This window comes from Microbacterium radiodurans (assembly GCF_008710705.1).
GTDB classification, from domain to species: domain Bacteria; phylum Actinomycetota; class Actinomycetes; order Actinomycetales; family Microbacteriaceae; genus Microbacterium; species Microbacterium radiodurans.
The window spans coordinates 735,815-966,500 of the sequence record NZ_VYRZ01000001.1; the positions used below are offsets into that span (position 1 = coordinate 735,815).

Here is a 230,686-nt window from a genome sequence, read left to right on the forward strand (position 1 = left end):
GCGGGTTCCGGGCGTGGGCCCGCGGCGGCGTCTCGGCGGACGTGCGCCAACTCCTCAGTCATGCGCCGACGCGAGGCCGGTGGCACGGATCGGGGACAGGTCGTCCCGATTCGTGAGGAGTTGCCGCGGCGCACGCGGACGACGCCCGCCGACGGGCGGTCGCCGGGTCAGGCGGGAGCGTCGCCGGGGTCGAGGGTCTTCAGCATGTCCTCTTCCGCGGCGTTGTCGGCGGTGAGTTCCTCTTCGGTCGTCTCGTCGCCGCCGGTGGGCGCGTCCTCGGTGATCGACTGCTCCGCGCTGGTGTCGTCGAGGTGCCGGTCGCCGGTGGTCTCCCCGGTGGTCTCGCCGGTGATCTGGTCGTCGGTGGTCTGGTCGTCGGTGCTCATGCGGGCGACCCTATGCGCGGCGGCGGGCTCAGCGGCATCCCTTGACACCCGGCATCCCCGCGCTTCGTGCCTGTGTCCCGCTTTCTGCTGTCTGCGGTGGCCGAGAACAGCAGAAAGCGGGACAGCCGGCGGAGGGGGGTCAGGCGCGCGGCTCGTAGCGTCGGGGCGCGTGGGTGCGGGCGACGAGGTCGCGCAGCGACTCGAGCGACCCCGACACGAACCCGGCGGCCCGGGCCTGCACGAGGACGTTGCCGAGGGCCGTCGCCTCGACCGGGCCTGCCAGCACCGGCATCCCCGACCGATCGGCGGTGCGCTGGCAGAGCAGCTCGTTGAGCGATCCGCCGCCCACGATGTGGATGCTGCGGACATCGACTCCGCCGATGCGCGCGGCGTCCGCGACCGAGTCGGCGAAGGCCTGGGCGAGCGACTCGACGATCGACCGGGTGTACTCGGCCCGGGTCCGCGGGCGCGGCACGTCGTGCTCGTCGCACCAGGCGTCGATGCGGGGCGTCATGTCGCCGGGGGCGAGGAAGCGCGGGTCGTTCACATCGAAGACGGGACCGTCGGCCTCCTCGGCCGCATCGAGCAGCGTCGGCAGGTCGATGCGGTGCCCTTCGCGTCGCTCCCACTGGCGCACGGCCTCGCTCAGCACCCACAGTCCCATGACGTTGTGCAGCAGCCGGATGCGGCCGTCGACACCGCCCTCGTTCGTGAAGTTCGCCTCCAGCGCCGCGCGGCCGAGCACGAGGTGCTCGACCTCGACGCCGACGAGACCCCAGGTTCCGCACGAGATGTAGGCCGCGGCATCCGCCTGCATCGGCACCGCCACGACCGCCGAGGCGGTGTCGTGCGAGCCGACCGCGGTGACCGGGGTGTCGTCCGACGCGCCGAGCGCGGCCGCGACCGACGGCCGCAGCGCGCCGAGCCGATCCCCGGGGGCGATCAGCGGAGGAAGGATGCCGCGCGGCAGCCCGAGCGACGAGACGAGTCCGTCGTCCCATGCCGCCTGCAGCACCCGCAGCAGCCCCGTGGTCGAGGCGTTCGTCACCTCGGCGCGCGCGACGCCGGTCAGCCAGTACCCGATGAGGTCGGGGACGAGCAGGGCGGTGTCGGCGAACTCCAGGAGCTCGCGATCTTCGGCGGCGAGCTGGTAGAGCGTGTTGAACGGCAGGAACTGCAGTCCATTGCGCTCGAACAGCTCGGCGTGCGGCAGGCGCGCGTGGACGGTCTCGACGCCGCGTGCGGTCCGCTCGTCGCGGTAGTGGAACGGCTCGCCGAGCAGCCTGCCGCGCCGCAGCAGGCCGTAGTCGACCGCCCACGAGTCGACGCCGATCGAGGCGATCTCGGGTGACGCGCGGAACGCCTCGCGCAGTCCGTCCAGCACCGAGCCGTACATGCCGACGAGATTCCAGTGCAGGCCGTCGCCGGCGACCACCGGATCGTTCGAGAACCGCGTGACGGTCGTCGTCTCGAGGGTGTCGGGACCGACGCGCCCGACGATCACGCGTCCGCTCGTGGCCCCGAGGTCGACCGCCGCGACGGCTCCGGTTCCGACTCCGGCAGTCACGTGGTCGACCCCGTCGAACCCACCCGGTTCACCCGAGTCCCCCCGGAATCCGCGGTGGATGACGGGTGGGCTGGGCGATGACGGGTGGGGTCGGCGACGAGCCCGAGAGCCCGGTTCATCGCAGGAAGGCGGCGGCGACGCCGGAGTCGACGGGAATGTGCAGGCCCGTGGTGCGCGAGAGCTCGGGACCGGTCAGCACGTAGACCGCGTCGGCGACGTTCTCGGGGACGACCTCGCGCTTGAGGATCGTGCGGTTGGCGTAGAACTGGCCGAGGTCCTTCTCGTCGACGCCGTAGGTCGCGGCGCGGTTGGCGCCCCAGCCGGCGGCGAAGATGCCCGATCCGCGGACGACGCCGTCGGGGTTGATGCCGTTGACGCGCACGCCGTGCTCGCCGAGCTCGACCGCGAGCAGGCGCACCTGGTGGGCCTGATCGGCCTTCGTCGCCGAGTACGCGATATTGTTCGGGCCCGCGAAGACGGAGTTCTTCGACGAGATGTAGATGACGTCGCCGCCCATCTTCTGCTCGATGAGCGCCTTCGCCGCGGCCTTGGAGACGAGGAACGAGCCCTTCGCCATGACGTCGTGCTGCAGGTCCCAGTCCTTCTCGGTGGTCTCCAGCAGCGGCTTCGACAGCGACAGGCCGGCGTTGTTGACGACGAGGTCGATGCCGCCGAAGGCCAGCAGCGTCGCGTCGATCGCGGCCTGGACGCCGTCGGCGTCGGCGACGTTCGCTGCGACGCCGATCGCGACGTCGGTGCCCCCGAGCTCGGCCGCTGCGGCCTGCGCCTTCTCGAGGTCGAGGTCGGCGACGACGACGCACGCGCCCTCGGCGGCGAGACGGGTCGCGATCGCCTTGCCGATGCCGGATGCCGCGCCCGTCACGAACGCGATGCGGCCCTGGTGCGTCTTGGGCTTCGGCATCCGCTGGAGCTTGGCCTCTTCGAGCGCCCAGTACTCGATGCGGAACTTCTCGGCGTCCGAGATGGGGGCGTAGGTCGAGAGCGCCTCGGCGCCGCGCATCACGTTGATCGCGTTGACGTAGAACTCCCCGGCGACCCGGGCCGTCTGCTTGTTGGCGCCGTAGGAGAACATGCCGACGCCCGGGACGAGGACGATGAGCGGGTCGGCGCCCCGGATCGCCGGCGACTCGGCGTCGGCGTGGGCGTCGTAGTACGCCTGGTAGTCGGCGCGGTACTCGGCGTGCAGCTCGTGCAGACGCGCGATCTGCTCGTCGACGGAGGCCGTGGCGGGGACGTCGAGGATGAGCGGCTTGACCTTCGTGCGGAGGAAATGGTCGGGGCAGCTCGTGCCGAGCGCGCCGAGGGCCGGAGCCTTCTCGGAGGCGAGGAAGTCGAGGACGACGTCGCTGTCGGTGTAGTGCCCGACCATCGGCTTGTCGGTCGAGGCGATGCCGCGGACGGTGGCGGCCAGGGCGGCGGCGCGAGCACGACGATCGGCCTCGGGAAGCGCTTCGAAGCCGGCGCGGACGCCGCCGAAGGGCGCCTCAGCGCCGTGCTGGTCGATGTAGGCCTCGGCGGTCTGGATGATCCACAGGCTGTTCGCCTCGGCCTCGTCGGAGGTGTCGCCCCACGCCGTGATGCCGTGTCCGCCGAGGATGCAGCCGATCGCTTGCGGGTTCTGCTTCTTGATCTCGGCGATGTCGAGGCCGAGCTGGAAGCCGGGGCGTCGCCAGGGCACCCAGACGACCTTCTCGCCGAAGATCGTGGGGGTGAGCGCCTCGCCGTCGGCGGCGGTCGCGATGGCGATGCCGGCGTCGGGATGCAGGTGGTCGACGTGGGCCGCGTCGACGAGGCCGTGCATGGCCGTGTCGATCGAGGGGGCTGCGCCGCCCTTGCCGTGCAGGCAGTAGTCGAAGGCCGCGACCATCTCGTCCTCGCGGTCGACACCGGGGTAGACGTCGACGAGCGCTCGCATGCGGTCGAGGCGCAGCACCGCGAGGCCCGACTCGGTCAGCGTGCCGAGGTCGCCGCCCGATCCCTTGACCCACAGCAGCTCGACCGGCTCGCCCGTGACGGGGTCGGTGTCGACGCCCTTCGCGGAGGTGTTGCCGCCGGCGTAGTTGGTGTTCTTCGGGTCGGCCCCGAGGCGGTTGCTGCGCGCGATCAGGTCGGCGGCGGTCGAGGTGGTCATGGTTCTCCTTGCGTAGAGGTTCGTCAGATCTGGGGCGCGGCGAGATGCGCCGCGATGCGCTCGATGGATGCCGCGGCCTGCGGCAGCTCGAACCGGTTCAGGTGTCCGTGCACGGTGCCGGGCTCGACCACGAGGTCGACCGCGCGTCCGGCCGCGCGCAGGTTCGCCGCGAACACCTCGGCCGACACGGTGAGCTCGTCGTGGTCGCCCGCGACGATGAGGGTCGGGGGGAACTGCGCGAGCTCGGCGATCGAGGCGAGACCCGGCACCGCGTCGATCGGCGCACCAACGACGTCGCCGCCGAGGTAGTTCTCGTACATCGCGCGGACGCTGTCGTACCCGAAGCCGTCGGCCTCCGGGCGGGCGTCGAGAGCGGCGCGCAGCCGCGGACCGGGCGCGGGCTGCAGGGCCAGCAGGGTCGGGTACGCCAGCACGACGGACCGCGGCAGCACCGCCGGGTCGTTCGCCGCGAGCAGCCGCAGCACGCTTCCCGCGGCGATGTTCGCCCCGGCGCTGGCCCCGCCGATCGCGAAGCGCTCGACGCCGAGCGAGGCCGCGGCATCCTGCGCCCACCGCCAGACGCGGGCGACGTCGTCGAGGGCCGCGGGATACCGGTGCCCGGTCCGTGCCTCGGCGCGGCGGTGCCGCCAGTCCTCCGGCACGGGGGCCAGGCGGTAGTCGACCGACACGACGGTCACGCCGCGCGCGGCGAGCTCGCGCGCCACCGTGTCGGCCTCGGGCATGTCGAGGTCGCCGTAGGCGAACCCGCCGCCGTGGAGCCAGACGAGGCCGGCGACCGACGGGCCGGTGGCGGGGTAGACCCGCGCCAGCCCGTCGGTCGCGGCGTACGGCTCGCTCATCGCGCTGCGGGCGAGGCGCCCGATTCCTCGGCGATCGTCGGAACGTGCCCGCCGTAGCGCTCGTGCTCGATCTCCTCGAGCGACTTGCCCTCGGTGCGCGGGGCCCAGATCGTGCCGATCAGCAGGGCGGCGACGAGAAGGCCGAGGATGATGACGCCCAGACCGCCGAGTCCGAGGCTCGTCAGCAGCGTCGGGAAGACGACGCTGAGGAGTCCCACCATGACACGGGCGAGCATGAACAGCATGCCCTGCGCGCTCGCGCGGTAGCGGGTGGCGAAGAGCTCCGCGGTCCAGAGGCCGTAGAAGGCTTGCGCTCCGATGCCGGCCGAGATTCCCCACGTCACCGCGAAGAACAGCAGCGAGAAGAGGCCCGGCGGCGCGTAGATGAGCACGGCCCAGGCGACGATGCCGAGCGCGGCCCCGCCGAAGTAGAGCCACTTGCGCCGCACGCGGTCGCCGTAGCGCATGAACCCGAAGTAGGTGCCCGCCGCGGTGAGCGACCACACCAGCACCTGCAGCAGGTTCTGCTGCATGGGATCGTGCAGACCCGCGGCGTCGTACACCCGGGGCTGGAAGATGCCGGCCTGCCCGGCGACGGTGTTCCACAGGCCGTAGACGCCGATGAGGAACGCGAGGGCCCCCCAGTTCTTCGGCTCGCGGAGCAGTCCGATGATGCCCGAGAAGAACGAGGGTCGGTTGCCGGCGGCGATGGCCGCCTCGCGCTCGGCCTTCCAGCGGCGCGACTCGGGGAGCCCGCGGCGCACCCACCACGTGACCGCCGCGATCACGAAGAGGTGGAAGAAGATCAGCCGCGACCCGAGCAGACCGAGCGGCCCGACGACGACGGCCAGGAGGAACCCGATCGCGGGACCGATCGACCACGCGAGCTGCGCGGTGCCGACGTGCGCCGCGCGGTGCTCGTTCGGCGCCTCCTCGGCGATGTACGTCCACGACGCCGGCACCCCCGCGCCGACGGCGATGCCCATGAGGATCACGCCGACGAGGAGGACCGTCAGGTTCGGCGAGAAGGTGACCGCCAGGGCCCCGATCATGAAGACGATCAGGTCGTAGGTGTAGATGAACTTGCGGCCGAGACGGTCGCAGAGCGGTCCGCCGATCGCGGCGCCGATGGCCGCGCCGAACGCGTTGGCCGACAGGGCCGCGACGACGCCGACGACCGCGTCGTCGAAGCCGAACGCCTCCTGCCAGAGCGACAGGCTCGTGGCCAGGGCGATGATCGCGCCCGCCTCGATGTAGTTCGACATCGCGACGGCGATCGTCGCCTTCCATGCCGAGAGCGGACGACGACCCGTCGCGGTGCTCGAGTTCGCGGTGTTCGAGCTCATGCCCCCCACCCGGCCTGGGTGCCGCCGACGCGTTCGGACTCGATCTTCTCCTGGTAGCCGGATGCCGCGAATGCGGCCATCGGGTCGGCGGGGAGCCCCCGCGACTCGCGCCACTCGGCCAGCGCGGGGCGGACGTCGGTGTAGAACGCGTCCATGAACACCGCCTGCGCCCCGAGCACGTCGTTCGCCGACTGCGCCGCAGACAGGGCGGCGTGGTCGATGAGGAGCGCGCGCGCCGTCATCTCCTGCACGTTCAGCACCGAACGGATCTGACCGGGGATCTTCGCCTCGATGTTGTGGCACTGGTCGAGCATGAACGCCACATCGGGGTTGTTCAGGCCGCCGCCGCGGATGACCTCGACGAGGATGCGGAACAGCTGGAACGGGTCGGCTGCGCCCACGATGAGGTCGTCGTCGGCGTAGAAGCGGGAGTTGAAGTCGAACGAGCCGAGCTTGCCGAGGCGCAGCAGCTGCATGACGATGAACTCGATGTTCGTGCCGGGTGCGTGGTGGCCGGTGTCGAGGCAGACCATCGCGCGCTCGCCGAGCGTCGCGACCTGGGCGTACGACGTCCCCCAGTCGGGAACGTCGGTGTGGTAGAACGACGGCTCGAAGAACTTGTACTCGAGCACGAGGCGCTGCTCGCCCGTGAGGCGCTCGTAGATCGTGCGGAGCGAGTCGTTCAGGCGGTCCTGGCGGGCGCGCATGTCGGTCTGCCCGGGGTAGTTCGACCCCTCGGCGAGCCAGATCTTCAGGTCGCGCGAGCCCGTGGCATCCATCACGTCGATGCACTCGAGGTGGTGGTCGATGGCCTTGCGGCGGATGCGGTCGTCCTCGTGGGTGAGGGCGCCGAACTTGTAGTCCTCGTCCTGGAAGGTGTTCGAGTTGATCGTGCCGAGCGCGACACCGAGGTCCTCGGCGTGACGGCGCAGGGCGGCGTAGTCGTCGACCTTGTCCCACGGGATGTGCAGGGCGACGCTCGGGGCGAGACCGGTCACGCGGTTGACCTCGGCCGCGTCGGCGACCTTCTCGAAGACGTCGCGCGGCGTGCCCTCGGTCGTCCAGACGCGGAAGCGCGTTCCGGAGTTGCCGAATGCCCAGCTGGGCAGCTCGATGCCCTGCTTCTCGAGCAGGGAGAAGTTGTCGGGGGTGAGTGCGCTCACGATGCGTCGTCGCTTTCGTCGTCGGAGCCGGTCGCGGATGCCACCAGCTGGTCGTGCAGGTTGAAGACTTCGGTCAGGGGGGTGGCCGCCTGGTCGGGCCGGCCCGCGAGGCCGACGAAGAAGCGGCCCATCTCGGCCTCCCAGCGGGCGGCGACGGGCGAGGCGGCGAGGTACTCCTGCGCGGCCGCGTCGTCGTCGACCTCGTAGTAGCCGATGAGTAGGCCGCCCTCCGCGAGGAAGAGCGAATAGTTCCGCCGACCGGATGCTGCGATCTCGGCGAGCATGTCGGGCCAGACGGGGGAGTGCCGCTCGATGTACTCGTCGAGGAGTTCGGGATGGACCTGCAGCTGGAAGCAGACGCGGGTCGGGGACGGGCTCGTCATCGAGACTCCTGATTTTCGGTGAGGGTGCCGGTCGTTCTGAATCGTTTCATGGATCGTAGCGCGTTCGAGCGACGACCTCAACCGGCAAGCGTTTACCGATGAAGGCCGTCACGGATGGGCGGGGGCGGTAGCGTTGAGCGCGCCGGTGCGCATCGAAGCCGCCCGCGAAGCAGGAGGATGGCATGGCGGTGAGCGTTCGCGACGTGGCGGTCGCGGCATCCGTGTCGGTGGGGACCGTCTCGAACGTGCTGAACAACCCCGCCAAGGTGTCTCCCGAGATGGTCGTGCGGGTGCAGCAGGCGATCGCCGAGCTGGGGTTCGTGCGCAACGACGCGGCGCGGCAGCTGCGAGCGGGGCGGAGCCGGAGCATCGGCCTCGTCGTCCTCGACATCTCGAACCCCTTCTTCGCCGAGGTGGCCCGCGGCGCCGAAGCCCGCGCTGCGGAGAGCGGCATGACCGTGCTCCTGAGCACGAGCGACGAGAAGCTCGAGCGGGAGGGCGCGCACCTCGAGCTGTTCCGGGAGCAGCGCGTGAACGGCGTGCTGGTCACCCCCGTGGGCGATGATCTCGCCCGGCTGCGCTCGCTCCAGGCCTCGGGCGTGCCGGTCGTGCTCGTCGACCGCGAGACCGATGACGACGCCTTCGCCTCGGTCGCCGTCGACGACGTCGAGGGCGGGTATCTGGCCGTGTCGCACCTGTTGTCGGCCGGGCGCCGGCGCATCGCGTTCGTGGGTGGACCGGCATCCCTGCGACAGGTCGCCGACCGGCTCGAGGGCGCGCGCCGCGCCGTGGCCGAGGTCGACGGTGCGACCCTCGTCGAGGTCGAGATGCCCGCGCTGTCGGTGCTGAACGGCCGCGCCGCCGGCGAGGAGCTGCGCGGGCGCGCCGGTGCGGACGCCGTGGACGCGGTCTTCGCCGCCAACGACCTGCTCGCCGTCGGCCTGCTCCAGGGGCTGGCCGTGCTCGGAGGAGTCCGGGTTCCCGCAGACATGGCCCTCATCGGATACGACGACATCGACTTCGCCTCGGCGACCGTCGTGCCTCTCAGCTCGGTGCGCCAACCCGCGTACGAGATCGGCTTCCGGGCGGTCGACCTGCTGCTGCGCGGCCTCGACGCCCCGGACGGCGCTCATGAGCGCCGCGTGCGCTTCCGCCCCGAGCTCGTGGTGCGCGAGTCCACGACCGGTTGAGGGATCCGCGGGCTCACCGGGTGGCCTCTTCGAGCAGCTCGAGCACGTGCCGGTAGTCGGAGCCGGTCGCGCGGGTCATCCCGAGCTCGCACGTCCGGTTGCACGACGCGTGCGCGTCGGCGCCGAGCGCGCGCACCTCGGCGGCCTCGGCGGCGGTGGCCGAGGCCGTGAGCTCGGGATGCAGCATCCCGCGGTCGCCGGCGAAGGCGCAGCATCCCCACGCCTGCGGCACGACGACCTCTGCCGCGACCGCCTCGCCGAGCGTCCGCAGTGCGGGGTCGAGCCCGAGCTGGGTCGACGAACAGGTGGGATGCAGCACGAGAGACGGGATGCCGGGGGCGGGCACCGCGAGGCGCGGCAGCAGCTCGCGCACGGCGAACGCGACGACGTCTTCGACCCGGACCGCGGCGCCCGCATCGGCGAGCAGGTGCGCGAAGCCCTCGGTGCAGCTCGAGGCGTCGGTGACGACGGTCAGCTCGCCGTCGCGGGTCGCCTCACGCACGGTCGCGGCGACGCGTCGCAGCATGACCTCGCGGCCGTCGGCGAACCCCTTCGAGGTCCACGGTGTGCTGCAGCACAGGCTGTCCACTCCCGGCGGTACGACCATCCGGATCCCGGTGCGCTCGGCGAGCCGGCGGACGGCCTCGGTCACTCCGATGCCGGCGCCGCCCTCCGCGGCGCCGAACATCGTGTTGACGCAGGCCGGCAGGTAGACCGCGATCGGATCGCCCGCCGGCGCGCCGACCGCCGCTCCGAGCCTCCCGCGCGACCGGCCGCCGCCGGGCAGGTCGGACGTGTAGCGCGGGACGCTCTCGCGGCCGAGCGCAGCGCGTGCGATGTCGGTGACGGCGCGGGTCGGTGCGGTCGGCAGAGCCTCCGCGGCGGTCAGGGCGAGCGCGGCGCCGCGGGTCACGGGCGCCCAGGCGCGAGCCGCCGCCGACCACGCCGCCTCGGCGACCGGCTGACGGCGCTCGCGCCGCAGTCGCTTGACGAGATCGCCGGTGTTGATGAGTACCGGGCAGGCGGTCCGGCACATGCCGTCCGCGGCGCACGTGTCGACTCCGTCGTAGTCGAAGGCGCGCTCGAGCTCGGTGACGAGCTCGCCGTCACCGGCCGCCTCGGCCCGTGCGATCGCCCGGCGCGTGACGATGCGCTGGCGGGGCGTGAGCGTGAGGTCCTTGCTGGGGCAGACCGGCTCGCAGTATCCGCACTCCACGCACCGATCGACCTCGGTCTCGACCGTTTCGGCGAGTTTGATGTCGCGCAGGTGGGCGTCCGGATCGTCGTCGATGATGACGCCCGGATTCAGGATGCCGGCGGGATCGCACAGCCGCTTCAGCTGCACCATGACGTCGTAGAGCTCGTCGCCGTACTGACGCCTGACGAAGGGAGCCATGACGCGGCCGGTGCCGTGCTCGGCCTTGAGGTTGCCCCCGGCGCCGAGGACGAGGTCGACGAGGTCGTCGGTGAATCCGGCGTATCTCGAGAGCTGATCGTCGGTCTCGAAACGATCGGTCAGCATGAAGTGGATGTTGCCGTCCTTCGCGTGGCCGAAGATGACGCTGTCGCGGTAGGCGTAGCGCTCGAAGAGCTCCTGCAGCGATGCGCATGTCGCGGCGAGCTCCGGCACCGGCACGACGATGTCCTCGAGCAGCGCGGTCGTGCCGCTCGGCCGCGCGCCGGCGACCGATGCGTAGAGCCCCTTGCGGAGCTTCCACGCCGACGCGCGTGCGTCGGCGTCGGGCGAGAGGCGAGCCGGGGCGACGAGCGGCAGGTCGCCGAGCACGCCGGAGCCCGCCGACACCAGGGCGGCGAGCTCGTCCGCCTCGGGCGCCTGGTACTCCACCAGCAGGGCGGCGTGGTCGGCGACGTCGAAGCCGGTGATGGCGGCGGGCGCGTCGGCGAAACCCCGGCCGACGCGGATGCTCGTGGCATCCATCAGTTCGAGGGTCGCGGCTCCGGTGGCGACGAGCCCGGGGAGCGAGCGGGTGGCGGCGTCGAGATCTGCGAACACCGCGAGGGTCGTGGCCGCGTGCGCCCGCACGGGCACCGTGCGGAAGGTGGCCTCGGCGACGAAGGCGAGCGTCCCCTCGCCGCCGATCACGAGCCGCGAGAGCAGCTCGGCGGGCGAGGAATGATCGAGGAACGCATTGACGCCGTAGCCCATCGTGTTCTTCATGGCGAACATCCGCCGGATGAGGCGCACGCTCTCGGGGTCGCCGGCAACCCGACGCCGCAGCCGCTCGAGTCCCGCGACGAGAGCCGGTTCGGCGGCGGCGAGGGCGCGATCGGCGTCGGGTGCGGCGGTGTCGACGATGGTGCCCGAGGGCAGCACGAACACCATGCTCTCCAGCGTCCGGTAGGTGTTCTCGTTCGTGCCGCAGGCCATTCCGCTCGAGTTGTTGCTGACCACGCCGCCGATCGTGCAGGCGGCTTCGCTCGCGGGGTCGGGACCCAGCCGGTGGCCGAAGCGGGCGAGACGCGCGTTCACCTGGCGCACGGTCGCGCCCGGCTGGCAGCGCACGCGACGACCCCCGTCGAGGACGTCGACGCGGCGGAACCCGCGGCGCACGTCGAGCAGCAGACCGTCACCGGACGCCTGGCCCGACAGGCTCGTGCCGCCCGAGCGGAAGGTGACCGGCACGCGGCGCACGGTCGCCGTCCGGAGCAGGCGGGCGACGCTCGCAGCGTCGGTGGCCGCCGCGACGGCGCGCGGCGTCAGGAGCACGTGCGACGCGTCGGCGGCCTGCGCCACCCGGTCGAGCGACCGGGTCGAGACACCGCCCGCCCCCGTCTGGTCCCCGAGGGCGGCGCCGAGGTCGGCGACGACGTCGTCGGCGAACGCGGGTGCGAGCGAAGTGGTCGCCATCGGGAACCTCTTTCGATAAACTGACACCACATTCATAACAGAATGGATATTCATTATGCGGCAGCGCAGCCTCGGCGACACCGGCATCCCGGTCGACGCCATCACTCTCGGCACCTCCTCACTCGGGCGCGGAACGGTTCCCGGATCGCGGGAGGAGGCGGATGCGGTCGATACCGCCCGGGCCTTCCTGACCGGTCCGTTCGCCGTCGTCGACACGTCCAACGAGTACGCCGGTGGTCGCAGCGAGGCGGTGCTCGGCCTCGCGCGGGCGGACATCGGCGCCGATGCCTCGGCTCGCAACGTCAGGAACCGCATCTTCACCAAGGTCGATCGCGACCCCGACACCGGCAGGTTCGATCGCGACCGGGTCATGCGCTCGTTCGAGGAGAGCTGCGCGCGTCTCGGCGTCGACCGGGTCGACGTCCTGCACCTCCACGACCCGTACAGCGTCACGTTCGCCGAGGCGACGGGGCCGGGCGGGGCGGTCGAGGGGCTCCGAGAGCTGCGTGAGTCCGGAGCCGCGGCCGCGATCGGTATCGCGGCCGGGCCGGTCCCGCTCATGACCGCCTATGTCGAGACCGGGCTCTTCGACGTCCTCCTCTCGCACAACCGCTTCACGATCGTCGACCGGTCGGCGGAGCCCCTGTTCGAGCTGGCGCGCGGCCGCGGCATGGGCGTGTTCAACGCGGCCCCGTTCGGCGCCGGCATCCTCGCCACGGGCGCGCGCCCGGATGCCTCCTACGGCTACCGGCCCGCCGGAACCGACCTCATCGCGTGGGTCGCTCAGGTCGAGCGGATCTGCGCGGACGCCGGCATCCCGCTGCAGGCGGCCGCCCTGCACTTCTCGCTGCGCTCGCCGCTCGTGGACTCCACCGTCGTCGGGGTGTCGTCCCCGCGCCGGCTCGACCAGCTCGTGGAGCTTCAGGGCTCGGCCGTTCCCGACGATGTCTGGGCCCGGATCGACGACCTCGGCCCGGCGCCGACGACGATCGAGGACGACGGAGAGGTCGCGTGACCTACTGGGAGAGCACCGAGCCCGGGGCTGGACGGCGCTCACCCCGAGCGGATGCCGTCACCGACGCCCGCGTGCTGGATCTCTCGGGCACCTGGCGCTTCCGGCTCGCGCCCACCGCGGCGGGTACGGGGGAGGCGTTCCTCGGCGCCGACTTCGACGCGTCGGGGTGGGACGAGATCCGCGTGCCCTCCCACTGGGTGCTGGAGGAGATCACGCCCCTCGCGGGCGGACCCGCCCGATCGCTGCTCGGCACGGCGGAGGGCCCGCTCTACACGAACACCGCCTATCCGATCCCGCTGGATCCGCCGCGCGTGAGCACCGAGAACCCGACCGGCGACTATCGCCTCGTGTTCGACGTGCCGGCCGACTTCGGCGCCGCTGTGCTGCGCTTCCAGGGTGTCGATTCGTGCGCGAAGGTGTGGTTGAACGGGCGCGAGCTCGGCTGGTCGAGCGGCAGCCGGCTCCCGTTCGAGTTCGACGCGCCGGTCGAGGCCGGGCGCAACGTGCTCGCGGTCCGCGTCCATCGGTGGTCGAGCGGCACGTACCTCGAGGACCAGGACATGTGGTGGCTCCCGGGGATCTTCCGCGAGGTCGAGCTGATCGCCCGCCCGGAGGGCGCGATCGACGATCACACCGTCCACGCCGACTACGACGCGGCGACCGGACTCGGCACGCTCCGCGTCGAGGCCTCGACAGCGGCGACGGTCGAGATACCGGAGCTCGGGATCCGGATGCCGGCGGGCGAGACCGCGACGGTCGCGGTGGCCCCGTGGAGCGCCGACAGTCCGAGGCTGTACCGCGGCACGCTCAGCACGGCCGGGGAGAGCGTCGAGCTCGCGATCGGGTTCCGGACGGTCGCGATCGTCGACGGGGTGTTCACGGTCAACGGCCGGGCGGTCGTGTTCCGCGGCGTGAACCGGCACGAGCACCACCCGCGGACCGGCCGCACGCTCGACCGCGAGACGATGCTGAGCGACATCCTGATGATGAAGCGGGCGAACGTCGATGCCGTCCGCACAAGTCACTATCCGCCGCATCCGGAGTTCCTGCGCCTCTGCGACGAGTACGGCCTCTGGGTCGTCGCGGAGTGCGACCTCGAGACCCACGGCTTCATCTACGCGGGGTGGGAGGGCAACCCGCCGGCCGAGCCGGTGTGGCGCGACGCGCTCATGGACCGGCTCCGCCGCACCGTCGAGCGCGACAAGAATCACCCGAGCATCGTCGTGTGGTCGCTCGCGAACGAGAGCTGGGTGGGCGAGACCTTCGGTGACATGCGGCGGTGGCTCGACGAGCGCGACCCGTCGCGGACGGTGCTCTACGAACGGGATCCGAGCTACCGGGACTCGGACTTCTCGTCGCTGATGTATCCCTCGCTCGAGCTGCTCGAGCTCATCGGCAGGCGCGAGGAGCCCCGCGGCGGGCGGGTCGGGATGCATGGACTGGTCTTCGACGGCTCCGCTCCGCCGGTGCCGGCTTCGGCGAGATCCGCCCCGGGCGAGGTGAGCGAGGCCGACGACGAACGCCGGCGCGGGCTGCCGTTCCTCCTCGTGGAGTACGCCCACGCGCAGGGGAACGGCCCGGGGTCGCTGTCGGACTACTGGCGGATCATCCGGGCGCACGAGCGCCTGTGCGGAGCGTTCGTCTGGGAGTGGATCGACCACGGGTTCACGGCGGTGGACGACAGCGGCGGCGAGCACATCATGCACGGCGACGACGTCGACTACGAACCGCGCGGCGGGCGCTTCGGTCTGCACGGTCTGGTCTTCAGCGACCGGACGCCCACGCCGGGTCTCGTCGAGCTCGCGAAAGCACACGAGCCGTTCCTGATCACGATCGACGTCGACGGTGTCGGCGGCGTCGAGATCGCCAACGATCGGCACAGCGCCGACACCGCGGACATCCGGTGGCGGTGGTCTCTGTCGGAGGCCGGCGTCGAGGTGGCGGCGGGGGATCTCGACGTGCTGCCGCTGGCCGCGGGGATGCGTGCGCAGCTTCCGCTCCCGGCCCGGGTGCGGGCGCTCGCTCGCGCGGACGTGGGCGACCCGAGCGTGCTCACCATCGAGGCGGTGCTCGCGGACGACGCCCGGTGGGCGCCCGCTGGGCACGTCCTCGCCTGGTCGCAGGCTGAGCTCGCGTCGGCCGCGTCGTGGCCGCATGTGCCGGCAGTGACCCTCGACCGGCGAGTCGCGGCATCCGCGCCATCGGTTGCGACAGCGGGGAGCATCCTGCATCTCGGTCCCGGTGAGTTCGACGCCGGCACCGGTCGGATCCGGCGACTGGGCGCGCTGGTGCTCGACGGGCCGTCGCTCGACCTGCACCGCGCCCCGACCGAGAACGATCACGGTCAGGGCGAGACGAACAACATCGCCGCCGTGTGGGTGAAGACGGGGATGGACCGGATGCTGCACCGTGTCGACGCGGTCGAGGTCGCTGACGCGATGATCTCGGTGCGGGGCCGGACAGCGCCCGCGGCGCACCCGCATGCGGCGCGGTGGAGCATGACGTGGCGCGTCGACGCCGACGATGCCCGCGCGCTGGTGCTCGACGTCGTCGTCGACTTCGAGGGGCCGTGGGTCGACACGCCCTACCAGCACCGCGACATCTGGGTGCCGCGTGTGGGGCTGCTCTTCGCGCTTCCGGGGGCCGCCGCCGAGGTGGAGTGGCTCGGACGCGGACCCGGTGAGACGTACCGCGATTCGTTCGAGGGATCGCGGTTCGGCCGGTGGCGGTCGAGCATCGATGCGATGCAGACGCCGTATCCGGTTCCGCAGGAGAACGGCAACCATGTGCAGACGCGCCGCCTGCGGGTGTCGGGTGACGGCATCCCGGATCTGCGGGTCGACGGGATGCCGGAGTTCGACTTCACCGCCCGGCGGTGGACGTCGCTGGATCTGCAGCGCGCGCAGAAGCCGCACGAGCTGCGCGACAGCGGTCGCGTGTGGCTGAATCTCGACGCCGGACAGCAGGGCATCGGATCGGCCTCGGTCGGCCCCGCCCTGCCGGAGCGCTATCGGATGCCGCGCGAGCGCACGACGTGGTCGCTGCGCCTGTCGGCCGGCTGACGACGGCGGCAGACGCCTCGTTAGGCTCGCATCATGAGAATGACACGAACGGCCGGTATCGGCGTGACCGTGTTGGGATGCGTTCTGTTGGCGGGCTGCACATCGCCGACGAGCAGCGACTCATCGAGCACCGGGGTTCCGTCCTCGTCGGTCACGGCGTCCGAGGCGCCCGAACCTTCGGGGGCGCCCCAGCCCGTCGGGGCCGTGACGATCCCCGACGGCGACACCGCCGCGATTCGCTGGACTGATCAGGTGGGAGCTCCGTCGGCCGAGACGGTCCGTGTCGCGGGAGGGAGCATGACCATCTCGATCCGTGTCGCCTGCGATGCCGAGGACGCCACGGTCACCGTCCACGTCGACGGGCTGCTCACCACCGCGTCCACATGCTTCTTCGATCCGAGGATCACGCGGGGAGAAACGGGCGCCGACGTCAGCACGATGCAGACCGCCGTCGATCAGGATGCGGCGGTCACGGTGACGACGGAACCCCACGACGCCCGCTGGTCGGCGGCGATCTCCACGTCTCCGTGAGTCGCACCCGATGTGCAGCGGGGCGGCTGTTCGCGGGGTGAATCGGGCGCTACGGTGGGGCGATCCGGCGAACGACGAGGGGAGCGGCGTGAGCACCGCGAAGTTCATCACCGAGCTCGACGCTCATGAGGTGTTCGTGTTCGGATCCAACGCGGCGGGTGCGCATGGCGCCGGCGCTGCCCGCACGGCGTATGAGAAGTTCGGTGCAGTCTGGGGTGACGGTCACGGCCACCACGGGCAGAGCTACGCCATCGACACCATGAGCGGTTTCGACGAGCTCGCTGCCGAGGTGTCGAGGTTCTGCACGTATGCGGCGACACGTTCGGAACTGACGTTCCTCGTCACCGAGGTCGGCTGCGGGATCGCCGGCTACGCACCCGAGCAGGTGGCGCCGCTGTTCGTCGGCGCTCCCGGCAACGTCGAGCTTCCCGAATCGTTCGAGCGGGTCATCCGATCGCGCACCTGAGGAAGTGAGGCGCGGCCAGGTGGGTTGTGTCAGAACGGGGGCGGCGGTCCGGGCGGAGGCCGGTCGGCGACGAACTCCGGTGTGAAGCACACCGATGGCACCGGGAGGTCTTCCCGGTAGACCCGTCCGGTGGGTGAGGTCCATTGGATCACCCCGCCGCCGAGTTGGAGGACGAGCCAGTCGGTGAACTGCTTCATCGAGTGGTGCCTTCGGCACAGGTTGCACAGGTTCGATTCGCACGTCGGACCACCGCGGGCGTGATCGATCGAGTGGTCCAGTTCGCACCGGATCGCGGGGAGGTGGCATCCGGGCCACCGGCAATGTCGATCCCGCGCCTGCAGCATCCTCCGCAGCGCGGCCGGTGGCCGGTATTGATCGACACGCGTCACGGTTTTGGTGGTCGCGTCGAGGTATACCCGGTCCCACAGGGTGGCGTCCCCGGCGAGGGTCCGGGCGGTGTCCGCGTCGATCAGGCCCGCGCCGACGAGTTCGGCGGCGCGGTCGTCCTTCCCCGAAAGGGTGTCGGCCGTCACGACGAGCTGCACCCGTGCGCGGATCGCGCCGAGCGAGGTCTTCCCGTCGACACCGTGGGTGGGGTCGACGGCGGGTCCGCCGGTGAGGCCGAGGTCGCATAGCACGTCCGCTCGAACCTGCTGACGAGTGCGCATGTCGGGCTCGTGCTCCTCGCCCGCAGCCCGGGCCTCCGCCGCCGCTTCCCTCGCGGCGTCGATCGTCGACACGGCCATCTGATTGAGCCGATCGTCGATCGCGACCAGCAGCGTCGTCGCACCCCGCAGGGTGAGCTCCGACATCCCGTCACCGAGATCCCGCAGGTACACACCCCGGTCCGCGACCGCTGCCTTGTGCCGTTCCGCGAAGGTGCGGGCGGTGAAGTGCTGCGCCAACGACTCCAGAGCGCCATGTACCCGCGCCGGCACATCCCGCTCCGCCACCGCGATGGCGGCCTCCTGCCACTCCTCGTGGTTCTCCTCGGGGATGTTCCGGCCGAGCTTCACCACGTCATCGACATGCTTGGCCGTCAGCCGGCCGGCCTCCCACGCGGTGAGCACGAGAGGATTCCCGTCGACGATCTCCAACGCACGGCCGATCTCGTTCTGCACCCGCCGATCCCCGCACCGCGCGATCGCGGCGAACTCCGCCGCAACAGCCCGCAGCTGCATGTCGGTCTCGCGGCCGAGCAGCCCGTTTCGGCGCGATATCGACAGAGCCTCACGGCCGAGGACGGCGAGCTTGCGCAACCGGGCGATATCGGCAGCATCCTGAGCCCGAACCACATCGAGCACGCCGTCGAGCTCGGCGCGGATGCGCGCCCACGACTCCTCGTCGCTGCTCGATCGGTTCGTGCCCATGTACTACATCATGCCATACAACACCGGCATTAGTCTAGAACATAACTTCGATACGTGGACAAGTCGCGTCGAGGCTGATGTGAGGAGGGCCCGATGCGAACGGCTTCAGCCGGCGAGCCCTCGAACGCGTTCGAAGAGGTCGTCGTCGCCGACCTGGCCGCCCTTGAGCAGCAGCTCCAGTCCGTCGACGGCCTCGTCGCCGGCGTGAGCGCGCAGCAGCACGACGTTGCTCCAGGGGTTCGCCGCGATCGACAGGGAATGCGCGCCGAGCAGCACCGTCACGCGGCTCGACGTGTCGCCGCCGCACACGATCACGCGACGCGTCGCGCCGGTGCGGGCGGCACGCAGGACGACGGATGCCGCGGCCGCCGCGATCGTCTCGAGCAGCGCATCGCCGGCGCCGACACCGGTCCCGCCCGCATCGACCGCGTCGTCCGAGGTCAGCACGACGCTCCGGCCCGAGGCGAGTGCGCGCAGCACGTCGTCGATGGCATCGTCCGTTCCGAGGCCCAGCGGTCTCACCAGCCATCCGGCTGCGGCCGCGGCGTCGGCCTGACGGCGCGTGGCGGGTGATCTGCTGCCCGAGACGACGAGCACCGGACCCGACGCGGTCGACGCCGTGGGGATCGACTCCGCGTCGCGGCGGTCCGCGGCGCTCAGCCCCCAGCTCAGGCCGCCGGACCCGACGACGAAGACCGGGCCATCGGCGGCGTCGGCGAGGTCGGCGATCGCGGCGCCGACCACCTCGAGGTGAGCGGAGTCGAGCGCGTCGAGAACGACCGCGGCCGCCGGGCTGCTTCCGAGCGCCGCCGCCAGATCCTCGGACGAGGTGTAGGCCGGGAAGGCGAGCGATGCGATCGGCAGATCGGTCTGGTGCCCGAGGTGCACGGCGAGATCGGACTCGGTCATGGGCGTCGACGGGTGCGTCGACATCGTCGGCTGACGATCGAGTCGGTACACGGTGCCGCGCTCGGCGGCGAAGTGATGCCCGAAAACGGTGTACCGGCCGAAGTCCGGCTGCGCGAACAGCAGCGGAACCGGAAGCGCCGTGCCGCCGGCATCCGCGACGGCCGACCGGCCGACCTCGATCACCCGGCCGAGACTGCCGGTCCCGGGCGACGAGTCCGCGGTCGAGCAGGCCTTGTACTGCAGGACGGCGGGATGCAGCGACACCAGCTGCGCGAGCGCCGGACGCAGCTCGGCCTCGAGCTCGGCCGGGGCCAGCGACCGTGCGATCCCGGCGATGCCGACGACATCGCACGCGGCGGCGGCATCGGCCAGATCGTCGGCGGCAGGCGTGCCGACGAACAGCCGCCCGCTCCAGCCGTTGCGCGCGAATTGGAGCAGGGCATCGACGCTGCCGGTGAAATCGTCGCCGTAGAACGCCGCGGCGATCGACGCGGCGCCAGCCTCAGACACGAGAGTCAGACACGAACCGGGCCGAACCTCTCTGCCGCTCGCCGGAGGGCCGGCGACGAGGCGTACGCGGCATCCACCGGCTCGCCGCGCTCGGCCGATGCCCAGGCGTCGCGCATGCTCGCCACTCCCGCGGCGGCGCCGTCGGGGTGACCGTGGATGCCTCCCCCGGACAGTACCAGCAGGTCCGTCGTCCCCACGGCGGCATAGGTGGCATGGGCGAGGCCCGCCCACTGTCCCGACGAGAGCACCGGCACGGTCGAGGTGAGGCCGAGGAGCGGCGTGCGCACCGCGGCGATGGAGTCGAGCACCTCGGCATCCGTCTCGTAGAACTTGTTGCTGATGCCGTTCGTGTGCAAGTGGTCGGCTCCGGAGAGGCGAGCCAGCTGCTGCCACGCCCGGAAGGAGATGCCGATCTGATCGCTGCGCGCGATCGCGCCGAGCATCGCGCGGTGGCCGTGGATCGGCACCTCCGCGTGGGTGCGCAGGAATTCGAGTCCGGCGAGGCCCACCATGTTGATGCAGGCCATGACGCACGTGCCGCCGTGGCTGACGACGAGGTCGTGATTGGCCTCGAGGCGTCCGATGTCGTCGGTGATGTTGAAGGCGTACATGGGCTTGCGCCCGGTGCGATCGGCGTAGCGCTCGAGCACCGGCATCACAGCCTTCACGCGGGCCTCGAGCGGCGTGTACGGGTTGTTGCCCTGCAGCTCGTCGTCCTTGATGAAGTCGATCCCCGCCTCGGCGAGCTCGCCCACGACCTCGGCGAGGTCTTCGGCGGCGAGGCCGATGCTCGGCTTGATGATCGTGCCGATCATCGCCCCCGACGGACGGCCGACGAGAGCGCGCGTGCCGGCGACGCCGAACTGCGGTCCGGCATAGCGCACCGCGAACGCGGGCGGCAGTTCGAGGTCGACCAGCCGGATCGCCGCGAGCTCCTTCAGCTCGAAGAGATTGCCCGCCACGGCGGCGAGGAGATTCGGCAGCGACGGCCCGAAGTTGTCGAGCGGGAAGCGCAGCCGCAGGCGCGCTCGGCGACGCGCGGCCGGATCGCCGACCGTTCCGGGCAGGGCGCTCGCGCCGGTGAGGGGGAGCTCCTCGAGGCTCTCCACCTGCGCGGCGAACCGGGCGCGCACGTCGTCGGACTCGCGCTCGACGCGCACGAACGTCCCGGTCGACTGCTCGCCCGCGAGCACCTCGGCCGCCCGCGCGAGCGGCAGCGAGGTCTCGATGATGTACGTCGCGATGACGGATGCCGCGGTCATCGCCGGATCACCAGACCACCGGGAGCCACACCGACATCTCGCCGGCCCCCCGATTGCCCCACGCGAAGTAGGGGATGAGGCGCACGGCCGCGGGGCGAAGCGGTGTCTCGGCGACGTCGGCGTACAGCGCCTCGTCCGAATCCACCGGGAGGACGGCGACCTTCGTCTCGAGGGCGACGACGCGCGTCCCGTCGATCTCGGCCTCGACGGGACGCAGCGCCGCGCCGCGGCGGAGCGCCGCCTGCTCGAGCCGAACGTCGTCCGGCAGATCCGCGCTCTCGAGGCAGTAGACGAGAGGTCCGCGCTGCACGGCGACCTGATTCGTCAGCTCCTCGGCGAGGCGGTGGCCGCGCAGCATCCGCACCGGCAGCGGCAGGACGAGTTCCACGACGTCGCCGACCTGCCAGTCCCGCTCGATGCGGGTGTAGGTGCCGGGCTCCGAGACGGGGACCTGCTCGCCGGCGACCGTGAGGACCGCGCCCGACGACCAGCCCGGGATGCGCAGGTGCAGCGGCAGGGCGCCCGTCGCGGCGGTCACCGTGAAGACGATCGTGCCGTCCCACGGGTAGTCGCTCGTCTCGCTCAGCGCGAGGGCGTTGCCGGCGTCGTCGGCGACATCGATGTCGCTGCCGCCGTAGAGGTGCACGTACAGACCGTCGGCCGACAGCGACGCGGCGCGCTGGTGGAAGCTCGCGAGGGCGCGCGCGATGTTCGGCGGGCAGCAGAAGCACGAGAGGTAGCGCTCGCGCAGACGCTCGTCCGACGGCGGGGGCGCGGGGACGTCGACCTGACCGGTGTCTCCCGGGCGCCGCAGGTCGAACGGCAGGCCGCGAACCTGTCGGAGCGCGTTGGTGTAGAAGTACTCCGAGCCGCGGAGGCTGATGCTGCCGAGCAGGCTGTTGTAGGCGACCTGTTCGATGACGTCGGCGTAGCGTGCGTCGGGGGCGAGGGCGAGCATCCGCTCGCTCCAGAAGATCATCCCGATGTTGGCGCACGATTCGGCGTGGGCCGTCGTGTGGGGCAGCTGGTACGCGCGGCCGTAGGCCTGGTGGACGCGGCTGATCTCGCCCTGCCAGGGGTTGCCGTCGGGGGACGCGCCGTCGTACAGCGCGCCGCAGCCGCCGGTGATGTAGAGCTTCGTGTCGACGACGTCGCGCCAGAGGCGTTCGAGCACCACCCGCAGTTCGTCGTCGCCGGTCTCGGCGACGAGGTCGGCGAGCCCCGCGTAGAGGTAGTTGGCCCGCACCGCGTGGCCGGCGACGACGGTCTGCTCGCGGACGGGGAGACGGTCCTGGTTGTCGTCGCCGCCCTCGTCGAACTCGTCGCGAACCCGCACGAACGCCTCGGCCAGCCGCAGCCAGCGCTCGTCCGAGGTCGCCCGGTAGAGGTCGATGACCGCCATGTAATGCGACGGGCAGATGGCGCTGCGAGCGAGCTCGACGGGCTTCTCGGTCGCGAGCGACTCGAGGAAGACGGCGGCCTTCTTCGCCGCGTCGAGCAGTGTCTCGCTGCCCGTGACCTGCCAGTGGCGGACGCCCGCCGTGATGAGGTGGCCCAGGTTGTAGGTCTCGAAGTTGAATCGATCGGCGAGTGCGCGGACATCCTCGCCCCCGCGCGCGGAGATGAACGTCGGGGTGTGCAGGTAGCCGTCGTCGCGCTGGACCGACGCGATGAGCTCGGCGATGTGCTGCAGCCGTGCGGCGAGCTCCGCGTCGGGATCGGTCTCGAGGCGGTCGACGGCGGCCTCGAACCACTTGTAGAAGTCGCCGTCCATGAACGGCGGGCCGACGTGGGAACCCGTCTCCGTGCCCGCGGCGAGGTGGAAGTTGCGCAGGCCCGGGCTGACCTGCGGGTCGCTCAGGGAGTCCCAGATGCTCTCGACGGTGACATCGCGCGTGCGTGCGTGGACGTCGCCCCAGAAGCCGCGCGCCCACCGGGCCTGCTCGGCATCGAGCGGCCTCAGGGGGGCGTGCGCGCGGGGCGCGGTGGTGGCGGGCATGGGGTGGGTCCTCTCGGAGTGCGGTTCAGTCTCGCGCCGGTTTCGGGAGGCCGGCAAGCGGGCGCTTCACCGATTGAGCCATAAAGTGAATAGAATTTCAACCCTGACTGTGTTGACACTTTGGTCGTTCGACCCTACTGTCATCGATGTACCCGCAATCGTTGGCCGCCAACCCGCACAACGCCCATGGTCGTCGTCAAGGAGGACGCTATGAACATCCGCACCCCGCGGCGCAGCATGATCGTGACCGGTCTCGCGCTCGCTTCCATCGTCTCGCTCGCCGCCTGCGCCGGCGGAGCCGAACCGGCCTCGTCCGGCGACAGCGCCGGCAGCGGCTTCTCGGGAACGGATCCCGAGAACTTCACCGTGCTCACGGCGAACGAGAACCCCACGCTCGAGGCTCAGCTCGACGCGCTCGCCGCCGACCAGTGCAAGGCCGAGAACGAGGCGCTTCCGCTCGTGCACGAGAAGACGGCCCAGGCCGACACCGTGCAGAAGGTCACCCTGCTCGCGAGCCAGGACGCGCTGCCCGCGCACTTCATCGCCGGCACCGCGATGGTCCGCCCCGACGGCGACCTCGGCGTCGCCGACCTCGTCCTGAACTACGAGGACCTCCTCACCCAGACCGGTGCGTGGGAGAACATCCTCCCGGCGGCCGCGTCGACGGTGAACAACGTGTACGGCCAGATGGTCTCGCTGCCGTACCAGTACAACCTCGAGGGCATCTGGTACAACAAGGCCGCCTTCGCCGAGGTCGGGCTCGAGGAGCCGCAGACCTTCGACGAGCTGACCGCCGCGAGCGAGAAGCTCGCCGCCGCCGGCTACCAGCCCTTCGCCCAGGCGGGCTCGCAGGGATGGCCTCTGACGCGTCTCATGGGCATGTACATCTTCCGCAACGTCGGCCCCGAGGCGATGACCGACATCCGCGACGGCAACGCCCAGCTGACCGACCCGGAGTACGTCGAAGGGGCGCAGGCTCTTCAGGACATGGCCGCCGACGGCTTCTTCGGCGACGGCTTCAACTCCGTCGAGCCCGACGCCGCGACCGCTGCGTTCCTGACCGGCAAGGCCGCGATGAAGTACGACGGCACGTGGCTTCTCAGCAACATCAACGACGAGTCGCAGAACGAGATCGGCATCGACAACGTCGGCTTCATGCCGTTCCCCGCCGTCGAGGGCGGCGAGGGCTCGATCGACCAGTGGCCGGCGAACGCCGGAACCGCGATGGCCGCCAGCCCGAAGCTGGCCGGGCCGAAGGTCGCGGACTGGTTCTCGTGCATCGCCGAGAACTACGGACAGCAGGCGCTGCAGGATGCCGGTGTGCTCTCGGGCTTCAAGGTGAACGGCGAGGTGACCGACGTCCCCGAGACGACGAGCTTCGTCCAGGAGAAGATCTCCGAGATCACCGAGACGGTGCTGTGGTTCGAGGCCCTGCTGGACGCGAAGTCCAACTCTCTCGCCTCCTCGAACGTCACACTGCTGACGACGGGCCAGATGACCCCCGAGCAGTACATGACGGACCTGCAGGCGAGCGTCGACGCGAACCGCTGATCTCCTCCGCCCGGCGCCCGCCGTCGGCGGGCGCCGGGCCCCTCACGACCGCGGAAGGACGCCGATGAACCGCGTCTTCGGGGATCGCAAGACGATCCTCATCCTCCTCATCCCGCCGCTGGCGATCTACGTCCTCCTGAAGGTCGTGCCGGTCCTCTGGTCGCTCGGCCTCGCGTTCTTCCAGGGCAACACGCTCCGCGGGTTCGAATTCGTCGGCATCGACAACTTCACGACGTTCGCCACCGACGGCGCCGCCCTGCAGTCGCTGTGGGTGACAGTCGGGTTCGCCATCGCCGCGACGGTGTCGCAGGTGACCTTCGGCTACCTGCTCGCCCTCCTCTACGTGTTCGTGCTCCGCAAGGGCTCGGCGTTCGTCCGGACGGCCGTCTTCTTCCCCATGGTGCTGCCGACCGTCGCCGTCGCGCTGCTGTTCCGCAGCTTCGTCGCGGTGGGCGACAACCAGGGTCCGATCAACGACCTCATCAACTTCTTCGGGGGCGACAGCGTCGAGTTCATGGCGTCGACCGCCGGCACGATGGTCACCGCCATCGTCATGACGCTGTGGAGCTCGATGGGCTTCTACGCCGTCCTGCTCTACACGGGACTCCTCGACATCCCCGACGAGATCATCGAGTCCTCGCGCCTCGACGGCGCCGGCGGATTCCGCCTCGTACGCCACATCATCGTGCCGCTGTCGGCGCCGATCCTGCTGTCGTCGATCATCTTCAGCCTCAATTCGACGCTCAAGGTGTTCGACAGCCTGCTGGCGCTGAACAAGGGCGGCCCGGGCACGTCGACCTCGCCGCTCACCCTGTACATGTACCGCACCGCGTTCGAGTACGCCGAATACGGATACGGCAGCACGATCGCCCTCGTGCTGACGCTCCTGTGCCTCGTGTTCACGCTGACCGTGTTCCGCTCGTCGAGCAAGCGCGTGGAGGACTGAGATGACCGCCACCCAGACCATCACCCAGGCGCGGCCGCAGTCGCGCAAGGTCACCGCCCCGCGCCGCCCGCGCCGGCTCATGCGCTACGTGCGCCGCATCCCGGTGTGGCTCGTCGTCACAGTGCTGCTGATCGTCGTGCTCTACCCGCAGCTGTGGATGATCCTCGGCTCGTTCAAGACGCAGACCGAGTTCTTCGAGAACCCGACGTGGGCGCTGCCCGAGACCCTGACGCTCGACAACTACGTCGCGGCGCTGACCCGCGGCAACGTCGCGATCAACTATCGCAACAGCCTGCTCGTCACGATCCCCTCGGTCGCCCTCATCATCCTGCTCGGCGTCGCCGCCGGCTACGTGCTCGAGGTGATGATCTGGAAGGGCCGTCGTAAGGTTCTGCTCTTCATCCTGGCGGGCATCATGGTGCCGGGTCAGATGATCCTCGTGCCGCTGTTCACGGTCTACTTCCGGCTGGGGCTGACGAACTCGCTCTGGCCGCTCATCCTGACCTACACGGCGATGGGCATCCCGCTGACGACCTTCCTCATGGCGGCCTACTTCCGCTCGGTTCCGCGGGAGATCTTCGAAGCGGCGACGATGGACGGCGCGAGCCCGCTGCGCTCCTTCTTCGTGATCGCGCTGCCGCTGATGAAGAACTCGATGCTCACGATCGGACTCGTCCAGTTCTTCAGCGTGTTCAACGATCTCCTCATCGCGCTGACATTCACCACGAAGCCCGATCTGGCTACGATCCAGGTGGGCCTGCTGAGCCTGTCGGACGAGTACGGATCGACGCAGTACGGGCCGCTGTTCGCGGCGATCAGCATCAACATCGTCGTGCTGCTGGTCGTCTTCGTGTTCCTGAACAAGAAGATCATGGCCGGTCTCGCGGCCGGCTCGCTGAAGGGATGACCATGACGCGCATCGCGTTCCTGCACACCGGCGCTGTCAACATCGCCCCGTTCGGCGCGCTCGCGGCCGAGCTGCTGCCGGACGCCGAGGTCGTCAACTACCTCGACGACCGCATCGTCGCCGACCTGCGGAACGACGCGCGCGCGGCCTCGGTGCCGGGCCGGGTCGAGGCCCTCGTCCGCGCGGCCGCGGCGGGCGGCGCCGACGCCGTCATGTTCACCTGCTCGTCGATCTCGGAGCTCGCCGCCCCCGCGGCCGCGGCGGCCGGGGTGCCCGTGCTCCGGGTCGACGAGGCGATGGCGGATGCCGCGGTCGCCGCCGGTCGGCGGGTGCGGGTGCTCGCGACCCTCGCGACCACGAGCCGACCGACGACGGGGCTGCTGCGCGAGCGCGCCGAGCTCGCCGGACTCTCGCCCGAGATCACCGACGAGGTCATCGACGGCGCGTTCGACGCCGTGGTGTCGGGCGATCGCGCGACCCATGACCGCCTGGTCGGCGAGGCGATCGAGCGCGGCGCGGCGGAGGCCGACGTGATCGTCCTCGCGCAGGCGTCGATGGCCGGCGCCGCCGAGGCCGTCTCGGTGGACGTCCCGGTGCTCACGAGCCCGCGTCCGGGCGTCGAACGCCTCGCGGCGTCGCTGGCCTGACCGGCGCTCGTCATTCGGCGGCGAGCAGCTCGGCGGTGCGCAGGTCGGTGATGAGGGTCGTCACCCAGCCGCCCGCGACGGCGCCGCGGATCGCGTCGAGCTTGCGGGGCCCGCCCGCGACGCCCACGCGGCGCGGGATGCGGCGGAGGTCATCGACGGGGATGGCGATGATGCGGTCGTCGATGTCGCCGCGCACGAGCGAGCCGTCGCCGCGGTAGATGCGGTGGCAGATGTCGCCGACGGCTCCGGCGGCCAGCAGCGGTGAGCGCTCCTCGGGCGAGAAGGCATTGCCGCTCGTGGCCAGGACGTCGGAGGGCTCGACGCTGCCGATGCCCATGATCGCCATCGTCAGCTCGCGCCAGCGCCGGGTGACGTCCTGCATCGACGCGTCGGCGAGGAGGCTGTCGCGGATGTCGGGTCCGGCGACGAGACCGGGTGCCGGAACGTACACGGGCTCGGCGCCCAGCATCCGCGCGAGCTCGCCGAGGATGCGGTGCGAGTGGCTCTGCGCCTCGGCGGCACCCATGCCGCCCAGCAGCTGCACGACCTCGGTTGCGCCGCGCGTCGGGAACGGCCGCATCCGATCGACCATCGCGAGGATCGTCTGACTCCACGACGAGACGCCGATGCGGTCGGTGCCCGACAGGGTGGCCTCGAGGTAGGCGGCGGCGCCGGCACCGATGGAGGCGAGCGTCTCGGTCTCGTCCGCTTCGGGGTCGACGTCGACGATGACGACCTCGGTGAGCCCGTAGCGCTGCTCGAGCTGCTCCTCGAGCTCGGTGTAGACGCCCGGTGCGACCGTGACGATCGTGCGGACGATGCCGAGCGCCTCGGCCCGTTTGAGCAGCCGCGACACCTTCGCCTGCGAGATGCTCAGCGCTTCGGCGATGTCGGCCTGGCGTGCGCCGCGCTCGTGGTACATCCGCGCGATCTTGGTCATCAGGCGCACCTGCCCGTCATGCGGACGCGGATAGCGGCTCATCGACACGCGGGCTCCGTTCAGGATTCGACCGGGGAGAGGGTGGGATCGTGCACAACAAGGATGCCATCCGAGCCCCGCGACGGAGTCGGGCGGGCGAGGGATCCCGTCCGGTCGAGCGGCATCCGACCACCCATGTAAACAATCCTCACTATAGAATGATTATGCACCGGCGCACCGTGCCGAGGCTGAATCCAGGGGTGTGGCGATGATCATCGGCGTGACAGGCAGTGGCGGAAAGCTCGGGCGGGCGACGGTCGAGCGACTGCGCTCCGACGGTCACGAGGTGATCGGGTTCGATACGGTCGGACACCCGGGGCCGGGGTTCACCCGGATCGACCTGACCGACTACGGCCAGGCTCTCGACGCGATGCTCGGGGTCACGGCCCGCCACTCCGGCCTCGAGGCCCTCGTCCACCTCGCTGCGATCCCCGTCAACGGGCTCGTCCCCGACGCGGCGACATTCCACGCCAACGTGGCCGTCACCTTCAACACGCTCTTCGCGGCCCACCGCGCCGGCATCCGGCGCGTCGTGTTCGCTTCGAGCATCACCGCCATGGGGTTCCCCTTCGACGAGGCGCCGCCCGCGCTCCCCGTCGACGAGTCCTACAGCGCGGCCAACAACACCTACGGACTCGGCAAGGTGGTCGAAGAGGCGATGGCCGCGCAGATGGCACGGTGGGGCGAGGACGTCTCGATCACCGCACTTCGCTTCACGAACGTCGTGGCTCCCGACGAGTACGAGATCTTCGAGCGCGCGAGCGAGCCGGACTACCGGCGCGACCTGATCGGATCGTGGATCGACGCGCGCGACGGAGCCGCCGCCGTCGCCCTCGCGCTCGCCGCCGGTCGCCCGGGGTTCGAGGTCTACAACGTCGCCGCCCCGACCTCGGGCACGCGGCAGGCCTCGCGTGCTGCAGCTGCGCGCTGGTTCCCCGGAACGCCGGTGGCCGATGATCTCGGCGAGTTCGAATCGCTCATGTCGACGCGCAAGCTGCAGCGCGAGCTCGGCTTCCGCGCCGAGCACGACTGGCGCTGAGGGCGCGCCGATGACCGACGCCGTGCCGGCGTACGCACCGGTGGAGCTCGCCTTCGCGGGGCCTGCTGTGCCGATCCCCGCCTCGCGCACTCCGTTCACCCTCGATGTCGGCCTCGGCGATCGGCGCCTGCGCGTCCCCGGCTTCTGGGACGGCGGCGACCGTTACGTCGCGCGCTTCCTGCCGGAGACGGCGGGGGAGTGGTCGTGGTCGACCGCAAGCGAGGCGCCCGAGCTCGATGGCCGCAGCGGCACGGTCGTCGTGTCGGGCGCCGCGGGGCATGGTCCGGTGCGGGTGGTCGAACGCTTCCACTTCGCCCACGCCGACGGCACCCCGCACCGACCGGTCGGCGCGACCGTGTACAACTGGCTTCATCAGTCCGACGAGCTGTTCACCGCCACCGCCGACGCGATCGCCCAGGCGCGCTTCACCAAGCTGCGCTTCATGGTCTTCCCGCAGGCGGGCGACTACGTGGAGCATCATCCCGAGCTACTGCCCTTCGAGCGCGGCCCGTCCGGGTGGGACGTCGATCGGCCGAACGTCGCCTTCTTCCGCCGGCTCGATGCGGCCGTCGCGCTGCTGGGGGACCGCGGCATCCAGGCCGACGTCCTCATCCTGAACGCGTACGACGGCGGTCGCTTCGGTCTCGACGGGCTCACCGAAGAGCAGGATGCGGTCTACCTTCGCTACCTCGTGGCGCGGCTCTCGGCGTTCCCCCACGTGTGGTGGTCGCTGTGCAACGAGTTCGACATCCTCGACCGCCCCCGTTCGCGGTGGGACCGACTGGGGACTCTCCTGGCCGAGACCGATCCGCACGATCACCTGCGCTCGATCCACAACTGGATCGAGCTGTTCGACCACAACCGTCCGTGGATCACCCACGCGTCGATACAGAACGGTCACGTCACGACGGAGCTCGGACGGGCGGGACTGTACCGCGACGTCTACGACAAGCCGATCGTGCTCGACGAGATCAAGTACGAAGGCGATATCCCCGAGCGCTGGGGGCATCTGAGCGCCGAGGAGCTCGTGCACCAGTTCTGGGTCGCGACGGTGTCGGGATGCTATGCCTCGCACGGCGAGAGCTTCGCGCTCCCTGGCGGCAGCCTGCACATCGTCGAAGGGGGCGCGCTGCTCGGGCGCTCTCCGCAGCGCCTCGCGTTCCTCCGACACGTGCTCGACGACCTCGTCGTCCCCGGGATCGATCCGATCGACAAATGGGACGATCCCGAGTTCGTCGGCGGCGTCGCGCGTCGCCAATATCTGCGCTACTTCGGCCGGTCCGCGCCGCCGTCCTGGCGCTTCCGGCTTCCGCAGGCGACCAATGTGGGCGAGCGGCTGCAATCCGGTGACGCGTTCACCGTAGACATCATCGACACGTGGAACATGACGGTCACCGCGGTGGAGCGCCCATTCGTGCTCGACGACGTGCGGCGCAACGAGGCGTTCGCCCCGGAGGCGATCGCCCTGCCGGCGGGCGAGGCGATCGCGCTCCGCATCACGCGGACGCGGTGACGGGGGCCGCTCGGCCGGCCGGATCCCACGCGACGGAGCGGACATGCGTTCCGTGCCCGAGCTCCTCTGCCGCGGTCCCGGGCAGCTCGAGGACCGCCGTCGCGCCTACGGGCACGGCGATCTCCGCCTGCAGCGTCGTCCCCTCGATCCGCCAGGAGATGGCGGCGTCGCCGTAGGGTGTCCGATGGCGTGCACTCGCGTGCGAGAGGCCGCCGCCCGGCTGCGGTGCGAACCGGATGCGGCGGTACCCCGGTTCGGCAGGCGCGAGCCCCGCCACGGCGCGATGCATCCAGTCGGCCACCGCACCCAGGGCGTAGTGGTTGAACGAGGTCATCGTGCCGGGGTTGACCGTGCCGTCGGGCAGCATCGAGTCCCAGCGCTCCCACACGGTGGTCGCCCCCATGCCGACCTGGTAGAGCCACGAAGGGCATTCACGCTCCATCAGCAGGGCGTACGCGGCGTCGGCCTCGCCCTCCGAGCTGAGCGCGTCCGTCACGTAGGGTGTGCCGACGAAACCGGTCGCGATGCGATTGCCCGACTCCTCCACCAGCTGCGCCAGTCGGCGCGCTGCGGGCGCACGCAGCCCCGGCGGCAGCAGCTCGAAGCGGAGCGCGACGGCGTAGGCGGTCTGCGCGTCGGAGGTCATCCGTCCATCGGACTCGACGTAGCGGCCGACGAACGCCTCACGGACCTCGTCGGCGAGACGCCCGTAGCGCGCGGCCGCCTCGGCGTCGTCCAGCACGCCGGCCATCCGCGCGACGATCCGCGCCGAAAGGGCGAAGTAGGCCGTTGCGACGAGGTACTTGTCGGTCAGGCCGGCGGCAGGATCCTGCGGCGGCGCCGCGGGGTCGAGCCAATCGCCGAGCTGGTAGCCGGTGTCCCACAGCCGCGAGGGGCCGGAGATGTCGGCGATGAGGTCGACCCAGGCGCGAGCGCTGTCGAACTGGGCGCGCAGGATCCCGACGTCGCCGAAGCGTTCGTACAGGGTCCAGGGCACGACCGTCGCCGCATCGCCCCACGCCGCGCCCGGACGCATCGGCGTCCACATCGTGTCGGCCGGGATGACCGGCACGTACCAGGGCACGGTGCCGTCGGGCAGCTGCTCGGCGGCGAGATCGCGCAGCCATCCCGCCAGCATCCCCGAGCTGTCGAAGAGGAACGACGCGGTGGGAGCGAACATCTGGATGTCGCCGGTCCATCCCAGGCGCTCGTCGCGCTGCGGGCAGTCGGTGGGGATGTCGACGAAGTTGCCGCGCATGCCCCAGACGACGTTCTCGTGCAGGCGGTCGAGATCGGGCTCGGACGAGGTGAACCAGCCGGTGCGCTCCAGATCGGTGTGGATGACGCGGGCCACCAGGGCTCCCTCGGCGACGTCGGCGTCGAGGTCGCCCGGCCAGTCCTCGATCTCGACGTAGCGGAATCCGTGGAAGGTGAAGCGCGGCTCCCACTCCTCCGGCTCATCGCGGCCGGCGAACGTGTAGCGGTCGGTGGATGCCGCGTCGCGCAGCGGGCGGCGGTAGAGCTCGCCGTCCTGCAGCACCTCGGCGGTGCGGAGGGTCACGGTGTGACCGGCGGCCGCTCGCGCCCGCAGTCGCACGACGCCGGTCAGGTTCTGGCCGAAGTCGAGCAGCCGTCGTCCGGACGGCGAGGTGAGCACGCTCAGCGGGAGGCGATCCTCGGTGACGCGCACCGGTGGCGCGGTGGGGGCGACGAGTGTCGCCGGGTCGCGTCGGCGCAGCTGCACACGACCCCAGTCGGCGTCGTCGAAACCGGGCGCGGACCACCCGGTCTGCTCCTCGCGCGCGTCGTAATGCTCGCCGTCGTAGATGCCCGAGGCGATGATGGGGCTCGGTGCCGCCCGCCACGAGGTGTCGGTCGCGACGGTGTCGCGGGAGCCGTCGTCGTAGGTCAGTTCGAGCTGACCGAGGAACGAGAGGTCGTCGCCGTACACGTTGCGGAAGCCGCCGCGCCAGCCCAGCCGCCCGCGATACCAGCCGTCTCCGAGCCAGGCGCCGATCGCGTTCTCGCCCTCGGTGAGCAGGTCGGTCACGTCGTAGGTGTAGTAGCGCAGCCGCTGCCCGTACACGGTCCATCCCGGCGAGAGCACATCGTCCCCGACGCGGCGTCCGTTGATCTCGGCCTGGTACACCCCGTGGGCGCTCGCATACAGGCGCGCACGTGCCAGGTCCGGACGTACGACGAAGGTGCCGCGGACGAGCGACGGACGTCGGGTGTCGGTGAGCGGGTTCTCGTTGCGGATCGATCCGATCGGACCCGCCGTCCAGTCCGACGGCGACAGGAGCCCGGTCTCGAGCCGGAGGGGCTCGCTCCACGCCGAGCGTTCGCCGTCGCCGCCGACGACGCGCACCCGGACCTGCGCCAGCTCGCGGGAGCGCAGCGGCGCATCGGGCCAGGGGACGAGAACCTGGTCGCCGGAGGGCACGAGCCGGGTCCGGGCGGGACCGTCGCCGCGGCGGACCTCCACCTCGTAGGCCTGCTGGCGCCAGCCCGCCGGGGCATCGGTCACGATCCACGACAGGCGGGGCTCGGCCTCGCCGATGCCGAGGGCATCGCGGTGGTGTTCGGCGCGCACGGCGCGGACGGTCGTCGTCATGATGCTCATCCCTTCACCGCACCGGCGGCGAGGCCTTTCATGATCCGCTGGTTCAGGAACAGGTACAGCAGGAGGATGCCGCCCACGGTGATGCAGATCGCGGCGAACAGCGGGCCGTAGTTGGTCGATCCGTACTCGCCCGAGAAGTTGAGCAGTCCGACCTGGATCGTGTTGAGGCGTCGCTGGCCGGCGAAGATCAGGGCGAAGAGCAGATCGTTCCAGATCTGGAAGAACTGCACGATGGCCACGGTCAGGATCGCGTTGCGCATCATCGGCATGCCGATCGCGAAGAAGGCACGCACCATCGAGGCGCCGTCGATCGTGGCCGCCTCGAAGATCTCCCGCGGGATGGCGCGGAAGTAGGTGGCCATCATGAAAACCGTCAGCGGCAGACCCGACGCGGTGTAGATGAGGATCAGCGGCAGGAGCGAGCCGGTCGCACCGATCGTGAAGGCAGCCGTGAACAGGGGCAGCACGATCATCTGGCCGGGGATCATGATGCCCGCCAGGAACAGCAGCAGGATCGTGGCGCGGCCGCGGAACACCAGGACCTCGAGGGCGTAGCCCGCGGCGGTTCCGAGGATGACGAGGAGGATGAGCGAGGGGAACGTCACGATCACCGAGTTGACGATCGTGGTCGACAGGTTGGCCGTCTCCCACCCGGTGATGTAGTTGTCCCAGCGCCACGACTCCGGCAGGGCGTAGGACGGGTTGTTGAGGAAGTCGCTGTTGGACTTCAGCGAGTTGATGAACATCCAGAACAGCGGATACGCCGTGATGAGGATGAGGAAGGCGATCGTCAGCAGCGCGGGGATGCGGCGAAGCCCGCGGGCGGCCGCAGCGCCCGCGCCGCCGGGACGCATCCGGGGTGCGCGAGGGGAGCGGACGGCGACGGTGTCGAGCGTGGCGGTCATGTCGGCCCCTTCAGACGGTGATGTCGCGACGCGACGAGCGGAAGATGAACAGGGTGATCACCAGGCACATGATCGTCAGCAGCAGCGCGATCGTGGAGCCGTAGCCGTAGTCGCTGTACTGGAAGGCCGTGCGGTACATGTACAGCGTCAGCGGGGTCGTGGAGCTGCCGGGTCCGCCGCCGGTCAGGGCGAACACCGAATCGAAGACCTTGATGGTGCCGTTGATCGAGAAGATGAACGACGCGAACAGGATCGGCAGCGACATCGGCAGCACGATGTGGCGGAAGAGGCTCACTCCGCGCGCGCCATCGAGACGGGCCGACTCGATGATCTCGTCGGGGATGTCGAGGAGCCCGGAGAAGATGAGGATGCCGTAGAAGCCGATCGAGCGCCAGACGTCCATGATGACGATGACGATGAACGCCGTCGTCCCCGCGCCGAGCCAGTCGACCGAGTCCAGGCCCACATTCACGAGGAGCTCGTTGACGAAGCCGTCGCTCGGCGCGGACTGGAAGATCTTCTGGTACAGCAGCGAGACCGCCACGGTGGGCAGCACGACGGGGAAGAACACGAGCGTCCGCACGAGCACCGAGGACTTTCGCAGCACGAAGTTGTACAGCAGGGCGAGGCCGTAGCCGAGCACCACCTGGCACAGCGTCACCAGGACGGCGTAGCGGACGGTGAACCAGAACGCGTCCCACACGGCACTGTCGGCGATGAGGCGCTCGAAGTTCGCCAGACCGGAGAACTCGAACCCCATCAGCGGGCTCCCGGAGAAGAATGTCAGCCCCAGCGACCACACCACGGGCGCGAGCATGATCACGGTGTAGACGAGGAGGGCGGGCGTCAGCAGCAGGATGATCGCCTTGCGATCGCCGAGGACGGACTTCATCGCGGGCCTTTCGGAGATGAGGAGGAGGGGCGCGGGGGTGCCCTCGGCGCGTCACCGCACCGAGGGCACCGCGTCTCACGGGTTGTCGATCGCGTCCTGGACGAGGGTCATGAACTCCTCCGGCGTCAGCTGACCGGTCGCCAGCAGAGCCGCGTTGGTCGAGGAGATCTGGCTCGCCTTCGCCGGGAACAGCGCTTCGAACCAGAGCACACTGTCGGTGCTGGTGGCGATCGTGTCGGCGACCTTCTGCGAGATCTCGGGGAGATCCGCCTCCTCGTCGGCGACGAAGCCGGTGATCTGACCCTCCTGCAGTGCCGCGTTGCCGTAGTTCTCGGCGATGCAGCCGAGCCAGCCGGCGACGTCGTCCGAGTACGCGTCGGCGCTGAACGTGGCGGGAAGCCCGACGTTCGAGGGGTACTGGTCGATCGACCCTGCCCCGCCCTCGACGGCGGGGAACGGGAAGAAGCTCATGTTCTCGGCGCCCACCTCGTTCCCGTCGCCGTTGATGTTGCCGAGGATCCAGCTGCCCATGTAGATCATGGGAGCCTGCCCGGTGAGGAAGAGATTGTATGAGCCGTCGATGTCGAGCGAGGTGACGTTGTCGCCGAAGTAGCCCTGGGCGCCGAGATCGGCGATGGCGGCGGCGGCCTCGACGTACTCGGGATCGGTGAGCTTGGCCTCGCCGTCGGCCACCTTCTGCAGTGCGTCGGGTCCGACGGAACGGAAGAGGTAGGTCGAGACGAGTCGCGTCAGCGGCCAGCCCTGCTCGCCCGAGGCGGAGAAGGGCGTGAGGCCGGCGGCCTTGGCCTCGCCGGCGATCTCGACGAGGTCGTCCCAGGTCTCCGGCACCTCCCAGCCGTTCTCCTCGAAGATCTGCGTGTTGTACCAGATGCCCTCGATGTTGTACTGGAACGGCAGGAAGTTGAACCCGCCGCCGTAGAGCTTCTCGATCGTCGAGACGGCTCCGGGGGCGATCTTGTCGCGCATACCCAGATCGGTCAACGCCTCATCGAAGTCGACGAGCGCGCCCGCTTCGGCCAGTCGCGCCCCTTCGGCGGGGTTGCCGCCCGCCGAGAACATCGGAGGCAGGCCGCCCTGGCTCGCGAGCAGCTGGATCTGCGCGTCGAGCTCGGCCTGGGGCACCGAGCTGACCTCGAGCGGCAGCGCCTCGTTCTGCTCGGCGCACGCACCGTCGATGAGTGCGTCGAGGACGGGCTCGGTGGTGGTGTTCTCGGCGTTCTTCAAGAACTCGAAGGCCGACGGGGTGCTGCCACCGCCCCCGCCACCGCCGGAGCAGCCGGCGAGAGCGAGCGCTCCGACGCTCATCAGACCGAGAGCGCCGAGCAGCGGCTTGCGGAGCCGACGCGTTGATGCTGTGGACACGATTCCTCCTTGAATGGTGCGCGTCTCCGGCCGGTGCCATGGTTGAGACGTTTCAAGTCAGATGGTAGGTCGCGTCTCTCATGCTGTCAACAGTCCAGAACATGTCGCGTTCCGTGTGCCGGGGCCTCGTCATTGAAACGTCACAATATGTCGCTGAATCGCTGGCGCTGCACTACTGTCGGAAGGCAGCGCGAACAAGGGAGGTCGGTGTGCCGAGAGTGGGGATCCGCGACGTCGCGGCGCTCGCCGGCGTCGCCGTCGGCACCGTCTCCCATTACCTGAACCACCCCGATCGGGTCTCCGACGAGAAGGCCCTGCGCATCCGCGGCGCCATCGAGACGCTCGGATTCGTCCCGTCAAGCGCCGGGCGTCAGCTGCGGCTGGGGGTGAGCGCCGTCGTCGGCTACATCGCTCCCGACGTGAGCAACCCCTATTTCGCCGAGATCGCCGAAAGCGTCGAGCGGCGCGCCTCGGAACTGGGCCTGAGCATCTTCCTCGCCAACTCGCACCGCAGCAAGGAGCGTGAGGACGCGTATCTGAAGGTGTTCGAGGAACACCGCGTACGCGGGCTCATCGTCTCGTCGCACCACCCGATCGAGGAGCGGCTCGAAGCGGTGCGGCTTCGCGGCACGCCGTCTGTCCTCGTGGGCCAGCGCGCTCATTCCGCACAGCAGGCCTCGGTCTCAGTCGATGACGAGGAAGGCGGGCGCCTCGTCGCCGGGCACCTGCTCGAGCAGGGGTGCCGCCGCCTGGCGTTCGTGGGCGGGCCTCTCGACATCCCGCAGGTGGCGGCGCGTCTGGCCGGTGCCGGCGAGGCCGTGCGCACCTCCGGTCCGGCGACCCTCGAGATCCTCCCGCAGCCCGACCGGACGGTCGAGGGCGGGCGCGAGATCGGCGCCGTGATCGCGTCGCGTCCGCCCGAGCTGCGGCCGCAGGGCGTCTTCGCCGTGAATGACCTGCTCGCCCTCGGCATCTTGCAGGAGCTCGCGCGCGCCGGCATCCGGGTGCCTGAAGATCTCGCGCTCGTCGGCTACGACGACAACGTGTACGCGCAGGCGTCCCTCATTCCGCTGACCACCGTGCGCACGCGGCACGTCGGATTCGGGGTGGCGGTGGTCGACGTGCTCTCCGACGTCCTCTCGGGGCGCTCCATCGACGAACCGCATCGGGTGTTCCGGCCCGAGCTGGTCGTCCGCGAGAGCAGCCTCACCTCGCGCGGGTGATCGACCCGGCTCAGAACTCCCACACCGGTGCCCGGTCCTCGAGGAACGCGATCATCGTCAGCGCGAGGAAGTTCCAGTTCTGGAAGCCGTGCGTGATGATCGGCTCCCCCGTGTCGGGGTGGTAGTACTCGTGGAGCGAGCCGTTCGCCTCGAGGTCGGCGCCGAAGAGCGCGACGGTCTTCTCGGCGAGATCGCGCGCGTCGTCCACGAACCCGTACTTCAGCAGTCCGCGGAACACGAGGTAGTTGCTGATGCCCCACACCGGCCCGAGCCAGTTCGAGGGGTTGTTCGACGCCCGGAGGTCGAAGCCCTTCTCCAGCCGGGAGAGGGTGCGGACCCCGTAGTTGGCGTGGAAGGTGCGCGAATCGCGGTACCGTTCGACCATCCGCTCGGCCTGGACCTGGCTCGCCAGTCCCGCCCACATCGGCAGGAAGCTCGACCAGCTGTCGACGCGCAGCAGCAGCCCTGACCAATGCCGTGGCGCGCCCCGGTGCAACCAGTCGTCGGGGTCGATTCCGCGCAGGCCGATGTCGACGCTGTAGAACGTACCGTCGCGTTCGTCCCAGGCGGAGGCGTGGAGAGCGTCAGCCAGGTCCTGGGCGCGCCCGCGCCACCGGTTGGCGGCGACGGGATCGCCGAGCTCCTCGTGGAGGTAGCCGGCGGCGAGCAGCTCCCGGTACAGCAGGCTGTTGAGGAAGATCGCCGCCGTGCTGCGATCGGGCCGGTAGTACACCGACGGGTCGTTGTCGACACCCACGGCGAAGTCGGTCTGCCAGTACGCGAGCCCGGTTCCGGCGTGCAGATGGCTCGTCAGGTAGCGCTCGAGGAAGGTCTCGAGCACGTGCAGGTGCGGCCGCATCCACTCCGCGCTTCCCGCGCGGCGAGACAGCAGGGCGGCATGCTGGGCCAGCACGGGCTTGTGCATGTTCTGCCGGAATCCGCCGGCGCGCCCGGACTCCCCGTGCTGCAGCGACCCCGACGGGCTGAGCTGGATGGGCATGACCCCATCGGCATCGGTGTGGTCGAGGAAGTTCAGGATGCTGCCGCGCTCGTACTCGGCGAAGTGGCCCGGTCGGTCGGTGTCGCGCTCGACCTGGCCGAGGGCGATGCTGATGGTCCAGGAGTCCCAGTCCCAGAGCGCATGCGAGTAGTACGGCGAGTCCGGGTCGCTGGGAACCGTGTACGGGTGCGCCAGGATGCCTTCGGGCTCGCGTGTCATCCGATCGGACCGCGCGCGGACGAACGTACTCAGTTCCTGTCGCCAACGCTCCTGCATCACTGCTCCTGTTCGAGGTCGAGCCGGCGCCACGCGCCCGCGGGGATGTCCAGAACCGTGTGCCGACCGGCGGCGTGCAGCTCGGCGCGGCGCGGGACACGATCCAGGTTCGCGGCCAGCACCGAGATGCCGTCGGCGGTGCGGGCGGCGAGCGCCCAGATCAGCCCGTCGGGGCTGCTCCCACTCTCCGCCTCGTGACCGGCGAGCAGCGCGAGAGCGCGCATCGCGGCCGCCACCGGACGTGCCACACCGCTCGCGTCGAGGATTCCGCGCGGACCCCACGACTCGAAGAACGTCAGGCTCGCCACGCCCGGCACGGCGAGGGCGGCGGCGCTCGCGATGGTCCAGGCCGCGAGCTCGGGCGCACTCTGGCGCGAATCGTCGGCGTCGATCAGGTGCGTGCCGTAGCCGCTCGACAGATCGGATGCCGCGGGGCGCGGCGGCGCCGTGGTGGCGACGTCGTTGAAGTGCGGACGCAGCGTGATCGGGCCGATGTGCACCGGCGTCCCCCGGGCGACCTCGACCGCCTGCGCGGCGACCAGACGCTGCACCGCGAGCGACTCGACGAGCTGCTCGGTGTCGCGACTGTGGAAGAGCGGGGTGACGCTGAAGACCGTTCCGGCGAGGTCGCCCGGCAGCCGGTGCCGCTCGCGGTTCAGCTCGGTGAAGTGGGCGCGCGAGCCGCCGACCACCGGAACCTCGAGGCCGGCTCGCTGCAGCGCGGTTCGGAGCAGCGCGACCGAGACCGCGTCGGAGATATGGCGTGCCGGCCCGGTGGGCTGGAAGGCGGTCACACGGACGAGGGGATGCGCGGTGAGGGCTGCGATCGCTTCCGCGAGTACGGCGGCGATCCCGGCATCCGCTTCAGCCGACACCCCCGCCTCGGCCGGAAGCACGAGCCGCGCATCGAGGGGCCGCCCCTCGGTCACCGCGCGGTCGAGCGCCGCCCGCCACCCGGGCCAGGCCAGGTCGAGCTCGACGAGCGTGATCGCGACGTCGGACCCCGATCCGACCCGCGCGCCCGTGGTGCGCCCGACATGGTCGGGCGCCCGGTCGGGCGCCGTCGAAGCGCTCAGTCCGATCATCGGGAAGACCCCCGCGGGTCGCAGGTCGACCACGGCATCGTCCGCGTGCGCTGCGGGCGGCGCGCTGACATCGGCCGTGATGAGAACGGCCTGACGCACCCGCTCTCCCGCGTCGACCGGGTAGGGGAACGGCAGCGACAGCGGCCGGCTGTAGACCTTGAACGACGCGTCCGTCCAGTTGCGCTGATCCTCGATCTCGAAGACGTCGCCGTCGAAGGCGAGCCCGACGGCGAGGCCGTCTTCGGACCACCGGATGCCGGCGACGTCGAGAACCGGCTGATGCGGACTGATGGCGACCGGCAGCGCTGTGGAGGACGCGGTTCCGGTCGCGTGCTCGACGTCGAGCCGGGCGCCTGCAGCGGCGGGCGGGATGAGGGCGACCAGTCCGGTGCGGTTCGTCTCGACGGGCTCCGCCGCCTCGAGGTCGCACAGCACGCGCAGGTCCGCGCCGCGCACCTCTGCGCGGACGACGCCGCGGAACGGCATCCGATCGTCGTCGGTGCGGACGTGCAGCGTGAGGCTCGACTCCGCCGGCGTGACTCGGTCGACGACGAGATCGATCGTGTTCCAGTCGCGGTCGCGGACGACGGCCCGGATGCTGCGGAGAACGCGGCGCCCGCGCCAGGCGAGATCGGCGAACTCGTCGCCGCGCAGGTCGAAGGTCCACTCGCCGAGCTCGCGTCGGTCGACGGCCTCGCGCCACCAGGTCATGGCGTCTCCGATCAGAGGGTCGTCATGCCGCCGTCGACCGAGAAGGTCGCGCCGGTCGCGAAGGAGCCCTCGTCGCTCGCGAGGTAGACCATGATCCCGGTGACGTCGGCGGGCGTGCCGGCGCGGCCGATCGGGATGCGCGAGACGATCGCGGCGCGCGAGTCGGGGTCGTCGGTGATGGCCGCGACGAGCGGGGTCTCGGTGTAGGCCGGCTGCACCGTGTTCACTCGGATGCCGCGATCGGCATACGCCGCCGCGACGGTGCGGCCGAGCCCGTGGACGCCCGCCTTCGACGCGCTGTAGGCCGTGAAGTCGCGTCCCTCGCCGTTCACGGCGGTCGGGCTCCCGGTCAGGATGATCGACCCGCCGCCGCGCGAGAGCAGGGCGCGGACGGCGTACTTCACCGTCAGGAACGTGCCCGTCAGGTTGATGTCGATCGTCCGCCGCCACACGTCGAGGTCGAGGTCGGCCGCGGGTGCGTCGTGTCCGAAGAGCTGCACCCCCGCGTTGGCGACGACGACATCGGGCGTCCACCCGGCCGCCTCGAGCTCGGCGAAGGCCGCGGCGACGGCGGCCTCGTCGGAGATGTCCATCGTCGCCGCCCGCGCGAGCGGACCGAGTGCGCCGGCGGCCTCGGCGACGGCCGCCGCATTGCGGTCCGCGAGCACGACCCGCGCGCCCTCGGCGATGAAGCGCTCGGCGACCGCGTACCCGATGCCCATCGCGGCACCCGTGACGAGCGCCGTCTTGCCCTGGAGTCTGGTCATCGTCGTCCCTCAGCGCTCGATGTGGTCGAGGTGCAGCATCCGAGCGAGGTTCTTGTCGAGCTCGTCGTCGCGGAAGATCTTCTTCCAGTCGTCCTTGATGATGCTCTCGCGACCGTAGTCCATCGCGATGAGGCACGCGTCGCTGAAGGGGTTGTCGCCGCGGAGGCCATTGGCGAGGGCCACCTGGGTGTGGCCGTAGAGGATGCTGCGCGCCGCCGCCTCGGGAACGCCCATCGTGTGGATGGCCTCGTCGAGCGCCTCGTTCAGGAGCGAGCCGATCATGCAGGCGACCGTCTCGACCAGGGTCGGCTCGAGCTGCGCCAGCTGCTTCACGGTCACGAAGTGCACGTCGACGACCGGCGCGTAGATGGCACGCACGGTGGCCTCGACGATCTCGCGGTGCACCGGATCGTCCGATTCGACGGCGGCGATCGCATCCTGCGGCGCGGCGATGCCGCCGAAGGTGTCGGCCCATTCCTCCTTCGTCGTCCGCTCGAGGAAGACCGAGGGGTGGCACGGGTGGGCGACCGCCTGGACGACGTCGTCGCGCGTCGTGAGGAGCCCCGCGTACGCGGCGGCGGGGTCGAGGGTCAGCACGATCGCGCCGGACTTCAGCTGCGGCACGAGCTCGGCGGTCACGGGCCCCAGGGCGAGGTCGGGCACCGCGAGCACGACGATGTCGGCATCGGCGACGGCGTCGCGGGCGTCGGTCAGCTCGCGTCCGGCGGCTATCGTGCGTTCGCGTCCGGCGGGGGAGTTCTCGACGTAGCGGACGGAATGGGCGGTCTTCACGAGGTTGTTCGACACCCGCATCCCCATCTTCCCGCCGGCGCCGACGACGGCGATCGTGTAGGTCTCGGTCGTTGCGGTCATGGTGTGCTCCTCAGATAGTCGATGGCGGTGCGGGTCCACGCCCGCTCGGTTCGGACGGTCGTCTCGGCGTCGCCCTGCCAGGGCAGCCAGTGCTCGACGATCTCGTTCACCCCGGGCTCGTCGCCCCCGGGCTCGTCGCCCCCGGGCTCGTCGATCCCGCGCCCGCGCGGGCGGACGGTCTCCAGCAGCCGGGGGTAGTCGTGCAGGCCCTCGCCGAGGGGAGCGCCGGAGTAGGTGAAGCCCACCCAGCCGGGCTGACGGTCGAAGGCGAAGTCCTTGGCGTGGATGTTCACGACGTGATCGGCGGCGAGCTCCACGCACGTTTCCGGCAGCTCGAGCCGCGCGACGACGTTCGCGGGGTCGAGGCAGATCCCCAGGCGCGGGCTTCCGATCGACGCGACGAGCCGAACGAGGTCGGCCGTGGCCACCTGCTCGTACGTCTCGAGCGCGAGGGTGACGCCGGCGCTCTCGAACGACGGCAGGATGCCGCGCAGCCACGCCTCGGCCTCGCTCATCGTGGGGCGGGAGTCGGGGCCGAGCAGCATGCTGCGGACGAGGCGCGCGTCGAACACGTCGGCGATGTCGAGGAAGCGCCCCAGCCGTGCGGGCTCGATCCCCTTGGTGCCGAGCTCGATCGCGAGGCCGAGGTCGCGTGCGGTCGCCGCGGCGTCGGAGATCTCGCGGCCGGTCATCGACTCGAGGGGAGCGAAGTCGCAGATCTGGAACAGGTCGACGTCGAGCTCGCGCGTCGCTTCGAGCGCGCCGCGCAGCGTCAGCGGCTCGTCGACGCGCTCGGAGTGCTGCCAGAAGAACGCGTAGGTGCCGAGGCCGATCATCGGCTGCTCCGCCGCGCCGCGAGATCGGCAGCCTCGTCGAGCACCGCCGCGAAGGCGGCCGGATCATGCGCGAACCGGCCGAGGAACAGGCCGTCGACGTCATCGCCGAGCCGGGCGAGGAGGCCCGGGCCGGCGGATCCGCCGTAGACGACGCTCGAGCCGGCGCGGTCGGCGTCGGCGTCGAGGGCGCCCCGCACGGCGCGGGCGACGGCCGCGACGTGCGTCGGCGGCGCCGGTTCGGGCGCGCCGATCGCCCAGACCGGCTCGTAGGCGACGACGACCCGGCCCGCGGGCGCGTCGGCGAGGGCGGCGCGCAGCTGATCGACGGACTCGCGGGCGGCGGCCGCGGCATCCTGTCGCTCGACCTCGCCGATGCACAGCACCGGGGTCAGGCGGTGGCGGAGCGCAGCGGCGGTCTTCGCCGCGACGACCTCGGGGGTGTCGCCGAGGAGGCGCCGCCGCTCGGCGTGGCCGATCTCGGCGTAGGTGACCCCCGATTCGGCGAGCTCGGCCGCGGTGACCTCCCCGGTGTAGGCGCCGGGCTCGAAGGCCGAGACGTCCTGCGCGGCGAGGGCGATGCCGGTGCCGTCGACGTAGCCGCGGGCATCGTCGATCTGCAGATAGCTCGGAGCGACGAAGACGCTCACCTCGCCGCTGCGGACGGCCGCGTTGCCGCGCGCGATCCCGGCGATCTCGCCGAACCAGACGCGGGCGCGTCGACGGCCGAAGTACGCCTTGAGGCTGACTCCGACGACGACCGCCATCAGCAGTGTCCCGTGGTCTCGTACTCCCCGATGACCGCCACCTTCGCGGCGGACGCGGACGCGGGGTCGAAGCGGTAGCCGAGCCACTCGCGGACCAGTCGCCGGGCGAGCTCGATGCCGATGACGCGCTGGCCCATCGTGAGCACCTGCGCGTCGTTGGAGAGCACGCCGCGCTCGACCGAGAACGAGTCGTGGGCGGTGACGGCACGGATGCCGGTGACCTTGTTCGCCGCGATCGCGACCCCGAGGCCGGTGCCGCAGATGAGCAGCGCGCGGTCGGCCTCGCCGCGCGCGACGCGCTCGGCCGCCTCGATGGCGACCTTCGGGTACGCGGTGTGCCCGTCGGCGTCGACTCCGACGTCGACGACGGACGCGACGGCGTCGCTCGCCTCGAGATCGCCCTTGAGGATCTGCTTGTAGTCGAAGCCGGCGTCGTCGCTGCCGATCACGATGCGCAGGGGAGTGGTCATGAGGGGGTCCTCTCGGATTCGCGTGCGGCGTCCTGCAGCACGTCGGCGACGGCGGTGACGATGAGGGCGAGCGAGTGCGCGCCGGGGTCGGGGGTGCCGAGGCTGTGGTCGCCGTGGGTGCGGGCGCGACCCCGGCGAGCCTGGAGCTCGGCGGTGTCGGCGGCGGCGGTCGTTGCCGTCGACGCCGCGGTGCGCCATGCGGCCGCGGCGTCGGCGCCGGCGGACGTCTCGGCGCGGAGCGTGTCGGCGAACGGCTGCAGCGCGTCGACCATCGTCTTGTCGCCCGGCTGCGCCCCGCCCGAGGCGGAGACCGCGTCGGCGGCGGCCGCGACGGCGTCGGCGACGGACGCGGCGGTCGGGGAGCCGGTGTCGCCGATCCGAGCGCCGAGGGTGCGGAGGATGATGCCCCACAGGGCGCCGGAGGTGCCGCCCGCGCGATCGGACCAGGCGTCGCCGGCTCTCTCGAGCACCGATCCGGCGCCGGCCCCGTCGGCCACCGCCGTGCGCGCGGCGGCGATCGCGGCGGTCGCGCCCCGCTGCATCCCGATGCCGTGGTCGCCGTCTCCGGCGACGCTGTCGAGGCGGCCGAGCTCGTCGACGTGGCGGTCGATCGTCGCCGCCGTCACCGCGATCGCCGCCAGTACGGTGCGGGCGGCGTCGCGGGATGCGGCGTCGGCGGGCGCCGCCGCGGGTGCAGCCGCGGTGCGGATGTCGTCGGAAGTCGGCGCTGCGGTGGTGGCGGTCGCGGCATCCGAGATGGTCCGGGCCGGGTCGACGCTGCCGCGACGGTACGCGGGAGTGTCGACCGGCGTCTCCCACAGGTCGGCGAGCTCGTCGTCGAGCCAGAACAGCGTGAGCGATGCGCCCGCCATGTCGAAGCTCGTGCAGTACTCGCCGACGTGCGGATCGACGATCGTGACGCCCGCATCGTCGAGCAGTTCGGCGATGCGGCGGTAGACGACGAACAGCTCCTCGTACTTCAGCGAGCCGAGGCCGTTGAGCACGGGCACCACCCTGCCTTCGATGCCGGCGTCGTCCGGGCGTTCGGCGAGCACGCGCTCGACCAGCAGTTCGGCGAGACCGTCGGCGGACGGGATGCCGGTCTCGTCGATGCCCGGCTCGCCGTGGATGCCGAGGCCGACGGCCATCCGTCCCTCCGGCACCGTGAACAGCGGTGCCGGGGCTCCGGGCAGGGTGCATCCCGTGAAGGCGACGCCGAACGAGCGGGTGCGGTCGTTGGCGTGGCGAGCGACGCGAGCGACCTCGGCCAGGGGCGCTCCGGCGGCCGCCGCGCCCGCGGCGGCGCGGAAGACGGTCAGGTCGCCGGCGATGCCGCGCCGTTCGCCCGCGCGCTCGGGCGGTGCGGAGGCGATGTCGTCGGTCACGACCACCGTCTCGCACGCGATGCCCTCGGCGCGCAGACGCCGCTGCGCCTCGTCGAAGTTGAGGACGTCGCCCGCGTAGTTGCCGTAGGAGAAGAGGATGCCGCCACCGGCGTGCGCGGCGCGGGCGACCGAGACGATCTGCTGGGTCGACGGCGAGGCGAAGAGGTTGCCCATCGCGGCGCCGTGGGCGAGGCCGGGGCCGACCAGGCCGCCGAACGCGGGGTAGTGCCCCGACCCGCCGCCGATCACGACGGCGACCTCGCCCTCGGGCACGGCGGTGCTGCGGACGACGCCGCCGGGCACGCGGCGGACGGAGCGCGCGTTGGCGGCGACGAACCCGGCGATCATCTCGTCGGCGAAGTCGGCGGGGTCGTTCCACAGGCGGGTCATCGCGGGCCAATCGACGGTGATCAGAGGGATGCCGCTCGGGCTGCGGCGAGATCAGTTTGGCAAACCGGTTGACCAATTGCAACCGGCATCCGCCCGGCTGCGGGTAGGTTGTTCGCATGCCCGCCTACCGTGACACCGGCGCGCCCGACCTCACCGCGGCGCTCACCTCGTTGCCGGCGCGCACTCCCGTCTCGGAGGTGGCGCGCCGCCTCATGGACCTGTTCACGAGCGGCGACGTCGCGCCCGGCACCCGCCTGCCGCCCGAACGCCAGCTCGCGGCGACCCTCGGCGTCGGACGCTCGGCGGTGCGCGAAGCCCTCGCCGCGCTCGAGATCCTCGGCATCGTCGACGTTCGTCCCGGGTCGGGCACCTACCTGCGCGGCGCGGCGAGCGAGCTCCTGCCGCAGACGCTCCGCTGGGGGCTCCTCATCGGCGAGCGCAACACCCGCGAGCTGATCGAACTCCGCTCCGGACTCGAGATCTACGTCGCGCGTCTGGCCGCGGGCGCCGCCGCCGGCGACGGGGGCACGCTCGGACGCTTCGTCGACCGGATGCGCGACGCCCTCGACGACCTCCCCGCCTTCGCCCGAGCCGACCTCGCGTTCCACCACGAGCTCGCCCGTCTGGCGGGCAACGCGATGCTCGTCGACCTCCTGCACGTCGTCCGCTCGCTGCTGCAGGTCTACGCCGACCGGGCCGTGCACGATGCCGAGCAGGCGAGCCGGGCGCTCGCCGAGCACGAGGCGATCGCGCGGGCGGTCGCCGCCGGCGATGCCGATGCCGCGGCATCCGCCATGGCCGGGCACATGGCCACCGCGGCTCAGCGCATCACCGCCGACCACGCCCTCTGACCCGCCAGCTGTCACTGCCCGCCCGCACCGCCGCTGGCTGTTCCCGCCGGCGCGATCGCTGGCACGCATCGGGCGCCCCCGCGAAGTTCAAGAGCCTGCCGGGAACGATCGTTTGCGGCGGTGAGCGAGGTGGCCGGCCGCGATCTGTCAGACGCGCTCAGCCTGGAGGAGTGTCTGCAGCAGTGATCGTGCTCTTGCGTGTCGGCTGCGCACGGTGGCGGGGTTCATCCCGAGGTGTAGCGCGACGTCCGTCAAGGTGAAGCCGTCCCAGTAGACGAGGCGGATGATCTCTTGATCGACGGCCTGGAGCTCGGCGATCGCGGCGCGCACGTCGGCCGCGTGATCGTGTTCCTCAGCCGGCGCCAGATGGGCGAGGTGGTGGGCGAGCTTGTCCGTGAGTGAGTGCCGACGCGCACGTGACCGCCAGCTTTGAGAGAGGATGCGGCGAGCGATGCCGAACATCCACATCCGCGCCTCGATGGGGTCGGCGGGGACAGACCGCACCTTCCGCCACACGACGACGAGCGTCTCACCCAGAAGGTCAGCGGCATCTTCGCGATCGGGAACTCGCCGAACGAAGTAGTCCAGGAGCGAACCGGCGTGGTCCTTCACCAACTGAGCGACCCGCTCGTCGTTCGTCACAGCGACTTCCGGCGCCCCCGTCAATGCAACTCTCCCGTGCAGTCGGTGTCGCTGCCGACACCACCGTCGCCGGGGAGGATGTACTCGTCCGCGCCAGCGAAGATCACATCCTGCGCGGCCCCGAAAAATGGTGCGAAGTCACCGGCCGCGTCGCGTTTGACGGCCTCGTCGTAGATCCGCTGTCCCACGCCCTCCCAGTTCTGCGCCGCGATGAACTCGACGGCTTTCGTGTTGGTCTCGGCGTAATTCATTTCGCCGTTGAAGAGCTCGATCGAGCAGGAGACCTCACGGCCGGTGTCGGTGACGTACGAGATGGGGATCTCGAAATCGGGGATCATTCGCGGGTCGGTGCCGGCTGTGGACGCGAGTGCGATCCCCGGGAGGGCGAGCACGGGCACCGCGACCCACGACAGACGCCGGACGCGTCGTCGCCGCGCTGCGTGAACACGCGCCGCGATCCCAACGCGATCGATTTCAGCTGCGACCATTCCGTCCGTTGATGCGCGGTGCGGGGCACTTGCCCGCAGCAGGTCATCGATCGATGTGTCCATGGCGTCCTCCTAGATGCTCACCACGTACATGGCCGGCACCCGCCTAAACGTTGCACGCGAGTGGAAATTCACCCTGCGCCTCGACACCGGAGGAGGAACATCGGATGCCCGGTTCATCTCCCGACACGGCGAGGTGTCAAGTTCGGCCTCGTCAGCAACACCATCCATCAGGTCGAAAAACACGTCCGCCTCGATGATCTCGAGGCATTCACCGAGATCTACCGCACCGCGCTGGCGGACTTCTTCGCCCGCTGAGAGGCCGGAACAGTCAGCCGAAGACGGTCCGCCAGAGCAGAGTTGTGACGATCGTTACTGGTGCGTCAACTTGCCCGCAACGGGCGACTCCCGCAAACGATCGTTTTCGGCAGGCCGACAAGTGCCGACGATCTAGTGGGCGACACGCCGAGAAGCTATCCACCGAAACCCCCTGCCGAAACCTGAACGCGCCGAAACTTCGGCGGTACCGTTTGCGGCATGAGCCACGAAGTTGGATACGCCCCCGTCTCGAAGCGGGAACAGAATCTGGAGGCGCAGGCGGTCGAGCTGCGAGCCGCCCGGATGTGAACGGGTTTTCGTCGATCGCGGCGAGTCCAGCCGAGTCGCAGACGCCTCTGGCGCGATCTCGGGATCCCCGTCACTCGGGAGCTCCACCCGACTGAGTACGTAAACGGTCGGAGTCGAATATCCCGTCGGTTCCCTGACCGACATCGCCACGACGGAGTTGAGTTCTGGAAGGACCTCGGCCGTGAAGTTGCAGCTGAATGCTTAGAGGCGCTTCGTTGTACCGAAGGACTCACCGTCGGAGCCGTCTTTCGCCACGGCGATCCGAAGCAGCTCGCTCAGACGCGCCACTCCGCATATACGGCGCTTGTCGAACGATTTGAAAGCGAGCTCGACGCGCATGATGCTCTAGGCATGGTGTTCATGGACGGCGATGGATCGGACCCCACGTACCGCACTGCCCACCGGGCACTCAAGCTGGATCAGCGACGAGTCATCGAAGATGCGATCCACCTCGATTCGAAGCACTCTCAGCTCGAGCAGATGGCGGACCTCGTTGCGTGGAGCGCCTACGCCTCTTTAGACCACCATGGAGGAAACGAATTCGCCTGGGACTGGTACGCCACATCCCTCGCTGAAAGAGACATCAACCGGGGGCCGCTGGAAATCTGACCGAAGACACAGCAAGACCCCCTTGATCCACGTGTGCGGGGGGGGGTCTGCGATGTACAGCATGCCCGATTGCCAACGATGGATACCAGTCGTCGGCGGCTCGCACCCGCATCGACACCCGGCCGGGGGGCTTATTTCATTCGGCCGAAGGTCGCATCGATGTCGGCCATTTCCATCGCTGCGGTCGCCTCGATGAGTTCGCGCAGCTCAGCGTCGGCGCCGGGGGAGAACTCTTCGAGCCGCTCCGGTGCGATCGTCATCGGTGCGCCCACCGGTGCTTGTTCGCTCGCATCGAGCTGCGTCCCGTCGTTCGACGGAGAGGCGCCCTGGAAGATCTTGCCTGCCTCGGACTGGTTGCCGAGGTCGAACGAGTACTGCTTGCTCTGCAGGCCGAGGTCGAGGAGTCGCTTCACCTCGGGGAACTGCTCGGCGTTGGTCTTGGGGATCGGCAGGGACGTGCGCCAGTTGACTCCGAGGGTTTCGAGCGCTTTGGCGTACGCGTTCTCGTGGGCCTGGTCGCGTACGATCAGATAGGAGATGGTGCTGCGGGCCGTCTTGTTGTCCGTCATCTCGTAGAGGCGGCATTTTTGCAGGCGCCCGGTCGATTCGAGCATCAGGTTGTAGAGCAGATCGAGCACGAGGTTTCCGGAGTTGTAGACGTAGCTCCCCGACCAGGGGTTGCCGACGGAGTCCACGGGCAGAGCGCCCTGGGCGCCCACGAGGTAGTGATGGATGTTGCCGTGATCGACCGCGATGCTCAGGGGCGTCGCACCGCCGGCGCCGGGCTGGTCCACCGGGTCGCCTTTCTTGCCCTGGTACGCCGGCGAGCCGTCGAGTAGGCGCGAGATTGTGGTGCCGATCAGCTCGACGTGGCTGATCTCCTCGGTGCCGATGCCCTGGATGAGATCCTTATACGCCTTCCCAGAGGGGCCGCGGAAGTTCATGCTCTGGAAGAGGTACTGCATCATCGTCCGCATCTCGCCGAATTGACCGCCGAGACCTTCCTGGAGGGCGTTGGCTGCGGCCGGATCCGGTTCGTCCTGCGCGATCTCGTTGATGAATTCCTGGACGTGGAAGTACATGTTTCCTCCAAGGGCGGTTGGTGCTCCGACACTGGAAGCTCGGCGGGCGTTCACCTACCCCCTCGCTCTGAGCGCGAGCGCGCGATACCCTCCTGATCTGAACCTGTCGGGTCCTGTCTCGTTCACTGACCGCGGCGGCGAAGTGAGGTCGACAGTCGGCGTGAAGCGCACTTCGTAGGTGTGATCGTTGCCGGGCGCAAACTGCTCAGTGGATCGTGGGATGTGCGCGCCTTCGATTTTCTACTTGAGATCGCATCGAGTCGAGCCGCGGGAGAAACCGCCTAGCGAACCGCCGGCGTGAACAAAACTGGTGCTTTCGATTGCCATCTCGAGACCGCGCGTTGTGGCGGTCCGCACCGAGTTGCGTTGCTCGCAGGCTTGCCTCGCCGTGAGTCGAACAGAAACCCGCTCGCTCACGTCTGGCGTAGCTGAGAGGGTTGCGTATGCGTTCGTTCCGTTCACTGTCTTTATGGGTGCTGGCGCCGACGATGTTCATCGTCCTGGGCGGTGTGTGGTTCCTGGGCGGGCTGCTTGCTGGACCAGCTCTGCTCCATTGGGGGCGTCTGATGGGTGCGCTGGTCTACGCCAGTGTGATGACTGCGTTCTTCACGTTTTGGATCGCGCGGGCACGTCGGCGAGCCGGCGGCACCGTCGAACTGGCTCGGATTGGAAGGAGCGTTCATACCGGTCAGGTGCCGGCGGACGTCGACGTCCCAGCTTGGGTAGCCGCGGTGGAGGTCCAGCACCGGCAGCTACGCCGCAACTTGTCGATGGGGCCGGTCGTATTCGGGCTGATGATCGTACTGTCGTTGTGGCTCGCAGTAGCCCAGAGCCCGTACTGGTTGTTCGGTACAGCATTTTTCGTTGCCTTCCTCATCTACTCCGCGATCGATACCCCACGGAATCTGCGGAAGGTAGCGGTGGTGCGAGATGAGCTGGTTCGGCGCAGAAGCGGTGGTTCGTTCACGCCCGACTCTCGCGCTGACAGTCGGTGAGACCGCCGAGCGAAATGGCGCCGCGACTCGCCCTCGAGCAGGCAGCCACCTCGTCACAGATGGACTTCAAGCCGCGGGGGTATGTCGCTGAAGGCGCCCGCGCTACTCCAGGTCTGCCGAATCGGTAGGGGTGTGATGAGTAGTGGCTTTCTAGGTGGGATGCAGGCCGTTATCGCGTATCCTTGAGGAATGTCCACGATCATCGAGGCCAATAGGCTTGCTGCTTTCAACGAGTCGATTCGTCAGGGTTTGCCTCAGATCGTTTCGGAACTGAGAAGCCGGCTTGGCGCGAAGCTCGTTGCGTATATCGCGAATGTCACGGAGACTCGCGCGGTTCGTTCATGGGCGGACGGCGAGCGTGTGCCGACGCCGAACACAGAGCGACGGCTGCGTCTGGCTTTTCAGGTCGCGGCCCTCATCGATCTCAGCGAGGGCGACGGTGTCGCTGCGACCTGGTTTCAGGGGATGAACCCGCAGCTTGGAGATCGGTCGCCTGCTTGGGTGCTTCATGAGGACCGCAGCGACGATGCCCTGGACCGTGTTCTTGACGCCGCAAAGGGATTTGTCGGTTCCTGATGGCGGCGCTCGAGCTGCAGCTGGCCGATGCGGCCGGCGTGACTGTCTGGCGTGTCGGCCGCGCGCCGGATCCTTGGGCGTGGATCGACCACCAGTACGCCGGAAAGGCAAGGTGGGACGACCCGGCGGTGACGTTCCGCACGATCTACGCCGCCGACTCTCTGTTCGGCTGTTACACCGAGTTGCTTGCCTATGCGCGGCCCGATCGTAACGATGACGGGTCTGACCTGCTCGCCAGTATCGACGAGGACCCTAAGGATGCGGCAGATTTCCCCGTCCCGCCGGCGGGATCGATCGAACGCCATTGGGTAACCGGGCGGATGGTTGGGACCGCCTCTCTGGACGGTACTTACGTCGACGTCCGTGCTGCGGCCACCGTCGCTGCCTTGCGGCCGAGGTACCTCACGTACGCGCGGACCCTCGGATTCGATGACTTCGATGCTGCCGCGCTTAAGCGTGCTCACCCTCGCGAGCTCACACACCGCCTGACGGTCGACTTCTACGCCATGACTCGTAGCGATGGCACCCCCACACTCGACGGGGTCCACTTCGGGTCCCGCCACGGCGACGACCTCGCCCTCTGGGCCATCTACGAACGTCCCGGCGACGATCCCTCCAGCCACCGGTTTCGCCAGCAAGACGCGCACCTCGTACGCGAGGACGACGACGAGCTACTTCGCGCGATGAGACTCCACGGACTCACCTGGCGCCACTGACGTCGATGCGCAATTCGCCAACGGCCGTTGGCGAATTCAGCGCCCGTTCGAGGTGTCCCTCGGCGGTTCGTGTCGTTGCGCGGCGATTGGTGCACCGTGTGACGCTGCGCCCCGGCGTCTCCTGCCGAGAGCAATCCATGTCTCCGCACCATCGATCATCAAGAGGGCGGCGATCAGCTCGGGTGTCGCGTCGCGTTCGTAGTAGCCCGCCCACATGCCGGCGGTCTGCGCGAGGATGTCGGTCCGGTCACCCGCGGTCGCGCGCAGTTCTTCGATGACGGGGGAGACGTCGCGGCGGTATCTCGCCCTCGAGCACATCGCGGACAACGTGATGTCAAGCAGCACGTCGGGGTGAAGTCGTGGTCGCATCGGCCGGGTCCCATCTCCCGGCCGGAGGAGGCCTCATCGTACGCCGCGGCAACGACTACGATCGGCGCATGCGATGGTGGCGCACCAGCATCCGAACATGGTCCGGACCGGCATTCCCGCTGCTCATCATGCAAATCTTCGTGTGCGGAGCGATGGTGGTCACGAACGGCCTGGGGCTGCTTTTTCGCGAGTACGAACCGATTCGCGTTTGGTTTCTCGCCGGCTTTGGCTCGCTCCTCATTTGGTGGGTCGCGACCTTCGTCGGGGTTCTCCGGCAGAGAGCTTCAGATCGACGGGCCGCGGAGCAGGCCACCTGAGGTGACGCGCGCCGCCCGGGCCGATGTGCTGTCGAGCGAGCACGGGAGCGGTAGTGAGCCCGAACCTGACATAACGTTGACTATCCGCGCGATCAAGAATCTGAGATGCCGCACTCTGGGGGACCTACCGTATCTGGGATTGACCAGCCTGCGCCCGAGCTCGGTCATGGTTCCCATCGGGCGTTTGAACTACAGGTCAAAACGCAGGAGGTGCCCGCAGCCGTAGCTGCGGGCACCTCCCGGTGGTTTTGACTGGGGTCAGTTCAGAACGCGGCGACGCTTGCTGACGACGAGTGCTCCCGCACCGGCGAGCAGCGTCAGTGCGGCGATGCCGAACATCAGCGAGGGGTCAGCCCCACCCGTTGCCGCGAGCGTCGGGTTGGTCGGGTTGGCGGCAGGAGCCGCGCCCGATCCGCCACCGGCCGGGGCGGGCACCGGAGCGACGAGCGAGAAGTTCACCGGTTCCGAGGCAGCGGAGAGGCCGGTGGCGCCCTCCGGGTCGGCAGCCTGGATGGCGACGACCGTGTAGTTCTCGGGCAGCAGGGCGAGCGTGACGGTCCAGTTGCCGTTCTCGTCGACCAGGATAGGGTCGGCGGGGTCAGCGGGAGCCGGTGCGGCGGCGCGCGCCTGGGGCGCGGCATCCTCGACCAGCTCGGTGGGAACGACGAGCAGGCCGATGTAAGCGCCGGGCGTGCCGGTGCCTTCGAACGTGACCTGCGTGCCCGTGACGGTCTGGCCCTCGGTGGGGCTGGTGATGACCGGTGCGGGCAGCTCTGCGGGAGCGGGGGCCGGGAGGGTGAAGTTGACCGTGGCGTTGCCGCGGCCGGCGCCGCCGGTGACCTGGTTGATGTTGACCGTCTGGGCGACGGGGGCGTCGTCGGAGTAGGTGACGGTAGTGCTCCACTGGTCGTCGCCGTTCACGACAGCCTGGGGTGCGGCGCGGTTGCCGTCGACGTCGAGGACGTTGACGGTCGAGCCCTCGGTGCCGGTTCCGGTGAAGGTGACGGTGCGCGACTCGACGGTGGAGCCGTTCTCCGGTGCGGTGACGGTGAAGTTACCCACCGGCACGACGGCCGGGAGGGTGAAGTTGACCGTGGCGTTGCCGCGGCCGGCGCCGCCGGTGACCTGGTTGATGTTCACGGTCTGGGCGACGGGGGCGTCGTCGGCGTAGGTGGTGGTGGTGCTCCACTGGCCGGCGCTGTTCACGCGGGCCTGGTCGGCGGCGCGGCTGCCGTCGACGTTGAGGACGTTGACGAGCGAGCCCTCGGTGCCGGTTCCGGTGAAGGTGACGGTGCGCGACTCGACGGTGGAGCCGTTCTCCGGTGCGGTGACGGTGAAGTTACCCACCGGCACGACGGCCGGGAGGGTGAAGTTGACCGTGGCGTTGCCGCGGCCGGCGCCGCCGGTGACCTGGTTGATGTTCACGGTCTGGGCGACGGGGGCGTCGTCGGCGTAGGTGGTCGTGGTGCTCCACTGGCCGGCGCTGTTCACGCGGGCCTGGTCGGCGGCGCGGCTGCCATCGACGTTCAGCACGTTGACGAGCGAGCCCTCGGTGCCGGTTCCGGTGAAGGTGACGGTGCGCGACTCGACCGTCGAGCCGTTCTCCGGCGCGGTGACGGTGAAGTTGCCCACCGGTGCGGGGGCCGGGAGGCTGAAGGTGAGCCGCTGCTGCGGGATGCCGCTGCCGCCGTAGAAACCACTGACGATGACCGTCTGCGAGGTGGCCGCGTCGTCTGCGAATGCCGGGAGTGTCACCGAGTACGGTGCGGGCTGTCCGAAGGTTCCGCGCACGTTGGTGCGCGCGAGCTCCACGGTGTCGTCAGCGTTGCGAATGGTGACGGTGGAGCCACCGAAGACTTCACCCGAGATAGTGACGGTGCGCGAGTCGACGGTGGATCCGTTTACCGGGCTGGTGATTGTGAGGCCTGCCGGCGCCGCAGAAGCGGGCGCGGCGGTGAGAGCCACGCCGCCTAGGGCGAGGGCGAGGGCGGCGGGAACAGCAAGCGCTTTCCGCCAGAACGAACTACGAGACATCTTTGCCTTTTCGCTGGATCATGCATTGATCTCGCAGGCGATCACAGAGTTGCGACGGCCCGCTTGAATGGGGCCCGAGAACGCACCCGCCCCCCAGAATGATGCGCTGCTGCCAGGCTACGGACACCATGAGAGTTTTGCCACATCGCAGTCCAAACCGCGAAAGCTCTTGCGCAATGCTGCACTGATGATGCATAGGGAGGAGTAGCGATAGTGAACCAGATGACGAGAGTCGATCGGCGAACTGACATAAGATCCAATATCGGCCGGATGGTCGATTGGCCGGTCCAGCAAGCAGACGGCAAGCGCCGGGAGCACGCACCCAGCGGAAGCAGCGGCCGCCGCAACCCGCCGCGCGAGCGCCGAACATCACCGCTGACATCCTCCGCAGCGCACGACGTGTCCGTTGCGCCATTCAGTCGCCGAGGCGGGTGAGGCGCACCGCCATGAACTGCCGGCCGGGGAGCTCGACGCGGACCTGACCGCGCTGCTCGCCGGGCACCTCCTCGACGGTCATGTTCCAGGTGTCGACGACCTCGACGCGCCACGCCCCCTCGTCGAGGATGAGGTTGCGGAACCGCGGCCGGTTGAAGCCGAAGTACCCGACCTTCACAGCCCCCGCGACCCCGCCCCACGGCACGTCCCAGTCGCTCGGCAGCGGATCCCACACGCCCGTGGGCGACTCGGCCTGCAGGCGCTCGAGGAAGGCGATGCGCTCGGGTGACGAGCCGTGCAGCGCGCCGCCCTTCGACCACCACAGCACCTCGTCGTCGTCGCCGAAGGAGCCGGCGCCGTCCAGCGCGGGCGGGTAGTAGGTCTCGCCGTGGCCGACGTAGCCGCCGCGCACCGCGCCCTCCCAGAACCGGCGGGTCATCTCCTCGCCGGTGATGTTGCCCCAGCCCTGATCGATGTCGCCCTCGTAGGCGCATTCGTCGATGACGACGGGCTTTCCCCACTGCTCGCGCCACTGGTCGGTGTTCTCCGCGGTGCGGTAGACGTCGACGCGCTGGATGCTGACGTGGGTGATCCACGGCTTGTCGTAGTCGTACACCGGCCGGCAGTTGTGGATGGAGTTCAGGTGGCCGAACGCATCCTCCGCAGCGACGACGGCGGCGAGGCGCTCCCAGTCGTCGAGGTCCTTCGACCACAGCAGGTCGTACTCGTTGGCCATCGACCACCAGACGTTCGCGAAGCCCGCGAGGCGGCGGACGACGTAGCGGAGGTATCGCTCGTCGACGGCGGGGCCGAGGTCGGCGAAGCCCCACCGGTCGTAGGCGTGGAAGAGGATGAGGTCGGCCTCGAGGCCGAGGTCGCCGAGCTGGCGGATGCGCTCCTCGAGCCGGCGGAAGTGCGCCGGGTCGAACCGCGTCAGGTCGAACCCGTCCGCCAGCGACCCGACGAAGGGGAAGTCGGCGGGCTCGTTCGCGTTGTAGAGGTACGACTTCGGGAAGACGCACATCCGCAGCTTCGCGAACGGGGATTCGGCGAGCGTCCGGAGCGTCTCCTCCTGCAGGGCGCCCGGCTGGTGCGTCCAGGCGTACGCCGTCGTCCCGACCGGACGGTGGCGCGTGCCGTCGGCGTGCCGGAAGTGGAACCCGTCGACCCGGACGGGTCCGTGCCGACCATCGAGCGCCGCGACCACCTCGACCTCGCCGGCGATGCCGTCGAGCGATCGGGCCGTCGAGCGGGTGCGGAACGACCAGGTGCCCTCGCGGTCGGCGAGAGCGCGGATGACGTAGGCGCCGTCGCCGTCGTAGAACCCGCCGACGCGCACCTCCTCACCCTCGCGGGTGAAGACGGCGTCGAGCTCGACGTCGACGAAGGGGTTGCCGTGCGACGGCCCGGCGAGCCGGATCTCGAGCGGCTCCCAGAGCGCGACCGCACCGGGCAGCGTCACCTCGGCCGATCCGGCGGGGACGGAGTCGTCCTCGAACCCGGGGTCGGGTTCGATCGCCGGGGCATACGGCGCCCTCGCCGACCCCTCGCCGATGTCGGCGAGGGCGGCGAAGAAGCGCTGCCGCTCCTCGACGTCCTCGAGCGCCGGCACCAGGGCCAGGAGCTGGCCGAGGCGGCCGCCCCGGAACTGCGTCGCCATGGGGGATGCCGCGATGCCCGGCAGGTACCGCTCGAGGATCGCGCGGGCGTCGGGGTTGTCGAGGGCCTCGCCGAAGGTGCTGGCGCGGTCGAACATGGGATCTCCTCGGGTCGATTCGGGACGTGACGGTCGGGACCGGTCGTCGGTCGGGACGGGGCGGTCAGGACGGCGCGGTGGCCCGCCGGATGGCCGCGTCGACGGCGTCCTGCACGGCGGGCGGGGTGAACATGAGGGCGGTGGTGACGGGGCGTCCCGACCCCCAGCGCGTCTCGCCGCGGACGGTGTCGACGCGGTCGGGGGCGACCTCGGCGAGGGTGTCGAGCAGCGCCGCATAGGCCCGCGGGTCGTCGATCACGTCGGCGAGCGATGCGCGGATGCCGTCGAGCTCGGCGCGCGCCGCGTTCGGCGTGTCGGCGAACCGCCACTCGTGCGCGCCCGAGCCGACCTCGTCGCTCAGGCCGGGCAGGTCCACCTCGGCCCGGGTGTTCGGCGGAACGACCGCGCTCACGACGATCTCGGAACCCTCGCGGCGCCACGAGACGGCGGCCTCGCCGTAGGGCGTCCGGTGCCGCGTCGAGGCCGACCCGAGCGTGCGGAGCGGACGCGGTGCGATCCGCAGGCGCCGATAGCCGGGCGCCGCGGGGGCGAGGCCGGCGACCGTGCGGTGCAGCCAGTCGGCGACGGCGCCGAGGGCGTAATGGTTGAACGAGGTCATCTCGCCGGGATTGACCGAGCCGTCGGGGAGGAGCGAGTCCCACCGCTCCCACACCGTCGTCGCCCCCTGCGTGACGGGGTACAGCCACGACGGGCATTCGGTCTGGGTGAGCAGGCGTTCGGCGGCGTCGAGATGACCGCCGCGGGTCAGTGCGTCGGTCACCAGCGGCGTGCCGACGAAGCCCGTGCCGATGCGGTAGCCGCCCTCGCGGACGAGGTCGGCGAGCCGTTCGGCCAGACCCGCGCGCACGGCGGCGTCCGTCACGAGGTCGAATTCGAGAGCGAGCGCGTAGGCGGTCGGCGCGTCGCTCATCATGCGCCCCGCGGCGGTCACGTACTCCGCGACGAACGCCCGCCGGCTGTGCTCGGCACGCGCCGCGTACGCGTCGGCGTCGGCCCTGCGGCCGAGCAGGCGTGCCGCCTCGGCGACCTGGCGGAGCGACCGGGCGTAGTACGCGGTCGCGACGATGTCGGAGTCGACCTTCGCCTGGCCGGGCTTGTCGGGCGGGGCGGCCGGGTCGAGCCAGTCGCCCAGCTGCATCCGTCCCGCCCACAGGCCGCTGTCGCCGGCGTCGCGCCCGACGGCGTCCACCCAGGCGCGCATGCTCTCGTACTGGTCGGCGACGACCGAGCGGTCGCCGAACCGCTCGTGCATCACGGTCGGCACGACGGTCGCCGCATCGCCCCAGGCAGCCGGGCTCACCCCGAACGCGCCGAAGCCGGTGAGGGCCGCGGGCACGACGACCGGCACCGAGCCGTCGTCGCGACGCTGCTCGTGCGCGAGGTCGCGCAGCCACGAGGTCAGGAAGCCCGCGCAGTCGTACAGGTACGACGCCGTGGGGGCGAAGACCTGCAGGTCACCCGTCCAGCCGAGTCGCTCGTCGCGCTGCGGGCAGTCGGTGGGGATCGACAGGAAGTTGCCGCGCATGCCCCACACGACGTTCTCGTGGAGGCGGTCGAGGAGCGGGTCGGAGGAGGAGAACCATCCGGTGCGGGTCATGTCGGTGTGCAGCACGACGGCCTCGACGTCGCCCGGCGACACGTCGACGCCGGTGATCTGCGCATATCGGAACCCGTAGAAGCTGAAGCGCGATTCGAGCTCGTCGTCGCCGCCGCTGAGCTCGAACGTCGCCGTGGCCGCGGCGTTGCGCAGGGGGCGGAGGGCGAGCTCGCCGTCGTCGAGCACCTCGGCGTGGCGGATGACGACCCGGGTGCCCGCGGCGCCGCGCACCCGCACGCGGACGCGCCCGACGAGGTTCTGGCCGAAATCGAGGATGCTCCCGCCGGCGGCGGCGAGCACCTCGGCGACCGGCAGGGTCTGGATGCGGCGCACCGGCGGCGCGATGCGCGCCTCGGGCGTCGGGACGTTCTCGTAGCCCGGTCTGGCCGCGGCTCCCACGCGGGCGGGTGCGAACGCGCGCGGCGAGCGGCGGAGGTCCTGATGCTCGCCGGCGTAGATGCCGCTGTCGACGATCGGTCCGTCGCCCGCGGCCTCCCACCCGTCGCCGGTCGGGGCGATCGTCCGGGTCGAACCGTCGGTGAAGGTCACCCGCAGCTGCGCGAGGAACGACGGCTGGGTGCCGTAGAGCCGGTCCGCGAAGGCGAAGAACCCGTACTTCTCGGTGTACCACGCGCCGGTGATCGTGGCCGACAGCTCGTTCTCGCCGGGACGGACGAGCGCCGTCACGTCGACGGTCTCGTGCACGAGGCGGTCGCGGTAGGCCGTCCAGCCCGGAGCGAGGACGTCGCCCGAGACGGGGATGCCGTTGACCTCCGGCTCGGCGGCGCCGAGCGCCGTCCACAGCAGCACCGCCCGCTCGACCGGCCGGTCGAGCGCGAAGCGCGTGCGGACGACGGCGGGCTGGGCGTCGCGCTCGGGCTCGGCGAGCCCGACGGGCAGCGCGACCCACTCGTCGTCCGCGAGGAAGCCCGCGACCACCTCGACCGGCTCGCTCCACGGCGTCCACGCGGCATCCGCGGGCGTGATCCCGCTCGCCGTCCCGCGCACGCGCACGCGCACGGTGCGGCGCTCGCCGGCCCGCAGCGCCGCGAACGGCCACGCGATCAGGACGCTGTCGCCGGACCCGATCGACGCGGATTCGACGCCCCCGGCCCCGCCCGTCGCCTCGATCTCGGCCGCGACCTGCGACCAATCGCGCTCGTCGGTCTCGACCGTCCAGGTCAGGCGCGGACGCGCGGTGGCGACGAACGTCGTGTCGTCGCGCTGCTCGGCGCGCAGGGTCGCGATACGGGCGCTCATTCGTCGTCTCCGTCGATCGTCCAGTCCGTCACCGCGATCTCGCCCGAGACGGCGTAGGCGCCGATGACGCGCCCCGTGAACGACTCGGCGGTCTCGGCGGAGAGGAGGCGGCCGTCGATGCGGGCGAGCTCGACGACGTCCCCGTCGATGGTCGCGGACAGGTGGAACACGTCGCTCGTGCGGAGGAGGCCCGTGGCCTCCGGCGGACGCGAGGCGATGTGCAGCCGGAGCACCGGTCCGGAGATCGGATGCCGCCACTCCTGCACGAGGCCGGCGGCGACCGCCCGCGCGGTCACCGCGTCGGCGCTCACCTCGAGCTCGACGTGGAAGTTCTCGTCGTATCGCACCGCGAGCCCGCCGACTCCGGCGCTCGCGTCGACGGTGGCGGAGGTCTCGTTCGTCAGGTGCTCCTGCCGGCGTCCGACGAAGGCGGGGCGGGGATCGCTCAGCGTCGCGCCCGTTCCCCGCAGCACGAGGCGTCCGTCCCGCTGCTCGGCGACCGCCTCCGGCAGCGCGCGCACGGCGATCCATTCGCCATCGAGCGGGCTTGTGAAGTCGACGTGGACCGATGTGCCGGGGCGCGGGTTGAGCTCCACCGGGTCGATCTCGGGCCACCCGTCGCCCCGCCAGCGCACCGGCGTGACGAAGCTCTCGCGGCCGAGGGCCGAGAAGGCGCGGGTCATCGATCGGGGGCGGACGCCCAGCAGGACGCACAGCCAATCGCCGGCGGGGCCCACAACGAGGTCGCCGTGGCCGGTGTTCTGCACGGGGCGCACGGTCGAGCGGGCCGAGACGAGCGGGTTGTGGGGTGCCTTCTCGAAGGGACCCTCGGGGCCGTCGCCGCGCGCGATCGAGATGCCGTGGCCGCGCTCGGTGCCCCCCTCGGCGATCATCAGGTACCACCGCCCGTCGCGGGAGTACAGGTGCGGGGCTTCGGGGAACGCCCCGGTGCTGCCCGACCAGAGCGAGCGCGGCTCCTCGAGCGCCACGTGATTCTGGAGATCGACCCGCACCTGCTGGATGCCGAGGTGCTCGCCCATCCGCGGCCCGCCGAGGATGAGGCCCGAGAACGTGATGTAGACGGTGCCGTCCTCGTCCCACGCGATGTCGGGGTCGATCCCGTCGATCGACGCCGAGCCGCCGGCGGAGCGGATGAGCTCGCCGTCGCTCCAGGGCCCCGCGGCATCCGTCGCGGTGAAGTGCAGCATGCCGCGCCCCATCGCGTCGGTGATGACGAGGTGGAAGACCCCGTCGCGATGACGGATGGTCGGTGCCCAGGCGCCGCCGGCGGTCGGCACGTTCTCGACCCCGAGCTGGCCGGGCCGGGTGGCGACGTGGCCGATGAGCTCCCACGTCTCGAAATCCGTCGACCGGTGGATCGGGATGCCGGGCAGGTACTCGAACGTCGAGGTCGCGAGGTACCAGGTGTCGCCCACCCGCACGACCGAGGGGTCGGGGTGGAAGCCGTTCAGCAGCGGGTTGTACAGCGTCGTCATCGAGCGCTCCGTTCGAGGGCGGGGGCGGGCTGAGCCGAGGTGGGGGTCAGGTCAGGATGCGACCGAGCTCGGCCGCCAGGGCGACGGCACGGGGGTCGGCGCCGCCCGGCCAGGGCCCGCGGGCGATGGTCCACGCGAAGGCGAGGCCCGTGTCGGGGTCGACGCACGCGAGGGCTCCGGCGGCGCCGTCGTGCCCGAAGGCGCGCGGCCCGCCGAACGCCAGCTGCTGCGACGGCTTCTGGAACACGATCGCGTGCGCGCGGTCGTGCTGGTGGAGCACCTCGTCGTAGCCGCGGATCTGCTGCTGTCCGATTGCGGCGACGGTCTCGGCGGACAGCGCCGGCTCGGCGCCGTCCAGGCCCGTGACCATCACGGCGAACAGGCGCGCGAGTCCGCGCGCCGTGCCCGTCCCGCTTCCGGCCGGGTGGCCGTAGCGCCAGCTGCGCGGGGAGTTGCCGAGATCGACGTCTCCCGTCATCGCGCCGAAGACGAGCGGACCGAGCGCCGAGGTCTGCCGCGTCTGGTCGGCTGAGACGGGGGCGATCATCGGCAGCACGTCCGCGCGGCGGTCTTCGAGCTCGGCGGGCAGCCCGAGGCGGAAGTCGATGTCGTGCGGTGCGCGGATCTCGCTCTCGTAGAACTCGTGGAGCGTCCGTCCGGTCACGCGGAAGACCAGCTCGTCGGCGAGGTTGCCGATCGTGATGGCGTGATAGCCGAACGCGCTCCCGGGGTGCCAGAACGGCACCGTGTCGGCGAGGCGCTCGGCCGCCGCGTGGTGATCGAGCAGCTCGTCCCATGTCAGCGGCGGCTGCGCCTGCGGGAGCCCTGCCTGATGCGACAGGAGCTGGCGGATCGTCACCGCGCCCTTGCCGTGCGCGGCGAACTCCGGCCACACCGAGGCGACGGCGGCATCCAGGTCGAGCTCGCCTCGCTCGATCAGGAGGCCGATCGCGAGTCCGATCGTGTTCTTCGTCACGGAGTACGGCACCATGACCGAGTGCTCGCCCAGATGCGGCCCGCCCCAGGCGTCGAGCACGAGGTCGCCGCGGTGATAGGCCGCGACCTGGAACGACAGGTCGGGGTCGGCCGCGAGGTAGCCGGCGAGGCGATCGACGACGGCCCCCAGGCGTTCGTCGGCGGTGCCCGAGAGCGCTCCGTTCAGCACGGCGCTCATTCGGCGACCGTCCAGGTCAGCTCGAGGGGGAGGTCGACGACCGACGCTCCGATCCGGATCGTGTAGGCCCCGGGTTCGACCAGCCAGCCGTCGGCCCAGTGGGCGAGGCGCCGTTCCGGCAGATCGATCGTGACGGTGGCGCTCTCGCCGGGCGCCGCGTGGACCGGCGCGAACCCGACGAGCCAGCGCACCGGCCGCTCGACCCCGGAGTCGGCGCGCTCGGCGTAGACCTGGACGACGTGCTTGCCGGAGCGATCGCCCGTGTTCGTCACCGACACCTCGACACCGCCCTCGTGGCGGCGCGCGGCATCCCACGACCACGACGTGTATCCCAGGCCGTGCCCGAACGGGAAGGCCGGGGCGGCGCCCTGTCGGAGCCAGGCGCGGTAGCCGATGTGCAGCCCCTCGGTGTACCGCAGCACGCCGTCTTCGGGGGCGACGTCGGTGACCGGGACGTCGGCGAGGCTCGCCGGCCAGGTCGTCGGCAGGCGCCCGCCGGGCTCGTCCGCGCCGGTGAGGATGCCGGCGATCGCCGTGCCGAACTCCTGACCGCCGAAGTATCCCTGCACGACCGCGGCCACCTCGCCCGCCCAGGGGAGGACGACGGGGGAGCCGGCGTTGACGACGACGATCGTCGGCGTGCCGGTCGCGGCGACGGCGCGGACGAGCTCGTCCTGGTGCCCGGGCAGGTCGAGGTTCTCGCGGTCGTATCCCTCCGATTCCACCTTCGCGTTCGTGCCGACGACGACGACGGCGACCTCGGCGGCGGCGGCCGAGGCCACGGCGCGCCGGATGAGCTCGCCGGGCTCGGTGCGCTCGGGGGCGATCCCGACCGTCGCCGACAGGGCTCCCGACAGGGCGCCGGCGCCCGCGCGCACGAACTCGACGCGGATGTCGATCGCCGAGCCGCCCGTGACGTGGACGGGGGCGGTGACGGACGGCGGGTTGAGGAAGGCGGCGCCGAGGTCGCGGCCCTCGATCACGGGGGCGTCGTCGAGGACGAGCGCGCCGTCGACCCACATCCGCGCCGGGTTCGCCCCGGCGAAGCCCAGCTCGATCTCGCCGTCGGCCTCGGGCGTGTAGCGCGTCTCGAACACGACGGTGCGGCTCGCCTCGATGGGGGCGTCGCCCCCGAACCAGACGAGCGCCGTCGAACGGCGGTCCTCGGCGAAGAGCTCGCGGCCGTCGGCGTCGTGGAAGCTCACACGGATGCCGGGACCGCCCGTGACGGGGTTCTCGAGCTGCGCGAGCGGGATCTCGGCGACCCCCTCCTGCACGACGGCGCCGATGTCGTAGGTCACCTCGGCGCCCGGCAGGGCGGCCCGCAGTCCCTCGAGCGGCGAGACGGTGCGCTCGGGCAGGACCGTCGCCGACCCGCCGCCCTGCGTGCGGGCGTCGCGGGCGTTGTGGCCGATGACGGCGACGCGTGCGAGCGTGTCGGCGTCGAGGGGCAGGACCCCGTCGTTGCTCAGCAGGACGGTTCCGGCGACGCCGGCCTCGCGGGCGAATGCCGGTCCGTCGAGCGGGGCGGTCTCGGTCGGGGTCGCCGTTCCCAGCGCGCCGACCCGCTCGGCGAGCAGCAGCAGCCGCAGCACCTTACGGTCGAGGTCCGCCTCGGAGACCTCGCCGGCGCGGACGGCCGCCACGAGCCCCGCCCAGGCCGGTGCCGGTCCGGGCATCGCGAGGTCCTGCGCGGCGGGCACGGAACCGAGCGAGCGCACGGCGGTCCAGTCGCTGACGACGACGCCGTCGAAGCCCCACTCGCTGTTCAGCGGGGTCTCGAGCAGCTCGTTCTCGGTCATCGTCACGCCGTCGACGGAGTTGTAGGCGCTCATGAGCGCCCAGGCGCCGGCGTCGACCGCGCGCTCGAACGGCGCGAGGTACACCTCGCGGAGGGTCCGCTCGTCGACATCGATGTCGACCGTGAAGCGGTCGGTCTCGGAGTCGTTGGCGACGTAGTGCTTGGGCGTGGCGGCGACGCCGTTGTCCTGCAGCCCGCGGACGTAGGCGGCGCCGAGCTCGCCGGTGAGCTCGGGATCCTCCGACAGGCATTCGAAATGCCGGCCGCCGAGCGGCGAGCGGTGCAGGTTGATGGTCGGACCGAGCACGACGTCCACGCCCTTGCGGCGGGCCTCGGCGGCCGCGGCGGCGCCGTAGCGATAGGCGAGATCGGGGTCCCAGGATGCGGCCAGCGCCGATCCCGACGGCAGGTTCAGTGACGGCTCCCGCTCGTCCCACCGCGGACCGCGGACGCCGGCAGGCCCGTCCGAGAGGGTCATCGCGCGCAGGTCGATCCCGGGGATCGGCACGGTCGTCCAGAAGTCGGCGCCCTGGACGAGGGCGGCCTTCTGCTCGAGGGTCAGCTCCGACAGGAGCGGCCGGAGGTGGTCGGTGGAATGGGTCACGGAATGCTCCTCGAGCGGCGTAGGGGGTGGGGGGATGCCGGAGGCGGGTGCGAGTCACCGTCTCCGGCATCCGGTCATGCGGCGTCGGTGCCGGCCTGAGCGGCGGCGCCGGCCTCGGACGCGAGGAAGGCGCGGCGCGCGGCGCGACGCTCCTCCTGCTTGTCGGGGTCGGGCACCGGAGCGGCCATGAAGAGCCGCTGCGTGTACGGATGCCGCGGCCGCGACGTCACCTGGTCGCCGTCGCCCGACTCGACGATCTCGCCGCGGTACATCACGGCGACGCGGTGGCTGATGTGACGGACGACGGCGAGGTCGTGCGTCACGAACAGGTAGGCCACGCCCGTGCGCTCCTGGATCTCGATGAAGAGGTCGAGCACGCGGGCCTGCGTCGACAGGTCGAGCGCCGACACCGGCTCGTCGCAGACGATGAGGCGCGGGCGCAGCGCGAGCGCGCGCGCGATCGCGACGCGCTGACGCTGACCGCCCGAGAACTCCCGAGGCAGCCGGCTGCGCGCGTCGGCCGGCAGGCCGACCTGGTCGAGCAGGTCGCGGACGCGGTCGCGCGCCTCGCGCGTGCCCACACCGGCGGCGGTGAGGGGCTCGGTGAGGATCTGCTCGATCGTCATGGACGGGTTGAGCGAGGAGTACGGGTCCTGGAAGACGACCTGGATGTCCGAGCTCAGCGCCCGCCGGTCGCGCCGGTTCAGGTGCGAGATGTCGCGACCGTCGAAGCGGATCGTGCCCTCCGTGACCGGGGCGAGCCCGAGCGCCGCACGGCCGAGCGTCGTCTTGCCCGACCCCGACTCGCCCACGAGACCGACGGTCTCGCCGGGGAGGATGTCGAGCGAGACGCCCTTCAAGGCGCGGAACGGCTCGGCGCGGAATCCCTTCCCGGGGTACTCGACGACGAGGTCCGAGATCTCCAGCAGCGGAGCGGTCATGCTCCGACCTCCTTCGATGACAGCGCCGGGCGGGCGGGACCCTCGTCGAGGATCGCGTCCAGCAGCGCCTGCGTGTACGGGTGACGGGCGTCGTTGAAGATCGCGCGAACGGGACCCTGTTCGACGAAGAGGCCGTTCTGCATGACCGTGACGCGGTCGCACAGGTCGGCGACGACACCGAAGTTGTGGGTCACCAGGAGCATCGCCATGTGGCGCTCGGCCTGCAGATCGCGCAGCAGCTCGAGCACCTCCGCCTGCACCGTGACGTCGAGCGCCGTCGTGGGCTCGTCGGCGATGATCAGGTCGGGATCGGTCGAGACGGCGCCGGCGATCAGGACGCGCTGCGCCATGCCTCCGGAGACCTCGAACGGGTAGGCGTCGAAGGTGCGCTTCGGCTGCGGGATGCCGACCCGGTCGAGGAGGTGGAGGGCGCGGTCGGTCGCATCCTTCTTCGACATCCCCAGGGTCTTGCGCAGCGGCTCGACGAGCTGGCTGCCGATCGTGAACGACGGGTCGAGGTTGCTCATCGGCTCCTGTGGGATGTAGCCGATGCGCTTGCCGCGCATCGCGCCGTAGACCCGGTCGGACTCGTCGGCGAGCTCGGTGCCGTCGAACGAGATCGAGCCGCCGGTGACCCGGCCGCCGCGGGGGAGGAGCCCGAGCACCGCGAACGCGGTCTGGGTCTTGCCCGAGCCGGACTCGCCGATGAGGCCGTGCACCTCGCCCTTGCGGACATCCAGCGAGACGCCGTGGACCACCTCGATGTGCGATCCGTCGGGCTGGTCGTAGCCGACGGTGAGGTCGCGCACCGTCAGGAGCTTCGCGCTCGTCTTGCTGCGGGCGTCTTCGCGGTGGATCGTGACGCCGGCTCCCTCGATGACGGGCAGCTCGTCGAGGTCGGTGATCGGCTCGCCGCCGCTCGTGCCCACCGAGGTCGTCACGGCCGCGACCGAACCGGTGGCGGTGGTGACCGCGCGACGGCGCTTGCGGCGTACCGTGACGGTGCGCTCGAGCTCGTCGCGCATGACGTTCGCGAGGAGGGTCAGGGCGATGCAGGTGAGGGCGATCGCGAGCGAGGGCCAGATCATCAGCACGGGTGCCTTGTAGATGTTCTTGAAGCCGTCGGTGAGCATCGAGCCCCACGTGGGGACGTTGACATCTCCGAGGCCGAGGAACTCCAGGCCCGACTGGATCGCGATGGCGATGCCGGCGATGATCGCCGCCTGGATGATGATGGGCGCGCGGACGACCGCGAGGACGTGGCGCCCGATGATGCGGCTGTCGCTCAGGCCCGAGACCCGCGCGGCGTCGACGTACAGCTCGCCGCGGACGGCGGTGACGGCGGCGTAGACGAGCCGGAAGAAGGCCGGAGCGAGCAGGATGCCGAAGATGAACATCGAGATCCACACCGACGGGCCGAGGACGGCCCGCGCGGCGAGCAGCACGACGATGCCCGGAAGGGCCATGTTCAGCTCGGTGACCCACGTCGCCGCAGCGTTGAACCAGCCCTGGTAGTAGCCGGCGATGAGGCCGCTCACGACACCGAGCACGATCGCGACCACGACGGCGATGAGCGCGGCGGCGATGCTCGTCTGCGTCGCCGACAGCAGCCGCGAGAGCACGTCGCGGCCGCTGCCGTCGGTGCCGAGGATGTGAGCCGCGCTCGGGCCGGCGAGGACGCTGCGGATGTCGGCGTAGTTCGGATCCTGCGGGGCGATGACCGGGCCGAGGACGGCGATGACCGCGACGAGGGCGAGGAAGGCGGCCGAGACGATGCCGAGCGGCCGGCGCATGAGACGGCGCCAGAGGTGCACGCGGACGGGCGCGATCGCGACCGCCGGCGACGAGGGGACGGGAGGGACGTCGATGGCGGTCATGACAGTCTCACCTTCGGGTTGAGGGCGGCCTGGGCGAGGTCGATGAGGAGGTTGACGATGACGACGATGATCGCGAACGCGATCACGAGCCCCATCACGACGGGCACGTCGCCGAGCGTGGTCGAGCGGACGCTGAGCTGGCCCATCCCCGGGATGGCGAAGATCTGCTCGACGACGACGGCGCCGCCGAGGAGGCCGACGAACTGGACGGCCAGCACCGCGAGGGCGGGGCCGCCGGCGTTGCGCAGCACGTGCTTGTAGATGACGGATCCGAGTCCGAGCCCGCGCGAGCGGAGCGTTCGGACGTAGTCGCGAGACATCGCGTCGATGACCGAGCCGCGCACCTGAGCGGCGACCGTCGCGATCGCCCCGATCGACAGCGCGACGATCGGGAGAATGACGGATGCGACCCATCCGCCGAGCGAGGACGTGATCGGCACGTACCCCGTCGCCTTGAACCAGCCGAGGTTGATCGCGAAGACGAGGACGAGGAAGAGGGCGATGAGGAAGCCCGGGATGGCGAAGCCGACCAGGGAGAGGAACTGCACCGCGCCGTCGACGGCGCCGCCGCGGCGGGCGGCCAGGACGCCGAGGACCACCGCGAGGATGGCGGAGACGATCGTGGCCCCGACGACGAGGGAGAGGGTGACGGCCAGTCGGCCCGACACGCTCACCGAGACGAGTTCGCCGGTGAACCAGCTGCGGCCGAGGTTGCCGGTGACGGCTGAGGTCACCCAGTCGGCGTACTGCACCAGGAGCGGGCGGTTGAGGCCGAGCTCCGCGGTCTTCTTGGCGACGGTCTCGGCGGTGGCGTTCTCGCCGAGGATGCGGCGGGCGATGTCGCCGCCGCCCATGTAGAGGAGCAGGAACGCGATGAACGAGATCACCACGATCAGCACGACGCCCGAGGCGAGGCGCCGGAGAATGAATGGCAGCATGATGCCTTCCCGGAGGGTCGGCCCGTCCGCCTGACCGGTCGGGCACCGGTCAGGCGGACGGGGATCGGATCAGTTCTTCGGCGAGAAGTCGAAGATCGACGGGTAGGCGTTGGTGGGCCAGAACTCGAGGTTCGTGTTCGCGTCGGTGGCGAACGTGCCCTGCACGCGGAAGAACGGAGCGAACCAGGCCTGGTCGACGAGGTACTTGTTGAGGTCCTTCAGCGCCTGGTCGGACTCCTCGGGGGTGCCGAACTGCACGGTCTGGATGTAGCCGTCGACGGTCGGGTCCTCGTAGCCGAACGGGTTGAACGTCGCGTCGGGTCCGACCATGAAGTTGATCAGCTGCCAGTCGGGGTTCTGCTCGAGGGCCATCCAGGTGGCGGGGTACTTCGGCGCGAGCATGTCGGTGATGAAGTTGCCGGTGCCCGGGTCGGTGTAATTGACCGTGATGCCGATGTCGTCGAGCTGCTGCGCGACGAGGTCGAACGTGGTCTGGAACGCCGGCGTCGACATCATGTTCAGCGTGAAGCCGTTCGGGTAGCCGGCCTCGGCGAGGAGGTCCTTGGCGGCATCCGGGTCGTAGGAGTACGTGCCGTCGAGCGACTCGTCGTAGGCGACGGAGGTGGCCGGGAAGACCTGCTCGGTGACGGTGCCGTAGCCGCTCTGCAGCGACTGCAGGAGCGCCTCGCGGTCGAAGGCCATGTTGATCGCCTGACGCACCTGCACATCGGCGAGCTCGGGCGCCATCGTGCCGGCGCGGTCGAGGAGCAGCAGACCCTGGAAGTCGAGCTCGTTGGACTCGATCGTCCAGCCGGCCCCCTCGACCTCGGAGATCGTGTTGTTGTCGGCGATCTTGGCGCCGTTGGCCTCGCCGGCCTTGATCGCGTTGGTGGTGGCCGTGACGTCCTCGAGGACGTTGATCGTCAGGTTGTCGTACTTGACCGCGTCGGCGTTCCAGTAGTCGGGGTTGGCGGTGTAGTTGTACGTCGTGCCGGTGACGCTCGAGGCGGTGTCGAGGATGTACGGGCCGGAGCCGATCGGGTCGGTCGCCGAGTCGGGGTTGCCGAACGTCGAGGGTGCCTGGATGAGGCCCTGGGCGTTGGAGAGGATGTTCACCAGCGACGGGTCGGGCGCCGGGAGCGTGATCGTCACGGTGGTCGCGTCGGGTGCCGCGAACTCCTTGCCGGCGAGGGTCGCGGCCTGCGGTGCGGTGCCGTCGCGGAAGTGCTCGAGGCTCGCCACGACCGCCTCGGCGTCGAGGGCGCTGCCGTCGCTGAAGGTGATGCCTTCGCGGAGGATGAGGGTGAGGACGGTGTTGTCGTCGTTGTACGACCACTCGGTCGCCAGCCACGGCTGCGTCTCGCCCGAGGAGTCCTTCATCAGGAGGGTGTCGAAGACCGCCTGGAAGAACGGGCTGCGGTTGCCCCACTCGGCGCCCTGGCCGATGTCGTAGCTGGTGGGTGCGGTGATCGCGGTGAGGGTCAGTCGGTCGGCGCGACCGCTGTCGCTGCCGCCGGATCCGTCATCCGTCCCCGCGCATCCCGCCAGGGCGAGCGCTGCGACGACGGTGAGGGCTGCTGTGGCCTTCCATCGGAACATCTTCGGTCCTTCTCTCAGGAGGCGATACCCCGGTGGATCGCCCTGGCGCTGGACGCTAGCAGCAAAATCTAACGAGGACTAGGTTTTCAAATATAAATTTCTAGTAACTACTAGGTTTTGGGATCGCTGCCATGCAGACTGGCCTCAGCGCCCGCCAACGACGGTCGGCGAATCCCCCACGACGGCGAGGAACATGACCGAGACGATCGCCCCGGCACGCGGCCGCCGGGGCAGCTATGCGAAATCCGAGGCGACGCGGCAGGCGATCCTCGACGCGGCCCTCGAGGTGTTCTCCCAATCGGGCTACCGGGCGGGGTCGCTTCGCGACATCGCGCAGCGCGTCGACATGAGCGAGGCGGGGCTTCTGCACCACTTCCGCAACAAGAGCGCCCTCCTCGAAGCGGTGCTCGAGCTCCGAGACGAGCAGGCCCGCGCTCTGGTTCCGATCGAGTCCGGGGACGGCGTCGAGCTGCTGCGCGGCCTCGTCGGCCTCGCGGAGTACAACGCGTCGATCCCCGGCGTCGTCGAGCTGTTCACGACGCTCTCCGCCGAGGCGACCGCGCCCGACCACCCGGCGCACGCGTACTTCCTGCGGCGCTACGAGTACACCCGACGCAACATCGAGCGCGCCTTCCGCGATCTGCGCGACCGGGGGCTCCTCCGCCATGGGATGACGCCGCGCCGCGGGGCCGTGATCATGGTCGCCCTCATGGACGGGCTGCAGGTGCAGTGGCTCCTGCATCGCGACATCCTCGACATGGCCGAGGAGCTGCGCGCCGTCTTCTCGACCTTTGTCGACATCGACTGGAACGCGGCCGGAACCGACGCGGTTCCGGAGTCGGTCCCGGCATGAGCGAGCGGTGGGCGCGTCGACTGGCGGACGGTCAGCGCTGCCGCGTGCACGTCTACGACACCGTCAGCCGGCGGTCGGAGGTCGTCCACGTCGACGAGCGGATTCTGCTGGAGGCGCCGAACTGGACGGCATCCGGCGATCTCGTGCTCAACGGCGACGGCGACCTGTGGACCATGCCCGCCGACGGCTCGCGCGCTCCCGAGCGCATCCCGCTGACCGGCGCCCCCGAGCTCAACAACGACCACGTGCTCGATCCCGACGGGCTGCGGATCCATCTCTCCGGCAATGACGGCGCGCTCTACACCGCGCCGCTGGCGGGCGGGCGGGCCGAGCTCGTTCCGGGAACGGGGGATGCCGGCATCCGTCACTTCCTCCACGGCGTCAGTCCCGATGGCGCCCGGCTCGCCTACGTCGCGATCGACCCGGCGGCGGGCTGGGGGAGCGGAACGGTGCGCACGATCGGCGTCGACGGGTCCGACGACCGTGCTGTGACGAGCGGCGCCGGAGCGGACGACGGGTCCGAGTACACGCCCGACGGCGCGTGGATCTACCTCAACACCGAGCGCTTCTCGCAGCAGCCGGGGCACGCGCAGATCGCCCGGGTGCGGCCGGACGGTTCGGGGCTCGAGCAGCTCACCTTCGGCGACCGCGTCAGCTGGTTCCCGCACCTGGATCCGACGGGCGCGCGAGCGGTCTTCATCTCGTTCCCGGCCGGCACCCTCGGCCACCCGGCCGATCTGCCCGTCCGCCTGCACCTCGTCGATCTCGGCGGTGCCGACGGTGCCGACGGCGCGGATGGCTGGCGCGGCGAGGACGCGATCGTAGATCTTCTCGGGGGTCAGGGGACCATCAACGTCAACAGCTGGGCGCCCGATGGGCGGCGCTTCGCCTACGTCGACTACCCGGTCGGATGAGAAAAGCTTCATGAGGTTTCGCTGAGCCGGCGCATAGGCTCGAACGACGCAGGAAAGCGCATTCCGATTGGAACGATTCAATGGCGAAATCACTCAGATCGACCCTGCTCGCGAGCGTCGCGGCAGGCTCCCTCGCCCTCGGCGGACTGGCCGTCGTGCCGGCTGCCGTCGGCGCCGAGCAGACCGGCGCGGAGGCTCCCGTCCCCCGGCTCGAGGCCCTCGACCGCGGTCTCGTCGCGGTCTCGACCGACGCGGGGGTCTTCCTCTCGTGGCGCCTCCTCGGGGGTGAGGCGAGCGGCGCAGACGAGACCGGCCTGACCGGCACCGACTTCGTGGTCTACCGCGACGGCGAACGCATCGCGACCGTCACCGACAGCACGAACTTCCGCGACGAGGGCGGCTCGACGGCATCCGTCTACCGCGTCGCCGCGGTCACTGCGGGCGTCGAGGCGGCGCCGAGCGACGAGACGGCGCCGCTCGCGCAGAACCACCTCGACATCCCGCTCCAGAAGCCCGCCGACGGGGTCACGCCGGTGGGCGAGGCGTTCACCTACTCGGCCGGTGACGTATCGGTCGGCGATGTCGACGGCGACGGCCAGTACGAGTTCATCGTGAAGTGGGACCCGTCCAACGCGAAGGACGTCTCGCAGGTCGGCTACACCGGCAGCGTCTACATCGACACCTACGACCTCGACGGGACGCTGCTGAACCGGCTCGACCTGGGACCGAACATCCGCGCCGGTGCGCACTACACGCAGTTCCTGACCTACGACTTCGACGGCGACGGCCGCGCCGAGACGATCCTCAAGACCGCGCCGGGAACGAAGTCGATCACGTACGCCGCGGACGGCTCCGTCGAGAGCGAGCAGTACATCTCGATGCCGGACGAGGACCTCGCCGCGGGGTACTCGCACGACGACGACTACCGCCTGAGCGCCGACGACTACTACGAGCACCTCGTCGAGATGTTCCGCGGGTGGGCGACGCGCGAGGAGGTCGTCTCCGGCCAGTGGCCGGCGACCCTCGAGCAGGCCTTCGGCATCGAGGCGCGCTACGACTATCCGCTCTCGGACGCCGACGCGCGTGCGCTCGTCGATCACTTCGTCGACGTCTACGCCCCGGCGCGGAGCAGCCGCAACCTGCTCCGCAACTTCGAGGGGTTCATCCTCGACGGCCCGGAGTACCTGACGGTCTTCGACGGACGCAGCGGCGCCGAGCTGCAGACCGTGCGCTACGAGCCCGGTCGCGGCGACGACGGCCTGCTCTGGGGCGATTACGCGATGTCGCGCATCGAACCCGGCAACCGCGTCGATCGTTTCCTCTCGGGCGTCGCCTACCTCGACGGCGAGGAGCCCTCGGCCGTCTTCGCGCGCGGCTACTACACGCGCTCGACCATCGCGACCTACGACTGGGACGGCGAGAACCTGTCGCAGCGGTGGTTCGTCGACAGCGGGCACGCCCCCATGTCGAACCCCTTCAACGACGGTCCGCACGGCGTCGACGGCACCGACCCGGTGTACGGCACCATCACGACGCAGGGATTCCACAGCCTGTCGGCGGCCGATGTCGACGGCGACGGCAAGCACGAGATCGTCTACGGCTCGGCGACGATCGACGACGACGGCTCGCTGCTCTACAGCTCGTTCGCCGAGATGCCCGAGGGTTCGGCGCAGCCGGGCGAGAACGTCCGGCTCGGCCACGGCGACGCGATGCACGTCGCCGACATCGATCCGACCCGACCCGGCCTCGAGATCTTCACCGTCCACGAGGGCGGCGCGTATGCCCCCTACGGCACGGCGCTGCGCGACGCCGCCACCGGCGAGGTGCTCTTCGGTGCCTACTCCGGTCGCGACACCGGCCGCGGCATGATCGGCGACGTCCGCTCCGATGTTCCCGGCATGGAGGTCTGGTCGAGCATGCCGGGCGGCACCGATGCGTCGGGCCTGCTCTCGGCCACCGGCGAGGTGCTCTCGAGCGCGACGCCCGGGACCAACCAGTCGATCCGCTGGGCCGGCGACCTGACGACCCAGCTCGTCAACGGCTCGGGTGCGACGACCCCGACGATCGACGACTGGACGCGCGGGACGGTGCTCACGGCATCCGGCACGCTCACCAACAACGGCACGAAGGGCAACCCGGGCCTCGTCGCGGACGTCTTCGGCGACTGGCGCGAAGAGCTCGTCGTGCGGACGGCCGATTCGTCGGCGCTGCGGATCTACATCTCCACCGAGCTCACAGAGCACAAGCTCTACACGCTCATGCACGACCCGCAGTACCGCGCCGAGGTCGCTCGCCAGCAGACGACCTACAACCAGCCGAGCTACACGAGCTTCTACCTCGCGTCCGACATGGACTTCGGCGGCGTCCCGCTGCGTCCCGCGGCGGCTCCGGTCGCGGCTCCCGGCATCGGGGTCGACTCCGGGGGCGTCAACGTCACGTGGAAGGCGGCGGAGCAGGATGCCGGCGGCCCGGTCACCGGGTACGTCGTGACGCTGACCGGCGCTGACGGAGCCGTCGTAGCCGAGCAGACGGTCGGCGCCGAGGCCCGGCGGGCGAGCTTCGCCGGACTCGCGGCGGGACGGTACCGGGCGAGCGTCGTGGCCGAGAACCGCTACGGCGCCTCGGCGGCCTCGCCGGCGTCGGCCGCGGCGACGGTGGCGGCCGGTCAGCCGCTGCGGCTCGCGGTCAACGCCAAGGCGCAGTGCGTGAACGGCGAGGCGCACGTCGCGGTCTACGCCTACAACGACGCGGGACGCGCCGTCGATGTCCGACTCTCGGCCCTCGGCCAGAGCAGCGCCTCGAAGGGTGTGGCTGCGGGCAAGGCCGCGTACGCCCTGCTCGACAGCGGCTCGGCCTCGGTGCCGGCGGGCTCGGCGACGATCACGGCGTATGCGTGGGTCGACGGCGTGGGCTACCACGCGACCTACCCCGCTGCGTACGCGGCGGTCCACTGCCGCTGACCTGCGGCTGTGTTCGGGGCGGGCGATACGTTCGTCGGACGGCTGGGGCTGGTGGGGCTGGTGACCTCGATCGAGTGGTCACCGGCCCCACCCGTCCGACGTTCGTATCGGCACCGCCGCCCCGGCCGCCCGTGGGCGGGGCGTGCCGCTGACCTGCGGCTGTGTTCGGGGCGGGCGATACGTCCGTCGGACGGCTGGGGCGGGTGGGGCTGGTGACCTCGATCGAGTGGTCACCGGCCCCACCCGTCCGACGTTCGTACCGCCTGCTCGCCGGGCGGGTGCCGGCTCAGTGCGCGGGGCGGGTGCGCGGGCGCTCGCCCGGCTCGGGCGCATCCGGCAGCGGGATCGCCGTCGTGCCGGCGACCTCGTCGCTGAACTCCTCGGGGGACACCACCGAGATCGGTCGGGTCTCGTCGAGGGCCAGCGCGAATCGGCGCGAGCTCGAGCGGTGGACGCGTCCCGAGACGAGCATCCAGGTCACCCCGACGCCGAACGCCGCGAGGGCGGCGATCGCCCCGAGGCCGATCGCCGCGCGCGGGCCGAACTCGTCGGCGACCCAACCCACGATGGGTGCCCCGATGGGGGTGCCGCCCATGAGGATCGCCATGTACAGCGCGAGCACGCGGCCGCGAAGCGCCGGATCGGTCGTCGTCTGCACGTAGCCGTTGGCCGTCGTCAGCGTCGTCACGACCGCGAAGCCGGTGAACATGAGCGTCACGGCGTAGAGCCAGTACGTCGGCATGAAGGCCGAGACCGCCGCGGCGACCGCGAACAGGCCGGCGCCGAAGATGACGACGCGGATGCGGGCGCGGTCGCGGCGCGCCGCCATGAGCGCCCCCGCGAGCGACCCGATCGCGAGGATCGAGCTGAGCAGGCCGTAGCCGTCGGCATCCCGGCCGAACTCGATCGCCATCGTCGAGGCGAAGATGGGGAAGTTCATCCCGAACGCGCCGAGCAGGAACACCATCGCGAAGGCGACCATGAGGTCGGGGCGGCCGCGGACGTAGCGGAAGCCGTCGGCGAGGCGCGCGGCGCCGGTCGAGGCGGCTCGCGGGATCAGCTCGGCCGGGCGGATGAGCACGAGCGCCACGATCATCGCCAGGAACGTCAGCGCGTTGATGAAGAAGACCCACCCGGTGCCCACGGCGACGATCACGACGCCGGCGACGGCCGGGCCGATCATGCGCGCACCGTTGAAGGATGCCGCGTTCAGCGCGACGGCGTTGGCGGCGATCTCGCGCGCCACGATGTCGGAGACGAACGCCTGGCGGGCGGGGTTGTCGAAGGCCGAGATGAGGCCCAGGCCGAAGGCGAACGCGTACATCAGCGGGAGCGTCATGACCCCCGCGAGCAGCAGGATGCCGATGACGAGACCGACGAGCAGGAGGGAGCTCTGCGTGATCATCAGCAGCCGTCGCCGGTCGAACCGGTCGGCGACCCATCCGGTGACGCCGACGAGCAGCAGCGGCGGGGCGAACTGCAGCGCCATCGTCACGCCCATCGCGCCGGCGTCGTTGTCGGTGAGGCCGGTCAGCACGACCCAGCTGAGCGCCGTCGCCTGCATCCAGGCACCGACGTTCGACACCAGGGCGCCGATGAACCAGACGCGGTAGTTGAAGACGGAGAACGAGCGGAACATCGCCGAGCTCATCGGCCGGCCACCTCCCGCATGACGAGGGCCGCGGCCGCCAGGATGCCGCGCTGCTCGCGAGACAGTGCCTCGAGCGCGTGCTCGAGCCACGAGTCGCGGCGGCGCGTCGTCTCGGTGACGACCGTGCGTCCTGCCTCCGAGAGGGCGATGTTGACCTTGCGCCGGTCGCCGTCGTCGGTCGTGCGCGTGAGGTAGCCGAGGACCTCGAGGTGGTTGACCGTGCGATTCATCGACGGCGGCGAGACGCGCTCGCGCTCGGCGAGCTCGCCGAGGGTGTGCGGGCCGTGGACGGCGAGGTTCGCGAGCACGGCGAACTGGCCGTCGCTCATGCTGTCGACGGCGCGCTCGGCGCGCAGCCGCCGGGCCAGCCGGAAGGTGGCCATGCGCAGGTCGGTGGCCTCGTGCGCGAGATCGCCGGCGCCGGGGGCGAGTTCGGCGGCTGTCGGGGAGGGGACGGGAGAATCCGAGGAGGGGGGATCGTTGCTCATGTCTGATACTTAGCCTAGCTCATTAGCCTTGCTAAGAGGCGGGTCGCCGTAGACTCACGCGCATGCCCGAGTTCATCGACGCGCACGGCGTCGCGATCGTCTACGACGTCCATGCCGCGGGAGGGACGCCCCGGGGGATCGTGCAGCTGCTCCACGGGGTCGGCGAGCACGCCGGCCGATACCGCGAGCTCGCCGGCATCCTGACCGCGGCCGGGTTCGCGGTCTACGCCGACGACCACCGCGGGCACGGGCGCACCGGCCTTCGTCAGCACGGCGGCCCGGAGCGGCTCGGTCGCCTCGGCGTCGGGGGACTGCGCGCCGCGCGGGACGCGTGCGCCGAGCTCACCCGCGTCATCGAGAGGGAGCATCCGGGCGCGCCGATCGTGCTCCTCGGCCACTCGTGGGGGTCGTTCCTGGCTCAGATGCTCGTCGACGAGCGGCCGTCGGCCTACGCCGGCGTCGTGCTGTCGGGGTCGGCGCTGCGCTGGCCGGGCTCGCTCAACTCGGGTGATCTGAACGCCCCGTGGAAGGACGCGCGGGCGAACGGCGTCGAATGGCTGTCGACGGATGCCGCCGTGCAGCGAGCCTTCCTCGACGATCCGCTCACGACGACCACCCCTCTCCTGCGCCTGTTCGGCCCGATCGAGGCCGCGAAGCTGTTCGGCCGGCCGCGGCGCGACCTCGGAGTCGACGTGCCGGTGCTCCTGATGGTCGGTCGCGACGACACGGTCGGCGGGCCGCGGAGCGTCCACCGCCTCGCCGAGGCCTACCGCAGTCGCTCGGGTCTCACCGACGTGCGGGTGCAGGTCTATCCCGGCATGCGCCACGAGATCTTCAACGAGGTCGGCCGCGCCGAGGTGTTCGCCGACCTCGTCGCCTGGCTCGACGCGCGCTTCCCCCGCGCCTGACCCGCCGGCCGCTCACCCCGCCGGCCGCCCACCCGCCGGCCAGGCGGCGCGGCGGTCGCGGGGCGGCGCAGCGGAGACAGGCGATCGCGCCGAGACAGGTGGATGCGGCATCCATCGTCCTGCCTCGGCCGGGTCTCCTGTCGGGGCGGCGCGCGCTCGCCCGGCCGGGGCGGGCCGGGCGGTCCTAGGCTGGACCCATGCACGGTGAATACAAGGTGCCCGGGGGCAAGCTCGTCGTCGTCGACCTCGAGGTCCGGGACGGCAGGATCGCCGACTTCCACCTCGCGGGCGACTTCTTCCTCGAGCCCGACGACGCGCTGGCCGACATCGACGCGGCCGTGAACGGCCTGCCCGAGGAGTCGGACGTCGCGACGATCGCGGCGGCCGTCCGCTCGGCGCTCCCCGCGGGAGCGCAGCTTCTCGGATTCACGCCCGAGGCGGTCGGCACCGCCGTCCGCCGCGCGATGATCACGGCGCCCGGCTGGCGCGAGTTCGACTGGGAGGTCGTCCACGACGAGGCCGTCTCGCCCGCGATGAACCTCGCCCTCGACGAGGTGCTCACCACGCGGGTGGGCGACGGCCGCCGCAACCCGACGCTCCGCATCTGGGAATGGAACGAGTCGGCCGTCGTGATCGGCTCTTTCCAGTCGTACCGCAACGAGGTCGACCCCGACGGGGCGGCGAAGCACGGCTTCGACGTCGTGCGGCGGATCTCGGGCGGCGGCGCGATGATGATGGCCGCGAACTCGATCGTGACCTATTCGCTGTACGTCCCGGCATCCCTCGTCGCGGGCCTCACCTTCGCGGACTCCTACGCCTTCCTCGACGACTGGGTGCTCGAGGCGCTGCGCTCGCTGGGGATCGAGGCGACCTATCAGCCGCTGAACGACATCGCCTCGCCCTCGGGCAAGATCGGCGGCGCGGCGCAGAAGCGGCTCGCCAACGGCGGCGTGCTCCATCACGCGACCCTCAGCTACGACATGGACGGCCAGGTGCTCACCGAGGTGCTGCGCATCGGCCGCGAGAAGCTCAGCGACAAGGGCACCGTCTCGGCCGCGAAGCGCGTCGACCCGCTGCGCAGCCAGACGGGTCTCGCGCGCGACGCCATCATCGAGCGGTTCATCGAGGTGTTCTCGAAGCGCTACGGCGCCGTCACCGGCACCATCTCGCCCGAGGAGTACGCCGAGGCCGAGGAGCTCGTCGCGACGAAGTTCGGCACCGACGCCTGGCTCAAGCGCGTTCCCTGACGTTCCCCCGGGGCAGTGTGTTGTCTGTCCCGGTTTCTGTTGTTCTGCAGGCCGCAGGGCGACAGAAGCGGAGACATCCGCCGCGAAAAGTGGGACGCGCGGGAGGCGGGGGCCGTGCGGGCGGGCTCAGCGCCGGACGAGAGCGGCGACCGACGCGTAGCCGTCGGCATCGACGTCGGCTGTTGCGCCGTCGACGTCCGTTCCGCCCGTGTCGTCGCCGGATGCCGCGGCGCCGAACACGCGCGTCGAGCCGGGCTGCGCCGACCACGACGTCCATCCCGGATCGCCGGTGCGGACGAACGCGACCGCTGCGCCGTGCATCGCGTCCGCCAGTGCCTGCGGCGGCGCGTCGCCGGCGAGCCGCGCGACGCCGGGTGCGTCGAGGCGGTTCCACCAGTACGGGACGTCGAGGCAGTGCAGCGACCACCGCAGGGTGGGGGAGGCCCACGCGAAGCGGTAGGCCCACGTCGACGCCGTGGCCCGCGCCCGGGCCCGCCCGACCTCGGGCACCGTGACCCGGAACACCCGGTCGGTGGCGTAGCGTCCGATGAATGCAGCGGTGCCCAGCCGCCGCTTCGGCGCGTTCGCGCGCACGTAGCGCACTCGCGCCGCGTGGTGCACACCGAGCAGCGCGAGTGCGAGAGCGGCGGGCACGCGGCGGAGACGGTCGGTGAGACCGTCGGTGATCATCGTGAACTCGTCGTCGGTGGTGCCGAGCACGAGCGGCTTGTCGCCGCCGACGCCGTCGGCCAATGCGTCGAGCGTCGGCTGCGGGACGAGGTCGCCGTCGATCACCGGGCCCCACGACAGGCCGTCGGCGAGGCGGCGGCGCACCGATGACAGCACGCTTCCCCGCCGCTGCTTCTCGAGCTCGCGCTGCGCGTGGAGGAGGGTCAGCTCGTCGACGCGCGCGAATCCCTCCCGGGTCGGGGCGACGCCGACGAGCTCGGCCAGCCGTGTCGTGAGCGACGCCGCTCGGGCGGGCGGCACGTTCGTCAGCGCGGCCGAGATCGCGAGTCCGCGCGAGAAGAGGTGCTGCGCCGCCGGCATCCCGAGCAGCGTGAGCACCGCGCCGCCGCCGGCCGACTGTCCGGCGACGGTGACGTCGCCCGGGTCGCCGCCGAACGCCGAGATGTTCTCCCGCACCCACTCGAGCGCTGCGATCCAGTCCCGGACGGCGCGGTTGGTCGGCGCCCCGGGCATGAGCCCGAAGCCGTCGAAGCCCAGACGGTACGACACCGTCACCACGACGATGCCGGCCCGCGCGAACGCGGCGCCGTCGTACCAGGGACTCGCGGGCGAGCCCTGCACGAATCCGCCGCCGTGGATGTAGACCAGGACGGGGCGGCCCGCCGCATCCGAGTCCGTCGACGACGGGACGCCGGGTGCGAAGACGTTGATACTCAGGGTGTCGTCGCCCGGGATCGACGGCTCGGGGATGAGGGTCTCGCCGAGGTCGCCGCGCTGCGGTGTCGCGCCGTACGAGAGCGCGTCCCGAATGCCGTCCCACGGCGTCACCGGCTCGGGCGCGGCGAAGCGCAGCTCGCCGACGGGCGGCTTCGCGTACGGGATGCCGAGGAACGCGACCGTGCCGTCCGGGCGATGGCCGCCGCGGACCGGTCCCGCCCCGGTCGCGACGACCGGTCCCGGGGCGCTGGCGGAGTCGGGTCGCACGAATTCGATGCTCACGCCCCGACGCTAGCCCAGCGCGACTCAGTCGGCGACGCGGCCCGGCCTGTTGCGCCCCTGCATGTCCCACTTCCTGTCGCGCTCAGCGCGTTCGGGCAGCAGAAAACGGGACACGCCGTGCGGAAACGGGGACATGGCCCGCCGACGGCAGGGCAGAGGCGGCGCCGAGGTCAGGCGATGCGGCGCACCTGCACGCTGACCCGGTCGACCGTCGGATGCTGCAGCAGCACCTCGTCGGCGACGGCGCGGGCGACATCGGGGGTGCGCGACGACGAGCTGATGCTCACCGCGGCGGATGCCGTCGAGCCGGCGCCGTCGGAGGCGATGAGGATCCCGTCGATCGGGGGCGCGGAGTCGAGGCGCAGCGCCGAGGTCGCGGCGCCCAGCGCACGCGAGAGAGGCGGGCGGGGATCGTAGACGTCGGCGACACCGGGCACCTCGGCGAGCGGACGCGGAACCGGGGCGGCGGCGGAGAGGGGCTCGATCATGAGAGGTCCTCGCTCGTGAGAGGGGCGGGCGGATAGGGGCGGTGGAGGTCCTCGATGGTGACGTCGATCGCGATGACGTTCAGCTCGGTGTGCCGCGCGAGCGCGTCGCTCACGGCGCCGCGCACCGCGCCGGCAGCTCCCGGCAGGGACTCCCCCCAGGCGACCGAGGCGGTGATGTCGATGGATATCGGGGCGCCCGGCGCCTCGACGTCTCCGACGATCTTCGAGTGCCCGATGAAAACGCCCTCGATGGCGTCGCCGCTCGCGCGGATGAGCGCCTGGACCGCGCCTTCGGTGACGGTCATCGTCACCCGCGGATCGGGATGCGACAGGGGGATCGACCGGCCTGCGCGCAGCTCCGCACGCACCGCGGTCATGACCCCGTGGAACCAGCTCTCGGACGGCTCCGGGAGCTCCGCGGCATCCGCCGCGATCAGCTCGCGCGACAGCCGTCCGGCGCGGGAGAGGGCGTCGAGGGCGTTCAGGCACTCGGGACAGGTCTCGATCTCGGGATCGTAGGGACTGCGGCCGCTCTCGAGATAGTCGCTGATCTCGTCGATGGTCTTGCCGCAGTCGAGCGTCATCTGCTCGGCATCCATCATCGCCACCCCGCCATCTGGATCGTGATGCTCGCGCGGGCTCGGGAAAGGTTTCCTCGGACGGTGCTGACGGGAAGATTCATCTCTTCTGCGATCTCGGTATAGCTGAGCGACCCCACCTCGCGGAGCAGCCAGCAGCGGCGCTGCGGCTCGGGAAGGGCGTCCAGGGCTTCGGAAAGTGCGTGCAGCTGTGCGTTGCGTATCGCGGCCGCCTCCGGCAGGAGGCCGGACTCCGCGGCTCTGTCGAACCCGTCCAGTGTGTCATGCGACGGGCGCCGGCGCAGGTGGGCGTACGCCTCGCGGCTGGCGATCTTCATGAGCCAGGCTTTGACCGCGGCGGGATCCCGCAGCGTCGGGAGCTGTCGCCACGCGGTGAGGAACGCCTCCTGGACCACGTCGTCGGTCTCCGACAGCGTGCCGACGATGCGGTAGACGTAGGCCCGGACGATGGCGGTGTGACGATGCAGCACGTGGTCGAACGCGTCGACGTCGCCGCCGACGGCGCGCGCGACCAGGATGCCGTCCGGTGCGGCGGCGAGGTCGGTCGCCGCCGCTTCCTCGTCGGTGTCCATCGAGCCCCCGGAAAGTCGTCGGAACTTTTTCGTGACGATTCCGTCGGAGTCGCCCTCTCATCTGCAGAGCGAACGTAACGCTCACCGATGGCGGCACCGAGTGCTTGCATCGGACCACGCAGACAGATAAAGGACACGTCATGGCTGAGGACCAGAAGAACACGACTCCCGCTTCCGCTCCGGTCGCCGAGACCGCGAAGCCGGCCGCCGCGCCGAAGACGCCCGCGTCGCGCGTCGATCGTTCGTTCTCGTCGGCACGCATCCCCGCCGACACCGGCGCGGCCGGGAAGACGACGATCGCCGACGGCGTCGTCGCGAAGGTCGCCGGCATCGCAGCCCGCGAGGTCGCCGGGGTGTACGCCCTCGGTGGCGGCGGAGCCCGTGCCTTCGGCGCGATCCGCGACGCCATCAACGCCACCGACCTCTCGCAGGGCGTCAAGGTCGAGGTGGGCGAGACGCAGGCCGCCGCCGACCTGACGATCGTCGTGGAGTACCCGGCCCCGATCCAGGAGGTCGCCGACAACGTGCGCGCCGCCGTCGCCGGTGCGATCAGCCGCTTGGTGGGCCTCGAGGTCGTCGAGGTCAACGTCGAGGTCAACGACGTCCACATCGCCGGCAGCGACGACGATCACGAGTCGGAGTCGCGCGTCGCATGAATGCCGCCGTCACCGGCGCGCTGATCGGCGCGATCCTCGCCGTCGCCGCTCTGCTGTTCGGCTTCTGGGGCTTCGTCCTCGTCGCCGTCCTCATGGCGATCGGCGCGGCGGTGGGGCGCATCGCGTCTGGTCAGCTCGACGTCCGCGGGCTCGCCGACGTGCTGACAGGCCGACGTACCTCGTCCTGACCGCCCGCGCCGCGCTGCGGACCGGGTTCGCGACCGTGGCAGCCGACCCCTGCTGCCGGGCGTGTCTGCCGGGCGTGCCGCTGCCGGGCGTGCCGCTGCCTTCCGCGGCTGCCTGTGCCGCGATGCAAGGGATCGGGGCGGACACGCCGGCCGGCCGGCATCCTCCCCGGCGCGTCGTTCGCGATGTCTTGCATCGCGGCACGGCGGCCGGCGAGGTGCAGGCGGGTGGGTCAGGATGCCGCGGCGCCGTGCCTTCCGCGGCTGCCTGTGCCGCGATGCAAGGGATCCGGGCGGACACGCCGGGCGGCCGGCATCCTCCTCGGCGCGTCGTTCGCGATGTCTTGCATCGCGGCACGGCGGCCGGTGCAGCGAGGCACGGGGCGACGCGGGCGGGCGGGCGGGTCAGGATGCTGCGCGCCGAGCCTCCCAGCCCGTGCGCACCATGTCGTCCACCGTGTAGCGGTTGCGCCAGTCGAGGTCGCGCGCGGCGAGCTCGCCGGTGGCGACGATCCGGTCGGGGTCGCCGGGGCGGCGGGCGCCGATCCGCGGCGTGAAGTCGATGCCGGTGACGCGGGCCATCGCGTCCATGATCTCGCGGACCGAGAGGCCGTTCTGCGAACCGAGGTTGTAGGCGGGCTCGACGCCCTCGCCCGCGGCCAGGCGCTGCGCGGCGACCACGTGCGCGGCCGCGATGTCGGCGACGTGGACGTAGTCGCGGACGTTTGTGCCGTCCTCGGTGTCGTAGTCGTCGCCGTTGATCTGCGGCGTCTCACCCGCGATGAGCTTCTCGAAGACGATGGGGAACAGGTTGTGCGGGCTGGTGTCGTAGACGCTCGGGTCGCCCGATCCGACGACGTTGAAGTAGCGCAGCGAGGTGTGGCGGAGCGGCTGGGCGCCGTCGGCCGTCGCGACGGCCTGGTCGCGGATGAGCCACTCGCCGATGAGCTTCGACTCGCCGTAGGGCGAGGCCGGGCGCTTGGGGAGGTCCTCGGTCACGAGGGGGACGTCGGGGGTGCCGTAGACGGCGGCGCTCGAGGAGAACACGAGCTTGTCGGCACCGGCATCCGCCATCGCCTGCAGCACGACGCGCGTGCCCTCGACATTCTGCTCGTAGGTGTGGAGGGGGCGGGTCACCGAGACTCCGGCGTACTTGTAGCCGGCGACGTGGATGACGCCCTCGACGCCGTGCTCGCGCATCGTGGCGACCAGCAGGTCGCGGTCGAGGATCGAGCCCTGCGCGAACGGCACCCCGGCGGGAACGAACGACGCGTGTCCGCTCGAGAGGTCGTCGACGACGACGGGCTGGAGTCCCGCCTCGGAGAGCGCGCGGACGACGTGGGCACCGATGTAGCCGGCACCGCCGGTGACAAGCCAGGACATGGTTCCATCCTGCCGTACCCGCGGACGCGCGATCAGCGGCCGGACACCACGGCGTTGTCGAGTGCGTCGATGTCGACGCCGGGGCGCTCGGCGCGATTGGTCAGCAGGACCCACGCCAGCCCCGCCCCGGGGTGGATCCAGAACTCGGTGCCGGCCCAGCCGCCGTGGCCGAACACGTCGGTGTCGATGAGGCCGGGTGCGGCGTGGCGGAGGTTCCAGGTGAAGCCCCAGTCCGACCCTCGCTCGTCGGGATAGGGGTCGAGCGCCGGGATGCCGGAGGTCAGCGGCCGACGCATCATGGCGAGCGTCGCGGGAGCCACGATGCCGTCGGTCGCTCCCGCGGTGGTGCGCAGGAGCGATCCGCCGATGTTCAGCAGGTCGAGGGCGCGGCCGGCGAGGCCCGCGCCCGGGTTGCGCTGAGCCGCGAAGCCCGCGACGTCGAAACCGACGGCGCCGGCGTCGACGACGGGCGTCGCCGTCTCGACATCGAACCCGAGCCCGGTGGCTCCGACCGGGGTCGCCCAGTCGAACAGCTCGTCCTCCCACGACCGGCCCGTCGCGTGCTCGATCATCGCCGCGATCCCCGTGAAGGCGAGCGTCGAGTATCGCGTCGCGGCGCCCGCGGCGAAGTCTCGGCCGCGGGCGACGAGCTCGGCGCGCAGGTCGTCGCGGGTGTCGAGCTGGGGCTCGGCGATGCCGCTCGTGTGGCTGACGAGATGGCGCAGTCGCACGACGTCGTCGCGGTTGCCGCCGAAGCCCGGAACCGCCTCGGCGAGCGGGGTCTGCGGGGTGAGCAGGCCGCGCTCGACAGCGCGCGCGGCGGTGAGGCCGGCGAGGGGCTTCGTGATCGAGAAGAGCGGGTAGCGGTCGTCGGTGCGGGCCGAGAACGCGTCGAGGGCGAGGATGCCGTCGGCCGAGACCACACCGAGCACGGCCGAGGGCAGGCGCCCCGCGGCGACGTGTCGGCGGGCCCAGTCGAAGGCGGCGTCGAAGGTCATGCTCCCAACTTAGGAGGCACGGGCATCGGCGGAGACGACGAGACGGCCGTTGCGCCGGTGCGGGATCGCCGCGAGGTTCTCGTCGCGCAGCTCGGCCGGGAGCAGGCGCGCGGGCGCATCCTGGAACGTGACGGGCCGCAGGAAGCGGCGGATCGCCGACGCGCCGACCGAGGTGTGCAGCGACGTCGTGGCCGGCCACGGTCCGCCGTGCTGCTGCGACCAGGTCACGGCGACGCCCGTCGGCCAGCCGGCGAAGAGCACCCGTCCGGCCCGCTCCTGGAGCAGGGCTAGCGTGTCGTCGACGTCGTCGGCCTCTTCCGCGTGCAGGGTCGCGGTGAGGCTGCCGGGCACGGCGCGCAGAGCCGCGTGGAGGTCGTCGGCGCCGTCGTAGGCGACGAGCAGCGTCACCGGGCCGAAGCACTCCTCGAGTAGGGTCTCGGGACGCTCCGCCACCGCCGCGGCGTCGGTGCGCAGCACGATCGGCTGGGCGCCGCCGGCGGATTCGGCGCCGCGAGCGACGACGGCGACGGCGGGATCGTCCGCGAGGGCGTCGATGCCCGACGGGAAGGCGTCGGTGATGCGCTCGGTCAGCAGCGGCCCGCCCGAGACGCCCGGCACGGCCGTCGCGACGGCATCGACGAACGCATCGGCGCCCCGCGGGACGAACACGACGCCCGGCTTCGTGCAGAACTGACCGACGCCGAGGGTGAAGGAGCCGACGAGGCCCTGCGCGAGCGCGTCGCCGCGCGCGGCGGCGGCACCCGGGGTCACGACGACCGGGTTGACGCTGCCGAGCTCGCCGTAGAACGGGATCGGGTCGGGCCGGCCCGCGGCGAGGTCGAACAGAGCCCGCCCGCCCGAGAGCGAGCCGGTGAAGCCCGCGGCGCGGATGGCGGGATGCTGCACGAGGGCGTTGCCGGCCTCGCGACCCTCGATGAGCGCGAGGGAGCCCTCGGGCGCGCCGGCCGCAGCGAGTGCTGCGCGGGCGATCTCGGCGGTGCGGCGCGAGAGCTCGGGGTGACCCGAATGCGCCTTGACGACGACGGGGTTGCCGGCAGCCCATGCCGAGGCGGTGTCGCCGCCGCACACCGAGAAGGCGAACGGGAAGTTCGAGGCCGAGAACACCGCGACCGGGCCGACGCCCACCAGCACGCGGCGCAGCTCGGGCCGCGGGGGCGTGGCGGACGGGTCGGCGTCGTCGACCGTCGCCTCGAGGTAGGAGCCCTCGAGTACGACGTCGGCGAACAGCCGCAGCTGTCCCGTCGTCCGCCCGACCTCGCCGCGCAGCCGGGTGGTGCCGAGATGCGTCTCGCGGTCGGCGATCTCGACCAGCTCGTCGGTCGCGGCGTCGAGCGCGTCGGCGACGGCGCGGATCCAGGCGGCGCGGGTCGCGGCCGGCGAGGTGCGCCAGAGCGGGGCGGCGGCGGTGGCCGCGGCGGCGATCTCGTCGAGTTCGGGGAGCGTGGTGGTCATCGCGATCACTTTCGTCGGGGGAGGGGCGGGCGGGTCGAGAAGGAGCGGGCAGGTCGTTCCAGCGGGCAGGTCGTGCCAGCGGGCGGGTCAGCCGAAGCGGAGGCCGAGGCCGAGGTGGGGCTCCTCGCGGAGCCGGCCGTCGGCGATCGCGACCGGGGCGGGGCCGTCGAGCGCGCCGAGCTCGCCGAAGCCGGCGTCCTCGACGTCCTCGACCCACGGCTCGGCGATGTCGCCGGGCAGCGTGAGGGCGAGCTGTCCCGAGAGCTCGGGAAGCAGGTGCGGATGCAGCGCCGCCCCCGCCTCGCGCGCGATCTCGGCGATCTGCCGGAACGGCGTGATGCCGCCCACGCGCACGATGTTCGGCTGCACGATCTGGGCCGCGCCCGCGCGGAGGAAGTCGGCGAAACGGTGGCGGTTGTGCAGGTTCTCGCCCACCGCGATGGGGATGCCCGAGCTCGCGCGCAGGCGCGCGCCGAGCTCGGTGTGACCGGCGAGGTCGTCGGCGCGCAGCGGCTCCTCGATCCAGGCGGGCGAGACCTCGGCGAGCACCTCGAGCGACCGGGTGGCGCGCTCGAGACCCCACCGCTGGTTGGCATCGATCATGAGGCCGCGGTCGGAGCCGAGCACCTCGCGGACGGCGCGCAGCCGGTCGAGGTCCTCCGCGACGTCGGGCTTGCCGACCTTGACCTTCACGGCGGGGAGCCCGGCGGCCACCCAGCGGCGCACCTGCGCGACGAGCTCGTCGAGCGTGTAGTGGAGGTTGACGCCGCTGCCGTAGACGGGGGCGCTCGCGCGGCGGCGGCCGATGAGGTCCGACACCGAACCGCCCGCGGCGCGGGCTGCGGCATCCCAGATCGCGAGATCGACACCGGCGAGGGCGATCGTGGTGACCCCGCCGCCACCGGCCTCGTGGATGTGCTCCCAGAGCCCCTGCCACGCGTCGCCCGGCTCGGCCGAGCGGCCGACGGCGGCCGGAACGACGTCGTGCTCGAGGAGCGCCCGCACCGCCTCCGCGCCGATCTGCGGGGTCCAGGCGAAACCCCAGCCCTCGGCGCCGTCCGAGCGCACGAGATGCGTCGCGATGACGCCGACCGAGGTGACGTCCGCCGCCCACGGCCGCGTGAGCGGCACGCGCAGCAGACGCGCCTCGATCGAGGCGATCGTCGCGGTGGTGAGCGCGGCGACGGGCGCGGCGGCGAGGCTCACAGCAGCGCGCGCCCTGCGTCGAGGATCTCGGCGAGGCGACGCTCCTGATCGGCGGTGGGGTCGACGAGTGGCGCGCGGACGCCGCCGACGGCCGATCCGCTCAGGCGCAGGCCCGCCTTGATGAGCGAGACGCCGAAGCCGGGCGTCTCGTCGCGGAGCGCCACGAGCGGCGTGTAGAACGCGTCGAGGATCTCGAGACGCCGCTCCTCGTCGCCCCCCACGTACGCGCGGTAGTACGCGTTCGCGACCTCGGGGATCATGGCGAACGCCGCCGAGGAGTAGAGCGGGATGCCGATGCCCCGGTACGCGGCCTGCGTGAGCTCCGCGGTGAGGAGGCCGTTGAAGAAGGCGAAGTCCGCGCGTCCTGCGTCGGCGACCGCGCGGACGATGAGCTGCGCCGCGCCGATGTCGCCGGCACCGTCCTTGAAGCCGACGACCTTCGGGTTCTCGGCGAGACGTCGCATCGAGGCGGGGGTGAACTGCGCGTTGGCGCGGTGATAGACGACGACCGGCAGATCGGATGCCGCGGCGACCGCCTCGACGTAGGCGACGAGACCCGCCTGCGTGCCGCCGACCAGGTAGGGCGGCAGCACGAGCAGCGCGTCGGCGCCCGCGTCGGCGGCGCCGCGTGCGACCTCGAGCGCGTGCCCGAGGGGGCCGCCCGTCCCGGCCACGACCGGCACCGCCCCGTTCACCTGCTGCGCCGCGGTACGGACGACCGCGCCCGCCTCGGCGGCGGAGAGGGCGTGGAACTCCCCGGTGCCGCACGCGGGGAAGACGCCGCCTGCCCCGGCGACGACACCGGCGCCGACGTGCTCGGCGAGCAGGTCGTGGTCGATGGCGCCGGCGCGGTCGAAGGGGGTCACGGGGAAGAAGAGGATGCCGTCGAAGTTCATACCGGCACGTCCTTTCGGGCTTCGGTTCTGCGGGAAGGGGAGAGGGCGATGGGCGCGTCGTCGTCGTCGACGAGCTCGGTCCGCCACGAGTGGCGGGGCGCCCAGTCGAGCAGGCGCCGGGCCTTGGCGTTCGAGAAGGCCGGCAGCGTGCCGGTGAGGCCCGCCGCGAGCTCGTCGGAGCCGGGCACGAACTGCGGCAGCAGGTCGGCCAGCGGGCGGCGCGCGAGCGCGTCGTCCGCACCGACGAAGAACGTCTCGGCGTTCGGGATGCCGCCGATGTCGGCCAGCAGCGCGTCGACGAAGTGCGCGACGTCGCGCGCATCGACGTAGTTGAACAGCGCAGGCGCCGAGAGGGCCGGATCGTCGAGACGCTCGCGGACGGTGTGGCCCTGCTGCGTCGGAGCGCCCCGCCATTCCTCGGGGGCGATCACGTAGCAGGGGCGGAAGGCGGCGAGCCGCACGTCGTCGCCGGTCTGGCGCTGCAGCATCCCGATCGTCTGCTCGATCACGAGCTTCGACAGGGCGTAGGCGTTCCACGGCCGCGGCGGGGTGTCCTCGTCGAGCGGCAGGCGGTCGGGCAGCCAGCCGCCCGGGGCGTTGTAGCCGAGCACGGTCGGGCTCGAAGCCGCGACGATGCTCCGGATGCCGGACGCCGCCGCGCCCCCCAGCACCGACAGGGCGAGGGCCGTGTTGGTGCGGATGATGACGTCTTCGGGCGCGCTGAAGGGCACCGCGATCGCCGCGAGGTGGATGACGGCGTCGGCGCGCTGGGCGCGCAGCGCCTGCTCGGTGGCGGGCGCGTCCAGGAGGTCGATCGCGACCTGGTCGGCCCCGGCGAGCTCTGCGGCGCTCGAGGTCTCGCGGTCGAACGAGACGACCCGGTGCCCGGCGTCGACGAGACCGGCGACGAGGCTCCGGCCGAGCCGCCCGGCTCCGCCGGTGACGACGATGCGGCTCATCGGGATCCCTCGGCGAGCAGCCGCACGCCGAGCTCGTCGGTGCGCACCGGGAGCCCGGTCTCGAGCGATCGATTGCCGGCGATGCCGACCGCGATCGACTGCACGCCGTCGCGCCACCCGGCGGGGCGGGCGAGGGGGTCCTCGCTCGGGCCGACGAAGACGTCCGCGAGCAGCAGGGCGTCGCCGCCGCCGTGGCCGCCGGAGCCGTTGACGATCTCGATCTCCTCGGCGTCCTCCCAGTGCCGCTGCACGAGCAGCCGCTCGCCCTGGGGGCGGAGGGACGCCTCGGCGCCGGCATCGACGGCGGAGGGGTCGAGCACGGGGTGGAGTCCCTCGTCGGCGAGCACCGCACCGCGTTCGACGACCTCGAGCTCGGCGCGGCCCTCGGTGCCGTTGACGGCGACCCGGTAGCCCTCCCACGGGGCGTGGGCGTTGAGCGAGTACGACAGGGTGGCGCCGCCGGCGTAGTCGACGACGAGGGCGAGGTTGTCCTCGATCGTGATGCCCTCGCCGAAGACGTCGCGGTCGCGGAGGTAGCCGTCGTGGCTCTCGGCGTCGAGGTACAGGGCGCGCAGGCGCTCGTCGTCGCGCAGATCGAGCTCGAACGGGTCGTGCTCGCCGTCGTGCGTGCCGCGCTGCGGGCGGGCGCCGAGCGCGCGCTCCTGCGCGTTGGCGGCGCCGTAGAACCGCAGGCCGCCGGAGGCGAAGACGCGCGCCGGGACGTCGCGGATCCACCAGTTCACGAGGTCGAAGTGGTGGCTCGACTTGTGGACCAGGAGCCCGCCGGAGTGCTCCTTCTCGCGGTGCCAGCGGCGGAAGTAGTCGGCTCCGTGCTTGGTGTCGAGCATCCAGGAGAAGTCGATCGACGTCACGCGGCCGATGCGGCCGTCCTGGATGACCTGCCGCAGGGCGGAGTTCCGGGGCGAGTACCGGTAGTTGAACGTCAGCACGACGTCGCGACCGGTGCGCTCCACGGCATCCTCGATGGCGGCGGCGCTCGCTGCGTCGATCGTGAGCGGCTTCTCGACGACGACGTCGGCGCCGGCGTCGAGGGCCCGGACGATGAGCGGTGCGTGCAGGTCGTCGCGTGCGGTGATGATGACGCGCTCGATGCGCGCGTCGGCGATCATCCGCTCGAGGTCGTCCGGCTGCCAGAGCGTCGGCTCGGCGCACCCTCGCTCGACGAGCTGATCGCGGTACACCGCGGCCCGCACCGGGTTCGGCTCGCAGATCGCGACGAGTTCGGCGCGATCTGCGTAAGTGTCGGTGATGGCGTCGACGTACATCTGGGCGCGATGGCCGGCCCCCACGAGGGCGTAGCGCGTGCGTGTCATGGCTCTCCTTTGTGCCGGACTCGCGGGACCTGAGTCCAGGAAACGTTTTCTCAGGCTAGCACGGAACGACGTCGATCCGACCAGAACGGTTCGGAATGCGGTGCGCGGCCGCGTCAGCGTGCGGGCGGTGCGGTGCTGCCGCGGAGGATGACCTCGGGCACGACGGTGAGTTCCGCGGCGGGCTCGCGCCCCTGCAGGAGGCTGCGGAGAGCCGCCCAGGCGTGTGCGCCGAGCTGGGACGTCGGAACGGCGGCCGTCGTCAGGGCGGGCGAGGTGTACCGGGCGAAGGGAATGTCGTCGAATCCGGCGATCGACAGCTGCCCCGGAACCGAGACGCCGCGGTCGGTCGCCGCGCTCAGGAGACCCATCGCGGTGAGGTCGTTGAACGCGAGGACGGCCGTCGCGCCGGAGTCGAGAACGGCCGAGAGCGAGGCGGCGCCGGCCGCGAAGTCGACGCCGGCGGGGATCTCGACGATCTCGCACGCGGCGAGCTGGGTGCGGGCGTCGTCGAGGGCCGCCAGGCGCTGCGCGTTCGATGCGCTGTGCCGCGATCCCGCCAGGTACGCGATGCGCCGGTGCCCGAGTCCGTACAGGTGGTCGATGATCGCCCGCAGCGGCGTGCGGTAGTCGGCGGCCACCGAGGGGGCCGCGCCCGCGCGGTTCACGAGCACGACCGGCGCGACCTCGCCGAGGACGTCGGCGAGCGCGGCGTCGCTCATGCGGGGCGCGCAGAGGATGAGTCCGTCCGACCGCCGGCGCGATTCCAGCGCCAGCACGCGCTCCTCGTCCTCGTGCTCGTCGGAATCCGAGATGAGGACGTGATACCCGTCGGCGACCGCGGCGCGGCTGAGACCGCGCAGCATCCCCTGGAACGTCGGGTTCGCCAGATCGGGAACGACCACCGAGATCGTCTGCGTGCGGCCGAGCACGAGGCTGCGGGCGAGCGGGTTCGCCGAGTAGCCGAGGGTCGCCGCGGAGCTCTTCACCCGCTCCGCCAGGGCCGGATCGACCGACGTGTTGCCGTTCATCACGCGCGACACGGTCGCGAGCGAGACCCCCGCGTGCGCGGCGACCTGCGTGATCGTCGCCTGCTTGGGCGCTGCGGCCATCGTTTCTCCCCGGATGCGGTCGTGTGCACATACTATGCGAGGGAAAACGTTTTACGACGGGAGACATCGATGTCCACGACCGCCGACCTCGCCGCCGAACGCGCGGGTGATCGCGCCGCCGATCGCATCGTCGATCGCGCCGCCAAGCGCGCGCGGCTCCGGCCGCTGATCGACCGCGGCGGCGGACGACCGCTCGTGCTGAGCTCGCACGAGGCCCTCGCCTGGTACCTCGAGGGGGCGCGCACCCATGTCTCGCTCGCGGGGCCACCCGTGCTCGCCGTCCGAGTCGACGCCGATGGCGACACCCTCTTCGTCTCGGCGAACGAGGCCCCGCGCCTCATCGCCGAGGAGCTCGTGCCGGGCGATGTCGAACGCGTGGTGGCCGTGCCGTGGTCCACCCCCGCCGTCGCTGCGGCGACCGGATCCGGCGCCGCGCTGACCGAGGCCGAGGTCGCCGGTGAGCTGCGTGCCGCCCGCGCCGAGCTGCTCCCCGCCGAGACCGAGCGGTATCGCCGGCTCGGGCGCGACACCGCCGCCGCGATGACGGATGCCGCGGCGCACTGGCGCCCCGAGACGACCGAGCGCGCGGCCGCGGCCGACCTCGCCCGCGCGCTCGTCGAGCGGGGGATCGACGCGCTCGTCGTGCTCGCAGCCGGCCACGGGCGGCTCGGCCACCGGCATCCGCTCCCCACCGACGCGCCGCTCGGGCGCCGCGCGATGGTCGTCGTCTGCGGGCGCCGCCACGGCCTGATCGCCAACGCGACGCGATGGGTCGGCGAAGCGGGTGCCGACGACGCGCGCATCCTCGAGGTCGAGGCCGCGTTCTTCGCCGCCACGCGCGCGGGTGCGCGCCTCGACGACGTCTTCGCCGCGGGATGCGCGGGCTACGGCACCGCGGGCTTCGACGCCGACGAGTGGCGGCGCCACCACCAGGGCGGCCCGACGGGCTACGCGGGCCGCGATCCGCGCGCCACGAGCGAGACGACAGACCTCGTGAGCGCGCGCCACGCGTTCGCCTGGAACCCGAGCGCCCCGGGCGCCAAGGTCGAGGACACCGTGGTCGTCACCCCCGCGGGGATCGAGGTGCTCACGGTCGACCCGCGCTGGCCGACCGTCGACCACGCCGGGCTCGCCCGCCCCGCCGCGCTGCCGTTCTCCTGACGGTTCGGCGGCAGGGCGCGCGCCCGCTCAGGCGGTGATCGACGATCCGCGTGCCGGCTGGTCGCCGTCGCGGCGTTCGATCGCGCGCAGGGAGCGTGCCACGAAGCGCGCGATGATCTGCGCGCCCTCCCACCGGAAATGCGTGTCGTCGGTGAGGCCGTCGGGCCAGGCCGCGGTCTCGCCCGGGGCGTAGTGCGACAGCAGTCGGGCGGATCCCTCGTCGCCGAGGTGCTCGTACAGCCATGTTGTGAACACCGTCAGGTCGATCAGCGGCACGTCGAGCGCGGCGGCGAGGTCCCGCACGGCGTTGGGATAGTCGCCGTGCGTCGGGGTGATCCGCTCGCCCGCGAACCAGCGCCGCTCGCACGAGGTGCACAGCACCGGCTCCCCGCCGCGGTCGCGCACGTCGGCGACGAATCCGCGCAGTCGCTCCGTGTAGCCGCCCCGCGCATCGAGCACCCCCGGGTGCTTCTGATCGTTGTGGCCGAACTGGATGAGCACGGTGTCGCCCGGCGTCACCTCGGTGAGCAGCCGCTCCCAGGTGCCGGTCTCGGTGAACGACAGCACCGTGGCGCCGCCGAAGGCGAGGTTGCGGACCGGTGCGTCGACGAACCCGTCGAGGGCGTGCCCCCACCCCGACATCGGCTCTTCTCCGGGGCGCATCGGTGCGACGGTCGAGTCTCCCGCCAGGTGATACGTCATGCGCCGAACACCCGCTCGAGGAAGGCCAGGCGAAGCGGCACGTGATGCTCGCCGCCGCCCTCGTGCGCGTTGTAGGGGTACACGACGATGTCGCGATCGTCTCCGCCCCACGCGTTGTAGGCCGCGAAGACCGTCGAGGGCGGGCAGGTGATGTCGCGCAGACCGGTCGAGAACAGCACCGGGGCGTCCGCGCGCGCCGCGAGGTTCGCGCCGTCGACGTAGGAGAGGGTGCGGGCGACCTCGTCGGCGCGGTCGCGGTACTTCGAGAGGTAGGTGAGGATCTCGGCGTACGGCATCCCGTCGGTGATCTCGAGCGCCCGCTCGAAGTGGCAGAGGAACGGCACGTCGACGAGCGCCCCGGCCAGACCCTCCGACAGCGCGGCGGCCGCGATCGCGATACCGCCGCCCTGGCTGATGCCGGCGACCGCGACGCGCGCGGGGTCGACCCACGGGAGGGTGCGAGCGGCATCCACCAGCATCGCGGCGTCGGTGAAGACCCGGCGGTAGTAGTAGTCGTGCGGGTCGCGGATGCCGCGGGTCATCACGCCGGGGATGGTCGTCTGTCCCGCCTCGGCCGCGGGGTCGCTCGTGTCGTTGAGCGTCGTCCAGCCCTGGCCCCGCGCATCCATCACGATCTGCACGTGACCGGCCTCGGCGTAGGTGTGGTCCTGCCAGGGGAGCCCGCGCCCGCCGGAGTAGCCGTGGAACTGCACGACGGTCGGCAGCGGTCCGCTCGCGCCGCCGGGGACGTGCACCCAGGCGCGGATCGGATGCCCGCCGTATCCGCTGAACTCCAGATCCCACGTCTCGACGAGCCGGAGCCCGGTGTCGACCCGCGTCGTGCGCGCCGACCACGCGGCGGCGCGCGCCTCGGCCAGGGTGTCGGTCCAGAACGCGTCGAAGTCGTCCGGGCGGCGCAGGGACGGGCGGTACTCGTGCAGCTCGGCGAGCGGAAGGTCGAACAGGGGCATGCGTCGGCTTTCTGTGGGGGCGGACACGGATGCGGCGGCCGGTGGATGACCGGCCGCCGCATCCGTTCGGATCAGCTGACGAGCACTCAGCTCGCGTCGAGCGCCGTCTTCACCTGTGAGAGGAGTTCCTTCGCGGCATCCGCCGGCGTCGTCTTGTCGAAGGTGACGTCGTCGAGCAGCTTGGTGATGATCGGACCGAGCTGCGAGGTGGGCAGCTTCAACGGGTTCTGCGGCACGCCGCCGGCGGCCGACAGCCGGTCGATGAACGCGACCTGCGCCTTCTCGGGCTCGGTGAGCTCGGGAGTGATCGCCTCGAGGACGGCCGGGTCGGCCGGGATGCCGAGGGTCAGCTTGTTGAGCGGGCCGGCCTCGTCGCTGTTGAGGAGGAAGTCGATCAGCATCGCGGCCTCCTTCGGGTGCTTCGACTTGGCGTAGACGGCGTACTGGACGGTCGGCTGGATGACGAGGCCGATCTTGCCGGCGCTGTCACCCGGGACGTTGAGGATCTGCAGGTCCTGACCCGAGGCGTTGGCGTAGATCGAGATGAAATTCAGCGGCGCGAACGTCATGCCGATCTTTCCCTGGCCCATCAGGCTCTGCTCGAGCGAGGCGCCGGCGTCCTCGGCGGCGGTGGAGGCGTCGGGCGACGCGCCGGTCGACTGCAGCTCCTTCGCGAACTCGAAGAAGGACTGCGCCGTCTTCTCGCTCACGCCGAACTCGCCGTCGGCGGTGTAGAGGTCTTCGCCCTTCTGACGCGCGAACGCCATGAGGGACTGGTCGTTCGTGATCTGGGCCGATCCGTAGGTGCCGGACGGGCTCGCGGCACTCACCTGTGCGGCGATGTCGATGTACTCGTCCCACGTCCAGCTCGAGTCGTCCGGGATCGGGATGCCGGCTGCTTCGAACACGGCGGGATTCACGATGATGCCGCGAGCGCCGACGCCGGTGGGGAGGGCGTAGAGCTTGCCGTCGATGATGCCCGCGTCGAGAGCGCCGGCGGCGAACGTGTCCTGATCGATGTCGGCCGAGATGTCGGCGATCGCGTTCTTGCTGACGTACAGCGGCAGGGCGTCGTATGTGATCTGGATCGCATCGGGAGCGCCGCCGCCGGCGACCTGCGTCGCGAGCTTGTCGTAGTAGCCGTTGTACTCGCTGGGCTCACCGGCGACCGTGATGTTCGGGTGCGCCTTCTCGAAGAGCGCGATCTGCTCGGCCTTGATGGCGTTCAGCTCGTCGCTGCCCCACCACGCGAAGCGGAGCGTGATCTGCTCGTCGTCGCCCGAGCCGGACCCCGTCCCGCCGGCGCAGCCGGCGAGCGAGACGGCGAGGGCGACACCGGCTGTCAGGGCGAGGAGTCGTCGGGTGTTCATGGGTTTCCTCTCGGGCGTGCGGTGAGCCAGCGCCAAGGCCGCTCCGTCGCGGATCAAACGTTTTCTCGGCAGTGAGAAAACGCTTACTGGAGGACGTTAACGGCAGGTTGTCGCCGTGTCAACGTCTGAGGCGGTGGCGCAGGTCACAGCCTCATCACGGTCCGACGGGCGTCCGGCTCGATCTCATGCGCGGAGCGTCCGCGCGAAGAACGCGCGCGCCTCATCCTGCATCGCCGGCGACGAGACGTGCCCGTCATCGAAGAAGGTGCCGGTGTAGCCGGGGGTCCCACGGAGCATCGCGTCGGCGTCGCGCATCCCGCCCAGGGGGAAGAGGGGATCGCGCTCGCCGTACTGCACGAGCGTCGCGTGCGCAGCATCCGGTCGGGCGAGCTCGGGCCAATCGCCGGCCGCGCGGATGCCGGGGCTGTTGAGCAGCCAGGAGTGCGTGTCGATGCGACTCGGCACGAGCGAGTCGAAGGTCGCCATCATGCAGGTGACGACGGTCGCACGGACGCGGTCGTCGAGCGCGCTGAGCAGGACGGCGCGGCCGCCGCCCCCGGAGAGGCCGAAGGTGCCGAGCCGCTCGGAGTCGACGCCGTCCAGTCCGGCGAGCACGTCGAAGGCGGCGAGGTCGTCGGTCGCCACGGCGCCGGCGAGGCTCGTTCCGAGCATGCCCGCGGCCTTGGCGAGGGAGTCCTCGTGCAGTCCCGAGAGGGTGTCGAAGCGCCGCTCGGGCGTCGGCGACTCGCCCCGCTCGCGCCACAGCGCCTCATGGGCCGCCAGGGCGCCGGCGAGGCGCGGCGTGGGGTGCGAGAGGTCGAACGCCCGGCTGCCCCACGAGAACGTGTCGTGCGCGAGGACGACGAAACCGTCGCGCGCGAGGTCGTTGGCGGGGGAGCGGCCGCCGTAGATCTCGGCGCGCAGGCGCGCGGCCGACGGGTGCGGCTCGGTGCCGGTGTCGACGAGCTGCTCCGCGCCGGTGGAGCGGACACCGCCGTGGCAGTGCAGCCCGAGGATGCCGGGCAGCGGGCCGGCTGCGCCGGCGGGGCGGAGGACCCAGGCACGGGTGCGCGGCCCGAAGGGCAGGTGCCAGCTGATCTCGGCGCCCTCGATGCCGTCGCCCCGCCAGGTGCGTTCGGTGCGGATGTCGGTCGCGACCGCGCGCCGCGCCCCGATCGCGCGTGCGAGCGCGTCGGCGCGCGGCGACTCGGACGCCAGGATCGGCGTGCGACCGAGAAAGCCCGGCCATTCCGGATATCCGGCGATGGGTCCGAGGTCGGGGGAGCTCTGCGGTGTCGACATCATCGTCCTCTTTCGCTGCGCGTCACGGCTCCGGTCTCGCCGCGTCATCGGGGTGGTTGCGTCCGTCCACCGATAGTGTATCTTCGCAGAAAGCGCTTTCTGAGCGCTGCCGCACCGGTCGATGTCGTCCGGTGTTCGTGTCGAGGAGGACCGGATGAGCGCGATCAGCGAGCTGTCCCAGCTGCGCGGGCCACGAGGCCGTGGAGTGCGGGAGAAACCACGCGACAACAAAGCGGCGCTGGTCTTCCTAGCGCCCTGGCTGCTGGGTCTGGTGCTCATCACGATCCTTCCGATCGTCGCGTCGCTCTACCTGTCGTTCACGAAGTACGACCTGTTCAACGCGCCCGAGTTCATTGGCATCGACAACTACGTCCGCATGGCGCAGGACCCCCGGCTCGCCGCGTCGCTCGGCGTGACCTTCGTCTACGTGCTCGTCGGCGTGCCGCTGTCGATGGCGGCGGCGCTCGGCATCGCGCTGCTCCTCGACAAGGGCCTGCGGGGACTGGCGTTCTACCGCTCGATGTTCTATCTGCCGTCGCTCCTCGGCTCGTCCGTCGCCGTGGCGATCCTCTGGAAGCAGATCTTCGGCGTCGACGGGCTCGTCAACCAGTTCCTGGCGATCTTCGGCATCGAGGGCCCCGGCTGGATCTCCAACCCCGACACCGCGCTGTCGACCCTCATCATGCTGAGCATCTGGGGCTTCGGTGCACCGATGGTGATCTTCCTCGCCGGTCTCCGCCAGATCCCGGTGATGTACTACGAGGCCGCCTCGGTCGACGGCGCCGGGTCGGCTCGCCAGTTCTTCTCCATCACGCTGCCGCTGCTGAGTCCGATCGTCTTCTTCAACCTCGTGCTGTCGATGATCGGCGCGTTCCAGACCTTCACACAGGCGTTCATCATCTCGGGCGGGTCCGGCGGGCCGTCTGATTCCACGCTCTTCTACACGCTGTACCTCTACCAGAAGGGCTTCACGGCCTTCGACATGGGGTACGCCTCGGCGATGGCCTGGCTGCTCGTCGCCATCATCGCCGGATTCACCGCCGTGAACTTCGCTCTCTCCAAGCTGTGGGTGTTCTATGACGACTGAACTGATCACGACCACCGACCGCCGCGACGCGCGCGAGAAGCAGCGCGAGCGCCGCCGCCAGGCGGCCACCCCCGGCAGCCGGTCACGGCTGAGCCGGTTGGCGCGGCACGTGTTCCTCATCGCGACGACGGCGCTGCTGCTGTATCCGCTGCTGTGGATGATCGTCAGCTCGCTGCGTCCGAACGACGAGATCTTCCGACTTCCGGGACTGTGGCCGCTGTCGTTCGAGGTCGACAACTACATCGACGGGTGGAACGCGCTGTCGCCGTCGTTCGGGACGTATCTCTTCAACTCGCTCGTCATCGTGGCCGGATCGATCATCGGCAACCTGATCTCCTGCGCGATGGCCGCCTACGCCTTCGCGCGGCTGAACTTCACGTTCAAGCGCACCGCGTTCGCGATCATGCTGGTGACGATCATGCTGCCGGTGCACATCGTGATCGTGCCGCAGTACATCATGTTCAGCCAGCTGGGCCTCGTGAACACCTTCTGGCCGCTGATCCTGCCGAAGGCCCTGGCGACCGACGCGTTCTTCATCTTCCTGATGGTGCAGTTCATCCGCGGCATCCCGAAGGAGCTGGACGAGGCGGCGCGCATCGACGGCGCCGGCCACGCGCGGATCTTCCTGCAGATCCTGCTGCCGATGATGACCCCCGCGCTCGCGACGACCGCGATCTTCACGTTCGTCTGGGTGTGGAACGACTTCTTCGGAGCCCTCATCTACCTGAGCAACCCCGACCTGTTCACGGTGCCGCTCGCGCTGCGTCAGTTCATGTCGGCCCAGGGCGCGTCGAACTTCGGCGGCATGTTCGCGATGTCGGTCGTCTCGCTCGTGCCGGTGTTCCTGGCGTTCCTGTTCGGCCAGCGCTTCCTCATCCGGGGCATCGCGACGACCGGCATCAAGTAGCCCGGGCCGCCCGGTGGCGCTCGCGGCATCCTCTGCTGCCGAGCCCACCCCGCAACACCGAACCCACCCTCAGCGCACGCGCGCCGACGGGTGGGTTCGGTGTTCTCGGGTGGGCTCGGCCGCGGTGGCGCGGGAGGAGGGGCTGGGGCTGGCGGGCTGGGTCCGGCGCGGCGAACCTGCGGGCGCGGGTCAGACGCGCAGCATCCGGACCACGTCGTCGTCGGCCAGCCGCCCGTCGGCGACGAGCAGGCGGTAGCTCCGGCGCACCGGCTCGGCGGCGCTCGTCTCGACCGGGGCGGCCCACGCGAGGGAGGCGCCGATCCCCGGATAGCCGGCGACCCGCACGAACCACGGATCGCGGCGCGACGCCTCGTCGAGCGGGGCGAGACCGACGGTCGCCTCCGCGCCCGAGAACACCCCCGACCACGCGAGCCAGCCGGACGCGGTGCCGTGCACGCCGTCCTCTCCGCGCGCGTCCGCCGTGCGCACGTCGACATCGGAACAGGCGGGAAGCCGCCAGCTGAGTCCGCCGTAGCCGCCGCCGACCCGGCCGTTGCTGCCGGGGCTGCCGAGCGACACCGTCCGCTCGCCCGCGGGAGCGAGCGTGAAGGTCAGGTCGACGGTGGCGTGCCGGTCGTCCGAGGCCGTGACGTTCATCGTCCGCTCCTCGGCGAGCACGGGGGCGCCGTCCGGTCCGACCCAGCGCAGCACGGCGTCGACGGTGGAGTCGGAGGCGGTGAGCGACGCCGTCTCGATGCGGCCCTGATCGCCGCGCCAGATGTAGTCGCGACCGGGCGTGTAGGTGCGACCGCCCCAGAAGTTGGCGCCGTCGACATCCTGCAGCGTCACGCTGAGCCCCAGGTGCCAGTCGTGGTCGATCGGGTGGTGGTCGCTCACCACGACGCCGCCGGGGGTCGTGATCGGATGCAGGTAGGGGCGCGGGCTCGAGGATGCCGCGGTGCCCGCACCGTCGCGCAGCGCCGCGATCGCGCCGCCGTCCGCCCTGCCGCGGAGGGTCGCGAGTACGCGTCCCGAGTCGGCGGCCGCGAACGGCAGGTGGAGCTCGGCGAAGGTGGCCGCCGCGTCGACGGCGCGCTCGATCCCCTCGACGATCCCCGCGACGACGGGTCGCCGCGCGTCCCCCTCGCCCACGAACGACAGGTGCTCCGGATCGATCGGATGCGGCGTCGTCCGCCGCACGGCGTCGGCGACCCGCACGAATGCGCCGGTCGCGGCGAGCGGCGCCAGGAGCGGCGTGCCGACGTCGCGGTGATCGAGCAGGTTCTCGAGCAGATCGACGCGCCCGAAGTCCTCGCGGACCCCGCCCGCCTCGACGACGTCCGCCGTGTAGAAGAAGCGTGCGGCTCCGCGGGTGCCGCGCACCACCACCCACGGCTCCACCTGTTCGGGGGCGCAGAGGGTCAGGCCGGACGTGACCCGGATGCCGGCGGTCGTCGACACGCGCACCAGGCTCGTGTCGTCGCCCTCGATCTCGTTCGCGCGGTACAGGTCCGTCGTCACCTGGGTGACGTCGCGGGCCCCGGTCGCACCCGCGATGGCGAGCGCCGTCGCCGTCGCGTGCGCGAGCGGGTTCGTCACGACGCCGTCGACGACCGCGACGCCGTCGAGCTCGCGCCGCCCGGCCCACCGGCTCCGCTTCCAGTAGGCCGCGTCCCGGGCCCAGAGCCCGACCGCCCCGACCGCCTGGATCGCGCCGATGTCGAAGCGGTCGGCCGCCAGCGCCGGCAGCGCGAGCGAGCCGAGGCTCTGGAAGCCGACCTGAACGCGCGCGCCCGATGCGGCCGCGGCATCCGACAGTGCGGCGAAATCGGACGACGACACGACCGGGGGCTTCTCGAGGTAGAGGTCGATCCCGCGTGCGAGGACCGTCGCCGCGAGGGCGGCGTGCGTGTGCAGGGGCGTCGCGACGATCACCACGTCGATGCGGTCGATGTCGCCGCGGTCGGCGGCTGCGAGGAGGCCGGTCAGATCGCCGAAGACGCGCGTGCGATCGGGCAGCTCGCCCGCGGCGGGCGGCACCGGGTCGGCGACCGCGATCAGCCTCACCCGGTCGCCGAGTCGGCGCAGGTTCGCCAGGTGGACGGCGCCGTAGCCGTGCACCCCGACGAGAGCGATGGTGGTGATGGGGTGAGTCACGGGAGCCTCCTTCGGCCTCGTCCCATTCTGTCAGTAAGCGCTTTCCCTCGCGAGAACTCCCCCGCCTCCCCGTCGACTCGCCGCATATAGCGGATGCGCCGACTCGGGCATCCGCGATTCGTGGCGAGCCGACCGAGTCGCTGGCGGCTGACGGATATCGACCGGGCCGGTGCCGGGGAAGGGGGATCGGGCTACCATGGGAGGCGTGGCACGGAAACCGCTTTCCCAGCCCGCGGACCTGATCGACGGCGCTCACCCGACCCGATCCGTCCTCCGGCTGCTCGCCCGACGGCCGGGGCGCATGACGGTGGCCGTGCTCGCGTTCGCGATGAAGGAGATCCCGCTGTGGTTCCTCCCGGTCATCACCGCGGCGATCATCGACATCGTCGCCGGCGGGGGAGAGGTCGCGGCCGTCCTGGGCTGGTTCGCGCTTGCCGCAGCGCTGCTCCTGCAGAACTACCCGAACCACATCCTCTACACGCGCAGCTTCATGACCGTCGTGCGCGACACCGGCGCCGACCTGCGGAACGCGCTCGCCGCGCGCCTGCAGAGCCTCTCGATCGGCTACCACTCGCGGGTGAGCTCCTCCATCGTGCAGACGAAGGTCGTCCGCGACGTCGAGAACGTCGAGCTCATGCTCCAGCAGGTGACGCACCCGCTGCTGTCGGCCACGATGGTCATGCTCGGCGCCCTGTCGATGACGGCGGTCGCCGTGCCGCAGTTCCTGCCGGTGTACGCCCTCGCGGTGCCGATCGCCATCGGCATCCGCTACGGGATGCGCAACCGCTCGCGTCAGCGCAACGAGATCTTCCGCCGCGAGGTCGAGGTGCTCTCGGCGCGCGTGGGCGAGATGGCGTCGCTCATCCCCGTCACCCGTGCGCACGGTCTCGAGCAGACCGCTGTCACGCGTGTGACGACCGGCGCCGAGGGGGTGCGCCGGGCGGGTCTGCACCTCGACATGCTCAACGGCCACGTCGCCTCGATCTCATGGGTCGCGATGCAGCTGCTGGGTGTCGGCTGCCTCGTGCTGGCCGCGGTCTTCTCGCTCACCGGCATCCTTCCGATCTCGCCGGGCGAGGTCGTCCTGCTCTCGACCTACTTCACGCTGCTCACCCAGGGGCTCACGCAGCTGCTGATGCTCATCCCGGTCGGTGCCCGCGGTCTGGAGTCGGTCCGCTCGATCGCCGAGGTGCTGCAGGAGCCCGACCTCGAGCAGAACGAGGGCAAGCGTCGCGTCGACGCGGTCGTCGGCGACATCCGTCTGGATGCCGCCAGCCACCGCTACGACGGGGCGGAGGAGGACGCGCTCCACGAGATCGACCTGCACATCCCGACGGGGCGCACTTACGCCTTCGTGGGTTCGTCGGGCTCGGGCAAGTCGACGCTGCTGAACCTCGTGCTCGGGTTCGTGCGGCCCACGTCCGGCCGGTTGACGATCGACGGCGCCGACGTGCAGGAGCTCGACCTCCGCACCGTGCGCCGTGCCGTGTCGGTCGTGCCCCAGGAGTCGGTGCTGTTCGAGGGGACGATCCGGGAGAACGTCGCGTACGGCCTCGAGGACGTGCCGGACGCGCGCATCGAGCAGGCCCTGCGCGATGCCAACGCGTGGCAGTTCGTGCAGGACCAGCCGCAGGGCTGGGACACCGTCGTGGGCGAACGCGGCGCTCGGCTCTCGGGCGGTCAGCGTCAGCGTCTCGCGATCGCCCGGGCGCTGGTGCGCGATCCGCGCATCCTGCTGCTCGACGAGGCGACCTCGGCACTCGATCCGGAGTCCGAGGAGCTCGTGAAGGAGGCCCTCGGGCGTCTCATGGCGGGGCGCACGACCCTCGTCGTGGCGCACCGTCTCTCGACCATCCGCCAGGCCGACCGCATCGTCGTGCTCGAGCGCGGCCGTATCGTCGAGCAGGGGAGCCACGACGACCTGCTGGCCGCCGCCGGCCGCTACGCCCACCTGCACGCGACCCAGTCCGGCCTCGCGTGATTCCCCCCGCCCCCCGCCCCCGCCCCCGCGCCCTCGGTCGAGTCGCCGCGAATCGCGGATGCCGGGGGCCCGACACCCGCACTTTCCGGCGAGTCGACAGAACCGAGGAGACACCATGACCACCACGCTCCGCTGCGCGCTCGTCGGCACGGGCGCCGTCGCCGGGCATCACGCCCGGGCGGTCGCGGCGCACCCGCGCGCCGAGCTCGTCGCCGTGACCGACCTCGACCCCGCCGCCGCGCGCGCGTTCGCCGAGCGGCACGGCTCGCCGCGGGTGCACGAGAGCCTCGACGCGCTGCTGGCCGACGAGCAGCCTGACGTCGTGCTCATCTGCACCCCGCCCGGGGTGCACCGCGAGCAGGCGGTGGCCGCGCTCGCCGCGGGAGCGCACGTCGTCGTCGAGAAGCCCCCGGCCCCGTCGCTGGACGAGCTCGACGAGATGCGGGCGGCGGCGGATGCCGCGGGCCGGCGCCTCGCGGTCGTCTTCCAGCAGCGCACCGGCACGGCCGCCGCGCACGTGAAGCGGCTGCTCGTCTCCGGCGCGCTCGGGCGCCCTCTCATCGCGACCTGCCAGACGCTGTGGTTCCGCGACGCGGACTACTTCGCCGTGCCGTGGCGAGGCGCGTGGGAGACCGAGGGCGGCGGGACGACGCTCGGCCACGGCATCCACCAGCTCGACCTGCTCGCGCACCTGCTCGGCGACTGGCACAGCGTCGAGGCGCGGATGTGGCGCCTCGATCGCGAGACCCGGACCGAGGACGCCTCGACGGCGACGATCCGCTTCGCCTCGGGCGTCATCGCGCAGGTCGTGACGAGCGCGGTCTCGCCGCGGGAGACGAGCTCGATCCGCATCGACACGCAGAAGGCGACGGTCACGGTCGACCACCTCTACGGGCACGGTCACGAGAACTGGCGGATCACACCGGCGCCGGGGTTCGAGGGCGAGGCCGCGGGCTGGACGCTCCCCGAGGCGGAGGAGCGCAGTGACCATGCGCCGCTGCTGCGCGACGTCTTCGACGCGATCCTCGCCGACGCCGCGCTTCCCGACACCGCCGATGCGCCCGCCCGCTCGCTCGAGCTCGTCGCGGCGATGTACGCCTCGGCGGCCGCCGACGGCGCGGTCGTGACCCCGGGCGAGCTGGCGCAGCATCCCACCCACCGCCGGAGCTTCGCGAGCCCGGTGACCGATCTCCGAGGCGGAACCCCATGACCTCGGCGCCGGCCCTCCCGCGCGAGCTCTACCGCGATCCGGTCTACGACGGCGCGACCGATCCCGTCGTCGTCAGCGATGCGAGCGGCGGCTGGTGGATGTTCTACACGCAGCGGCGCGCGATCCATCCCGACCCCGGCCCGGGCGTCGCGTGGGTGCACGGCAGCCGCATCGGCGTCGCGCGCTCGGACGACGGCGTCTCGTGGTCGTACGTGGGCACTCTCGAGCCGGATGCCGCGGGGCTCCGCCTCGCACCGGGCGCGCCGCCCGCCGAGGTCGACCGCACCCACTGGGCGCCCGAGGTCGTCTGGGACGGCGACCTCTGGTGGATGTTCCTCACCGAGATCGACGGGGTTCCCGACCGGTGGCCAGGATTCGCGCGGACGATCGTCGCCTACACCTCGCACGACCTCGAGGTCTGGGAGCGCCGCGCACCGCTCGCCCTCTCGAGCGACCGCGTCATCGACGCCGCCGTGGCGCGGACGCCCGACGGGCGCTGGCGCCTCTGGTACAAGGATGAGGCGGCCGACTCGGTGACGATGGTGGCGGCATCCGACGATCTGTCCGCCTGGGAGCTCGAGGGCTTCGCTCTCGGCGGTCGCCCGCACGAGGGGCCGTCCGCGTTCGAGCTCGACGGGCGGTGGTGGCTCATCGTCGACGAGTGGCGCGGAATGGGCGTCCACCGCTCGGACGACGCGCTGACATGGGAACGCCAGGGCGATGCGGATGCCGTCGTCCTCGGCGCCGGAACGGTGCCGGGCACGGGCTTCGGCCACCACGGCGCCCCGGTCCGCGACGGCGAGCGGCTCTGGTACTACTTCTTCGCCCAGCCGTCGACGACCCCGGACGCCGGCGGCGACGGCGCGGACACCGACGACGTCGACGCCCGCCGCTGCGCTGTCTACCGCGCGGAGCTGCGGGTCGTCGACGGCGTGCTCGTGTGCGAGCCCGACGCCGGGGGCTGAGCGCGGCCGCTCATCAAACGGGTTCGTCCTCGTCGCCGCCCCTCGGGAGCAGGTGACCGATCAGAGCGAGGTTCTGGATCGCGGCCAGACCGTACTGCGCCGCGTCGTTCGTCGAGATCGAGGGAACCTCGTCGACCGGGTTCAGCACGTGCGGGGGAAGCACCCGGGTGCGGCGGAGGTCGCGCCGGTGCAGGAGCCATTCGCCCATGCCCTCGAACGCCTGCCAGGCCAGGGCCGCGAGCGAGGCGTCGCCGGTGCGCGCTGCGGCGTGCGCCGCCAGACGGCTGTGCGCCTGCTCGAGGTGGATGCCGGTGAGCGGCCGGCCGACGGCCGCCTCCTGCTCGGCGGCCGTCGCGAGGTAGAGGCGGCAGTACTGCTCCCACGCCGACGCGAAGCCGGGCACCTCGACCAGATCGATGAGCTCGCTGCACACCTCCACGAGACCGAAGACCGCGCTCAGGTGCGACACCGCGACGCGATCCCGCCTCGTGTCGAAGCGGCCGGTGTCGAGGTCGTAGAGCGCCTCGCCCGTCAGGAACCCGTGCGGCAGCGCGCCGATGTCGGCCATCGTGCCGAGCAGGCGATCGCGCGACCAGGCATCGCCCGTGCGCTCCCAATCGGTCAGCCAGGTCGCGGCGAGCGCGCCCCAGTCGGTGCCGAGCCCGACGGCGAGCGCGCCGCGATCCGGTCGGTAGGTCGCGGCATCGGGTCGGACCTTCCGCGTCGGGTCGGTGTCGAGGAACCGCTCGTCGCTGTGACGCAGCTCGCGGAGCAGGTCGCCGACGCGCTCGTCCGCGGTCAGGTAGTGGAAGATGCGTCGGTAGATCGGACTGCTGATGCGCAGCTGCTTGGCGCTGCATCCCCAGTGCTGGACGTTGTGCCGTGACCCCAGTCCCGCCCAGCGTCCGAGATGGTAGACGTCGACCTCGCCGGTGTGCCGGGTCATCGCCTCGGCGAAGCGGAAGACGTCGGCTCGGCCCGTACGCAGGTAGGAGTACCAGAGCCAGAGGTCGGGGGAGAGCTCGCTGTTGTCCCAGGCGTAGCCGCCGACGTCGTAGCGCCACACGTGACGGTCGAGATCGTACGCGTGCATGACGTCGCCGTAGTTCCAGAAGCCGTACCACCGCCGCTGGTCGACCTGTCCGAGGTAGTGCTCGAGCAGGAAGTCGAGGCTGTCCTCGATCTCGGCGCGTGCCGGGGTCGATCGGTCGACCGGCGCCCAGTCGCCGAAGACGCCGGCCCCGTGCAGGTGCGCGGGAGTCGGCTGCAGCAGCGGCGGTCGCTGCAGCTGGACGACGTCGTCGGCGAGATCCGCGGTCGCGGGCGTGGCGCCGTAGCCGAACAGGGTGAGCTCGTGGGTGCGGGCGACGCCGTGAGCGTCGCCGAATCCCGGCTCGTAATCCTCGTAGGTGATCTCGAGCGCGTCGAGCTGGCTGGCGTAGTCGTCCTGCCCGAGGCCGTCGTGGTAGAACCGCATGTCCATCGGCGGCGCCTCGGGCGAGTGCAGCCAGGCGGTGACCGTCGCGCGGTCGCCCGTGGCTCCCCGCACGTCGAGCTGGCCGGGGTGCGACTGCCAGAACGAGCGCACGCCGACGCCGTATCCGCCGCCCGTGTCGGTGAGTGAGACCAAGCCGTCGGCCCGCGTGCCGGCGCCCGCGTCGATCCAGGCATGACCGGGGGCCGTGCGCTTGCGGATCGCGAAGCCGTCCGCGCTCAGCTGGGTCAGGGTCAGGTCGGCCCACGCCGGAACGAGGTGGAGCCGGTCGGCGACGGCGGGGTCCCAGGTGTCGAGCGGTGGGGTCGCGCGGCCCGCGATCTGGGCCGCGCGCACCTCGTGCCCCGGATCCCGCCGCAGCCCCGTCACTCCCCGGACCGCTTCGGCGAAGATGCCGCCGTCCGCGCCCGCGACGCGGACGTGGCGGTCGTGCAACGGGGCGCGCAGGGGCACCTCGGCCCGCAGGCCCAGCCCCGCCAGGAAGTCGCGCTCGGCTCGGCCGTCCCACACCACGCTGTGAACCAGGCGGAGGCGATCGGATCCGGCCGTGGCGACCACGCGGACGGTGAAGGGGAGCCACTCCCGGTCGCCAGCCGTCTGCCGGTGCACGCCCTCGACGCGCACCACCGCGCGCACGGGGCCCTCCTGCTCGACCTCGACCGCGCGGACGCGCGATCGGTAGCGATGCCGCGGCGCGGTCTCGCCGTCGTCGGCCCACTCGTGCTGGACGAGGCTCACCAGGTGGATGTGCTCGGCCACGACCGCGTCGCCCCGCCGCATCCGTCGGATGACCGCTGCGCCGTCGCCCGGCGCTCCCGGGAGATCGAACTCGATCTGGAGCGGACCGGTGTCGAGGGTCAGCTCGGCGGCGCCGCGTCGGACGTCGACCCGGATCGGATTCGCGGGAGCGGCGGAGTCGTCGACGACGATCTCGTAGTCGCCGGGCCGGTCGGTGGCGCCGAGGGCGGCACCCACCCATTTCAGGCTGCCGTCCGGCCAGGTCGCGAGCGGCCAGAACTGGGCGGCGACGAGACCACCGCCGACCTCGCTCAGGCGCAGCGCATCCGTCGAGGCGACGCGGCCGCGCGGCAGCGGCGAGCCCCACGTGACGCCGCCGGGCAGACGCGACGGCGCGACGTCGTCGAGCCAGCGGAGCGGAACGGTTGGTCGGGCGTCGGGCGTGGTCACAGCGTCCGAACCTCCAGGTTGCTGTAGCGGGCGGTGAGCGGCGCCATCTGGCGGAAGCCGATCCGGCCGCCGCCGACGGGGTGTCCGGTGTCGGCGGGGTCGGTCGCCGCGAAGAGGGTCAGTCCGTCGACGGCGAACTCGACGTGCGAGCCGTCCTTATGCACCTCGACCCGGTACGGCTCGGCGACGTCGCCGACCGAGGGAAGGGGGTCGGCGCCCTGGGCCACGAGATGGAACCCGGGGGCCTTCCGCAGGTTGCAGGTGTGGAGGGCGCGTTCGTCCGGCCACCGGCGGCGGAAGTACGACACGTGCAGGGCGCGCAGATCGCCCGAGTGGTACTCCGGGTAGGCCCCGGTCCGCGGGGCCGCATCGGCGTCGAAGATGCTCGCGCCGTCGACGGTGGTCGCGCCGAAGAAGATCATCGCGAGACCCGGTTCGGCGACGGGGGTGAAGTCCCACGAGATTTGGATGCCGTCGCCGAACTCCTCGGGGCACCACAGCGTCCAGTGGCCGTCGTCGTCGCCCCCCGATGACGAGAGCTCGACCCCCGTCGGCGTCTCGGCCACCGCGACGGGTCCCTCGCCGATCCAGTCGGCCAGATCCGCCGGTGAGCGCAGCGGGTTGCGGTAGAGCAGCCGGCTCATCCCTTGACCGAACCGATCAGCATCCCCTTCGCGAAGTGCTTCTGCAGGAAGGGGTAGAACAGCAGGATCGGCAGCGTGGCGACGACGATGACGGCGAACTTGATGCCCTGGGCGGGAGGCAGCTGGCTCGGGTCGGCCTCGACGATCGAGAGGTCGGTCGCGACCGTCACCTGGCGCAGGAACATCTGAAGCGTCCACATCGAGTTGTCGTTCAGATACAGCAGCGGCGACATGAAGTCGTTCCAGATGCCCACGGCGTAGAAGAGGGCGAAGGTCGCCAGTACGGGCTTGGACAGGGGGAGGATGACGCTCCACAGCGTCTGCAGCTCGTTCGCCCCGTCGATCTTCGCCGACTCCTCGAGCTCGGCGGGGAGCTGCTGGAAGAAGTTCTTGATGATGATGAGGCTGAACGGGTTGATCGCGAGCGGCAGGATCAGCGCCCAGTACGTGTTCAGCAGCCCGAGGTCCTTCACCATGAGGAACGTCGGGATCATGCCGCCCGAGAACACCATCGTGAACACGACGAGCGAGAGCATCAGGCGTCGCCCGGGCAGGTTGCTCTTGGAGAGCGGATAGGCCATCGAGGCCGTGAGCATGAGCTGGACGACCGTGCCGACCGCGGTGACGCAGATCGTCGTGATCATCGCGCGCAGGAACGCGGGGCTCGTGAGGATCGCCTCGTAGGCGCGGAGGCTGAAGGTCTCGGGCCAGACGAAGAACGCCCGCGTGGCGAGTTCGGACTCCGTCGCGAACGAGCCCGCCGTGACGTAGACGAACGGCAGGAGCGCCAGGAGGCCGAGCGCCGTGAGCATGACGACGTTGACGACGTCGAACACGCGGCCGCCGGGGGTGTTGAAGCGGTACTTCTCGCGAGCCATCAGAAGATCCCCGTCTGGTTGAAGCGGCGCGCGAGCCAGTTCGCTCCGAAGATCAGAACGACGCCGACGAGCGCTTTGAACAGGCCCACCGCGGTGCTGTAGCTGTAGCTGCCCTGCGTGATGCCCATGAAGTACACGTAGGTGTCGAACACGTCGGCGACCTGCCGGTTGAGCGAGTTCGTCATCAGGTAGATCTGCTCGAATCCGGTGTTCAGCACCTGACCCATCTGCAGCACGAGCATCACCACCACGGTCGGCATGATCGAGGGGAGCGTGATGTGCCACACCCGCTGGAACCGTCCGGCGCCGTCGATGATCGCCGCCTCGTACTGCTCCTGATCGACGCTGGCGAGGGCGGCGAGGAAGATGATCGTGCCCCATCCGGTGTTCTTCCAGATGTCCTGCAGCACGATGATCGGCCGGAACCACGCCGGGTCGGTGAGGAAGTTGATGTCGGTGCCGAGGACGCCGTTGATCGCCTGGAACAGCGGACCGATGTCGAGGGCGAACAGCAGGTACGTCAGCGAGGCCACGACCGTCCACGACAGGAAGTGGGGCACGTAGATCAGGGTCTGCACGGAACGCTTGACGAGGTTGATGCGCAGCTCGTTCAGGAGCAGCGCGACGACGATCGTCAGGGGGAACGCGATCACCAGGCTGAGCAGCGCCAGGATCAGCGTGTTCGCCAGCAGGCGCGGGAAGTCGGGACTCGCGAAGAAGCTCGCGAAGTGCTCCGTGCCGACCCACGGGCTGTCGGCGATCCCGAGGAAGGGGACGTAGTCCTTGAACGCGATGATCGCGCCGTACATCGGGCCGTAGCGGAACAGCGCGAAGTAGATGATGCCCGGCAGCAGCAGCAGGTACAGCCACTTGAACTGGGTGACGTGGACGCGCACGCCTCTGCGGCGTCTGCGCGGGGGCACGACGAGCGCCTCGGTGGCGGCGACCGTCCGATCGAGTACAGCCATGATTGATCCTGTTCCGCGACGGCGGGGGCGGATGCCGGAAGCACCCGCCCCCGGGCATCAGTCCGCCTGGGCGGCCAGCTCGTTGATCTCGGTGATGATCGTGTCGCCGCCGCTCGAGCGCCAGCGATCGATCGCCGACGTCAGCCCGGCGCGATCGATCTGGCCGGCGATGTACTGGATGCGCGCATCCGAGACGATCGTGTCGAGCTGCGCTCCCTGCGAGATGTAGGTGGGGGAGACGAAGGCCGCCGCGGGGTCGTAGACGGCCGACTCGAGGTCGGATGCCTCGATCGCGCGGCGCTTGTCGTACAGCTCCTGCTCGAACTCGCTCGCCTGCTTGGGCTGGTAGCCCTGGAAGCCCGTGACATTCATACCGAGCTGCGAGTAGCTGAGGACGGCATCCTTCAGCGTCTGCGGGGCGTCGTCGACGGGGACGGCGAGATCGCCGTCGAGCGTGTAGGTGACGCCCTCGATGCCGTTGTTGAGCACCGGACCCGCCTCGGCCGAGTTCAGCTTGTCGAGCACCTCGAGGACGGTCCGCAGCTGCTCCTCGGTGCGCACCTGGGCCTTGGGGATAGCGAGGAAGCCGCTGTACCCGGTGGTGGGGTGCGCGTGGAGCTCGCCGTCGGGACCGACGAGGTTGCCGGTGATGTCGACGTAGTTCGCGAACCCCTCGGGGTCGGACTCCTTGAACAGGCTGACCAGGACGCCCGCGCGGGAGTGGACGTCGATGATGATGCCGCCCTTGCCGTTGAGGAAGGGCTCGTTCCAGTTCGCCGAGTCGAACGTGGCGTAGTCGGGGTTCACGAGTCCCTCGTCGACGAGCCGCTTCTCGTAGTCGACCGCGTCGAGCCACTCGTCGGTGGTGAAGTTCGGCACGAGCTCGCCGCCGCGCTCGGTCCAGCGGTTGCCGGCGCCGTACCAGGTCTCGATCACGTCGTAGGGGCTGCTCGTACCGATCGCGCCGGGCCACTTCGGGATGATGAGCCCGTAGGTGTCGTCGGCGCCGTTGCCGTCGGGGTCCTGCTCGGTGAACGCCTTCGCGACCGCGTAGAGGTCCTCGGTGGTCTCGGGGGCCTCCAGCCCCAGGTTCTCGAGCCAGTCCTTGCGGATGATGACCGAGGCCCGCATGACGTCGCGGGCGCGGAAGATGCCGTAGACCTTGCCGTTCACGCTCGCGGCCCGCTGGACCTCGGGGAAGGTCGTGGACAGGTTCGGATAGTCGTCGAGGTAGTCGGTCAGGTCCCAGAAGGCGCCCGCCTCGGCGTTCCGGACGAAGCCGGGATCCTTGCCCTGGATCACCATCACGTGCGGAACGTCGTCGCCGGCCAGCGTGATGTTCGTCTTGTCGCCGTAAGAGGAGTTGGGCACCCAGTTGATGTCGAGTCCGACGCCGGCGATCTCCTCGAGCTTCTGCTGGATCTCGTTGTCGGCACTCGGGGCGTTCGTCACGAGATACGGCACCATCATCGACAGCGAGTCCAACGAGTCGGATGCCGCGTCGTCGGTGCCGGCCGAGCAGCCGGCGAGCGCGACGGCTCCGGCCGTCACGAGGGCCAGCGCGGCGAGGCGTGGGCGGTGTTGCATGATGAACTCCTTCGTTCGTCGGGGTGACATCGGCGGTTCGGGATCAGAGGGCGCGGGCCGGGGATGCCGCGGGCCGCGGGTCGGCGGCGGTGTGGGGGCGTCCCGCGGCGGAGCCGCTCTCACGGCGTTCGATCACGGCGCGGTCGTTGGCGGCGAAGAACGCGACGCACAGCGCCGTGCTGATCGAGAGCCAGGCGCCGATGGAGACGAACGGGATGAGGCCGGGCACGACGGCGCTCGCCGTCACGACGAGGGTGGCCGCCGCGGCCAGCAGAAGCGCGTGGGCGAGGTTGCGCAGCATCCATCGCGAAGCCGTCGGCAGATAGGCGCGCCGGGGCAGGTCGTAATGCACGTAGAGCGGCACGAGGATCGTCGTGACGATCGTGGCGATCGCCGCCGCTGTGACCAGAAGCACGTCGAGGGGCGATCCGAACGCGTCTCGCCGCACGGCGGCGACGCTCTGCAGCAGGAGGAGCGTCGCGACGATCAGCGCCGGCGTCACGACGATGTGGGCCCCGCGGAACTCCCGCCGCCAAGTGTCGGCGAACTCGCGCCAGACCGGGAACGATTCCCCGCGAAGACGACGACGCGTCACGTGCGCGGCGGCGACGCTCGCCGGCGCGGCGCCGAGCACGACGGCGCCCGCGAGCGTGAAGACGAGCCACAGGACGTTGAGCGTCATCGCCCACAGGATCCAGTCGCAGGCAGCGTGCAGGCGCAGGGCCCAGGTGCTGCCGGAGGCAGGAGCATTCATCGCCACTCTCTTCGTCGACGGGCGGAGCCTTCGACCGCGACATTGCCGGGAAGGCGTTTTCCGGCACAGTAGCCACCTCGTCGAAAGGGTGTCAACACGGCGCCCCGGCTCCGGCCAGAGCTGGCGGGACTCGCCCGCGGCGCGTCCGCGCCGCGTTCCTCGGCGGTCGAGCCGGGCCGCGGGGCGTCCGTCGACGGGCACGGCGGGGCGGGGTGAGGGTGGCAGACTGAGACCGGTAACAGCCCCGTCGCTCAGCGGGGAGTCACGGCTCGGAATCGGTTCGCGTCAGCTTCTTGCGAAACGTTTCATCGCGTAGTAGCGTGACCGGCAAGCGCTTTCCCATGAGGGCGCCTGCACCTGGACACACGGACAACGAACGTTCGCGGTTACCGACACGACGACGTTCGGCAGAGAGGACAACGATGTTCAACCGAAAGCGGGCACTGGCCGGAGTCGCCATCGCGACCGGCGCCGCTCTGGCACTGGCGGGCTGCGCGGGGGGCGACACCCCCGCCGGCGACGCGACCTTCGACCCGAACGAAGAGGTCACGCTGAACCTCGCGTTCTGGGGCAACGACGTCCGCGCGGGCCTCTACAACGAGGTGATCGCCGCGTTCGAAGAGGAATACCCGAACATCACGGTCAACTCCTCGTTCCTCGACTTCCCCGCCTTCTGGGAGCGTCGTCAGACCGAGGCCGCGGGCGGCAACCTGCCCGACGTCATGCAGTTCGACTACTCGTACCTGCGTCAGTACTCCGAGAACAACCTGCTGCTCGACCTCGACCCGTATCTCGACGGCATCATCGAGACCGAGCCGCTCGCGCAGAACATCCTCGACATCGGCAAGGTCGCGGACACGACCTACGCGATCCCGACCTCGACCAACGCGTGGGGCATGTACACCAACCCCGTCCTCCTCGAGCAGGCGGGCGTGGAGGAGTTCGCCGGCGGCAGCTGGGACGACTACTCCGACTGGATCGCGAGCGTCACCGAGGGTGCCGGCGGCCAGTTCTGGGGAGGCACGGACTACACCGGCCGTATCCAGAACTTCGAGCTGCAGCTGCGCGCCGAGGGCTCGTACCTCTTCAGCGAGGACGGCGAGCCCGGCTTCGACGAGGAGCGCCTGGCGCAGTTCTGGGAGGACGGCGCAGAGCTCCGCGACAGCGGAGCGGTCATCGGCCAGCAGCGCCTCGAAGAGAACCTGCCCCTCTCGGGCTTCGACAGCGCGCTCACCGCGAGCGAGCTGACGTGGGACAACTTCGGCGCCGGCTACCTCGGCAACCTGGGCGAGGCCTACCCGTCGCTCGGTCTCGTCGCCCCGCCGGTCACCGAGGAGGGCGCGAAGGACCTGTACCTGAAGCCGTCCATGCTCCACGCGGTCGCCGCGAACACCGAGCACCCCGAGGCTGCGGCCACGCTGGTGAACTACCTCATCAACTCGCCGAAGTCGGGCGAGGTCTTCGGCACGAACCGCGGGCTCCCGGCATCCTCGACCGCTCTCGAGGCGGCCGACCTCGACCCGCTGAGCCAGCAGATCGCCGACTACGAGGCATCCATCGAGGACCGCCTCGGCGACGCCCCGCCGGTCCCGATCGTCGGCTACGGCACCATCGAGGAGCAGTTCCGCACGCTCGGCACCGAGCTCGGCTTCGGCACCATCACGGTCGACGAGGCGGTCAGCCGCTTCTTCACCGAGATGGACGTCACCCTCAACCAGTAAGCACCCGCTCGGGGCTCGGTCGCAGCGCGACCGGGCCCCGAGCCACCCCCGCCACCCGAGCGATCCGGAGAACCAGTGAGTACGACAGCGACGAGAGTCATCGTCACCGGCAAGGAGCAGTCGCGCAGCTCCGTCCTGCGCAAGCGCCGGCCCGAGATCGCCCAGCGGCCGGGTCAGCGTCGCCGCGAGCGGCGCGAGACACTCGCGGGGTACGGGTTCCTCGTCCCGTGGCTGATCGGGTTCTTCGGGCTGACGCTCATCCCGATGGTCTACTCGCTGTACCTCTCGTTCACGCGGTACAACATCTTCCAGGCCCCGCGCTTCATCGGCCTCGACAACTACATCCGCCTGTTCACGCAGGACCCGCAGTTCATTCAGTCCGCGACCATCACCCTCATCTACGTGCTGGTGGGCACCCCGATCATGCTCGCCGCCGCCCTCGCGGTCGCGATGCTGCTCAACTACCGCGATCGCGGCGCGGCCTTCTTCCGCTCGGCCTTCTACGCCCCCTCGCTCATCGGCGCCTCGGTCTCGGTGGCGATCGTGTGGCGCGCGATGTTCGGCGGCGACGGACCGGTCGACAGCATCCTGAGCTCGGTCGGGATCAACATCGGCTCCTGGGTGGGAAATCCCAGCCTGGTCCTGCCCGCCATGATCATCCTGTCGGTGTGGCAGTTCGGCTCGACGATGGTCATCTTCCTCGCCGGCCTGAAGCAGGTCCCCAAGGAGCTCTACGAAGCGGCCGAGATGGACGGCGCGAATGCGATCCAGCGATTCCGCGCGGTGACCCTGCCGATGCTCTCGCCGGTCATCTTCTTCAACCTGCTGCTCGGCCTCATCGGCGCCTTCCAGGTCTTCGCCTCGGCGTACATCATCTCCAACGGCAGCGGCGGCCCCGCGGGCATGACGAACTTCATCACCCTGTACCTCTACAAGCGCGGCTTCGCCGACGGACAGTACGGCTATGCCGCGGCGATCGCCTGGGTGCTGCTGGTCGTCGTCGCGATCATCGCCGCCATCCTGTTCCGCACGCAAAGGAACTGGGTCCACTACTCGGGAGACAACCGATGAGCACCGCCAACGCCGCCCCCACCTCGCCCGGAGGGTCCACCCCGGTCCTCGCCCTGCAGCAGACGACCCCGATGCCACCGACGCGCCGGCCTCGCGTCAAGCGCAAGACCTGGCAGACGGTCATCTGGTTCGTCGTGCTGCTGGCCATCACCATCGTCGTGCTGTACCCGCTCGTGTGGCTGCTGTTCTCGACCTTCAAGCCGAACTCGGAGTTCGGCCAGAACGCCGGCCTCCTGCCGAACAGCCCGACGTTCGACAACTACCTGCGGGTGGCCGAGGGCATCGCCGGCATCCCCATGGCGCAGTTCTTCTGGAACTCGTTCGTGCTGGCCGCCCTCGCGGTCATCGGCACGGTGCTCTCGTCGGCTCTGGCGGCCTACGCCTTCGCCCGCGTGCAGTTCAAGGGGCTCGGCATCCTCTTCGCCGCGATGATCGGCACGCTGCTGCTGCCGTTCCACGTCGTGATCATCCCGCAGTACCTGCTCTTCAACCAGCTCGGCATGGTCGACACCTTCTGGCCGCTCGTGCTGCCGAAGTTCCTCGCGACCGAGGCGTTCTTCGTGTTCCTGCTCGTGCAGTTCATGCGTCAGATGCCGCGCGACATGGACGAGGCCGCCCGCATCGACGGCGCCGGCCACATCCGGGTCTTCTGGTCGATCATCCTGCCCCTGGTGCGGCCCGCACTCATCACCTGCGCGATCTTCGCCTTCATCTGGTCGTGGAACGACTTCCTCGGTCCGCTCATCTACCTGACGAGCCCCGACAACTACCCGCTCCCGATCGCGCTGCGTCTCTACAACGACCAGACCTCGACGAGCGACTACGGTGCGACCGTGACCGCCTCGTTCGTGGCGCTGCTGCCGATCCTGATCTTCTTCATCGTGTTCCAGCGCTTCCTCGTCAACGGCGTCGCGACGCAGGGTCTGAAGGGATGACGATGACCTCGCCGCGTTCGGAGCGTCGGGCGGCCCGTGCCGCCCGGCGCGCCGACGCCGACGGCAGCGGGCCCACGCTCGGCGATACGCCGCGCCTGCGCAACCCGGGTGCCGCCGGAGCGTTCGCGCTCTTCGGCGAGGTCCTCCTCGTGGGGCTCCTCGTGAGCCTCGTCTCGCTCCCCGTCCTCACCCTGCCGGCTGCGCTCGCGGCGGGCGTGCGCCACCTCCGTCGCTACATCGCCGCGGACGACTCGCGCGTCCGGTTCTTCTGGCAGGACGTGCGGGCGGCCCTGCTCCCCGGACTCGTCGTCGGCCTCGCCGCCGCCGTGGCGACGGTCGTGCTCCTCATCGACATCGACCTCGCCCGCTCGGGCTTCCTCCCCGGCGGACCGGTCGTCGGCGCGATCGGGTGGGTCGGGCTCGCGGCCGTCGCCGTCTCGCTCCTTTTCGCCGCCTCGCTGTGGAGTCCGGACCTCGGCTGGCGCGGCGCGATCCGCGCCATCCCCGAGGCCGTCCGCGGCGACATCGCCGGCGCGTTCTACCTGCTCGCCGCGGCGGGCTTCGTCGTCGTCGTCACGTGGATGCTGCCGCCCCTGTTCGTGGCGGGCATCGGCTGCGCGGTGCTGGCCGTCGTCTCGATCCCGTCGCGTCCCCGCCGTCGCTGACGGCATTTCCCGTTCATCCGCCGCCGCTGGATCTCCGTATCGGCGCGGCGCACCATCCCCGCTGAGAGCCGCATGTCCCACGCCACCGCGATCCTCGATCCCCGCCTCGCCGTTTCCGACATCGATCGCCGCATCTTCGGCGGCTTCGTCGAGCACCTGGGGCGCCACATCTACGACGGCATCCACGAGCCGGCGCACCCGACCGCCGACGCCGACGGCTTCCGCGCCGACGTCGTCGAGCTCGTCCGCGAGCTCGGGGTCTCCAGCATCCGCTACCCCGGTGGCAACTTCGTCTCGAACTACCGCTGGGAGGACGGCATCGGGCCCCGCGACGAACGCCCCCGTCGCCTCGACCTCGCCTGGCACTCGACCGAGACGAACGAGGTCGGCCTGCACGAGTTCGCCCGCTGGCTCGAGCTCGTCGGCAGCGAGCTCATGCTCGCCGTGAACCTCGGCACCCGCGGCACGGCCGAAGCGCTCGACCTGCTCGAGTACGCCAACGCCGATGCCGACACGACCTGGACGCGCCAGCGCGCGGCGAACGGCCGCCCCGCTCCGTTCGGGGTGGGCATGTGGTGCCTCGGCAACGAGATGGACGGTCCCTGGCAGGTCGGGCATCGGAACGCCGACGACTACGGCAAGCTCGCATCGCAGACCGCGAAGGCGATGCGGATGCTGGATCCCGGCATCGAGCTCGTCGTCTGCGGATCGTCGAGCAGCGGCATGCCGACCTTCGGCTCGTGGGAGCGCACGGTCCTCGAGCACACGTTCGACGACGTCGACTTCATCTCGTGCCACTCCTATTACCAGGAGCGTTTCGGCGATGCGCAGGAGTTCCTCGCGTCGGGTGTGGACATGTCGCGCTTCATCGCCTCGGTCGTCTCGATCGCCGATGCGGTGGCTGCGACGAAGAAGAGCGACAAGCGCATCATGATCTCGTTCGACGAGTGGAACGTCTGGTACCTCCACAACGACGAGGGCGGGCAGGACGACAAGCCGCTCGAGCCGGGCTGGCCCGTCGCGCCGCGCCTGCTCGAGGATCAGTACAACGCGATGGACGCGGTCGTCTTCGGCGACCTGCTCATCACGCTGCTCCAGCACAGCGACCGCGTGCGCTCGGCGTCGCTCGCGCAGCTCGTCAACGTCATCGCGCCGATCATGACCGAGCCCGGCGGTCCCGCCTGGCGTCAGACGACCTTCTTCCCGTTCTCGCTGACCTCGCGCCTCGCGGGGGAGCGCGCGATCCGGGTGCCCGTCGAGTCGGGCACGTTCACGAGCGAGCGCTTCGGCGAGGTCGCCACGGTGAACGCCGTCGCGACCCTCGACGACGATGGCGTGACGCTGTTCGTCGTGAACCGGTCGACGACGGATGCCGAGAGCCTCCGCGTCGACGTCGCGGCGGTCGCGGCATCCTTCGGTCGCGATCTCGGGATCGTCGAGACCCATCTGCTGCACGACGACGACCGTTACGCGGCCAACACGCTCGCGGACCCGGAGCGCGTGGGCGTGGTGCCGGTGCCCGACGCGCAGGTGGTCGACGGTTCGCTGCAGCTCTCGCTGCCGCCGATCTCGTGGGCGGCCGTGCGCCTGGCCTGACCTCTACGGCGGCGCCTCGGCCGGGAATCGCACAGCCGATTCGGGCCGATTCGCCCCTTCTCGCCGATCGACGGTTGCGCTGGCGAGCCGCTGCGACCTACAGTATGGAAAGCGCTTACCCGCACGGATGTGGGAGGCACGAACAGAAGGACAACACGTGTCAGAGACGACCACCCTCAGCCCCGCGCCGGCCACGGCGACCGCCCCGCAGGTCCGCGAGATCGGCATCATCATGAACGGCGTCTCCGGACGCATGGGCTACCGCCAGCACCTGGTGCGCTCGATCCTCGCGATCCGCGACCAGGGCGGCATCGAGCTCGCCGACGGGACCAAGGTCACCGTGAAGCCGCTGCTCGTCGGCCGCAGCGAGGCGAAGCTCGCCGAGCTCGCCGCCCGTCACGGCATCGAGGACTACACCACCGACCTCGACGCGGCCCTCGCCGACCCGCGCTGGGAGATCTACGCCGACTTCCTCGTCACGAAGGCGCGCGCCACCGCGCTGCGGAAGGCCATCGCGGCCGGCAAGACCATCTACACCGAGAAGCCGACCGCCGAGTCGGTCGAGGAGGCGCTCGAGCTCGCGAAGCTCGCCGCCGAGGCGGGCGTGAAGACGGGCGTCGTGCACGACAAGCTCTACCTGCCGGGCCTTCAGAAGCTCAAGCGCCTCATCGACTCGGGCTTCTTCGGCCGCATCCTCTCGGTGCGCGGCGAGTTCGGCTACTGGGTCTTCGAGGGCGACTGGCAGCCGGCGCAGCGTCCTTCGTGGAACTACCGGGCCGAGGACGGCGGCGGCATCATCGTCGACATGTTCCCGCACTGGAACTACGTGCTCGAGAACCTCTTCGGCGAGGTCAAGAGCGTCTATGCCCAGGCGGCCGTGCACATCGCCGACCGCTGGGACGAGAACGGCGAGCACTACACCGCCACCGCCGAGGACGCCGCGTACGGCGTGTTCGAGCTCGAAGGCGACATCGTCGCCCAGATCAACTCCTCGTGGACCGTCCGCGTCAACCGCGACGAGCTCGTCGAGTTCCACGTCGACGGCACGCACGGCTCGGCCGTCGTGGGTCTGTTCGGTGCGAAGATCCAGCCGCGCAACGCCACGCCGAAGCCGGTCTGGAACCCCGACCTCGAAGACGGCCACGACTACGACGCCGACTGGCAGAACGTCCCCACGAACGACGTGTTCCTGAACGGGTTCCGTCAGCAGTGGGAGGAGTTCCTCGCCTCCTACGTCACCGACACCCCGTACGAGTTCGACCTCCTCGCCGGCGCGCGCGGCGTCCAGCTCGCCGAGGCCGGTCTGCAGTCGAGCCGCGAAGGCCGCAAGGTCACGCTGCCCTCGCTCGACCTGCGCTGACCCGATCGGAGCACCGAGATGACCGAGCTGACCCTCCTCGGCGCCGATGGCGCCGTGACCCGCACCCCGCTGCAGGAGGCACCCGCCTTCGCGAAGCCGACGGCGCCGCTGCGCAGCCGTGTGGCCTACGCCGCGGCGCACGTCGTGCCCGTGACCTCGGCCGACAACACGCCCGGGCAGCCCGCGCAGGTGGACTGGGACGCGACCCTCGGCTTCCGCCGCGCGGTCTACTCCTGGGGCCTCGGCGTCGCGGACGCGATGGACACCGCGCAGCGGAACATGGGGCTCGATGCCGCCGCCACCCGCGAGCTGATCTCGCGTTCGGCGGAGGTTGCGCGCGAGGAGGGCGGCTCGGTCGTCGTCGGCGTCAACACCGATCACCTCGAGGCCGAACGCGTCTCGCTCGACGAGGTCGTGGACGCCTACAAGGAGCAGCTGCACTTCACGGAGGAGCAGGGTGCCGGTCCCGTCCTCATGGCGTCGCGCCACCTGGCCCGGGCGGCCGAGACGGCGGAGGACTACCGCCGCGTCTACCGCGAGGTTCTCGGCGCGGCATCCGGGCCCGTCGTCCTGCACTGGCTCGGCACCGCGTTCGACCCCACGCTCGAGGGCTACTTCGGGTCGACCGACTGGCGCGCGGCATCCGAGGTTCTGCTCGAGGTCATCGGCGAGAACACCGACAAGGTCGCGGGCGTCAAGATGAGCCTGCTGGATGCCGCCTCGGAGGTCTCGGTGCGCGAGCGCCTGCCCGAGAGCGTCCGCATGTTCACCGGCGACGACTTCAACTACGTCGGGCTCATCGGCGGCGCCGACGTGCCGCAGGCGCGCCAGCCCGAGCGCGACGCCGCATCGCGCCGTCAGCATTCCGACGCGCTGCTGGGCGCGTTCGCCGCGATCACCCCGGTCGCCTCGGCGGCCATCCAGGCGCTGGATGCCGGCGACGCCGACCGGTACCTCGAGATCCTCGAGCCGACCGAGGAGCTCAGCCGGCAGGTCTTCGCCGCCCCGACGTTCTACTACAAGACCGGTGTCGCGTTCCTGTCGTGGCTGAACGGCCACCAGGCGGCCTTCCAGATGGTCGGCGGCCTGCACTCGGCGCGGAGCCTTCCGCACCTCTCGCGCATCGTCGAGCTGGCGAACGCCTCCCGCGCGCTGGAGCAGCCCGAGCTCGCCGCAGACCGCTGGCACGCGATGCTCCGTCTGAACGGCGTCACCGCGTGAGCGTCGACCCGCGCCTGTCGATCAATCAGGCCACCATCAAGTACGCCGACCTCGCCACCGCGCTGCGGGTGACGGCCGACGCCGGCGTGGCGGCCATCGGTCTCTGGCGCGAGCCGGTGCAGGAGGTCGGTCTGGCGACGGCGGCCACCATGCTCGCCGACTCGGGACTGCGGTTCACCACGCACTGCCGCGGCGGCTTCTTCACGATGCCCGAGGGCCCCGCCCGTCGCGCCTCGATCGACGACAACCGCGTCGCGATCGAGGAGACCGCGGCCCTCGCGGCCGCCGGCGCGCCCGGCTCGACGGCGATCCTCGTGCTCGTCGCGGGCGGCCTCGTCGACGGGTCGCGCGACATCGTGGGCGCGCGGGAGCGCGTGCGCGACGCGATCGGCGAGCTGGCGCCCGAGGCGCAGGCCGCCGGGGTCACCCTGGCGATCGAGCCGCTGCATCCCATGTTCGCGTCCGACCGCTGCGTCGTCTCGACCCTCGGCCAGGCCCTCGACATCGCGGCGGACTTCGCGCCCGAGGTCGTCGGCGCGACCGTCGACACGTTCCACATCTTCTGGGATCCCGACGTGCTGAGCTCGATCGAGCGGGCCGGACGCGAGCGCCGCATCGCGACCTACCAGGTGTGCGACTGGAAGACGCCGCTCCCCGCCGACGTGCTGCTCAGCCGGCACTACCCGGGCGAGGGCGTCATCGATTTCGCGTCGCTGACGCGCGCCGTCGTCGAGACCGGCTACGACCGCGACATCGAGGTCGAGCTGTTCAACGCCGACATCTGGGCGACCGATCACGCGGAGGTCGTCCGCCGCACGGCCGAGTCGTTCGGAGCGGCCGTCTCGCCGCACCTCGCGGTCTCGGGCGCCCGCACCGCCTAGACTCGCGTCGTGGGACAGACGGGGTTGTCGTCGCGTGGGTCGGCCACGCTGCATGATGTGGCGCGCGAGGCGGGAGTGTCGCTGGCGACCGCGTCGCGCGTGCTGAACGGCTCGACGCGCAAGGTCGCCGAGGCGTACCGGGAGCGGGTCGAGCACGCCGCGAAACGCCTCGGCTACACCGCGAACCTCTCGGCGCAGGCGACGGCGCGCGGCACGTCCGCGATCGTGGCGCTGCTGGTGGCCGACATCGCCGACCCGTACTTCGGCAAGATCGCCTCGGGCGTCGCGCGCGGCGCGGACGAGGCGGGCCTCGTCGTCACGGTCGCGATCACCGAGCGCGACCCGGCGCGCGAGCTCCGGCTGGTCCGCGCTCTCCGCGGTCAGCGGCCGCGGGGACTCATCCTCGCGGCATCCCGCACGGCAAACGAGATCGGCCCCGAGCTGGCCGACGAGCTCGACCTCATCGCCGCGTCCGGCGGCACCGTCGTCGCGCTCGGCGACGGTGCGCCGGGCGTCCGGACTGTGACGATCGACAATCGCGGCGGCGCCCGGGCCCTCGGCGCGGCGCTCGCCGAGCGCGGCTATCGCGACGCGATCGTCCTCGCGGCCGCCGAGGGAGTCGTCACGAGCGATGACCGTCTCGCCGGCTTCGCCGAGGGCTTCGCCTCGGGCGGCGGAGCCGAGCCCCGCGTGTATCGCGGCGGCTTCAGCCGAGAGGCGGGCGGTGAGTCGATGACGCGGGCGCTGGCCGACGGCATCGCACCGGGCACCGTCGTCTTCGGCATCAGCGACGTCGTCGCGATCGGCGCGCTCACGGCGCTGCGGCTGGCGGGCCGCGAGCCGGCCGGCGACATCGCCCTCGCGGGATTCGACGACATCCCGACCAGCCGCGACGTCAGCCCCACCCTCACGACCGTCCGCGTCCCGCTCGAGGAGGTCGGCTACCGCGCGCTCCGCGAGACGGTGAACGGCGGTGTCGACTCCGGCGACGGGGCGGATGCGGCATCCCTCGCACTCGAGGTCGTGCTGCGCGACAGCACGCCGGTGCGCGCGTGAGCCGTCGGATCGTCGTCGCGATCGACAGCCTCAAGGGATCGATCTCGGCCGCCGACGCCGCCGCAGCCCTCGCGGCCGGCTGGACCGAGGCGGCGCCGGCGGACACCATCGACCTGCGCCCGATGGCCGACGGCGGCGAGGGGACGGTCGACGCCTTCGCGGCGGCAGTGCCCGGCTCGCAGCGGATGCCGGTGACGGTGACCGGTCCGGACGGTGCCGAGGTCGCGGCATCCTGGCTCCTGCTGCCGCCGACGCGCGACGCACCCGCGGGCACCGCCGTGATCGAGCTGGCCTCGACCTCGGGCATCGAGCTGCTCGGCGATCGCCGACACGGCCTCGACGCCGACACGACGGGCTTCGGTCAGGCGATCGCGGCGGCGTTGGACGCCGGTGTGTCACGTCTCGTGCTCGGCATCGGCTCGAGCGCGTCGACCGACGGCGGGGTCGGGATGCTGCGTGCCCTCGGTGCGCGGGTCACCGACGGCGCCGGCGTGGACATCGCGCCCGGAGCCCGTGGGCTCTCGGAAGTCGTGAGCGTCGATCTGAGCGGCGTGCGACCTTTGCCCGACGGAGGCGCCGTCGTGCTCTCGGACGTGTCGAACCCGCTGCTCGGCGCCGCCGGTGCGGCCGCGGTCTTCGGGCCGCAGAAGGGGCTCGACAAGGCAGGCGTCGAACGCGCCGATGCCGGCCTCGCGCGCCTCGTGCGGGCGGCATCGGAGGCCGGCCTCGCAGCACGCGCAGCGGCGGAGTCGGCGGGCGCGGGGGCCGCCGGCGGCACCGGCTTCGGCCTGCTGCTGTGGGGCGCCCGGCTGACGCCGGGAGCGCCCGAGGTCGCCGCGCTCATCGGCCTGGCCGACGCGATCGCGGGGGCCGATGCCGTCGTGACCGGCGAGGGATCCTTCGACGGTCAGTCCGCCGCGGGCAAGGTTCCCTCGTTCGTCTCGGGCGCGGCTCGGGATGCCGGTGTGCCGGCCGCGCTGGTGGCGGGACGCATCGCGAGCGATGCCGACGTCTCGGCGTTCGCGGCATCCGCATCGCTCACCGGGCTCGCCGGCAGCCCGCAGGCCTCGCTCGCCGAGCCCGCGCGCTGGCTGCGCGCCGCCGGCACCGCGCTCGCGGAGTCGTCCGCCCTCACACGCTGAGCTCCGCGGCTGGATGACCGCGCGAGCTGAAACCTTCGCGCGGGGCCGGCGGTGAAGGTGGCGCTATCGGTGCTTTCCGCGGCTGGATAGGCGCGCGAGCTGACACCTTCGTGCGGGGGTGGCGCCGGGCGAGCCGACACCGGCGTGCGCGGGAGGCGGCCGTGAGCGGCGGTCACTCCTCGCGGGGGCCCAGCAGCGGCGCCTCGACGAAGCGCGCGACGGCGGGGGCGGGCTGCTCGAGCTCGATCACCGTGATGCGGTTCCCGCCCGCGCGGGTTGCGGGCCCGGGGACGTACAGGGTCCGCTGCGGCCCGTTCGACCAGTAGCGCCCCAGCAGCAGGTCGTTCACCACGACGTACCCCTTGCCCCAGCCGGCGGTGTCGACGAACAGGTCCGCGGGCCGGTCGAGCGCGAATTCCCCCGTCCGCACCGTCAGCTCGGGAGCGGATGCCGCGGCCTCCAACGCCACCGGCGTCGCCCGCCAGCCGCCCAGCTCCCGACCGTCGATCGCGACAGGGCCGATCAGGCCCTTCGCCTCGCCCAACCGCACGTCGTAGTTCACGCGCCCCTGCTCCTCGACGAGCACGCTCAGGCGCGACCCCGCGGGCAGCCGCACCGAGCGCTCGTGGCGCGTGCGCGACATCGCGCCCACGCGCACGCCGTCGACCGAGACCCAGGCGTGATCGCGCACCTCCGCGACCGTCAGCTCGCCGCCGGCGAACCCGTCGGGCAGGTCGGTCTCGTAGCGCAGCAGCGCGCCGAGGTGACCCACCTCCTCGAACGTCGGCGGCTGCGGCGACGCGGCCGAGGGCGCCGCGCCCGTACCCACGGCACCCTCGGCCGAGGACCCGATGCCGCCCGGCGCCGATCCGCCCGGCGCCGATCCGCCCGGCGCCGACCCGACCGGCACCGACCCGAGCGCGACCTCGAACACCGGCGCGGGCGCAGCAGCCGCCGGCCGCTCGTCGGGCACCGGTGCGTACCGCGCGATGACCTCGCGGAACGCTTCGAACTTCGCGGTCGGATCGCCCGCCTCGTCGAGCGGCGCGTCGTAGTCGTAGGAGGTCGTGATCGGCAGGTAGCGGCCCTTGTCGTTCGCGCCGTTGGTCAGTCCGAAGTTCGTCCCGCCGTGCACCATGTAGATGTTGACGGACGCGCCCGCCGCGAGCAGCGCGTCGAGCTCCGCGGCCGCGGTGATCGCATCGGTGGTGTGGTGGACGCCGCCCCACCAGTCGAACCAGCCGTCCCAGAACTCCGAGCACATGAGCGGTCCGGTGGGCTGGAAGCGGCGCAGCGTCTCGAGGCGCTCGGCCGCGCGCGACCCGAACGAACCCGTCGTGTGCAGCTCCGGCAGGGTGCCGGCGGCGAGCATCCCGGGCTCGGGCTGGTCGACGGTCGTCAGCGGCACGGTGATGCCGGCGTCGCGAGTGATCCGGACGAGTTCGGCGAGGTAGGCGGCATCCGACCCGTAGGCGCCGTACTCGTTCTCGATCTGCACGAGCACGACGTTGCCGCCGCGATCGATCTGCCGCGGGGCGACGATGTCGTAGACGCGGCGGAGGTAGACCTCGAGCGCCTCGAGGTAGGCGGCGTCGGAGCGGCGGAGGGCGATGCCCGGCGTGCTCGTGAGCCAGACCGGGAGGCCGCCGTTGTGCCACTCGGCGCAGATGTAGGGTCCGGGCCGGACGATCGCGTGCATCCCCTCGGCGGCCACGAGATCGAGGAAGGCGCCGAGGTCGATCGCCCCGGTCGCATCCCATTCGCCGCGCACCGGCTCGTGCGCGTTCCAGGCGACGTAGGTCTCGATCGTGTTGAGGCCCATCAGCCGGGCCTTGCGGATGCGGTCGGCCCAGTGGCCGGGGTGGATCCGGAAGTAGTGCAGCGCACCGGAGATGACGCGGTGCGGCCGTCCGTCGAGGAGGAAGTCGGTGTCGCCGATGGCGAAGGTGCTCATGAAGACCTTTCGGAGCTGCTGGTACGGTCGGTCGGGTGCAGACAGTGGGGTGGGCGATTCTCGGCCCGGGGCAGATCGCGCAGAGCTTCGCCGAGGGTCTCGCCGCGTCGCGGACCGGGCGCCTCGCTGCGGTGGGGAGCTCGGATGCCGCGCGCGCCCGCGCCTTCGCGGAGCGTTTCGCCCCCGGTAACAGCACCGGAAACACCGACGGGGCGTTCGCGGGGCACTACGACGCGGTGCTCGGCCGTGACGACGTCGATGCCGTCTACATCGGCACCGTCCACCCCGCCCACGCGGCGCTCGCCGAGGCCGCGCTGCGCGCGGGGAAGGCGGTGCTCTGCGAGAAGCCCCTCACGCCCACTGCGGCCGAGACCGATCGGCTCCTCGCCGTCGCGGCCGACGCCGGCCGACCGCTCGTGGAGGCGTACAAGAACCGCTTCTCGCCGTTCGCGCGTGAACTCGACGCGCTCGTGGGCGCCGGAGCCGTGGGTGCGCCCCGCCGGCTGACGGCCTCCTTCGGCTTCGCATCCGATGAGCGCGCCGGGCGCCTGTTCGATCCGGAGCTCGCCGGGGGAGCGCTGCTCGACGTCGGCTGCTATCCGCTGTCGCTCGCGGTGCAGATCGCGGCCGCCGCGGGCGTCGATCCGGCCGCGCTCCGGGTCGTCGAGGCGGACGGACGCATCGGACCGACCGGCGTCGACGAGGACGCGCGGGCGGTGGTCGCAGCCGAGGGGTTCGAGGCCCACCTCTCGACGTCGATCCGTTCGACGCTGCCGCGCTCGGCCGAGATCGTCGGCACCGCCGGCACGATCGACCTGCCCGACGCGTGGGGCTCGCGCAGCGCGTCGGCGTCGACGATCCTCGTGCGCCGCGCCGACGCGTCCGGCGGGGGAACGGCGGAGCGCACACCGCGGGAGCACACGACCGCGGTCGTCCACCCCTTCGCCGCCGAGGCCGACGCCGTCGCACGGCTGCTCGACACGGACGCGTGCGAGGCGCGCGAGCTGCCGTGGGCGCACAGTCGCGCGATCGCGGGACTGCTCGACGCGTGGGCCGCGGCGCTCCGCGCCGCCTGACTCACCCACCCGAGCGGCGCGGGATCGGAGCGGGTTCGGGCCGGTGGACACCGCGCGGCCGGTAGCCGAGCCCGTCGGCCACGCCGAGCAGATCGGCCAGGTACCAGACGATCGCGAGCCACATCTCGGTGCCCTGGAGCCCCGGATCGTCGCCCGCGAGGCGGAATGCCATGCCGGCGCCGGCGTGCCAGCCGTCGAGGGCGTGATCCAACAGGTCGGCCGCGACGGCGCCGACCTCGTCGGCGCGGTAGCCGCTCGCCCGCGTCAGCCACAGCGGGTGCGCGACGTCGAGGACGTTGCACGCGTCGAGCCGGTCGGGAGCGAACCAGCGGTCGTCGCGCACGTGGCGGAGCACCGTGTCGACGACGGCCTCCGGGTAGGGGACCGGCAGCCCGTGCTGCGCGAGCGTGCCGCGCGAGGCGCGGTAGAACCCGTTCACGAGCAGTCGCAGTCCGGCGTCGGCCGATGCCGCGCCCCACATGCCCGTGCCCGGATCGGCGTGCGTGAGCAGCCATCCGAACAGCGCCGCCTCGACCCCGGGGGCGAGGGCGTCGCCGCGCCGCTTCGCCCACAGCAGCGCGGTGCCGAGCGCATCGACGTCGGCGCCCGCGTGCCACGGGTCGGTGTCCCACGGCAGGGCGTCGAGGCGGGCGATGACGGATTTCGCCGTAGCCGCCGTGACGAGCCCGACGGGATGCCGGAAGCCCGCGCCGAGCAGGTCGAGCGCGTAGCCGGTGGTCAGCACGTGGTACGCCGCGTCGGGATCGTCCCAGCCCGCGGCGGCCGCCGCGTCGGATGATCCGGGAGACGGCAGCGGCCGCACGACGCCGGTCGCGGCATCCTGCCACCCCTGCATCGTGACGATGAGCTCGGCGCGGTCGCCTCCGGGCGGCACCGATGCGAGCAGCAGGTCGGCGATCTCGACCGCGTCGCCCAGCGCGCGCACGGTCGGCGCGGCGCCGGGCCGGTCGGCGAAGAGCCCGCTGCCGGCGTCGACGGTGCGTCCGAGGAGGGCCGGCGCATCGGCGCGCGCCGACGCCGCGAATGCCGCGACCCGTGCCGCGAGGTCCCGCGACGGCGCGCCCCCGCCCGCACCGGCCGCGCCGTCGCCGGTAGGGGGAGTGCGCCAGCGGAGGACCCGGGCCGGGTTCCCGCCGACGACGGCGCCCGCGGCCACGTCCTTGGTCACGACCGCGCCGGCGGCCAGCACCGCGCCGTCGCCGACGGTGACGCCGTCGAGGACGACGACGTGCGAACCGATCCAGACGTCGTCGCCGATGCGGATGCCGCGACTCGACAGCGGCTGACGGAACACCGGCGTCCCCGGCTCCATCGAGTGGTTGAAGCCGAGCACCGAGCTGAGGGCGCCCATCCGCACGCCGTCGCCGAAGACGACGTCGCCGCGCACGACGGCGTTCGGGTTGATCGTGCAGTCGGCCCCGATGCGGAGCGTTCCGGTCAGGTAGGCGCCGGCGGCGACGTACGACCGGTCGCCGAGGGTCAGCTCGTCCGCGTCGAGCGCGGCGAGCTCGGCGACGAAGCAGTCGCGACCGAAGCTCCAGCCCGGGTGCTGGGCCGTCAGGGTCCGCTGTCTCGCGAGCTGCGCGTCGCGCTGCTCGGCCGAGGCCGCCGTCCAGAAGTCCCAGGGCGAGTGCTCGAAGCGGTCGATCATGCGATCGGCCCGCCTCCGGGCGCCGCGGTCGATCCGCGGACGACGAGGCGCGGATTGAGGGTCACGCGACGCGTCGGCCGCTCGGGGTCGGCCAGGCGCGAGACGAGGAGGTCGACCGCGGTCTCGCCGACGCTCACGCGCGGCGGCGCGATCGCGGTCAGGGCCGGGGTGAACAGCTCGGCGACCTCGTCGTCGTACGCGACGATCGACAGGTCGCCGGGCACCGAGATCCCGCGGTTGAGGGCGAGGTCGACGAAGGCCATCGCCTCGGGGTCGGAGTGCACGAGGAGGGCCGTGACACCGGTTCCGAGCGCTCGGTCGAGCGTCGCGTCGACGGCCGCCGAGAACTCCGGGCTGCCCCGGTCGGGGAGGGTCGTCTCGATGTGCTCGGCGGGCGTGAGGCCGAGCTCGTCGCACGCCGCGAGCCATCCCGCGGCGATCTTGCGCGAGGTGGGGGAGTTGCGCGAGAGCACGAGCCCGACCTTGCGGTGTCCGAGCGATGCGAGGTGTCGTGCGGCGAGCACGGCGCCCAGGGCGTGATCGGTCGTCACCGCCTCGGCGGGAACCCCCTCGGGCTGCACGATCGCGTCGCGTTCGACGAGGACGCTCGGCGTCCCGCAGTCCGCGAGCCACTGCACGACGTCCTGCGCGTGGGGCGTCTCGGTGTTGGGTGCGACGATGAGTCCGCGCACGTTGCCGGCGCTCACCAGGCGCTCGAGCACGGGGCGCTCGTCCTGCAGCTCGTACGAGGCGCCGCGCAGCTGAACGGTCAGCCCGTGACGACGCGCGGCGGTCTCCATGCCCCGGACGACGCCCGGCCAGTAGTAGTTCAGCGACGGGACGAGCACGGCGATCGCACCGGCATCCGTCTCGGGGGTCGCGGGCGCCGCGGCGGCGCGGCGGTTCTGCCCGCCGGGCGGGATCGCGCCGCCGTGCACGCGCTGGAGCAGCCCCTCCTGCTCCATGAGGGCGAGATCGCGCCGCAGGGTCACCGTCGCCGCGCCGAGCTCGTCGGTCAGCTGCGAGATGCGGACGGCGCCCTCGCGCTCCATCGCCGCCAGGATGTGGGCGCGGCGTTCGGCGGCCAGGGGAGCCGCTGCGGGTTCGGTCATGATGGCACGTCCTCGTTCGGTTCCTGTTCTATCGTGACCCGCAGCTCGTCGCGGTCATCGACGTGGATATCCAGTCGCATCAGGCGCTCGCCCCAGACGCCCGAGAGCATCGGGTCGTCGAGCTCCCGCACCGCGAGGGTGTGGCGCGCCGACTCCGGCCAGCGGATGACCACGGGGGCCGCCGCCGCGACGGGCACGATCCGCGCGCGGCCGGGCTCGGTCGCGACGTCCCCCGCCAGCAGCAGTCGCACCGTGGTGCCGGGTGCGGCATCCCGCCATCGGTCGTCGATCGTCACGGATGCGCCCGTCTCGCCGTCCGGCCGGTCGAGACGCACCGATCGGTGCCACGAGGCGGCCGCGCCCGCGGGATACGCGCGGGCGAGCTCGAGCCCGAACGACGCCGCACGTCCGTCGGCCGCGGTCTCGACGTCGGCGGCGGCGAACGTGCGCCCCACCCCCTGCGGCACGCCGCCGATCTCGGGCACGCTGTGCCACGAGCTCTGCATCGTCCAGATGTCGTAGCGGCGCGGCCCGAAGGTCTGCTTCGTGTAGGTGGGACGCCCGGCGTCCACGACGACCGGCACGCCGTCGGAGGCGACGATGACCGAGCCGACGTCGTTGTGGTTGTGGTTCTCGTCGTTGTGGCCGCCCTTGACGACGACCGTGAGCCCCGAGGCGCTGCCCGCCGCGGGTCGCGCGACGAGCACCTGCGTCGACGGGAGCCAGACGTCCCGCGGCATCCAGGAATCCGGCGGCGACGTCTCGGCATCGGACGCCAGCCACGCGGGATCGGCGAGGGCGCGCAGCAGGCGCCCCAGCCCGGCGTCCTCGGTGGCCGCGGGTGCGCCGGGAACGCGATGGGATGCCGCGTGCCGCCGCGCGTCGTCATCCCCGACGGCCCGGGCGGCACGGTGCAGCGCATGCCACGGCTGGTCGGCCGGGGGTCGCGCGGGTCCGTCGGCCAGGTTGACGTACCACGGGCCGCCGAGGTGCGAGCGGTGGGGGAAGGCGACGGTCTCGCGGAGCGCCGGGACGGCGGCGACGGCATCCCAGGCGCCGCCGGTGGCGAAGGCGAGGACATCGAGCGCCTCGAGCGCGCGGCAGGCGCCGTTCCACCAGTAGGCATAGCCCTCGTCGATCGCGCCGTCCGCGGGGAGGGCGGCGATGTAGCGGTCGATGCCGGCGGCGGCCAGCGCGACGATCCGCTCCCGCCGCGCCGGGTCGTCCTGCAGCGCGAGGGCGGCCACGAGGACGTTGCCGTGGATCCACGGGTTCCAGTTGTGCACGTGGCCGTCGAGACCGATCCAGTGCCAGTCGCGGCGATCGAGGAACGGCGAGAACACCCGCACCTCGGCCTCGTGGCGGACGCGGGCGCGCAGGCCCGGGTACCGCTCGTCCAGACGGTCGCCGAGGACGTGGTCGATCCAGGCGAGCTGCCCGACGACCTCGCCCGCGCCGAGATCCAGGTAGGGCGCGGCGACGTCGGCGAGGACGGCGCCCGACCGCTCGCGCACGTCGTCGTGGGCGGGCCAGCTCCAGGTCGACTGCTCGGCGAGCATCCAGACGCCGTCGGCGACCTCGTCGAGCAGGTCGTCGTCACACGTCGCTGCGGCGGCGACGACCGCGCGGCTCAGGCGCCGCTGCCGCGCGAAGACCTGCTGCTCGTACCCGTCGCGGTCGCCGTCGCCGTGCACACGCGCCGCGGCGCTCGCGAGAGTCTGCGGCCAGGGCGTCCGAGCGTCGGCCCGCGCGGCCGCGACGATCGGAGCGAGGGTCGCCGCATCGAGGCCCGCCCAGAAGTCCCGATCGGATGCCGGCGGCACCGGCAGCGCCGAGCCGGCGGCTCGCAGCTCGGCCGGCGCATCGGCGCAGGCCTCGGCGAGCGGCCCGGCGAACTCGCGGGCGTTCCACTTCACGGCATCTCCTCTTCGAGCGGCGAATCGATCAGAAACGATCATAAAGAATCCAACTGGATCTTGCAATGATCGAAATGCGTTGCTAATCTCCGAAAGCGGTCAGGCGTTGATGCCCGACCGAAGCATTCGAAGGAGAAGCCCGGTGGCACTGGAGCACCCGATCCCGACGCGAGCCGATCTCAGCCGCGACGAGTGGCTGGCCCGTGCCGACGCGCTCCTCGAGGTCGCTCGGGCGCACGCGACGCCGGGCGCGGGACGCATCCTCTTCCCGGGCGACGAGGGCGGCTACGGCGCCGCCGTGGACGGTCTCGAGGGGTTCGCCCGCACCTTCCTCCTCGCCGGCTTCCGCATCGCCGGAGCGCGCGGCGAGGGTGTCGACGAGCTCATCGACTTCTCGGCCCGAGGTGTGGCCACCGGCGTCGACCCCGACGCCGCCGATCGCTGGGTGCGCATGGACGAGCACGCGCAGGCGAAGGTCGAAGCCGCCTCGATCGCCCTGGTGCTCGATCTCACGCGTCCCTGGATCTGGGACCGGCTGAGCGAGCTCACCCAGCACCGCGTCATCGCGTGGCTCGCCCCCGCCGTCGGCGACGACACCTACCCGCAGACGAACTGGGTGTGGTTCCGCCTCGTGGTGCAGACGTTCCTGCGCTCCGTGGGCGGTCCGTGGTCGGCGGGCGACGTCGCCGCCGACCTCGCCCGTCACGACTCGTTCGTGCGCAGCGGCGGCTGGCTGGCCGACGGACCCGAGCGCGCCTTCGACCACTACGTCGGCTGGGCGCTGCACGTCTACCCGATCCTCTGGTCGCGGATGTCGGGCGCCGCCGAGCTGGCGGGGGGCCGCACCCCGGCCGACATCGCGCGTCTCGACGACTTCCTGGGCGACGCCCTCGATCTCGTCGGCGGCGACGGCTCGCCGCTCCTGCAGGGCCGGAGCCTCATCTACCGCTTCGCGGCGGCGGCCCCCTTCTGGGCGGGCGTCATCGCCGGCGTCCCCTCGCACACGCTCGGCCGCCTCCGCCACGCCGCCGACCGCATCGTCACGCACTTCGCCGATCACGGCGCGCCGGATGCCGCCGGCATCCTCACGATGGGATGGCACCACGAGTGGCGTCCGCTGGCGCAGTCCTACTCGGGCCCGGGCTCGCCCTATTGGGCCGTCAAGGGCTTCCTCGGCATCCTGCTGCCTGCCGACCACCCCGTGTGGACGGCACCCGCCGAGGCGCTGCCGGTCGAATCGGGCGACGTCCTCGCCGCCATCGAGACGCCGGGATGGATCGTCTCGGGCACGCGCGCCGACGGGATCGTCCGCGTCGTGAACCACGGCACCGACAAGGCGCTGGCCGGCGCCCGCACCGCCGACTCGCCGCTCTACGCCCGCATCGGCTACTCCACGGCGACGGCTCCGCTCGTCGACGAGCGGGGCTGGCTCGAGCCGCTCGAACAGTCGGCCGCGCTCGTCGACCACGCCGGTCGTGCGACCTCGCGCACCGCGATGACCCTCGTCTCCGCCCGCGTGCAGGACGACGCGGACGGCCGCGTCGGCATCGGCGCCTCCGTCTCCGACGCCCACTGGGTCGACCCCGATCCCACCGCGCACCGGCACGGCGCCGGCCTCGCGGGGACGGTCTCGAGCGCCGGCACCATGCGCGTCGTCTCGATCGTCCGCGGCTCGAGCGAGGTCCGCCTCGTCACCGTCGAGGAGCTCGCCGCCGGGGTGTCGGCCGACGACCTGCGGCTGCGCATCGGCGGCTGGCCGGTCGCGTCGGACGCCGTGCGCGCCGGCACCGACGGGAGCGGGGCCTGGGCCGCCGCGAACGGGCGGGTGAGCGGCATCCGCGCCCTGGCGCTCGACGGCCGGGCAGCCGACGGCGTCGCCGATGTCGTCGCGCGGCCGGACGCGAGCCCGCTCGGTGCCGACGTGCGCATCCCCGTCACCGAGCACCCGGTGCGCGTCGGCGAGACCGTCGCCGTGGTCCTCGACCTCGCCGGGGGCGCCCCCCAGGCCGCGCCCACCGCGACGCTCGACCGCGACGGTCGCACCCTCGCCATCACCTGGGCCGACGGCATCCGCACCGTCTCGACCCTCACAGACTCCGAGTCGCCCGTCCCGGCAGCTCGGCATCACGAGGTCCGAAGTGGGACCTCGCACGCAATCGCAAAGGAGCAGCACGCATGAAGCGAAAGTTCGCAGCCGCGGCGGGGATGGCGGTCGTCGCCACCCTGTCGCTCGCCGCCTGCAGCGGGGGATCCGAGCCGGCCGAGACCGCCGACGGTCCCGTCACCCTCACCCTCTCGGGCTGGAGCCTCGACACGACGCCCGAGTTCCAGGTCCTCGCCGACGCCTTCCACGAGAAGAACCCCGACGTCACCGTCGAGCTCAAGCAGTACGACGCCGCCGAGTACAACACGCTGGTCACCGCCGACCTCGCGGCCGGTGTCGGGCCCGACATCATCACCCAGAAGGAAGTGAAGTTCGTCACGACCTTCCAGGAGGGCGGCCAGCTCATGGACGTCTCCGACATCGAGCTGCCCGACGGCGTCGGCGGAGCCTCGTCGTACGAGGTCGACGGCACCGCCTACGGCGTGCCCTACCGCCAGGACCGCTGGGTGCTCTTCTACAACAAGGCGCTCTTCGACGCCGCCGGCCAGGAGTACCCCGACGGCACGTGGACCTGGGAGGACTACGACGCCGCCGCCGAGGCCATCAACACCTCGGGCGCCGCCAAGGGCGCTTACCAGCACCGCTGGCAGTCGACCGTCCAGGGCTTCGCGAGCGCCCAGGAGGACACCGACGTGCTGTCGGGCGACTACGGCTACTTCGCCGACTACTACAACCGCGTCCTCGACCTGCAGAGCTCGGGCGCCCAGGTCGACTTCAACACCTCGACCGCGAACCAGCTCACCTACCAGGGCGAGTTCGGCACCCAGAAGGCGGCCATGCTGCCGATGGGCACCTGGTACGTCGCGACCCTCATCTCCCAGCAGGCGTCGGGCGAGGCGAACGACTTCGAGTGGGGCATCGCGCCCATCCCGCAGCTCGACGACTCGACCACCGGCACCGACAACACCCCGGTGACCTTCGGCGACCCGACCGGCTTCTCGATCAACGCGAACATCGACGGCGCGAAGACGCAGGCGGCGAAGGACTTCCTCGCCTACGCCGCGAGCCTCGAGGCCGCCGAGGAGCTCGCGAAGATCGGCATCACCCCCGCCGCATCGAACGACGCCGTCACCGAGGCCTACTTCGCCGTCGAGGGCGCGCCCACCGACGACCTGTCGAAGTTCGCCTGGTCGACGGGCGACGTGCACCCCGAGAACCCGACGTCGAACAAGACGGCGGCGATCCAGAACATCCTCAACGACATGCACAGCGCGATCCTCTCCGGCTCGACCCCGGTCGAGCAGGCCATCACCGAGGCCGAGGACCGCGTCGCGAACGAGGTCGGTCTCGACTGATCCTGCCGCCGACCCCGGTCGGCGACACCGTGCGGCCGGCGCGACGCGCCCGCGCCGGCCGCATCCCCCGACGTCCTCCCCAGGAGACACCATGACCACCACCGCCGCCGCCCCGAAGGCCGGCCGCACCGAACCGACGCAGCGTCGTCGCCGTTCGAAGCTGACGCTGCGCAACACGCTGCTGGGCTGGAGCTTCATCCTGCCCAACTTCGTCGGGTTCGCCCTGCTCACCCTCGTGCCCGTCATCACGCTGTTCTACATGTCGCTGACGAACTGGAACATCTTCGGCACGGCGAACTGGGTGGGGCTGGCGAACTTCGAGCGCCTGCTCGGCGACGGCAGCTTCCGCACGTCGTTCGTCAACACCCTCTACTACGCAGCGCTGCACATCCCGCTGACGATCATCGCGTCGCTCGGACTCGCCCTGCTGCTGAACAACAAGCTGCGCGGCGTCGCGTTCTTCCGGACGGCCGCGTTCTTCCCCTACATCACCTCGATCGTCGCGATCGCCGTGGTGTGGAACCTGCTCTTCAGCCCCGAGTACGGCCCCATCAACGAGATCCTGCGGGCGGTCGGCATCGCCAACCCGCCCGGCTGGCTCACCTCGTCGGAATGGGCCATGCCCGCCGTCGTCATCGTCAGCACCTGGCGCGACATGGGCTACTACATGATCCTGTTCCTCGCGGGCCTGCAGACCGTGCCCCGCGAGCTCTACGAGGCCGCCCGCATGGACGGCGCGAACGCGTGGGAGCGCTTCGTCAACGTCACGCTCCCGTGCCTGCGGCCGACGATGTTCTTCGTCACCGTCATGCTCACGATCAACTCGTTCAAGATCTTCGACCTCATCCTCGTCATGACCGAGGGCGGGCCGGGGCAGTCGACGCTCGTGATCTCGCAGTTCATCTACCGCAAGGGCTTCGAGGAGAACCAGTTCGGCTACGCGTCCGCCGCCGCCGTGGCCCTCTTCTTCCTCTGCATCTTCGTGACCATCATCCAGTTCATCTGGAACAAGCGGAGGAACGTCTGATGACGAATCTTCTCGTGCCGCAGGACGATCGCCGGGCGCTGCGCAAGCTCGCCGCCGACGCGACTCCCGAGGGCCACCGCCCCGACACCGTCACGCCGCTTCGCCGTGTCGGCCGCATCGCCGGATACATCGCGCTGATCATCGCCGCCGCGGCGCTGCTCCTGCCGTTCTTCTGGATGATCATGAGCTCGCTGAAGTCGGCCAACGAGGTCTTCTCGGTGCCGATCCAGTGGATCCCCGAGGTCTTCGTCTGGCAGAACTACGTCGACATCTGGTCGCAGTCCGGGATGCTGACCTGGATCCGGAACACCCTCGTGCTGGCCGTCGTCGTCACCTTCCTCCAGGTGCTCACCGGTTCGTTCGCGGCGTACGGGTTCGCCCGCATCCGCTTCCCCGGCCGCGACGTGCTGTTCCTGCTCTACATCGGCACCATCGCGGTGCCGTGGCAGTCGTACATGATCCCGCAGTTCATCCTGCTTTCGAACGCGAAGGTCTCGAACACCCTCTGGGCCATCATCCTGATCCAGGCGTTCGGCGCGTTCGGGGTGTTCCTCATGAAGCAGTTCTACGAGACCATCCCCGAGGAGCTCTCCGAGGCCGCGCGCCTGGACGGTCTCAGCGAGTACGGCATCTGGCGCCGCATCATGCTGCCCCTGTCGGTGCCGGCGCTCGCGAGCCTCACGCTCCTGACCTTCGTCAACACCTGGAACGACTACCTCGGGCCGCTCATCTACCTGCGCAACCCCGACCTGTGGACGATCCAGCTGGGTCTGAAGAGCTTCGTCAGCAACCTCTACGACACGAACTACGCGCTGCTGTTCGCGGGACTCGTGCTCTCGGTCGTGCCGATCGCGCTCATCTTCCTGCTCGGACAGAAGTACTTCGTCGAGGGCATCGCGACGAGCGGGATGAAGGGCTGAGGCCGTGAAGCGCATCTCGCACAACACCTACGCGACGGTGTTCGGGGTCGCCTACCTCGGCCTCATGACGAACCTGCTGCTGCTGGCGTCCTGCCTGCCGTTCGTGGTGCTGCTCGTCATCACCGACCCGGCGCTGTCGTGGCCGATGCTCGCCGTCGTCGCGCCGCTGTGCGCGCCCGGCATCACCGCGGCGTTCGCGACCTTCCGCGCGCACGGCGAGGGCGAGAACCGGGTGGTGCGCACCTTCCTCCGCAGCTGGAAGCGGTCGTGGCGGAAGGCGATGCTGCTCGGCGTCGTCGTCACCGCGGGGCTCGTCGTCGTGCTCGTCGACGTCCGCTTCTTCGCCCCGCTCCAGGCGGGCGTCGCGGTCGTGCCCGTGCTCGCGGTGCTGACCGTGGTGCTCCTCGCCGGCGCGCTCGTGGCCTTCGCCGCGCTCGCGGAGGAGCCGGATGCCGGGCTCCGCCGCATCGCTCGGGCGTCGCTCTACCTGAGCGTCCGGCGCTGGTGGCTCAGCCTCGTCTCGCTCGCGGTCATCGCGCTGCAGGCGGGCCTGTTCGTCACGATGCCGGCCATCGCGCTCGGCCTCACCGCCGCGCCCGCGCTCTACCTGGCCTGGGCGAACGCCCGCTACATCCTCCGCCCGGTGCTCGGCGACCCCGAGCCCGCGCGCGCCCGACCCGCCCACCACAGCGTCTGAATCGCCGACACGGCGTCTGAATCGCCGACACGGCGTCTGAATCGAAGGACACCCCCGAATGACATCCCTCCCCGACACCGAGACGTCCCTCGTCGCCGATCCCGAGATCGACGCGCCGGTGGGCGCCGCGATGGATGCGGCACTCAGCATCCTGCGTCGCAACATCGAGACGTTCGGCTCGCGCTATCCCGACGACACGACCGACGGCGACCGGTACCCGCTGCGACCCGCCAGCGGACGGTTCCCCGAGGGCGCCAACCGCGGCTGGACCACCAGCTTCTGGCCCGGCATGATGTGGATCGCCTTCGAGCACACCGGGGATGCGTTCTTCCGCGACGCCGGACTCGCGCACGCCGCGGACTTCGCCCGGCGCGTGCGCGACGAGGACGACCTCGACACCCACGACCTCGGCTTCCTCTACACGCTCGCCTCCGTCGCGCCGCACCGCCTCCTCGGCGACGAGGACGCTCGTGCGGCGGCCCTCGACGCCGCCGACCACCTCATGCGCCGGTTCCTCGAGCCGGCCGGGATCATCCAGGCGTGGGGCGATCTGTCCGATCCCGCACAGCGCGGACGCACCATCGTCGACAGCCTCATGAACATGCCGCTGCTCACGTGGGCGGGGGAGCAGACCGGCGAGCCGCGCTTCGCCGACGCCGTCCGCCGGCACACGACGCAGGTCCGCACGCACATCCTGCGCGCCGACGACACGACCTTCCACACCTTCTACTGGGACGCCGAGACGGGCGCGCCGCTGCGCGGGGCGACCGAGCAGGGCGCGTTCGACGACTCGTGCTGGGCACGCGGCCAGGCCTGGGGCATCTACGGCTTCGCGCTGAACCACCGGGCCACCGGCGATGCGGAGCTCCTCGCCGCCTCGCGCCGGTGCGCCGAGCGCTTCCTCGCGCATCTGCCCACCGACAAGGTGCCGTACTGGGACATGGTCTACACCGACGGGGCCGACATCCCGCGCGACAGCTCGTCGGCGGCGATCGCCGTCTGCGGACTGTTCGAACTCGCCCTCGCCCTCGAGGAGGCGCGTGCCGACGAGACGGATGCCGAGGACCACGGGGCCGCCGAGCGCTACCGCGCCGCGGCGCACGAGATCCTCGCCTCGCTCATCGCGAACTACACGCCCGAGACGCCCGAGGCCGCCGACGCCGTCATCCTCCACAGCGTCTACGACCTCCCGAAGTCGGTCGGCGTCGACGAGGGCACCCTCTGGGGCGACTACTTCTACCTCGAGGCGCTCATGAGGGCCGCCCGTCCCGGCTGGAAGCCGTACTGGTGAGGCTCGTCCGCTACCGCTCCGACGCCGGCGTGCGTTCGGGAGTCGTCGTCGCGGTCGACGGATCCGACCGGGTGGTCGACCTCGGGCCGGCGCCGCTGACCCAACTTCTGGCGGAGGGCGCGGATGCCGTGCACGACGCCGCGCGGCGCGCCCCGGCATCCGCGCCCCGCCTCGCGGGCCTCGCGCTCGCGCCGCCCGTGCGGCCCGGCAAGATCCTGTGCCTGGGCTACAACTACCGGGGGCACGTGCCGGACGGCGTCGACCCCACCGCCGACGATCCGGCCTTCCCCGACGTCTTCGTCAAGACGCCGAACACCCTCGGCGGGCCGGCCGACCCCGTCGTGGTGCCGGCCGTCGCCGACGACGTGGACTACGAGGGCGAGATCGCCGTCGTGATCGGCCGCCGCGCGAAGGACGTCTCGGAGGCCGACGCGCCGGCGCACGTCGCCGGGTACACGATCCTCAACGACGTCTCGGACCGCTCGTGGCAGCGCCGGCAGAGCCAGTGGGCGATGGGCAAATGCTTCGACGGCTTCGCGCCGCTCGGCCCCTGGCTCGTCACACCCGACGAGGCCGGCGATCCGCAGGACATGCTCGTCGAGGTCGTCCGCGACGGCGTCGTCACCGTGTCGCAGTCCACCGCCACGACGATCTTCCCGGTCGCGTCCGTGGTGTCGTACCTCAGCTCGGTCATGACCCTCGAACCCGGCGACGTCATCTCGACGGGCACCCCGCAGAAGCTGCCCGAGGCGCAGGAGGCGCACCGTCCGCTCCGGCCGGGCGACGCCGTCACGGTGCGCATCGAACGGCTCGGCGAACTGACCACGACCTTCATCGGAGGCCCCGCATGATCCTCGACTCCTTCCGCCTCGACGGCCGCGTCGCCCTCGTCACCGGCTCGACCCGCGGCCTCGGCCAGGCGATCGCGCTCGGCCTCGCCGAGGCGGGCGCCGACGTCGCCCTGCTCGACCGCGGCGACGCGACCGAGACGGCGGAGCGGATCACCGCGCTCGGCCGGCGGGCGCACCGCATCCGTCTGGATCTCGGCACCGCGACGCCCGAGCAGCTCGCCGCCGCGGTCGCCGAGACGGTGGCCGAGCTCGGGCGCATCGACGTCCTCGTCAACAACGCCGGCACGATCCGCCGCGCCCCCGCCGCCGAGCACCCGGTCGCCGACTGGGACGAGGTGCTCGCCGTCAACCTCGACGCCGTCTTCCACCTCTCGCAGGCGGCCGGGCGCCGGATGATCGAGCAGGGCTCGGGGCGCATCATCAACGTCGCCTCGATGCTGTCGTTCCAGGGCGGCATCCTCGTTCCCGGGTATGCGGCGTCGAAGCACGCCGTCGCCGGTCTCACCAAGGCGCTCGCCAACGAGTGGGCCGCCTCGGGCGTGACGGTCAATGCGATCGCGCCCGGGTACATGGCCACCGACAACACCGCACCGATCCGCGCCGACGCGGCGCGCGAGGCCTCGATCCTCGCCCGCATCCCCGCCGGCCGCTGGGGCGAGGCGACCGATGTACAGGGCGCCTTCGTCTTCCTGGCCTCGGACGCCGCTGCCTACGTCACCGGGGCGATCGTCCCCGTCGACGGCGGCTGGCTCGTCCGTTGACCCCGTCCTCCTCCGCCCGAACCACCCCCAGAAGGGACCTCCCATGCAGCAGCGTTACGCGACGAACCCCGCGCAGATCCCCGGCATGACCACCGCCGACCTCCGCGCGCAGTACCTCGTCCCCGAGATCTTCGTCCCCGGCGAGATCACCGTCGTCTACACCCACCACGACCGCATCGTGCTGGGCGGCGCGGTCCCCGCCGGTCGCGACCTCGTGCTCCCGGGCTACCCCGAGATCCGCAGCGACTACTTCCTCGAGCACCGCGAGGTCGGGATCATCAACGTCGGCGGCGCCGGCACGGTCACCGCCGACGGTGAGACGTGCACCCTCGTGACGGGTGCCTGCCTGTACCTCGGCCGCGGCGTCCGCGACGTCGTGTTCGCCGACGCGGGCGAGGGCGACGAGTCCGGTGCCCAGTTCTACCTCTTCTCGGCCCCGGCGCACACCGCCTACCCGGCGGCGCTCGTGTCGCCCGGCGAGGGCACGGTGCGCGAGCTCGGCGACCAGGCCACGAGCAACCGTCGCACGCTCAACCAGTACATCCACGAGAACGGCGTGAAGAGCTGCCAGATCGTCATGGGTGTCACGAGCCTCCACGAGGGCTCGATGTGGAACACGATGCCGGCGCACACGCACGACCGCCGGACCGAGTGCTACCTGTACTTCGATCTGCCCGAGGACGCCCGGGTCATCCACCTGCTCGGCGAGCGCGAAGAGACCCGCCACCTCGTCGTCGCCGACCGTCAGGCGATCATCTCGCCGAGCTGGTCGCTGCACTCGGGCGTCGGCACCGCGGCCTACTCGTTCATCTGGGCGATGGCGGGCGAGAACCAGACGTTCGACGACATGGATGCCGCACCCGTCACCTCGCTGAAGTGACCGGCCCAGCCCTCCGGCCGGGCGGTCTGCTCGCGGTCGGCGAGACCATGGCGATGGTGGCGCCGGTCGCGGCCGAGCCGGTCGAGCACGCCGAGGTCTTCCGGATGGACGCGGGCGGCGCCGAGTCGAACGTCGCGGCGCACGTCGCCGCCCTCGGCGTCCGTGCCGCGTGGTTCTCGCGCGTCGGCGACGACGCCCTCGGGCGCCGCGTCGCCCGGCGGGTCGCGGCGCGCGGCGTCGACGTCTCGCGCGTCGCGGTGGATGCGCGGCATCCGACCGGTCTCTACGTGAAGGATCCGGGCGCCGGGGTCGCCTACTACCGCGCCGGCTCGGCGGCCGCGCACCTCGCGCCCGGCGATGCCGATGCGGTGTCGTGGGACGGCGTGGCCGTGCTGCACGTGTCGGGCATCACCGCGGCGCTCGGCGACACGGCGCCGGCGTTCCTCGACCGCCTGATCGAGCGGGCCCGCGCGGCCGGCGTCGCCGTGGGCTTCGATGTGAACCACCGGGCGCCGCTGTGGTCCGTCGCCGCGGCGGCGGCACCGCTGCTCGACCTCGCGCGCCGGGCCGACATCGTGTTCGTCGGGCGCGACGAGGCCGAGGTGCTGTGGGGCGCGGCGACCGCCGAGGCGGTGCGCGAGCTGCTCCCGGCCGCAGCGCAGCTCGTCGTGAAGGACGGCGCGGTCGGCGCGACCCTCTTCGACGGCGACGAGACGGTGTTCGAACCGGCGCTGGTGGTCGAGGTCGTAGAGCCGGTCGGCGCGGGCGACGCCTTCGCCGGGGGATACCTCGCGGCGCTTCTGGCGGGGGCGGATGGAGCCGAGCGGCTGCGGTGCGGCCACGCGCGGGCTGCGCTCACGATGGCCACGACCGGCGACTTCCCCGACCCGATCGCCTCCGCGGCGATCCACCCCGCATCCTCCGAGAGGACTCCCGCATGACCACGGCCCGACCCGACACGACCGCCGCGCTCGACGAGATCTTCGCGGGTGCGCCGCTCATGGCGATCCTCCGAGGCATGGGCGTCGAGCGATCGGTGCGGCTGGCCGCCACCGCGTGGGATCTCGGCATCGACTCGGTCGAGGTGCCGCTGCAGACCGACGAGGACGAGCGCGCGCTCCGCGAGGTCGTGCGGCTCGGCGCCGAGCGGGGCAAGGCCGTCGGCGCCGGCACCATCCTGACCGCCCGGCAGGTGGCGCTCGCCGCCGAGGCGGGGGCCGCCTACGTCGTCTCGCCGGGCCTGGACGCCGAGGTCGTCCGCGCGGCGGAGGAGCGCGGCATCCCGATCCTGCCCGGTGTCGCGACGCCGAGCGAGGTTCAGCGTGCCGTCGGCCTGGGGCTCACGTGGGTGAAGGCCTTCCCGGCCCAGTGGCTCGGCGCCGACTGGTTCCGGCACATCCGCGGTCCGTTCCCGGGCGTGCGCTTCGTCGCGACGGGCGGGATGGATGCCGCGAACGCGGGCGCCTTCCTCGATGCCGGCGTGCGCGTGGTCGCCGTCGGCTCGGCGCTCGAGAACGAAACCCAGCTGCCGAGGCTCGCCGCCCTGCTCGAGCGCTGACCCCGCTCTCGCGCCCGCCCGAGCCCCTACCCCCCTCGGCCCCGAGCCCACCCCTTGCGCCCGAGCCCACCCCTCGCGTACCGCGGATAACAGGTGAGCTGGGGGCCAAGGGGTGGGTTCGGCGCCGCGCGCCGTGTTGCGGGTTGGGTGACCGGTGCGAGGCCCGGCTCGGGCGCGGAGTGCAGGTCCAGGTGCAGGTCCAGGCCAGGTGCAGGTGCAGGTGAGGTCCGGCCGGCGCCGGGTCTCACTCGTGTGCGGTGGCGGCTGAGCCAACCCGAAAGCGCCGAGCCCACCCCTTGCACACCGCGCATGCCGGGTGGGCTGGGGGAGGAGAGGTGGGTTCGGCGCGAAGCGCCGAGCGGATGCTGCGACTCAGCCGCCGAGCGCGGCGGAGACCACGGCGCGCGCCTCGGCCTGCACCTCGGCGAGGTGCTCGGGGCCGCGCAGGCTCTCGGCGTAGAGCTTGTACACGTCCTCGGTGCCCGAGGGGCGCGCGGCGAACCAGGCGTGCTCGGTCTGCACCTTGAGCCCGCCGATCGCGGCGCCGTTGCCGGGCGCGTGCGACAGCTTCGCCGTGATCGGCTCGCCGGCGAGCTCGGTGGCCGAGACGGCATCGCCCGACAGCTTGCCGAGGGCGGCCTTCTGCTCGGGGGTGGCCGCGGCATCCACCCGCTGATAGGCCGACGACCCGAACTCCGCCTCGAGCTCGGCGTAGCGCTGCGAGGGGGTCTTGCCGGTGACGGCGAGGATCTCCGCGGCGAGCAGGCAGAGCAGGATGCCGTCCTTGTCGGTCGTCCAGACGGATCCGTCCGTGCGGAGGAAGGATGCCCCCGCCGACTCCTCGCCGCCGAAGGCGACCGAGCCGTCGAGGAGCCCCGGGACGAACCACTTGAAGCCGACCGGCACCTCGAGCAGGTCGCGCCCGAGCGAGGCCGCGACGCGGTCGATGATCATCGACGACACGAGCGTCTTGCCGACGGCGGCGTGCGCCGGCCAGCCCGGACGGTTCGCGAAGAGGTAGTCGATCGCGACGGCGAGGTAGTGGTTCGGGTTCATCAGTCCCGCGTCGGGCGTCACGATGCCGTGGCGGTCGGCGTCGGCGTCGTTGCCGGTGAGGATGTCGTACTCCGCGCGGCGGGCGACGAGCGCGGCCATGGCCGACGGCGACGACGGATCCATGCGGATCTTCTCGTCCCAGTCGAGCGTCATGAACTTCCAGGTGGGATCGACCTCGGGGTTCACGACGGTGAGGTCGAGACCGTACACCTCGGCGATGAGGGCCCAGTACTCCACCGAGGCGCCGCCCAGCGGGTCGGCGCCGATGCGGATGCCGGACTCCTTGATCGCCGCGACGTCGATGATCGAGCCGAGGTCGCGGACGTACGCGTCGCGGAAGTCGTACTGGCCGAGCGCGTCGAGGTCGATATCGGCGTGGCGGGTGCGGTGCACGCCCGCGAGGCCCGCGGCGATGAGCTCGTTCGCGCGGTCGGCGATCCACGAGGTGGCGTCGGTGTCGGCCGGTCCGCCGTGCGGCGGGTTGTACTTGAAGCCGCCGTCGCGCGGCGGGTTGTGCGACGGGGTGACGACGACGCCGTCGGCGCGGCCCGCGTCGCCCTGCGAACGGCCGCGGTTGTAGGTCAGGATCGCGTGGCTGAGGGCGGGCGTCGGCACCCACGCGTCGCGGGAGTCCACGCGGACGTCGACGCCGTTCGCGACCAGCACCTCGATCGCGCTGCGCTCGGCCGGGAGGGAGAGACCGTGGGTGTCGCGCCCCAGGAAGAGCGGTCCCTCGATGCCCTGGCCGCGCCGGTAGTCGACGATCGCCTGCGTGGTGGCGAGGATGTGGTCCTCGTTGAAGCTCGTCGACAACGACGATCCGCGGTGGCCGCTCGTGCCGAAGGCGACGCGCTGCGCGGGGACCGCGGCATCCGGCTTCCGGTCGTAGTACGCGGCGATCAGCTCATCGATGTCGATGAGATCGGATGCTTCGGCGGGCTGTCCTGCGCGGCTCATGGGAACAGTCTGCCCGCTCCGGGGCCGGCCCGCGGCGGATTGACACGGCACTCACGGCGCGCTCCGCCGATCGTGGCCGTCCCGGCGCGGCTCGCTGTGCGAGACGAGGGCGGCGAGGGCCGCCCGGAGCGCGGGCGCGTCGGCCTGCGAGCGCCGGTGCACCGCGGAGATGTCGCGGGTCGAGGCGGGGTCGATCGTGGGAACGGCGACGAGATCCGGTCCGAGGTCGCCGCGGCCGAGACGCGGCACGAGCGCGACGACGGCGCCGGTCCGGGCCAGCTCGAGGTGGTTCTCGAACTCCATCGACTCGTACCGGATGAGCGGCGCACCGCCGATCCCGTCGAAGAATCGTCGCAGCCACTGCCGGCAGATCGTCGTCTCGAACGTCGCGACCCACTGCTCCGCGGCCAGGTCGCCGGGGCGGAGGGCCGCGCGGTCGGCCAGCGGGTGGTCGCGGTGCAGGATCACGTCGGCGACGTCGGTGAACAGCGGCGTCACGACCAGGTGGTCGGGGATCGACAGGGCGACCCCGCCCCATTGATGCACGATGCCGAGGTCGCGCTGTCCCGATGCGACGAGCGCGACGGTCTCCCAGGGCTCGCTCTCGCGCACCAGCAGGCGGAGGGCCGGATGCTGCTCGGCGAGCTCGACGAGCAGCGGTGCCAGCAGGCCGCGGACGACCGTCGAGAAGGCGGCGACGCGCACCTCGCCCGACACCGTTCCGTCGTCCGGAGTCGCGGCGTGCAGATCCGCGCGCAGGCGCTCGAGCTCGGCGAGGATCGGACTCGAGCCGACGACGAGGTGGGTGCCGGCGGCGGTCAGCGCCACGCCGCGTCCGACGCGTTCGAGCAGGCTGACGCCGGTCTCGCGCTCGAGGCGCTTGATCTGCTGCGACACCGCGGACGGCGTGAAGCCGAGGGCGGATGCCGCGGCCGCCACACTGCCCTCGCGTGCGACGGTGCGGAGCGACTGCACGGCATCGAGATCGATCATGAAGCGATGCTACCGATTCGCGAGCAGAAAGCGTCGCTTGTCGTTCACGGTCGTTGCGGCTGGACTGAACGGGTGAACCGTCGCGACATGCTCCTCGCCGCCGTCGTGGCGGCGCTGTGGGGCTTCAACTTCCTCGTCATCGACTGGGGGATGACCGGCATCCCGCCCCTGCTGTTCGTCGCGATCCGCTTCGCCGTCGTCGCGGCGTTCGTCGTCGTCGTGCCGCGGCCGATGGCATCGTGGCGCGCGGTGGCGGGAGTCGGGGTCTTCATGAGTCTCGGGCAGTTCGCGCTGCTCTACCTCGCGCTCGCCCTCGGGCTGCAGCCGGGTCTCGCGGCGCTGCTGATGCAGGCGCAGGCGGTCTTCACCGTCGTCATCGCCGCCGGCGTGCTGCGGGAGCGTCCGACGACCGGGCAGCTGCTCGGAGTCGGGCTCGGCGTCGTCGGGCTGGCGACGGTCGCGGCCGGCCGCGGGGGAGACGCACCGGCGCTCGCCGTCGTCCTCGCGCTCGGCGCCGCCCTGTCGTGGGCCGTCGGAAACGTCATCTCGCGCCGCGCGGGGGTGGTGGCGGGGCCGGGGCCGCTCGGGGCGCTCTCGCTCACCGTGTGGTCGGCGCTCGTCGTACCGGTGCCCGCCCTGCTGCTGTCGTTCGTCGTCGACGGCGGCCCCGCGATCGCGGCCGGACTCGCCGCGTTCGGTGGGCGCGCCCTGCTGTCGACGATCTACACCGCGGGGCTGTGCACCCTGGTCGGGTACGCGATCTTCAACGCCCTGCTCGCGCGGAACCCCTCGGCGGCCGTCGTGCCGTGGGTGCTCCTCGCCCCCGTCGTGGCCATGAGCGCGGCCGCCGTGCTCCTCGGCCAGGTGCCGGCGCTCGCCGAGGTGGTCGGGGGCGTGCTGCTCGTGACCGGCGTGCTCGTCACGACAGTCATGCGCGGTGCACGGCGCGCGACGCGGTCTAGGCTTTCTGCGTGACGCCCGAGCACGAGAATCCGCCCGCCCGCCGTACCTACAGCTATCTCGGCCCGTCGGGGACGTTCACCGAGGCGGCCCTCGCCCAGGTGCCCGAGGCCCGCGATCAGATCTGGCGACCGGTCCGCAACGTCGGCGAGGCGCTGACCGATGTCGTCGAGGGCCGCTCGGACGCGGCGATGATCGCGATCGAGAACTCCGTCGACGGCGGTGTCTCGACGGCCCAGGACGCGCTCGCCACGATGCCGGGCCTGCGCATCGTGGGCGAGTACCTCGTGCCGGTGAACTTCGTGCTCGTCGGACGCCCGGGAGCGACGCTCGCCGACGTCTCGCTCGTGGCGGCGCACCCCGTCGCCTACGCGCAGTGTCTGCAGTGGCTGCTGCGGGAACTGCCCGAGCACGCACACCTGCCCGCGGCGAGCAACGTGGCCGCGGCGGTGGGGCTGGTGGACGGCGAGAGCGACGCCGACGCGGCGATCGCGCCTCCCGGCATCCTGGAGCACCATGACCTCGAACTGCTCGCGTCCGACATCGGCGACAACAAGAACGCCGTGACGCGGTTCGTGCTCGTGAGCCGGACCGTCGCCCCGGTGCCGCCGACGGGAGCCGACAAGACCTCCCTCATCGCGGAGCTGCCCGACGATCACCCCGGAGCGCTGCTGGAGCTGCTCGAGCAGTTCTCGACCCGCGGCATCAACCTCTCGCTCATCGAGTCGCGGCCGATCGGCGACGCGCTCGGTCGGTACCGATTCGTCATCGACGCCGACGGCCACGTCGCCGACGAGCGGATGGCGGACGCGCTCATGGGGCTGCGTCGCTTCAGCCCGCGCGTGACCTTCCTCGGCTCGTATCCGCGCGCCGATCGGGCGATCAACCGCTATCCGCAGCGCTACTCCGACGACGTCTTCGTCGAGGCGCGCGACTGGCTCCGCGGCCTCATCTCCGGCGAGCCGGGCGCGTAACCTCCTCACCCCGGTCGACTCGCCACGAATCGCGGGTGTCGGGGCGCCCGGACCCGCGTTTGATGGCGAGTCGACTCGCGGACGCAGGGCTAGGCGGCGAGAAGCTCGAGCGTGCGGATGCGGGAGGGCGCGGCATCCGGCTGCTCGCCGTCGTAGGCGGCCGCCACCGGCGAGATCATGACCTCGTCGACGCCGTGCGCCGCGGCGAACGCGGTGAGCGCCGCCTGCGCGGCGGGACCGGTGCCGACGAACCACCGTGAACGGAGCGCATCGAGCACGGGTGCGGCGAGCTTGTCGTCGGCTTCGGCGGCCGCCGCCTCCTCGACCGTCTCGAGGGCGACGAGCGGGCGACCGCCGCGCAGGCGCGCCATCATCCGGGCCTGCGGCAGCATGAGCGCCTCCGCCTCGGCGTCGCTGTCGGCGACCACGGCGTTCGCGGTGAGGAAGGTGCGCGGCGCGTCGAGCGTCTCGGACGGCCGGAACTGGTCGCGGTAGAGCCCCACCGCACGGTCGAGGCCGTCACCCGAGAAGTGGTTCGCGAAGACGTAGGGGAGGCCGAGAGCGGCGGCGAGCTGCGCCGAGTAGTCGCTCGATCCGAGCAGCCAGACGTCCGGGATCGAGGTGGCGGCCGGGGTCGCGTGCACGTCGTACGTGCCGCCCGAGGTGAAGCGGACGGTCGCGCCGTCACCCGAGACGAGGGCCAGGATGTCGCGGATGTTGTCGGGGAAGCGGTCGACATCGCTCGTCGTGCCCGACTGGCGCAGCAGCTGCGTGATGACCGGATCGCTCCCCGGCGCGCGCCCGATGCCGAGGTCGACGCGGCCCGGGGCGATGGCCTCGAGGGCCGCGAACTGCTCGGCCACGACGAGGGGCGAGTGGTTCGGCAGCATGACCCCGCCCGATCCGACGCGGATGCGGGAGGTGCGCGACGCCGCGGCGGCGATGAGCACCGGCGGGGTCGTCGAGGCGACGGCCGGCATGTTGTGGTGCTCGGCGAACCAGTACCGGCGGTAGCCGAGCTCGTCGGCGCGCTGGGCGACCGTCAGCGAGGCCGCGATCGCCTGCGCGCTGGTCTGCCCGGTGCGCACCGGGACGAGATCGAGCACGGACAGGGCGGGGCGGGCTGCATCAGTCATAGCCCTTCCCGAAACCCCGCGGCATCCGTCGGCATTCCCGACGCGCCGGGCGATGCCCGCCCTCGCCGGTCAGCGCGCCCGCTTGACCGCCTCGTAGGCCTCGAGCGCGGCGGCGCGGGTCGCGCGCAGGTCGACGATGGGTTCGCGTTCGGCGCTGTCGGGCGCCCACTGGCCGATGTACAGCCCCTTCGGGTCGAACCTCTCGGCCTGACGCTCGGGGTTGAAGATGCGGAAGTAGGGGGCAGCATCGGCGCCCGACCCGGCGACCCACTGCCAGTTGAAGGCGTTGCTGGCACCGTCGGCGTCGACGAGGGTGTCCCAGAACCACTGCTCGCCCAGGCGCCAGTCGATCAGCAGGTTCTTCGTCAGGAAGGATGCCGTCACCATCCGCACCCGGTTGTGCATGTAGCCGGTGTGCCAGAGCTCGCGCATCCCGGCGTCGACGAGGGGGATGCCGGTCTCGCCCTTCTCCCACGCGACCAGATGGTCCGGGTCGAGCTGCGGCCACGGAAAGGCGTCGAACCCCTTCCGCCAGTTCTTCGTCGCGAGGTCGGGGAAGTGGTAGAGCGTGTGCCAGGCGAACTCCCGCCAGCCGAGCTCCGAGAGGAAACGCGAGGCCGAGGTCGCGCCCGCCCCGGTGCCGCCGCCGGTCTCGACCCCGGCGTGCCAGACCGTGTGCGGGCTCAGTTCGCCCCAGCGCAGTCGCGGCGAGAGCAGCGAGGTCGCTCCGGCGCTCGGCTCGTCGCGTGCGGCGTCGTAGGTGCCGAGGTCGTCGTCGAGGAACGTGCGCAGGCGCGCCCGCGCGGCGTGCTCGCCCGGCACCCAGCGCTCGCGCAGTCCGCCGGCCCAGTCGGGTGCCGTCGGCAGCAGCTCCCAATCCTCGAGCGCGTCACCGGCGGGGGCGGAGCGGACGCCGGGGATCTCGCGGGGCTTCGGCAGCGGTTCGCGCGGCGCGGGCAGGTGGCGGGCGGCGTTCCAGAAGGGGGTGAAGACCGAGAAGGGGGTGCCGCTGCCGGTGGTCACCGTCCACGGCTCGAACAGGACGTTCGCGGCGAACGAGCGCACCTCGACGCCGCCTTCGCGGAGCCCGTCCTTGAGGTCGGCGTCGATCGTCCGCTCGGCACCGCCGTACCGGCGGTTCCAGAAGATGGCTCCCGCCCCGGCATCCTCGATCACCGACCGCACGACATCGCCCGCCCGTCCGCGCCGCAGGACGAGTGTCGAGCCGTGCTCGCGCAGGTCGTCGGCGAGCGCGGCGAGCGAGTGATGGATCCACCATCGCGCGGCGCCGCCCAGGGGTCGGATGCCGTCGGACTCCTCGTCGAGCACGTACAGCCCGATCACGGGCTCGCCGCGGTCGAGGGCGGCCCGGAGCGCCGGGTGGTCGGCGAGTCGCAGGTCGTCGCGGAACCAGACGATCGAGGGCGAGGTCATCCCGTCATCCTGCCCGTGCCCGTGGCTCTGCTACGAGCAGTTGACAGGGGCGAGCTCCTGAGCCGTGCAGAACCCAGTCACAACATCCACCGCGTCCGGCGAGCCCGCGGGATTCACCCGCGACCGGCACCCTGTCCGGCCGGATCGACGGAGTTCTGCACGCGGGGCGTCCCGGGTTCAGGCGTGCGGCAGCTCGTGCCCCGGCGGGACGGCGACGACCAGGCCGCCGGCATCCACCCGCGTCTGCACGTGCCGTGCTTCGCCGAACTCATCGCCGTCGAGCTGCACCGGGTGCGGCTCCTGCGGAGCGAGGGCGACGCCGCGGCCGCGGGAGTAGACGACGGCGCTGTCCTTCGTGCGCAGCGAGAGCACCCGCCGACCGGCGCGGAACTTGCGGAGGAAGCTGTTGTCCCACGCGACGCGCCGCCACACGAGCAGCCACCCCCAGAAACCCTTGGGCTGCATGATCACGACGTCGAGCTGTCCGTCGGTGACCGACGCCTCGGGGATGAGTTCGAGCCCCGCCTGGAGCGACCCGCAGTTGGCGAACAGCACGCTCTGAACGCGCGCAGCGTGCATCCGGTGCCCGTCGAGCTGGTAGACGACGCGGAAGGGCTTGGCGTTCACGAGCGATCGGGTCGCGCCGTCGACGTAGGCGACCCAGCCGACGGACTTCTTCAGCTGTGGATTCGTGTTCGCGATCATGGCGGCGTCGAGCCCCATCCCGCCCATGACGACGAACGCGTGCTCCTCGACCTCGCCGCCGTCGCGCGTGAGGCGCGCCCAGCCGACGTCGATGGGGGTCCGGTCGCCCGAGAAGGCCGCGCGGATCATCGCCTCGGGGTCGGCCAGCGGCAGTCCGAGGTTGCGGGCGAGCAGATTGCCCGTGCCGCTCGGGACGATCGCGAGCGGGATGCCGCTGCCGCTCATCTCGCCCGAGACCGCCCGCACCGTGCCGTCGCCGCCGGCGACGAGCACTGCGTTCGCGCCGGCCTCGAGGGCCTGACGGGTGACGTCGTCGCCGAGGTCGTCGACGGTCGTCTCGTAGAACAGCGGCTCCTCCCACCCGGACTCCTCGGCGATCCGCACGACCTGCTCGCGCAGCGCGTCGCCGTCGACCTTGATGGGGTTGTAGACGAGCGCGGCCTTCGGGTTGGGCTTCTCGGCGCCACCGGCCATCGGCTCGGTCTCGCCCTCGGGGCCGACGCGGCGCGCCTCGCCGGTCTCGCCGTCGGCGGTGTCGGGTGCGACGTCGTCGGGCTCGCGGATGACGTCGTCGGGGGCGGCGGCCCGCTCGGGATCGGGCGAGGGCGCCGGTGCTCCGGCGTCGCCGGAATCGGTCGTGTCGCGCGCGGGGATCTGGTCGGACTCGGTCGCCATGGCTACACCCTAGGGCCGGGTGGTCGGCGGCATCCGCCCCCTTGCGCAGGCGACCATAGACTTGTCGGGTGATCGACCTCGCCCTTCTCCGCGACCAGCCCGACGTCGTCCGCCGCTCGCAGATCAAGCGCGGCGAGTCGCCCGACACCGTCGACGACGCCCTGGCCGCCGATCAGGCGAGGCGCGCGGCCATCACGGCGTTCGAAGAGCTCCGCGCGGCGCAGAACGCCCACGGCAAGACCGTCGCGAAGGCGCCGAAGGACGAGAAGGCCGCGCTGGTGGCCGAGGCGAAGGAGCTCAGCGAGCGGGTGAAGGCCGCTCAGCACGCCGTCGCCGAGGCCGAGGCCGCGGCCGATGCGGCCCTGTCGCGCATCGAGAACATCGTCATCGACGACGTTCCGGCCGGCGGCGAAGCCGACTTCGTGACGCTGCGCACGCACGGCGAGCCGGCCGCGTTCGACTTCGAACCGCTCGACCACCTCGCCCTCGGCGAGAAGCTCGGCGCGATCGACATGGAGCGCGGCACGAAGGTCTCGGGCAGCCGGTTCTACTTCCTCACCGGCATCGGCGCACGCCTCGAGCTCGCCCTCATGACGCTCGCGCTCGACCGGGCGCTCGCCGCCGGGTTCACCCCGCTGATCCCGCCGACTCTCGTGCGGCCCGAGGTCATGCGCGGTACCGGATTCCTCGGCCAGCACGCCGACGAGATCTACCATCTCGACGACGACGACCTCTACCTCGTCGGCACGAGCGAGGTGCCCCTCGCCGGGTTCCACATGGACGAGATCCTCGACCTCGGTCGCGGCGCCAAGCGCTACGCCGGCTGGTCGACCTGCTATCGCCGCGAAGCGGGGTCGTACGGTAAGGACACCCGCGGCATCATCCGGGTGCACCAGTTCAACAAGCTCGAGATGTTCGTGCACACGACGCCCGAGGACGCCGAGGCCGAGCACCTGCGTCTCGTCGAGATGCAGGAGCGGATGCTGCAGGACCTGGGGCTGTCGTACCGGGTCATCGACGTCGCCGCGGGCGATCTCGGCTCGAGCGCCGCGCGCAAGTACGACGTCGAGGCGTGGGTCCCCACGCAGGGCGCCTACCGCGAGCTCACCTCGACCTCGAACTGCACCACCTACCAGGCGCGCCGACTCGACATCCGCTACCGGCCGGACGGCGGCAAGACCGCGCCGGTCGCGACGCTCAACGGCACCCTCGCCACCACGCGCTGGATCGTCGCTCTGCTCGAGACCCACCAGCGTGCCGACGGGTCGGTCGTGATCCCCGAGGTGCTTCGCCCGTACCTGGGCGGCCTCGAGATCGCGGAGCCGCTCGCGTGACGGCCGGTGCCGACGGCGGTGCGCTTCCCGAAGCCGCGCCGGATGTCCTTCCCGACGCTCTGCCCGACGCCGGCAGCGTCGAGGTCGCCCCGCCGGCCGAGGCGGCGGAGATCGTCGAGGACGTCGCCGACCGGATGCCGGTGGCCGCCGGCGCGGCACGGCTGCTCATCGTGCTCGACATCGACGGCACCGTGCTGCTCGAGGACGAGACGCTGAGCCCCGGCGTCGTCGAGGCCGTCGCCGACGCGCACGCCGCCGGCCACGAGGTCATGCTCGCGACGGGCCGGTCGTGGGAGGGGACCCACGGCATCCTCGGGGCGCTCGCGCTGACACCGGACTACGTCGTCTGCTCGAACGGCGCCGTCATCCTCAAGCGCACCGACGAGGCGTTCGCCGACGCTCTGGCGTACGAGCGCTTCTACATCGAGACGTTCGACCCGAGCGAGGTGCTGGGGCTCCTCCGCGAGCACCTGCCGCACGCGCGCTACATGGTGGAGCTGCCCGACGGGCGCCGGCTCTACACCGAGGAGCTGCACGACTGGAACCTCCACGACGCCGACAAGGTCGCCTTCGAGCGCCTGTCGGACCAGGAGGTCTGCCGCGTCGTCGTGGTCTCGCCCGACGAGACCGACTCGGACTTCGTCGAGCTCGTGGATCGCATCGGGCTCAACAAGGTCTCCTACGCCGTGGGCTGGTCGGCGTGGCTCGACATCGCGCCGCAGGGGGTCGACAAGTCGACCGCGCTCGAGCGCGTGCGGGGGTGGCTCGGCATCCCGCCGACCGACGTGCTCGTGATGGGCGACGGACGCAACGACGTCGGGATGTTCCGCTGGGCCCGCGAGCACGGCGGCCGGGCGATCGCGATGGCGCAGGGACCGGCCGAGGTGCTGGCCGAGGCGTCGGAGACGACGGTGTCGGTGCAGGAGGGCGGCGTCGCCGCCGTGCTGCGCGCGCTCTGAGCCCGGCGCGAGGTCACGTTTTCCGCGCTGCGAGCCGGGTAGGATCGGGGTTCAGCGGTTCGCCGCTGGGAGGGTTGTCCGAGCGGCCGAAGGATCCAGTCTTGAAAACTGGTGGGCAGCAATGCCCCGTGGGTTCGAATCCCACACCCTCCGCCACGTGTCCGTCGCCGAGTGCGGCGCGGCCGGTGCCGCACTCAGCCGACGCTCAGCCGAACGCCGCGTCGTACACCGCGGTCAGGCCGGCATCGGCGACCCCGCTGACGCCGCACGTGACGATCATCCCGTCGCTGTTCGCGCTGATCAGGTAGCTCTCGCCGTCGACGAACACGATCGGCTCGCCGTCGATGCCGCCGCCGGTGCCCTGGGTGACCGTGACGGTGTCGCCGACCTCGCCCTCGAAGCGGTCGGTCACCGACAGCGTCACCGTGCCGTCATCGATGCCGGTGACGTCGGCGCGGAAGGCGGTGCCGAAGCCCGCGACCGCGTCGGGGGTGACCTCGGCGCACATCGCCGCCGGCCCACCCGCGACGGGCTGGGTCAGCTCGGTCGCGGCCATCGACGTGCCGACGAGGGCGGGCACCGCGAAGGCGGCTGCGGCGACGGCGGCGACGCCGGCGCCGAGTCCGCCGACGAGCAGCCCTCGACGGTTGGCGCGCGTGCGGGTCGGGGTGTTCTGCGTGTTCATGGTGTCCTCCACGAGTCGAACGATCTGATCGCTCCGCAGCGGCGGCAGCGATGAAGCCGGGTCGCCCGCTCGGAGCAGTCGGCGCGTGTGGTCCTGGTCTGCATCGTTCACGGTTCGTTCCCTTCTCTCGTAATGACCTGTCCGGAGGACGGTTGCGTCTTACGCCAGGCATCCTCGAATCGCCGACGTGCGCGGTGCAGCCGCACCGTCGCGGCGTTGACAGTGACGCCGAGCACTGACGCGATCTCTCGCGGGGCGAGCTCGTCCCACGCCCACAGCCGCAGCACCTCGGCATCCGCGGGGCGCAGGTCGGCCAGCGTCGCCCGCACCTCGTCGTCGACGGGGCCGCCGGGCTCCGCCACCACCGCGGCCGGCGGATCGAGCACGGCGATCTTCGCTGCCAGCCGGTCACGCCGTCGCGCCGCGCGCTGCGCGTTCGCGAGCTGCAGCCGCGCGACGCCGATCGCCCAGGGGACGACCTCGGCTACCGCCGGCGTCCGGTCGCTGCGCCGCCAGAGCACGGTCAGGGTCTCGGCGAGCACATCGTCCGCGGTCGCGGCGTCGGTGCGCCGCCGCAGATAGCGGCGGACGGGGTCGGCCACGAGCCGCACCGTCTCCTCGAACCGCGCGCGGGCGGACAGCGGTGACACATTCTCCACGCTGGACCATGTCCGGCACGGGCGCGACTCTTACACACCCCTGAGCGCGAGATTTCTCGTCCCGGGCCGGAGGGCGGGCTGGGGCCGCAGCGCGTGCCCGGGCTCGTTCTCAGGAGAAGACGCGTGTGGGCGGGACTGAACGAGCCGACGAGCGCACGGTTCCTGAGAAAGTGAGCGCGGCGCGGCGCGGCGCGGCGCGGGGCGGTGCGGTCGCAACGCGCGACGCGGTGAGGGCGAGTCGTTGCGGCCGAGGTGAGCGACGAGCGGGGAACGGGCTCGCGATCGTGCTCGTACTCAGGAGATGAGGGCGGCTCCGATCAGTTGCCGGCGGATTCTCCGGCGCGTCTCCTGAGAACGTGCACGGGCGCGGCGAGGGGACCCGGGCCGGTGGGCGGGCCGGGGCCGCAGATCCGAGCCGCGGTTCAGAGCAGGCCGCGGTCGGCCAGCTGCTGACGGATCACCGGGGCGAGGTGCTCCGCGAACGCGACCGTCAGGTGCGTCCGGTCGTATCTGGTCGGGATGTCGCCGGCGAACGCGGGGCAGACGTTCTCCCAGCAGCTGAAGGGCAGCGAGCTGATGGCGGTGTCGCCGGATGCCGCGGCCACCCGCTCCGCCGCGTCCTCCATCTGCAGCCACGTCGTCGAGACGCCCGCCGCGCAGTCGTAGGGCGAGCGTGTCGGGGTGTAGCACCGGCCGAGGTCGGCACCCTCGGGCGGCGGAGCGAGATGGACGATGCGACCCGGCATCCCATAGGTCGCCGCTTCGGCCTGCTGCGATGCCAGCAGTGCGTCGGGGGAGAGGTTCGAGCCGCCCGGCGTGTGCCCGAGCGTGTAGGCGTTCGAGACGACGACGAGGGTCGGTGCGTCCGCGGCGATCATGGCCCGGACGTCGGCCTTGCGCTGCGGGCACGCGTCCATGACCCCGGCGCCGTCGTTCTGCACGGCGAGGTCGGTGAAGCGGCATCCGTAGAGTCCGACCGTCGTCACGCGGATGCCGCCGCCGCTGTCGTCGGCCATCTTCCGGAACGCCGGGGCGTACGCCATCGCCGTCGAGTCGCCGACGAGGTAGATGCGGGTCGGAGCGTCGCCGCGGCCGACGCTGCAGCGACCGGCATCGGGGCTGACGTCGGGGGCGAAGCAGTCCCGCGCGGGGTTCGAGGTCGAGGAGCGGGCCATCACCTCGTCGAGCGAGGGATGGAGCTCCGGCCACGAGCTCGCGCCGACGGCCGCGGCCAGCTCGTCCTGGACGGCCGCCGCGGCGTCCACCGTCGGCGAGTCCGCGCCACCGGCCGGGTCCGCCGCGTCGGCGACGGGGGCGTCCGGCAGGAGCGGTCCGAGCACCGATCCGCCGTAGGCCGTCTGGACGACCAGTACGACGACGAGCGCCGCGACGGCGACGCCGAACGCCGAGCCGAGGGCCCGCGGTCCGAAGCGCGCGCGCCAGGCCGCCCAGGGCGAGCTCGCGGCGTCGGCTCCAAATGCGCGGGGGTCGCCGGATGCGTCGTGCGCCGCCTCGGCGGGCGTCGCCCCGACCGGTGCCGACTCGACCGCGGCGGTCGCGGGGTCGACCATCGCCTGCGCGGGGACCCGTCCGGGGTAGTACCGCGTTCCCGGCGACCAGCCCGCCGGGCGCGTGGACAGGGCGGGAGCGGGTGTGTCGGCGGGCGTCGTCGCGCCCGCGTCGGCGCTGGGGTCGGCGCTGGGTGCGTCGGCGCTGGGGTCGGCGCTGGGTGCGTCGGCGCTGGGGTCGGCGCTGGGCGCGGTGGTGGGGGCATCAGCCTCGACCGCTGTCGCCCGTCCCCGCCCCGGGACGTGCCGCAGCGGCTGCTCGATCGCGGCGTAGGACGCGATCGCGAGCACAGCCGTCACCCCGAGCACGAGACCGGTCGCGACCGCGCCGCCCGGCAGCAGCGCGGCCGCGAAGACGATCACCGGGAAGTGCCACAGGTACAGCGAGAACGAGATGTCGCCGACGAACACCGCCACGGGGTTCGTCAGCGGGAACAGGTGCCGGTGACGCGGATCTCCCGCGGCGCCGCCGGCGATGACGAGCGCCGTCGCGGCGACCGGGAGCGCCGCCCACGGGGCGGGGAACGCCGACGCCTCGGGATCGATCACCGCGAACGCCGCGACGATGCCGGCGACTCCCAGCCAGGCCGATGCGCCGCCGATCACCGGCGGGATGCGCCGCAGCAGCGGCAGCGCCGCGGCCAGCAGCGCGCCGACGCCCAGCTCCCACGCGCGGGTGACGGTCGAGAAGTACGCGACCGTCGGGCTGTCCGCCGTCTGCGCGAGCGCCCAGACGAAGGATGCCGCGACCACGACCGCCGCGGCGGCTCCCACGAGCACCCTGCCGGCGCGCCCCCGTCGTGCGGCCCTCGGCAGCAGCCCGACGAGCAGGAGCAGAGCCACCGGCCAGACGATGTAGAACTGCTCCTCGACCGCCAGCGACCAGAAGTGCTGCAGCGGTGAGACCGCGTCGCCGGCGTGGAAGTAGTCGGTGCCGAGGTCGGCGAAGCGCCAGTTCGCGGCGAAGACGGTCGACCACGCGGCGTCCTGCAGGGTCTGGGCCGTCCGGGCGGACCCGAAGACGAGCGCGGCGACGCCCGCCGTCGCGGCGATCACGGTCAGCGCCGCGGGCAGGATGCGGCGGACCCGTCGCATCGCGAACGCACCGAGACGGATGCGGCCGTGCGCCGCCAGGTCGCGCAGCAGGCCGCCCGTGATGAGGAAGCCCGAGATGACGAAGAACACGTCGACGCCGACGAAGCCGCCGCGCGGCCACCCGACGGCGTGCGCGCCGATCACCGCGAGGACGGCGAGGGCGCGCAGGCCCTGGATGTCGCGTCGCGCGGGGGTTCGGGTGGGGGTCGGGGTAGTCACATGCGTTTCCGGAAACCGCGACACAGCCTAGTGGGAGCGATACCACCGACGGTGAACGTCACCGCGGCCCTGCACCAGCGACGGCTCCGGCGCAAGCCCCGCGCGGGTCTCGCCCGGGATGTCGTCCACTCGGTGCATGCACGCCTCCGCCTCCCGTCCCGTCGCAGCAGCGGCCCCCGCAGCCTTCGCCGGGCGGATCCTCCGGACGGTGTTCGCCGGGATGCTGGTGCTGCGCCGGCCGCGCCCGATCCACGCGCGCGGCGAGCTGTTCGACGGCGCCGTCCGATGGCTGCGCGGGCCGCGGGACACCGGTCTCGGCTGGGTCGACGACCCGGAGCCGGGGTCCTCGGTGCCGGTCCGCGCGCGGCTGTCGCGCTCCCTCGGGCTCCCGGACGGGCTGCCCGACGTGTGGGGCCTCGCCCTGCGGGTGCCCGGTTCGGATGCCGAAGGCGCACAGGACGACCTCGACCTGCGGGCGCGCGCCGCGGACGCGGACGACGCTCACATCGAGTTCGCCTCGACGGGCGCCGGGGTGCCCCTGAGGTTCGCCCTGGTGCCGCACCGCCGACCGGAGCGGGCGCGCCTCGGCATCCTGCTGCCGTACCGCGGCAGCCGGGGACCCGTGCTGCTGCTCGCGCGCACGATCGCCGGCGACCCGCACCATCGCCTCGGCTGGCGGCTGCTGCTCTCGACGGCGTCGCCGCTCGGGCGCTGGCGCGCGTTCGCCGAGCTCGAGCTGCGCCCGTCGCCGGATCAGGACGACGCGCTGCGCTTCGACGCCGGCCGGCATCCGCTGCCCGGCTCGGACGTGTACCCGTGGGTGCGGGCGTTGCGCCAGCCCGCGTACGACCGGGTGCAGCGGGCGGGCGCGTGAGCGCGGCGGTTCCACATCGCGCCGATCGGCGCAAGCCACCTGCGACAGAGCCCGCGCCGGGATGGACTGGATCCGTGCAGCCCGACGAGATCGCCCGTGTCGCCCGAGAGTCCTTCGGCATCGAGGAGCTGCGACCGCAGCAGCTCGACGCCATCGAGGCCGCCGTCGCCGGACGCGACGTGCTCGTCGTGTGGGCGACGGGTGCGGGCAAGTCGGCGGTCTACCAGGTCGCCGCGGCGCTCCGGCCCGGTCTCACGGCGATCGTCTCGCCGCTGATCGCGCTCCAGGAGGATCAGCTGGCGCGGCTCGTCGACGCACCGGACGCCCCCGACGGAGTCGCGCTCAACTCCGCGCGCGGTGTGCGGGCGCAGCGCGAGGCATGGGATGCGATCCGCTCGGGGGAGGCGTCCTACGTGCTGCTGGCCCCCGAGCAGCTCGCCAAGGACGACGTCGTCGCCGAGCTCGCCGCGGTGGGCGTCTCGCTCCTCGTCGTCGACGAGGCGCACTGCATCGCGGCATGGGGTCACGACTTCCGTCCGGACTACCTCCTCCTCGGCGACGTCGCCGAACGGCTCGGCCGTCCGCCCGTCCTCGCGCTGACGGCGACGGCGACCAGTCCCGTCCGCACCGAGATCATCGAGCGGCTCGGCATGGACGACCCCACGATCCTCGTGGGCGACGTCGACCGCCCGAACATCGAGCTGAACGTCCGCCGGCACGAGACCGAGAGCGAGAAGCGGGATGCCGTCGTGGACGAGGTGGCGGGGCTGCCGCATCCGGGTCTGCTCTACACGGCGACCCGTCGGTCGACCGAGGAGTACGCGGAGCGGCTGAGCGACCGCGGGGTCCGAGCCGTCGCCTACCACGCCGGGCTGACGGCGAAGGAGCGCACGCGCGTTCACGAGGCGTTCCACGACGGCTCGGTCGACGTCGTCGTGGCGACCTCGGCGTTCGGGATGGGCATCGACAAGGCCGATGTGCGATTCGTCGTCCACGCCGACATCCCCGACTCGGTCGACGCCTACTACCAGGAGCTCGGACGCGCCGGACGCGACGGAGAGGCGGCGACGGCGACGCTCCACTATCGCCCCGAGGATCTCTCCCTCCGCCGGTTCTTCGCCGCCTCGGCGCCCAAGCGCGGCGAGCTGAAGCGCCTCGTCTCGGCGATCTCCGGCGGCACCCGGCGCCGTGGCGAACTGGCCGAGAAGGCGGATCTGTCGTCGCGGCGGGTCACCGCGCTCCTCACGGTGCTCGTGGACGCCGGCGCGGTGCGGGAGGCGCGGGCAGGCGCGGCGCTGCGTCGGGGCATGACGATCGAGCGCGCCGTGACCGCAGCGCTCGAACGCGCCGACGAGCGCGAGCGCATCGACCACTCGCGCATCGACATGCTGCGGGCGTACGCCGAGACGCGGCGGTGCCGCCGCGCGACGCTCCTCGGCTACTTCGGTCAGGACTACGTCGAGCCGTGCGAGAGCTGCGACACGTGCCGGGCCACCGCCGCCGACCGCACCGCCGCGGCGACGGACGGCGCGGAGGCGGCGGGTGCCGACGCGGCGACGGATGCCGAGGCCGCCCCGTTCGCCGTCGATGAGACGGTGCGTCACCACGAATGGGGCGAGGGCACCGTCATGGCCGTCGAGGACGACCGCGTGACCGTCTTCTTCGAGTCGCAGGGCTACAAAGTGCTCTCGATCGAACTCGTCGAGGAGCGCGGGCTGCTCGCCCCGGCCTGAGGCGGCGCGTCAGCCTGCGCTGCCGCGTCCGAACCTCCGCACGAGCTCGCGCCGGCTCGGCAGGCCGAGCCGGGACAGGATGTTCGCGACGTGGAAGTCGATCGTCTTCTTGGAGAGGTAGAGGATCTCGGCGATCTCGGCACTCGTGAAGCCTTCCGTCACGAGCTCGGCGACGCGTCGCTGCTGCGCCGTGAGGGTCGCGAGCGCGTCGCCGCTGACGCGCGACAGCTGTGCGGCGGTGCTCTCGATGATGCGGGTGCACAGGCCCTCGAACCCTCGGGCGCCCATCGCCGACAGCTCGCCGCGAGCGGCCTCGTACGACTCCATCCCCTCGGTGGGGTCGCCGTAGAGCGAGACGATCGTGCCCACCACGAGCCGCACCCACGTGCGTCCGAGCGGATCGTCGCCGTCGCTGATCGTCGTGCGCGCCCGGCGGGCCGCCACCAGGGCGGCGTCCGACTCGCCGTCGATCTGCGCGAGCAGTGCGGTGTGCGCCCAGAAGTAGGCGGTGTCCTCGGCGCCGGATTGCTCGTCCCGCCACGATCGCACGAGCCGTCGGTACCGGTCGTGCCGCCCGAGGTTGCGCAGGGCCATCCCCCGCAGCGCACGCCACTCGTGGTCGGTGTAGATGCGGCGGTACCCGGGCTCCTCCGCGTCGTCGAGCAGGCGCAGCATCCCGGACCAGTCGTTCCGTCCGATCACGATCGCGAGCTGCGCGTGGAACAGCATCGTGGATCCCTGCACGCTCGGCTGCTCGACGAGCACGGCCTGAGCCGCGCGGACCCGCTCCGACGCGGTGCGCAGGTCGCCGCCGGTCGCGGGATGCAGCGTGTCGACCGACGCGAGGAGGCCTCGGGTCCAGGCCGCACCGACGACGTCCACGTCCCGGACGAGCTCGGCGGCGCTCCGCGCGCCCTGCCAGTCGCCTTGGCGGTACTTCACGTGAGCGAGCCGCGCGTTGGCCGATGCGCGCAGATGGGACCGAGGCGGCAGCAGCGGGATGCCGCGCGCGATGCTCACGGCGCCGGCACCGAACTCGCCGCGGGCAGCGAGCACCTGGCCCATCGCGACGAGGGCAGGGCCGTGGTGAGAGCGCAGCAGATTGCGGGCGCGGGGCACGGCGAGGGCTTCCGCGAGCGCGTCGAGGCGGGCGGTTCCGTCGAAGGTGTTCCACTCGACCATCACAGCGGGCACCATCATCCGGAACCACAGGGCCTCGATCGCCGATTCCGGCGCGCCGGCCGCGCGGGCCCGGTGCAGAGCGGCGTCGGCGGCCTCGACGAACCAGGTCGATTCCGCCCAGCGGGCGCGGTCGATGAAGATCGTCGCGGCGCAGGTCGCGAGCGTCGCCGCCAGGAGGTCGTCATCGCCGCGCAGCCCCGAGACCGCCGAGCGCAGCGCCGACATCGTGCGCTCGTCGTCGGGGTCGTGGAGGGCGAGGAGGAAGGCGCGCGCCGCTTCCGTCACAGCGGTCCGCGGAAGCGCGGCCAGCTCGTCGGTGTGCGCGGCCAGCTGGGGGAGAGCGATCAGCTGGGTGTCGAGTGCCACGATCGGCGCGATCAGCCGCGGGTCGCCGTGATCGGCGGCGAGGGCGAACAGCTCATCGGCGACGACGTCCCATTCCGAGCGCGCCCAGGCGCCGCGGACCCGGTCGGAGGCGTCGTCGGGCAGCACGTCCGCCCATGCGTCGTCGAGAGCCATCCGCGACCTCCCCTGGGGTCCATGCTCACACATCGGCGCCGTTCGGCCGGGATCCCAGTTCCCCGACCCGGGGGCCTGGGATCGGATACCAGTTCCGGCTGTTTCCGGCATGCCGCGGCTCGCCTGCGAACTAGCGTCGACGTCGGAACGGTCGTGGGGCGGCCGTTCGCAGCGCGGTACCCGGGGATGCCGGGTGGTGGCGGTCGTCTGGGGGGCGTCATCACCCGGCATAACGGTTCGGCGTACGAGCACGCGCGCGCGGCGGGTCGGCCGGGTCTTCCCAGGCTTTCCCGACGCGCCTTTCGTAGGATGAGTCGATCACTGGGGGAGTGCTCCGTCCGCGCGCAGGGTGCGCGCGGCATCCGGGAGCCTCCTCATCGGCTCGTCGAGAGGGACATCCGTGAGCGCACGTTCGGATGCGAGAGCATCGCGTCGTCACCGCCGCCCCGTCGCGCGTCACGGCGTGCTGACCTCGCCGAACCCCTTCGTGCAGGTGCTGACGGTCCTCGGCGTCATGGTGCTCGTCGTCGCGATCAGCGCCGGCGCCGTCGGTGCGTTCGCGGTCTGGGACGCGTCGCGCTCGGTCGCCGACAACAGCGTGGCGCTCGAGGGCGACGACGTCGCCCAGCTGCCGCCGACGATCGGCGAGATCGAGGGCGGCGTGAACATGCTCATCGTCGGCACCGATTCGTGCGAGGGGCAGGATCTCGCCCTCTTCCCGCGCTGCGGCATCGACGACGACGGGCTCGAGCGCAACGACGTGACGATGCTCGTGCACATCAGCGACGAGCCGCGCCGCGTGACGGTCGTCTCGTTCCCGCGCGACATGGTCGTCCCGATCCCGTCGTGCCCCGACGGCGAGGGCGGTCGCCACTCGGCGATGAGCGCGCAGATGATCAACGTCTCGTACGGCTACGGCGGGCTGCCGTGCACGGTGCTCACGGTGGAGGAGCTCACCGGCATCGACATCCAGTTCGCGGCATCCATCCGCTGGACCGGCGTCATCAACATGTCCGACGCGATCGGCGGCGTCGACGTCTGCGTCTCGGAGGACATCAGCGACCGCCACACCGGCCTGAGCCTGACGGCCGGCACCCACACGCTGCAGGGCGCCGAGGCGCTGCAGTTCCTGCGCATCCGTCACGGCATCGGCGACGGCTCGGACCTCGCCCGCATCTCGAACCAGCAGCAGTTCATGAGCTCGATGGTGCGCAAGCTCCAGTCGGATGCCGTGCTGGCGAACCCGCAGGCGCTGTTCAACATCGCGACGACCGCCCTGCAGCAGGTCAACAGCCAGCAGCTGCAGCTGAGCGAGTCGCTCGCGAGCCCGACGCGCATGGTCCAGATCGCCATGGCGGTCAAGGACGTGCCGTTCTCGGACATCAACTTCCTGCAGTATCCGACGTACTACGCGCCGGACGGGCTCCGCGTGATGCCGAACACGGACTCGGCCGCGACGCTGTTCGACGCCCTCGCCAACAACCAGCCGATCCAGCTCACCGGAGATGCGAGCCAGGGCTACGGCGTCGAGGTCGTCGGCGAGGCCGAGCAGCCCGCTGCGCCCGCCCCGACCGAGACGGACGCCGCGCCCGCGACGCCGGAGGGCGAGCAGCCGGCACCGGATCCCGCCGCGACCGACGCGACCCCGCCGGCGACGGAGTACGTCGAGCTGCCGAGCGACATCGCGGGATCGAGCGCCGCCCAGGTTACCTGCACCGTCGCGGAGCGCTGAGTCTGCCGGGGCCGATTCGGAGTCAGCCTGGGAGCGGGTTATGATTGCCGGGTGCATCCGCGCCGTCTCGCGTCGGATGCCGTGGAGACGTCGCATAGTCAGGCCTAGTGCACCACCCTGCTAAGGTGGAGTCCCCGTAAGGGGACCGAGGGTTCAAATCCCTCCGTCTCCGCCACCCGAAAGCCCCGGTCCGCCGGGGCTTTCGCCGTTCCCGCCCCGCGGCTCCCGCGGATTCGCCGAGACAGCACCGGAGCCCCGAGACAGCGTCCGGCAGCTGCTGTTTCGGTGCTCGGATGCTGTCTCGCGGATGCCGCGGCGGACGCCGCCGGGTCAGCGGGGGGCGGGGGCGGCGGTCGAGGCCCGGACGATCAGCTGCGAGCCGAGGGTCGCCGAGCGGGCGGGCGCGGTGCCGGCGATGGCCTCGGCCAGGAGGTCGACCGCGAGCGCGCCGCACCGCGCGATCGGCATGCGCACGGTGGTGAGGCCGGGGGTCACGGCACCGGCGAGGTCGATGTCGTCGATCCCGACGATGCTGATGTCGTCGGGGCAGGTGACGCCGAGCTCCGAGAGGCCCGCCTCGAGACCGAGCGCGACGAGGTCGTTGTAGGCGATGACGGCGGTCGCGCCGCTCGCCGCGGTCGGGGCGGCGGCGGCGCGTCCGCCCTGGATGGATGCCGCCTGGTGACCGAGCCGGGTCAGCGTCACCCCGTGCCGATCGCAGGCCTGCTCGATCGTCAGTGACCGGCGGGCATCGGCCCAGGAGCCGCGCGGCCCGGAGGCGTAGGCGACGTGACGGTGGCCGAGGGCGACGAGGTGCTCGACGGCCTGGGTCGGTCCGAACTCCGTGTCCATCAGCACGCTCGGCAGGGGATCGATCGAGCGGTTGACGACGACGCACGGCGCCTCGCCGACGATGCCCAGCACCTCGTCGTCGGGCAGGCGCGGTGAGCACAGCAGCATCCCGTCGAGCTCGCGGGCGCGTTCGATCTGCTCCCGCTCCCGCCGGGGGTCCTCGTCGGCGTCGAACACCGCGATGCGGTGGCGGCTGTGCCACGCCTGCCCCTGGATCGCCTTGAGGAGGGTCGCGTAGACGGGGTTCGCGACGTCGGGGAACACGACGCCCAGGGTCCGCCGCGCGGTCGCGGTCTGCGATGCGACATAACCGAGCTCGCCCGCCGCGACGAGCACGCGGTCGAGGGTCGCCGCCGCGAGTCGGTCGGGTTCGCCGAAGGCCCGCGAGGCCGTGGCGATCGACACGCCGGCCCGACGTGCCACGTCCGTCAAAGTCGCTGCCACCGTAGCTCCCGCCATCCGCCGTCCTTCCATGATCGCCCATGTGTCGATGTAAAGGCTTGACAAGTTTGTACAACAACATCATCATAGTTTTCATGACGATCAGCGACGATCTCCCGCGCCTCGGCCGCTCGGCATCCGATGCCCCCGCGCCGAGCGGCGCCGGCATCCTGCACCTCGGTCTCGGCAGCTTCCACCGTGCGCACCAGGCGGTGTACACGGCTGCGGCGCTCGAGCGCGACGGCGGCGACTGGGGGATCGTGGGTGTCGCCTCGCGATCGCGCTCCGTCGTCGACGCGATGCACGCGCAGGACCTCCGCTACACGGTCGCCACGATCTCCCCGAACGGCACGCGGCTGAGCATCCCCGGCGCGCACACCGACGCCTACGTCGCCGCCGACGACCCGCAGCGCGTCGTGCGCCACCTCGCCGACGACGGCATCCGCGTCGTGACCCTGACGGTCACCGAGAACGGATACAGCTACGCGCCCGCCTCGCAGCGCCTCGACCTCGACGACCCGCTCGTCCGCGCCGATCTGGCCGGCGAGGCGCCGCGGACCACCATCGGACAGCTCGCGCGCGGTCTGCAGCTGCGCGCATCGCGGGGCGGCGCGCCCGTCTCGGTGCTCAGCTGCGACAACCTCGCCGCGAACGGCTCGCACACCGAGAAGCTCGTCCGCGAGTTCCTCGCCGAGCTACCGAGCGGCGAGGGTGCCGAAGCGCTCGCGTTCCTCGACGCGTCGGTGAGCTTCCCCTCGAGCATGGTCGACCGCATCGTCCCCGCGACCACCGACCGACTGCGGGCTGAGGTCAGCGTCCTGCTCGGCGCGATCGACGAGGTGCCCGTACCCGCGGAGCCCTTCACGATGTGGGCGATCGAGGACCGCTTCGCCGGCGGCCGCCCCGCGTGGGAGGCGGGCGGCGCCGTGTTCACCGACGAGGTCGGACGCTACGAGCAGCTCAAGGTGCGCCTGCTCAACGGCACCCACTCGCTCATCGCCTATCTCGGCGCTCTCCGCGGCGCCGCGACCATCCCCGACGCGATCGCCGCCGGCGGCATCGAGGCGGCAGCACGCGCGGTGCTCCGCGGCGAGTACGAGCCGTCGGTGCAGGTGCCCTCCGGCGTCGACGTCCGCGAGTACGAGCGGCAGCTCTTCGAGCGCTGGGGCAACAGCGCCCTCGGCCACCGCACGTCGCAGGTCGGAAGCGACGGCTCGGTGAAGCTCCGCCAGCGCATCCCCGAACCCGCCCTGCTCGCCCTCGCGTCGGGCCGGATGCCGCACCTCATCGCCCTCACGGTCGCCGGCTACCTCTCGTGCATCGCGCCGCTTCCCGGCTTCGACGCGGGACCGCACGCCGAGGCGATGACGGATGCCGCGCAGCACCGCCTCGCCGAGCTCGCCGCCACGGCGAGCGGGGGGCGCGACCTCGCGTCGCGCGTCATCGCGGAGCGTCAGCTCTTCGGCGAGCAGCTGGCGGCGGAGACCGCCTTCATCGATCGGGTCGGCGACCTCGTCGACACGATCGCCCGACACGGCGTCGACGCCGCGATCGACGAGTGCGTCGGCGCATCCGCCGGCGCGGCACGACCCACGACCGAGACGGAGCTGCGATGAAGACGCTCGCCATCCACGGGGCAGAGGACATCCGCTGGGAGGATCGGGAGATCCCCGAGCCCGGGTCCGGGCAGGTGCGCCTGCGCGTAGCCTTCGTCGGCATCTGCGGTTCCGACCTCCACTACTACTTCCACGGCGCGAACGGCGAGTACACGATCCGCGAGCCGCTGACTCCCGGGCACGAGCTCTCCGGCACGGTCGACCTCGACCCGTCGGGTCGCCTGGCCGCGGGCACCCCGGTGACGGTGCACCCCGCCCGTTTCGGGCCGGAGGCCCCCGGTCTGGAGGCTCACCCCCACCTGCGCGCGGGCGGCGACTACCTCGGCAGCGCGGCCGCCGACCCCCACCGCCAGGGCGGCGCCTCGGAGTACCTCGTCGTCGACGAGCACATGGTGCGCGAGCTGCCGGAGGGTCTCCCGCTCGAGCGCGCGGCGCTCGCCGAGCCGCTGGCCGTCGCGCTTCACGCGGTGGGGCTCGCCGGCGACGTCGCGGGCGCGCGCGTGCTCGTCGTCGGCGCCGGCCCCATCGGTCTGCTCGTGGCCGCGGCGGCCGTCCGCGCCGGGGCCGCGACGGTGGCCGCGAGCGATGTCCGGCCCGAGCCCCTCGAGCGCGCCCGCGCGCTCGGTGCGACCGAGACCTTCCTCGTCGGCACCGACGCCGTTCCGGACGAGTCCTTCGACGTCGTCCTGGAGTGCTCCGGCGTCGGCGTCGCCCTCACCCAATCGGTGCGCGCGGTCCGCCGCACCGGCACGATCGTCCAGGTCGGGATGCTGCCGAACACCGAGATCGGGGTGAACCTCGCGCCGCTCCTGGCGAAGGAGGTCACCCTCCGCGGCGCCTTCCGATTCTCGGACGAGATCGACGACGCCGTGACGATGCTCGCGGCATCCGATGCCCTCGACTCGGTGATCTCGCACGCGATCCCGGCAGCCGATGCCGTGAACGCGTTCGCGATCGCCCGCGACTCCTCCGCTTCGGCGAAGGTGCTGCTCTCCCTCTAGCGATACCGCGGCGTCGCCGTCCCGCACGGCCCACGACCCACCGCCGCACCCGACACCCCTCCAGGTCCGAAGGAGTACCTCCCATGTCAGACGCCACCACGACGGCCTCGGCCGCCGATCCCACCGCGAAGCGGTCGGTGCGCGACCTCGTCCGCGCCGCCATCTCGGGCTGGCTCGGCACCGCGCTCGAGTTCATGGACTACCAGCTCTACTCGCTGGCCGCCGCGCTCGTGTTCGCCGATCTGTTCTTCTCGTCCGAGAACCCCGCCGTCGCGGTCGTCGCCGCGATGGCCACCTACGGCGTGGGCTATGTCGCCCGCCCCGTCGGCGCGTTCTTCTTCGCCCGACTCGGCGACAAGACCGGCCGCACCAAGGTCCTCTTCTACACGATCCTGCTGATGGGTCTCGCCACGACGCTCATCGGCTTCCTGCCGACGTACTCGCAGGTGGGCATCCTCGCCCCGATCCTCCTGGTGCTGCTGCGCATCGCGCAGGGCTTCGGCGCGGGCGCCGAGATCTCGGGCGCGGGCGTCATGCTCGCCGAGTACGCGCCCGCCAAGCGTCGCGGCATCATCGCATCGCTCGTCGCGCTCGGCACGAACTGCGGCACGCTGCTCGCGTCGGGCATCTGGGCGATCCTGCTCGTCGCGTTCAGCGAGGACGAGGTCATCGACTGGGCCTGGCGCATCCCCTTCATCGCCAGCGCGGTCATCATGCTCTTCGCGATCTGGGTGCGCTTCAACCTCAAGGAGACCCCCGTCTTCGAGGAGCGCGACGACGTCGTCGACGGCAAGGCCCTCACCCGTGCCGAGGCGCTCCAGCTCGCGACCGAGACCGGCGACGTCCGCACGCTCGAGGCCATGCAGCGCAAGCCCTGGAAGGCCTTCTCGATCGCCCTGCTGCTGCGCTTCGGACAGGCCGGCAACTCCGGCATGATCCAGACGTACCTCATCAGCTACATCACCGTGGTGCTGCTGCTCGACCGCTCCATCGGCGTCAATGCCGTGATCGTCTCGTCGCTCGTCGCCTTCATCACCGTCCCGCTCTCGGGCTGGCTCGGCGACCGGTTCGGCCGCAAGCGCATGTACATGGTGTGGGCGATCGTCGCGCTCATCGTCATCGTCCCGACGATGCTCATGATCAGCAGCGGCGACACGGCGCAGGTCTTCATCGGCTACGTCCTGCTGCACAACCTCGCGGTGATGAGCTTCGCCTCGCTCGAGAACCTGACGCTCCCCGAGATCTTCGGAGCCCGCAACCGGTACACCTACACCGCCATGGCCCGCGAGATCGCGGCGATCGTCGCGACCGGCGCCGGCCCCGTCATCGCGGCGGCCTGGGTGTCGGCCGTCACCGGCTCGTTCATCCCGATCATCATCATGCTGATGTTCTTCACGCTCTGCGCGCTCGTGGCCTCGATCTGGATGCCCGAGGTCGCCGGGCGCGATCTCACCGACCCGCGCGACGCGATCTGACCCGACCGACCACGATCCGGGATGCGGCGGCACGAGTCGCCGCATCCCGCCCTCTCAGGAGCACCGCATGACCATCGAACTCGTCGATGTGAGCGTCACGAGCCCCGGACGCAACTTCGTCACCCTGAAGATCACGACCTCCGACGGTGTCGTCGGCTGGGGGGACGCGACCCTCAACGGCCGCGAGCTCTCGGTCGCCTCGTACCTGCGCGACCACCTCGCATCGACCCTGATCGGCCGCGACGAGGATCGCATCGAGGACACCTGGCAGTACCTGTACCGCGCACCGTACTGGCGCCGCGGCCCCGTGACGATGGCGGCGATCGCCGCGGTCGACATGGCGCTGTGGGACATCAAGGCGAAGAAGGCCGGGGTGCCGCTGTACCAGCTGCTCGGCGGCGCGAGCCGCGACGCGCTGCGGGTCTACGTCCACGCGTCCGGTGCCGACTACGCCTCGCTGAAGGATGCCGTCGCCGCCTACGTCGACAGCGGCGTCACCGCGGTGCGGGTGCAGACCGGCATCCCTGGCCTCGGACAGATCTACGGCGTCGCGACCGCCAAGCCGGGCGCGAAGTACGACTACGAGCCGGCCAAGCGCGCCGCGGACGGTTCGTCGGCCACCCGTCCCGCCGAGGAGGCGTGGGACACGCGCAAGTACCTGTCGCACATGCCCGGCGTCTTCGGCCGACTCCGCGAGGACTTCGGCACCGATCTGCGCATCCTGCACGACGGCCACCACCGCATGTCGCCGATCGAGGCCGCCCGGTTCGCGAAGGACATCGAACCCTACGACCTGTTCTGGCTCGAGGACTGCACCCCCGCCGAGGACCAGACCGCGCTGCGCACGGTGCGCCAGTACTCGACGACGCCCCTCGCGATCGGCGAGGTCTTCAACACGGTCTACGACTATCAGACGCTCATCACCGAGCGGCTGATCGACTACGTCCGCTCGGCGGTCACGCACACGGGCGGCATCACGGCGATGAAGAAGCTGCTCGATTTCGCGGCGATCTACGGCATCAAGTCCGGGATGCACGGACCCACCGACATCTCCCCGGTCGGCATGGCCGCGGCGCTGCACCTCGGGCTGGCGCTGCACAACTTCGGCATCCAGGAGTACATGCCCCACAATGACGCGACGCTCGAGGTCTTCCGGACGTCGTACCGATACGATCGGGGGTTCCTGCACCCCGGCGATGCCCCCGGACTCGGGGTCGAGCTCGACGAGGCCGCAGCCGACGCGTTCGAGTACACGAAGGCCTACCTGCCGGTGAACCGGCTCCTCGATGGGACGATGCATGACTGGTGAGACCGCTCCGAACCGCGCCGCGCTGCCGACGCTCACCCGCGACGGGCGACTCGTCGTCGTCGCGCGGGCCCGACGGGCCGAGGACTACGAGCGGGTTCTCGACGTACTCGTGGATGCCGGGGTCCGCAGCGTCGAGGTGACGCTCACGACTCCCGGGACCTTCGACCGCCTGCCCGCGCTCATCGAGCGGTACCGCGGCGCCGCCGACATCGGGGTGGGAACCGTGACCGCGCTCGACCAGCTGGAGCGCGTCATCGACGCCGGAGCACCGTACGCGGTCACCCCGATCACCTCGGCGACGCTCGTCGAACGTGCCGTTGCCGCGGGGCTCCCCATCGTTCCGGGCGGTCTCACCCCGACCGAGCTGTTCGCGTCGTGGTCGCTCGGCGCCTCGGCGGTGAAGGTGTTCCCCGCCGGACAGGTCGCGCCCGGCTACGTGAAGGACCTCCGCGGCCCGTTCCCCGGCATCGCCGTCGTCCCCTCGGGCGGCGTCGACCTCGACGGCGCGCGCGCCTGGCTCGCCGCCGGCGCGGTGGCGGTCAGCGTCGGCGGTCCTCTCCTCGGCGACGCCTTCGCGGACGGCGACCTCGCAGCTCTCCGCGAGCGCACCGCGCGCTTCGTCGCGGCGTGCGCCGAGGGCTCGGGCTCGTGAGCGCGGCGGCGCGTCCGGTCGTCACCCTGGGGGAGACGATGGCGCTGCTGCGGGCGCCCGAGATCGGCTCGCTCCGCCACATCGGCTCGCTCGCCGTCGGCATCGGCGGCGCGGAGTCGAACGTCGCGATCGCGCTCCGCCGCCTCGGCGTGCCGGTCGCCTGGTTCGGCCGCGTGGGCGACGACCCGCTGGGCGAGCGCGTCGTGCGCGAGCTCCGCGCGGAGGGCATCGAGGTCGCGGCGCACGTCGACCCGGCCGCTCCCACGGGCCTCATGCTGAAGGAACGACCGACGGCGGCGACGACCGCGGTCCACTACTACCGTGCCGGCTCCGCGGGCTCCCGCCTGCAGCCCGCGGACGTTCCCGAGGGGCGCGTCGAGGATGCGGCGCTCCTGCACGTCACCGGTATCACCCCGCTGCTGTCCGCGACGGCCGCCGATGCTGTGCGCGACGCCGTGGTGCGCGCGCGTTCGGCGGGGGTTCCCGTGAGCTTCGACATCAACTACCGGTCGGCGCTGGCGGCATCCGTCGTCGCGGCGCCGCTGCTGCGAGAGATCGCCGAGAGCGCCGACATCGTCTTCGGCGGCACGTCGGAGCTCGAGCTGATCGCGGGGACCGACGCCGACACCGCCGCCGTCGCCCTGCGCAGCGCCGGCGTCGCCGAGGTCGTCATCAAGCGCGGCGCCGACGGCGCGACCGCGCACGTCGGGAGCGAGATCGTCGACGCGCCCGGCTTCGCGATCGACCCGCTCGACACCGTCGGTGCCGGCGACGCCTTCGTGGCCGGCTACCTCAGCGTCCGTCTGGCAGGCGGCGGCGACGCCGGAGGCCCCGGCGGCTCGGTGGCCGAGGCGCTGCACCGCGGCAACACGTGCGGCGCGATCGCCTGTCTCGGCCCCGGCGACTGGGAGGCCTCGCCGACCCTCGCCGACCTCGCCCGCTTCCACGCCGTCGGCGCCGACCCCGTCCAGCGCTGATCCCGAGCCCGGCTGATCCCGGACCGGCTGATACGGGCCTGCTGGTATCGGGCCGGCCGCCTGATCCCGGGCGGCTGCACACGCCGGGAGCCGATACGTTCGTCGGGCGGCTGGGGCGGGTGGTGCCTGTGCGGCCGGCCGGATCCTCTCCTGCCCCGCGGGTCCGACGAACGTATCGCCGACCCGCGCCCCCGCCCCCGCGCCCCGACCCGCGCCCCCGCCTCCGCCCGCGCCTCCGCGCCGCCTCCGCGTCCGCCAGCCCCCCCCCGTGCCACGAGACAGCACTCTCGCGCCGAGACGGTGGGTTCGGCCCACGGGCTCGGCGCGAAGGTGCTGTCCCGCGATGTGCGGGCATCGGGACGAAACCTGCGGGCGTACCCTTTCCCTCATGGTGACGAAGCCCCCGGCATCCGACATCGACGAGACCCGGCTCGGCGTCTCCGCTCCCCAGAAGAAGGCGGTCGGCGTGCCGGCGGTCCTTCACGCTCTGCAGATCGCGAACGAGCAGATGGGTCTCGTGCGTTCGGCGCAGACGCTGCTGCGGATCAATCAGAAGGACGGCTTCGACTGCCCCGGCTGCGCCTGGCCCGAGGAGGACAAGCGTCACGTCGCCGAGTTCTGCGAGAACGGCGCGAAGGCCGTCGCCGAGGAGGCCACGCTGCGCCGCATCGGCCCCGAGTTCTTCGCCGCGCACAGCGTCGACGACCTGCGCGGGCACGACGACTGGTGGCTCGGCCAGCAGGGCCGGCTGACGCATCCCATGCTGCTCGACGAGGGGGCGACGCACTACCGGCCGGTGTCGTGGGACGACGCGCTCGACGTCGTGGCCGATGCGCTGCGCGAGCTGGATGATCCGGATGCGGCGGTCTTCTACACCTCGGGTCGAACCTCGAACGAGGCGGCGTTCCTCTATCAGCTGCTCGTCCGGGGGCTCGGCACCAACAACCTGCCGGACTGCTCGAACATGTGCCACGAATCGAGCGGCTCGGCGCTCACCGAGACCATCGGCATCGGCAAGGGCACCGTCTCGATCGACGACATCCACGAAGCGGATCTGCTGATCGTGGCCGGGCAGAACCCGGGAACGAACCACCCGCGCATGCTGTCGGCGCTTGAGAAGGCGAAGCAGCGCGGCGCGAGGATCATCGCCGTGAATCCGCTTCCCGAGGCGGGTCTCCTGCGGTTCGAGAACCCGCAGACACCGCGCGGCGTGCTGCTGGGCGGCACGGCCATCGCGGACTCGTTCGTGCAGATCCGCTCCGGCGGCGACCAGGGCCTCTTCCAGGCCATCGGCAAGCATCTGCTCGAGGCGGAGGAGCGCGACGGCGGCGTCCTCGACCTCGACTTCATCGCGGCGCACACGAGCGGTATCGACGCCTACCGCCGCGCGATGACGGCGGTGCCGTGGTCCGAGCTCGAGCGCGCGACCGGCATCGACGAAGCCGGGCTGCGCGAGGTGGGCGAGGCGGTCCGCACCTCGAGGGCGACGATCGTCTGCTGGGCGATGGGGCTGACGCAGCACAAGCACTCCGTGCCGACGCTGCGCGAGGTCGTCAACGCGCTGCTCCTCCAGGGCAACATCGGTCGCCCCGGGGCCGGTGTGTGCCCGGTGCGCGGCCACTCGAACGTCCAGGGCGACCGCACCGTCGGCATCTACGAGAAGCCCGGCGACGACTTCCTCGACGCGCTCGACCGCGAGTTCTCCTTCCGCTCACCGCGCGAGCACGGCTTCGACACGGTCGCCGCGATCCGCGCGATGCGCGACGATCGCGTCCGGTTCTTCCTCGGCATGGGCGGCAACTTCGTCTCGGCGACCCCCGACACCGAGGTCGTCGAGGCCGGCATGGCGCGGGTCGACCTGACGGTGCACGTGTCGACGAAGCTCAACCGCTCGCACACCGTCACGGGACGGCGGGCGCTGATCCTGCCCACGCTCGGCCGCACCGACCGCGATCGCCGCGGCGGCGCCGACCAGCGCGTCACCGTCGAGGACTCGATGGGCGCCGTCCACGCCTCACGGGGCCGTCTCGCCCCGCCCGCCGACGACCTGCTGAGCGAGGTCGCGATCATCGCGCGGCTGTGCGAGCGCGTCTTCTCCCGCAGCGCCCCTCCCGCGTCGCCCGGCGGTCCGGTCTCGCACGACGGCGACCCCGAGCGCGGTCTGCCCGAGCACGGGATCGTCGAACCCGAGCGTCCGGATGCCGCCGGCGCCGACATTCCGGCGAACGTGCCGCACGCCGACTGGGCCGCCCTCGAAGCCGACTACGCGCTCATCCGCGGGCACATCGCACGGGTCATCCCGGGGTTCGAGGAGTACGAGGCGCGGATCCAGAAGGGCCGGACGTTCTTCCTCCCCAACGGTCCGCGCGACGCCCGCCGCTTCGCGACGGAAACCGGTTCCGCCCGCTTCACCGTCAACCCGCTGGAGTACCCGGTGATCCCGCCGGGCCGCCTGCTGCTGCAGACGCTCCGCTCCCACGATCAGTACAACACCACGATCTACGGCAAGGACGATCGCTACCGCGGCATCTCCGGCGGCCGCCGTGTCGTGCTCGTGAACGCCGACGACATCCGAGACCTCGGCCTGCGCGCCGACCAGATCGTCGATCTCGTGTCGGAATGGCGCGGAGCGGACGGAGCGATGCAGGAGCGCCGCGCCGAGAGCTTCCGGGTCGTCGCCTACGACACGCCTCGGGGCAACGCCGCCGCGTACTATCCCGAGACGAACGTGCTCGTGCCGCTGGACTCGGTGGCCGACGTCAGCGGCACACCGACCTCGAAGGCGGTCATCGTGCGCCTCGAACCTCGAGCGTCGGTCTGAATGGGACGCCTCACCGCGCTCTCGCCGGTCACCCGCATCATCGTCGACGAGGCGGGGGTGTCGGCGTCCCGCCGACGGCCCGACACCCTCGCGGTCGAGGAGCCGCTCGAGATCCGGGTCGGCGGCACGGCACTGAGCGTCACGATGCGCACGCCGGGTCACGACGTCGAGCTGGCTGCGGGCTTCCTCGCCGGGGAGGGGATCATCGCGGCGGGCGCCGACGTGCGGTCGGCGATCCACTGCGGCGGTCCGGGCACGCCGGGGCTGTCGGGGACGTCGGGGGCAGTCGATGTGCCGACCGCGACGCCGGCGGCAGCGGCATCCGAGAACACCTACAACGTCCTCGACGTCACGCTCGCGCCCGGTGTAGCGCCGCCCGCTCCCGAGGTCGCACGCAACTTCTACACCACGAGCTCGTGCGGGGTGTGCGGCACCGCCTCGATCGAGCAGGTCGCGAAGATCGCGCGTTTCGACGTGTCGGCGGATGCCGTGCGCATCGACGCCGCCTGGCTCGCGCGCCTTCCGGACGAGCTCCGTGCGGGGCAGCAGGTGTTCGACAAGACCGGCGGGCTGCACGCCGCCGCCCTCTTCGACGCGGCGACGGGCGAGCTCCTCGTCCTTCGCGAGGACGTGGGCCGACACAACGCCGTCGACAAGGTCGTCGGCTGGGCGGTGCTCGCCGACCGGCTTCCGGCATCGGCGACCGTGCTCCAGGTGTCGGGTCGTGCGAGCTTCGAGCTGGTCCAGAAGGCGGCGATGGCCGGCATCCCGGTGCTCGCGGCCGTCTCGGCGCCCTCGTCCCTCGCAGTCGCGCTCGCCGCGTCGGCGGGGATCACGCTCGTCGGGTTCTCGCGCGGCCGATCCCTGAACGTCTACGCGCACCCCGAGCGCATCGCGGTCTGATCACTCGCGGCGATCGGTCCGCATGACCACGGCGGCGACGCGCACCGGCTGATCCCCGACGGACGCGATCCGGATGCGGACGGCCCGCTGGCCCTCGCGATCGATCGCGCTCGCCGCCACGAGAGGTGCCGGCAGCCGGAAGCGCAGCACGCGCCAGGCGTTCGCCGCATCCGGGGCGTCGTCGAACCCCTCGGCCGCGATGACCGTGTCGGCCGCCCGCACCTCGAGACCACCGGCGTCGAGCCCGCTGCCGGTCTCGAGCTCCAGCACCCGGTCGCCCGGTGCGGTCCCCACGGCCAGGTCGTACGAGAACCACCCGCCCGGCGCCGCGTCGCGGAACCGCCGCCCCGCTTCCTCGCCGGTGCGCGACCGCGACCGGAGGTAGCGCTTCTCGGCCTCGGCGTTGCTGTCGTCGAAACCGAGCACGCGGTCGGTGACGTCGGAGTCGCCGACACCGGTGCCCGTCCGGTCGGCGTCGGCTGCGCTCGCCGCCCCGGCCTCGGTGTCCGCGCCGGCGCCAGCCGCTGCGGCGACGGGCTCCACCGCGAACGCGATGCCGTAGCGGGCGTCGTCGAGGGTCGCATAGGGCTCGAACACGAGCGCAGCCGCCCGCTCGTCGACACCGCGCAGGCGGAATCGGAGCGGTCCGTGCTCGGGAGCGGGCACGACGGACGAGCCGGGGTCGGCGAGCCAGGCATCGGGATCCGCGACGGTGATCGTGCGCGGGGCGTCGCGGTCGGGGAGCCCCATCCGCACGAGCACCCCCGCGCGGTAGGTGTCGTCGGGGTCGGCGGCCCCGAAACGCGCGGCCAGCAGCGCCGGTCCGTAGGCGAAGGCGACCCAGTGGTCATCGCCCGGAGCCGGGACGACCCGAACGCGCGCGGGCAGCCGGTAGCTCAGGCGGTCGCCCGCGCTCACCCGCACCGCGAGGAACCCGTCCGCAGCCTCGGCCGCCGCGGGTTCGCCGTTCCGTTCCAGACCGACGCCCGCCCCCACCCAGTCCGGCACCCGCAGACGCAGCACCATGGCGCGATCGCGGTTCCCGGATGCCGGTGACCTACCGCTCTGGCCGGTCCCAGCGGCCTCGTCCGCCGCGGCATCCACCGCGATCTCGACGACGTCGGAGGACGGCAGGTCCGACTGGACCGACACCACGAGTCCCCGCTCCGGCACCGCGATCCGCGCGGCCCAGAACTGCGTGAGCACCAGCCCGTCGTCGTCGGCGAAGGCGATCGCGTCGCCGAGGCCGGCGAGCGACTCGATGCCGGTGCCGTGGTCGCACCAGAACTCGTCCTGCGGCGCCCCGAACACCTTGGCGTAGCCCGAGGTCATCGGCTGGAAGTAGGTCACCATGCCGGTCTCGGGTGAGGCGGAGGCGACGATCGAGTTTCGCAGGGCATGGTCGTCGTAATGCGCGAAGCGCGCGTCGCCGGTCGCCTCGAACAGGCCCCGCGCGAGCTTTCGCATGTTGTAGACGTTGCAGCCCTCGGCCGTCGAGTTCTCGCCGTAGCCGACGACCGATCCCGAGGTCGCCCACGATCGCAGCGTGCCCGGCTCGCGGAAGTGCTCGGCCGCGCTGTTGCCCCCGTTGGCGTAGGTGTAATGGCGCAGCACGAGGTCGAAGAAGCGCTCCGCGGCGCGTCGCGACATGGCCGTGCGCTCGCGGGCCGCGACGGTCTCGATCGAGGCGAGCGCCGGGTCGCTCAGCACGCGCGCGCGGGCGAGCGCCCCGATCAGCTTCGGAATCGTCGTGTTGGCATGGCGACCGGGCAGCGGGTCGTCGCCGGCGGCGAGTGCGGCGAAGAGGTCGAGTTCGTCGAAGTGCTCGGCGGCGCGGCGGTGGGAGACGTCGCCGGTGATCTCGTACAGGCGGTAGAGCGCGTCGTTCATGCCGCCGTACTCGGTCGCGAGGAGCGCCGCGTCGTCGGCGAATCGGTCCGCCCAATCAGCGAGCCAGCTGCCGAACCCGCCGGCGACCTCGAGCGCGATCCCCGCCGTGGTCGCCGGTGCGTACCGGTGGACGTCGAGGAGCCCCGCGAGCACCTTGTGGAGGTCGTAGAACGGCACGAGCAGACCGTCGGCGCCGGCGGGCAGGCTCGTCACGGAGAACGGGGCGACGTAGCCCGCATTCCGCGGATCGACGACGGCGTACGCCGCCTGCGCGCGGGCGAGGCCGTCGACCGCGACCGCCAGCGACCCCTCGAGACGACGGCGCTCATCGGCGGGCGCCGTGACGCTCGCCCGAGCCGCGGCCGACAGGTAGTGGCCGAAGAAGTGCCCGGTGAAGCGCGCGTCGGTCTCGCGCTCCCACCCGCCGTAGCCGGGCTTGGTCGACGGCGGCAGCCCCGCGTGACGCAGCCACGGATGCAGGAAGCGCTCGGGCTCGAGCGAGAGGAGGTAGGCGCGGCTGCGCTCCCTGAGCGTGACCAGGAGCGGGTCGGCCACGTCGATCGCCCGCGGGTCGAGGGCGCGGGCCGGTCTGTTCTCAGGAGTCTCGGGGCCTGGCGGGGTGGTTCCGTGCCCGGACGCGGCTGTGTTCCTGAGGTCGTGCGGCTGCGGCGGGGTCATGGCTCCTTCTCCGGTGCGCGTCGTCGCGCGCGAGCATCACGGGTACTGTGACATCGATCATGAAGTCCGAGCGACGCCCGCGCCGGGAGAGCACCGGCCGCCCCACCGTGTACGACGTCGCCGAGCTGGCGGGCGTCTCGACGGCGACGGTGTCTTTCAGCTTCTCGCGTCCCGAGCGCGTGCGCGAGGAGACGCGGCGGGCGGTTCTGGAGGCGGCCGACGCGCTCGGCTACGTCCCCTCCGCCGCCGCGCGCGGGCTCGCTCGCGGCAAGACCGGGGCGATCGGGCTGTACGCCTTCGACTACCTGCTCGATCCGGCCGAGGAGCCGGCGACCGAGGAACGCCTGGTCGAGCGCGCGCTCGCGCGCTCCGACGCGCGCCTGTTCCCGCTGTACTCCGACGAGGTCCAGCGCGGCGTCCAGCTCGAATGCCGACGCAACGGCTACGCGCTCATGCTCGGCGCCGGGCATGCCGCGCACGCTCCGGGGGTCATCGATGTCGCGGGCCGCGTGGACGGCCTCATCACCTTCGCGGGCGCCGCGCCGCACGACGTGCTCGTGCAGCTGGCGAGTCGCATCCCGATCGTCGAACTCGGCGGATCGGGCCGGCGTCCCGGCATCCGCACGGTGCTCGTCGATCAGCGGACGGCCATGGCGGAGCTCGTCAGTCACCTCGTCACCACCCACGGTCACCGGAGGTTCGCCTACTTCGGCGAGCTCGACATCCCCGAGTTCGCGGCGCGCTACGCGGGGGTCGGCGACGTGCTGACGGCGGCCGGTCTGCCGGTTCCCGCAGCCGTCACGAGCCATCCGGGCGACGACGAGTCGACGGTGCGCGCCGTAAGACAGGTCCTCGCGGGTGAGCTCCCCGACGCGATCGTGTGCTCCACCGACCAGGAGGCGCTCGTCGCGATCCGTGTGCTCGCCGAGGCCGGCATGCGGGTTCCGCACGACATCGCCGTGACCGGCTTCGACGGTGTCATCGCGGGGCGTCTGAGCTCGCCCGTGCTCACGACCGTCCGCCAGCCGATGGAGGCCGTCGGGCGGGTCGCGGTGCGGGTCCTCCTCGACGTCCTGCGCGGCGACGGGGCCGGCGGACGCGCTGCGGACGCCGATGCGGTCCTGCCCTCCCGGCTGTGGCTCGGCGTCTCGTGCGGCTGCTCGGTCGACGACGCGCAGAGCTGACGACACCGGCATCCTCCTCGGGTACTCCCGCTTCGACGGCTCCTCGTGCGTCGAAGAATCGGTATTGCGATATCGCGATGTTATGCGCTTAGATTAGCGAGCCGGATGCCGGGCCGCAACGCCCGGGCCCGGATCGACGCACGCCCGAGGGACGAGGAAGACCCATGGCCACCATCACGCAGAGCCCGCCCGCCGACGACCCGATCGTCGAGCCGGCGCTCGAGAGCGCTGCGCGGGAACCGGTGGTCGCCGGGTTCCACCCGGACCCGAGCATCTGCCGCGTCGGCGACGACTACTACCTCGTTCATTCGTCGTTCGAGTACCAGCCCGGGCTGCCGATCTGGCACAGCACCGATCTCGTGAGCTGGACCCAGATCGGGAACGCGCTCGATCACGCCGCCCTCGCCGGCGCCTCGAACGCGAGCGGGGGCATCTACGCCCCGACGATCCGCCACCGCGACGGGACTTTCTGGATCATCACGACCGACATCGCCGCCGGCGACGGCCAGCTCGTCGTCTCGGCGACCGACCCGCGCGGCCCGTGGAGCGCGCCGTGGCGCGTGGAGGGGGCGGTCGGGATCGACCCCGACCTGGCCTGGGACGAGGAGGGCTGCATCGTCACGTACTGCTCGGGCGACCCGGAGCTCCGCGGCATCGCTCAGGTGCGGGTCGATCTGCCCAGCGGGCGCCTGCTCGAACGGCCGCGTGCGGTCTGGCCCGGAGCCGGGCTCGCCTTCCCCGAGGCGCCCCACCTGTACCGCCGGGGATCGTGGTGGTACCTCATGCTCGCCGAGGGCGGGACCGAGCGCGGCCACGCCGTCACCATCGCGCGGTCGCGTCATCCCGAGGGGCCGTTCGAGGCGCATCCGCACAACCCCGTCTTCAGTCACCGCAGCTCGACCCACCCCGTGCAGAACGTCGGTCACGCCGACCTCGTCGAGCGTCCCGACGGCTCGTGGGCGGCGGTCTACCTCGGAGTCCGTCCGCGCGGCACGACCCCGATGTTCCACGTCAACGGGCGCGAGACGTTCCTCGCCGGCATCGACTGGGAGGACGGATGGCCGGTGTTCGTCGAGGATCGCTTCTCGGTGCCGGCTCCCGACCGCTCGTTCGTCGAGATCTTCGCCGCGCCGCTGTCGCCGCGCTGGGTGTCTCCCGGTGCGCCCGTCTCGGCGCAGCTGACCCCGCTCGCCGACGGCCGCGGCGCTCGCGTCACGCCCGTCCAGACCGGATCCCGGGCGACCACGGCGGTCGTCACGCGGGTCACCGACCTGCGGTGGCGATTCGACGTCGACCTCGACCGGATCGACGGCTCGGCCGGCATCCTGCTGCGCCTCGACGACGCCCACCTCGCCGAGGTGCGCGTCGAGGCGGCCGCCGGTGGGCCGATGGCCTCGTGCACCGTGCGGATCGGTCCGCTCGAGCAGCGTCTGGGCGACGCCGTCCACTTGTCCGACGGCGACGCCGTGACGGTCGTGATCGAATCGGTCGACCCCACCACCGGGGGGCCGGACGACATCGTCCTCGGGGTCATCCAGTCCGGTCGCCGGCACGACTTCGCCCGCATCGACGGGCGCTACTTCTCCACCGAGGTCGCGGGCGGGTTCACCGGCCGGGTCGTCGGCTTCCGCTCACGCGCCGGCTCGTTCTCGATCACCTCCGCGACCTACACCGCCCACCGCATCGAAGCGGGGTGATGCGCCGCCGCTCCCTCCGACCTCGCGCGTCCTGAGATCGCAGCGCTCAACCCGCCGCGATCGCGCGCTCGACCCCGGTAGTTCAGAACCTCGTCACCGTCGACAGAAGGACCATGATGTTCCGCAGATCACCCGCCCCGCTCCGCCTCCTCCTCGGCCTGACCGCAGCCACGGCGCTCGCCGTCAGTCTCGCCGCCTGTGCCCCCGGCGGCGACTCGGGGGCCACCGCCTCCGACGCCGACACCCTGATCACCGTCGGTGGTCAGGGCGACATGCAGATCAACTTCAACCCGTTCTCGCCCTCGAGTATCGGCGGGGTCGGCACCATCTACGAGCCGCTCTTCTTCATCAACAAGGTGGGCGACGCCGAACCCGAGCCGCTGCTGGGCGTCGACCAGAGCTGGAACGAGGACGGCACCGTCTACACCGTGACCGTCCGCGACGACGTGACGTGGTCCGACGGCGAGCCCTTCACCGCGGCCGATGTCGCGTTCACCTTCTCGATGCTCAAGGACAACCCCTCGATCAACAACATCGGCTTCGACGGCGAGGTGGCAGCCGACGGCGACTCGGTCGCGTTCACCTTCGATTCGCCGTCGTACGTGAAGGGTCCCGACATCCTGAACACCGTCATCGTGCCCGAGCACCTGTGGGCCGATGTGTCGCCGACCGAGTTCCTCGACGAGCAGCCGGTGGGCACGGGCGCGTTCGAACTCGCCGACTTCAAGCCGCAGGCCTTCACGCTCGCCGCGAACCCGGACTACTGGGGCGGCGAGCCGGAGCTCAAGGCGATCCGCTACATCTCGCTGTCGGGCAATCAGGCGCAGGCCGACGCCCTCGCCGCCGGCACCATCGACTGGCAGACGAGCCCGGTTCCCGACATCCAGAACGTCCCCGATCGCTACCCGGGTTACGTCAACGTCACCGCGAATCAGAATCAGACGGTTCTCGCCAGCTGCGCGAGTGCCGAGATGGGCTGCTCCGGGCCGCAGACCGACCCGGCCGTCCGCCAGGCGCTGTCGCTCGCGATCAACCGCGACCAGGTGAACGCGCTCGCCTTCCAGAACACGTCGACCGACATCTCGCCGACATTCGTCCTGCTCGCCAACCAGGAGCAGTGGATCTCGCCGTCCGTCGTCGACCCGGTGGTTCCGACGACGCCGCAGGCCGATCAGGCCCGCGCCCTCCTCGAGGGGGCCGGCTGGGCGCTCGGCGGCGACGGCATCTACGCGAAGGACGGCGAGCGCCTCTCGCTCGGCGTCGAGGTCGTGACCGGGTGGACCGACTACATCACGACGATCGACACGATCGCCGCGCAGGCGCGCGAGGCCGGCATCGAGGTCGTCCCGGTGCAGTCGTCGTGGAACGAGTGGACCGACAAGAAGCAGCGCGGCAACTTCGAGCTCGCGATCGACTCGCTCGCCCAGGGCCCGGCGCCCGACCCGTACTACGTCTACAACAACTTCTTCGCCACCACCGTGCCGGTCGGGGAGAGCTCGGGCAACAACTTCTCGCGTTACGCCGACCCCGACGTCAGCGCGGCGGTGGAGGCGCTGCAGGCGCTCGCCTTCGACGACACCGCGGCGCGGGAGCCGCTCATGGCGACGATCCAGGACCGCATCGTGGCCGATCTGCCATACATCCCGGTGCTCACCGCGGGGACCTCGAGCCAGTGGAACGTCGCCAAGTTCGACGGCTGGCCGACCGACGACGACCTGTACGCCTTCCCGGCGGTCTGGTCGCGGCTGGACTCGGCCGAGGTCTTCAAGAAGCTGAGCCCGACGGGCGAGTGATCCGCGGGGCGGGGGCCGGAGCTCCACGGCCGGTCCCCGCCCTCTCCCGAGCCTGGAAGGCACCATGAGATTCCTCCTGCGAAAGCTCGCGTTCTACGCGATCGCGCTGTGGGCGGCGCTGACGATCAACTTCGCCCTGCCCCGCCTGCTGCCCGGCAACCCCGTCGACATCCTGCTGGCGAAGCTGCAGCAGCGCGGCGGCGCGGTCTCCGACGACACCCGGCGCGCCTACGCGCTCCTGCTCGGCGGCGACGATCAGACCCCCCTCCTGCAGCAGTACGTCGACTACCTCGGCAACCTGCTCCGCGGGGACCTCGGCGTCTCGGTGTCGTATTACCCCGCCCAGGTGACCGATGTGATCTCCACCTCGCTGGCGTGGACGATCGCGCTCGTCGGCATCGCGACGGTCCTCGCGGCGATCCTCGGCGTCGTGCTCGGCGCGCTCGCCGGCTGGCGACCGGGCAGCTGGCTCGACTCGCTCGTGCCCGCCACCACGCTGCTGTCGGCCGTGCCCTACTTCTGGCTCGCGCTTCTGCTGGTCTACCTGCTCTCGCTCCAGCTCGGCCTCCTCCCCGGCAGCGGCGGCTACAACGTCGTCCTCACCCCCGGGTGGAACTGGCCGTTCATCTCCTCGACGATCCAATACGGGTTCCTGCCGGCGCTCACGATCGTCATCGCGTCGGTCGGCGGCTGGCTCCTCGGCATGCGCAACATGATGGTCTCCACCCTCTCGGAGGACTACATCATGACCGCGCGCGCCAAGGGCCTGCCGGAACGGCAGATCCTCATGCGCTACGCGGCGCGCAACGCCGTGCTGCCCTCGGTCGCGGGCTTCGCCATCTCGCTCGGCTTCGTCGTGTCGGGCTCGGTCATCACCGAGCAGGTCTTCTCGTATCCCGGCATCGGGTCGAAGCTCCTGGCGGCCGTGACGAACAACGACTACGCCCTCATGCAGGGCGTCTTCCTCTACATCACCCTCGCGGTGCTCGGCGCGAACCTCGTCGTCGACCTCCTCTACGGCCTGATCGACCCGCGCACACGAAAGGGATGAGCCATGACCAACATCACCCCGCGCGTCGAGCCCGACATCACGGAATCGACCCGCACGCTCGCCCTCCAGGCATCCGGTCGCGGCAAGCGCCCGCCGCGATCCGCGTGGCGACTGATGCTGCCGACCCCGACTCCCTGGCTCGTGCTCGGTCTCGTCCTGGCCGCCGTGATCGCCCTCTTCGGCATCCTCGGGCCCCTCCTGGTCACGGATCCGACGACGATCCGCGACATCGGGATGACGCCGCCCTCGGGCGAGCATCTCCTCGGCACGACGCAGACCGGCCAGGACGTGCTCGCGCAGCTGGCCTACGCGACCCGCGGCTCCCTGCAGATCGGGCTCCTCGTCGGCGTGCTCGCGACCGTGCTCTCGCTGGTGTTCGGCATCTACGGCGCGTACCGCGGCGGCCTCGTCGACGAGGGCTTCTCGCTGCTGTCGAACGTCTTCCTCGTCATTCCCGGCCTGCCCCTGGTGATCGTCATCGCCGGGTTCGTGCCCCGCGAGGCGCGCGGCTGGTGGACCATCGCGATCGTGCTCGCCATCACCGGGTGGGCCGCGGCATCCCGGGTGCTCCGCGCGCAGACCCTCTCGATCCGCAGCCGCGACTACGTTGCCGCGGCGCGGGTGTCGGGCGAGCGGTCGTGGCGGGTCATCACGGTCGAGATCCTGCCGAACCTGCTGCCGGTGATCGCCTCGCAGTTCGTCGGCGCCGTGATCGCGGCGATCCTCGCCGAGGCAGGCCTCGCGTTCATCGGATTGGGGGCGTCGAATTCGGCGACCCTCGGGACGATGCTGTTCTACGCGCAGAACGGCTTCGCGCTCTCGCTCGGCGCGTGGTGGTGGTTCGTTCCGCCGGGGCTCATCATCGCCCTGTTCGGGATGGGCCTCGCCCTCATCAACTTCTCGATCGACGAGGTCATCGACCCCAAACTCAAGGACGTGCGCCTGCACCGCCGTCGCGCTCAGCGCGCCCGCCGTCTCGAGAGGACGAACCGCTCATGACCACCTCGCGCCGACCCGTCCTCACCGTCGACGGCCTCTCGGTCGTGTACGAGACCGAGAGTCCCGTTCACGCCGTCTCGGACGCGTCCTTCGAACTCGGAGCCGGGGAGATCCTGGGCCTCGCGGGAGAGTCCGGATGCGGCAAGACGACCCTCGCCTACGCGATCAACCGGCTGCACCGTCCGCCCGCCCGCATCGCCGGGGGACAGGTGCTGTTCCACGACGCGTCGGGCGAGACGATCGACGTGCTGGGGCTCGCGCCCGACGCGCTCCGCAGGTTCCGCTGGAGCAAGCTGTCGATGGTGTTCCAGGGGGCGATGAACGCTCTGAACCCGGTCACGAGCATCCGTGCGCAGCTGCACGACACGATCCGCGCGCACCGACCCCGCACCTCGCGCGCCGAGGCCGAGCGGCGTTCGATCGAGGTCCTCGAGCGCGTGGGCGTCGACCCCGCCCGCATCGGCTCGTTCCCGCACGAACTCTCGGGCGGCATGCGCCAGCGCGTCATGATCGCGATGGCGATGATCCTCGAACCGCAGGTCATGATCATGGACGAGCCGACCACGGCCCTCGACGTCGTCGTGCAGCGCGACATCCTTCGCGAGATCGTCCGGCTGAAGGACGAGCTCGACTTCGCGGTGATCTTCATCACGCACGACCTCCCGCTGCTGCTGGAGATATCCGATCGCATCGCGATCATGCTGCAGGGGCGGATCGTCGAGCTCGACGCGGCAGACCGCCTGTACCGGGATGCCGCGCACCCCTACACACGCAAGCTGCTGGGGTCGTTCCCGAGCCTCTCGGGGAGCCGGGGCGACTTCATCCGAACCGGCGTGATGGCCGACGAGACTCCGGGAGGAGCATCATGACCGCAGTCGAGGTGTCGGGTCTGGGCAAGGAGTACGTCACCCGGGAGGGGCTACGGCGCCGACGGCTGCACGCCGTCGACGACGTGTCGTTCGACCTCGTGCCCGGCCGCACCGTTGCGCTGGTGGGGGAGTCGGGCTCGGGCAAGTCGACCATCGCGAAGCTGCTGACCCGGCTCGAGCGGCCGAGTTCGGGTGCCATCCACGTCCGCCGGGGCGATGGGACACCGGTGTCGGCGAAGGAGTACCGCCGCCACGTGCAGATGGTCTTCCAGGATCCGTTCGCCTCGTTGAACCCCTTCCATTCCATCGAGCACCACATCGCGCGGCCGCTGCGGATCCACCACCGCACGCGCGGAGCGGCCGAGACGCGCGAGCGCGTCCTGCAGATGCTCGAGCGGGTGAATCTCACCCCGGCCGAATCCTTCCTGCACCGCCGCCCGCACGAGCTGTCGGGCGGACAGCGGCAGCGGGTCGCCATCGCGCGCGCCCTGGCCCCCGGCGCCCAGGTGCTCATCGCCGACGAACCCGTCTCGATGCTCGACGTGTCGATCCGCCTCGGGGTGCTGAACCTTCTCGCTCGGCTGCAGCGCGAGGACGATCTCGCGGTGCTCTACATCACGCACGATCTCGCGACGGCCCGCCACTTCTCCGACGAGATCCTCGTGCTCTACCGGGGGCGCATCGTCGAGCGCGGGCCGGCGGATGCCGTCATCCTCGACCCGCACCACGATTACACGAAGCTCCTCGCGATGGCCGCTCCCGACCCGGAGCGGGTCGGGAAGGTCGTCGCCGGCGAGATCGCCTTCGATCGCTCGCGCATCGACAACACGACCTGTTACGACCACGCACGAGGAGAGTGGGTGGGCTCGGCCGTTCCCGCCGGTGTCTGACGTCGCGCCGCCCCGGGCGGCGTTCGAGCGAAGGTGGCGCGTGATGCGGCATCTCCGCGGGCGTAGCCACCACACGCGCCACCTTCTCGGCTGCGCCCGGGATCGGCCACGCCACCGAGCCACGCACCGGAGGGCAGCCGTGCAGCTGGCCGCCGTTCACCGGGGATGCGGAACCGGTATGCACAGAAGCTGATTCGAACGGAATCTGTCCGTCAGCGCGCCACTGTGTATACAATCGGGGCGCGGGGGTGCCGAATGCGAGTCAGCGATCGAGTGAGCGACAACGTCGGAGCTCGAGCCAGCGATCGTGTGTATTCGACACTGCTCACCGAGATCCAGACCGGTGCCCTCGCGCCCGGAGCGGTTCTCGCGGAGACCGAGCAGGCGGCCCGGTTGGGCGTGAGCCGGACGCCGCTGCGAGAGGCGATCGCGCGCCTCGCCGCCGACGGACTGGTCCAGCAGACATCGCCGCGCGTGACGGTCGTCTCGCCGATCGATGCGGACGACATCCGAGCCCTGTTCGATCTGCGTGGCGCCCTCGAGGAGGCCGCAGCCCGGCTGGCGGCTCGCCGCGGAGACCCGGGCGTGTTCGATGCGCTGGCCGCGGAGTTCGCGCACGCGTCCGTCGACGGGGAGGCGGCCCGCGACGCCTACTACGCCCTGATCGCCCGGTTCGACGCCGCCGTCGACGCGGCGATCGGGAACGACTATCTCGCCGCGTCGCTGCGCACCGTGCGCACGCACCTCGTGCGGGTGCGCCGCCTCGCCCGCTACAAGCCCGAACGGCTCGCCCGCTCCGTCGACGAGCACCGCGTCATCGCGGAGGCGATCGCCGCCCGCGACGCCGAGCTCGCCGCGCACGCCACTCATGTTCATCTGAAGCTGGCGCTGGCCAGCATCCTCGACTCCCTGGAGGTACCCGCATGACCGTCGCCCACTCCGTCCGCGTCCACCGCAGCGACGAGGAGCTGTCCCGGGACGGCCAGCTCGCGTGGAAGATCGCCGAGGTCGCCGTCGACCCCGTCGCCGTCGACCCGGACGTCGTCGAGATGATCGTGAACCGCATCATCGACAACGCCGCCGTCGCCGCAGCATCCCTCACCCGCGCTCCCGTCAGCTCGGCTCGCGCGCAGGCGCTCGACCACGCCGTCTCGCGCGGCGGCGCCGGGGCGGGCGTGTTCGGCGTCACCGAGGTCACGAGCCCGGAGTGGGCGGCGTGGGCGAACGGGGTGGCCGTCCGCGAGCTCGATTACCACGACACGTTCCTCGCGGCCGACTACTCCCACCCGGGCGACAACATCCCGCCGATCCTCGCGGTCGCGCAGCACGTGGGTGCCGACGGCGCGGCGCTCGTGCGCGGACTCGCCACCGGGTACGAGATCCAGATCGACCTCGTCCGCGCGATCTGCCTGCACAAGCACAAGATCGACCACGTCGCCCACCTCGGTCCCTCGGCCGCCGCCGGCATCGGCACGCTGCTCGGCCTCGACGCCGCCACCATCTACGAAGCCGTCGGTCAGGCGCTCCACACCACGACCGCGACCCGCCAGTCGCGCAAGGGCGAGATCTCGACCTGGAAGGCACACGCGCCCGCCTTCGCCGGCAAGCTCGCCGTCGAGGCGGTCGATCGCGCGATGCGCGGTGAGACGAGCCCGAACCCCATCTACGAAGGCGAGGACGGCGTCATCGCCTGGCTGCTCGACGGACCGGACGCCGCCTACAGCGTGCCGCTGCCGGCCGCGGGCGAGTCGAAGCGCGGCATCCTTGATTCGTACACGAAGGAGCACTCCGCCGAGTACCAGGCGCAGGCCTGGATCGACCTCGCCCGCAAGCTGCACGGCGCGCATCCCGAACTGGCCGACCCGGCGAACGTCGAGGGCATCGTGCTGCACACGAGCCACCACACGCACTACGTGATCGGGTCGGGGGCGAACGACCCCCAGAAGTACGACCCGTCGGCATCCCGCGAGACGCTCGACCACTCGATCCCGTACATCTTCGGGGTCGCGCTGCAGGACGGCGGATGGCACCACGTCGACTCCTACACGCCCGAGCGGGCGGCGCGCCCCGACACGGTCGCGCTCTGGCAGAAGATCACGACGGCCGAAGACCCGGAGTGGACCCGCCGGTACCACTCCGAGGATCCCGCCGAGAAGGCCTTCGGCGGCCGGGTCGAGATCCGCCTCGCGAACGGCGAGACGATCGTCGACGAGATCGCCGTCGCCGACGCCCATCCGCTGGGGGCGCGCCCGTTCGAACGCGCCGACTACGTCCGCAAGTTCCGGATGCTGGCGGGGCCCGTGCTCGAGTCCGCCGAGATCGACCGGTTCCTCGCCCTCGTCGAGCGCCTGCCCGAGCTCACCGCCGCCGAGGTGCGCGAGCTGAACATCGTCGCCCGCGCCGGCGTCGTCGACGCCGCGCCGAACCCGCGGGGTCTCTTCTGATGCTGCACAGCACGACCTCCGCGACGGAGAAGCGACGGCTGCTCCGCGAACGGCTCGCGAGCGGTGGGATCCTCCGCTTCCCGGGCGCGTTCAATCCGCTCTCCGCACGCCTCATCGAGCGGAAGGGCTTCGACGGCGTCTACATCTCGGGCGCGGTGCTCTCGGCCGACCTCGGGCTGCCCGACATCGGGCTGACGACGCTCACCGAGGTCGCCGGGCGCGGGCAGCAGATCGCGCGGACGACGGAGCTGCCCGCCCTCATCGACGCCGACACCGGCTTCGGCGAGCCGATGAACGTCGCCCGCACGATCCAGACGCTCGAAGACGCCGGCATCGCCGGCTGCCACATCGAGGACCAGGTGAACCCCAAACGCTGCGGGCACCTCGACGGCAAGGCCGTGGTCGACGATGCGACGGCGCTCCGCCGCATCCGCGCAGCCGTCGATGCGCGCCGCGACCCCGGCTTCCTCGTCATGGCCCGCACGGACATCCGCGCCGTCGAGGGGATGCCGGCAGCGGTCGACCGTGCGAAGGCGCTCGTCGACGCCGGAGCCGACGCGATCTTCCCCGAGGCGATGCGGACGCTCGAGGAGTTCGCCGCGATCCGCGAAGCCGTGGATGTGCCGATCCTGGCCAACATGACCGAGTTCGGCAAGAGCGAGCTCTTCTCGGTGGCACAGCTGGAAGCGGTCGGGGTGAACATGGTCATCTGGCCGGTGTCGCTCCTGCGGATCGCCATGGGCGCCGCCGAGCGGGCACTCGATACGCTGATCGAGCACGGCGAGCTGAGCAGCCGTCTCGGCGAGATGCAGCACCGCGCCGATCTGTACGACCTGATCGACTACGAGCAGTACAACCGCTTCGACACGAGCATCTTCGACTTCACGGTCGACAGGGACGAACCCGTCACGAAGGAGTGATCATGGCAGACGCCGACATCAGGAAGGGCCTCGCCGGGGTCACGGTGGACACCACCGCCGTGAGCAAGGTCGATCCCGAGAGCAACTCGCTGCTGTACCGCGGGTACCCCGTTCAGGAACTCGCCGCGACCCAGTCGTTCGAGGCCGTCGCGCATCTGCTGTGGCACGGCGAGCTGCCGGATGCCGAGCAGCTCGCCGCGTTCGAGCGGTTCGAGCGCGCGCACCGCGAGCTCGACGCCGATGTGCGCGCGATCATCGATGCTCTGCCGGGCCACGCGCACCCGATGGACGTGCTGCGCACCGCGGTCTCGGCCATCGGTGCGGCGGCGCCCGATGTGTCCGACAACGCGCGGAATGCCGACCTCCGGAAGGCGCGCCTGCTGCTGGCGAAGATCCCCGCGATCGTCGCGTACGACCAGCGTCGCCGGCGGGGGCAGGAACTCATCGCGCCGCGGGATGACCTCGACTACTCGCGGAACTTCCTCTGGATGACCTTCGGCGAGGAGCCGGACGACGTCGTCGCCCACGCGTTCACGGTCTCGCTCATCCTCTATGCCGAGCACTCGTTCAACGCCTCCACCTTCACCGCCCGGGTCATCACGAGCACGACGAGCGACCTCTACTCGGCCGTCGTCGGCGCGATCGGGGCGCTCAAGGGCGCCCTCCACGGTGGCGCCAACGAGGCGGTCATGCACGTCTTCGACGAGATCGGGACCGCCGACAGGGTCGGGCCGTGGCTCGATGAAGCGCTCGCGCACAAGCGCAAGATCATGGGCTTCGGGCACCGCGTCTACAAGAAGGGCGACTCGCGCGTTCCGACGATGAAGGCCGCCCTCGACACCCTCGTCGAGCATGTCGGCGCAGCCGACCTCGCCGCGCTCTACGACGAGCTCGAGTCCGAGTTCGTCGCGCGCAAGGGCATCTACCCGAACCTCGACTACCCGTCGGGTCCGGCCTACCACCTGATCGGGTTCGACACCCTCACCTTCACGCCGCTGTTCGTGGCGGCCCGCGTCGCGGGATGGTCGGCCCACATCATGGAACAGGCGGCGTCGAACGCGCTCATCCGGCCGCTCTCGGCCTACGACGGCGTGCCCGAGCGGCACGTCGCGGGGTACGTCCCGACGGAGGCCGACCGCGAGGTGGCCGAGCGCGACGAAGAGGCGAGCTGACGCAGCGGACTACTGGGGCGCCATGCGGAGCGCGCCGTCCATCCGGATCGTCTCGCCGTTGAGGTAGTCGTGGGCGGCGAGCATCAGGACGAGCTGCGCGAACTCCTCCGGGCGAGCGAGCCGGTGCGGGAACGGCACGCTCTCGGCGAGCGATCGGCCGACCTCCGGTCCGAGCGATGAGAGCATCGGCGTGTCGACGATGCCGGGGGCGATCGTGTTCACCCGGATGCCGCTGCGCGCCAGATCGCGTGCTGCGGCGATCGTCAGCGACACCACCCCGCCCTTCGAGGCGGCGTAGGCGGCCTGCCCGATCTGCCCCTCGTAGGCGGCCACCGAGGCCGTGGTGACGACGAGGCCGCGTTGACCCGCGGCATCCGGTTCGGTCTGCGCGATGGCCTCGGCCGACAGCCGCAGCACGTTGAACGTCCCGACGAGGTTGATCTCGACCGTCCGGCGGAACGTCTCGAGGTCGTGCGCTCCGCGTGAGGAGAGGATGCGGCGGGCCGGCGCGATGCCGGCGCAGGTGACCGCGAGCCGCAGCGGCGCGTCGTCGTGGGCGGTGGCCGCCGCGACGGCCCGGGCGACGTCCTCTTCGTCGGTCACGTCCCCGGCGACCAGGGCCACACCCGCCGGCGGGTCACCGGCTCGCTCGATCGCGGCAGCCAGGTCGAGTCCCACGACGTGCCCGCCCGCCGCCGCGAGTGCCGTGGCCGTCGCCAGCCCGAGTCCGGATGCGGCGCCCGTGACGAGCGCCGTGGTGCCGTCGATTCTCATACGGTGTCCTCCTCGGCGACGCGTGCGGCGCCGGCCCGAGCCGGGCGCGGATGCACGGGATGCTGCTCGCCGCGCCGCGGTGGCAGCCGCCTGCGCGGCGTGCCGTCGCGCATCCCTTGCACGGGGGTGCAGGCCCCCGAGACGATGACCGACGACACGGCTCCTCCTCGAGCGTCGAACTGCGGTTCGCGCCCACCATACGTCAGCGTGCGCGGGTGCAGGATCCATTGACGCCCTGCGAAATAGATGGGTACCCTACGAACGCGCACGGCGATGTGCGCCGGAAGGCGATCCCATGACCGACGAGTCCGCATCCGCGTCCCCGCGAGAGCCGGTGCGAGCGCTCGCGCACTTCATCGGCGGTCGCGCCGTGCCGGGGACGTCCGGGCGCTTCTCGGACGTCTTCGACCCGAGCACGGGCCGCGTCCAGGCGCGCGTGCCGCTGGCGAGCGCCGACGAGGTGCGCGCCGCGGTCGACGCCGCCGCCGATGCGCAGCGCGAATGGGGCGGCTGGACCGCGCAGCGCCGGGCGCGCGTGCTCCAGCGCTTCCTCGACCTCGTCGCCCGCGACGCGGACGACCTCGCGCGGCTGCTCTCCAGCGAGCACGGCAAGACCGTGGCCGACGCGCGCGGCGACATCCAGCGCGGGGTCGAGGTCGTCGAGTTCTCCCTGGGTGCGCCGCACCTCCTGAAGGGCGAATTCTCGCTCGATGTCGCCACGGGGGTCGACGTCTCGTCGATGCGCCAGCCGCTCGGCGTGGTCGCGGGCATCACGCCGTTCAACTTCCCGGCGATGATCCCGCTCTGGCAGGCGGGTCCCGCGCTCGCGGCCGGTAACGCCTTCGTGCTGAAGCCGAGCGAACGCGACCCGTCGGTGCCGCTGCGACTGGCCGAGCTCTTCGCCGAGGCGGGCCTCCCCGCCGGTGTCTTCAGCGTCGTGGGCGGTGACAGGACCGCCGTCGACGCCCTGCTCGACGACGACCGGGTGCGCGCGGTCGGGTTCGTCGGCTCGACCCCCATCGCGAGGTACATCTACGAGCGGGCCGCCGCGCGGGGCAAGCGCGCCCAGTGCTTCGGCAGCGCGAAGAACCACATGATCGTCATGCCCGATGCCGACCTCGACCAGGCCGCCGACGCGCTCATCGGGGCCGGCTACGGCTCGGCGGGGGAGCGCTGCATGGCGATCTCCGTCGCGGTGCCGGTGGGCGCCGAGACGGCCGATGCTCTCGTGGCCAGGCTCGCCGAGCGCGTGGCGGCCCTGCGCGTGGGGGCGGCGCTCGACGCCGACGCCGACTTCGGCCCCCTCGTGAGCGCCGAAGCCGTGCAGCGGGTGAGCGAGTACATCGAGACGGGCATCGCCGAGGGCGCGACCCTCGTGGCCGACGGTCGCGGACTCGTCGTCCCCGGCCACGAGGGGGGCTTCTTCCTCGGCCCGACGCTGTTCGACGACGTCGAGCCCGACCACACGATCTACCGGGAGGAGATCTTCGGGCCGGTCCTCGTCGTCGTCCGCGCGGACGACTACGAGACGGCTCTCCGGCTGCCGAGCGAGCACGTGTACGGCAACGGGGTCTCGATCTTCACGAGGGACGGCGACACCGCGCGCGACTTCACCGCCCGGGTCGAGGTCGGCATGGTCGGGGTCAACGTGCCGATCCCCGTCCCGATCGCCTCCTTCACCTTCGGCGGCTGGAAGCAGTCGGGTTTCGGCGATCTGAACCAGCACGGAGCCGACGCGTTCCGCTTCTACACGAAGACCAAGACGGTCACGACGCGCTGGCCGTCGGGGATCAAAGAGGGTGCCAGCTTCGTGATGCCCGTCCTGAGCTGACGCCGCGGGCATCGATGGACGTGATGAGGAGGACGAGACGATGACGATGGATACGACGATCGACGACCGCCGGGAGCTGGTCTCGGCGGTGCGCGAGTTCTCGGACGCCGAGCTCGCGCCATTCGCCGGCGAGCGGGACGCCCAGAAGATCTTCCCGATCGACGCGCTGCGCCGAGCCGGCGACCTCGGGCTCGGCGGCATCTGCGTGAGCGAGGACTCCGGCGGCTCGGGCCTCACGCGCTCGGACTCGATCGCGATCTTCGAGGAGCTCGCGAAGGGCGACACCGCGGTCGCGGCCTACATCTCGATCCACAACATGGTGGCCTGGATGATCGACGCCTTCGGCGACGAGCAGCAGCGCGCGCGCTGGCTGCCGGGCCTGGTGGCGATGACCGACCTCGCCAGCTACTGCCTCACCGAGCCGGGAGCCGGATCCGATGCCGCCGCGCTCACGACGTCGGCGCGGCGGGAGGGGGACGAGTACGTCCTCACCGGGGTGAAGCAGTTCATCTCGGGCGCCGGTGCGTCATCCGTGTACGTCGTGATGGCGCGTACCGGGGGCCCGGGGCCGCACGGAATCAGTGCGATCGTCGTCCCGGGCGATGCCGCGGGCCTGTCGTTCGGACCGAGTGAGCGGAAGATGGGCTGGAACGCCCAGCCCACGCGTCAGGTCGTCCTCGACGGGGTCCGCGTTCCCGTCGGCAATCGCCTGGGCGCCGAGGGCGACGGCTTCGGCATCGCGATGAAGGGACTCAACGGCGGCCGGCTCAACATCGCCGCATGCTCGCTGGGCGGGGCGCAGTGGACACTCGATCGCGCGGTGGCCCACGTCCGCGATCGCGAGGCCTTCGGCGCGCCGCTCGCCGCCAACCCGAGCGTCGTCCTCATCGTCGGCGACATGGAGACGCAGCTCCGCGCCGCCCGGGCGCTGCTGCAGACCGCGGCGGCCGACCTCGACGCCGGGATCGCGGGCGCCGCGGTGACGTGCGCCGCAGCGAAGCGGTTCGCGACCGACGCCGCCTTCGAGGTCGCGAATGCCGCGCTCCAGCTCCACGGGGGCTACGGCTACCTGCAGGATTACGGCATCGAGCGGGTCGTCCGCGATCTGCGCGTGCACCAGATCCTCGAGGGCACGAACGAGATCATGCGGCTGATCGTCGGCCGCGCCGAACTCGAGGCCTCGGCGAAGGGTCTGTCGTGACCGTCCTCGCCTTCCTGGGCCTCGGCCACATGGGTGCTCCGATGGCGGCGAACCTCGTGCGCGCCGGCGTCGACGTGCGCGGCTTCGACGTCGTGCCGGCGGCCCTCGACGCGGCGACGGCGGCCGGCATCCGCGTCACGGAGTCGGCGACGGAAGCGGTTCGCGGCGCCGACGTCGTCCTGACGATGCTGCCGAGCGGCCGCCACGTGCTCGAGGCCTACCGCGGCGGCCTGCTGGGGGCCGCGGCACCCGGGACCCTCTTCGTCGACTGCTCGACGATCGCGGTCGACGACGCACGCGAGGCTGCGGCGCTCGCCGTGGCCGCCGGCCATCGGGCGGTCGACGCCCCGGTCTCGGGCGGCGTCGTCGGGGCGACCGCGGCGACCCTCACCTTCATGGTGGGCGCCGGCGACGCGGAGTTCGCGGCGGTCCGGCCGGTGCTGGAGCTCATGGGCTCGCGCATCGTCCACTGCGGCGGGTCGGGGCTCGGCCAGGCGGCGAAGGTCTGCAACAACATGATCCTCGGGGTATCGCAGATCGTCGTCGGGGAGGCGTTCGTCCTGGGGGAGCGGCTGGGACTCGCGCACGAGGCGCTGTTCGAGGTCGCGTCGGGCGCGTCGGGACAGTGCTGGGCGCTCACGACCAACTGTCCCGTGCCCGGCCCGGTGCCCACGAGCCCGGCGAACCGGGACTACGCGGCGGGATTCGCCGGCGCGCTGATGTCGAAGGACCTGGGCCTCGCCGAGGAGGCGATCCACGTGACGGGCGTCGACGCGCAGCTCGGGCTGCTCGCGCGACGCATCTACGCCGATTACGCCGCGGGAGACGGCGGCTCGCGCGACTTCTCGGGCATCATCGAGGAGATCCGCTCGCGTTCGGCGATCGGATCCGCGAGCGTGACAACCGAGGAACGAGGCGCCTGAGCATGGCCGACACCCAGAACGTCGATCACGAGAACACCGAGTACCGGAACATCCTGACCCGCGCCGAGAATCGTGTCGGCTACATCGCCCTGAACCGGCCAGAGGCGCTGAACGCGTTGAACCGCGCGCTCGTCGGCGAGCTCGTGACGGCCGCGCGAGCGTTCGACGACGACCCGGGCATCGGCGCGATCGTGGTCACCGGATCGGAGAAGGCATTCGCCGCCGGCGCCGACATCAAGGAGATGGCCGACCAGAGCTACGTCGACATGTTCCTCGACGATCCCTTCGCGCGATTCGGCGAGTTCGGGCGCCTGCGGACCCCGGTGATCGCCGCGGTCGCCGGCTACGCGCTCGGCGGCGGCTGCGAGCTGGCGATGATGTGCGACATCATCCTCGCGGCCGACACCGCGGTGTTCGGACAGCCCGAGATCAACCTCGGCGTGATCCCCGGCATCGGCGGCACGCAGCGGCTGCCCCGCGCGATCGGGGCGTACAAGGCGGCGGAGCTCGTCCTCACCGGCCGCACGATGGCGGCGGACGAGGCCGAGCGCGCGGGCCTCGTCTCGCGGATCGTCCCGGCCGCCGAGCTGCTCGCCGAGGCCACGCGCGTGGGTGAGACGATCGCCGCCAAGTCGCTTCCGGTCGTCTATGCGGCGAAGGCCGCGCTGCGGGCGGCGCAGGAGACGACCCTCGCGCAGGGCCTGGCGAGCGAGAAGCAGGCGTTCACGTCGGCGTTCGCCCTCGAAGACCAGACCGAGGGCATGGCCGCCTTCCGCGACAAGCGGACCCCGCAGTTCCGGCACCGCTGATGAGCGCGTCGAGGCTGCCCGTCGATCCGATCGCGGAGGCGCGACGGCAATGGGTCGACCACGGGTGGGCCGAGGCCGCGGTCGGGATGTCGGCGGTCACCTCGATCATCCGCGCGCAGCAGCTCCTGATGCAGCGCGTCGACCGCGCCCTCCGGCCCTTCGACCTGTCCTTCGCCCGGTTCGAGCTGCTGCGTCTGCTGGCCTTCACGCGCGAGGGCGTGCTGCCGACCTCGAGCGCCGTGCGCCGGCTCCAGGTCCACCCGACCAGCATGACGAGCACCGTCGCACGGCTCGAGCGCGACGGCCTCGTCGAGCGGGAGCGGCATCCCGAGGACGGCCGGGCGCTGCTGCTGCGGATCTCGCCGCCCGGGCGCGAGCTCGTCGAGCAGGCGACCGCCGCCCTCAACGCGGAGGTGTTCGCCGACGTCGGCCTGCCGGGTGCGGAGACGCTGGACCTCGTCCGCCTGCTCGCCCGCCTCCGTCGGGGCGCCGGAGACTTCGCCGACCCGCCCGCCGTCCCGGAGCCTTTCTGACCCGTGCCCGTGTGATCCCGCCCCGCCGCTGAGGAACCATCGATGAAGATCGCCGTCCTGACGAAGGAAGTCCCCGACACCTGGGGGGACCGAACGCTCGACCTCGAGACCGGTCTCATCGTCCGCGGCGCCGGTGAGCGGGTGCTCGACGAGATCTGCGAGCGGGCCCTCGAACTCGCGATGTCGCACGCCGATGCGAACGAGGGAACCGAGGTCGTCGTCGTGATGATGGCGCCGGCGGAGGCCGCGGCATCCGTTCGACGGGCGCTCGCCCTGGGGGCCTCGTCGGCCGTGCATATCGTCGATCCCGAGCTGGTCGGTGCCGATCTCGGGCTCACCGCCGAGGTGCTCGCCGCGGCGGTCCGCCGTGTCGGCGCGGACCTGGTCATCACCGGCGACCGCTCGACCGACGGCGGCGGCGGCGTGCTCGCCGCAATGCTCGCCGAGCACCTGCGGATGCCGCACCTGACCGGTCTTTCGTCGGTGACGATCTCTGACGGCGAGGTGAGCGGCACGCGGATCACCGACGCATCGACCGCTCTACTCTCGGCGACGCTTCCGGCCGTCGTGTCGGTCACCGAGGCGCTCCCGGACGCCCGCATGGCCAGCTTCAAGAACATCATCGCCGCGAAGAAGAAGCTCTACGAGACCGTGAGTGTCGCCGAGCTCGGGGTCTCGGTCGACCCGGGCGCCTCGGCCTACGCGATCGTGACCGCCGCCGCCGCGGCGCCCCCGCGGGCGGCGGGGACGACGATCACCGACGAGGGGGATGCCGGCATCCGCCTCGCGCAGTACCTGATCGAGAACCGGCTGGCGTGACGGAGGACAGCATGACCGACACAGTGGCCACCACCCCGGGCTCTGCGGTGCTCGTGCTCCTCGAGACGGTGCCCGCGGGCGGCCTGTCACCCGCGGGCGCGGGCCTCATCGCCGCGGCAGCCCGGGTCGGCGATCCGGTCGCGCTCGTCGTCGGCCCGGACGTGGCGGCGCGCGCCGCCGAGGCGGGAGCCTGGGGCGTCCGCCGTGTGCTGACCGCCGAGGCGGAGCGCGGGAGGGTCGGCGTGCCGACGGTCGATGCTCTGGCCGCGGCCGTCGCCCTCCTCGCCCCGGCCGTCGTCGTGGTTCCGGACTCGGCCGACGGTCGCGACGCCGCGGGCCGGCTCGCCGTGCGGCTGCGCGCCCCGCTCGCCGTCGACGCGATCGGCCTCGGGCGCGACGACGAAGGGGTCATCGCGCACCATTCCGTCTGGGGTGGTTCGTACACCGTCGACTCGGCTGCCACCTTCGGACCCCTCGTCGTGACCCTGCGCGAGGGCGCCGTCGCCGATCGTCTCGAGGCGGTCGACGTCGCCGACGTGGTCGTCGAGGCGCTGTCCGTCGTCGCCTCGGACATGCCGGCGGCGGTCGTCGTCTCGGAGGCCGCGACGGCGCGCACCTCGTCGCGCCCCGAGCTCCGCGGTGCCGCGCGGGTCGTGTCGGGCGGGCGCGGGCTCGGATCCGCCGAGAAGTTCGCCCTCGTCGAACAGCTCGCGGATGCCCTCGGGGCAGCGATCGGGGCCTCGCGTGCCGCGGTGGATGCCGGATACATCCCCGCCGCCCACCAGGTTGGGCAGACGGGTGTGTCGGTGTCGCCGCAGCTGTATGTCGCTCTCGGCATCTCGGGTGCCATACAGCACCGCGCGGGCATGCAGACCGCCGGCACGATCGTTGCGATCAACCGGGATCCCGACGCTCCGATCTTCCGGATCGCGGACTTCGGCGTCGTCGGCGACGTCTTCGCCGTCGTGCCGCAGCTCCTCGAGGCTCTCGCCGAGAAGCGGGGCTGAGATGTCGGCGACGCTGCGTCGAGGCCTGCCGAGGGTGCCCGGAGGCGAGCCGTGGCCGCCGCCGGCGGAGCGCCCGGTGACCGCGCCCCACGCGCCCGGTCGGCTGATCACCGAGCCGAGCGCGGACCTCGCGGCGGGCTCGAGCACGGCTCCGGTCGTCGAGGCGCGCGGCCGGGCGGGGGCGAAGGCCGCTCCCGGCCCGAGCGGCGCGGGCGGCCCGAGCGGCGCGGGCGGCCCGAGCGGCGCGGGCGGCCCGAGTGGCGCGCGCGGAGCGCGCGGAGGCACGGTGCGCGTGCGCCGCGGACTGCCGCGCGTCGCGGGCGGCGACCCCTGGCCGCCGGACGCGGCCGTCCCGAACCCGACGGCGGTCGTCGGCATCCCCTCGGGACCGCGCGCACCCCTCGGCTTCCGCCCGACCGTGTTCCCGGGGCGTGCGGCATCCGTCCGCCCCGACCCGCCGGCCGAACCCCGGCGACTCGGTCCGTTCACCCGCGTGCAGTGGATCGGCGCGCTCGCGGTGACGGGGGTCGCCCTGGTGTTCGCGGTCGGCATGATCGTGCTCGCGACGCGCTGGCTGCTGTCGACCGAACCCCTGCAGAGCTTCGTCGCGACGTACCCGGGCGAGTACCCCCTGCCCGAGGGCGCACCGGTCGGGCTGCCGGCGTGGCTCGGATGGCAGCACTTCCTCAACGCCTTCTTCCTGCTGCTGATCATCCGGTCCGGACTGCAGGTGCGACGCGACAAGCGGCCCTCGGCCTTCTGGACGCCGCGCCGACCGGGCGCCCGCAAGATGAGCCTCGCGCTCTGGTTCCACCAGGCGCTCGATGTGCTGTGGGTGGCCAACGGCATCGTGTTCGTCGTGCTGCTGTTCGCCACGGGGCAGTGGATGCGGATCGTGCCGACGTCGTGGGACGTCGTACCCCATGCGGTGTCGGCGGCGCTGCAGTACGCCTCGCTCGAGTGGCCGACCGAGAACGGGTGGGTGAACTACAACAGCCTGCAGCAGCTCGCCTACTTCGCCGTCACGTTCGTCGCGGCGCCGCTCGCGATCGTCTCGGGCGTGCGGATGAGCGCGGTGTGGCCCCGGCGAGCGGCGGCGCTCAACCGCGCGTACCCGGTGGAGTGGGCGCGTCGGGTGCACTTCCCGGTGATGCTCTTCTTCGTCGGGTTCATCGTCGTGCACGTCGCCCTCGTCCTCGCCACCGGGGCGCTTCGGAACCTCAACCACATGTACGTCGCGCGCGGGTCGACCGACCCCGGCGCCGTCGCGGCCGACGCGACGGGCTTCTGGATCTTCGTCGCCTCGCTCGCGGTGATGGCGGGCGGCTGGATCGCCGCACGCCCCCTCGTCCTGGTTCCGATCGCGCGCCTGTTCGGTTCGGTATCGACTCGCTGAGAGCCCCGGGGCGGCCGGCCCCCGGCCTCGGCCCGCCTGCGAGGATGAGCACATGGCAGCGCAGCGCATCCTCCTGATCGGCTCGGGCAAGGTCGGGTCCCGGCTCGGTGAGCGACTCGTCGCGGGCGGCCACGAGGTCACCGCGGTCCGTCGCACGGCGGCCGGCATCCGCGGCTCGTTCGTCCCCCTCGTCGCCGATGTCTCGCGGCCGCTCGACACCGTCCTCCCCGCCGCCGATGCGCTCGTCGTGACCCTGCCGCCGGGCGATGACCGGGGCTTCTACCGGTCCGCCCTCGAGCGGGTCGCGGCCGCTCTGCCGGCGCCGCCGTCCCGCACCGTGTTCGTCTCGTCGACCCGGGTGTTCGAGGGGTGGGGCGACGAGCGGCCACTCGACGAGAGCGACGAGCCGCGCGTCACGAGCGGACGCGGGCAGGAGCTCATCGACGGCGAGGAGGCCGCGCGCGAGATCTTCGACGCCGTCGTCGTGCGCCCCGCCGGCATCTACGGACCCGGCCGCGAGCGACTGATCCGGCAGGTGCTCGCGGGTGAGCCCGTCGACCACGACCGCCGGACGAACCGCATCCACGAGCACGACCTCGTCCGTGCGCTCGAGGCGGTGCTCGCCGCGGCGGAGCCCCCGCGGACCCTCCACGCCGTCGATCGCCGCCCCGCGACGCTCGGCGAGGTCGTCTCGTTCATCGCCGAGCGCCTCGGCGTCGACATCCCGCCCCGTGCCGAGGTCGACCCGCGCGCGCGGCGCGGGACCGTGCTCGACGGCTCGCGTCTGCTCGAGATCGTCGGCGAGCTCGAGTTCCCGACGTTCGTCGAGGGATACGGCGCCATGATCGCGGGCCGCTGACCCGCCCACCGCGATACGTTCGTCGGACGCGTGGGGCTGGCGGGGTCTCGCCGCCGGGTGGCGGCGTCGCGCGCCCCAGCGGTCCGACGGATGTATCGCCGCGCGGGTTGGGCGGTGGGGTGGTCCATCGCCCGGGCACCGTCAGTCCTCGGCGGGGTCGAGCAGGGCGAGCATGAGCGCGCGCATGGCGGCCACGGGGTCGGTGCCGTCGGCGAGCCACCGCACCTGGATGCCCTCCCACCCGCCGATGACGAGGTCGGCGAGCATGTGCTCGTCGATCGTCGTGCGGATGCGGCCGAGTCGCCGGTCGGCCACGATCGCTGTGGCGTAGTCGGCCACGACGGTCGTGTAGCGCCGCCGCAGCCACGCGTGCGCCTCGTGCTCGGGGTGCGTCGCCTCGGCCGAGACGATCGCGAACATCCGGACGAGCTCGCGCCGGGCGAGGTTCCGCTCGACGATCGCGAGGACGGTGGGGAGGAACCCGTCGCGCGCCGAACGGTCGAGGAAGTCGGTGTCGGCGGCATCCTCCTGGTCGAGCACGGCCGCGAGCAGCGCGACCTTCGTCGGGAAGTGGTGCATCACCGTCGTGAGGCCGAGGTCGAGCTGCTTCGCGATCTGCCGCAGCGAGCCGCCCCGGTAGCCGTGGGTGCCGAACACCGAGATCGCGGAGTCGATGATCTCGGCGCGCCGCAACGCGCTCTTCGCGTACGGTCCCCGCCCCGTGGGCGCATCCTCGGCCATTCCCCGAGCGTAGAGCACCGTAAACCGTGCACCTGCACGTTTTTCATCTATGCTGTCGGCATGGCTATGGATGACGCGACGTATCGCTGGGTCAAGGACGGGACGCTCGGGCCGGGCCGGCTCCGCTACGGGGCCGACTACAACCCCGAGCAGTGGCCGCGCGAAGTCTGGGACGACGACGTCCAGCGGATGCGCGAGGCGGGCGTGAACATCGTCTCGCTCGGCATCTTCTCGTGGGCGCTTCTCGAGCCCCGTCCGGGCGAGTACGACTTCGGATGGCTCGACGAGATCATCGACCTCCTGCACGAGAACGGCATCGACGTCGATCTCGCCACCGCGACCGCGTCGCCGCCGCCGTGGCTCGCCCACCGGCATCCCGAGATCCTGCCGCAGACGATCGACGGCACCACGCTCTGGCCCGGTGCCCGCCAGCACTGGCGGCCGACCTCGCCGGTGTTCCGCGAGCACGCGCTGCGTCTGACCCGCGCCCTCGCCGAGCGCTACGGCGACCACCCGGCGATCGTCGCGTGGCACATCTCGAACGAGCTCGGATGCCACAACCTCTACGACTTCTCCGACGACGCCGCGCGGGCATTCCGCGTCTGGTTGCAGGAGCGGTACGAGACCCTCGACGCCCTCAACGACGCGTGGGGGACCGCCTTCTGGTCGCAGCACTACGGCGCGTGGGACGAGATCCTTCCGCCGCGGACCGCGCCGACGCAGCGCAACCCCGGGCAGCAGCTCGACTTCGAGCGCTTCTCATCGGATGCCGTCCGCGATCACCTCCGGGCCGAGAACGCGGTGCTCGCCGAGCTGACCCCCGGCATCCCGCGCACGACGAACTTCATGGTCGCGCAGAACGTCCGCGACATCGACTACGCCTCGTGGGTCGATGACGTCGACTTCGTCTCGAACGATCACTACCTGCGCCCCGGCGAGCTCGGCCGCGACGACCTGTCGTTCTGGGCGAACCTCACCGGCAACCTCGCCGGCGGGCGGCCGTGGTTCCTCATGGAGCACGCCACGAGCGCCGTCAACTGGCGGCCGGTCAACCCGCCCAAGCGCCCGGGCGAGCTCCAGCGCGACGCGCTCACCCACGTCGGCCACGGCGCCGACGCCGTCTGCTACTTCCAGTGGCGCCAGTCCCGCGCGGGCGGCGAGCGCTACCACTCCGCGATGCTGCCGCACGCCGGGGCCGATAGCCGCGTCTTCCGCGACGTCGTGGGCCTCGGCGAGCAGCTGGGCGCCCTCGCGCCGATCACCGGATCGCGTCGCGAGAAGGCCCGCGTGGCCGTGGTGTTCGACTACGAGTCGTGGTGGGTGAGCGGGCGCGACTCGCACCCGTCCGAGGCGCCCGCCTACGACGCCGAGACCCTCGCCTGGTATCGGGCGCTGCTCGATCTCGGCGTCCGCGCCGACGTCGTGCCGGTGGGTGCGGACTGGTCGGCGTACGAGGTCGTCGTGGCGCCGATGCTCCACGTCGTGCCGACGGCGCTGCGCGAGCGTCTCGAGGCATACGTCTCGGGCGGCGGTCAGCTGGTGACGACGTGGTTCTCGGGCGTCGTCGACGAGAACGACCGCGTCTGGCTCGGCGGGTACCCGGGGGCGTTCCGCGACCTGCTCGGACTCACGATCGAGGAGTTCGTGCCGCTCCTGGCGGGCGAGTCGGCGGAGCTGTCGAACGGCCTCGTCGCGACCGAGTGGACCGAGCGCATCGTCCGCGTCGACGACGATGTCGAAGTGCTCGCGACCTACGCCGACACCGACCTCGCCGGGGGTGCCGCGATCACGCGGCGCACCGTCGGCTCGGGCAGCGCGACCTACGTCTCCGCCGCCGTCGGCCGGGAGGGTGCCGCGTGGGTGCTGCGTGCGCTCGCGGACGGCGTGCCGGCGCTCGCGGCCGACCCGCTCGCGCTCGACGGGCGCGCCGAGGTCATCGTCCGCGTCGCAGCCGGCGCACCGGGAGCGGGCGCGCGGTTCACCTTCGTCGCCAACCGCACGGACGACGAGCTCACGGTGCCGGCGGCCGGCGCACTGCTCGCCGGAGCCGGCGAGCGGCGGGATACGGCATCCGTCGTCGTCGCGCCGCGCGGCGTCGTCGTCATCGCGCAGGACTGACCCTGCCGTCCTCGTCGCCGGGGGTCCACAATGACCCCATGCGCGGGGACGAGGTGATCGGCTGGCTGCTCGGGAGCGACCCGGCTGTGCGGTGGCAGGTGGAACGGGATCTCGTCGATGCGCCGCGGGAGCGGTGGGAGGCGACGCGCGCCCGCGTCTCCCGTGAGGGCATGGGCGCGCGACTGCTCGCCCACCAGGACGCCGACGGACAGTGGGCCGGCGGTGCGCACTTCCCCCGCGGGTGGTTCGAGACGGGCCGCCCGCGGGAGGCGGAGCAGCCGTGGACGGCGACGGGCTGGAGCCTGAAAGACCTGCGCGAGTGGGGTGTCGGCGCGCCCGCCCTCGGCGACACCGCCGCTCGGCTCGCCGAGAGCTGCCGGTGGGAGTACGACGATCTGCCCTTCTGGGGCGGCGAGGTCGATGTCTGCATCAATGCGTTCACGCTCGGCTCGGGCGCGTGGCTCGGTGTCGACGTCTCGGCGCTCGCCCGGTGGTTCCCCGAGCACCAGCTCGCCGACGGCGGCTGGAACTGCGAGGCCGAGGAAGGAGACTCGGTGCGGTCGTCGTTCCACTCGACGCTGAACGCCCTGCGCGGCATGCTCGCCTACGAACGGGAGACGGGCGACCGGATGCTGCGCGCCAGCCGCGCGCGCGGTGAGGAGTATCTCCTCGCGCGCAAGCTCGCGTACCGCGCGTCGACGGGCGAGCTCGTCGGCGACTTCGTCACGACCTTCGCCTACCCGGAGCGGCATCGGTACAGCTCGTTGACGGCGCTCGACCACTTCCGAGATGCCGCGCGATCCGGAGGTCGCGGTCCCGACCCGCGGATGGCGGACGCGGTCGAGATGGTGCGCGCCGCGCGGCATCCCGACGGGACCTGGCACCAGGAAGCCGTGCTCCCGGGCCGCACCTGGTTCCCTATCGACGCGCCCGAGGGCGAGCCGTCGCCCTGGCTGACCCTCATGGCGCTGCGTGTACTGCGGTGGTGGTCCGATGCACGCTTCCCCGTTGACAGCTGATCGGGACACGAGGACCGTGGATGGTTAGTGGGATGCGCCCACGCCGTACGGTTCCCAGTTCCGGTCCCCTCCCGGAGCGGCCGAGGATCGGCGTCGTGCGTCCCGGGAAGGCGGCATCATGGGCCGCTTCATCTACGGGAACGGGCAGTCGAAGACGGAGATCGAGGACCGCACCCTCGCGCACCTTCAGCACGTCATGGGAAGCAAGCTTCGCCGGAGCGAATGCTTCTTCTTCAGCTGGCGCGACGATGTGAGCGTCGGCGACGGGCGACATTCGGTGTGGATCCATCCGTCGGCGAACCTCGAGTTCAAGTTCCACGGGCACCGGCCGCCGCAGCTCAACCGCGACTGGCTCGAGGCGCTCGCGAAGGTCGCCAACTCGTCGAGCGGACTGTACGTCGTTCCCGAGCCGACACCCGGTCGCCGGGCTCCGACGACGGACGCGCTTCCGATCTCGGTCTGACGTCGGCTGCGTGCCGTCGGCGCACCATCGTCGCCCGCAGCGGCTGTCAAGGCCATCGTGGGCGACGGGGCACGCCGCGCATCATGGCGCGAACGGAAGGAACCGACATGACCACCGATGCCCCGCTGCGCGTCCTCGCACTCAACTGCAGCCTCAAGCCCTCGCCCGCCTCGTCGAGCACTGAGCTGATGCTCCGGCAGGTGCTCGATGCCCTCGCCGAGCACGGCGCCACCGGCGAGCAGGTGCGCATCGTCGATCGGAACGTCGCGCCGGGTGTCGAGATCGACATGGGCGACGGCGACGAGTGGCCGGCGGTGCGCGAGCAGATCCTGGCCGCCGACATCCTCGTCTTCGGCACGCCGGTGTGGGTCGGGCACGCGTCGAGCCTCGCGCAGCGGGTCATCGAGCGCCTCGACGCGGAACTGTCGGAGACCGACGAGGCCGGCCGCCCCATCCTGTTCGATCGCGTCGCGGTGGTGGCGGTCGTGGGAAACGAGGACGGCGCGCACAAGGCCACCGCCGACATCTTCCAGGCGCTCAACGACGTCGGTTTCACGATCCCCGCCCAGGGAGGCACGTACTGGAACGGCGAGGCGATGCAGACCGTCGACTACCACGACCTCGACGAGACGCCCGAGCCGGTGGCGGCCACGACGGCGACGCTCGCCCGCAATGCTGCGCACCTCGCGCGGGTGCTGCGCGCCGCGCGGTACCCGGCCGAGTGACCGCCTTCGCTCAGCCCCACCCGCCGAGGTAGGCGGCGAGATCCGGCTCGCCGGTGAGCGGCAGGATGCCGGGAGCTGCGGCCGCGTCGGTCTCGAACAGGTCGCCTCGGCCCCAGCGCTCGGCGCGTGCCTGCGCCCGGGCCGCGGTGATGCGCACGAGCTCCGCCCCGGCTTCGGATCTCAGCGTGAGTGAGCCGAGTCGTTCGCGCTCGATGCGTTCGAGCCCCGCGTGCAGGTCGTCGCCGGTGACGCGCAGCGGGACGAGGAGCTCGACGATCAGCCGGACCCGGTCGAATCCCGGCCCGTCGAGGCCGCCGGGCCATCCCGGCTCGACCGCCGCCGCCGCCGCACCGGGGATGCCCGCGAGCGCGCTGTCGAGCGAGATGAAGCGCTGCCCGGGGGTGGCTCCGGGCGGCGGGACGACGGCGACGTCGACCGATGCGGACCGCAGGCCGCGACCCGCGGAGCCGGGCACCGGGATGAGGTCTGCGAGCCGGATCGTCTCGTCGTTGGCGCGGGCGAGCGTCGCGGCGTCGCGGGCCGCGGCATCCGGCCCGTCGTGCCAGGCGACGGCTTCGGGGACGTGCGCGAGCACCGCTCCCCGGAGCCACGCGCGGTACGCCCACTCCCAGTCCTCGCCGCCGTACCGGGTGAAGGACTCGTCGAACCCACCCGTGGCGTCGAACATCGTGCGCGAACAGGCGACGACGGCGCCGATCACGTGCCGGTAGCTGCGATCGTCGGCGTCGAGCAGGTTGCCGCTGCGCTCGTACGCCGCGGCGAGCCAGCGCGGCTCGGGGAGGGCGAGCGCCGGCGCATCGTCGGCGATCCGATCGCCCGCGACCTCCGCGAGCTCGGCGTGACGGCGCCGACCGACCGTCACGCAGTCGGGGGCGAGAGCGGGGAGGCGCGTGAGCGCGCGGACGAACCCCGGCTCGGGGGTCGTGTCGGCGTCGAGGAAGACGAGCACGTCGCCGTGGGCCGCGCGGGCCCCGAGATTGCGCACCGCGGCCAGGCGGAAGCCGTCGTCTTCCTGGCGCACGACGTCGACTCCCGGAGGCACCGCGGGCGATTCGGGCGAGCCGTCGTCGGCGACGATGATCTGCAGCCGGTCGCGGGGATGGTCCTGGTTCGCGAGCGCCGCGAGGGTGCGGGCGAGCTGGTCGGGCTGCCGGTAGTGCGCCACGATGACCGAGACGGCGGGCGGGTCGGCGGGCCACCGGCCGTCGAGCAGGTCCCACCGGTTGCCGGGCAGCGCCGTCCCCGCGGGACGTGCCGCGGTCATCGAGGTGCCTCGGTCCGCCACCACGCGAGGTAGTCGCCCGCGACATCGTCGAGGCTCGGTCGCAGCGACCTCGCACCGTCGAGGCGCGTCCGCTCCGGCGCGAGCCAGCGCTCGACCAGACGGTCTGCGAGATCCTCGGGCTCGAAGACGTCGGTCGTGTCGGGACGCAGCTCGGCCATCTCCCGGCTGTACCGCGACGCGATGACGAGCGGCCGTCGGCCCGCCTCCACCCAGTCGAGCATCGACCGCGAAGCCGAGACGTGCTCGTGCGCGGCGACCGGCACCCCCGGCATCCGCATCGCCGCCGCGAAGTCGGCGTCCGCGAGGAAGCCCGTCACCTCGAGGCGGGCGCCGCGCTCGTCCGCGCGGCGCTGCAGCAGTGCAAGATCGGCCTCGTGCCCGGGCGAGACGCCGCCGAGGGCGCGGACGACCGGCCGACCCACGGGGTGGCCGTCCGCACGGAGTGCCCGGACGGCGTCGCTCGCGGCGTCGAGGGCGAGCGCGTGACCCTTGCCCGGGTACACGTACCCGGCCAGCAGGACCACGAGGTCGGTCGTGCCGAGGTCGGCGGGGTACGGGGGAGCGGCGGCGACGCGCGCACCCAGGGGGATGACGTGCGGCTCGGGCGACCCGGGCAGATGCTCGGCGACGAGGCGTCGCTCGTGCTCGCTGTTGACCACGACGCCCGCGGCCGCGGCGACGAAACGCGCATACGCGGCGACGCGCCGGGGGTACCCGGTGCCGTCGGATTCCTGCGGCAGGTCGTGGAGCGTCACGGTGACCCGGGATGCCGCGGCGAGCCGCTCGAGCGCGTCGGCGGCCTCCTCGAGGCTCGACCCGAGCAGGCGGTCGGTGACGTGGAGGTGCACGCGGGTCGCATCGGCGGCGGCGCCGAGTGCCTCGTCCAGGTTCGCGACGCGCGCGATCCGGATACCGGAGACCCGGTCCTGCGGCTCCTGCGCGACGACCCGGGTGACAGCCCGAGCGACATCGGCGCCGTAGTCGGTGACCCCGTGCCCGGCCGGGCCCCACACGAGCTGCAGCGGCGGATCGACTCGGCCGGCCGGGTTCGGGGATCCCGTCGGCCTCTCGGAGGGCGGCGACGGAGGGGACATCGGCTCGGGCATCGGGCAATCGTTACCGCTCGCGCGCCCGCTGGTCAAGACAGCGGCGCCGGATGGCTCGGGGGAGCTAGCGTCCGACACGGGGCCCACTTCTCCGGGCCCGGTCACCGAGGAGGAACCCCTGACAATCGCGATCGTCCCCGCCGCTTCGGCCGTGGCGCCGGAATCGTCCCGAGTGCGCGTCGCCGCGGTGCCCGCGGGGCATCCGTACGTCCGACGCGTCACCGCCGCGGCCGGTGTCGAGCTGCAGGACGATCCGCCGGTCCCCGGTGCTCCGGCGGGCGTGTGGTGGCCACCGGTCGTCCTCGACCCGGCGTGGATCCGCGCCGCGGCCGACGACGTCGATCTGCTCCACATCCACTTCGGCACGGAATCGTTCGGCCCGGGGCATCTGACCGCCTGCCTCGACGCTGCGCACGCCGCCGGATGGCCGGTCGTCTTCACGGTGCACGACCTGATCCACCCGCAGCTGAGCGATCAGTCGCCGTACGCCGCGCAGCTCGACGAGATCGTGCCGCGGGCGGACGCGCTCGTGACGCTGACCAGCGCCGCAGCGGCCGAGATCCGCGAACGCTGGGGTCGCGAGGCCGTCGTGCTGCCGCATCCCTCCATCATCGGCGACGAGGACCTGCCCGCGGTCGCCGTCGGCGAAGAGCTGCGCATCGGGATGCACCTGAAGGATCTGCGCCCCGGCACCGACGGCGCGCGCGCCACCGAGCTGCTGGTCGACGCCGTCGACACGCTCCGCGCAGGCGGCCTGCATGCGTCGGCGGAGGTCAGGATGCACCGGACGGTGCGCGACCCCGACGCGCGCGACGACATCCGCCGCCGTTTGGGCACGGCGGCGCACGTGCGGCTCGTCGAGCACGACCGCCTGTCGGATGCCGAGCTGCACACCGATCTGGCCGGACTCGACGCGTGCGTGCTGCCGTACCGAGCCGGCACCCATTCGGGGTGGCTCGAGCTGTGCTGGGACCTCGGCGTCCCCGTCGCCGCACCCGCGGTCGGCTGCTTCGCCGACCAGCATCCCGACGACGGCTCGACCGCCACGTTCGCGCCGGGCGACGCGGCAGCGCTCGCCGAGGCGCTGACCGCCCTCGTCACCGGCCGCGAGGCGGCTCGGCCCGGCTCGCTCGCCCGCGCCGAACGCGCCGCCGAGCGTCGCGCGATGCGGCGCGAGACGGATGCCGCGACCGCCGCCGCGCACGCGCAGCTGTACCGCGACCTCATCCGCGGACGTGCCTCGTGAGGCGCCTGCGGATCGCCGTCATCGCGCCCCTCCGCTTCCCGATCGCGCGGCCCCACGCGGGCGGTCTCGAGGCCGCGGTCTGGTCCGAGGTCGAGGCGCTGCGGGCGCGCGGACACCGGGTCGACGTCGTCGCCGTCCGCGGATCGGAGCACGTCGTCCCCGGCAGCGTCTTCGAGATGCCCGAGCTCGGGTGGGCGGCGGATGCGGTGCGCACCGACAAGACGTATCCGCCGGCGTACGAGCTCGTGAGCGTCCCGATGCTGCGGCGCGCGCTCGAGGCGATCGCCGCCGATGCCGACGCCTACGACGTCGTCTCGAACCATTGCCTGCATCCCCTGCCGCTGCGGATGGCGCCGTCGCTCGGCGTGCCGATGGTGACGACGCTGCACACGCCCGTCGATGCGGGCTTCGTCTCGGCCCATCGCTCGGCGGGCCGCCGCGGCAGCGTCTTCCTCTCCGTGAGCGAGCACACGCGGCGGCAGTGGCTGCGCGCCGGGGTCGCGTCGACGCTCCTGCCCAACGGCGTGGATCCGGACGTGTGGCGGCCCGGGGCCGGCGGCGACGGACTCGTCTGGTTCGGCCGCGTCGTGCCCGAGAAGGCGCCCCACCTCGCGATCGAGGTCGCCCGTGCGCTGGGGCGCCCCCTCACGATCGCCGGGCGCATCGGCGACCGCCAGTACGCCGACGAGATGATCGCGCCGCGCCTCGGCGGCGGCATCGGCTACGTCGGGGAGCTGCGTCCGGAAGAGCTCGCGAGCCTCGTGGGCTCGTCGGCGCTGGCACTGGCCACTCCCGCCTGGGCGGAGCCGTTCGGGCTCGTCGGTCCCGAGGCCCTCATGACGGGCACGCCCGTGGTCGGGTTCGCCGTCGGCGGCGTTCCCGAGATCGCCGCGGCATCGATCGGGATGCAGCTGGTCGAGGCCGGCGACGTCGACGCGATGGCAGCTGTCGCACGCGAGATGCTCGCCGTCTCGGACGATCCGCGGCTGCGGGCGCCGCTCCGGCGGCGCATCCGGGCCCGTGCGGTCGAGCGTTTCTCGATCGAGGCGCGCATCACGGCCCTCGAGCGGCTGTACGGCGAATTCGATCGGGACGCCGTGCCCGTGGAGATGCCGGCGTGAGCGGACGCATCGGCTGGTACGTCCATCACCACGGCCGGGGGCACCTCACGCGGATGCGCGCGATCGCCGCGCACCTGCCGCACGAGATCGCCTGCTTCAGCTCGCTGGCCCGCCCGGCCGAGCTGCCGGCGCGCGTGACATGGACGCAGCTGCCACCCGACGATCAGCCACGGCCGCAGCTTCCCGAGGACGATCCGACGGCGCGCGGGCTGCTGCACTGGGCCCCGCTCGGGCACATCGGGCATCGAACGCGGCTCGCGGCGATCGCCGCTGCCGTGACGTCGGCGCCGGTCGATGCCTTCGTCGTCGACGTCTCGGCCGAAGTGACGCTCCTCACCCGGCTTCTGGGACTGCGCACCGTCGTCATCGCGCAGCCGGGCGATCGCTCCGACGAGCCGCACCGGCTCGCCTACGCCGCGGCGGAGCGGATCGTCGCGCCCTGGCCGGACTGGATCGAACTCCCGGTGCACCTCGCCCCGCACGCCGACCGCGTCGACGCGGTCGGCGGCATCAGTCGTTTCGACGGGCGAGAGGTCGGCGCCGAGCGCGGCGACGACGTCGTCCTGCTCGGCGGGGGCGGCGGATCGGGGGTGGCGGCGACCGACATCGCCGCCGCGGAACGCGCCACCGGCCGGACCTGGCGCGTGCTCGGCGCGGGGAGCGCCGCGTGGCTCGACGACCCCTGGGGCGCGCTGACGACCGCGGGCACCGTGGTGTCGTGGTGCGGCCAGAACGCGATCGCCGACATCGCCGCCGCCGGCGCCCCGGCGGTCGTCATTCCGCAGGATCGGCCGTTCGACGAGCAGCGGGCGACCGCGCGGACGCTCGGCAGCGCCGGACTGGCCGTGGCCTCGGAGCACTGGCCCGAGGCGTCGGCGTGGCCGGCCCTCGTCGAACGCGCGCGACACCTCGAGCCCCGCTGGGAGCGGTGGCGGGTCGCCGGAGCCGCGCAGCGAGCGGCCGAGGCGATCTCGCGGGTCGCCGGCGGCGGGGCCGAGGTCGCGGCGTGCGCCGGGGCCGCGGCGACCGGCGGAGCCGCGGCGTGAGCGCCGGCACGACGGGGCCGAAGACCCCCGCCGCCGTCGTGACGCTGTGTTCGACGCCGCGCGTCGCGCACCTGCGCAATCAGCTCGCTGCCCTCGCCGGCAGCGGCGTACCGCGCATGGTGGTCTGGGTCGGTGACGATGATCCGCCCGAGCTCGACGCGGAGCGGATCCTGACGGTGCCGCCCGGGGCGGCCGGGCTGAGGCTCGCGGCCGCCCGCAACGCCGGTGCGCGCGAGGCGGCCGGTGCCGGCGCCGAACTCCTGATCTTCCTCGATGCCGACTGCGTGCCGGGCGCGGATCTCGTCCGCCGGTACCGATCCGCCCACGACGAGCATCGGGATGCCGTTCTCTGCGGCCCGGTGACCTACCTGCCGGCGGGGGCCGGGCTCGGCGCGGACGAGCTGCGCGCGGCGACCGCGCCGCATCCCGCCCGTCCGGTTCCGGCGCCGGGGGAGGTACAGCGCGCCGGCGAGGAGGAGTACCCGCTGTTCTGGTCGCTGTCGTTCGCGCTCGGCGCCGAGACGTTCGCGGCGGTCGGCGGCTTCGACGACGCGTACGAGGGGTACGGCGGCGAGGACACCGACTTCGCCTTCGCCCTGCGCTCCGCCGGCGTCCCGCTGCTGTGGGTCGGCGGCGCGGACGCCTACCATCAGCATCACCCGACGACGTCACCGCCGTGGCAGCACCTCGACGACATCCTCCGCAACGGCGAGATCTTCGCGCGCCGGTGGGGTCGCTGGCCCATGGACGGCTGGATCGAGGCCTTCGCGGCCGCCGGTGCGATCGCCTGGACCGGCGGCACCTGGCAGCGCGTCCCCTCCTGACCCGAGCCCGCCCCAGCCCGCCCCCGCTCGCGAGTCACTCCATATCGCGTGGATCCATCCGGCGTTCCGGATCGACTCGCGCGAATTCGATCGACTCGCGCGCTGGGGCGCGGGGGCGGGTGACGTCGAGCTCGGCGATCGCGTCGAGCAGGTCGGCGGCGACGGCATCCGGAGCGAACGCGTCGATGCCGGCGCGGGCACGGTCGGCGAGCGTGCGGACCCACCCGGGCTGCTTGAGGGCGATGCCGATCGCGGCCGCCAGGCGCTGCGCGTCGGCGGGCGGCACCATCTGGCAGTCCTCCCCGTCGGTGCAGAAGTCGTCGAAGCCGCTGCCGGTCGTGACGACCAGCGGGGTGCCCACGGCCTTGACCTCGAGCGCGACGTTGCCGAAGCCCTCCCAGCGCGAGGGACACACGACGACGTCCGCTCGCGCGATCGCGCCGACGACATCGTCGGGGGCGAGGTGTCCGAGCCAGCACACGCGGTCGCGGGCGGTCGGTGGAAGGAGGGCGAGGAGGTCGTTATGCGACGGCTCGAAGCGTGCGTCGGCCGTGGCGCCCGCGATGACGAGCCGGGCCTCCGGGTGCTCGAGGTGCACGTCAGCGAAGGCCGCGAAGGCGTCGACGATGCCCTTCCGCCGCTCGGCGCGGCCGAGGAAGAGGACCACGGGGCCGTCGCGGCCCGGCCACGCGGCCGGCGCGGCGGCCGTCTCGACCGCGGCGCGGATGGCGTCGAGGTCGATGCAGTTGCGGACCACACGGGCCGGGGGCAGCGGGTCGAACACCTCGGCGGCGCGCCCGAGCATGGCAGCCGAGATGGCGATGACGCCGGCGGATCGTCGAACCTGGCGGGCTTCGGCCGCGACCTGTCGCATGAACGGCAGCCGGTGGCCGAGCGGCAGGTCCCGCGCGGAGAGCCCGGACGCCTCGCCGACGAGGCGGGCTCCCGTGACGAGGTTCGTGACGAGCGGCGCACCCGCGGGCAGGTGGGACGCGAGCCCCGCCCACTCCGGGGCGAAGACGAGGTCGTAGTCGCCGGCGGCCGCGAGGTCGTGGACGACGCGCGCCCGCTGAGCGATGCGCCGGAGGCGCGGCACCCCGTTCGAGCTCTCGGCGTGCACGAGGCGGATGCCGCCGGCCGCCGCGGTGCCGGTCAGCTCGCCGTCGGCGAACACGGCGACGTCGACATCGATGCCGCATCGGGTGAGAGCGGGCAGCAGCGCGGCGAACTGTCGCCCGATGCCGCCCGTGTAGGCGGTCACACCCGCGTACTCGGTCGTCGGGACGAGCCAGCGTGTCATCGGTCCTCCCGGGGTTCGGCGGCTCGCATCACCCTGCCCGACCCGCGCGCCATCCCGGTCCGGGCTTGACTTTCTCGGCCCGCTCCAGCTCGGGCATCGATCCTTCATTCCGGATGGATTCGCGCGATGTCGATCGACTCGCGGGCAGCGCTTCGCCACCTGAGCGCCGACCCGTGCGCCGACGCGTTCGAGGGAGCTCCGCACCGGGGCACGTTCTCAGGACATCGGCGGGTATCGGCTCCGGCAGGGGCCGCGACTGCGGGCGCGTCCTGAGAACGGCGCGCTGCGAGCGCTGCGGTCGGATGCAGGCGCTGAAAGGTTCAGCGGAGGCGGCGGAGGCGGCGGAGCCCGCCGCGGACAGCGCGGGCGAGGAGGCGCACGGCCGCCAGCAGGACCTGTCGGCGACGGGCGGCGCGCAGCACGACGGACCAGCGGCGGAGGATGCGCTCGGGGCTGTACTCGGCCGCCGTGCGGCGTGCGTTCTGACGCATCGTCGCCCGCGCGGCGGGGTCCAGCTCACCCGCCGTGCGCAGCGCCTCGGCGAGCGCATCGATGTCGCCGTCGGGCACCAGCCACCCGTTCTCGCCGGAGCGGATGAGATCGGCCGGCCCGTACGGCACGTCGTAGGCGATGGGCAGGCACCCGGCGGCCATCGCTTCCAGCAGGACGAGTCCGAACGCCTCCGACCGGCTCGTCAGCAGCAGGACGTCCGCGGCCGCGAGCACCCCCGCCGGGTCGTCCGTGTGGCCGCGCAGCTGAATCGCGTCGTCGTGCCGTCCGCTGCGGCCGTCGGCCGCGCTCGGCTCGGCGGCCTTCGCGGCGGCTGCAGCCAGCGCCTCGGCCTGCGAGCCCGAGCCGTAGACGTCCAGCGGCAGCGGCTCGGCGGCATCCCGGTTCCGTCTCGCGACGGCCTCGATCGCGTCGGCCACCCGCTTGATCGGCTCGAGCCGAGCGATGACGACCGCCCCCGACCGCTCCTCGTCGGCGACGACGGATGCCGCGGCCGCCTCACCGACGGGGTGCGCGACCGTGGTGAGCAGCGGGCGTCGACCGACCAGCGCGCGGACGTCGTCACGCTGAGTCCGGGTTGCGAACGCCACGGCGTCGAAGGCGCCGAGACGGCCGAACACCGGCTGCCGGGACGCGCGCACGCTGCCCGGTGTCGGGCCGCGATGCGACCCGTGAACGATGTGGACCGTCGTCACCCGGCGGCCGTGGTAGTCGGCGGCGAAGGGCGCGACGGTCTTGCTGTCGACGAGCAGGAAGGACTCTCGGCCTCCGGTGAGGTGGTCGAGCCACGCGGCGTAGAGGTCGTACCGTCGGCGCCACGCCCGGACGGGGATGCCGGATGCGTCGTGGGCGATCAGCATCCGCTTCTTGCCGCGCCGCCGCTCGGTCATCGCGACGGCGCCGTCGGCGCGCAGGTGGTCGACATCCACCGGCTTGCCGTCGTCGCCGAGGCGCAGCCGGCGCAGCAGCACGCCGTCGTGCACGTCCTCCACGACGTCGCCACCCGCGAGAAGCTCGGGAGTCGGCGGCGGTGAGCCGGCGGCGGCCACGTCGCCCGATCGCGCCCAGTCGTACAGGTTGCGGACGCGCACGCCGGCGTCGGCCCAGGCGGCGAAAGCCGGCCCGAGGGGAACGGCACGGTCGTCGAGGGTGAGCACGTCGACCGGCGAGCCGGCGGCGGCGAACAGGCGGCTGCGCTCGAGGAGCGCCGTCGTCATGCCGCCGAAGGGTTCGGCGATGCCCCACGTGAGGGCGAACTGCCGCCCGGGGGGAAGCGACGCGCTGCGCGCCGCGGAAGGGGTTCTCGGGGCCATGGCGACGGCTCGATCGACGATCAGCGGGGTCCGGGGCGGACGGTCACGTCGGACACCAGCGCGTCGCGCGGCAGATCGAGGGCTGCGAGTGCGGCCGTCGCGACGGACTCGGGGTCGATGAACGCACCCGGGTCGTAGTCGCGCCCCTCCTGCGCGTGAACCTTCGCCTGCATCGGCGTGGCCGTCCGTCCCGGGTACACCGTGGTGACGCGCACGCCGTGCGGAGCCTCCTCGCCGCGCAGCGCGTCGGCCAGCGCCTTGAGTCCGTGCTTGGACGCTGCGTAAGCGCTCCAGCCCGGGTGAGCGGTGAGCCCGGCACCCGAGTTCACGAACAGCACCTGACCGCGAGCGGCGCGCACGGCCGGCAGGGTGAGCCGCGTGAGCTCGGCGGCAGACACGAGGTTGACGGTCAGCTGCTCGGTCCACGACGTCGCGCTCAGCTCGGCGACGGTGCCGAGGTCGACGATGCCGGCACCGTGCACGACCGTGTCGATCCGGTCGGGGAGCTCGGCCGCCGAGACGGCGTCGGCGAGGGATGCCGGGTGCCCGAGATCCGCGGCGATCCCCACCGACCCCGGAAACAGCGACGTGAGGTCCGTGACCCGATTCGCATCACGCCCGACCAGCACGAGGCGGTCACCGCGATCGGCCAGCCGCCGGGCGATCGCGAGGCCGATGCCCGATCCCGCCCCGGTGATGAGGTGCGTCTGCGTGGTCTCGTGCGCGTGGGTCATGCCACCATCGTCGCACCCCGGGGGTCCGACGCGGGGGCCGCGGGGGTCGCGGGGCCGCGGGGTGATACATCCGTCGGACGTGCGGGGCGGGTGGGACTCCATCGTGCCGGCTGGTTCGCACGTGTACCGCCGGTCCGACGGACGTATCGCGCCCCGCCGACCGTCGCGGGTGCGGCCGACCGGCCCGGGCCGGTCAGTACCCGGCGCGTCGGGTGCGGTCGGCCTCGGGCACCCAGCGCGTCGCAAGGGCCTCCGACCCCCGGGCGAGCAGCGCGACGTCGGCGCCGACGAGGATGAAGGCGGCCCCGGCATCCCGATACGTCTCCGCCACGGCCGGGTCGAACGCGTTCACGCCGACGGGCACGCCCGCGGCGCGCACGGCGTCGAACGCGCGGAGCACGGCGGCGGTGACCTCCGGATGCGTCTGCTGTCCGAGCAGCCCCATGGAGGCGGCGAGATCGCTCGGTCCGACGAACACCCCGTCGATGCCGTCGACGGCGGCGATCTCGCCGGCCGCCGCGACGCCCTCGACCGTCTCGACCTGGACGAACACCGACACGTGCCGATCGGCGTCGGCGAGGTAGTCGTCGACGCGGTTCCACCGCGCCGACCGGGCCAGGGCGGATCCGACGCCGCGCCGACCGCGCGGGGGATAGCGCACCGCGGCGACGACCTCCGCCGCCTCGGCAGCCGATGAGATCATCGGCACGAGCAGGGTCTGCGCGCCCAGGTCGAGCACTTGCTTGATCGTCACGACGTCGCCGATCGGCACGCGGACGACCGGGGTCACGGGCGCCGCGGCGACCGCCTGGAGCTGTGCGAGCACCGATTCGAGACCGTTGGGGGAGTGCTCCATGTCGATGAGCAGCCAGTCCAGGCCCGCGCCGGCGCAGATCTCGGCGACCAGGGGCGAGCCCGAGCACACCCACATGCCGGCCAGGGGACGATCCGATGCCGCGAGCGCGTCGCGGAAGGTCGGCGTCAGACGAAACGACATTCGATCACTCCCATCGGCCCGTAGTCGCAGGAGACGGTGTCGCCGCGCGACACCCACATCGGGCGCGTGAACGAGCCTGCCAGGATGATCTCCCCGGCCTCCAGACGCGCGCCGTGCTGCGCGAACTTGTTCGCCAGCCAGGCGACGCCGGTCGCGGGATGACCGAGGACGCCGGCGGCGACGCCGGTCTCCTCGATCTCGCCGTTGCGCGCGAGCACGCCCGGCACCCAGCGCAGATCGATCTCGTCGGGACGCTTGCGCACGGAGCCGAGAACCATGGCGCCGTAGGCGGCGTTGTCGGAGATCGTGTCGACGATCGTGCGTCCCTCGAGCTCGATGTGCGAGTTCAGCACCTCGAGCGCGGGAACCGCGTAGTCGATCGCCGCGAGGGCGTCCTCGAGTGTGCAGTCCGGACCCGCGAGCGGCCGGGCCAGCACGAAGGCGAGCTCGACCTCGATGCGGACGTTCGAGAAGTGATCCACCGGGATCTCGGCGCCCGAGTGGTAGACGGTGTCGTCGAACATCACGCCGTAGTCGGGCTCGGAGATGCCGGTGGCCTGCTGCATCGCCTTCGAGGTGAGGCCGATCTTCCGGCCGACGAGCGTGCGGCCCGACGCGATCATGCGGTCGCGCCAGACGCGCTGGATCGCATAGGAGTCCTCGACGGTCGCGTTCGGATGCCGTGCCGTGATGCGCGGGATGACGGTGTGGGCGCGGTCCGCCTCGGCGAGCTCCTCGGCGATCCCGGCGATGACCTCGGGGGCGAGCATCAGAGCTGGTGCCCGAGCTTGTACTCGCCCTGCTTGTACTCGGGCAGGGCGCCCTCGCCGGGACGGGTGTACGAGAAGCCGTCCGCGCCGATCGTCACCGCCATCTCGGAGTCGTCGGTGCGCGCGACCACGGGCTTCGGGTTGCCGTCGAGATCGAGCACGAGGGATGCTTCGGTGTACCAGGAGGGGACCACGGGGTTGCCCCACCAGTCGCGACGCTGGTTGTCGTGCACGTCCCACGTGACCACCGGGTTGTCGGGGTCGCCGGTGTAGTAGTCCTGCGTGTAGATCTCGACGCGGTGTCCGTCGGGGTCGCGCAGGTAGAGGTAGAAGGCGTTCGAGACCCCGTGTCGGCCCGGCCCGCGCTCGATCGCGTCGGAGCGGCGGAGCGCGCCGAGCTTGTCGCAGATGGCGAGGATGTTGTGCTTCTCGTGCGTCGCGAAGGCCACGTGGTGCATGCGCGGACCGTCGCCGCCGGTCATCGCGGTGTCGTGCACGGTGGGCTTGCGCCGCATCCACGCCGCGTAGACCGTGCCCTCCTCGTCCTGGATGTCCTCGGTCACGCGGAATCCGAGCGACTGCATGAAGTTGACCGCGCGCGGGACGTCGGGGGTGACCTGGTTGAAGTGATCGAGGCGCACGAGCTCGCCCGGCGTGTGGAGGTCGTAGCGCCAGGAGAGGCGCTCGACGTGCTCGGTCTGGAAGAAGAACTCGTACGGGAACCCGAGCGGGTCCTCGACGCGGACGGAGTCGCCGATGCCCTTCACGAAGCCCTCCGGACGCCGTTCGACGCGGCATCCGAGCTCCGCGTAGAAGGCGACGGCGCGATCGAGGTCCTCGGCGGAGCGCACGCGGTACGAGAAGGCCGCGACGGCGGCGACCGGCCCCTGGCGCAGGACCAGGTTGTGGTGGATGAACTCCTCGGTCGAGCGCAGGTAGATGGACTCGGCGTCCTCCTCGGTCACGTAGAGGCCGAGCACGTCGACGTAGAACTCGCGCGAGGCGGCGAGGTCGGTGACGACGAGCTCCATGTACGCGCAGCGCAGCACGTCGGGGGCGGGCGCGCTCGGCGTCGGGATCGGGTTGTCGGAGAGGATCGGCGCCTCCTGGCTCACGAAGTAGCCCGAGGAGGTGCGCGTCATCTGGTCGCGGTGGGTCATGTCAGCGTCCTTGCTCTAGAGACCGGGTCAGTTCTTGCCGAAGGTGGGGTTGTGGACCTTGCCGAGCGTGATGTGCACGGCCTGCTGATCGGTGTAGAAGTCGATCGAGCGGTACCCGCCCTCGTGTCCGAGGCCCGAGGCCTTCACCCCGCCGAAGGGAGTGCGGAGATCGCGGACGTTGTTGGAGTTCAGCCACACCATGCCCGCCTCGACGGCCTGCGAGAAGTTGTGCGCGCGCTTGAGGTCGTTCGTCCAGATGTAGGCGGCGAGGCCGTACTTGGTGTCGTTGGCGAGCGCGAGGGCTTCGGCGTCCGTGTCGAAGGGCGTGATCGCGACGACCGGGCCGAAGATCTCCTCCTGGAAGATGCGCGCGGTCGGCGCGACGTCGGCGAAGACGGTGGGGGCGACGAAGTTGCCCGCATCGAACCCGTCGGGCCGGCCGCCGCCGGCGACGAGGCGGCCCTCGCCCTTGCCGATCTCGACGTAGCTCATCACCTTGTCGTAATGCTCCGGGTGGACGAGGGCCCCGACCTCGGTCGCGGGGTCGTGCGGGTAGCCGACCTTCACGCGCTTCGCCTGTGCGGCGTACCGTTCGACGAACTCGTCGTAGACCGAGCGCTCGACGAGGATGCGGCTGCCTGCCGTGCAGCGCTCGCCGTTGAGCGAGAACACGCCGAAGATCGTCGCGTCGATCGCGGCGTCGAGGTCGGCGTCGGCGAAGACGACCGCCGGGCTCTTGCCGCCGAGCTCCATCGACAGGCCCTTCAGGTGGGGAGCGGCGTTGCCGAAGATGAGCTGGCCGGTCGAGCTCTCGCCGGTGAACGAGATGAGGGGCACGTCGGGGTGCTTCACGAGCGCGTCGCCGGCGTCCTCGCCGAGCCCGTTGACGAGGTTGAAGACGCCCTGCGGGAGGCCCGCCTCCTCGAAGATGCCGGCCCACAGCGACGCCGAGAGCGGCGTGAACTCCGCCGGCTTCAGGACGACGGTGTTCCCGGTCGCGAGGGCGGGGCCGAGCTTCCACGACTCGAGCATGAAGGGGGTGTTCCAGGGGGTGATGAGACCCGCGACCCCGATCGGCTTGCGGTTGACGTAGTTGATCTGGCGACCGGGCACCTTGAAGGTGTCATCGGACTGGGCGACGATCAGGTCGGCGAAGAAGCGGAAGTTCTCGGCCGCCCGGCGGGCCTGACCGAGCGCCTGGGTGATCGGGAGCCCCGAGTCGAACGATTCGAGCTCCGCGAGGCGGGCGTCGCGCGCCTCGACGAGGTCGGCGATCCGGTGCAGCACCCGCGATCGTTCGCGGGGCAGCATCCGGGGCCAGGGGCCCTCGGTGAACGCCCGACGCGCGGCGGCGACGGCGGCGTCGACATCCGCCTTCTTGCCGGCCGCGGCCTGCAGATACACGCGGTTCGTCACCGGATCGAGCACGTCGAAGGTGTCGCCGTCCTGCGAATCGACGAAGACGCCGTCGATGTAGTGCTGGATGCGGCCGGGCAGATCGGCCGGCGTGTGCGGGGCCGTCAGGGTGGGGTCGGTCATGAGGTGCTCCTCGCTGGCAGGGTCAGAAATTCGGCATCCCGAGCGCCTCGTCCGGGTGCTCGTGGATCATGTAGGCGTCGAGAGTCGCGGAGCGGTGCCGACGGGCCGCGTGCTCGATGTCTCCGAGCGACGCTCCCTGCTCGATGAGCACGAGGATGCGCTCGTGCTCGCGCACGGATTCCTGCGCGCGGCCGGGCACGAAGCTGAACGTCGAGTCGCGGAGGTTGCCGAGCCTGGCCCACTCGGCGCGCACGAGCTCGAGCATGCGGGGGTTCGCGCACCGCTCGAAGAGCACGGCGTGGAACTCCTGGTTCAGACGAGTGAACGCCCGCGGGTCGAAGTGATCGAGCGTCTCGGTCATCCGCTCGTTGATCTCGCGGGCGCGCCGGACGTCGTCGGTCGTGAGCCCTCGCGCCGAGAGCGCGGTCGCGGTGCCCTCGAGCACCGAGAGGGCCTGCATGCTGAAGCGGTACTGCGAGTCGTCGACCATCGAGACGCGCGCGCCGACGTTGCGCTCGAAGGTGACGAGACCCTCGGCCTCCAGCTGCCGGATCGCCTCGCGCACCGGCACGACGCTCATCTCGAGCTCGCCGGCGATGGTGCCGAGCACGAGGCGGTAGCCGGGGGTGAACTCCGAGCTCGCGATGCGCTCCTTCACCCAGTGGTACGCCTGCTGCGACTTGCTCAGGCTCGACAGGTCGACGGCGTCCATCAGCTGCGGCGCTCGCTCTCGTACCGCGTGCGCCACTGCGCGTTCATCGGGAAGAGTCCGTCGACGGGCTCTCCGGCCGCGACCTGGGCGGCTACCCACGCGTCCTCGTCCTCCTGGGCCAGGGCGGCGTCGGCGACCTCCTCGGCGAGGGACGGCGGGATGACGATCACGCCGTCGCCGTCACCCACGAGGATGTCGCCGGGCTCGACGGTCGTGCCGCCGCAGGCGACGGCGACGCCGGTCTCCCAGGGGACGTGCTTGCGGCCGAGCACCGCGGGGTGCGCCCCAGCGGTGTAGACGGGGATGCCGACCGCCGTGACGGCGGCGGCGTCGCGAACACCCCCGTCGGTCACGATGCCGGCGGCGCCGCGGGCATGGGCCCGGATGGCGAGGATGTCGCCGAGCGTCCCCGAGCCCGTTTCGCCGCGGGCCTCGATGACGATGACCTCGCCCGGCGCCACGGCGTCGAAGGCGCGCTTCTGCGCGTTGTAGCCGCCGCCGCGCGCGGTGAAGAGGTCTTCGCGACCCGGCACGAATCGCAGCGTCGCGGCGACCCCGACGAGCTTGGCCCCGGGGTGCAGCGGCGCGACGCCGTCGATCGTGACGTTGTTCAGTCCGCGCTTGCGCAGCTGCTGCGAGAGACCGGCGACGGGCGTGCGCTCGAGCTTCGCGCGCAGCTCGTCGGAGAGCGCGGATGCCGCGGCCGGCAGCCCGGCGGATTCCCGCGAACCCCATGCCTCTGCGCGCTGCGCGTCATCGGCGGCGGGGAGCGATCCCACCGCGGGATCGAACGCCACGTCGGGCCCCGCGACCACCGTGGTGACGAGCCGCCCGGAGGACGCGCCCGTGTCGAGCGCATCGACCTCGACCTCGACGACGTCGCCGGGGACGATGACCGATGAGCCGGCGGGCGTGCCGGTGAGGATGACGTCGCCCGTCTCGAGGGTCGCGTGCTGCGACAGATCCGCCACGAACTGGGCGAGCGGGAAGATCAGGTCGTCCGTCGAGCCGTCCTGGGCGAGCTCGCCGTTGACCCAGGTGCGCACGCGCAGCCGCGCCGGGTCGACGGTGCGGGCGTCGATGAGCGCAGGGCCGAGGGGAGTGAATCCGTCGCCGCCCTTCGAGCGCACGTTCGAGCCCTTATCGGCGGCCCGCAGATCGTACAGGCCGAGATCGTTGGCGGCCGTGACGGCGGCGACGTGGTTCCAGGCGTCGGCGAGCGAGACGCGGCGGGCGGGCGCGCCGATGACGAGTGCGATCTCACCCTCGAAGGCGAGGAGTTCGGTGCCGACGGGTCGCTCGACGACGCCGCCGGTCGCCGCGACCGAACTCGAGGCCTTGAAGAAGTAGGAGGGGGAGCGGGGGGTGCGACCGCGCTGCGCCGCCCGCGAGCGGTAGCTCAGATGCACCGCGACGATCTTGCCGGGGCGTCCGCCGACCGCGGCGAAACGGGGATCCGTCGATCCGTCAACACTCATGTGAGCTCCTTCGCCCGTCCACGGCACTCTTGTGTCGTATCTCAAATCGTATATTATCGGCGATGCGTCGAGCAAGCGCTCGGCGGACAACGATGTCGAAAACACTGGAGCACCCATGAGCGTCCCCTCATCTCCCGCATCCTCAGCTCGACCGCCCGAAGGCTTCACGCCGACGGGGACGATCGCAGCACACACCGACCGCCGCCGCGTGGTGTTCGCCACGGTCGTCGGCACCACCGTCGAGTGGTACGACTTCTTCATTTACGCGCAGGCGGCCGGACTCGTCTTCGGGGCGCTGTTCTTCGCGCCCGCGGGCGAGGACTTCGCGCAGATCGTCGCCTTCCTCTCGGTCGGGCTGAGCTTCCTGTTCCGCCCGCTCGGCGCCTTCCTCGCCGGTCACCTCGGCGACCGGTACGGCCGCCGGATGGTGCTCATGATCACGCTCGTCCTGATGGGGGCGGCGACGACCCTCGTCGGTCTCCTGCCGACCTACGCGGCCATCGGCGTCGCCGCGCCCATCCTGCTGCTGTTCCTGCGCATCCTGCAGGGCATCTCCGCCGGCGGCGAATGGGGCGGTGCGGTGCTGATGGCCGTCGAGCACGCGCCGAAGCACAAGCGCGGGCTGTTCGGCGCCTCGCCGCAGATCGGCGTTCCGCTCGGCATGCTCCTCGCCTCCGGCGTCATGGCGATCATGACGGTCGTGGCCCCGGGCGACCAGTTCCTCGAGTGGGGCTGGCGCGTGCCGTTCCTGCTGTCGATCGTGCTGATCCTCGTCGGGCACTACGTCCGGCGACGAGTCGAGGAGAGCCCCGTCTTCGCCGAGATCGCGGAGCGCCGCGAGCACACCCGCATGCCGATCGTGCAGCTGTTCCGTCGCCACCTGCTGCTCGTGGTGATCGCCGCTCTCGTGTTCGCCGGCAACAACGCCGTCGGCTACATGACGACCGGCGGGTACATCCAGGGGTACGCCACCAACCCCGAGGGACCGATCGGCCTCGAGCGCGGTCCGGTGCTCTGGGCGGCCGCGGCCGCCTCCGTGGTCTGGCTCGCGTCGACCTGGTTCGCCGGGTGGGTGTCGGATCGCATCGGCAGGCGCACCACCTACGTCATCGGATGGATCGTCCTCCTCCCGGCGATCTTCGCCCTTTTCCCGCTCGTCAGCCTCGCGAGCGTCGGCACGCTGACCCTCGCGCTCTGCCTGCTCGCCGTCGGGCTCGGGCTCACCTACGGGCCGCAGGCCGCGCTGTACGCCGAGCTGTTCCCGGCATCCATCCGGTTCTCGGGGGTGTCGATCTCCTACGCGATCGGCGCCATCCTCGGCGGGGCGTTCGCGCCGACGATCGCGCAGGCGATCGTCCAGACGACCGGCTCCACCACCGGCGTCACGTGGTACCTCACCGGCATGGTGCTGCTCGGCCTCATCGCCACCCTGCTGCTGCGCGACCGCAGCGGCATCCCGCTCGGGCCCGACCACGAGGCCGAGCAGGCGGTCAGCCCGCTCGTCGGGGCTCGGCGCGGGTGACGATCGGATCGTCGAGGGCGGTACCCGCCCGGTAAGGGCCGAAGAACAGCTCGGCGCCGTCGGCCGTCAGCAGCGTGCTGCGGCCGACGCGCGAGCCGTCCGCTCGATCGTCCAGGCCGGCGACGTCTGCGAAATGCAGGCGCTCGCCGGTCCCGTCGTCGATCGTCAGAGCCCAGCCGTCGCCGATCCGAGCGAGATGCGGGTCGGCGATGACGACCCGCATCATGCCGCTGTGCCCGGTGAGGGTGACCGACCCCGAGAACCGCAGGTCCGCGGCATCCGCTTGCGACGACGGCGCAGCGGGGAACGAGAAGGCCCCGGACGACTCCTCCCGGGCGCCGCCGGCGAGGTCGACGCGGCCGTCGGGCATGCCCCGCACGTAGTCGAGCAGCGACGCCTTGATCGCCCAGAGCAGCGCGGTCATCGCGCCGGAGCCCAGTCGATCGACCGGGCGAAGTCGATCAGCGCCCGCACGCGCGGGGGCGGAGCCGTCGTGGCCGACCAGATGACGTCGATGCCGACCGGCGCGACCGGGGGCGCGATCTCCTTCATGGCGACAGGGTAGCCCTCGTAGCTCGCGGCGTTCGCCGGCCGCTGCACGAGCACGCCGTAGCCGAGCCCGCGCCCGACCAGCGTGCGAACGGCTTCGTAGCTCGACGTCCGGTGGCGGATGTGCGGCGTCAGCCCGCGGGACGCGAACATCGAGAGCGTGTGCTCGCTCGAGGGCGGGGCGTCCAGCAGGATCAGGTCGCGGTCGACCAGATCCTCGAGCCGCACCGTCTCGGCGGCGGCGAGCGGGTCGGATGCCGCGAGCAGCACGTGCGCGGGACGTTCGAACAGCTTCTCGCGCCGCGGCGCACCGGGGATGAGCGTGTCGTAGACGAAGGCGACGTCCACCTGCCCCGATTCGATGCGTCCGGCCAGCGCGTCGGAGGTCGTCTCCTCGATCTGGAGCGTCACCCGCGGGTGGGCGGCGCCGAAGCCGTCCAGCAGCGGCGGGAGGATCGTCGGCGCCAGCGTCGGGTAGCAGGCGATCGTGACGGGACCGACGAGCTCACCCTCGACGGACTGCAACGATCGGCCGAGTTCGCGCGCGTCGTGGAGGAGCGTCCGCGCCCGAGTGACGGTATGGACGCCGGCGCTCGTGAGCGTCAGCCCGTGCGCTCGGCGCCGGACGCACAGCACGGCGCCGAGTCCGTGCTCGAGCTCGGTGATCGCATCGGAGATCGCGGAGGGGGAGACGTGCAGGCGGGCCGCGGCGGCGGCGATGGTGCCGTCCTCCGCCGCGGCGACAAGGTAGGCGAGTTGGCGGAGAGTGAAGGGGATCTCAGGCATGGGCGCACAATTCTTCGATCGAACCTCGGTGATTGACCGGATATGTCCGCTTTTCTACCAGAACCGGGCGCGGGATAGTGAGGACAGTCCCACACGAGGAAGTGTCATGACGAACGAGACCCACGACCAGCCCGTCCGCGAAGCGCCCGTCGCCGACTGGGTGACGATTCCCGACCTCTACCGCGACCCGTTCCCGATCTACGATCGCCTGCGCGCGGAGGGCGGGGTCCACTGGGTCCCCGCCGTCGGGCGGTACCTGATCACGAGCTACGCGGCCGTCCACGAGACCGAGTTCGACCAGGAGACCTTCTCGGCCAATGAAGAGGGGTCGCTGCAGATCCGCGCGATGGGGCATTCGATGCTCCGCCGCGACGACCCCGACCACTATCCCGAGCGCAAGGCCTGGCAGCCCGTCCTCCGGCCGGGCGTCGTGAAGCGGACGTGGACGGGCGTGTTCGAGCGGAACGCGCGGCGATTCCTCGACGATATGAGCGAGAAGGGCGAGACGGCCGACCTCATCTGGGACTTCGCGGCGCCCTACGCCGCCGAGAACCTCCGCGAGATCCTCGGATTCCACAACGCCTCGCACGAGGACCTGCAGCGCTGGTCGCAGACCCTCATCGATGCGACCGGCAACTA

The 230,686-nt window shown here is 71.7% G+C and carries 190 protein-coding genes, 2 tRNA genes and 1 pseudogene (1 of these 193 only partly in view); 99 read left to right on the forward strand and 94 right to left on the reverse strand.

The features are described from left to right. Positions 1-167: 167 nt before the first annotated feature. The 7 genes from F6B42_RS03480 to F6B42_RS03510 all read right to left on the reverse strand — a co-directional run bounded on the left by F6B42_RS03480 (position 168) and on the right by F6B42_RS03510 (position 7,857). A complete protein-coding gene (locus F6B42_RS03480; protein WP_150418183.1) occupies positions 168-386 on the reverse strand; it encodes a hypothetical protein in 219 nt (72 codons plus the stop codon). 139 nt (positions 387-525) lie between these two features. Then, the gene (locus tag F6B42_RS03485) at positions 526-1,953 is read right to left on the reverse strand and encodes a rhamnulokinase (RefSeq protein WP_150418184.1); all 1,428 of its coding nucleotides are present in this window, start codon (positions 1,951-1,953) and stop codon (positions 526-528) included. A 115-nt stretch (positions 1,954-2,068) separates the two neighbouring features. Next, complete coding sequence (locus tag F6B42_RS03490) at positions 2,069-4,105, reverse strand: bifunctional aldolase/short-chain dehydrogenase (protein ID WP_150418185.1); 2,037 nt, start codon at positions 4,103-4,105, stop codon at positions 2,069-2,071. Positions 4,106-4,128: 23 nt separating this feature from the next. Then, positions 4,129-4,965 (reverse strand): alpha/beta hydrolase fold domain-containing protein, encoded by an 837-nt coding sequence (locus F6B42_RS03495; protein ID WP_150418186.1) that lies wholly within the window; start codon positions 4,963-4,965, stop codon positions 4,129-4,131. Further along, positions 4,962-6,311, reverse strand: coding sequence for an MFS transporter (locus F6B42_RS03500; RefSeq protein ID WP_223878311.1), 1,350 nt, complete (start codon positions 6,309-6,311; stop codon positions 4,962-4,964). Before F6B42_RS03500 ends, F6B42_RS03495 begins: the two co-directional genes overlap by 4 nt. Then, entirely contained in the window at positions 6,308-7,474 is a 1,167-nt protein-coding gene (gene rhaI / locus F6B42_RS03505) for an L-rhamnose isomerase (protein ID WP_150418187.1), read from the reverse strand. The genes F6B42_RS03500 and rhaI overlap by 4 nt, the downstream gene beginning before the upstream one ends. Further along, positions 7,471-7,857: an L-rhamnose mutarotase gene (locus F6B42_RS03510; protein WP_150418188.1), complete on the reverse strand. Its 387-nt coding sequence runs from the start codon at positions 7,855-7,857 to the stop codon at positions 7,471-7,473. The genes rhaI and F6B42_RS03510 overlap by 4 nt, the downstream gene beginning before the upstream one ends. A gap of 182 nt (positions 7,858-8,039) precedes the next feature. On the opposite strand from F6B42_RS03510, the gene F6B42_RS03515 reads away from it, so the two are divergent. After that, positions 8,040-9,047, forward strand: a complete 1,008-nt coding sequence (locus tag F6B42_RS03515) for a LacI family DNA-binding transcriptional regulator (protein WP_150418189.1) — start codon at positions 8,040-8,042, stop codon at positions 9,045-9,047. A gap of 13 nt (positions 9,048-9,060) precedes the next feature. On the opposite strand, the gene F6B42_RS03520 is transcribed toward F6B42_RS03515, so the two are convergent. Next, entirely contained in the window at positions 9,061-11,916 is a 2,856-nt protein-coding gene (locus tag F6B42_RS03520; RefSeq protein WP_150418190.1) for an FAD-binding and (Fe-S)-binding domain-containing protein, read from the reverse strand. 55 nt (positions 11,917-11,971) lie between these two features. Here F6B42_RS03520 and F6B42_RS03525 point away from each other — a divergent pair, with 55 nt between their 5' ends. From F6B42_RS03525 to F6B42_RS03540, 4 genes are all read left to right on the forward strand, one after another. Beyond that, positions 11,972-12,931 carry an aldo/keto reductase gene (locus tag F6B42_RS03525; RefSeq protein WP_150418191.1) on the forward strand — a complete coding sequence of 320 codons (960 nt, stop codon included), beginning with the start codon at positions 11,972-11,974 and terminating at the stop codon, positions 12,929-12,931. Next, positions 12,928-15,993 carry a glycoside hydrolase family 2 TIM barrel-domain containing protein gene (locus F6B42_RS03530; protein ID WP_150418192.1) on the forward strand — a complete coding sequence of 1,022 codons (3,066 nt, stop codon included), beginning with the start codon at positions 12,928-12,930 and terminating at the stop codon, positions 15,991-15,993. The genes F6B42_RS03525 and F6B42_RS03530 overlap by 4 nt, the downstream gene beginning before the upstream one ends. A gap of 297 nt (positions 15,994-16,290) precedes the next feature. After that, positions 16,291-16,524 carry a hypothetical protein gene (locus F6B42_RS03535; protein ID WP_150418193.1) on the forward strand — a complete coding sequence of 78 codons (234 nt, stop codon included), beginning with the start codon at positions 16,291-16,293 and terminating at the stop codon, positions 16,522-16,524. 88 nt (positions 16,525-16,612) lie between these two features. Next, complete coding sequence (locus F6B42_RS03540; RefSeq protein WP_150418194.1) at positions 16,613-16,990, forward strand: A1S_2505 family phage non-structural protein; 378 nt, start codon at positions 16,613-16,615, stop codon at positions 16,988-16,990. 29 nt (positions 16,991-17,019) lie between these two features. Here the strand turns inward: F6B42_RS03540 and F6B42_RS03545 are convergent, their stop codons facing one another. The 4 genes from F6B42_RS03545 to F6B42_RS03560 all read right to left on the reverse strand — a co-directional run bounded on the left by F6B42_RS03545 (position 17,020) and on the right by F6B42_RS03560 (position 23,040). After that, positions 17,020-18,360: an HNH endonuclease gene (locus F6B42_RS03545; RefSeq protein ID WP_223878312.1), complete on the reverse strand. Its 1,341-nt coding sequence runs from the start codon at positions 18,358-18,360 to the stop codon at positions 17,020-17,022. A gap of 105 nt (positions 18,361-18,465) precedes the next feature. Beyond that, the gene (locus F6B42_RS03550; protein ID WP_223878313.1) at positions 18,466-19,779 is read right to left on the reverse strand and encodes a four-carbon acid sugar kinase family protein; all 1,314 of its coding nucleotides are present in this window, start codon (positions 19,777-19,779) and stop codon (positions 18,466-18,468) included. Positions 19,780-19,784: 5 nt separating this feature from the next. Beyond that, on the reverse strand, positions 19,785-21,041 hold the full coding sequence (locus tag F6B42_RS03555; RefSeq protein ID WP_150418195.1) for a RuBisCO large subunit C-terminal-like domain-containing protein: 1,257 nt from the start codon (positions 21,039-21,041) through the stop codon (positions 19,785-19,787). A 7-nt stretch (positions 21,042-21,048) separates the two neighbouring features. After that, positions 21,049-23,040: a glycoside hydrolase family 127 protein gene (locus F6B42_RS03560; RefSeq protein WP_150418196.1), complete on the reverse strand. Its 1,992-nt coding sequence runs from the start codon at positions 23,038-23,040 to the stop codon at positions 21,049-21,051. Positions 23,041-23,250: 210 nt separating this feature from the next. Between F6B42_RS03560 and F6B42_RS03565 the strand changes: the two genes are divergently transcribed. The 4 genes from F6B42_RS03565 to F6B42_RS03580 all read left to right on the forward strand — a co-directional run bounded on the left by F6B42_RS03565 (position 23,251) and on the right by F6B42_RS03580 (position 27,091). Further along, the gene (locus F6B42_RS03565) at positions 23,251-24,591 is read left to right on the forward strand and encodes an ABC transporter substrate-binding protein (RefSeq protein ID WP_150418197.1); all 1,341 of its coding nucleotides are present in this window, start codon (positions 23,251-23,253) and stop codon (positions 24,589-24,591) included. A gap of 64 nt (positions 24,592-24,655) precedes the next feature. Next, positions 24,656-25,537: a carbohydrate ABC transporter permease gene (locus F6B42_RS03570; protein ID WP_150418198.1), complete on the forward strand. Its 882-nt coding sequence runs from the start codon at positions 24,656-24,658 to the stop codon at positions 25,535-25,537. 1 nt (position 25,538) lies between these two features. Further along, positions 25,539-26,444: a carbohydrate ABC transporter permease gene (locus F6B42_RS03575; protein WP_150418199.1), complete on the forward strand. Its 906-nt coding sequence runs from the start codon at positions 25,539-25,541 to the stop codon at positions 26,442-26,444. 2 nt (positions 26,445-26,446) lie between these two features. Continuing rightward, positions 26,447-27,091: an aspartate/glutamate racemase family protein gene (locus tag F6B42_RS03580; RefSeq protein WP_223878314.1), complete on the forward strand. Its 645-nt coding sequence runs from the start codon at positions 26,447-26,449 to the stop codon at positions 27,089-27,091. Positions 27,092-27,101: 10 nt separating this feature from the next. Here F6B42_RS03580 and F6B42_RS03585 read toward each other — a convergent pair whose 3' ends face one another. Beyond that, positions 27,102-28,031: a sugar-binding transcriptional regulator gene (locus F6B42_RS03585; protein WP_223878315.1), complete on the reverse strand. Its 930-nt coding sequence runs from the start codon at positions 28,029-28,031 to the stop codon at positions 27,102-27,104. A gap of 259 nt (positions 28,032-28,290) precedes the next feature. Between F6B42_RS03585 and F6B42_RS03590 the strand changes: the two genes are divergently transcribed. Both F6B42_RS03590 and F6B42_RS03595 read left to right on the forward strand, forming a co-directional pair. Continuing rightward, positions 28,291-29,109: an NAD-dependent epimerase/dehydratase family protein gene (locus F6B42_RS03590; protein ID WP_263405848.1), complete on the forward strand. Its 819-nt coding sequence runs from the start codon at positions 28,291-28,293 to the stop codon at positions 29,107-29,109. Between the two features lie 10 nt (positions 29,110-29,119). After that, a complete protein-coding gene (locus F6B42_RS03595; RefSeq protein WP_150418202.1) occupies positions 29,120-30,622 on the forward strand; it encodes an apiosidase-like domain-containing protein in 1,503 nt (500 codons plus the stop codon). On the opposite strand, the gene F6B42_RS03600 is transcribed toward F6B42_RS03595, so the two are convergent. The 4 genes from F6B42_RS03600 to F6B42_RS03615 form a co-directional block, all read right to left on the reverse strand. Continuing rightward, complete coding sequence (locus F6B42_RS03600) at positions 30,606-33,236, reverse strand: alpha-L-rhamnosidase (protein ID WP_150418203.1); 2,631 nt, start codon at positions 33,234-33,236, stop codon at positions 30,606-30,608. The genes F6B42_RS03595 and F6B42_RS03600 overlap by 17 nt on opposite strands. Before the next feature lie 5 nt (positions 33,237-33,241). Next, on the reverse strand, positions 33,242-34,150 hold the full coding sequence (locus F6B42_RS03605) for a carbohydrate ABC transporter permease (protein WP_150418204.1): 909 nt from the start codon (positions 34,148-34,150) through the stop codon (positions 33,242-33,244). Between the two features lie 10 nt (positions 34,151-34,160). Further along, entirely contained in the window at positions 34,161-35,042 is an 882-nt protein-coding gene (locus F6B42_RS03610; protein ID WP_150418205.1) for a carbohydrate ABC transporter permease, read from the reverse strand. A gap of 75 nt (positions 35,043-35,117) precedes the next feature. Continuing rightward, positions 35,118-36,425 (reverse strand): ABC transporter substrate-binding protein, encoded by a 1,308-nt coding sequence (locus F6B42_RS03615; RefSeq protein ID WP_223878316.1) that lies wholly within the window; start codon positions 36,423-36,425, stop codon positions 35,118-35,120. A 209-nt stretch (positions 36,426-36,634) separates the two neighbouring features. Between F6B42_RS03615 and F6B42_RS03620 the strand changes: the two genes are divergently transcribed. Continuing rightward, positions 36,635-37,648, forward strand: coding sequence for a LacI family DNA-binding transcriptional regulator (locus tag F6B42_RS03620; RefSeq protein ID WP_191089251.1), 1,014 nt, complete (start codon positions 36,635-36,637; stop codon positions 37,646-37,648). Between the two features lie 10 nt (positions 37,649-37,658). On the opposite strand, the gene F6B42_RS03625 is transcribed toward F6B42_RS03620, so the two are convergent. Genes F6B42_RS03625 through F6B42_RS03660 form a run of 8 tightly spaced genes read right to left on the reverse strand, consistent with a single transcriptional unit; the run spans position 37,659 to position 46,205 of the window. Beyond that, on the reverse strand, positions 37,659-38,867 hold the full coding sequence (locus tag F6B42_RS03625) for an MGH1-like glycoside hydrolase domain-containing protein (protein ID WP_191089252.1): 1,209 nt from the start codon (positions 38,865-38,867) through the stop codon (positions 37,659-37,661). Positions 38,868-38,923: 56 nt separating this feature from the next. Continuing rightward, complete coding sequence (locus F6B42_RS03630; RefSeq protein ID WP_150418208.1) at positions 38,924-40,720, reverse strand: hypothetical protein; 1,797 nt, start codon at positions 40,718-40,720, stop codon at positions 38,924-38,926. Positions 40,721-40,731: 11 nt separating this feature from the next. Beyond that, a complete protein-coding gene (locus tag F6B42_RS03635; protein WP_150418209.1) occupies positions 40,732-41,487 on the reverse strand; it encodes an SDR family NAD(P)-dependent oxidoreductase in 756 nt (251 codons plus the stop codon). 9 nt (positions 41,488-41,496) lie between these two features. After that, complete coding sequence (locus F6B42_RS03640; RefSeq protein WP_150418210.1) at positions 41,497-42,360, reverse strand: phosphogluconate dehydrogenase C-terminal domain-containing protein; 864 nt, start codon at positions 42,358-42,360, stop codon at positions 41,497-41,499. After that, positions 42,357-43,196 carry a sugar phosphate isomerase/epimerase family protein gene (locus tag F6B42_RS03645; RefSeq protein WP_150418211.1) on the reverse strand — a complete coding sequence of 280 codons (840 nt, stop codon included), beginning with the start codon at positions 43,194-43,196 and terminating at the stop codon, positions 42,357-42,359. Before F6B42_RS03645 ends, F6B42_RS03640 begins: the two co-directional genes overlap by 4 nt. Continuing rightward, positions 43,193-43,960: a triose-phosphate isomerase family protein gene (locus tag F6B42_RS03650; protein ID WP_150418212.1), complete on the reverse strand. Its 768-nt coding sequence runs from the start codon at positions 43,958-43,960 to the stop codon at positions 43,193-43,195. Before F6B42_RS03650 ends, F6B42_RS03645 begins: the two co-directional genes overlap by 4 nt. After that, complete coding sequence (locus F6B42_RS03655; protein ID WP_150418213.1) at positions 43,960-44,430, reverse strand: ribose-5-phosphate isomerase; 471 nt, start codon at positions 44,428-44,430, stop codon at positions 43,960-43,962. The genes F6B42_RS03650 and F6B42_RS03655 overlap by 1 nt, the downstream gene beginning before the upstream one ends. After that, entirely contained in the window at positions 44,427-46,205 is a 1,779-nt protein-coding gene (locus tag F6B42_RS03660; RefSeq protein ID WP_150418214.1) for a dihydroxyacetone kinase family protein, read from the reverse strand. The genes F6B42_RS03655 and F6B42_RS03660 overlap by 4 nt, the downstream gene beginning before the upstream one ends. Before the next feature lie 116 nt (positions 46,206-46,321). On the opposite strand from F6B42_RS03660, the gene F6B42_RS03665 reads away from it, so the two are divergent. After that, a complete protein-coding gene (locus F6B42_RS03665) occupies positions 46,322-47,056 on the forward strand; it encodes a FadR/GntR family transcriptional regulator (RefSeq protein ID WP_150418215.1) in 735 nt (244 codons plus the stop codon). A 147-nt stretch (positions 47,057-47,203) separates the two neighbouring features. Here the strand turns inward: F6B42_RS03665 and F6B42_RS03670 are convergent, their stop codons facing one another. After that, positions 47,204-47,698 (reverse strand): RNA polymerase sigma factor, encoded by a 495-nt coding sequence (locus F6B42_RS03670; protein ID WP_191089253.1) that lies wholly within the window; start codon positions 47,696-47,698, stop codon positions 47,204-47,206. A 20-nt stretch (positions 47,699-47,718) separates the two neighbouring features. Then, positions 47,719-48,036: a hypothetical protein gene (locus tag F6B42_RS14790; protein ID WP_191089254.1), complete on the reverse strand. Its 318-nt coding sequence runs from the start codon at positions 48,034-48,036 to the stop codon at positions 47,719-47,721. Between the two features lie 894 nt (positions 48,037-48,930). Between F6B42_RS14790 and F6B42_RS14795 the strand changes: the two genes are divergently transcribed. Continuing rightward, the gene (locus F6B42_RS14795) at positions 48,931-49,422 is read left to right on the forward strand and encodes a DUF3800 domain-containing protein (RefSeq protein WP_223878372.1); all 492 of its coding nucleotides are present in this window, start codon (positions 48,931-48,933) and stop codon (positions 49,420-49,422) included. Between the two features lie 131 nt (positions 49,423-49,553). Here F6B42_RS14795 and F6B42_RS03690 read toward each other — a convergent pair whose 3' ends face one another. Next, complete coding sequence (locus tag F6B42_RS03690) at positions 49,554-50,504, reverse strand: manganese catalase family protein (RefSeq protein ID WP_150418655.1); 951 nt, start codon at positions 50,502-50,504, stop codon at positions 49,554-49,556. Between the two features lie 443 nt (positions 50,505-50,947). Between F6B42_RS03690 and F6B42_RS03695 the strand changes: the two genes are divergently transcribed. The 3 genes from F6B42_RS03695 to F6B42_RS03705 all read left to right on the forward strand — a co-directional run bounded on the left by F6B42_RS03695 (position 50,948) and on the right by F6B42_RS03705 (position 52,791). Continuing rightward, positions 50,948-51,499 carry a hypothetical protein gene (locus F6B42_RS03695; RefSeq protein WP_150418218.1) on the forward strand — a complete coding sequence of 184 codons (552 nt, stop codon included), beginning with the start codon at positions 50,948-50,950 and terminating at the stop codon, positions 51,497-51,499. Between the two features lie 189 nt (positions 51,500-51,688). Continuing rightward, positions 51,689-52,075, forward strand: a complete 387-nt coding sequence (locus tag F6B42_RS03700) for a hypothetical protein (protein ID WP_150418219.1) — start codon at positions 51,689-51,691, stop codon at positions 52,073-52,075. Then, positions 52,075-52,791: an RES domain-containing protein gene (locus F6B42_RS03705; protein ID WP_150418220.1), complete on the forward strand. Its 717-nt coding sequence runs from the start codon at positions 52,075-52,077 to the stop codon at positions 52,789-52,791. The genes F6B42_RS03700 and F6B42_RS03705 overlap by 1 nt, the downstream gene beginning before the upstream one ends. Positions 52,792-52,827: 36 nt before the next feature. Here the strand turns inward: F6B42_RS03705 and F6B42_RS03710 are convergent, their stop codons facing one another. The 11 genes from F6B42_RS03710 to F6B42_RS03765 form a co-directional block, all read right to left on the reverse strand. Then, a complete protein-coding gene (locus tag F6B42_RS03710; RefSeq protein ID WP_150418221.1) occupies positions 52,828-53,136 on the reverse strand; it encodes a hypothetical protein in 309 nt (102 codons plus the stop codon). Between the two features lie 599 nt (positions 53,137-53,735). Further along, positions 53,736-55,289 (reverse strand): LPXTG cell wall anchor domain-containing protein, encoded by a 1,554-nt coding sequence (locus F6B42_RS03720; RefSeq protein WP_191089255.1) that lies wholly within the window; start codon positions 55,287-55,289, stop codon positions 53,736-53,738. Positions 55,290-55,926: 637 nt separating this feature from the next. Continuing rightward, complete coding sequence (locus F6B42_RS03725) at positions 55,927-57,702, reverse strand: DUF5605 domain-containing protein (protein WP_150418224.1); 1,776 nt, start codon at positions 57,700-57,702, stop codon at positions 55,927-55,929. A gap of 64 nt (positions 57,703-57,766) precedes the next feature. Beyond that, the gene (locus F6B42_RS03730; protein ID WP_150418225.1) at positions 57,767-60,580 is read right to left on the reverse strand and encodes a family 78 glycoside hydrolase catalytic domain; all 2,814 of its coding nucleotides are present in this window, start codon (positions 60,578-60,580) and stop codon (positions 57,767-57,769) included. Next, entirely contained in the window at positions 60,577-62,076 is a 1,500-nt protein-coding gene (locus F6B42_RS03735) for a glycoside hydrolase family 43 protein (protein WP_150418226.1), read from the reverse strand. The genes F6B42_RS03730 and F6B42_RS03735 overlap by 4 nt, the downstream gene beginning before the upstream one ends. Before the next feature lie 46 nt (positions 62,077-62,122). Beyond that, positions 62,123-63,250, reverse strand: coding sequence for a serine hydrolase domain-containing protein (locus F6B42_RS03740; RefSeq protein WP_150418227.1), 1,128 nt, complete (start codon positions 63,248-63,250; stop codon positions 62,123-62,125). Further along, on the reverse strand, positions 63,247-65,529 hold the full coding sequence (locus F6B42_RS03745) for a glycoside hydrolase family 3 protein (RefSeq protein ID WP_223878373.1): 2,283 nt from the start codon (positions 65,527-65,529) through the stop codon (positions 63,247-63,249). The genes F6B42_RS03740 and F6B42_RS03745 overlap by 4 nt, the downstream gene beginning before the upstream one ends. Positions 65,530-65,729: 200 nt before the next feature. Beyond that, positions 65,730-66,596: an ATP-binding cassette domain-containing protein gene (locus F6B42_RS03750; RefSeq protein ID WP_150418229.1), complete on the reverse strand. Its 867-nt coding sequence runs from the start codon at positions 66,594-66,596 to the stop codon at positions 65,730-65,732. Further along, positions 66,593-68,473, reverse strand: coding sequence for a dipeptide/oligopeptide/nickel ABC transporter permease/ATP-binding protein (locus tag F6B42_RS03755; protein ID WP_150418230.1), 1,881 nt, complete (start codon positions 68,471-68,473; stop codon positions 66,593-66,595). The genes F6B42_RS03750 and F6B42_RS03755 overlap by 4 nt, the downstream gene beginning before the upstream one ends. After that, positions 68,470-69,411, reverse strand: a complete 942-nt coding sequence (locus F6B42_RS03760) for an ABC transporter permease (RefSeq protein WP_150418231.1) — start codon at positions 69,409-69,411, stop codon at positions 68,470-68,472. The genes F6B42_RS03755 and F6B42_RS03760 overlap by 4 nt, the downstream gene beginning before the upstream one ends. Before the next feature lie 69 nt (positions 69,412-69,480). Further along, positions 69,481-71,010 (reverse strand): ABC transporter substrate-binding protein, encoded by a 1,530-nt coding sequence (locus F6B42_RS03765; protein ID WP_150418232.1) that lies wholly within the window; start codon positions 71,008-71,010, stop codon positions 69,481-69,483. 193 nt (positions 71,011-71,203) lie between these two features. On the opposite strand from F6B42_RS03765, the gene F6B42_RS03770 reads away from it, so the two are divergent. The 3 genes from F6B42_RS03770 to F6B42_RS15105 all read left to right on the forward strand — a co-directional run bounded on the left by F6B42_RS03770 (position 71,204) and on the right by F6B42_RS15105 (position 75,737). Further along, positions 71,204-71,863: a TetR/AcrR family transcriptional regulator gene (locus tag F6B42_RS03770; RefSeq protein ID WP_150418233.1), complete on the forward strand. Its 660-nt coding sequence runs from the start codon at positions 71,204-71,206 to the stop codon at positions 71,861-71,863. Then, on the forward strand, positions 71,860-72,777 hold the full coding sequence (locus tag F6B42_RS03775) for a TolB family protein (RefSeq protein WP_150418234.1): 918 nt from the start codon (positions 71,860-71,862) through the stop codon (positions 72,775-72,777). The genes F6B42_RS03770 and F6B42_RS03775 overlap by 4 nt, the downstream gene beginning before the upstream one ends. An 80-nt stretch (positions 72,778-72,857) precedes the next feature. Then, the gene (locus F6B42_RS15105; RefSeq protein WP_150418235.1) at positions 72,858-75,737 is read left to right on the forward strand and encodes a rhamnogalacturonan lyase family protein; all 2,880 of its coding nucleotides are present in this window, start codon (positions 72,858-72,860) and stop codon (positions 75,735-75,737) included. Positions 75,738-76,023: 286 nt separating this feature from the next. Here F6B42_RS15105 and F6B42_RS03785 read toward each other — a convergent pair whose 3' ends face one another. Beyond that, positions 76,024-77,388, reverse strand: a complete 1,365-nt coding sequence (locus tag F6B42_RS03785) for an MFS transporter (RefSeq protein ID WP_150418236.1) — start codon at positions 77,386-77,388, stop codon at positions 76,024-76,026. Next, complete coding sequence (locus F6B42_RS03790) at positions 77,385-77,876, reverse strand: MarR family winged helix-turn-helix transcriptional regulator (protein WP_150418237.1); 492 nt, start codon at positions 77,874-77,876, stop codon at positions 77,385-77,387. Before F6B42_RS03790 ends, F6B42_RS03785 begins: the two co-directional genes overlap by 4 nt. A gap of 62 nt (positions 77,877-77,938) precedes the next feature. Here F6B42_RS03790 and F6B42_RS03795 point away from each other — a divergent pair, with 62 nt between their 5' ends. Next, positions 77,939-78,784 (forward strand): alpha/beta hydrolase, encoded by an 846-nt coding sequence (locus F6B42_RS03795; RefSeq protein ID WP_150418238.1) that lies wholly within the window; start codon positions 77,939-77,941, stop codon positions 78,782-78,784. Positions 78,785-78,981: 197 nt separating this feature from the next. Next, positions 78,982-80,031: a lipoate--protein ligase family protein gene (locus F6B42_RS03800; RefSeq protein WP_150418239.1), complete on the forward strand. Its 1,050-nt coding sequence runs from the start codon at positions 78,982-78,984 to the stop codon at positions 80,029-80,031. 126 nt (positions 80,032-80,157) lie between these two features. Here the strand turns inward: F6B42_RS03800 and F6B42_RS03805 are convergent, their stop codons facing one another. The 4 genes from F6B42_RS03805 to F6B42_RS03820 all read right to left on the reverse strand — a co-directional run bounded on the left by F6B42_RS03805 (position 80,158) and on the right by F6B42_RS03820 (position 83,379). Further along, positions 80,158-81,720, reverse strand: a complete 1,563-nt coding sequence (locus F6B42_RS03805; protein WP_223878317.1) for a carboxylesterase/lipase family protein — start codon at positions 81,718-81,720, stop codon at positions 80,158-80,160. 170 nt (positions 81,721-81,890) lie between these two features. Further along, positions 81,891-82,208 carry a hypothetical protein gene (locus tag F6B42_RS03810; RefSeq protein ID WP_150418240.1) on the reverse strand — a complete coding sequence of 106 codons (318 nt, stop codon included), beginning with the start codon at positions 82,206-82,208 and terminating at the stop codon, positions 81,891-81,893. Continuing rightward, positions 82,205-82,810 (reverse strand): Asp23/Gls24 family envelope stress response protein, encoded by a 606-nt coding sequence (locus F6B42_RS03815; RefSeq protein ID WP_223878376.1) that lies wholly within the window; start codon positions 82,808-82,810, stop codon positions 82,205-82,207. Before F6B42_RS03815 ends, F6B42_RS03810 begins: the two co-directional genes overlap by 4 nt. Beyond that, positions 82,807-83,379: an RNA polymerase sigma factor gene (locus tag F6B42_RS03820; RefSeq protein WP_150418242.1), complete on the reverse strand. Its 573-nt coding sequence runs from the start codon at positions 83,377-83,379 to the stop codon at positions 82,807-82,809. Before F6B42_RS03820 ends, F6B42_RS03815 begins: the two co-directional genes overlap by 4 nt. A 140-nt stretch (positions 83,380-83,519) precedes the next feature. Between F6B42_RS03820 and F6B42_RS03825 the strand changes: the two genes are divergently transcribed. Both F6B42_RS03825 and F6B42_RS03830 read left to right on the forward strand, forming a co-directional pair. Continuing rightward, complete coding sequence (locus F6B42_RS03825; protein ID WP_150418243.1) at positions 83,520-84,035, forward strand: Asp23/Gls24 family envelope stress response protein; 516 nt, start codon at positions 83,520-83,522, stop codon at positions 84,033-84,035. Next, entirely contained in the window at positions 84,032-84,223 is a 192-nt protein-coding gene (locus tag F6B42_RS03830) for a DUF2273 domain-containing protein (RefSeq protein ID WP_150418244.1), read from the forward strand. The genes F6B42_RS03825 and F6B42_RS03830 overlap by 4 nt, the downstream gene beginning before the upstream one ends. A gap of 402 nt (positions 84,224-84,625) precedes the next feature. Here F6B42_RS03830 and galE read toward each other — a convergent pair whose 3' ends face one another. The 8 genes from galE to F6B42_RS03870 all read right to left on the reverse strand — a co-directional run bounded on the left by galE (position 84,626) and on the right by F6B42_RS03870 (position 93,578). Next, the gene (galE, locus tag F6B42_RS03835; protein ID WP_150418245.1) at positions 84,626-85,603 is read right to left on the reverse strand and encodes a UDP-glucose 4-epimerase GalE; all 978 of its coding nucleotides are present in this window, start codon (positions 85,601-85,603) and stop codon (positions 84,626-84,628) included. Positions 85,604-85,635: 32 nt separating this feature from the next. Further along, positions 85,636-86,601: a serine hydrolase domain-containing protein gene (locus F6B42_RS03840; protein WP_150418246.1), complete on the reverse strand. Its 966-nt coding sequence runs from the start codon at positions 86,599-86,601 to the stop codon at positions 85,636-85,638. Positions 86,602-86,610: 9 nt separating this feature from the next. Then, positions 86,611-88,074, reverse strand: a complete 1,464-nt coding sequence (locus F6B42_RS03845) for an aldehyde dehydrogenase (NADP(+)) (RefSeq protein WP_150418247.1) — start codon at positions 88,072-88,074, stop codon at positions 86,611-86,613. Between the two features lie 87 nt (positions 88,075-88,161). Next, positions 88,162-89,280 carry a mandelate racemase/muconate lactonizing enzyme family protein gene (locus F6B42_RS03850; RefSeq protein WP_223878318.1) on the reverse strand — a complete coding sequence of 373 codons (1,119 nt, stop codon included), beginning with the start codon at positions 89,278-89,280 and terminating at the stop codon, positions 88,162-88,164. Then, positions 89,277-90,176 carry a 5-dehydro-4-deoxyglucarate dehydratase gene (locus tag F6B42_RS03855; protein ID WP_150418248.1) on the reverse strand — a complete coding sequence of 300 codons (900 nt, stop codon included), beginning with the start codon at positions 90,174-90,176 and terminating at the stop codon, positions 89,277-89,279. The genes F6B42_RS03850 and F6B42_RS03855 overlap by 4 nt, the downstream gene beginning before the upstream one ends. Then, complete coding sequence (locus F6B42_RS03860; RefSeq protein ID WP_150418249.1) at positions 90,173-91,135, reverse strand: NAD-dependent epimerase/dehydratase family protein; 963 nt, start codon at positions 91,133-91,135, stop codon at positions 90,173-90,175. The genes F6B42_RS03855 and F6B42_RS03860 overlap by 4 nt, the downstream gene beginning before the upstream one ends. Next, positions 91,132-92,469: a Gfo/Idh/MocA family protein gene (locus tag F6B42_RS03865; RefSeq protein ID WP_150418250.1), complete on the reverse strand. Its 1,338-nt coding sequence runs from the start codon at positions 92,467-92,469 to the stop codon at positions 91,132-91,134. The genes F6B42_RS03860 and F6B42_RS03865 overlap by 4 nt, the downstream gene beginning before the upstream one ends. Before the next feature lie 113 nt (positions 92,470-92,582). Further along, entirely contained in the window at positions 92,583-93,578 is a 996-nt protein-coding gene (locus tag F6B42_RS03870; RefSeq protein ID WP_150418251.1) for a LacI family DNA-binding transcriptional regulator, read from the reverse strand. 195 nt (positions 93,579-93,773) lie between these two features. Here F6B42_RS03870 and F6B42_RS03875 point away from each other — a divergent pair, with 195 nt between their 5' ends. Beyond that, the gene (locus F6B42_RS03875) at positions 93,774-94,739 is read left to right on the forward strand and encodes a M24 family metallopeptidase (protein WP_150418658.1); all 966 of its coding nucleotides are present in this window, start codon (positions 93,774-93,776) and stop codon (positions 94,737-94,739) included. A gap of 27 nt (positions 94,740-94,766) precedes the next feature. Here the strand turns inward: F6B42_RS03875 and F6B42_RS03880 are convergent, their stop codons facing one another. The 4 genes from F6B42_RS03880 to F6B42_RS03895 form a co-directional block, all read right to left on the reverse strand. Beyond that, positions 94,767-95,441, reverse strand: a complete 675-nt coding sequence (locus tag F6B42_RS03880) for a rhamnogalacturonan acetylesterase (protein WP_150418252.1) — start codon at positions 95,439-95,441, stop codon at positions 94,767-94,769. Then, positions 95,438-96,412: an acetylxylan esterase gene (locus tag F6B42_RS03885; protein ID WP_150418253.1), complete on the reverse strand. Its 975-nt coding sequence runs from the start codon at positions 96,410-96,412 to the stop codon at positions 95,438-95,440. The genes F6B42_RS03880 and F6B42_RS03885 overlap by 4 nt, the downstream gene beginning before the upstream one ends. An 86-nt stretch (positions 96,413-96,498) precedes the next feature. Beyond that, positions 96,499-97,782: an ABC transporter substrate-binding protein gene (locus F6B42_RS03890; RefSeq protein ID WP_150418254.1), complete on the reverse strand. Its 1,284-nt coding sequence runs from the start codon at positions 97,780-97,782 to the stop codon at positions 96,499-96,501. A 183-nt stretch (positions 97,783-97,965) separates the two neighbouring features. Continuing rightward, a complete protein-coding gene (locus F6B42_RS03895; RefSeq protein WP_150418255.1) occupies positions 97,966-99,087 on the reverse strand; it encodes an acetylxylan esterase in 1,122 nt (373 codons plus the stop codon). 151 nt (positions 99,088-99,238) lie between these two features. On the opposite strand from F6B42_RS03895, the gene F6B42_RS03900 reads away from it, so the two are divergent. Both F6B42_RS03900 and F6B42_RS03905 read left to right on the forward strand, forming a co-directional pair. Then, the gene (locus F6B42_RS03900; protein ID WP_150418256.1) at positions 99,239-100,171 is read left to right on the forward strand and encodes a carbohydrate ABC transporter permease; all 933 of its coding nucleotides are present in this window, start codon (positions 99,239-99,241) and stop codon (positions 100,169-100,171) included. Beyond that, positions 100,161-101,078, forward strand: coding sequence for a carbohydrate ABC transporter permease (locus tag F6B42_RS03905; protein WP_150418257.1), 918 nt, complete (start codon positions 100,161-100,163; stop codon positions 101,076-101,078). Before F6B42_RS03900 ends, F6B42_RS03905 begins: the two co-directional genes overlap by 11 nt. Before the next feature lie 189 nt (positions 101,079-101,267). Here F6B42_RS03905 and F6B42_RS03910 read toward each other — a convergent pair whose 3' ends face one another. Then, positions 101,268-103,235, reverse strand: coding sequence for a DUF6807 family protein (locus F6B42_RS03910; protein ID WP_150418258.1), 1,968 nt, complete (start codon positions 103,233-103,235; stop codon positions 101,268-101,270). A 196-nt stretch (positions 103,236-103,431) separates the two neighbouring features. On the opposite strand from F6B42_RS03910, the gene F6B42_RS03915 reads away from it, so the two are divergent. The 3 genes from F6B42_RS03915 to F6B42_RS03925 all read left to right on the forward strand — a co-directional run bounded on the left by F6B42_RS03915 (position 103,432) and on the right by F6B42_RS03925 (position 107,391). After that, positions 103,432-105,216, forward strand: a complete 1,785-nt coding sequence (locus F6B42_RS03915; protein ID WP_150418259.1) for an ABC transporter ATP-binding protein — start codon at positions 103,432-103,434, stop codon at positions 105,214-105,216. 115 nt (positions 105,217-105,331) lie between these two features. Beyond that, a complete protein-coding gene (locus F6B42_RS03920; RefSeq protein WP_150418260.1) occupies positions 105,332-106,426 on the forward strand; it encodes a Gfo/Idh/MocA family protein in 1,095 nt (364 codons plus the stop codon). Then, positions 106,423-107,391: a glycoside hydrolase family protein gene (locus F6B42_RS03925; protein WP_150418261.1), complete on the forward strand. Its 969-nt coding sequence runs from the start codon at positions 106,423-106,425 to the stop codon at positions 107,389-107,391. The genes F6B42_RS03920 and F6B42_RS03925 overlap by 4 nt, the downstream gene beginning before the upstream one ends. 13 nt (positions 107,392-107,404) lie before the next feature. On the opposite strand, the gene F6B42_RS03930 is transcribed toward F6B42_RS03925, so the two are convergent. From F6B42_RS03930 to F6B42_RS03955, 6 genes are read right to left on the reverse strand one after another with little or no spacing between them, the layout of a single operon-like run. Then, positions 107,405-110,074 carry an exo-rhamnogalacturonan lyase family protein gene (locus F6B42_RS03930; protein ID WP_223878319.1) on the reverse strand — a complete coding sequence of 890 codons (2,670 nt, stop codon included), beginning with the start codon at positions 110,072-110,074 and terminating at the stop codon, positions 107,405-107,407. Beyond that, positions 110,071-110,718, reverse strand: coding sequence for a DUF1961 family protein (locus tag F6B42_RS03935; RefSeq protein WP_150418262.1), 648 nt, complete (start codon positions 110,716-110,718; stop codon positions 110,071-110,073). Before F6B42_RS03935 ends, F6B42_RS03930 begins: the two co-directional genes overlap by 4 nt. After that, positions 110,715-111,596 carry a carbohydrate ABC transporter permease gene (locus tag F6B42_RS03940; RefSeq protein WP_150418263.1) on the reverse strand — a complete coding sequence of 294 codons (882 nt, stop codon included), beginning with the start codon at positions 111,594-111,596 and terminating at the stop codon, positions 110,715-110,717. The genes F6B42_RS03935 and F6B42_RS03940 overlap by 4 nt, the downstream gene beginning before the upstream one ends. Next, positions 111,596-112,564 carry an ABC transporter permease gene (locus F6B42_RS03945; protein ID WP_150418264.1) on the reverse strand — a complete coding sequence of 323 codons (969 nt, stop codon included), beginning with the start codon at positions 112,562-112,564 and terminating at the stop codon, positions 111,596-111,598. Before F6B42_RS03945 ends, F6B42_RS03940 begins: the two co-directional genes overlap by 1 nt. A gap of 57 nt (positions 112,565-112,621) precedes the next feature. After that, positions 112,622-114,151 (reverse strand): extracellular solute-binding protein, encoded by a 1,530-nt coding sequence (locus F6B42_RS03950; RefSeq protein ID WP_150418265.1) that lies wholly within the window; start codon positions 114,149-114,151, stop codon positions 112,622-112,624. Positions 114,152-114,194: 43 nt separating this feature from the next. After that, a complete protein-coding gene (locus F6B42_RS03955) occupies positions 114,195-114,905 on the reverse strand; it encodes a YesL family protein (protein ID WP_150418266.1) in 711 nt (236 codons plus the stop codon). 422 nt (positions 114,906-115,327) lie between these two features. Between F6B42_RS03955 and F6B42_RS03960 the strand changes: the two genes are divergently transcribed. The 10 genes from F6B42_RS03960 (at position 115,328) to F6B42_RS04005 (ending at position 126,553) form a co-directional block, all read left to right on the forward strand. After that, the gene (locus F6B42_RS03960) at positions 115,328-116,626 is read left to right on the forward strand and encodes an ABC transporter substrate-binding protein (RefSeq protein WP_150418267.1); all 1,299 of its coding nucleotides are present in this window, start codon (positions 115,328-115,330) and stop codon (positions 116,624-116,626) included. Positions 116,627-116,701: 75 nt separating this feature from the next. Then, entirely contained in the window at positions 116,702-117,697 is a 996-nt protein-coding gene (locus F6B42_RS03965) for a carbohydrate ABC transporter permease (protein ID WP_150418268.1), read from the forward strand. Beyond that, on the forward strand, positions 117,694-118,632 hold the full coding sequence (locus F6B42_RS03970) for a carbohydrate ABC transporter permease (protein ID WP_150418269.1): 939 nt from the start codon (positions 117,694-117,696) through the stop codon (positions 118,630-118,632). The genes F6B42_RS03965 and F6B42_RS03970 overlap by 4 nt, the downstream gene beginning before the upstream one ends. Positions 118,633-118,634: 2 nt before the next feature. Then, positions 118,635-119,297 (forward strand): DUF624 domain-containing protein, encoded by a 663-nt coding sequence (locus F6B42_RS03975; RefSeq protein WP_150418270.1) that lies wholly within the window; start codon positions 118,635-118,637, stop codon positions 119,295-119,297. 72 nt (positions 119,298-119,369) lie between these two features. After that, a complete protein-coding gene (gene arfA, locus F6B42_RS03980) occupies positions 119,370-120,893 on the forward strand; it encodes an arabinosylfuranosidase ArfA (protein ID WP_150418271.1) in 1,524 nt (507 codons plus the stop codon). 232 nt (positions 120,894-121,125) lie between these two features. Next, positions 121,126-122,253: a Gfo/Idh/MocA family protein gene (locus F6B42_RS03985; protein WP_150418660.1), complete on the forward strand. Its 1,128-nt coding sequence runs from the start codon at positions 121,126-121,128 to the stop codon at positions 122,251-122,253. Between the two features lie 18 nt (positions 122,254-122,271). Continuing rightward, positions 122,272-123,474, forward strand: coding sequence for a dihydrodipicolinate synthase family protein (locus F6B42_RS03990; RefSeq protein ID WP_150418272.1), 1,203 nt, complete (start codon positions 122,272-122,274; stop codon positions 123,472-123,474). Continuing rightward, on the forward strand, positions 123,471-124,355 hold the full coding sequence (locus F6B42_RS03995; RefSeq protein WP_150418273.1) for a sugar phosphate isomerase/epimerase family protein: 885 nt from the start codon (positions 123,471-123,473) through the stop codon (positions 124,353-124,355). The genes F6B42_RS03990 and F6B42_RS03995 overlap by 4 nt, the downstream gene beginning before the upstream one ends. Before the next feature lie 9 nt (positions 124,356-124,364). Beyond that, positions 124,365-125,411 carry a LacI family DNA-binding transcriptional regulator gene (locus F6B42_RS04000; protein WP_223878320.1) on the forward strand — a complete coding sequence of 349 codons (1,047 nt, stop codon included), beginning with the start codon at positions 124,365-124,367 and terminating at the stop codon, positions 125,409-125,411. After that, a complete protein-coding gene (locus tag F6B42_RS04005; RefSeq protein ID WP_150418274.1) occupies positions 125,408-126,553 on the forward strand; it encodes a glycerate kinase in 1,146 nt (381 codons plus the stop codon). Before F6B42_RS04000 ends, F6B42_RS04005 begins: the two co-directional genes overlap by 4 nt. 172 nt (positions 126,554-126,725) lie before the next feature. Here F6B42_RS04005 and F6B42_RS04010 read toward each other — a convergent pair whose 3' ends face one another. Beyond that, positions 126,726-128,507 (reverse strand): glycoside hydrolase family 35 protein, encoded by a 1,782-nt coding sequence (locus tag F6B42_RS04010; RefSeq protein WP_150418275.1) that lies wholly within the window; start codon positions 128,505-128,507, stop codon positions 126,726-126,728. Positions 128,508-128,542: 35 nt separating this feature from the next. On the opposite strand from F6B42_RS04010, the gene F6B42_RS04015 reads away from it, so the two are divergent. Next, positions 128,543-129,583: a Gfo/Idh/MocA family protein gene (locus F6B42_RS04015; protein WP_223878321.1), complete on the forward strand. Its 1,041-nt coding sequence runs from the start codon at positions 128,543-128,545 to the stop codon at positions 129,581-129,583. A 1,123-nt stretch (positions 129,584-130,706) separates the two neighbouring features. Here the strand turns inward: F6B42_RS04015 and F6B42_RS15140 are convergent. The 3 genes and pseudogenes from F6B42_RS15140 to F6B42_RS04030 form a co-directional block, all read right to left on the reverse strand. Continuing rightward, a pseudogene (locus F6B42_RS15140) lies at positions 130,707-130,862 on the reverse strand (DapH/DapD/GlmU-related protein); the annotation flags it as partial. Positions 130,863-131,251: 389 nt separating this feature from the next. Beyond that, complete coding sequence (locus F6B42_RS04025; RefSeq protein ID WP_150418277.1) at positions 131,252-132,367, reverse strand: substrate-binding domain-containing protein; 1,116 nt, start codon at positions 132,365-132,367, stop codon at positions 131,252-131,254. Continuing rightward, a complete protein-coding gene (locus F6B42_RS04030) occupies positions 132,364-134,283 on the reverse strand; it encodes a heparinase II/III family protein (RefSeq protein WP_223878322.1) in 1,920 nt (639 codons plus the stop codon). Before F6B42_RS04030 ends, F6B42_RS04025 begins: the two co-directional genes overlap by 4 nt. 142 nt (positions 134,284-134,425) lie before the next feature. On the opposite strand from F6B42_RS04030, the gene F6B42_RS04035 reads away from it, so the two are divergent. From F6B42_RS04035 to F6B42_RS04085, 11 genes are all read left to right on the forward strand, one after another. Further along, entirely contained in the window at positions 134,426-136,462 is a 2,037-nt protein-coding gene (locus F6B42_RS04035) for a DUF2264 domain-containing protein (protein ID WP_223878323.1), read from the forward strand. Further along, a complete protein-coding gene (locus F6B42_RS04040) occupies positions 136,459-137,742 on the forward strand; it encodes an ABC transporter substrate-binding protein (protein ID WP_150418280.1) in 1,284 nt (427 codons plus the stop codon). Before F6B42_RS04035 ends, F6B42_RS04040 begins: the two co-directional genes overlap by 4 nt. A gap of 91 nt (positions 137,743-137,833) precedes the next feature. Beyond that, positions 137,834-138,769, forward strand: a complete 936-nt coding sequence (locus F6B42_RS04045) for a carbohydrate ABC transporter permease (protein WP_150418281.1) — start codon at positions 137,834-137,836, stop codon at positions 138,767-138,769. Then, positions 138,769-139,689, forward strand: coding sequence for a carbohydrate ABC transporter permease (locus F6B42_RS04050; RefSeq protein WP_150418282.1), 921 nt, complete (start codon positions 138,769-138,771; stop codon positions 139,687-139,689). Before F6B42_RS04045 ends, F6B42_RS04050 begins: the two co-directional genes overlap by 1 nt. A 4-nt stretch (positions 139,690-139,693) precedes the next feature. Then, positions 139,694-140,386: a YesL family protein gene (locus F6B42_RS04055; RefSeq protein ID WP_150418283.1), complete on the forward strand. Its 693-nt coding sequence runs from the start codon at positions 139,694-139,696 to the stop codon at positions 140,384-140,386. 58 nt (positions 140,387-140,444) lie between these two features. Further along, positions 140,445-141,677, forward strand: coding sequence for a glycoside hydrolase family 88 protein (locus F6B42_RS04060; RefSeq protein ID WP_150418284.1), 1,233 nt, complete (start codon positions 140,445-140,447; stop codon positions 141,675-141,677). Then, a complete protein-coding gene (locus tag F6B42_RS04065) occupies positions 141,674-142,528 on the forward strand; it encodes a fumarylacetoacetate hydrolase family protein (RefSeq protein ID WP_150418285.1) in 855 nt (284 codons plus the stop codon). The genes F6B42_RS04060 and F6B42_RS04065 overlap by 4 nt, the downstream gene beginning before the upstream one ends. Beyond that, complete coding sequence (kduD, locus tag F6B42_RS04070; protein WP_150418286.1) at positions 142,525-143,289, forward strand: 2-dehydro-3-deoxy-D-gluconate 5-dehydrogenase KduD; 765 nt, start codon at positions 142,525-142,527, stop codon at positions 143,287-143,289. The genes F6B42_RS04065 and kduD overlap by 4 nt, the downstream gene beginning before the upstream one ends. Positions 143,290-143,332: 43 nt before the next feature. Beyond that, positions 143,333-144,169: a 5-dehydro-4-deoxy-D-glucuronate isomerase gene (gene kduI, locus F6B42_RS04075; RefSeq protein WP_150418287.1), complete on the forward strand. Its 837-nt coding sequence runs from the start codon at positions 143,333-143,335 to the stop codon at positions 144,167-144,169. Continuing rightward, complete coding sequence (locus tag F6B42_RS04080) at positions 144,166-145,110, forward strand: sugar kinase (RefSeq protein WP_223878324.1); 945 nt, start codon at positions 144,166-144,168, stop codon at positions 145,108-145,110. The genes kduI and F6B42_RS04080 overlap by 4 nt, the downstream gene beginning before the upstream one ends. Further along, entirely contained in the window at positions 145,107-145,727 is a 621-nt protein-coding gene (locus F6B42_RS04085; RefSeq protein ID WP_150418288.1) for a bifunctional 4-hydroxy-2-oxoglutarate aldolase/2-dehydro-3-deoxy-phosphogluconate aldolase, read from the forward strand. Before F6B42_RS04080 ends, F6B42_RS04085 begins: the two co-directional genes overlap by 4 nt. Before the next feature lie 372 nt (positions 145,728-146,099). Here the strand turns inward: F6B42_RS04085 and pgm are convergent, their stop codons facing one another. After that, positions 146,100-147,740, reverse strand: a complete 1,641-nt coding sequence (pgm, locus tag F6B42_RS04090) for a phosphoglucomutase (alpha-D-glucose-1,6-bisphosphate-dependent) (protein ID WP_150418289.1) — start codon at positions 147,738-147,740, stop codon at positions 146,100-146,102. Between the two features lie 51 nt (positions 147,741-147,791). Next, a complete protein-coding gene (locus tag F6B42_RS04095) occupies positions 147,792-148,733 on the reverse strand; it encodes a LysR family transcriptional regulator (RefSeq protein ID WP_150418290.1) in 942 nt (313 codons plus the stop codon). 72 nt (positions 148,734-148,805) lie between these two features. On the opposite strand from F6B42_RS04095, the gene F6B42_RS04100 reads away from it, so the two are divergent. Continuing rightward, on the forward strand, positions 148,806-149,708 hold the full coding sequence (locus F6B42_RS04100; protein WP_150418291.1) for an EamA family transporter: 903 nt from the start codon (positions 148,806-148,808) through the stop codon (positions 149,706-149,708). Beyond that, positions 149,705-150,667 carry a prephenate dehydratase gene (gene pheA / locus F6B42_RS04105; RefSeq protein WP_150418292.1) on the forward strand — a complete coding sequence of 321 codons (963 nt, stop codon included), beginning with the start codon at positions 149,705-149,707 and terminating at the stop codon, positions 150,665-150,667. Before F6B42_RS04100 ends, pheA begins: the two co-directional genes overlap by 4 nt. Positions 150,668-150,756: 89 nt before the next feature. Here pheA and F6B42_RS04110 read toward each other — a convergent pair whose 3' ends face one another. The 3 genes from F6B42_RS04110 to F6B42_RS04120 all read right to left on the reverse strand — a co-directional run bounded on the left by F6B42_RS04110 (position 150,757) and on the right by F6B42_RS04120 (position 154,617). After that, the gene (locus tag F6B42_RS04110; RefSeq protein WP_150418293.1) at positions 150,757-151,803 is read right to left on the reverse strand and encodes an LLM class flavin-dependent oxidoreductase; all 1,047 of its coding nucleotides are present in this window, start codon (positions 151,801-151,803) and stop codon (positions 150,757-150,759) included. Positions 151,804-151,872: 69 nt separating this feature from the next. Further along, positions 151,873-153,237 (reverse strand): cryptochrome/photolyase family protein, encoded by a 1,365-nt coding sequence (locus F6B42_RS04115; protein WP_150418294.1) that lies wholly within the window; start codon positions 153,235-153,237, stop codon positions 151,873-151,875. 177 nt (positions 153,238-153,414) lie between these two features. Beyond that, complete coding sequence (locus tag F6B42_RS04120) at positions 153,415-154,617, reverse strand: diacylglycerol/lipid kinase family protein (protein ID WP_150418295.1); 1,203 nt, start codon at positions 154,615-154,617, stop codon at positions 153,415-153,417. A 68-nt stretch (positions 154,618-154,685) separates the two neighbouring features. Between F6B42_RS04120 and serS the strand changes: the two genes are divergently transcribed. The 3 genes from serS (at position 154,686) to F6B42_RS04135 (ending at position 157,066) form a co-directional block, all read left to right on the forward strand. Continuing rightward, positions 154,686-155,951, forward strand: coding sequence for a serine--tRNA ligase (serS, locus tag F6B42_RS04125; RefSeq protein WP_150418296.1), 1,266 nt, complete (start codon positions 154,686-154,688; stop codon positions 155,949-155,951). 134 nt (positions 155,952-156,085) lie between these two features. After that, a complete protein-coding gene (locus F6B42_RS04130) occupies positions 156,086-156,910 on the forward strand; it encodes an HAD-IIB family hydrolase (RefSeq protein WP_150418664.1) in 825 nt (274 codons plus the stop codon). A 68-nt stretch (positions 156,911-156,978) separates the two neighbouring features. Further along, positions 156,979-157,066 (forward strand) — tRNA-Ser (locus tag F6B42_RS04135). A gap of 49 nt (positions 157,067-157,115) precedes the next feature. Here the strand turns inward: F6B42_RS04135 and F6B42_RS04140 are convergent. From F6B42_RS04140 to F6B42_RS04150, 3 genes are all read right to left on the reverse strand, one after another. Next, the gene (locus F6B42_RS04140; RefSeq protein ID WP_150418297.1) at positions 157,116-157,706 is read right to left on the reverse strand and encodes a hypothetical protein; all 591 of its coding nucleotides are present in this window, start codon (positions 157,704-157,706) and stop codon (positions 157,116-157,118) included. Further along, positions 157,703-158,245 carry an RNA polymerase sigma factor gene (locus F6B42_RS04145; protein WP_150418298.1) on the reverse strand — a complete coding sequence of 181 codons (543 nt, stop codon included), beginning with the start codon at positions 158,243-158,245 and terminating at the stop codon, positions 157,703-157,705. Before F6B42_RS04145 ends, F6B42_RS04140 begins: the two co-directional genes overlap by 4 nt. 431 nt (positions 158,246-158,676) lie before the next feature. Next, positions 158,677-161,136, reverse strand: coding sequence for an acyltransferase family protein (locus F6B42_RS04150; protein ID WP_150418299.1), 2,460 nt, complete (start codon positions 161,134-161,136; stop codon positions 158,677-158,679). 136 nt (positions 161,137-161,272) lie between these two features. Between F6B42_RS04150 and F6B42_RS14935 the strand changes: the two genes are divergently transcribed. Together F6B42_RS14935 and F6B42_RS04155 are read left to right on the forward strand one after the other, a co-directional pair. Further along, the gene (locus tag F6B42_RS14935) at positions 161,273-162,010 is read left to right on the forward strand and encodes a hypothetical protein (RefSeq protein WP_223878325.1); all 738 of its coding nucleotides are present in this window, start codon (positions 161,273-161,275) and stop codon (positions 162,008-162,010) included. Positions 162,011-162,084: 74 nt separating this feature from the next. After that, entirely contained in the window at positions 162,085-163,743 is a 1,659-nt protein-coding gene (locus F6B42_RS04155; RefSeq protein WP_223878326.1) for a RecQ family ATP-dependent DNA helicase, read from the forward strand. Between the two features lie 9 nt (positions 163,744-163,752). Here the strand turns inward: F6B42_RS04155 and F6B42_RS04160 are convergent, their stop codons facing one another. Further along, entirely contained in the window at positions 163,753-165,444 is a 1,692-nt protein-coding gene (locus tag F6B42_RS04160) for a helix-turn-helix transcriptional regulator (RefSeq protein WP_150418301.1), read from the reverse strand. Positions 165,445-165,844: 400 nt separating this feature from the next. Here F6B42_RS04160 and F6B42_RS04165 point away from each other — a divergent pair, with 400 nt between their 5' ends. Both F6B42_RS04165 and F6B42_RS04170 read left to right on the forward strand, forming a co-directional pair. Beyond that, positions 165,845-167,176, forward strand: a complete 1,332-nt coding sequence (locus tag F6B42_RS04165; RefSeq protein ID WP_223878327.1) for an LCP family protein — start codon at positions 165,845-165,847, stop codon at positions 167,174-167,176. Between the two features lie 83 nt (positions 167,177-167,259). Further along, positions 167,260-167,351 (forward strand) — tRNA-Ser (locus F6B42_RS04170). 155 nt (positions 167,352-167,506) lie between these two features. Here the strand turns inward: F6B42_RS04170 and F6B42_RS04175 are convergent. Next, the gene (locus tag F6B42_RS04175; protein WP_263405849.1) at positions 167,507-168,451 is read right to left on the reverse strand and encodes a LacI family DNA-binding transcriptional regulator; all 945 of its coding nucleotides are present in this window, start codon (positions 168,449-168,451) and stop codon (positions 167,507-167,509) included. Between the two features lie 113 nt (positions 168,452-168,564). On the opposite strand from F6B42_RS04175, the gene F6B42_RS04180 reads away from it, so the two are divergent. The 8 genes from F6B42_RS04180 (at position 168,565) to fdhD (ending at position 179,223) form a co-directional block, all read left to right on the forward strand. Further along, positions 168,565-170,085 (forward strand): mannitol dehydrogenase family protein, encoded by a 1,521-nt coding sequence (locus F6B42_RS04180; protein ID WP_150418303.1) that lies wholly within the window; start codon positions 168,565-168,567, stop codon positions 170,083-170,085. Next, positions 170,082-171,086 (forward strand): L-idonate 5-dehydrogenase, encoded by a 1,005-nt coding sequence (locus F6B42_RS04185; RefSeq protein ID WP_150418304.1) that lies wholly within the window; start codon positions 170,082-170,084, stop codon positions 171,084-171,086. Before F6B42_RS04180 ends, F6B42_RS04185 begins: the two co-directional genes overlap by 4 nt. An 83-nt stretch (positions 171,087-171,169) precedes the next feature. Continuing rightward, positions 171,170-172,561 carry an MFS transporter gene (locus F6B42_RS04190; protein ID WP_150418305.1) on the forward strand — a complete coding sequence of 464 codons (1,392 nt, stop codon included), beginning with the start codon at positions 171,170-171,172 and terminating at the stop codon, positions 172,559-172,561. Positions 172,562-172,628: 67 nt separating this feature from the next. Further along, entirely contained in the window at positions 172,629-173,870 is a 1,242-nt protein-coding gene (manD, locus tag F6B42_RS04195) for a D-mannonate dehydratase ManD (protein WP_150418306.1), read from the forward strand. After that, positions 173,860-174,522 carry a bifunctional 4-hydroxy-2-oxoglutarate aldolase/2-dehydro-3-deoxy-phosphogluconate aldolase gene (locus F6B42_RS04200; RefSeq protein ID WP_150418307.1) on the forward strand — a complete coding sequence of 221 codons (663 nt, stop codon included), beginning with the start codon at positions 173,860-173,862 and terminating at the stop codon, positions 174,520-174,522. Before manD ends, F6B42_RS04200 begins: the two co-directional genes overlap by 11 nt. Then, complete coding sequence (locus F6B42_RS04205; RefSeq protein WP_223878329.1) at positions 174,519-175,499, forward strand: sugar kinase; 981 nt, start codon at positions 174,519-174,521, stop codon at positions 175,497-175,499. The genes F6B42_RS04200 and F6B42_RS04205 overlap by 4 nt, the downstream gene beginning before the upstream one ends. Positions 175,500-175,887: 388 nt before the next feature. Then, positions 175,888-178,320, forward strand: a complete 2,433-nt coding sequence (locus F6B42_RS04210) for an FdhF/YdeP family oxidoreductase (protein WP_150418308.1) — start codon at positions 175,888-175,890, stop codon at positions 178,318-178,320. Continuing rightward, a complete protein-coding gene (fdhD, locus tag F6B42_RS04215) occupies positions 178,321-179,223 on the forward strand; it encodes a formate dehydrogenase accessory sulfurtransferase FdhD (protein WP_150418309.1) in 903 nt (300 codons plus the stop codon). Here the strand turns inward: fdhD and F6B42_RS04220 are convergent, their stop codons facing one another. Beyond that, entirely contained in the window at positions 179,224-181,668 is a 2,445-nt protein-coding gene (locus F6B42_RS04220; RefSeq protein ID WP_191089256.1) for a beta-L-arabinofuranosidase domain-containing protein, read from the reverse strand. It abuts the gene before it with no gap. A gap of 182 nt (positions 181,669-181,850) precedes the next feature. Between F6B42_RS04220 and F6B42_RS04225 the strand changes: the two genes are divergently transcribed. The 11 genes from F6B42_RS04225 to F6B42_RS04275 all read left to right on the forward strand — a co-directional run bounded on the left by F6B42_RS04225 (position 181,851) and on the right by F6B42_RS04275 (position 194,810). Further along, positions 181,851-182,975: a LacI family DNA-binding transcriptional regulator gene (locus F6B42_RS04225; RefSeq protein WP_150418311.1), complete on the forward strand. Its 1,125-nt coding sequence runs from the start codon at positions 181,851-181,853 to the stop codon at positions 182,973-182,975. 164 nt (positions 182,976-183,139) lie between these two features. Continuing rightward, on the forward strand, positions 183,140-184,672 hold the full coding sequence (locus tag F6B42_RS04230) for a glycoside hydrolase family 43 protein (RefSeq protein ID WP_150418312.1): 1,533 nt from the start codon (positions 183,140-183,142) through the stop codon (positions 184,670-184,672). A 113-nt stretch (positions 184,673-184,785) separates the two neighbouring features. Further along, positions 184,786-186,465: an ABC transporter substrate-binding protein gene (locus F6B42_RS04235; RefSeq protein WP_223878330.1), complete on the forward strand. Its 1,680-nt coding sequence runs from the start codon at positions 184,786-184,788 to the stop codon at positions 186,463-186,465. A gap of 64 nt (positions 186,466-186,529) precedes the next feature. Next, positions 186,530-187,516 carry an ABC transporter permease gene (locus F6B42_RS04240; protein WP_150418313.1) on the forward strand — a complete coding sequence of 329 codons (987 nt, stop codon included), beginning with the start codon at positions 186,530-186,532 and terminating at the stop codon, positions 187,514-187,516. A gap of 3 nt (positions 187,517-187,519) precedes the next feature. Next, positions 187,520-188,515 carry an ABC transporter permease gene (locus F6B42_RS04245; RefSeq protein WP_150418314.1) on the forward strand — a complete coding sequence of 332 codons (996 nt, stop codon included), beginning with the start codon at positions 187,520-187,522 and terminating at the stop codon, positions 188,513-188,515. After that, a complete protein-coding gene (locus tag F6B42_RS04250) occupies positions 188,512-189,384 on the forward strand; it encodes an ABC transporter ATP-binding protein (protein WP_150418315.1) in 873 nt (290 codons plus the stop codon). The genes F6B42_RS04245 and F6B42_RS04250 overlap by 4 nt, the downstream gene beginning before the upstream one ends. Then, on the forward strand, positions 189,381-190,274 hold the full coding sequence (locus F6B42_RS04255) for an ABC transporter ATP-binding protein (RefSeq protein ID WP_150418316.1): 894 nt from the start codon (positions 189,381-189,383) through the stop codon (positions 190,272-190,274). Before F6B42_RS04250 ends, F6B42_RS04255 begins: the two co-directional genes overlap by 4 nt. Before the next feature lie 273 nt (positions 190,275-190,547). After that, the gene (locus tag F6B42_RS04260; protein WP_396652443.1) at positions 190,548-191,201 is read left to right on the forward strand and encodes a GntR family transcriptional regulator; all 654 of its coding nucleotides are present in this window, start codon (positions 190,548-190,550) and stop codon (positions 191,199-191,201) included. Beyond that, on the forward strand, positions 191,198-192,718 hold the full coding sequence (locus tag F6B42_RS04265; RefSeq protein WP_150418318.1) for an MmgE/PrpD family protein: 1,521 nt from the start codon (positions 191,198-191,200) through the stop codon (positions 192,716-192,718). Before F6B42_RS04260 ends, F6B42_RS04265 begins: the two co-directional genes overlap by 4 nt. Beyond that, positions 192,718-193,638, forward strand: coding sequence for a methylisocitrate lyase (gene prpB, locus F6B42_RS04270; protein WP_150418319.1), 921 nt, complete (start codon positions 192,718-192,720; stop codon positions 193,636-193,638). Before F6B42_RS04265 ends, prpB begins: the two co-directional genes overlap by 1 nt. A gap of 2 nt (positions 193,639-193,640) precedes the next feature. Next, a complete protein-coding gene (locus F6B42_RS04275; protein WP_150418320.1) occupies positions 193,641-194,810 on the forward strand; it encodes a bifunctional 2-methylcitrate synthase/citrate synthase in 1,170 nt (389 codons plus the stop codon). Positions 194,811-194,819: 9 nt separating this feature from the next. Here the strand turns inward: F6B42_RS04275 and F6B42_RS04280 are convergent, their stop codons facing one another. After that, entirely contained in the window at positions 194,820-195,584 is a 765-nt protein-coding gene (locus F6B42_RS04280; RefSeq protein ID WP_150418321.1) for an SDR family oxidoreductase, read from the reverse strand. A 295-nt stretch (positions 195,585-195,879) separates the two neighbouring features. Between F6B42_RS04280 and F6B42_RS04285 the strand changes: the two genes are divergently transcribed. The 9 genes from F6B42_RS04285 to F6B42_RS04325 all read left to right on the forward strand — a co-directional run bounded on the left by F6B42_RS04285 (position 195,880) and on the right by F6B42_RS04325 (position 204,962). Further along, positions 195,880-197,415, forward strand: a complete 1,536-nt coding sequence (locus F6B42_RS04285; protein WP_150418322.1) for a CoA-acylating methylmalonate-semialdehyde dehydrogenase — start codon at positions 195,880-195,882, stop codon at positions 197,413-197,415. Between the two features lie 46 nt (positions 197,416-197,461). Beyond that, entirely contained in the window at positions 197,462-198,616 is a 1,155-nt protein-coding gene (locus F6B42_RS04290) for an acyl-CoA dehydrogenase family protein (protein ID WP_396652444.1), read from the forward strand. Further along, positions 198,613-199,539, forward strand: a complete 927-nt coding sequence (gene mmsB / locus F6B42_RS04295; protein ID WP_223878331.1) for a 3-hydroxyisobutyrate dehydrogenase — start codon at positions 198,613-198,615, stop codon at positions 199,537-199,539. Before F6B42_RS04290 ends, mmsB begins: the two co-directional genes overlap by 4 nt. Before the next feature lie 2 nt (positions 199,540-199,541). Beyond that, on the forward strand, positions 199,542-200,348 hold the full coding sequence (locus tag F6B42_RS04300) for an enoyl-CoA hydratase-related protein (protein WP_150418324.1): 807 nt from the start codon (positions 199,542-199,544) through the stop codon (positions 200,346-200,348). Next, positions 200,348-200,881: a MarR family transcriptional regulator gene (locus tag F6B42_RS04305; protein ID WP_150418325.1), complete on the forward strand. Its 534-nt coding sequence runs from the start codon at positions 200,348-200,350 to the stop codon at positions 200,879-200,881. Before F6B42_RS04300 ends, F6B42_RS04305 begins: the two co-directional genes overlap by 1 nt. A 42-nt stretch (positions 200,882-200,923) precedes the next feature. After that, positions 200,924-201,700 (forward strand): electron transfer flavoprotein subunit beta/FixA family protein, encoded by a 777-nt coding sequence (locus F6B42_RS04310; RefSeq protein ID WP_150418326.1) that lies wholly within the window; start codon positions 200,924-200,926, stop codon positions 201,698-201,700. An 11-nt stretch (positions 201,701-201,711) separates the two neighbouring features. Continuing rightward, complete coding sequence (locus F6B42_RS04315) at positions 201,712-202,707, forward strand: electron transfer flavoprotein subunit alpha/FixB family protein (RefSeq protein ID WP_150418327.1); 996 nt, start codon at positions 201,712-201,714, stop codon at positions 202,705-202,707. Positions 202,708-202,783: 76 nt separating this feature from the next. Next, positions 202,784-204,103: a cytochrome b/b6 domain-containing protein gene (locus tag F6B42_RS04320; protein ID WP_223878332.1), complete on the forward strand. Its 1,320-nt coding sequence runs from the start codon at positions 202,784-202,786 to the stop codon at positions 204,101-204,103. 52 nt (positions 204,104-204,155) lie between these two features. After that, positions 204,156-204,962: a Rossmann-fold NAD(P)-binding domain-containing protein gene (locus F6B42_RS04325; protein WP_150418329.1), complete on the forward strand. Its 807-nt coding sequence runs from the start codon at positions 204,156-204,158 to the stop codon at positions 204,960-204,962. Positions 204,963-205,103: 141 nt separating this feature from the next. Here the strand turns inward: F6B42_RS04325 and F6B42_RS04330 are convergent, their stop codons facing one another. After that, positions 205,104-205,703, reverse strand: coding sequence for a TetR/AcrR family transcriptional regulator (locus tag F6B42_RS04330; protein ID WP_150418330.1), 600 nt, complete (start codon positions 205,701-205,703; stop codon positions 205,104-205,106). 66 nt (positions 205,704-205,769) lie between these two features. Between F6B42_RS04330 and F6B42_RS04335 the strand changes: the two genes are divergently transcribed. From F6B42_RS04335 to F6B42_RS04350, 4 genes are all read left to right on the forward strand, one after another. Then, positions 205,770-207,821 (forward strand): beta-galactosidase, encoded by a 2,052-nt coding sequence (locus F6B42_RS04335; RefSeq protein ID WP_150418669.1) that lies wholly within the window; start codon positions 205,770-205,772, stop codon positions 207,819-207,821. A gap of 38 nt (positions 207,822-207,859) precedes the next feature. Further along, the gene (locus F6B42_RS04340) at positions 207,860-208,840 is read left to right on the forward strand and encodes a squalene cyclase (protein ID WP_150418331.1); all 981 of its coding nucleotides are present in this window, start codon (positions 207,860-207,862) and stop codon (positions 208,838-208,840) included. A gap of 118 nt (positions 208,841-208,958) precedes the next feature. Beyond that, complete coding sequence (locus tag F6B42_RS04345) at positions 208,959-209,303, forward strand: DUF7882 family protein (RefSeq protein WP_150418332.1); 345 nt, start codon at positions 208,959-208,961, stop codon at positions 209,301-209,303. A gap of 107 nt (positions 209,304-209,410) precedes the next feature. After that, positions 209,411-210,028 carry a flavodoxin family protein gene (locus F6B42_RS04350; RefSeq protein WP_150418333.1) on the forward strand — a complete coding sequence of 206 codons (618 nt, stop codon included), beginning with the start codon at positions 209,411-209,413 and terminating at the stop codon, positions 210,026-210,028. 10 nt (positions 210,029-210,038) lie between these two features. Here F6B42_RS04350 and F6B42_RS04355 read toward each other — a convergent pair whose 3' ends face one another. After that, positions 210,039-211,313, reverse strand: coding sequence for a glycosyltransferase (locus tag F6B42_RS04355; RefSeq protein ID WP_150418334.1), 1,275 nt, complete (start codon positions 211,311-211,313; stop codon positions 210,039-210,041). Continuing rightward, on the reverse strand, positions 211,310-212,440 hold the full coding sequence (locus tag F6B42_RS04360; RefSeq protein WP_223878334.1) for a hypothetical protein: 1,131 nt from the start codon (positions 212,438-212,440) through the stop codon (positions 211,310-211,312). Before F6B42_RS04360 ends, F6B42_RS04355 begins: the two co-directional genes overlap by 4 nt. A 172-nt stretch (positions 212,441-212,612) precedes the next feature. Here F6B42_RS04360 and F6B42_RS04365 point away from each other — a divergent pair, with 172 nt between their 5' ends. The 4 genes from F6B42_RS04365 to F6B42_RS04380 are packed head-to-tail and all read left to right on the forward strand — an operon-like array spanning position 212,613 to position 216,677. Continuing rightward, on the forward strand, positions 212,613-213,686 hold the full coding sequence (locus tag F6B42_RS04365; protein WP_223878335.1) for a glycosyltransferase: 1,074 nt from the start codon (positions 212,613-212,615) through the stop codon (positions 213,684-213,686). Further along, the gene (locus tag F6B42_RS04370) at positions 213,683-214,807 is read left to right on the forward strand and encodes a glycosyltransferase (RefSeq protein ID WP_150418335.1); all 1,125 of its coding nucleotides are present in this window, start codon (positions 213,683-213,685) and stop codon (positions 214,805-214,807) included. Before F6B42_RS04365 ends, F6B42_RS04370 begins: the two co-directional genes overlap by 4 nt. Continuing rightward, complete coding sequence (locus F6B42_RS04375; RefSeq protein ID WP_150418336.1) at positions 214,804-215,853, forward strand: hypothetical protein; 1,050 nt, start codon at positions 214,804-214,806, stop codon at positions 215,851-215,853. The genes F6B42_RS04370 and F6B42_RS04375 overlap by 4 nt, the downstream gene beginning before the upstream one ends. Next, positions 215,850-216,677 (forward strand): glycosyltransferase family 2 protein, encoded by an 828-nt coding sequence (locus F6B42_RS04380; protein ID WP_223878336.1) that lies wholly within the window; start codon positions 215,850-215,852, stop codon positions 216,675-216,677. The genes F6B42_RS04375 and F6B42_RS04380 overlap by 4 nt, the downstream gene beginning before the upstream one ends. 34 nt (positions 216,678-216,711) lie before the next feature. Here the strand turns inward: F6B42_RS04380 and F6B42_RS04385 are convergent, their stop codons facing one another. The 9 genes from F6B42_RS04385 to F6B42_RS04425 all read right to left on the reverse strand — a co-directional run bounded on the left by F6B42_RS04385 (position 216,712) and on the right by F6B42_RS04425 (position 227,190). Beyond that, entirely contained in the window at positions 216,712-217,977 is a 1,266-nt protein-coding gene (locus F6B42_RS04385; protein WP_191089257.1) for a glycosyltransferase family 4 protein, read from the reverse strand. Between the two features lie 320 nt (positions 217,978-218,297). Then, positions 218,298-219,800 carry a glycosyltransferase gene (locus tag F6B42_RS04390; protein ID WP_150418338.1) on the reverse strand — a complete coding sequence of 501 codons (1,503 nt, stop codon included), beginning with the start codon at positions 219,798-219,800 and terminating at the stop codon, positions 218,298-218,300. Positions 219,801-219,820: 20 nt separating this feature from the next. Next, positions 219,821-220,534 (reverse strand): SDR family oxidoreductase, encoded by a 714-nt coding sequence (locus tag F6B42_RS04395; protein ID WP_150418339.1) that lies wholly within the window; start codon positions 220,532-220,534, stop codon positions 219,821-219,823. A 193-nt stretch (positions 220,535-220,727) separates the two neighbouring features. Further along, on the reverse strand, positions 220,728-221,531 hold the full coding sequence (locus F6B42_RS04400; protein WP_150418340.1) for an HpcH/HpaI aldolase family protein: 804 nt from the start codon (positions 221,529-221,531) through the stop codon (positions 220,728-220,730). After that, on the reverse strand, positions 221,516-222,301 hold the full coding sequence (locus F6B42_RS04405) for a 2-keto-4-pentenoate hydratase (RefSeq protein ID WP_150418341.1): 786 nt from the start codon (positions 222,299-222,301) through the stop codon (positions 221,516-221,518). The genes F6B42_RS04400 and F6B42_RS04405 overlap by 16 nt, the downstream gene beginning before the upstream one ends. After that, a complete protein-coding gene (gene hpaD / locus F6B42_RS04410) occupies positions 222,301-223,461 on the reverse strand; it encodes a 3,4-dihydroxyphenylacetate 2,3-dioxygenase (RefSeq protein ID WP_150418342.1) in 1,161 nt (386 codons plus the stop codon). The genes F6B42_RS04405 and hpaD overlap by 1 nt, the downstream gene beginning before the upstream one ends. A 27-nt stretch (positions 223,462-223,488) precedes the next feature. Further along, positions 223,489-225,000 carry a 5-carboxymethyl-2-hydroxymuconate semialdehyde dehydrogenase gene (hpaE, locus tag F6B42_RS04415; protein WP_150418343.1) on the reverse strand — a complete coding sequence of 504 codons (1,512 nt, stop codon included), beginning with the start codon at positions 224,998-225,000 and terminating at the stop codon, positions 223,489-223,491. Positions 225,001-225,022: 22 nt separating this feature from the next. Continuing rightward, complete coding sequence (locus F6B42_RS04420) at positions 225,023-225,712, reverse strand: GntR family transcriptional regulator (protein ID WP_150418344.1); 690 nt, start codon at positions 225,710-225,712, stop codon at positions 225,023-225,025. Beyond that, a complete protein-coding gene (locus F6B42_RS04425; RefSeq protein WP_150418345.1) occupies positions 225,712-227,190 on the reverse strand; it encodes a fumarylacetoacetate hydrolase family protein in 1,479 nt (492 codons plus the stop codon). The genes F6B42_RS04420 and F6B42_RS04425 overlap by 1 nt, the downstream gene beginning before the upstream one ends. 115 nt (positions 227,191-227,305) lie before the next feature. Between F6B42_RS04425 and F6B42_RS04430 the strand changes: the two genes are divergently transcribed. After that, positions 227,306-228,712 (forward strand): MFS transporter, encoded by a 1,407-nt coding sequence (locus F6B42_RS04430; protein WP_150418346.1) that lies wholly within the window; start codon positions 227,306-227,308, stop codon positions 228,710-228,712. Here the strand turns inward: F6B42_RS04430 and F6B42_RS04435 are convergent. Both F6B42_RS04435 and F6B42_RS04440 read right to left on the reverse strand, forming a co-directional pair. Beyond that, positions 228,681-229,136, reverse strand: a complete 456-nt coding sequence (locus tag F6B42_RS04435) for an HtaA domain-containing protein (RefSeq protein WP_150418347.1) — start codon at positions 229,134-229,136, stop codon at positions 228,681-228,683. The two genes, F6B42_RS04430 and F6B42_RS04435, sit on opposite strands and share 32 nt — an antisense overlap. After that, on the reverse strand, positions 229,133-230,047 hold the full coding sequence (locus tag F6B42_RS04440) for a LysR family transcriptional regulator (protein ID WP_150418348.1): 915 nt from the start codon (positions 230,045-230,047) through the stop codon (positions 229,133-229,135). Before F6B42_RS04440 ends, F6B42_RS04435 begins: the two co-directional genes overlap by 4 nt. A 106-nt stretch (positions 230,048-230,153) precedes the next feature. Here F6B42_RS04440 and F6B42_RS04445 point away from each other — a divergent pair, with 106 nt between their 5' ends. Beyond that, positions 230,154-230,686: the 5' end (the start) of a cytochrome P450 gene (locus tag F6B42_RS04445; RefSeq protein ID WP_150418349.1), read on the forward strand. 2,476 nt of this gene lie beyond the right edge of the window; the window shows 533 of its 3,009 coding nt (coding positions 1-533); the start codon lies at positions 230,154-230,156; the stop codon falls past the right edge of the window.

Bases quoted from the DNA above. Each gene is read 5' to 3' on its own strand.
- F6B42_RS03480 (WP_150418183.1), bottom strand. From the start codon at position 386: ATGAGCACCGACGACCAGACCACCGACGACCAGATCACCGGCGAGACC.
- F6B42_RS03490 (WP_150418185.1), bottom strand. From the start codon at position 4,105: ATGACCACCTCGACCGCCGCCGACCTGATCGCGCGCAGCAACCGCCTC.
- F6B42_RS03495 (WP_150418186.1), bottom strand. From the start codon at position 4,965: ATGAGCGAGCCGTACGCCGCGACCGACGGGCTGGCGCGGGTCTACCCC.
- F6B42_RS03500 (WP_223878311.1), bottom strand. From the start codon at position 6,311: ATGAGCTCGAACACCGCGAACTCGAGCACCGCGACGGGTCGTCGTCCG.
- F6B42_RS03510 (WP_150418188.1), bottom strand. From the start codon at position 7,857: ATGACGAGCCCGTCCCCGACCCGCGTCTGCTTCCAGCTGCAGGTCCAT.
- F6B42_RS03515 (WP_150418189.1), top strand. From the start codon at position 8,040: ATGGCGGTGAGCGTTCGCGACGTGGCGGTCGCGGCATCCGTGTCGGTG.
- F6B42_RS03520 (WP_150418190.1), bottom strand. From the start codon at position 11,916: ATGGCGACCACTTCGCTCGCACCCGCGTTCGCCGACGACGTCGTCGCC.
- F6B42_RS03525 (WP_150418191.1), top strand. From the start codon at position 11,972: ATGCGGCAGCGCAGCCTCGGCGACACCGGCATCCCGGTCGACGCCATC.
- F6B42_RS03535 (WP_150418193.1), top strand. From the start codon at position 16,291: ATGACCATCTCGATCCGTGTCGCCTGCGATGCCGAGGACGCCACGGTC.
- F6B42_RS03545 (WP_223878312.1), bottom strand. From the start codon at position 18,360: ATGGGCACGAACCGATCGAGCAGCGACGAGGAGTCGTGGGCGCGCATC.
- F6B42_RS03555 (WP_150418195.1), bottom strand. From the start codon at position 21,041: ATGACCGCGGCATCCGTCATCGCGACGTACATCATCGAGACCTCGCTG.
- F6B42_RS03560 (WP_150418196.1), bottom strand. From the start codon at position 23,040: ATGCCCGCCACCACCGCGCCCCGCGCGCACGCCCCCCTGAGGCCGCTC.
- F6B42_RS03565 (WP_150418197.1), top strand. From the start codon at position 23,251: ATGAACATCCGCACCCCGCGGCGCAGCATGATCGTGACCGGTCTCGCG.
- F6B42_RS03570 (WP_150418198.1), top strand. From the start codon at position 24,656: ATGAACCGCGTCTTCGGGGATCGCAAGACGATCCTCATCCTCCTCATC.
- F6B42_RS03575 (WP_150418199.1), top strand. From the start codon at position 25,539: ATGACCGCCACCCAGACCATCACCCAGGCGCGGCCGCAGTCGCGCAAG.
- F6B42_RS03580 (WP_223878314.1), top strand. From the start codon at position 26,447: ATGACGCGCATCGCGTTCCTGCACACCGGCGCTGTCAACATCGCCCCG.
- F6B42_RS03585 (WP_223878315.1), bottom strand. From the start codon at position 28,031: ATGACCAAGATCGCGCGGATGTACCACGAGCGCGGCGCACGCCAGGCC.
- F6B42_RS03595 (WP_150418202.1), top strand. From the start codon at position 29,120: ATGACCGACGCCGTGCCGGCGTACGCACCGGTGGAGCTCGCCTTCGCG.
- F6B42_RS03600 (WP_150418203.1), bottom strand. From the start codon at position 33,236: ATGACGACGACCGTCCGCGCCGTGCGCGCCGAACACCACCGCGATGCC.
- F6B42_RS03605 (WP_150418204.1), bottom strand. From the start codon at position 34,150: ATGACCGCCACGCTCGACACCGTCGCCGTCCGCTCCCCTCGCGCACCC.
- F6B42_RS03610 (WP_150418205.1), bottom strand. From the start codon at position 35,042: ATGAAGTCCGTCCTCGGCGATCGCAAGGCGATCATCCTGCTGCTGACG.
- F6B42_RS03625 (WP_191089252.1), bottom strand. From the start codon at position 38,867: ATGACACGCGAGCCCGAAGGCATCCTGGCGCACCCGTACACGGTTCCC.
- F6B42_RS03630 (WP_150418208.1), bottom strand. From the start codon at position 40,720: ATGACCTGGTGGCGCGAGGCCGTCGACCGACGCGAGCTCGGCGAGTGG.
- F6B42_RS03635 (WP_150418209.1), bottom strand. From the start codon at position 41,487: ATGACCAGACTCCAGGGCAAGACGGCGCTCGTCACGGGTGCCGCGATG.
- F6B42_RS03640 (WP_150418210.1), bottom strand. From the start codon at position 42,360: ATGACCGCAACGACCGAGACCTACACGATCGCCGTCGTCGGCGCCGGC.
- F6B42_RS03645 (WP_150418211.1), bottom strand. From the start codon at position 43,196: ATGATCGGCCTCGGCACCTACGCGTTCTTCTGGCAGCACTCCGAGCGC.
- F6B42_RS03650 (WP_150418212.1), bottom strand. From the start codon at position 43,960: ATGGCGGTCGTCGTCGGAGTCAGCCTCAAGGCGTACTTCGGCCGTCGA.
- F6B42_RS03655 (WP_150418213.1), bottom strand. From the start codon at position 44,430: ATGACCACTCCCCTGCGCATCGTGATCGGCAGCGACGACGCCGGCTTC.
- F6B42_RS03660 (WP_150418214.1), bottom strand. From the start codon at position 46,205: ATGACCCGCCTGTGGAACGACCCCGCCGACTTCGCCGACGAGATGATC.
- F6B42_RS03665 (WP_150418215.1), top strand. From the start codon at position 46,322: ATGCCCGCCTACCGTGACACCGGCGCGCCCGACCTCACCGCGGCGCTC.
- F6B42_RS14790 (WP_191089254.1), bottom strand. From the start codon at position 48,036: ATGATCCCCGATTTCGAGATCCCCATCTCGTACGTCACCGACACCGGC.
- F6B42_RS03690 (WP_150418655.1), bottom strand. From the start codon at position 50,504: ATGTACTTCCACGTCCAGGAATTCATCAACGAGATCGCGCAGGACGAA.
- F6B42_RS03695 (WP_150418218.1), top strand. From the start codon at position 50,948: ATGCGTTCGTTCCGTTCACTGTCTTTATGGGTGCTGGCGCCGACGATG.
- F6B42_RS03700 (WP_150418219.1), top strand. From the start codon at position 51,689: ATGTCCACGATCATCGAGGCCAATAGGCTTGCTGCTTTCAACGAGTCG.
- F6B42_RS03705 (WP_150418220.1), top strand. From the start codon at position 52,075: ATGGCGGCGCTCGAGCTGCAGCTGGCCGATGCGGCCGGCGTGACTGTC.
- F6B42_RS03725 (WP_150418224.1), bottom strand. From the start codon at position 57,702: ATGTTCGACCGCGCCAGCACCTTCGGCGAGGCCCTCGACAACCCCGAC.
- F6B42_RS03730 (WP_150418225.1), bottom strand. From the start codon at position 60,580: ATGAGCGCCCGTATCGCGACCCTGCGCGCCGAGCAGCGCGACGACACG.
- F6B42_RS03735 (WP_150418226.1), bottom strand. From the start codon at position 62,076: ATGACGACGCTGTACAACCCGCTGCTGAACGGCTTCCACCCCGACCCC.
- F6B42_RS03740 (WP_150418227.1), bottom strand. From the start codon at position 63,250: ATGAGCGCCGTGCTGAACGGAGCGCTCTCGGGCACCGCCGACGAACGC.
- F6B42_RS03745 (WP_223878373.1), bottom strand. From the start codon at position 65,529: ATGACCCTCTCGGACGGGCCTGCCGGCGTCCGCGGTCCGCGGTGGGAC.
- F6B42_RS03750 (WP_150418229.1), bottom strand. From the start codon at position 66,596: ATGACCGCTCCGCTGCTGGAGATCTCGGACCTCGTCGTCGAGTACCCC.
- F6B42_RS03755 (WP_150418230.1), bottom strand. From the start codon at position 68,473: ATGACCGCCATCGACGTCCCTCCCGTCCCCTCGTCGCCGGCGGTCGCG.
- F6B42_RS03760 (WP_150418231.1), bottom strand. From the start codon at position 69,411: ATGCTGCCATTCATTCTCCGGCGCCTCGCCTCGGGCGTCGTGCTGATC.
- F6B42_RS03765 (WP_150418232.1), bottom strand. From the start codon at position 71,010: ATGTTCCGATGGAAGGCCACAGCAGCCCTCACCGTCGTCGCAGCGCTC.
- F6B42_RS03770 (WP_150418233.1), top strand. From the start codon at position 71,204: ATGACCGAGACGATCGCCCCGGCACGCGGCCGCCGGGGCAGCTATGCG.
- F6B42_RS03775 (WP_150418234.1), top strand. From the start codon at position 71,860: ATGAGCGAGCGGTGGGCGCGTCGACTGGCGGACGGTCAGCGCTGCCGC.
- F6B42_RS15105 (WP_150418235.1), top strand. From the start codon at position 72,858: ATGGCGAAATCACTCAGATCGACCCTGCTCGCGAGCGTCGCGGCAGGC.
- F6B42_RS03785 (WP_150418236.1), bottom strand. From the start codon at position 77,388: ATGAGCTCGGCGATGTTCCGCTCGTTCTCCGTCTTCAACTACCGCGTC.
- F6B42_RS03790 (WP_150418237.1), bottom strand. From the start codon at position 77,876: ATGAGCAACGATCCCCCCTCCTCGGATTCTCCCGTCCCCTCCCCGACA.
- F6B42_RS03795 (WP_150418238.1), top strand. From the start codon at position 77,939: ATGCCCGAGTTCATCGACGCGCACGGCGTCGCGATCGTCTACGACGTC.
- F6B42_RS03800 (WP_150418239.1), top strand. From the start codon at position 78,982: ATGCACGGTGAATACAAGGTGCCCGGGGGCAAGCTCGTCGTCGTCGAC.
- F6B42_RS03810 (WP_150418240.1), bottom strand. From the start codon at position 82,208: ATGATCGAGCCCCTCTCCGCCGCCGCCCCGGTTCCGCGTCCGCTCGCC.
- F6B42_RS03815 (WP_223878376.1), bottom strand. From the start codon at position 82,810: ATGATGGATGCCGAGCAGATGACGCTCGACTGCGGCAAGACCATCGAC.
- F6B42_RS03820 (WP_150418242.1), bottom strand. From the start codon at position 83,379: ATGGACACCGACGAGGAAGCGGCGGCGACCGACCTCGCCGCCGCACCG.
- F6B42_RS03825 (WP_150418243.1), top strand. From the start codon at position 83,520: ATGGCTGAGGACCAGAAGAACACGACTCCCGCTTCCGCTCCGGTCGCC.
- F6B42_RS03830 (WP_150418244.1), top strand. From the start codon at position 84,032: ATGAATGCCGCCGTCACCGGCGCGCTGATCGGCGCGATCCTCGCCGTC.
- galE (WP_150418245.1), bottom strand. From the start codon at position 85,603: ATGTCCTGGCTTGTCACCGGCGGTGCCGGCTACATCGGTGCCCACGTC.
- F6B42_RS03840 (WP_150418246.1), bottom strand. From the start codon at position 86,601: ATGACCTTCGACGCCGCCTTCGACTGGGCCCGCCGACACGTCGCCGCG.
- F6B42_RS03845 (WP_150418247.1), bottom strand. From the start codon at position 88,074: ATGACCACCACGCTCCCCGAACTCGACGAGATCGCCGCCGCGGCCACC.
- F6B42_RS03855 (WP_150418248.1), bottom strand. From the start codon at position 90,176: ATGAACTTCGACGGCATCCTCTTCTTCCCCGTGACCCCCTTCGACCGC.
- F6B42_RS03860 (WP_150418249.1), bottom strand. From the start codon at position 91,135: ATGAGCCGCATCGTCGTCACCGGCGGAGCCGGGCGGCTCGGCCGGAGC.
- F6B42_RS03865 (WP_150418250.1), bottom strand. From the start codon at position 92,469: ATGACACGCACGCGCTACGCCCTCGTGGGGGCCGGCCATCGCGCCCAG.
- F6B42_RS03870 (WP_150418251.1), bottom strand. From the start codon at position 93,578: ATGGCCGCAGCGCCCAAGCAGGCGACGATCACGCAGGTCGCCGCGCAC.
- F6B42_RS03880 (WP_150418252.1), bottom strand. From the start codon at position 95,441: ATGACGTATCACCTGGCGGGAGACTCGACCGTCGCACCGATGCGCCCC.
- F6B42_RS03885 (WP_150418253.1), bottom strand. From the start codon at position 96,412: ATGCCCCTGTTCGACCTTCCGCTCGCCGAGCTGCACGAGTACCGCCCG.
- F6B42_RS03890 (WP_150418254.1), bottom strand. From the start codon at position 97,782: ATGAACACCCGACGACTCCTCGCCCTGACAGCCGGTGTCGCCCTCGCC.
- F6B42_RS03895 (WP_150418255.1), bottom strand. From the start codon at position 99,087: ATGATGTCGACACCGCAGAGCTCCCCCGACCTCGGACCCATCGCCGGA.
- F6B42_RS03900 (WP_150418256.1), top strand. From the start codon at position 99,239: ATGAGCGCGATCAGCGAGCTGTCCCAGCTGCGCGGGCCACGAGGCCGT.
- F6B42_RS03905 (WP_150418257.1), top strand. From the start codon at position 100,161: ATGACGACTGAACTGATCACGACCACCGACCGCCGCGACGCGCGCGAG.
- F6B42_RS03915 (WP_150418259.1), top strand. From the start codon at position 103,432: ATGGGAGGCGTGGCACGGAAACCGCTTTCCCAGCCCGCGGACCTGATC.
- F6B42_RS03920 (WP_150418260.1), top strand. From the start codon at position 105,332: ATGACCACCACGCTCCGCTGCGCGCTCGTCGGCACGGGCGCCGTCGCC.
- F6B42_RS03925 (WP_150418261.1), top strand. From the start codon at position 106,423: ATGACCTCGGCGCCGGCCCTCCCGCGCGAGCTCTACCGCGATCCGGTC.
- F6B42_RS03935 (WP_150418262.1), bottom strand. From the start codon at position 110,718: ATGAGCCGGCTGCTCTACCGCAACCCGCTGCGCTCACCGGCGGATCTG.
- F6B42_RS03940 (WP_150418263.1), bottom strand. From the start codon at position 111,596: ATGGCTCGCGAGAAGTACCGCTTCAACACCCCCGGCGGCCGCGTGTTC.
- F6B42_RS03945 (WP_150418264.1), bottom strand. From the start codon at position 112,564: ATGGCTGTACTCGATCGGACGGTCGCCGCCACCGAGGCGCTCGTCGTG.
- F6B42_RS03950 (WP_150418265.1), bottom strand. From the start codon at position 114,151: ATGCAACACCGCCCACGCCTCGCCGCGCTGGCCCTCGTGACGGCCGGA.
- F6B42_RS03955 (WP_150418266.1), bottom strand. From the start codon at position 114,905: ATGAATGCTCCTGCCTCCGGCAGCACCTGGGCCCTGCGCCTGCACGCT.
- F6B42_RS03960 (WP_150418267.1), top strand. From the start codon at position 115,328: ATGTTCAACCGAAAGCGGGCACTGGCCGGAGTCGCCATCGCGACCGGC.
- F6B42_RS03970 (WP_150418269.1), top strand. From the start codon at position 117,694: ATGAGCACCGCCAACGCCGCCCCCACCTCGCCCGGAGGGTCCACCCCG.
- F6B42_RS03975 (WP_150418270.1), top strand. From the start codon at position 118,635: ATGACCTCGCCGCGTTCGGAGCGTCGGGCGGCCCGTGCCGCCCGGCGC.
- arfA (WP_150418271.1), top strand. From the start codon at position 119,370: ATGTCCCACGCCACCGCGATCCTCGATCCCCGCCTCGCCGTTTCCGAC.
- F6B42_RS03985 (WP_150418660.1), top strand. From the start codon at position 121,126: ATGAACGGCGTCTCCGGACGCATGGGCTACCGCCAGCACCTGGTGCGC.
- F6B42_RS03990 (WP_150418272.1), top strand. From the start codon at position 122,272: ATGACCGAGCTGACCCTCCTCGGCGCCGATGGCGCCGTGACCCGCACC.
- F6B42_RS04010 (WP_150418275.1), bottom strand. From the start codon at position 128,507: ATGAGCACCTTCGCCATCGGCGACACCGACTTCCTCCTCGACGGACGG.
- F6B42_RS04025 (WP_150418277.1), bottom strand. From the start codon at position 132,367: ATGACCGAACCCGCAGCGGCTCCCCTGGCCGCCGAACGCCGCGCCCAC.
- F6B42_RS04040 (WP_150418280.1), top strand. From the start codon at position 136,459: ATGAAGCGAAAGTTCGCAGCCGCGGCGGGGATGGCGGTCGTCGCCACC.
- F6B42_RS04045 (WP_150418281.1), top strand. From the start codon at position 137,834: ATGACCACCACCGCCGCCGCCCCGAAGGCCGGCCGCACCGAACCGACG.
- F6B42_RS04050 (WP_150418282.1), top strand. From the start codon at position 138,769: ATGACGAATCTTCTCGTGCCGCAGGACGATCGCCGGGCGCTGCGCAAG.
- F6B42_RS04060 (WP_150418284.1), top strand. From the start codon at position 140,445: ATGACATCCCTCCCCGACACCGAGACGTCCCTCGTCGCCGATCCCGAG.
- kduD (WP_150418286.1), top strand. From the start codon at position 142,525: ATGATCCTCGACTCCTTCCGCCTCGACGGCCGCGTCGCCCTCGTCACC.
- kduI (WP_150418287.1), top strand. From the start codon at position 143,333: ATGCAGCAGCGTTACGCGACGAACCCCGCGCAGATCCCCGGCATGACC.
- F6B42_RS04085 (WP_150418288.1), top strand. From the start codon at position 145,107: ATGACCACGGCCCGACCCGACACGACCGCCGCGCTCGACGAGATCTTC.
- pgm (WP_150418289.1), bottom strand. From the start codon at position 147,740: ATGAGCCGCGCAGGACAGCCCGCCGAAGCATCCGATCTCATCGACATC.
- F6B42_RS04095 (WP_150418290.1), bottom strand. From the start codon at position 148,733: ATGATCGATCTCGATGCCGTGCAGTCGCTCCGCACCGTCGCACGCGAG.
- F6B42_RS04110 (WP_150418293.1), bottom strand. From the start codon at position 151,803: ATGACTGATGCAGCCCGCCCCGCCCTGTCCGTGCTCGATCTCGTCCCG.
- F6B42_RS04115 (WP_150418294.1), bottom strand. From the start codon at position 153,237: ATGACCTCGCCCTCGATCGTCTGGTTCCGCGACGACCTGCGACTCGCC.
- F6B42_RS04120 (WP_150418295.1), bottom strand. From the start codon at position 154,617: ATGGCGACCGAGTCCGACCAGATCCCCGCGCGCGACACGACCGATTCC.
- F6B42_RS04130 (WP_150418664.1), top strand. From the start codon at position 156,086: ATGCCGGTGGCCGCCGGCGCGGCACGGCTGCTCATCGTGCTCGACATC.
- F6B42_RS14935 (WP_223878325.1), top strand. From the start codon at position 161,273: ATGCACGCCTCCGCCTCCCGTCCCGTCGCAGCAGCGGCCCCCGCAGCC.
- F6B42_RS04160 (WP_150418301.1), bottom strand. From the start codon at position 165,444: ATGGCTCTCGACGACGCATGGGCGGACGTGCTGCCCGACGACGCCTCC.
- F6B42_RS04180 (WP_150418303.1), top strand. From the start codon at position 168,565: ATGACGATCAGCGACGATCTCCCGCGCCTCGGCCGCTCGGCATCCGAT.
- F6B42_RS04185 (WP_150418304.1), top strand. From the start codon at position 170,082: ATGAAGACGCTCGCCATCCACGGGGCAGAGGACATCCGCTGGGAGGAT.
- F6B42_RS04190 (WP_150418305.1), top strand. From the start codon at position 171,170: ATGTCAGACGCCACCACGACGGCCTCGGCCGCCGATCCCACCGCGAAG.
- manD (WP_150418306.1), top strand. From the start codon at position 172,629: ATGACCATCGAACTCGTCGATGTGAGCGTCACGAGCCCCGGACGCAAC.
- F6B42_RS04200 (WP_150418307.1), top strand. From the start codon at position 173,860: ATGACTGGTGAGACCGCTCCGAACCGCGCCGCGCTGCCGACGCTCACC.
- F6B42_RS04210 (WP_150418308.1), top strand. From the start codon at position 175,888: ATGGTGACGAAGCCCCCGGCATCCGACATCGACGAGACCCGGCTCGGC.
- fdhD (WP_150418309.1), top strand. From the start codon at position 178,321: ATGGGACGCCTCACCGCGCTCTCGCCGGTCACCCGCATCATCGTCGAC.
- F6B42_RS04225 (WP_150418311.1), top strand. From the start codon at position 181,851: ATGAAGTCCGAGCGACGCCCGCGCCGGGAGAGCACCGGCCGCCCCACC.
- F6B42_RS04230 (WP_150418312.1), top strand. From the start codon at position 183,140: ATGGCCACCATCACGCAGAGCCCGCCCGCCGACGACCCGATCGTCGAG.
- F6B42_RS04235 (WP_223878330.1), top strand. From the start codon at position 184,786: ATGATGTTCCGCAGATCACCCGCCCCGCTCCGCCTCCTCCTCGGCCTG.
- F6B42_RS04240 (WP_150418313.1), top strand. From the start codon at position 186,530: ATGAGATTCCTCCTGCGAAAGCTCGCGTTCTACGCGATCGCGCTGTGG.
- F6B42_RS04245 (WP_150418314.1), top strand. From the start codon at position 187,520: ATGACCAACATCACCCCGCGCGTCGAGCCCGACATCACGGAATCGACC.
- F6B42_RS04250 (WP_150418315.1), top strand. From the start codon at position 188,512: ATGACCACCTCGCGCCGACCCGTCCTCACCGTCGACGGCCTCTCGGTC.
- F6B42_RS04255 (WP_150418316.1), top strand. From the start codon at position 189,381: ATGACCGCAGTCGAGGTGTCGGGTCTGGGCAAGGAGTACGTCACCCGG.
- F6B42_RS04265 (WP_150418318.1), top strand. From the start codon at position 191,198: ATGACCGTCGCCCACTCCGTCCGCGTCCACCGCAGCGACGAGGAGCTG.
- prpB (WP_150418319.1), top strand. From the start codon at position 192,718: ATGCTGCACAGCACGACCTCCGCGACGGAGAAGCGACGGCTGCTCCGC.
- F6B42_RS04275 (WP_150418320.1), top strand. From the start codon at position 193,641: ATGGCAGACGCCGACATCAGGAAGGGCCTCGCCGGGGTCACGGTGGAC.
- F6B42_RS04280 (WP_150418321.1), bottom strand. From the start codon at position 195,584: ATGAGAATCGACGGCACCACGGCGCTCGTCACGGGCGCCGCATCCGGA.
- F6B42_RS04285 (WP_150418322.1), top strand. From the start codon at position 195,880: ATGACCGACGAGTCCGCATCCGCGTCCCCGCGAGAGCCGGTGCGAGCG.
- F6B42_RS04290 (WP_396652444.1), top strand. From the start codon at position 197,462: ATGGATACGACGATCGACGACCGCCGGGAGCTGGTCTCGGCGGTGCGC.
- F6B42_RS04300 (WP_150418324.1), top strand. From the start codon at position 199,542: ATGGCCGACACCCAGAACGTCGATCACGAGAACACCGAGTACCGGAAC.
- F6B42_RS04305 (WP_150418325.1), top strand. From the start codon at position 200,348: ATGAGCGCGTCGAGGCTGCCCGTCGATCCGATCGCGGAGGCGCGACGG.
- F6B42_RS04310 (WP_150418326.1), top strand. From the start codon at position 200,924: ATGAAGATCGCCGTCCTGACGAAGGAAGTCCCCGACACCTGGGGGGAC.
- F6B42_RS04315 (WP_150418327.1), top strand. From the start codon at position 201,712: ATGACCGACACAGTGGCCACCACCCCGGGCTCTGCGGTGCTCGTGCTC.
- F6B42_RS04325 (WP_150418329.1), top strand. From the start codon at position 204,156: ATGGCAGCGCAGCGCATCCTCCTGATCGGCTCGGGCAAGGTCGGGTCC.
- F6B42_RS04330 (WP_150418330.1), bottom strand. From the start codon at position 205,703: ATGGCCGAGGATGCGCCCACGGGGCGGGGACCGTACGCGAAGAGCGCG.
- F6B42_RS04335 (WP_150418669.1), top strand. From the start codon at position 205,770: ATGGATGACGCGACGTATCGCTGGGTCAAGGACGGGACGCTCGGGCCG.
- F6B42_RS04340 (WP_150418331.1), top strand. From the start codon at position 207,860: ATGCGCGGGGACGAGGTGATCGGCTGGCTGCTCGGGAGCGACCCGGCT.
- F6B42_RS04345 (WP_150418332.1), top strand. From the start codon at position 208,959: ATGGGCCGCTTCATCTACGGGAACGGGCAGTCGAAGACGGAGATCGAG.
- F6B42_RS04350 (WP_150418333.1), top strand. From the start codon at position 209,411: ATGACCACCGATGCCCCGCTGCGCGTCCTCGCACTCAACTGCAGCCTC.
- F6B42_RS04355 (WP_150418334.1), bottom strand. From the start codon at position 211,313: ATGACCGCGGCACGTCCCGCGGGGACGGCGCTGCCCGGCAACCGGTGG.
- F6B42_RS04360 (WP_223878334.1), bottom strand. From the start codon at position 212,440: ATGCCCGAGCCGATGTCCCCTCCGTCGCCGCCCTCCGAGAGGCCGACG.
- F6B42_RS04385 (WP_191089257.1), bottom strand. From the start codon at position 217,977: ATGACACGCTGGCTCGTCCCGACGACCGAGTACGCGGGTGTGACCGCC.
- F6B42_RS04390 (WP_150418338.1), bottom strand. From the start codon at position 219,800: ATGGCCCCGAGAACCCCTTCCGCGGCGCGCAGCGCGTCGCTTCCCCCC.
- F6B42_RS04395 (WP_150418339.1), bottom strand. From the start codon at position 220,534: ATGACCCACGCGCACGAGACCACGCAGACGCACCTCATCACCGGGGCG.
- F6B42_RS04400 (WP_150418340.1), bottom strand. From the start codon at position 221,531: ATGTCGTTTCGTCTGACGCCGACCTTCCGCGACGCGCTCGCGGCATCG.
- F6B42_RS04405 (WP_150418341.1), bottom strand. From the start codon at position 222,301: ATGCTCGCCCCCGAGGTCATCGCCGGGATCGCCGAGGAGCTCGCCGAG.
- hpaD (WP_150418342.1), bottom strand. From the start codon at position 223,461: ATGACCCACCGCGACCAGATGACGCGCACCTCCTCGGGCTACTTCGTG.
- hpaE (WP_150418343.1), bottom strand. From the start codon at position 225,000: ATGACCGACCCCACCCTGACGGCCCCGCACACGCCGGCCGATCTGCCC.
- F6B42_RS04420 (WP_150418344.1), bottom strand. From the start codon at position 225,712: ATGGACGCCGTCGACCTGTCGAGCCTGAGCAAGTCGCAGCAGGCGTAC.
- F6B42_RS04425 (WP_150418345.1), bottom strand. From the start codon at position 227,190: ATGAGTGTTGACGGATCGACGGATCCCCGTTTCGCCGCGGTCGGCGGA.
- F6B42_RS04430 (WP_150418346.1), top strand. From the start codon at position 227,306: ATGAGCGTCCCCTCATCTCCCGCATCCTCAGCTCGACCGCCCGAAGGC.
- F6B42_RS04435 (WP_150418347.1), bottom strand. From the start codon at position 229,136: ATGACCGCGCTGCTCTGGGCGATCAAGGCGTCGCTGCTCGACTACGTG.
- F6B42_RS04440 (WP_150418348.1), bottom strand. From the start codon at position 230,047: ATGCCTGAGATCCCCTTCACTCTCCGCCAACTCGCCTACCTTGTCGCC.